General features: G+C 54.6%; 187 protein-coding genes and 2 riboswitches (2 of these 189 cut by a window edge). Of the genes, 47 read left to right on the forward strand and 140 right to left on the reverse strand.

From position 1 onward, the window contains the following. The 52 genes from NST69_RS28705 to NST69_RS28960 form a co-directional block, all read right to left on the reverse strand. Positions 1-404, reverse strand: the start of a protein-coding gene (locus NST69_RS28705) for a DUF4469 domain-containing protein (RefSeq protein ID WP_051477751.1). Its footprint begins 2,485 nt before the window's first position; the window shows 404 of its 2,889 coding nt (coding positions 1-404); its start codon is at positions 402-404; the stop codon falls past the left edge of the window. 589 nt (positions 405-993) lie between these two features. Next, complete coding sequence (locus NST69_RS28710) at positions 994-1,335, reverse strand: hypothetical protein (protein ID WP_036721689.1); 342 nt, start codon at positions 1,333-1,335, stop codon at positions 994-996. A 126-nt stretch (positions 1,336-1,461) separates the two neighbouring features. Continuing rightward, the gene (locus NST69_RS28715) at positions 1,462-5,385 is read right to left on the reverse strand and encodes an S-layer homology domain-containing protein (RefSeq protein ID WP_036721691.1); all 3,924 of its coding nucleotides are present in this window, start codon (positions 5,383-5,385) and stop codon (positions 1,462-1,464) included. A 197-nt stretch (positions 5,386-5,582) separates the two neighbouring features. Then, positions 5,583-6,710, reverse strand: coding sequence for an MraY family glycosyltransferase (locus tag NST69_RS28720; protein ID WP_036721693.1), 1,128 nt, complete (start codon positions 6,708-6,710; stop codon positions 5,583-5,585). A gap of 113 nt (positions 6,711-6,823) precedes the next feature. Continuing rightward, positions 6,824-7,582: a WecB/TagA/CpsF family glycosyltransferase gene (locus NST69_RS28725; protein ID WP_036721695.1), complete on the reverse strand. Its 759-nt coding sequence runs from the start codon at positions 7,580-7,582 to the stop codon at positions 6,824-6,826. A gap of 7 nt (positions 7,583-7,589) precedes the next feature. Continuing rightward, on the reverse strand, positions 7,590-8,759 hold the full coding sequence (csaB, locus tag NST69_RS28730) for a polysaccharide pyruvyl transferase CsaB (protein ID WP_036721697.1): 1,170 nt from the start codon (positions 8,757-8,759) through the stop codon (positions 7,590-7,592). Next, positions 8,732-10,771: a DUF5693 family protein gene (locus NST69_RS28735; protein ID WP_036721699.1), complete on the reverse strand. Its 2,040-nt coding sequence runs from the start codon at positions 10,769-10,771 to the stop codon at positions 8,732-8,734. The genes csaB and NST69_RS28735 overlap by 28 nt, the downstream gene beginning before the upstream one ends. Positions 10,772-10,918: 147 nt before the next feature. Then, positions 10,919-12,637 carry a phospho-sugar mutase gene (locus NST69_RS28740; RefSeq protein WP_340957557.1) on the reverse strand — a complete coding sequence of 573 codons (1,719 nt, stop codon included), beginning with the start codon at positions 12,635-12,637 and terminating at the stop codon, positions 10,919-10,921. Positions 12,638-12,684: 47 nt separating this feature from the next. Next, on the reverse strand, positions 12,685-13,107 hold the full coding sequence (gene fabZ, locus NST69_RS28745) for a 3-hydroxyacyl-ACP dehydratase FabZ (protein ID WP_209988942.1): 423 nt from the start codon (positions 13,105-13,107) through the stop codon (positions 12,685-12,687). Positions 13,108-13,411: 304 nt separating this feature from the next. Beyond that, positions 13,412-13,651, reverse strand: a complete 240-nt coding sequence (locus NST69_RS28750; RefSeq protein ID WP_036699259.1) for a DNA-directed RNA polymerase subunit beta — start codon at positions 13,649-13,651, stop codon at positions 13,412-13,414. Between the two features lie 9 nt (positions 13,652-13,660). Then, complete coding sequence (locus NST69_RS28755; protein WP_340957552.1) at positions 13,661-14,482, reverse strand: flagellar hook-basal body protein; 822 nt, start codon at positions 14,480-14,482, stop codon at positions 13,661-13,663. A gap of 71 nt (positions 14,483-14,553) precedes the next feature. Then, positions 14,554-15,432: a flagellar hook-basal body protein gene (locus NST69_RS28760; RefSeq protein ID WP_340957550.1), complete on the reverse strand. Its 879-nt coding sequence runs from the start codon at positions 15,430-15,432 to the stop codon at positions 14,554-14,556. Positions 15,433-15,481: 49 nt separating this feature from the next. Then, complete coding sequence (mreB, locus tag NST69_RS28765) at positions 15,482-16,480, reverse strand: rod shape-determining protein MreB (protein WP_036699265.1); 999 nt, start codon at positions 16,478-16,480, stop codon at positions 15,482-15,484. Between the two features lie 127 nt (positions 16,481-16,607). Next, positions 16,608-16,895, reverse strand: coding sequence for a sporulation transcriptional regulator SpoIIID (gene spoIIID / locus NST69_RS28770; protein ID WP_019915029.1), 288 nt, complete (start codon positions 16,893-16,895; stop codon positions 16,608-16,610). A gap of 221 nt (positions 16,896-17,116) precedes the next feature. After that, positions 17,117-17,854 (reverse strand): M23 family metallopeptidase, encoded by a 738-nt coding sequence (locus NST69_RS28775; protein ID WP_339251872.1) that lies wholly within the window; start codon positions 17,852-17,854, stop codon positions 17,117-17,119. Between the two features lie 61 nt (positions 17,855-17,915). Continuing rightward, positions 17,916-19,082, reverse strand: a complete 1,167-nt coding sequence (spoIID, locus tag NST69_RS28780; protein ID WP_342547765.1) for a stage II sporulation protein D — start codon at positions 19,080-19,082, stop codon at positions 17,916-17,918. A gap of 275 nt (positions 19,083-19,357) precedes the next feature. Next, positions 19,358-20,734, reverse strand: coding sequence for a UDP-N-acetylglucosamine 1-carboxyvinyltransferase (murA, locus tag NST69_RS28785; RefSeq protein ID WP_339251876.1), 1,377 nt, complete (start codon positions 20,732-20,734; stop codon positions 19,358-19,360). 197 nt (positions 20,735-20,931) lie between these two features. Next, positions 20,932-21,189, reverse strand: coding sequence for a DUF1146 family protein (locus NST69_RS28790; RefSeq protein ID WP_209868443.1), 258 nt, complete (start codon positions 21,187-21,189; stop codon positions 20,932-20,934). 271 nt (positions 21,190-21,460) lie between these two features. Then, positions 21,461-21,877, reverse strand: coding sequence for a F0F1 ATP synthase subunit epsilon (locus NST69_RS28795; RefSeq protein WP_036699230.1), 417 nt, complete (start codon positions 21,875-21,877; stop codon positions 21,461-21,463). A gap of 63 nt (positions 21,878-21,940) precedes the next feature. Beyond that, positions 21,941-23,338, reverse strand: coding sequence for a F0F1 ATP synthase subunit beta (gene atpD / locus NST69_RS28800; protein ID WP_036721719.1), 1,398 nt, complete (start codon positions 23,336-23,338; stop codon positions 21,941-21,943). A 52-nt stretch (positions 23,339-23,390) separates the two neighbouring features. Then, entirely contained in the window at positions 23,391-24,260 is an 870-nt protein-coding gene (gene atpG / locus NST69_RS28805) for an ATP synthase F1 subunit gamma (protein WP_076084536.1), read from the reverse strand. Between the two features lie 111 nt (positions 24,261-24,371). Further along, the gene (atpA, locus tag NST69_RS28810) at positions 24,372-25,883 is read right to left on the reverse strand and encodes a F0F1 ATP synthase subunit alpha (protein WP_342547766.1); all 1,512 of its coding nucleotides are present in this window, start codon (positions 25,881-25,883) and stop codon (positions 24,372-24,374) included. 11 nt (positions 25,884-25,894) lie between these two features. Beyond that, positions 25,895-26,446, reverse strand: a complete 552-nt coding sequence (locus NST69_RS28815; protein WP_036721725.1) for a F0F1 ATP synthase subunit delta — start codon at positions 26,444-26,446, stop codon at positions 25,895-25,897. Then, the gene (atpF, locus tag NST69_RS28820) at positions 26,443-26,931 is read right to left on the reverse strand and encodes a F0F1 ATP synthase subunit B (RefSeq protein ID WP_339311859.1); all 489 of its coding nucleotides are present in this window, start codon (positions 26,929-26,931) and stop codon (positions 26,443-26,445) included. The genes NST69_RS28815 and atpF overlap by 4 nt, the downstream gene beginning before the upstream one ends. A gap of 97 nt (positions 26,932-27,028) precedes the next feature. After that, the gene (gene atpE, locus NST69_RS28825; RefSeq protein ID WP_036699216.1) at positions 27,029-27,241 is read right to left on the reverse strand and encodes a F0F1 ATP synthase subunit C; all 213 of its coding nucleotides are present in this window, start codon (positions 27,239-27,241) and stop codon (positions 27,029-27,031) included. 104 nt (positions 27,242-27,345) lie between these two features. Beyond that, entirely contained in the window at positions 27,346-28,113 is a 768-nt protein-coding gene (atpB, locus tag NST69_RS28830) for a F0F1 ATP synthase subunit A (RefSeq protein WP_036699217.1), read from the reverse strand. A 29-nt stretch (positions 28,114-28,142) separates the two neighbouring features. Then, positions 28,143-28,520: an ATP synthase subunit I gene (locus NST69_RS28835; RefSeq protein ID WP_036699219.1), complete on the reverse strand. Its 378-nt coding sequence runs from the start codon at positions 28,518-28,520 to the stop codon at positions 28,143-28,145. After that, complete coding sequence (locus NST69_RS28840) at positions 28,513-28,746, reverse strand: ATPase F0F1 (protein ID WP_076084545.1); 234 nt, start codon at positions 28,744-28,746, stop codon at positions 28,513-28,515. The genes NST69_RS28835 and NST69_RS28840 overlap by 8 nt, the downstream gene beginning before the upstream one ends. 164 nt (positions 28,747-28,910) lie before the next feature. Continuing rightward, positions 28,911-30,086, reverse strand: coding sequence for a UDP-N-acetylglucosamine 2-epimerase (non-hydrolyzing) (wecB, locus tag NST69_RS28845; protein ID WP_209868448.1), 1,176 nt, complete (start codon positions 30,084-30,086; stop codon positions 28,911-28,913). 74 nt (positions 30,087-30,160) lie between these two features. Further along, positions 30,161-30,790 (reverse strand): uracil phosphoribosyltransferase, encoded by a 630-nt coding sequence (gene upp / locus NST69_RS28850; RefSeq protein ID WP_036721735.1) that lies wholly within the window; start codon positions 30,788-30,790, stop codon positions 30,161-30,163. Positions 30,791-31,211: 421 nt separating this feature from the next. Then, positions 31,212-32,459 (reverse strand): serine hydroxymethyltransferase, encoded by a 1,248-nt coding sequence (gene glyA, locus NST69_RS28855; RefSeq protein ID WP_036721737.1) that lies wholly within the window; start codon positions 32,457-32,459, stop codon positions 31,212-31,214. Positions 32,460-32,517: 58 nt separating this feature from the next. Continuing rightward, positions 32,518-33,123, reverse strand: a complete 606-nt coding sequence (locus NST69_RS28860; RefSeq protein ID WP_245367932.1) for a TIGR01440 family protein — start codon at positions 33,121-33,123, stop codon at positions 32,518-32,520. Positions 33,124-33,260: 137 nt separating this feature from the next. Then, positions 33,261-33,344, reverse strand: a riboswitch (ZMP/ZTP riboswitch). A gap of 49 nt (positions 33,345-33,393) precedes the next feature. Next, a complete protein-coding gene (locus NST69_RS28865; RefSeq protein WP_036721738.1) occupies positions 33,394-33,981 on the reverse strand; it encodes a low molecular weight protein arginine phosphatase in 588 nt (195 codons plus the stop codon). 75 nt (positions 33,982-34,056) lie between these two features. Then, a complete protein-coding gene (locus tag NST69_RS28870; RefSeq protein WP_235191729.1) occupies positions 34,057-34,653 on the reverse strand; it encodes a manganese efflux pump in 597 nt (198 codons plus the stop codon). Between the two features lie 138 nt (positions 34,654-34,791). After that, the gene (locus NST69_RS28875; protein ID WP_342547771.1) at positions 34,792-34,941 is read right to left on the reverse strand and encodes a hypothetical protein; all 150 of its coding nucleotides are present in this window, start codon (positions 34,939-34,941) and stop codon (positions 34,792-34,794) included. An 80-nt stretch (positions 34,942-35,021) separates the two neighbouring features. Further along, entirely contained in the window at positions 35,022-36,299 is a 1,278-nt protein-coding gene (locus NST69_RS28880) for an L-threonylcarbamoyladenylate synthase (RefSeq protein WP_342547772.1), read from the reverse strand. 617 nt (positions 36,300-36,916) lie between these two features. Then, complete coding sequence (spoIIR, locus tag NST69_RS28885) at positions 36,917-37,708, reverse strand: stage II sporulation protein R (RefSeq protein ID WP_342547773.1); 792 nt, start codon at positions 37,706-37,708, stop codon at positions 36,917-36,919. Between the two features lie 106 nt (positions 37,709-37,814). Next, positions 37,815-39,011 carry an FtsW/RodA/SpoVE family cell cycle protein gene (locus NST69_RS28890; protein WP_342547775.1) on the reverse strand — a complete coding sequence of 399 codons (1,197 nt, stop codon included), beginning with the start codon at positions 39,009-39,011 and terminating at the stop codon, positions 37,815-37,817. Between the two features lie 258 nt (positions 39,012-39,269). Further along, positions 39,270-40,463 (reverse strand): FtsW/RodA/SpoVE family cell cycle protein, encoded by a 1,194-nt coding sequence (locus tag NST69_RS28895; protein ID WP_342547776.1) that lies wholly within the window; start codon positions 40,461-40,463, stop codon positions 39,270-39,272. 353 nt (positions 40,464-40,816) lie between these two features. Next, positions 40,817-41,866 (reverse strand): HemK/PrmC family methyltransferase, encoded by a 1,050-nt coding sequence (locus NST69_RS28900; RefSeq protein ID WP_342547777.1) that lies wholly within the window; start codon positions 41,864-41,866, stop codon positions 40,817-40,819. Positions 41,867-41,870: 4 nt separating this feature from the next. Next, positions 41,871-42,938 carry a peptide chain release factor 1 gene (prfA, locus tag NST69_RS28905; RefSeq protein ID WP_209868464.1) on the reverse strand — a complete coding sequence of 356 codons (1,068 nt, stop codon included), beginning with the start codon at positions 42,936-42,938 and terminating at the stop codon, positions 41,871-41,873. A 286-nt stretch (positions 42,939-43,224) separates the two neighbouring features. Further along, entirely contained in the window at positions 43,225-44,325 is a 1,101-nt protein-coding gene (ychF, locus tag NST69_RS28910; RefSeq protein ID WP_209868465.1) for a redox-regulated ATPase YchF, read from the reverse strand. 146 nt (positions 44,326-44,471) lie between these two features. Further along, the gene (locus NST69_RS28915) at positions 44,472-44,945 is read right to left on the reverse strand and encodes a GNAT family N-acetyltransferase (protein ID WP_051478076.1); all 474 of its coding nucleotides are present in this window, start codon (positions 44,943-44,945) and stop codon (positions 44,472-44,474) included. Between the two features lie 44 nt (positions 44,946-44,989). Continuing rightward, positions 44,990-46,135 carry a type 2 isopentenyl-diphosphate Delta-isomerase gene (gene fni / locus NST69_RS28920; protein ID WP_342547778.1) on the reverse strand — a complete coding sequence of 382 codons (1,146 nt, stop codon included), beginning with the start codon at positions 46,133-46,135 and terminating at the stop codon, positions 44,990-44,992. 612 nt (positions 46,136-46,747) lie between these two features. After that, complete coding sequence (gene crtI, locus NST69_RS28925; protein ID WP_342547779.1) at positions 46,748-48,223, reverse strand: phytoene desaturase family protein; 1,476 nt, start codon at positions 48,221-48,223, stop codon at positions 46,748-46,750. Beyond that, positions 48,220-49,380, reverse strand: a complete 1,161-nt coding sequence (locus NST69_RS28930; protein ID WP_342547781.1) for a glycosyltransferase family A protein — start codon at positions 49,378-49,380, stop codon at positions 48,220-48,222. The genes crtI (NST69_RS28925) and NST69_RS28930 overlap by 4 nt, the downstream gene beginning before the upstream one ends. Then, positions 49,377-50,117 carry a lysophospholipid acyltransferase family protein gene (locus tag NST69_RS28935; protein WP_339311867.1) on the reverse strand — a complete coding sequence of 247 codons (741 nt, stop codon included), beginning with the start codon at positions 50,115-50,117 and terminating at the stop codon, positions 49,377-49,379. Before NST69_RS28935 ends, NST69_RS28930 begins: the two co-directional genes overlap by 4 nt. Next, complete coding sequence (locus tag NST69_RS28940; protein WP_342547782.1) at positions 50,086-50,871, reverse strand: carotenoid biosynthesis protein; 786 nt, start codon at positions 50,869-50,871, stop codon at positions 50,086-50,088. The genes NST69_RS28935 and NST69_RS28940 overlap by 32 nt, the downstream gene beginning before the upstream one ends. Positions 50,872-50,873: 2 nt before the next feature. Further along, complete coding sequence (locus NST69_RS28945) at positions 50,874-51,731, reverse strand: phytoene/squalene synthase family protein (RefSeq protein ID WP_342547783.1); 858 nt, start codon at positions 51,729-51,731, stop codon at positions 50,874-50,876. After that, positions 51,724-53,244: a phytoene desaturase family protein gene (crtI, locus tag NST69_RS28950; RefSeq protein ID WP_342547784.1), complete on the reverse strand. Its 1,521-nt coding sequence runs from the start codon at positions 53,242-53,244 to the stop codon at positions 51,724-51,726. The genes NST69_RS28945 and crtI (NST69_RS28950) overlap by 8 nt, the downstream gene beginning before the upstream one ends. Continuing rightward, positions 53,241-54,797 (reverse strand): phytoene desaturase family protein, encoded by a 1,557-nt coding sequence (gene crtI, locus NST69_RS28955; protein ID WP_063830916.1) that lies wholly within the window; start codon positions 54,795-54,797, stop codon positions 53,241-53,243. Before crtI (NST69_RS28955) ends, crtI (NST69_RS28950) begins: the two co-directional genes overlap by 4 nt. 213 nt (positions 54,798-55,010) lie before the next feature. Then, entirely contained in the window at positions 55,011-55,940 is a 930-nt protein-coding gene (locus tag NST69_RS28960) for a MerR family transcriptional regulator (protein WP_342547785.1), read from the reverse strand. 276 nt (positions 55,941-56,216) lie between these two features. Here NST69_RS28960 and NST69_RS28965 point away from each other — a divergent pair, with 276 nt between their 5' ends. Next, positions 56,217-57,764 (forward strand): phospholipase D family protein, encoded by a 1,548-nt coding sequence (locus tag NST69_RS28965; protein WP_342547786.1) that lies wholly within the window; start codon positions 56,217-56,219, stop codon positions 57,762-57,764. Between the two features lie 72 nt (positions 57,765-57,836). On the opposite strand, the gene cls is transcribed toward NST69_RS28965, so the two are convergent. Beyond that, positions 57,837-59,345 carry a cardiolipin synthase gene (cls, locus tag NST69_RS28970; protein WP_036726174.1) on the reverse strand — a complete coding sequence of 503 codons (1,509 nt, stop codon included), beginning with the start codon at positions 59,343-59,345 and terminating at the stop codon, positions 57,837-57,839. Between the two features lie 183 nt (positions 59,346-59,528). Here cls and NST69_RS28975 point away from each other — a divergent pair, with 183 nt between their 5' ends. Then, on the forward strand, positions 59,529-60,443 hold the full coding sequence (locus NST69_RS28975) for a TetR/AcrR family transcriptional regulator (RefSeq protein WP_051478074.1): 915 nt from the start codon (positions 59,529-59,531) through the stop codon (positions 60,441-60,443). Between the two features lie 59 nt (positions 60,444-60,502). Next, positions 60,503-63,712 (forward strand): efflux RND transporter permease subunit, encoded by a 3,210-nt coding sequence (locus NST69_RS28980; RefSeq protein ID WP_342547787.1) that lies wholly within the window; start codon positions 60,503-60,505, stop codon positions 63,710-63,712. A gap of 888 nt (positions 63,713-64,600) precedes the next feature. On the opposite strand, the gene NST69_RS28985 is transcribed toward NST69_RS28980, so the two are convergent. After that, positions 64,601-65,296 (reverse strand): molecular chaperone TorD family protein, encoded by a 696-nt coding sequence (locus tag NST69_RS28985; protein ID WP_342547788.1) that lies wholly within the window; start codon positions 65,294-65,296, stop codon positions 64,601-64,603. Positions 65,297-65,621: 325 nt separating this feature from the next. On the opposite strand from NST69_RS28985, the gene moaA reads away from it, so the two are divergent. Then, positions 65,622-66,623, forward strand: coding sequence for a GTP 3',8-cyclase MoaA (gene moaA / locus NST69_RS28990; protein ID WP_342547789.1), 1,002 nt, complete (start codon positions 65,622-65,624; stop codon positions 66,621-66,623). An 84-nt stretch (positions 66,624-66,707) separates the two neighbouring features. Here the strand turns inward: moaA and NST69_RS28995 are convergent, their stop codons facing one another. The 4 genes from NST69_RS28995 to NST69_RS29010 all read right to left on the reverse strand — a co-directional run bounded on the left by NST69_RS28995 (position 66,708) and on the right by NST69_RS29010 (position 70,759). After that, positions 66,708-67,289 (reverse strand): hypothetical protein, encoded by a 582-nt coding sequence (locus NST69_RS28995; protein WP_339251925.1) that lies wholly within the window; start codon positions 67,287-67,289, stop codon positions 66,708-66,710. 212 nt (positions 67,290-67,501) lie between these two features. Then, positions 67,502-68,824, reverse strand: a complete 1,323-nt coding sequence (locus NST69_RS29000; protein WP_342547790.1) for a helix-turn-helix transcriptional regulator — start codon at positions 68,822-68,824, stop codon at positions 67,502-67,504. Positions 68,825-68,900: 76 nt separating this feature from the next. Then, positions 68,901-69,080 carry an aspartyl-phosphate phosphatase Spo0E family protein gene (locus NST69_RS29005; protein WP_036726170.1) on the reverse strand — a complete coding sequence of 60 codons (180 nt, stop codon included), beginning with the start codon at positions 69,078-69,080 and terminating at the stop codon, positions 68,901-68,903. A gap of 287 nt (positions 69,081-69,367) precedes the next feature. Continuing rightward, entirely contained in the window at positions 69,368-70,759 is a 1,392-nt protein-coding gene (locus NST69_RS29010) for a helix-turn-helix transcriptional regulator (RefSeq protein ID WP_342547791.1), read from the reverse strand. A 271-nt stretch (positions 70,760-71,030) separates the two neighbouring features. On the opposite strand from NST69_RS29010, the gene NST69_RS29015 reads away from it, so the two are divergent. Then, entirely contained in the window at positions 71,031-71,411 is a 381-nt protein-coding gene (locus tag NST69_RS29015; protein WP_036726168.1) for a hypothetical protein, read from the forward strand. A gap of 14 nt (positions 71,412-71,425) precedes the next feature. Here NST69_RS29015 and NST69_RS29020 read toward each other — a convergent pair whose 3' ends face one another. Then, on the reverse strand, positions 71,426-72,043 hold the full coding sequence (locus NST69_RS29020) for a LysE/ArgO family amino acid transporter (protein ID WP_036726167.1): 618 nt from the start codon (positions 72,041-72,043) through the stop codon (positions 71,426-71,428). 503 nt (positions 72,044-72,546) lie between these two features. Here NST69_RS29020 and NST69_RS29025 point away from each other — a divergent pair. Further along, positions 72,547-74,166, forward strand: a complete 1,620-nt coding sequence (locus NST69_RS29025; RefSeq protein WP_327196456.1) for a PLP-dependent aminotransferase family protein — start codon at positions 72,547-72,549, stop codon at positions 74,164-74,166. A gap of 491 nt (positions 74,167-74,657) precedes the next feature. Here the strand turns inward: NST69_RS29025 and NST69_RS29030 are convergent, their stop codons facing one another. Genes NST69_RS29030 through NST69_RS29040 form a run of 3 tightly spaced genes read right to left on the reverse strand, consistent with a single transcriptional unit; the run spans position 74,658 to position 78,194 of the window. After that, positions 74,658-75,725: a HAMP domain-containing sensor histidine kinase gene (locus NST69_RS29030; RefSeq protein ID WP_339251935.1), complete on the reverse strand. Its 1,068-nt coding sequence runs from the start codon at positions 75,723-75,725 to the stop codon at positions 74,658-74,660. A 2-nt stretch (positions 75,726-75,727) separates the two neighbouring features. Next, entirely contained in the window at positions 75,728-76,399 is a 672-nt protein-coding gene (locus tag NST69_RS29035; RefSeq protein WP_339251937.1) for a response regulator transcription factor, read from the reverse strand. Continuing rightward, entirely contained in the window at positions 76,329-78,194 is a 1,866-nt protein-coding gene (locus tag NST69_RS29040) for an ABC transporter ATP-binding protein (RefSeq protein WP_339311887.1), read from the reverse strand. Before NST69_RS29040 ends, NST69_RS29035 begins: the two co-directional genes overlap by 71 nt. A gap of 240 nt (positions 78,195-78,434) precedes the next feature. Here NST69_RS29040 and NST69_RS29045 point away from each other — a divergent pair, with 240 nt between their 5' ends. Beyond that, positions 78,435-79,652, forward strand: a complete 1,218-nt coding sequence (locus NST69_RS29045) for an MFS transporter (RefSeq protein WP_036726163.1) — start codon at positions 78,435-78,437, stop codon at positions 79,650-79,652. 173 nt (positions 79,653-79,825) lie between these two features. Here NST69_RS29045 and NST69_RS29050 read toward each other — a convergent pair whose 3' ends face one another. After that, positions 79,826-81,538 carry a glutamine--tRNA ligase/YqeY domain fusion protein gene (locus NST69_RS29050; RefSeq protein ID WP_036726158.1) on the reverse strand — a complete coding sequence of 571 codons (1,713 nt, stop codon included), beginning with the start codon at positions 81,536-81,538 and terminating at the stop codon, positions 79,826-79,828. Between the two features lie 270 nt (positions 81,539-81,808). On the opposite strand from NST69_RS29050, the gene NST69_RS29055 reads away from it, so the two are divergent. Next, positions 81,809-82,054 carry a DUF2164 domain-containing protein gene (locus NST69_RS29055; RefSeq protein ID WP_036690395.1) on the forward strand — a complete coding sequence of 82 codons (246 nt, stop codon included), beginning with the start codon at positions 81,809-81,811 and terminating at the stop codon, positions 82,052-82,054. A 42-nt stretch (positions 82,055-82,096) separates the two neighbouring features. Further along, a complete protein-coding gene (locus NST69_RS29060; RefSeq protein WP_036726157.1) occupies positions 82,097-82,645 on the forward strand; it encodes a GNAT family protein in 549 nt (182 codons plus the stop codon). Between the two features lie 387 nt (positions 82,646-83,032). On the opposite strand, the gene NST69_RS29065 is transcribed toward NST69_RS29060, so the two are convergent. From NST69_RS29065 to NST69_RS29085, 5 genes are all read right to left on the reverse strand, one after another. Continuing rightward, positions 83,033-83,695 (reverse strand): MOSC domain-containing protein, encoded by a 663-nt coding sequence (locus NST69_RS29065; RefSeq protein ID WP_342547794.1) that lies wholly within the window; start codon positions 83,693-83,695, stop codon positions 83,033-83,035. Further along, positions 83,685-84,209 carry a GNAT family N-acetyltransferase gene (locus NST69_RS29070; RefSeq protein ID WP_036726156.1) on the reverse strand — a complete coding sequence of 175 codons (525 nt, stop codon included), beginning with the start codon at positions 84,207-84,209 and terminating at the stop codon, positions 83,685-83,687. Before NST69_RS29070 ends, NST69_RS29065 begins: the two co-directional genes overlap by 11 nt. 59 nt (positions 84,210-84,268) lie before the next feature. After that, positions 84,269-85,480 carry an MFS transporter gene (locus NST69_RS29075; protein ID WP_342547795.1) on the reverse strand — a complete coding sequence of 404 codons (1,212 nt, stop codon included), beginning with the start codon at positions 85,478-85,480 and terminating at the stop codon, positions 84,269-84,271. Positions 85,481-86,021: 541 nt separating this feature from the next. After that, positions 86,022-86,849: a formate/nitrite transporter family protein gene (locus NST69_RS29080; RefSeq protein WP_209868513.1), complete on the reverse strand. Its 828-nt coding sequence runs from the start codon at positions 86,847-86,849 to the stop codon at positions 86,022-86,024. 238 nt (positions 86,850-87,087) lie between these two features. Next, entirely contained in the window at positions 87,088-88,452 is a 1,365-nt protein-coding gene (locus NST69_RS29085) for an FAD-dependent oxidoreductase (RefSeq protein WP_342547796.1), read from the reverse strand. 377 nt (positions 88,453-88,829) lie between these two features. Between NST69_RS29085 and NST69_RS29090 the strand changes: the two genes are divergently transcribed. Next, complete coding sequence (locus NST69_RS29090; protein WP_342547797.1) at positions 88,830-89,642, forward strand: hypothetical protein; 813 nt, start codon at positions 88,830-88,832, stop codon at positions 89,640-89,642. Positions 89,643-89,673: 31 nt separating this feature from the next. On the opposite strand, the gene NST69_RS29095 is transcribed toward NST69_RS29090, so the two are convergent. From NST69_RS29095 to NST69_RS29170, 16 genes are all read right to left on the reverse strand, one after another. After that, complete coding sequence (locus tag NST69_RS29095; RefSeq protein WP_340980602.1) at positions 89,674-91,308, reverse strand: formate--tetrahydrofolate ligase; 1,635 nt, start codon at positions 91,306-91,308, stop codon at positions 89,674-89,676. Positions 91,309-91,551: 243 nt separating this feature from the next. Beyond that, positions 91,552-92,028: a glutathione peroxidase gene (locus NST69_RS29100; protein ID WP_340946473.1), complete on the reverse strand. Its 477-nt coding sequence runs from the start codon at positions 92,026-92,028 to the stop codon at positions 91,552-91,554. A 110-nt stretch (positions 92,029-92,138) separates the two neighbouring features. Beyond that, complete coding sequence (locus NST69_RS29105) at positions 92,139-93,161, reverse strand: LLM class flavin-dependent oxidoreductase (RefSeq protein WP_342547798.1); 1,023 nt, start codon at positions 93,159-93,161, stop codon at positions 92,139-92,141. A gap of 36 nt (positions 93,162-93,197) precedes the next feature. After that, positions 93,198-93,797 (reverse strand): isoprenylcysteine carboxylmethyltransferase family protein, encoded by a 600-nt coding sequence (locus NST69_RS29110; protein ID WP_342547799.1) that lies wholly within the window; start codon positions 93,795-93,797, stop codon positions 93,198-93,200. 362 nt (positions 93,798-94,159) lie between these two features. Further along, complete coding sequence (locus NST69_RS29115) at positions 94,160-94,498, reverse strand: DUF3243 domain-containing protein (RefSeq protein WP_342547800.1); 339 nt, start codon at positions 94,496-94,498, stop codon at positions 94,160-94,162. 549 nt (positions 94,499-95,047) lie between these two features. Next, on the reverse strand, positions 95,048-95,881 hold the full coding sequence (locus NST69_RS29120; RefSeq protein WP_342547801.1) for a M15 family metallopeptidase: 834 nt from the start codon (positions 95,879-95,881) through the stop codon (positions 95,048-95,050). A 245-nt stretch (positions 95,882-96,126) separates the two neighbouring features. Then, positions 96,127-98,013, reverse strand: coding sequence for a DEAD/DEAH box helicase (locus NST69_RS29125; RefSeq protein ID WP_342547803.1), 1,887 nt, complete (start codon positions 98,011-98,013; stop codon positions 96,127-96,129). A gap of 421 nt (positions 98,014-98,434) precedes the next feature. Next, complete coding sequence (locus tag NST69_RS29130; RefSeq protein WP_342547804.1) at positions 98,435-100,105, reverse strand: AarF/UbiB family protein; 1,671 nt, start codon at positions 100,103-100,105, stop codon at positions 98,435-98,437. Then, entirely contained in the window at positions 100,106-100,453 is a 348-nt protein-coding gene (locus tag NST69_RS29135; protein WP_036728281.1) for an ATP synthase subunit B, read from the reverse strand. Positions 100,454-100,568: 115 nt separating this feature from the next. Next, the gene (locus tag NST69_RS29140; protein WP_036728279.1) at positions 100,569-101,201 is read right to left on the reverse strand and encodes a ThuA domain-containing protein; all 633 of its coding nucleotides are present in this window, start codon (positions 101,199-101,201) and stop codon (positions 100,569-100,571) included. 61 nt (positions 101,202-101,262) lie between these two features. Next, positions 101,263-102,075: a uroporphyrinogen-III synthase gene (locus tag NST69_RS29145; protein ID WP_342547805.1), complete on the reverse strand. Its 813-nt coding sequence runs from the start codon at positions 102,073-102,075 to the stop codon at positions 101,263-101,265. 91 nt (positions 102,076-102,166) lie between these two features. Next, positions 102,167-104,221, reverse strand: coding sequence for a methyl-accepting chemotaxis protein (locus NST69_RS29150; RefSeq protein ID WP_342547806.1), 2,055 nt, complete (start codon positions 104,219-104,221; stop codon positions 102,167-102,169). A 235-nt stretch (positions 104,222-104,456) separates the two neighbouring features. Further along, positions 104,457-104,858, reverse strand: a complete 402-nt coding sequence (locus NST69_RS29155) for a transcriptional repressor (protein WP_036692190.1) — start codon at positions 104,856-104,858, stop codon at positions 104,457-104,459. A gap of 67 nt (positions 104,859-104,925) precedes the next feature. Then, positions 104,926-106,041 (reverse strand): Ger(x)C family spore germination protein, encoded by a 1,116-nt coding sequence (locus NST69_RS29160; protein ID WP_342547807.1) that lies wholly within the window; start codon positions 106,039-106,041, stop codon positions 104,926-104,928. After that, a complete protein-coding gene (locus NST69_RS29165; protein WP_342547808.1) occupies positions 106,038-107,135 on the reverse strand; it encodes a GerAB/ArcD/ProY family transporter in 1,098 nt (365 codons plus the stop codon). Before NST69_RS29165 ends, NST69_RS29160 begins: the two co-directional genes overlap by 4 nt. Continuing rightward, a complete protein-coding gene (locus NST69_RS29170; RefSeq protein ID WP_342547809.1) occupies positions 107,135-108,502 on the reverse strand; it encodes a spore germination protein in 1,368 nt (455 codons plus the stop codon). Before NST69_RS29170 ends, NST69_RS29165 begins: the two co-directional genes overlap by 1 nt. A gap of 155 nt (positions 108,503-108,657) precedes the next feature. On the opposite strand from NST69_RS29170, the gene NST69_RS29175 reads away from it, so the two are divergent. From NST69_RS29175 to NST69_RS29185, 3 genes are all read left to right on the forward strand, one after another. Then, entirely contained in the window at positions 108,658-110,211 is a 1,554-nt protein-coding gene (locus NST69_RS29175; RefSeq protein ID WP_342547810.1) for an FAD-dependent oxidoreductase, read from the forward strand. 184 nt (positions 110,212-110,395) lie between these two features. Then, positions 110,396-111,115 carry a 3-ketoacyl-ACP reductase gene (locus NST69_RS29180; protein ID WP_036728266.1) on the forward strand — a complete coding sequence of 240 codons (720 nt, stop codon included), beginning with the start codon at positions 110,396-110,398 and terminating at the stop codon, positions 111,113-111,115. Between the two features lie 39 nt (positions 111,116-111,154). After that, the gene (locus NST69_RS29185) at positions 111,155-111,475 is read left to right on the forward strand and encodes an antibiotic biosynthesis monooxygenase (RefSeq protein ID WP_342547812.1); all 321 of its coding nucleotides are present in this window, start codon (positions 111,155-111,157) and stop codon (positions 111,473-111,475) included. A gap of 152 nt (positions 111,476-111,627) precedes the next feature. Here the strand turns inward: NST69_RS29185 and NST69_RS29190 are convergent, their stop codons facing one another. The 7 genes from NST69_RS29190 to NST69_RS29220 all read right to left on the reverse strand — a co-directional run bounded on the left by NST69_RS29190 (position 111,628) and on the right by NST69_RS29220 (position 121,743). After that, positions 111,628-113,856 carry an MMPL family transporter gene (locus NST69_RS29190; protein ID WP_342547814.1) on the reverse strand — a complete coding sequence of 743 codons (2,229 nt, stop codon included), beginning with the start codon at positions 113,854-113,856 and terminating at the stop codon, positions 111,628-111,630. A gap of 582 nt (positions 113,857-114,438) precedes the next feature. Further along, on the reverse strand, positions 114,439-116,337 hold the full coding sequence (locus NST69_RS29195; RefSeq protein WP_342547816.1) for an ABC transporter ATP-binding protein: 1,899 nt from the start codon (positions 116,335-116,337) through the stop codon (positions 114,439-114,441). Beyond that, complete coding sequence (locus NST69_RS29200; RefSeq protein ID WP_036728255.1) at positions 116,334-118,094, reverse strand: ABC transporter ATP-binding protein; 1,761 nt, start codon at positions 118,092-118,094, stop codon at positions 116,334-116,336. The genes NST69_RS29195 and NST69_RS29200 overlap by 4 nt, the downstream gene beginning before the upstream one ends. After that, a complete protein-coding gene (locus tag NST69_RS29205; RefSeq protein ID WP_051478267.1) occupies positions 118,087-118,473 on the reverse strand; it encodes a MarR family transcriptional regulator in 387 nt (128 codons plus the stop codon). The genes NST69_RS29200 and NST69_RS29205 overlap by 8 nt, the downstream gene beginning before the upstream one ends. A 403-nt stretch (positions 118,474-118,876) precedes the next feature. Further along, positions 118,877-120,283, reverse strand: coding sequence for a DNA-binding protein (locus tag NST69_RS29210; protein ID WP_342547817.1), 1,407 nt, complete (start codon positions 120,281-120,283; stop codon positions 118,877-118,879). A 144-nt stretch (positions 120,284-120,427) separates the two neighbouring features. Then, a complete protein-coding gene (locus tag NST69_RS29215) occupies positions 120,428-120,712 on the reverse strand; it encodes an aspartyl-phosphate phosphatase Spo0E family protein (RefSeq protein WP_076080942.1) in 285 nt (94 codons plus the stop codon). A gap of 113 nt (positions 120,713-120,825) precedes the next feature. Beyond that, a complete protein-coding gene (locus NST69_RS29220; RefSeq protein ID WP_342547818.1) occupies positions 120,826-121,743 on the reverse strand; it encodes a LysR family transcriptional regulator in 918 nt (305 codons plus the stop codon). Positions 121,744-121,855: 112 nt separating this feature from the next. Between NST69_RS29220 and NST69_RS29225 the strand changes: the two genes are divergently transcribed. Continuing rightward, entirely contained in the window at positions 121,856-122,227 is a 372-nt protein-coding gene (locus tag NST69_RS29225; RefSeq protein ID WP_036728241.1) for a CidA/LrgA family holin-like protein, read from the forward strand. Then, positions 122,227-122,907: a CidB/LrgB family autolysis modulator gene (locus NST69_RS29230; RefSeq protein WP_076080997.1), complete on the forward strand. Its 681-nt coding sequence runs from the start codon at positions 122,227-122,229 to the stop codon at positions 122,905-122,907. The genes NST69_RS29225 and NST69_RS29230 overlap by 1 nt, the downstream gene beginning before the upstream one ends. A 27-nt stretch (positions 122,908-122,934) precedes the next feature. Here NST69_RS29230 and NST69_RS29235 read toward each other — a convergent pair whose 3' ends face one another. Then, complete coding sequence (locus NST69_RS29235; RefSeq protein WP_076159248.1) at positions 122,935-123,903, reverse strand: Gfo/Idh/MocA family oxidoreductase; 969 nt, start codon at positions 123,901-123,903, stop codon at positions 122,935-122,937. A gap of 53 nt (positions 123,904-123,956) precedes the next feature. After that, positions 123,957-126,272: an ATP-dependent DNA helicase gene (locus NST69_RS29240; RefSeq protein ID WP_342547819.1), complete on the reverse strand. Its 2,316-nt coding sequence runs from the start codon at positions 126,270-126,272 to the stop codon at positions 123,957-123,959. A 202-nt stretch (positions 126,273-126,474) separates the two neighbouring features. Between NST69_RS29240 and NST69_RS29245 the strand changes: the two genes are divergently transcribed. Then, the gene (locus tag NST69_RS29245; RefSeq protein ID WP_342547820.1) at positions 126,475-128,415 is read left to right on the forward strand and encodes an LTA synthase family protein; all 1,941 of its coding nucleotides are present in this window, start codon (positions 126,475-126,477) and stop codon (positions 128,413-128,415) included. A gap of 71 nt (positions 128,416-128,486) precedes the next feature. On the opposite strand, the gene NST69_RS29250 is transcribed toward NST69_RS29245, so the two are convergent. Then, positions 128,487-128,918: a MarR family transcriptional regulator gene (locus NST69_RS29250; RefSeq protein WP_051478265.1), complete on the reverse strand. Its 432-nt coding sequence runs from the start codon at positions 128,916-128,918 to the stop codon at positions 128,487-128,489. A gap of 251 nt (positions 128,919-129,169) precedes the next feature. Between NST69_RS29250 and NST69_RS29255 the strand changes: the two genes are divergently transcribed. Next, positions 129,170-130,864 (forward strand): methyl-accepting chemotaxis protein, encoded by a 1,695-nt coding sequence (locus NST69_RS29255; protein WP_036728235.1) that lies wholly within the window; start codon positions 129,170-129,172, stop codon positions 130,862-130,864. Between the two features lie 520 nt (positions 130,865-131,384). Here NST69_RS29255 and NST69_RS29260 read toward each other — a convergent pair. The 5 genes from NST69_RS29260 to NST69_RS29280 all read right to left on the reverse strand — a co-directional run bounded on the left by NST69_RS29260 (position 131,385) and on the right by NST69_RS29280 (position 140,835). Further along, a complete protein-coding gene (locus NST69_RS29260) occupies positions 131,385-133,394 on the reverse strand; it encodes an EAL domain-containing protein (RefSeq protein ID WP_209868574.1) in 2,010 nt (669 codons plus the stop codon). A gap of 225 nt (positions 133,395-133,619) precedes the next feature. Then, the gene (locus NST69_RS29265; protein ID WP_342547821.1) at positions 133,620-135,284 is read right to left on the reverse strand and encodes a hypothetical protein; all 1,665 of its coding nucleotides are present in this window, start codon (positions 135,282-135,284) and stop codon (positions 133,620-133,622) included. Then, positions 135,277-136,077, reverse strand: coding sequence for an ABC transporter ATP-binding protein (locus tag NST69_RS29270; RefSeq protein WP_342547822.1), 801 nt, complete (start codon positions 136,075-136,077; stop codon positions 135,277-135,279). Before NST69_RS29270 ends, NST69_RS29265 begins: the two co-directional genes overlap by 8 nt. A gap of 194 nt (positions 136,078-136,271) precedes the next feature. Continuing rightward, positions 136,272-140,021, reverse strand: a complete 3,750-nt coding sequence (locus NST69_RS29275; RefSeq protein ID WP_342547823.1) for an S-layer homology domain-containing protein — start codon at positions 140,019-140,021, stop codon at positions 136,272-136,274. 70 nt (positions 140,022-140,091) lie between these two features. Next, positions 140,092-140,835, reverse strand: coding sequence for a hypothetical protein (locus NST69_RS29280; protein WP_342547824.1), 744 nt, complete (start codon positions 140,833-140,835; stop codon positions 140,092-140,094). A gap of 330 nt (positions 140,836-141,165) precedes the next feature. On the opposite strand from NST69_RS29280, the gene NST69_RS29285 reads away from it, so the two are divergent. Beyond that, positions 141,166-142,536 (forward strand): dicarboxylate/amino acid:cation symporter, encoded by a 1,371-nt coding sequence (locus NST69_RS29285; protein ID WP_200869579.1) that lies wholly within the window; start codon positions 141,166-141,168, stop codon positions 142,534-142,536. Positions 142,537-142,636: 100 nt separating this feature from the next. Here NST69_RS29285 and NST69_RS29290 read toward each other — a convergent pair whose 3' ends face one another. From NST69_RS29290 to NST69_RS29305, 4 genes are read right to left on the reverse strand one after another with little or no spacing between them, the layout of a single operon-like run. After that, complete coding sequence (locus tag NST69_RS29290; protein WP_076080962.1) at positions 142,637-143,632, reverse strand: Gfo/Idh/MocA family oxidoreductase; 996 nt, start codon at positions 143,630-143,632, stop codon at positions 142,637-142,639. Positions 143,633-143,646: 14 nt separating this feature from the next. Next, positions 143,647-144,600 (reverse strand): 1,4-dihydroxy-2-naphthoate polyprenyltransferase, encoded by a 954-nt coding sequence (locus tag NST69_RS29295; protein WP_209868585.1) that lies wholly within the window; start codon positions 144,598-144,600, stop codon positions 143,647-143,649. 32 nt (positions 144,601-144,632) lie between these two features. Beyond that, positions 144,633-145,406, reverse strand: a complete 774-nt coding sequence (locus NST69_RS29300; RefSeq protein ID WP_245367895.1) for a DUF6081 family protein — start codon at positions 145,404-145,406, stop codon at positions 144,633-144,635. Between the two features lie 48 nt (positions 145,407-145,454). After that, positions 145,455-146,375: a prenyltransferase gene (locus NST69_RS29305; RefSeq protein ID WP_342547826.1), complete on the reverse strand. Its 921-nt coding sequence runs from the start codon at positions 146,373-146,375 to the stop codon at positions 145,455-145,457. Positions 146,376-146,546: 171 nt separating this feature from the next. Here NST69_RS29305 and NST69_RS29310 point away from each other — a divergent pair, with 171 nt between their 5' ends. The 6 genes from NST69_RS29310 (at position 146,547) to NST69_RS29335 (ending at position 155,167) form a co-directional block, all read left to right on the forward strand. Next, the gene (locus tag NST69_RS29310; protein WP_342547827.1) at positions 146,547-148,916 is read left to right on the forward strand and encodes an EAL domain-containing protein; all 2,370 of its coding nucleotides are present in this window, start codon (positions 146,547-146,549) and stop codon (positions 148,914-148,916) included. Between the two features lie 122 nt (positions 148,917-149,038). Further along, positions 149,039-149,662 carry a GPR1/FUN34/YaaH family transporter gene (locus NST69_RS29315; protein WP_036692138.1) on the forward strand — a complete coding sequence of 208 codons (624 nt, stop codon included), beginning with the start codon at positions 149,039-149,041 and terminating at the stop codon, positions 149,660-149,662. A 260-nt stretch (positions 149,663-149,922) separates the two neighbouring features. Continuing rightward, on the forward strand, positions 149,923-152,067 hold the full coding sequence (locus tag NST69_RS29320) for an EAL domain-containing protein (protein ID WP_342547828.1): 2,145 nt from the start codon (positions 149,923-149,925) through the stop codon (positions 152,065-152,067). Positions 152,068-152,150: 83 nt separating this feature from the next. Further along, a complete protein-coding gene (locus NST69_RS29325; RefSeq protein ID WP_339252019.1) occupies positions 152,151-152,462 on the forward strand; it encodes a hypothetical protein in 312 nt (103 codons plus the stop codon). A 532-nt stretch (positions 152,463-152,994) separates the two neighbouring features. Continuing rightward, positions 152,995-153,471 (forward strand): DsrE/DsrF/DrsH-like family protein, encoded by a 477-nt coding sequence (locus tag NST69_RS29330; RefSeq protein ID WP_076080972.1) that lies wholly within the window; start codon positions 152,995-152,997, stop codon positions 153,469-153,471. Positions 153,472-153,652: 181 nt separating this feature from the next. Continuing rightward, a complete protein-coding gene (locus tag NST69_RS29335; protein ID WP_342547830.1) occupies positions 153,653-155,167 on the forward strand; it encodes an aminotransferase class V-fold PLP-dependent enzyme in 1,515 nt (504 codons plus the stop codon). On the opposite strand, the gene NST69_RS29340 is transcribed toward NST69_RS29335, so the two are convergent. Beyond that, positions 155,153-155,791 (reverse strand): TVP38/TMEM64 family protein, encoded by a 639-nt coding sequence (locus NST69_RS29340; protein WP_342547831.1) that lies wholly within the window; start codon positions 155,789-155,791, stop codon positions 155,153-155,155. The two genes, NST69_RS29335 and NST69_RS29340, sit on opposite strands and share 15 nt — an antisense overlap. Positions 155,792-155,972: 181 nt before the next feature. Between NST69_RS29340 and NST69_RS29345 the strand changes: the two genes are divergently transcribed. The 6 genes from NST69_RS29345 to NST69_RS29370 all read left to right on the forward strand — a co-directional run bounded on the left by NST69_RS29345 (position 155,973) and on the right by NST69_RS29370 (position 162,270). Next, entirely contained in the window at positions 155,973-159,092 is a 3,120-nt protein-coding gene (locus NST69_RS29345; RefSeq protein ID WP_342547832.1) for an ATP-binding protein, read from the forward strand. Positions 159,093-159,094: 2 nt separating this feature from the next. Continuing rightward, positions 159,095-160,222: a response regulator gene (locus NST69_RS29350; RefSeq protein WP_339252025.1), complete on the forward strand. Its 1,128-nt coding sequence runs from the start codon at positions 159,095-159,097 to the stop codon at positions 160,220-160,222. 84 nt (positions 160,223-160,306) lie between these two features. Then, positions 160,307-160,504, forward strand: a complete 198-nt coding sequence (locus NST69_RS29355) for a hypothetical protein (RefSeq protein WP_342547833.1) — start codon at positions 160,307-160,309, stop codon at positions 160,502-160,504. Between the two features lie 253 nt (positions 160,505-160,757). Then, positions 160,758-161,072 (forward strand): hypothetical protein, encoded by a 315-nt coding sequence (locus NST69_RS29360; protein WP_342547835.1) that lies wholly within the window; start codon positions 160,758-160,760, stop codon positions 161,070-161,072. Positions 161,073-161,210: 138 nt separating this feature from the next. Continuing rightward, positions 161,211-161,885 (forward strand): cohesin domain-containing protein, encoded by a 675-nt coding sequence (locus NST69_RS29365; protein ID WP_342547836.1) that lies wholly within the window; start codon positions 161,211-161,213, stop codon positions 161,883-161,885. A 73-nt stretch (positions 161,886-161,958) separates the two neighbouring features. Then, positions 161,959-162,270 (forward strand): GNAT family protein, encoded by a 312-nt coding sequence (locus NST69_RS29370; RefSeq protein WP_342547837.1) that lies wholly within the window; start codon positions 161,959-161,961, stop codon positions 162,268-162,270. Positions 162,271-162,277: 7 nt separating this feature from the next. Here NST69_RS29370 and NST69_RS29375 read toward each other — a convergent pair whose 3' ends face one another. The 4 genes from NST69_RS29375 to NST69_RS29390 are packed head-to-tail and all read right to left on the reverse strand — an operon-like array spanning position 162,278 to position 166,658. Continuing rightward, on the reverse strand, positions 162,278-162,514 hold the full coding sequence (locus NST69_RS29375) for a hypothetical protein (RefSeq protein WP_340980622.1): 237 nt from the start codon (positions 162,512-162,514) through the stop codon (positions 162,278-162,280). A 1-nt stretch (position 162,515) separates the two neighbouring features. Beyond that, entirely contained in the window at positions 162,516-163,943 is a 1,428-nt protein-coding gene (hydA, locus tag NST69_RS29380) for a dihydropyrimidinase (RefSeq protein ID WP_342547838.1), read from the reverse strand. 1 nt (position 163,944) lies between these two features. After that, complete coding sequence (gene preA / locus NST69_RS29385) at positions 163,945-165,234, reverse strand: NAD-dependent dihydropyrimidine dehydrogenase subunit PreA (protein WP_036728203.1); 1,290 nt, start codon at positions 165,232-165,234, stop codon at positions 163,945-163,947. A 32-nt stretch (positions 165,235-165,266) separates the two neighbouring features. Next, on the reverse strand, positions 165,267-166,658 hold the full coding sequence (locus NST69_RS29390) for an NAD(P)-dependent oxidoreductase (RefSeq protein WP_342547839.1): 1,392 nt from the start codon (positions 166,656-166,658) through the stop codon (positions 165,267-165,269). Positions 166,659-166,962: 304 nt separating this feature from the next. Here NST69_RS29390 and NST69_RS29395 point away from each other — a divergent pair, with 304 nt between their 5' ends. Continuing rightward, a complete protein-coding gene (locus tag NST69_RS29395; protein ID WP_342547840.1) occupies positions 166,963-168,651 on the forward strand; it encodes a PucR family transcriptional regulator ligand-binding domain-containing protein in 1,689 nt (562 codons plus the stop codon). Here NST69_RS29395 and NST69_RS29400 read toward each other — a convergent pair. The 6 genes from NST69_RS29400 to NST69_RS29425 all read right to left on the reverse strand — a co-directional run bounded on the left by NST69_RS29400 (position 168,617) and on the right by NST69_RS29425 (position 175,226). Then, positions 168,617-169,984, reverse strand: coding sequence for an aspartate aminotransferase family protein (locus NST69_RS29400; protein WP_342547841.1), 1,368 nt, complete (start codon positions 169,982-169,984; stop codon positions 168,617-168,619). The genes NST69_RS29395 and NST69_RS29400 overlap by 35 nt on opposite strands. Before the next feature lie 30 nt (positions 169,985-170,014). Continuing rightward, positions 170,015-171,478, reverse strand: coding sequence for a CoA-acylating methylmalonate-semialdehyde dehydrogenase (locus tag NST69_RS29405; protein WP_342547842.1), 1,464 nt, complete (start codon positions 171,476-171,478; stop codon positions 170,015-170,017). A 100-nt stretch (positions 171,479-171,578) separates the two neighbouring features. Further along, positions 171,579-172,688 carry an ABC transporter substrate-binding protein gene (locus NST69_RS29410; RefSeq protein ID WP_342547843.1) on the reverse strand — a complete coding sequence of 370 codons (1,110 nt, stop codon included), beginning with the start codon at positions 172,686-172,688 and terminating at the stop codon, positions 171,579-171,581. A gap of 86 nt (positions 172,689-172,774) precedes the next feature. Further along, positions 172,775-173,629 (reverse strand): ABC transporter permease, encoded by an 855-nt coding sequence (locus tag NST69_RS29415; RefSeq protein ID WP_342547844.1) that lies wholly within the window; start codon positions 173,627-173,629, stop codon positions 172,775-172,777. Continuing rightward, complete coding sequence (locus NST69_RS29420; protein WP_036728194.1) at positions 173,629-174,441, reverse strand: ABC transporter permease; 813 nt, start codon at positions 174,439-174,441, stop codon at positions 173,629-173,631. The genes NST69_RS29415 and NST69_RS29420 overlap by 1 nt, the downstream gene beginning before the upstream one ends. Positions 174,442-174,443: 2 nt before the next feature. Then, positions 174,444-175,226 carry an ABC transporter ATP-binding protein gene (locus NST69_RS29425; RefSeq protein WP_036728193.1) on the reverse strand — a complete coding sequence of 261 codons (783 nt, stop codon included), beginning with the start codon at positions 175,224-175,226 and terminating at the stop codon, positions 174,444-174,446. Between the two features lie 330 nt (positions 175,227-175,556). Between NST69_RS29425 and NST69_RS29430 the strand changes: the two genes are divergently transcribed. The 3 genes from NST69_RS29430 to NST69_RS29440 all read left to right on the forward strand — a co-directional run bounded on the left by NST69_RS29430 (position 175,557) and on the right by NST69_RS29440 (position 179,938). After that, on the forward strand, positions 175,557-177,149 hold the full coding sequence (locus NST69_RS29430; protein ID WP_342547845.1) for a histidine kinase N-terminal 7TM domain-containing protein: 1,593 nt from the start codon (positions 175,557-175,559) through the stop codon (positions 177,147-177,149). A 364-nt stretch (positions 177,150-177,513) separates the two neighbouring features. Further along, positions 177,514-178,359: a DUF72 domain-containing protein gene (locus NST69_RS29435; RefSeq protein WP_340957421.1), complete on the forward strand. Its 846-nt coding sequence runs from the start codon at positions 177,514-177,516 to the stop codon at positions 178,357-178,359. Between the two features lie 94 nt (positions 178,360-178,453). Next, positions 178,454-179,938, forward strand: coding sequence for an alpha-amylase (locus NST69_RS29440; RefSeq protein WP_339252054.1), 1,485 nt, complete (start codon positions 178,454-178,456; stop codon positions 179,936-179,938). Between the two features lie 801 nt (positions 179,939-180,739). Here the strand turns inward: NST69_RS29440 and NST69_RS29445 are convergent. Further along, positions 180,740-181,348 carry a biotin transporter BioY gene (locus NST69_RS29445; RefSeq protein WP_340957417.1) on the reverse strand — a complete coding sequence of 203 codons (609 nt, stop codon included), beginning with the start codon at positions 181,346-181,348 and terminating at the stop codon, positions 180,740-180,742. Between the two features lie 225 nt (positions 181,349-181,573). Between NST69_RS29445 and NST69_RS29450 the strand changes: the two genes are divergently transcribed. Together NST69_RS29450 and NST69_RS29455 are read left to right on the forward strand one after the other, a co-directional pair. Further along, on the forward strand, positions 181,574-182,386 hold the full coding sequence (locus tag NST69_RS29450; RefSeq protein ID WP_342547846.1) for an ATP-binding cassette domain-containing protein: 813 nt from the start codon (positions 181,574-181,576) through the stop codon (positions 182,384-182,386). After that, entirely contained in the window at positions 182,383-184,176 is a 1,794-nt protein-coding gene (locus NST69_RS29455; RefSeq protein WP_342547847.1) for an ATP-binding cassette domain-containing protein, read from the forward strand. The genes NST69_RS29450 and NST69_RS29455 overlap by 4 nt, the downstream gene beginning before the upstream one ends. 622 nt (positions 184,177-184,798) lie before the next feature. Here NST69_RS29455 and NST69_RS29460 read toward each other — a convergent pair. From NST69_RS29460 to NST69_RS29500, 9 genes are all read right to left on the reverse strand, one after another. After that, positions 184,799-185,863 (reverse strand): hypothetical protein, encoded by a 1,065-nt coding sequence (locus tag NST69_RS29460; protein ID WP_342547848.1) that lies wholly within the window; start codon positions 185,861-185,863, stop codon positions 184,799-184,801. 161 nt (positions 185,864-186,024) lie between these two features. Next, positions 186,025-188,679, reverse strand: a complete 2,655-nt coding sequence (gene mprF, locus NST69_RS29465) for a bifunctional lysylphosphatidylglycerol flippase/synthetase MprF (protein WP_342550234.1) — start codon at positions 188,677-188,679, stop codon at positions 186,025-186,027. Positions 188,680-189,012: 333 nt separating this feature from the next. Beyond that, positions 189,013-189,372, reverse strand: a complete 360-nt coding sequence (locus tag NST69_RS29470; RefSeq protein WP_036728173.1) for a FlxA-like family protein — start codon at positions 189,370-189,372, stop codon at positions 189,013-189,015. A gap of 85 nt (positions 189,373-189,457) precedes the next feature. Beyond that, positions 189,458-190,324 carry a DMT family transporter gene (locus NST69_RS29475; RefSeq protein WP_036728171.1) on the reverse strand — a complete coding sequence of 289 codons (867 nt, stop codon included), beginning with the start codon at positions 190,322-190,324 and terminating at the stop codon, positions 189,458-189,460. Further along, complete coding sequence (locus tag NST69_RS29480) at positions 190,321-191,547, reverse strand: multidrug effflux MFS transporter (RefSeq protein WP_342550235.1); 1,227 nt, start codon at positions 191,545-191,547, stop codon at positions 190,321-190,323. Before NST69_RS29480 ends, NST69_RS29475 begins: the two co-directional genes overlap by 4 nt. Positions 191,548-192,247: 700 nt before the next feature. Next, entirely contained in the window at positions 192,248-192,865 is a 618-nt protein-coding gene (locus NST69_RS29485; protein ID WP_342547849.1) for an alpha/beta hydrolase, read from the reverse strand. Continuing rightward, positions 192,862-193,812 carry a ring-cleaving dioxygenase gene (locus tag NST69_RS29490; protein WP_155991603.1) on the reverse strand — a complete coding sequence of 317 codons (951 nt, stop codon included), beginning with the start codon at positions 193,810-193,812 and terminating at the stop codon, positions 192,862-192,864. Before NST69_RS29490 ends, NST69_RS29485 begins: the two co-directional genes overlap by 4 nt. Before the next feature lie 41 nt (positions 193,813-193,853). Then, positions 193,854-194,255, reverse strand: a complete 402-nt coding sequence (locus NST69_RS29495; RefSeq protein WP_209868637.1) for a DoxX family protein — start codon at positions 194,253-194,255, stop codon at positions 193,854-193,856. A 142-nt stretch (positions 194,256-194,397) separates the two neighbouring features. Beyond that, on the reverse strand, positions 194,398-194,871 hold the full coding sequence (locus NST69_RS29500; RefSeq protein WP_342547850.1) for a MarR family transcriptional regulator: 474 nt from the start codon (positions 194,869-194,871) through the stop codon (positions 194,398-194,400). A 545-nt stretch (positions 194,872-195,416) separates the two neighbouring features. On the opposite strand from NST69_RS29500, the gene NST69_RS29505 reads away from it, so the two are divergent. The 5 genes from NST69_RS29505 (at position 195,417) to NST69_RS29525 (ending at position 200,382) form a co-directional block, all read left to right on the forward strand. Further along, positions 195,417-196,124, forward strand: a complete 708-nt coding sequence (locus NST69_RS29505) for a futalosine hydrolase (protein ID WP_342547851.1) — start codon at positions 195,417-195,419, stop codon at positions 196,122-196,124. Beyond that, positions 196,124-196,975, forward strand: a complete 852-nt coding sequence (locus NST69_RS29510; RefSeq protein ID WP_342547852.1) for a 1,4-dihydroxy-6-naphthoate synthase — start codon at positions 196,124-196,126, stop codon at positions 196,973-196,975. The genes NST69_RS29505 and NST69_RS29510 overlap by 1 nt, the downstream gene beginning before the upstream one ends. 93 nt (positions 196,976-197,068) lie before the next feature. Then, positions 197,069-197,893 (forward strand): class I SAM-dependent methyltransferase, encoded by an 825-nt coding sequence (locus tag NST69_RS29515; RefSeq protein ID WP_342547853.1) that lies wholly within the window; start codon positions 197,069-197,071, stop codon positions 197,891-197,893. 251 nt (positions 197,894-198,144) lie between these two features. Continuing rightward, a complete protein-coding gene (locus NST69_RS29520) occupies positions 198,145-199,542 on the forward strand; it encodes a helix-turn-helix transcriptional regulator (protein WP_339311941.1) in 1,398 nt (465 codons plus the stop codon). Positions 199,543-199,785: 243 nt separating this feature from the next. Further along, positions 199,786-200,382 (forward strand): hypothetical protein, encoded by a 597-nt coding sequence (locus NST69_RS29525; protein ID WP_342547855.1) that lies wholly within the window; start codon positions 199,786-199,788, stop codon positions 200,380-200,382. Between the two features lie 477 nt (positions 200,383-200,859). Here NST69_RS29525 and NST69_RS29530 read toward each other — a convergent pair whose 3' ends face one another. The 4 genes from NST69_RS29530 to NST69_RS29545 are packed head-to-tail and all read right to left on the reverse strand — an operon-like array spanning position 200,860 to position 204,692. Beyond that, positions 200,860-201,933, reverse strand: coding sequence for an ABC transporter substrate-binding protein (locus NST69_RS29530; protein ID WP_342547856.1), 1,074 nt, complete (start codon positions 201,931-201,933; stop codon positions 200,860-200,862). Continuing rightward, positions 201,930-202,775, reverse strand: coding sequence for an ABC transporter permease (locus NST69_RS29535; RefSeq protein ID WP_036728153.1), 846 nt, complete (start codon positions 202,773-202,775; stop codon positions 201,930-201,932). The genes NST69_RS29530 and NST69_RS29535 overlap by 4 nt, the downstream gene beginning before the upstream one ends. Continuing rightward, positions 202,772-203,578 carry an ABC transporter permease gene (locus tag NST69_RS29540; protein ID WP_342547858.1) on the reverse strand — a complete coding sequence of 269 codons (807 nt, stop codon included), beginning with the start codon at positions 203,576-203,578 and terminating at the stop codon, positions 202,772-202,774. Before NST69_RS29540 ends, NST69_RS29535 begins: the two co-directional genes overlap by 4 nt. Further along, positions 203,568-204,692, reverse strand: a complete 1,125-nt coding sequence (locus NST69_RS29545) for an ABC transporter ATP-binding protein (RefSeq protein ID WP_342547859.1) — start codon at positions 204,690-204,692, stop codon at positions 203,568-203,570. Before NST69_RS29545 ends, NST69_RS29540 begins: the two co-directional genes overlap by 11 nt. A 293-nt stretch (positions 204,693-204,985) precedes the next feature. Here NST69_RS29545 and NST69_RS29550 point away from each other — a divergent pair, with 293 nt between their 5' ends. Continuing rightward, a complete protein-coding gene (locus NST69_RS29550) occupies positions 204,986-206,089 on the forward strand; it encodes an FUSC family protein (protein WP_051478252.1) in 1,104 nt (367 codons plus the stop codon). Positions 206,090-206,459: 370 nt separating this feature from the next. On the opposite strand, the gene atzF is transcribed toward NST69_RS29550, so the two are convergent. From atzF to NST69_RS29590, 8 genes are read right to left on the reverse strand one after another with little or no spacing between them, the layout of a single operon-like run. Then, on the reverse strand, positions 206,460-208,370 hold the full coding sequence (gene atzF / locus NST69_RS29555; protein ID WP_342547861.1) for an allophanate hydrolase: 1,911 nt from the start codon (positions 208,368-208,370) through the stop codon (positions 206,460-206,462). A gap of 6 nt (positions 208,371-208,376) precedes the next feature. Beyond that, entirely contained in the window at positions 208,377-210,014 is a 1,638-nt protein-coding gene (locus NST69_RS29560; RefSeq protein ID WP_342547862.1) for a PucR family transcriptional regulator ligand-binding domain-containing protein, read from the reverse strand. Between the two features lie 16 nt (positions 210,015-210,030). Then, a complete protein-coding gene (locus NST69_RS29565) occupies positions 210,031-210,459 on the reverse strand; it encodes a cupin domain-containing protein (protein ID WP_036728136.1) in 429 nt (142 codons plus the stop codon). 56 nt (positions 210,460-210,515) lie between these two features. After that, positions 210,516-211,586, reverse strand: coding sequence for a ring-opening amidohydrolase (locus NST69_RS29570; RefSeq protein WP_342547863.1), 1,071 nt, complete (start codon positions 211,584-211,586; stop codon positions 210,516-210,518). Beyond that, a complete protein-coding gene (locus NST69_RS29575; protein WP_036728133.1) occupies positions 211,583-212,335 on the reverse strand; it encodes an ABC transporter permease in 753 nt (250 codons plus the stop codon). The genes NST69_RS29570 and NST69_RS29575 overlap by 4 nt, the downstream gene beginning before the upstream one ends. After that, positions 212,332-213,141, reverse strand: a complete 810-nt coding sequence (locus tag NST69_RS29580; RefSeq protein ID WP_342547864.1) for an ABC transporter ATP-binding protein — start codon at positions 213,139-213,141, stop codon at positions 212,332-212,334. Before NST69_RS29580 ends, NST69_RS29575 begins: the two co-directional genes overlap by 4 nt. 14 nt (positions 213,142-213,155) lie before the next feature. Beyond that, positions 213,156-214,169 (reverse strand): ABC transporter substrate-binding protein, encoded by a 1,014-nt coding sequence (locus tag NST69_RS29585; protein ID WP_036728127.1) that lies wholly within the window; start codon positions 214,167-214,169, stop codon positions 213,156-213,158. Positions 214,170-214,194: 25 nt separating this feature from the next. After that, complete coding sequence (locus NST69_RS29590; protein WP_342547867.1) at positions 214,195-214,878, reverse strand: isochorismatase family cysteine hydrolase; 684 nt, start codon at positions 214,876-214,878, stop codon at positions 214,195-214,197. Positions 214,879-215,382: 504 nt separating this feature from the next. Continuing rightward, positions 215,383-215,475: riboswitch (cyclic di-GMP riboswitch) on the forward strand. A 107-nt stretch (positions 215,476-215,582) separates the two neighbouring features. Here NST69_RS29590 and NST69_RS29595 point away from each other — a divergent pair. Together NST69_RS29595 and NST69_RS29600 are read left to right on the forward strand one after the other, a co-directional pair. Further along, entirely contained in the window at positions 215,583-217,202 is a 1,620-nt protein-coding gene (locus NST69_RS29595) for a flagellar assembly protein A (protein WP_342547868.1), read from the forward strand. 30 nt (positions 217,203-217,232) lie between these two features. Next, positions 217,233-218,207: an aldo/keto reductase gene (locus NST69_RS29600; RefSeq protein ID WP_342547869.1), complete on the forward strand. Its 975-nt coding sequence runs from the start codon at positions 217,233-217,235 to the stop codon at positions 218,205-218,207. Positions 218,208-218,304: 97 nt separating this feature from the next. Here NST69_RS29600 and hcp read toward each other — a convergent pair whose 3' ends face one another. Continuing rightward, a complete protein-coding gene (hcp, locus tag NST69_RS29605) occupies positions 218,305-219,957 on the reverse strand; it encodes a hydroxylamine reductase (protein WP_342547870.1) in 1,653 nt (550 codons plus the stop codon). A gap of 132 nt (positions 219,958-220,089) precedes the next feature. Between hcp and NST69_RS29610 the strand changes: the two genes are divergently transcribed. Beyond that, positions 220,090-220,794 (forward strand): Crp/Fnr family transcriptional regulator, encoded by a 705-nt coding sequence (locus NST69_RS29610; protein WP_342547871.1) that lies wholly within the window; start codon positions 220,090-220,092, stop codon positions 220,792-220,794. A 30-nt stretch (positions 220,795-220,824) separates the two neighbouring features. Continuing rightward, positions 220,825-222,216, forward strand: a complete 1,392-nt coding sequence (locus NST69_RS29615; protein WP_342547873.1) for an aldehyde dehydrogenase — start codon at positions 220,825-220,827, stop codon at positions 222,214-222,216. An 82-nt stretch (positions 222,217-222,298) separates the two neighbouring features. On the opposite strand, the gene NST69_RS29620 is transcribed toward NST69_RS29615, so the two are convergent. Beyond that, on the reverse strand, positions 222,299-225,262 hold the full coding sequence (locus NST69_RS29620) for an ABC transporter substrate binding protein (protein WP_342547875.1): 2,964 nt from the start codon (positions 225,260-225,262) through the stop codon (positions 222,299-222,301). A gap of 217 nt (positions 225,263-225,479) precedes the next feature. Here NST69_RS29620 and NST69_RS29625 point away from each other — a divergent pair, with 217 nt between their 5' ends. Beyond that, the gene (locus tag NST69_RS29625; protein ID WP_342547876.1) at positions 225,480-226,457 is read left to right on the forward strand and encodes a LacI family DNA-binding transcriptional regulator; all 978 of its coding nucleotides are present in this window, start codon (positions 225,480-225,482) and stop codon (positions 226,455-226,457) included. A gap of 723 nt (positions 226,458-227,180) precedes the next feature. Here NST69_RS29625 and pgmB read toward each other — a convergent pair. Both pgmB and NST69_RS29635 read right to left on the reverse strand, forming a co-directional pair. Then, on the reverse strand, positions 227,181-230,270 hold the full coding sequence (gene pgmB / locus NST69_RS29630) for a beta-phosphoglucomutase (protein ID WP_342547877.1): 3,090 nt from the start codon (positions 230,268-230,270) through the stop codon (positions 227,181-227,183). 48 nt (positions 230,271-230,318) lie between these two features. After that, on the reverse strand, positions 230,319-230,686 hold the final stretch of the coding sequence (locus NST69_RS29635; protein ID WP_036728111.1) for a carbohydrate ABC transporter permease. 724 nt of this gene lie beyond the right edge of the window; 368 of the gene's 1,092 nt are visible here — the last part of the coding sequence; its start codon lies off the right edge, out of view; the stop codon is at positions 230,319-230,321.

Raw genomic sequence — 230,686 nt, forward strand, 5'->3', positions numbered from 1 at the left:
GTATCTTGACCCTGCATCAATCCTGCTGCAGTAACTGCTTCGATGTAAGGAACAGCCCAGTTTTTAGCGTTGTAACCTTTATCGTTGTAAGACAACTTGCCAGTTACTTCAGTAAGACCGAACAATTTAGTAACGATCTTAGCGAATTCTCCGCGAGTCAGATCTTTATCAAGATGAGCCTTACCATCAGGGAACCCATTAACAACACCCTTTGCTGCTAAAGCATCAAATGCTTGTTGTGAAGTTACCTTTGCTGTTTCACCAAATGCTACAGAGGCAAACATCGAGAATGCCATTGCTGTAGATAATGCTACGGATAAAATTTTCTTCATAACCTTTTTTTCTCCTCCTTGGACATTCATAAACTGGGATTTTTCTTTAGTTGTGTAGCTCATATCACTCATTTGTCGAGCACCCCCTTTCCCGAGTTGAGCAGATTAAGTATAAATAATGTCTGTGACGGGTATCACAGAAACTTGTAAACAGCTTCAAGGCATAGTAATACTAGATTCCTAATTCTACCTAAGTATTATACAATGTGCCTCTAGTCACGTAAAGCTAATTTTTCCATTTAGCAATGAACAATGCCTTGAGGGCATTCCGCAATTGCCTTGTGCAAGTGACTCTACACCTTAAACGCAATAGTTTCAAAAAAGTTGCGCTTTGGTTAAAAAAACTTTTTCTGCCCTGCTGTATCCCTGCCCCGATACTCTAGAAGATACAATATGTATGTTCTACTAACTATTGTTAATGTTGGGTGGCTACGGGAATCAGTATAGCATAGAGGCATTCCAAACGTCATTAAACAATATTTGCTAAGTTCATAAACAAATATTGCATACTAAATGTGATTTTTTTGTTGACCAACATTCGAGCTAATAAGTATATACCCACATTGCAGCAGGGTTAACACGTTCCCGGATAATGATTGACATAAAGAAAGGCTACTGAGATCAACTCAGCAGCCTTACCTTCAATTCAGTATATCCAGGGCTAACGAATCTTCATCGATAGCTGTATTAACTCCTGGCGCTTCTCAGGGCTTGCATTTACATTCTCATACATGGCATCAATCGCCGCGCGGTTCTCACGGTAGGTCTTCTCATGCTTGATGGTGCTATGGGACCAATCGATCAAAGCATTCTCAGCAATAACAAGTTCATTATAAGCATCATGGAAGCCAGTTGCTTGGACAAGCTCTTCCATTACCTCCTGAGTGATCTCCTGCAGAGCCCGCTTCGCTGCAATTTCCTTTTCCATAACCTTTGCTCTATTCTCAAACATATTCTTTGCTTTCGTGTAATCCAATTGTGCTTTTGATAAAATCGGTTTCATCGATGGCTTTCACCTTTCACGTAAAAATGGTTTCTTTGACATTGTAACGCAAATGGGAGCAGATTACAAAGATGTCCGAATGGTAATTTAACCTGAATAAGGTTTTTACTCTGGGACTGTTACTGCCTAGCTCAGGGTTTTAGGGAAAATTGTAGTGCTTTTCTTCAAAAGCTCCACAGCTATTTTACCAGCCTCAGCTCTTGTCATATTGGCTTTAGGATTAAAGTTGTACGAAGCCTTCTTTTGTCCCGTAGTGGTCACTTCAGCCCCATTCATAATTTTAGCCTTTGACACGGCCTGAACTGCGGCTAATGCATAGGACTCTATCTTACCGGAATCCAGGAAGGACTTGGCTACTGCATCCTTTAATTTCTGATCATTAACCGGCAGCTTCAGCTTGAGTGCTCTGGCAATCATCACAGCTGCTTGCTCACGCGTAATCGGTTGATCTGGACCAAATACCCCATCGGTAAGTCCAGTCACAATTCCGGCTCTGGATGCTGTCTCAATATGTTCATAATCCCAGGTTACTGAACTGGCCCCTGGAACCAAATCTGAATAGGTCTTATTACTATCGTAGTTAAGCGGCAGATTCAAGCCCTTAACAAGCAGGGTCGCGAACTCTCCTCTTGTTGTCTGATCGTCTGTGCCAAACTGTTCAAAACGAAGATTATTCATGATCCCCTTGGAATACAGGGCATTAAGAATGTTCCGGGCCCATTGGTGATTCGTAATATCGTTATAGCCACGGCTCATTTTCATAACCTTGTAATAACCAAATTCATCAAACGGAACACTGATTGTATGCTTGTTGGTATCCACAGTACCACCAATATTCACCCATTCACGGTTGGAGTTATATTGGAATACAGTTACAACGGTCCCCGCATCGTCAACGACATTGGAGTCAAAGGCCAGGGTTAGTTTCCCCCGCTTGGACGGTGTGATCTTGCGTTCTGCCGGAGTCTGCGGATCACCGAACAAACCATCTACAGAATATGGAGCCAGGCCATTCGTTGCAGGAATGTACCCTCCAGTCGATACTGTACCCAATTCGCCCAAGCCTCCGCTAATCCAGTACACATCGGATATTCTTACGAAGTTACTGCTCTCATATGGAGAACTGAAACGAAGTGAGAATTCATCGGGAATGGTCCAGTTAGGAATTCCGCTCTCTTCAAATGTTACCGGGAAGCCGATGACATTGCCATAATCGTTACGGCGTTCGACCACACCTGTTGTCGGTTCAGCAATACCGAAGCGAAGTTTGGTATCAGGATAGAACTTCTTCAGATTGCGTGTATCTGTACTTTGCATTACAGTCCCTTTCGGGAAGGTCAATTCTAGCTTTTTATTAAATACACTGTATTTGTCCGCTACCTTAGGCGCCATGTATTGCGAATCAACTGCTACAGTGCCCGTATAGAATATTGAGATAGTATCTGTACTTGTACTGCTTCCTCTGACAATTTGAATTTTGATGCTGTTTGCCTTATCTGGCTTCAAGCCTACGTAATCCAGAACGAACCTGCCCGGTCCCAGATCCGTTCGCTTAACGGCCTGCTCTTTGTCAATAACTACACTTGTAGCTCCCTCAGCCTCAATATCAAAATGAACAAAGTTCTTGTTCACAACATACTGAGTCCCTACAGAGGGCTGAGGAGACAGAATGCGGTAAGCACTGACCTCCCGGATCAGCTCCAGTTTCTGACTAGTCTTGGCACCCGTGCTGTTGATCAGTTCCAGCGTATAGATGTAGGTTCCCGGTGTATCATTGGTGAGATCCTGAATCCGCATTACGAAATCCTTCTGACTGCCGGCAAAGCTGGTAGTATAACGTTGATCCGCAAACACCGGGCTTGCTGTATTAGCAGCACTGGCGTTAGCCGGAATATCAAGCGACAATATATTTTTGGTACCCATGTTCAGATTCAGCTTCACTGCCCCGCTGCCTCGCAGCACCAAATCATAGGTTTTCAGACTAGTTGTATACTTTGTATCATTATAAATAAAATCAGGTGTCAAATTGAACAGCTTCGTGAGCAGTACATCCGTTGGTCCAAAATTAGCGTCCGGGAATGTAGGTCTTCCTGTGCCTAAGGCCGGCTGGAATTTGCTGATGGTTGATACATTCTCATCAAGAATATAGACACGCAGTTCCTTGCGGACCTCACGAACCTGTCCTTTTTCATCTACCCCTGTTCCTGTCAGGACAATTTTGTTCTCCCCGAATACAATAGGGCCTGCACTTGCATCAATTTTTAAATCTACAGAAAAAGCACCATCACTTGGATTTGGCCACTTCTCTGTTCCTGTAGGTTTTATTTTCAACCCATTCACATACATTTCAGCCAGGAAGTAGCTGCTACCCAGATTAAAGTCGATATATTGTCCCTTTACGTTCAATACTTTGCTCTCGCTGGAGTTAATTACATAAGTCTGCCCATCCGTAAGGTTGGATACATAAATGTAGCTCTTCGAGGCAAAAGAAATATTAACATCCTTGTTTGAGGATGAGCCATCTATCTTGAACCGGACGGTCTGATTCCCGTTCTGGAAATCCGTAATTTTAAAGATATGTTCTGTTGGCGATACCGCCTTTATCCATTCCGGCGCTAAAACTCTGGTGGACAAAGGCAAATAGCTTGCAAGCAGCTTTACAGGAGTGGTTGTCATAGCTGTATTGGTTTTAACCAAGATATAGAATTCTCCAGAATCCACCTTAGCCCCATTCAGCGCTACTCCGGCAGGTACTGTCCCTGTTGTTCCGTTATATCCAGGCAGATACTTCATATCTGTAATTACAATGTTATTCTTCATATACTGAAAATCAATGGACCGGTTAACGGTCTTGGTTCCATACGCTACTGAAAGATTGTGCGTCTGCTTTTCTAAACGGTTGGCAGGTGTTGCATTATCCTTTGTTAAGGTCAAAGGGATTTTAAATGTTACCAGCCGATAAGCAGGCGAATCCTTAATTGGAGATGGCACCAAAATTTCACCATTGCCTACTTTTAACTCTACAGTACCACCACTTCCAAGGGTTAATCCTTCCCCATATTCAATAGCGGGTACTGCACTATCCAGCTTCACAACTGCCGAACCGCTGAAAGGCACTCCGGCATTGTCTGGAACCATCATCTGGACAAATAGGCTGGCAGTATCTTTATCCTCTGTCATCACTGGCTGATCACCGTACAAGAGGTCCTGCCCTTGACCGGTACTATCTCCTAAGTACATAGCGACTATTGGGTTCTTCTCATCATAATAGAAAATTGAATATTGAAAGCTGAGTGTGTCAGAACCATTCTGTACAACCAGCTTAAGGCTGTTCACCCCAGGCTTAAGCTCCATACGCTGGGAAAAGAAAGTGCCATCCTGCAATAATGATGTGCTTGAAGCAGTGCCATCATTAAGGGAAACCGTAACCTTGGTGGCATTCTGCGCTTTACCTTCAAGTGTGATTTCCTTGTTGGCTACGACTAACTGTGCGCCTTCATTTAGATTCAGCTTCTCTGATCCTCCAAGAACCTGAAGCTTCTCCACATAAGGAACCTTATCGAAGAGAACGTAAAATGCTTCTGAGCGGTCATTGCTGCCTTGCGATCCGGTCAATGTAATCCGGTTCATACCAGGATACAAGGTCAGATTGGCACTGAAACGGTTATCGGGGCTGTCAACATCCAGTTGGACCACTCCCGGTGTTACGTGTGTAGGATCTTCCAGCCATTTGTTGTTCTGCTGATCCCAATTTAATAATTGTACATTTGCTCCGAGTGTAGAACTGGTTACCTTTGTAAAGGTACCTGTAACTGTCAGGCTTGCATCTGTCACCTGCAATACATTATCTCTGGCAATTTGCAATGACGGCACTGAAGATGATGGAAGTAAAGTCAGATCAACCGTATTCCGAAGCTTTTGATTATCCGGTGTAAAGTAACTGGTCGGCTTATCTGCAGCCGCCGCAATATTCATAAGTCCCGGCGGGACTAAGGATACCAATAAAGCGAACAGAAGTGTCCAGATAAATGTTTTTTTCATGCGCTGCATGTCATTAACCTCTCCCTTTTGTTGATGATAATTATTTTATCGGTCCAGCAGCCCATAATATGAAGGACTCCGCCCAACTTTTCTGTAAGCGGCATCCAGATCTGCAATAAGACAAAAAAAAGAGCGTACCCTTATGGAAGGATACGCACCGATATTTAATGAAACAATTTGTGAATCGTATTCAGATTCAAAAGAAATTATAACTTACTGCCCCGCTCTTGCCCAACCTTCATCCGCATTCTCAAAAACAAATCAATCACCGGGCGCTTGGTCTTGCTGATGACGCCGGTGATCTCTGCGCCGATCTGCAGGAAGAAGAGCATGACGCAGATGACTACGAAGGTAACCCAGTTGGCTTCGTAGAGCGAAGCAGAGGTCTGGATGACTGCCAGGATACCGAAGAATGCGGCAATGCCGTAGATGATCAGTACCGTCTGGCGGTGGCTGAAGCCGAGCTCGCGCAGACAGTGATGGAGATGGCCTTTGTCCGGAGCGAAGATCGGCTTCTTCTGCAGCTTGCGCCGGACGATGGCGAAGAACGTATCCGATAACGGAACTCCGATAATCAGGAGTGGTGTGATGAATGAAACCACCGCAATCTGTTTGAAGCCGAGGAGTGCAAGCAGTGCCAGGCAGAAGCCCAGGAACAGCGAGCCCGTATCTCCCATGAAGATTTTGGCGGGATGGAAGTTGAAGAACAGGAATCCCAGTATGCTGCCCAGAAGCAGCAGACAGAGCAGGGCAACCATGGTGTTCCCCATCAGGAAAGCCATGACAGCAATCGTAGCAATGGCAATACCGGATACGCCTGCTGCAAGCCCGTCCAGCCCATCGATCAGGTTCACGGCGTTCGTGACGCCGACAATCCAGAAGATCGTCAGAGGGATGGCAATCCAGCTCTCTAAGGAAGAATAGCTATTATGAAAAGGAATATTTACGAAATCTACCGTGATGCCAAACCCGAAAACTACAATACAGGCAGCAGCAATCTGGCCCAGCAGCTTCACTTTGGCTGATAGCTCAAAACGGTCATCCAGACCGCCGATCAACACAATCAGGCCTCCGCCGCATAGCAGCGCTTTAATGAAATTAGCCTCCCGGGGAGTGAAGTCATACGGAATAATCGGTAATACGGCAAGCAGGCCTAACACAAACGCCAGAAATATGCCGAGTCCGCCAAGGCGGGGCATGATCTTCGTATGCACTTTCCGGGCATTTGGCACATCTGTCGCACCGATCTTAATGGCGAATTTCTTCACGAACGGCGTCAAAAGCAGTGCAAGCCCCATGCACACAACGAATCCAGCGATGTATATGATTAACATGTGAAAAGTCGACCTCCATTTCTCTACCGCATTGAATTATACGCTGAACCAAAAACAAATTCCAATACTGTTTTTAGGCGATACCACGGATTTTTTCAGTAAATTTCCTCATTTTACTGGTCTTTTGTCACTTTATCTTTCTCTCGTACCACTTTTACTGCGAATTTCGGCAGCGCAAGCATTCTTTTGTAACGTGTAGGTTCCTTGAGCAGCCGGTATAACCATTCTGCCCTTAATTTCTGGAAGGCCACAGGGGCACGGCGGCTCTTGCCGGAGATCACATCAAAGCTCCCGCCGACACCCATCATCACCGGGATCTGCAGCCGGGCTTTGTATTTGGCGATCCATGGCTCCTGGCTGTCCGCTCCTCTGGCAACAAAGAGCAAGTCAGGCTTCGCTTCAAGGATTCCGCCCACAATTTGTTCATCCTCTGCCGGACCAAAATACCCGTCATGATATCCTGCGATGACAATACCGGGATATCTTGTTTGTAACCGGGAAGCCGTCTCGCGAATCACCTCAGGGGTTGAACCGAGCAAATATACTCTCCAGTTATAGCTTTCGCCTTGGTGCAATAATTCATGTAAAAGATCAAAGCCCGCTACACGCTCAGCTACAGGCTCCTGACAATAATTCGCGGCCCACACCACTCCGGTTCCGTCAGGGACAACCAGCTCTGCTGATTTCATAATTTCCATATAAGATGGATTCTCCAGCGCCGCCATGACCATAATCGGATTGGCAGTAATTACCTGATGAGGCTCACGCTTATGAACCGCCTCTGTCAGATAGGAAACGGTGGTCTTCATATCCGCCTTGGATACTCGTATGCCAAAAATGGGTACTGTCGGTAATGCGCTATCTGCTTTCACTTGTCACTCATCCTTTACGGCCGAAATATTGGACAATTCGCCGGGCCGGTGCCTCTGCCTCTTGGGTGAGCGCGGCAATCAGCGGCTCCCGCTCCTGCTTCCATCGCTCCCCTGAGCTCAGCAGCTCCAGAAGCCCGGCAGCCACCTTGTCTGCCTCCAGTGTATCTGTCTTGCCTACCGGCTGACAATCCACCCGCCCAAGAAAATGATCAATCTTCGGATCATAAGAGACGCCCATCAGCGGAACACGCTGTCCCGCAGCATAGATAAGGCTGTGCAGCCGCATACCTATAAGCGCCTGGCACTGGCTTACCTCCCGCAGCATCTGCAGCGGATGAAGTGCATCCTCACGGATCGTTACCGATCCCCCATTGTCTTCTATATTCCGGCCCAGCTTCTGCATTACATAGCGGGAAGCCTCATTGTCTGCAGAATGATGGAAGGGCAGAAAGCGTACATGGAGCGGTTGCTCCGCAGAAGCCTTCACCAGGCCTTCAGCCAACGCGTCCAGCTCCTTACGGGACTGCTCCCAGAAGCGGACAGAGACACCTACAGTAGCGGGCACAACTTGCAGCCCGGAGCTATGTGTATGCCCAGCTACCGGATCTGCTCCTGTATGTTGTTCCGGCTTCATATCCTTAGGCAACTCCAGACCCATAACCGGGTCAGGTACTACCTCTACCTTATCAATAATAAGCCCCATAGACTGAAGCAGCAGGCGGGACTGTTCATCCCGCACGGAGATATAGGCACATTTCCGGAAAATCGATTTGATCAGCGGATGAAACAGCTTGCGGTTCACCGGGCCGATTCCCTGGGAATAGATAAATACCGGCTTCCCCATCCACTGGGCCAGCTTGATAATACCAAGGTAATACGGAATGGTCTTGCTGCTTGTAACATCCTGAAGCAGGCTGCCGCCGCCGCTGATCAGGCCCGCACTTTCTGATATTGCTCTGCGGACCTCTCCCAGCTTCATCCGGTGTACAGATTCCACCCCGTACGTGGCAGCCGTCCACTCCGGATCAATGGATAAGACCACAGGTGCAAGCGTTATTCCGGCGGCCTGGGACTGCTTGCGCAGAGCATTCAGAATCGACTGCAGAACGGCTTCGTCTCCGCTGTTGCGGAAGCCGTAGAAGCCGGAGATTACAATTTTTTGAGGAGTGGTGACCATCGTTTCCAACATCCTTCCGCAATCTGCCATACCCCAACAGCGATAATACCGATGATCAGGCCGAGTCCAAGACCCAGGAGTCCGCGGATCAGCGAGATCAGCACAGGTGAATGAATATGAGCAAAGGTATCCACCATAGACAACTGCCCAATAACAGCAATAATCATGATGAAGGCTGCACTCCGGTATTTATAGGCCAAGAATGCGCCGAGGATAAAGAGCGGATGCGCCAGCAGGAATTCCTTGTTACGCGGTCTTACCCCGACGGTATTCTCCAGGAAGACCCGAAGGATTTTCTCCGGTGCACTTACACTTCCGGCATTCCCGGTCCGGCTCAAATAATACATCCCCACGATACCGATCACACCGGCGGCAATGACCATAGCGAGTGTAATCGGCGTCCGCAGCAGCTTACCTGTCTTGTTAAAGGCAAACTCTCCACGGTACAAAAGCACATACAGTGCAGTAAGCCCGATCGGGGCCAAATGCAGCAGACTTACCCCGCGGAACTGTTCCAATACCAGGGCATAGGTAATATTATTCAGCAGCGCAATGACGAAAGGCACCGCACTGAAGGTGATTAAAGCGGTTTTGACATACAGGACGAGACTATGGGTCAGACGGCGGCGCGGGCTCATTACGGCAAAGGTTAACGGATTGGCGCGTAAAGGAGGGCCCATCTCATTAATTTTGCGGATAGCCAGCACTATAGCCAGGGTAGGAGCACTTATGGCTACGGCAAGCGCAAGCGCCTGTTCAAATAATGCCGGCTTCAGAACCAGCAGTCCTGCACTTCCAACCAGTCCAAGCACCCATACAGGCAGAGTAAGCCAAGGGATGAAGTAGGAGAACAGCAGCGCAACCATAGCCACCGCCCCGATTACCGCAATCAGCTTGAAGTAACGCTGGAAGGAGGAATCGCTCACATCAAAGGCTGTAGCTTGTCCAATCTTGAAGCCGTTCGCCTCAATCTTGGCTACCGCACCCTCAGGTCCGCTGAGACTCTCAATCAGGTTATCCAGCGTATCTGTGATAGCAGCCTTCTTAGTGTCTCTGGAAGGAATCGTATTCAGATAGATCATACGGATATTGCGGTCTTTGGTGCCCAGCGCGAACCGGTCTGCGATCACTTCAGTCTTCAGGCTGGAATCCGCCTCACTGAGTGAATACAGGCGCGCCACGTTGTAATCCAGCATATAGGCCAGCTTGGAGAAGCCCTTCTGTTGAACCTTAATATTCTCGATTGCCGCAATTCCCATCCCGTGCTGCTTCAGGAGATCGGCGAAGACGGTCAGACTGCCCGTATCCGCATCATCGGAGTACCCTTTGACAGACTCTCCTTCAAAAAGAATCCGCTTGACGCCAAGCTCGGCGTAACGGTCCAGCAGCTTCTTCACGGCATCCTGATTGTATGCCAGAGAGTCTACAAGCCGGGGCACAATGTTGAAGCCCTTCCCGTGCAGCATTTCCAGTGTAATCGGGTCCGGCTGCAGCGGCTTGAGCGTTGCATCCTCCAACGGCGTCTGGATGATCAGCCCCTGCTGGCCGCGGTAGTTCCATTCTTCCGTCCGGATGTCCAGTCTGCTGAAGGCATCGCGGATAACCGGTGAGAGCATTTCACTGTTCTTCGCACTGGTAAAGAGGACATATGTATAGTTCTCATTCTCCGGAATCACAGTATCGGTAAGATTGGCGATATCAGACGCTCCCCAGATCATCAGGCGGCGCGCCTTGCGGAAATCCTCCAATGTATTTTCATAGATAGCCATACTCTGAACACCGGCTGCCTTCAGCCGGTCTAACTGCTCGTTGATATAATCCTGCGGGTTCTCCCGGTAGCTCGCAACCTCAACCAGATCGCGGTAATCAAAGACAAACTCAACCGATTTGGAAGACTTCTCTGTCTGTAGACGGTCGTATACGACCGGAAGTGCACCGATCAGTCCTATCACCATAATGATCCATAACCACTTGCGTGATGCTATATTCCAGCGTTGCCATTTCTGCTGCACCAAAGTACCTCCTCTTTCACTTTAAAGCTGATTGCCTTACATCACAGCTGCCGACCCGACCCTCTTGCCACCGGCAAATTTAAGCGGAAACGGAGGTCTGTCCATCTGGAGCAGCTCCGTTTCCGCAGGGAAGTTATCTATTGCTTATTATTTCCCGTCTACCCGTGCCATAACCTGACTGGTCAATTCCGCAACCTTGTGCTTGGCGTTGTCCAGGGATTCACCCACCACGGCAAAATACACTTTGATCTTCGGTTCCGTGCCGGAAGGGCGCAGGCAGAACCACGAGCCGTCCGACAGCAGATATTTCAGCACGTTTTCCTTAGGCAGACCGTCCAGTCCCATGGAGTAGTCCAGCACCTGCGTTACGGATGCCCCGGCGATTTCGTGCGGCGGGCTGGTCCGCCAGTCATTCATGATCCCCTGAATCTGGGCCACTCCGTCCTTGCCCTTCAGCGTGCGGGATTCCAGGCTCTCCAGGAAGTATCCGAACTGTGCATACAGCTCTTGCAGCACATCGTACAGGGTCTTGCCCTGGGCCTTGTAATAGGCACCCGCTTCAGCGATCAGCATTGCAGCAAGGACTGCATCCTTGTCACGGGCATAGTTGCCGGCCAGATAGCCGTAGCTTTCTTCATATCCGAACAGATACGTATACTCGCCCGACTGCTCGAACTGGTTCATCTTCTCCCCGATATATTTGAATCCGGTCAGGGTGTTGAATACCGTAGCGCCATAATGGCTGGCTACAGCAGCGCCCATCTCACTGGTTACAATGGTCTTGACTACAGCGCCGTTAGCCGGCAGCTTCCCTTGTTCCTGTAAACGGCTCAGGAAATAATGAATCATGAGCGCGCCGGACTGATTCCCGGACAGCACTACAAATTCGCCTTCGTTGTCACGAACCACGGCACCCATACGGTCAGCATCCGGATCTGTACCGATCAGCAGATCCGCATTCAGCTCTTCGCCCAGCTTCATCGCCAGGGTGAAGGCTTCACGTTCCTCCGGATTCGGAGATTTCACGGTAGAGAATTCGGAATCCGGCTGTTCCTGTTCAGGAACTACATGTACCTGAGTGAAGCCGATCTTCTCCAGTACACGGCGGACCGGAAGATTGCCTGTCCCGTGCAGCGGTGTATAGACAATGGAGAAGTCACGGCCCAGCGAAGAGGCAATCTCTTCACGGCTGACACTTACCGCAGCAACCGTATCCGTAAATGCCTCGTCCGCTTCGGCCCCCAGCCAGTGCAGCAGGCCTGCACTCTCTGCAGCCTCCTGAGACATGCGCTTCACTCCGTTGAAGGAGTCCACATTCAAAATATTAGCAATAACCTTCTCCGCTTCATGCGGCACCAGCTGTCCGCCCTGGGCATTGTAGACCTTGTATCCGTTATATTCAGGGGGATTGTGGCTGGCAGTGATTACAATGCCTCCAGACGCCTTCAAATGACGGACGGTAAAGGATAACTGCGGCGTAGAACGCAGGGAAGAGAACAGGTGGGTCTCAATTCCGTTGCCGGCGAGTACAAGCGCAGCCTCCAGCGTGAATTCCGGCGAGAAGCGCCGGGAATCGTGGGCGATAACCACCGAGGGTCTGCCTTCTCCCGTATGCTGTCCCAGAATGTAATCAGCGAAGCCCTGAGTAGCCCGGCCGACTGTATAACGGTTCATCCGGTTACTGCCTGCTCCGATGACTCCGCGCAAACCGCCTGTACCAAATTCAAGATCTCTATAGAATCGCTCTTCCAGTTCCTTAGGTTCACCGGCAAGGGCCTTCAGCTCTTCTTTGGTGTTCTCGTCGACAGAAGGGTCCTGCAGCCAGCGTGTCAGGGTCTCCTGCGCCTTCGGGCTTAATCCAGTCATGTCAATCTCTCCTTCTCCATCTATAATATATAAGTTTATAACAGGAACTAGCTGAGTGCGAACATAATCTCGCCGGACGCTACCGTCTTGCCGTCCACCTTGGCAGTGGCTTGTCCTTTACCGATACTGCCTTTAAGCCGGGTAATCTCTACCTCAAGCACAAGGGTATCGCCGGGAACAACCTGTCCGCGGAAGCGGAAGCCGTCAAGCCCGGCCAGAAAACCGATTTTGCCCCGGTTAGCTTCTACGCCAAGAATAGCCACAGCGCCCACCTGAGCCAAGGCTTCCGTAATCAGCACACCCGGCATCACCGGGAAGCCAGGGAAGTGTCCGGCAAAAAACGGCTCATTTACCGTTACATTTTTGATGCCGACTGCCCGTTTGCCCATTTCTATTTCTGTAATTTTGTCCACCAGCAGAAATGGGGGCCGGTGGGGGATTATTTCTTGAATTTGATTGGTATTCAGCATGATTAATAAAGCTCCCTTCGGTTGTAACCGCGTCTATGAACCTCCGCCTACAGCAGCACTTTTGTTTTATTCTCCGCCGTCTCTGCATAAATATGGACAGCTTCGGCAAAAACTATAATCATCCTTCACCACCTGCAGCAGTGGAGGTTAAGATAAGGGGCTTTCTCCACCGCACGCGGCAGCATGGCGGAGAGGGCCCTTTTTGGCGCTCTTAGGGCACGCCATCATTATACATTTTTCAGTATAAAAAAGAAAACTCCCCTGCACAACAAGGGAGCCTCCGATATCGGTATGCCATAACACTTTAAGGTGCGAACACCAGATCATATACATGCTTCCACGTACTCCACAGGAGCACATCACTTAGTTCCTTTTTGCCGAGGATCACATACCCTACGACCAGCCCGCCTCCAAGTGCGGCAACCAGCAGCAATGGAATCAGGAACCACTGAATAATGGTCCAGGCCCTAATCCTGCGCCGCTTCACCGGCTGCTGCTGCTCCTCTTCTGCTTTCTGCGCAGTCTTAACCTTCTCACGACTCATTCCTTCACCTCACGCGCGCATGTTATTAGCCAGGCCCAGCATCTGGTCACTGGAGGACAGCGCCCGGGCAGCAAGCTGATACGTACGCTGAATCTGCATCATCTCCGTCATTTCCCGGCTCAGATCCACGTTAGAGGATTCCAGATAGCCTGAACGAACGCCTACATCCTTCGCTTCGCCCGCTGCTCTTTGCACGAATGCATCCCGAGTAGTCACACCCTCAGCTAATACATAGAAGTTACCATCCACAGCTTGCAAAGCATTCTTGCTGAGCGGCTCAACAATCATTAAGCTGCCTGCCAGGACAGGCGGCTGTTTCTCATCCGTCTTAGTCCACACCTGCCCGCGCTCATCAATAGCAGCACTTACATTAGCCCCTACGCTGAGCGGAGTACCGTTAGCACCCAGCACAGGATTGCCGGTATTGTCCACAAGAATCATCTTATCCTTATTGGCCGTATCCGGGGTGAAGTGGAAATTCCCCTGGCGGGTATATGCCGTTTCACCGTTCACCTGAACGCCGAACAATCCATTGCCTTGAAGCGCCAAGTCCGTAGGCTTCCCTGTCTCCTGGAGCGTGCCTTCCTCCCAATTACTTGACACTGTAGGCACACGCACACCAAAGCCGATATTGAAGCCCAGCGGCATGCTGCGCCCAGGCTGGTTATAATCCTTGGATTGCTGCTGTACACGGGTAAGCACATCCTCGAACGAGCCTTGCTTGCTCTTATAACCATTGGTATTCATATTGGCAATGTTATCCGCTATAATATCCAGCCGCTGCTGCAGACTGGCCATTGAGACAGAAGCACCGATTGTCGAGTTGTTCACAGGTCTAACCTCCTACTAGCTTGATAAGAAGAAACTGGCTTACACCATCAGTAATGGTCCATGCAGCCCGGCTATACCCGGCCGACTTCATTCACGGCCTTCTGCAGGCTGCTGTCGTAGAACTGGATCACTTTCTGATTCGCTTCATACGCGCGGTAAGCGGCGTTCATATCCACAGTGACCTGAGTGGCATCCACATTAGAGTTCTCAAGGTAGCCCTGGCGTACCTGCAGAATATCCGTTCCATTAGAAAAGCGGATGTCTGCGGCCTCGGCATCATCAGCATGGAAGACCCCGTTGCCGTCACGCACCAGCTCCTGCGGTCTTGTGACGACGCTGATTCCGATCCGGGTGCCTGAAGGCTGCCCGGTCCTATTATCAATCAAATTACCTTGCCCGTCCACTTTAAGGTTATCCTGGGGCCCTGTCAATCGCAGTGGATTGCCGTTACTGTCGAGCACCTTGAATCCGCCAGAACTAAGCACTTCCCCTGTAGGAGCAACTGTAAAGCTTCCGTTACGTGTATATAAATTATTGCCTTCATTATCTTGAACCGTAAAGAACGCCTGGGGCCGGTAAGTAACCTCGCCATCCGGACTGATATATTTCCCCGAGCCGTCAAAAGCAAGATTGGTACCCGGATTTTCCGGGTCTGGAACCTGCAGATCGGTAGACAGCGCAAAGTCTACGCTTTTGCCGCTCTCAATAAGGTCGCCCTGCAGGTATTGGGAGACGGACTGCTCGGCAAAAACCCCGGTATTGATCCGTCCGACAGTCTTAGCAGCGCCCCCGTTCATCGCGGTGACCAGCACCTCGGGAAAAGCGTGGCTGACACTGTCGACCTGCTTGTACCCCGTAGTATTTAAATTGACCAAGTTCTGCGTCGCCGTATCATGTCTGCGCTGCTGCGTCACCATTCCTGCTGCGGCTGTATATAATCCTCTGAGCATGAGGTCAGTCCCTTCCTGGAATCTGCTGTTCTCCCTTATTATCGGCAGGCTAGAACTTTTTCTTAACCACCTTGTCCAAATGATCCAGCATAATTCCCGTGCCCTTGACGACGCAGTGCATCGGATCTTCAGCCACCCAGACCGGAACATGCAGCTGTTCGGAGAGCAGCTCGTCCAGTCCGTTAAGCAGGGCGCCTCCGCCGGTCAACACCACTCCACGGTCAATAATATCTGCCGACAGCTCGGGAGGCGTACGCTCCAGCACCGACTTGGCCGCAGCCACAATCGACGAAACCGGGTCCCACAGCGCTTCCTTCACCTCGCCGGATGAAATGGTAAGAGTCTGAGGTAATCCGCTCACCATATCACGCCCGCGGATGTCCATCTCTGCCTTCATGCCGCCCGGACGTACCGAGCCGATGGTCACTTTGATATCTTCCGCCGTGCGTTCACCGATCAGTAGCTTATATTTCTGTTTAATATATCTTAAAATGGCATCGTCGAACTTGTCCCCTGCGATCTTAATGGAAGAGGCGGTAACGACGTCGCCCATAGACAATACGGCTACATCCGTCGTTCCGCCGCCAATATCGACGACCATATTTCCGCTAGGCTGATAAATGTCCATTCCTGCGCCAATGGCTGCAGCTTTGGGCTCTTCCTCCATGAAGACCTCTTTGGCCCCGCTGCGCTCTGCCGCCTCACGGATGGACTTCGTTTCCACAGATGTAATATTGGTGGGAGCACAAATCAAAATACGGGGCCGCGAATACCAGGTCCGGCCGCCAACGCTGTCAATAAAGTATTTGAGCATCATTTCCGTAATGGCAAAGTCGGCGATTACCCCGTCACGGAGCGGACGAATCGTCGTTATATTTCCAGGTGTCCGCCCGACCATCCGGCGTGCCTGTTCACCAACCGCAAGGACCCGCTTCGTATCACTTTCAAGTGTGACCACGGAAGGTTCATCCAGAACGACTCCCCTTCCCTTGACATGAATGAGCACGTTGGCTGTGCCGAGATCGATTCCGATATCCTTGCTAAGCATAATGAAAGAGCCCCCAAAGTGTTATTTTAAATGAGAAAAGAAGATTGTACCAAATTTAAAAATACCATACTTTAGGGGGTGAGTACAATGGACTAAACCTGAATTATGGCGCGAAAATCCGAAAATCTTATGGCTTTGAGGCTACGGCAACCTCACGCTTCTTACCTGTCGTTTTCTTATATTTAATTTTTGTGGCTTCTCCCCCCCGAAGATGACGGATGGACTTGTGATATTCGAGAATGTGCTTCACCTGATCAGCCAGATCCGGATTGATTTCCGGCAGCCGTTCGGTTAAATCTTTATGCACCGTGCTTTTTGAAACGCCAAATTCCTTGGCTATGGTCCGGACCGTGTGCCTGGTTTCCACGATGCAGCGTCCGATTTTAATGGTACGTTCCTTGATGTAATCGTGCACGCTCCCGCCTCCCAACTGTGAATAGTTTGGTACATTATATGAGGGGCGGGCCTATATATTCGCGCTTTCAGGACATGACAAGCTCAGGAAGGCTCATTTTATTTGTCGGACAACCCAATTCACTGCATTTCACGGCCCCATTTCCAGAATAGAACCTGCCGGACTGTCCATTTCAGGTAGAAAAAAAACAGGAGGCTTCCGCCCCCTGCTGATCATTCGGCTTAGCGCTGCGGAAGCAGATCCGAAGGATTCACAATCTTGCCGTCCTCATGCACTTCAAAGTGCACATGGTTGCCAAGACCCTTCTCCATCTCATTGCGTCCCGCTGTAGCCAGTGTATCGCCCTGCTTCACTTCGTCGCCCTGCTTCACTTTGGTTTCACCCAGACTCTGATAGACCGTCTTCAAATCACCAGGGGAGGTAATCTCGATTACCTTACCCAGTACAGCAACATCTTCCACTCTGGTGACTTCACCGCTGAGTGCCGCCTTCACATCAAACGTCTTGTTGTCCTCACGGGCAATATCAATTCCGGTGTTGGTGACAAAGGTATTGTTGTACTGCACCATCGCCGCAATATGATTCTCTTCCGTGCCGTTCTCATCGTAGTACGGTTTGACCACTTCCACTTCACTCGGGCTTGCTACAGGCCAGACCAGGCTTTCGGCTGATGCGACAACTTCCAGGGCTTCGGGATCACCGTTTGCGGCTCCGGTTTTGCTGCCGGCCTCACCTTGGGATACTACCGCGGCGTTGTCGGGATTCAGCGGCTTCTGGCCGGCATCCTGATAGACCCACACCAAGGTTAGTATAAGTGCCGCTGCCGCCGTGTAGACTGCCGGGAATACCCACCGTTTGGATAACAGTCTGCTCCATGAAGAAGGCTTGGCGCCTGAATCTCCCTGCTTGTTTTTGAGAGATTCATCATGGGTTGATTTGATTTTGTCTTGTTCATTCATATGGTTATCACCTCAGTAACCAGTGTTACCGGGCGCTTCGCTTTTATACGTATCTTGCAGATTATTTTTTCAGGAGAGTTGAGATTCCGGTAAAAGAGACCCCGCTGTAGTAGTGTTTGAGAATCTGGGTCGCGGTCTTGCCCTCTTTCGCCATTCCGTTCGCCCCCCACTGGCTCATGCCGACACCGTGGCCGTTACCATACGTGGTGATCTGCACCTTCCCCGCTTGGCGCTTCCAGGTGAACTGGCTCGAGCGCAGCCCCAGCTTCTCTCTCACTTCCCGCCCGGTAAACACCTTCCCACCGATAGAGATCTGTTTGATCCGGTGGCCGGCTGTAAGCGACAGCACCTCCGCTGGCAAACTGGTGGAGGATTGAGCGGAGACCGGCACTGCCTTGCCCGAAGCTCCCAGACTGGCTGCTACCGGAAGGTCCTTGGTTCCAAGGCCCAGCTTGCTGCTCAGCTCCGAATTGCTGAAGGTGTAGCTTACCGCCAGGTTCGGGGTGATCTGCAGCTCCCACGGGCTGGCTACACTGCGCAGGTAGGGAACCGCATCATTCCAGTACTCCTCGGAGTTCTCCGTATACCCTCCGCTGGAGGCGAAGAAGGAAGCCGTGATCGGCTGCCCCTGATAGGTCATTATGGTCCCGCGCGTCTCCAAGACCGCGCGGCGGATCTTCGCCAGGCCGGCGCGCTTGCTGCCGGACGCCCAGTCCCGTTCCAGCACGGCCTGGGATACGTAAGCCTGATGGCTTACCGTATCGCTCACATCCGCTTCGTGAACGGGGACCCCGCTGTGGTCGCCGGCGGCCAGACGGCGGGCAATGAACGTGCGGGCCGCTACGGCCTGCGCCTTGAGCGCTTCGAGCTCAAATTCGGCCGGCATCTCGGCCGCCAGTACGCCGCTGACGTATTCCTCCAGCGGCAGGGTCTCTATTTGTCCGCTGCGCGACAAATAGACGGAGACCTCCGGCTGCGGCGCCTCTGCGGCAGCCGTTGCCGGCGGCGCCGGAGCGGCCGTGGCCTGCGGCACGGCCGGGGGCGCCGGCGGCTGTTGTCCCCCGCGCTGCGGGACAACGGCCAGCGGCAGCAGTAGCGCCGCCAGCAGGGGCGCTGCCAGCCAGGCGGCGGGGGCCAGCCGCCGCAGCGGGTGTGCGCCGCGCCGCCGCACGCGCGCTACGCTGCGCGGACGCTTCAGAATGCGCCGCAGGTTGATTAACTCTTTCATTTCTATGGCTCCTTCCGTAAGCACCGGTGATTCTTATAGATATGAATTTGCGGCACCTGCTAGAACGGGATTTTGAGAGAAAGAGAGTTGCGGAATCCCCCGGAACATATAAGGTAAATTTCCCAAGTGGAAACGGCTTTGCCGTCCTTTTAAAGGACGGTACCGTTTCAGCGAGAAATAGAAGGATAATTTATCGTGTGCAACATATAAACTCTTATATTTCAAAAAAGGACCAGCCGCTTAGCGGCTGGTCCTCATATTTTTAAGAATAACTATTATACCCAAGACGGCTGAATCTGGAAACGGGGTCTGATCTCTTCGGCTTTGGAGGATTCGCTTCTGGCCGGTTCAGGCTTAAGTGCTTCTTCCTTCGCAGCAGGAGCAGCCGACTCTTCCATGGAAATCCGCCATATGTCCGCACCAAGTCCTGACAGCTTCTCAGCCAGGTGCACATACCCGCGGTCAATGTGATGCGTTCCGCTAACTTCTGTTGTGCCTTCCGCCACAAGTCCTGCCAAAATAAGCGCAGCTCCTGCACGCAGGTCCGTAGCACATACCTTAGCGCCGACCAGACTGGCATTGCCGGTCACGATTGCAGAACGGCCCTCAATCTTGATCTCCGCGTTCATGTTGTGGAATTCATCCACATGCATGAACCGGTTCTCGAAGACGGTCTCTGTCACTACGCTGGTTCCTTCCGAGCGGAGCAGCAGCGCCATCATCTGTGACTGCATATCTGTCGGGAATCCCGGGTAAGGTAATGTCTTGAGATCGACAGCCTTCAGCGGCTTGTCGCTGATGACACGGACTCCGTTCTCATCCGGGATAATCGTAACGCCCATTTCCTCCATCTTGGCAATCACCGGACCCAGATGGTCGGCAATAGCTCCCTCAACATACACATCACCGCCTGTAATCGCCGCTGCCGCCATGTAGGTTCCAGCTTCGATCCGGTCAGGAATGACATGATGTCTTACGCCATGCATACGCTCTACGCCTTCAATCCGGATTACTCCGGTTCCGGCTCCGCGCACAATGCCGCCCATCCCGTTCAGGTAATTGGCAAGGTCGACAATCTCCGGCTCCTTCGCCGCATTCTCAATCACTGTGGTGCCTTCGGCAAGCGCGGCAGCCATCATTATATTTTCGGTCGCACCTACGCTGGCCACATCCAGGTAAATCTTAGCGCCGCGCAGTCTCCCGTTACTTTTCGCATCAATATAGCCCTGGCCCAGACTAATCTCGGCCCCAAGCGCTTCAAAACCCTTCAAATGCTGGTCAATCGGCCTAGTTCCAATGGCACAACCGCCAGGCAGAGAAATACGAGTATGCCCCATACGGGACAGGAGTGGGCCCATAACCAGGAAAGAAGCCCTCATTTTGCGTACCCATTCATATGGTGCTTCACAGGAAGTAATATTAGTGGCATCTACTTCAATCACATCGTTCTGGTATGTAATACCTGCACCCAGAGATTCCAATACCTTGTTAATCGTCATTACATCGTCTAACGGAGGTGCGTCCACAATGACGCTGACTCCTTCTTCTGCCAATAGAGAGGCGGCTATGATCGGTAGTACGGAATTTTTTGCGCCGCTGACTTTCACGCTCCCGGTCAATCTGTTGCCACCGCGGACGATAAATTTGCTCATTTCGGTTTCCCTCCGCGTCCATTATTTCTGAAATTAATTTTGAGGTTAAAATTCGTCTGTTAAGATATTGAATATTCCGCCATTGCGTCTTAGGTGCAGATTCCTTGCTTAACTTCAGTGTTGACATAATAAAACCTTATTATTCGACACTTTTTTCACTATGTTGGCCTATACAGATATAACCAAAGCCGCTGCCGTTAAAACATCCGTGCGATAAGTCCGCTCCAGCCCAGGTAATCAAGCAGGAACCCGGCCACGAAGTGACCCAGAACAATCGCCAAGAGCAGGTGCAGCAGTCTGCCCTGAGGGCTCTTGGGATATCTTATGACCAAATCCAGCTTAAGGTTCTGAAGTGCCCACCAGGATAATGCAACACAGATCAAAGAGATAATCATCGAAATCATATTGCTGGTGCCGATCGCACCCGACAACTCAGCGGATAAGCGTGTGTTCATATTAGCCCCCTGTGTTAGGTACTCGGAAATCGACTCTTATATCATACTTGTGCAGGGGAAAAGAATCCAGTACTTTTACGAAATTTTAAACAATTGGGTCTTTATATGCAGATCTGATGACGATATGTTCATAATCTGCTAGATTTGCGCTAGCTAAATTCCCCCACAAAGTGGGCTTTAGCTTCGATGATGACTCAGGTACTTTGCGGGGGCCCCAAAACATATAAATTCTAAAAAAAGCAGTCAAGCCCAGGGCTTGACCGCTTATCTGCTACTGTTGTCCTTTGCCGGTCGAAACTTTGATCCGCGTTACAGCACGCTGCAATGCCAGCTCCGCACGGCGGTGATCGATCTCATCCTGCTTGCTTTGCAGCTTAAGGCGGCGCTCAGCCCGCTCCTTAGCCGCTTCAGCGCGCTCCACGTCAATATCCCGGGGCAGCTCAGCACTTTCAGCCAGCACCGTTACCTTATCTTTGTGCACTTCAACGAAACCGCCATGCACAGCGATGGAGACTGTGACGCCGTCCGCCTTAACGCTAAGCGGAGCAACCTGAAGCGGGGTGACGAGCGGAATATGTCCCGGGAGAATCCCCAGTTCACCATTCACACCGCGTACCGTCAGACTGTTCACTTGCTTGGAGTAGACCAGATGCTCCGGAGTAACTATTTCGAGCAAAAAGGTATTCACTTCCATTCCTCCTCAAAGCTTTACAGAATAAAGCCCGATCCCCCAGCATAAGCATGCTTAGGGTTACAACGTTTTCGCTTTTTCCACGGCTTCTTCAATCGTGCCTACGAACAGGAACGCTACTTCCGGAAGATCATCATGCTTACCTTCCAGGATTTCCTTGAAGCTGCGTACGGTTTCTTTGATCGGCACGTATTTGCCTTTGAAGCCGGTGAACTGCTCTGCTACGTGGAACGGCTGGGACAGGAAGCGCTCAACCTTACGGGCGCGGGCCACAATGACCTTATCCTCTTCACTCAGCTCATCCATACCGAGGATGGCAATGATATCCTGAAGCTCGGTATAACGCTGCAGCAGCTGCTTAACGCCTTGTGCCACGTTATAGTGCTCTTCGCCGACGATTTCCGGTGCCAGCATCCGCGAGCTGGAAGCCAGCGGGTCAACCGCAGGGAAAATCCCTTTTTCGGAGATTTTACGCTCCAGGTTGGTCGTTGCATCCAAGTGGGCAAATGCCGTAGCCGGTGCAGGGTCAGTATAGTCATCCGCAGGCACATAGATCGCCTGGATGGATGTAACAGAGCCTTTCTTCGTGGACGTAATCCGTTCCTGCAGCTGGCCCATTTCTGTAGCCAGCGTAGGCTGGTAACCTACCGCAGATGGCATCCGGCCGAGCAGGGCAGATACTTCGGAACCCGCCTGAGTGAAGCGGAAGATGTTATCGATAAAGAGCAGCGTATCGCGGCCTTCCACATCACGGAAATATTCCGCCATAGTCAGACCGGTCAGTGCTACGCGCAGACGCGCGCCCGGAGGCTCATTCATTTGTCCGAAGACCATGGCCGTTTTCTTGATTACGCCGGAATCGGTCATTTCGTGATAGAGGTCATTCCCCTCACGTGTCCGCTCGCCAACGCCGGCGAATACGGAGATCCCGCCGTGTTCCTGTGCGATGTTGTTGATCAATTCCTGGATGGTTACTGTTTTACCTACGCCGGCACCGCCGAACAGGCCGATTTTACCGCCCTTGGCATAGGGTGCCAGCAAGTCGATAACTTTAATTCCGGTCTCCAGAACCTCTGCCTGAGTTGACAATTCATCAAAGGTAGGAGCCAGACGGTGGATCGGGTTTCTAGCCGCCACCACTTCAGCACCGTTATCGATTGGATTACCAAGTACGTTAAATACGCGGCCAAGTGTTGCTTCACCCACAGGAACCGAGATTGGCGCTCCCTGGTCAATAGCGTCAATCCCGCGAACCAGTCCATCTGTAGAGGACATGGCGATACAGCGCACCAGGTTATCTCCAAGATGATTGGAAACTTCAAGAGTCAGATCCATGCTGCGGCCATCGCTGAGGCTCGCAACTATTTTGATGGCGTTGAATATCTCGGGCAGCTGGCCGCGTTCAAATTCAATATCGACAACCGGACCCATAATGCTCACAACGCGTCCTTTGTTCATCTTCATTTCCCTCCTCGAAAGCTGTTACATATGGACCTTAAGCCCACTCATATTAAGACTGCGCGTTCGCACCAGCCACGATCTCGGTAATTTCTTGCGTAATGGCCGCCTGACGGGCACGGTTGTACGTAAGTCTAAGTTCTCCGATCATTTTTGACGCGTTCTTCGTTGCACTGCCCATGGCTGTCATCTTAGCTCCCAGCTCACTGGCCTTGCCGTTCAGAAGAGCACCATAGATTAAAGTCTCGGCATATTTCGGAAGCAGAACTTCCAGCACGCCTGCAGGTGAAGGCTCGTATTCATAAGCAGCAGATGCTCCGTGATGCCCGCCTTCCCCAACGCCTTCCATAGGCAGAAGTCTGTCTACAGTCGGAACCTGGCTGATCGCATTAACGAACCGGTTGTAGCAAATGTAGATCTCATCATAGACGCCTGTCTCGAACTGGTTAACCGCCGAATAGGCAATCGACTTGATGTCGGCAAATTTCGGGGTATCGGACAGCTCGGTGATTTCTTCTACAATGGGATATTCACGGCGCCGCAAAAAGTCACGGCCTTTGCGCCCGATCACAAACAGCGCATACTCATCCTTGGACTTATGGCGTTCTGCGATCAGCATCGTTACTTTACGCAGAATATTCGCATTGTAGCCGCCGGCAAGACCTCTGTCCGAGGTGATGATCAGATAACCTGTTTTTTTGACAGGCCGGCTGACCAGCATCGGGTGCTGGAGATCCTGCGTACCGGCAGCAATACTCGAGACGACCTCTTTCAGCTTCTCTGAATACGGACGGGCTGCCTCCGCCTTCTCCTGCGCCTTGCGCAGCTTGGATGCAGCGACCATCTCCATCGCTTTGGTGATCTGTCTGGTGTTCTGAACGCTCTTAATTTGACGTTTAATATCGCGCATGCTTCTTGCCATGATTTCACCACCTTAGAGCTTTGACGTAGGTCAAAGCTAACTTCGTAAGCATAAGCTGAGCTTTGGCGTACCAAAGCTAACTTCGTAAGCATAAACGGTAAACTCTATATATTAGCTTGTAGCAAAGCCTCTTTTGAATTTCTCGATAGCATCCTTGAGCGCTGCTTCGTTGTTTGCTGTCAGATCCTTGGTATCCGCGATGGATTTCAGGATTTCAGTTGCACTGCTGTCGATAAAGGCCAGGAATTCCTTCTCGAAACGCTTAACGTCCTTGACAGGAATATCATCCAGATGTCCTTTGACAGCGGTGTACAGACTAAGCACTTGATGTTCAACGCTAAGCGGCTGGTTCACACCCTGCTTCAGAATCTCCATCATACGCGCGCCTCGGTTCAGTCGGGCCTGCGTTGATTTGTCCAGATCGGAGCCGAACTGGGAGAAGGCTTGAAGCTCACGGTATTGAGCCAGATCCAGACGCAGGGAACCGGCGACCTTCTTCATGGCTTTGATCTGTGCGGAACCCCCTACACGGGATACGGAGATACCTACGTTGATTGCCGGACGCTGACCGGAGTTGAACAAGTCGGATTCAAGGAAGATTTGGCCGTCTGTGATCGAAATTACGTTCGTTGGAATGTAAGCCGATACGTCAGAAGCCTGTGTTTCGATGAATGGCAGGGCGGTTAATGAACCACCACCAAGCGCATCGCTAAGCTTGGCCGCACGTTCCAGCAGACGGGAGTGCAGATAGAATACGTCACCAGGGAAGGCTTCACGGCCCGGTGGACGGCGGAGCAGCAGGGACAATTCGCGGTAAGCCGAAGCCTGCTTCGAAAGGTCATCATAGATTACAAGCACATGCTCGCCCTTGTACATGAAGTATTCGCCCATAGCGCAGCCTGCGTACGGAGCAATATAGAGCAGCGGAGAAGGCTCGGAAGCCGACGCGGTTACAACGATAGTGTAATCCAGCGCGCCATGACGGCGGAGGGTTTCTACTACCTGTGCAACAGTAGATTGTTTTTGTCCGATAGCAACATAGATACACTTCATCCCGTTGCCCTTCTGGTTGATGATCGCATCAATTGCGATTGCTGTCTTACCTGTCTGACGGTCACCAATGATCAGCTCGCGTTGTCCGCGGCCAATTGGCACCATGGCATCGATTGCTTTTAGCCCCGTCTGCATCGGTTCGTGTACCGACTTACGGTCGATAACCCCCGGCGCGTTATGTTCAACCGGACGGAATTCTGTAGTAGCAATCGGTCCTTTGCCGTCAAGCGGCTGGCCCAGTGCATTTACAACGCGGCCCAGCATGGCTTCGCCAACCGGAACCTGCATGATCTGGCCGGTACGTTTAACCTGATCGCCTTCGCGGATCTCTTTGTATTCACCCAGAATAACAACACCGACGTTGCTTTCTTCCAGGTTAAGCGCCATGCCCACTACCCCGTTGGAGAACTCCAGCAGTTCCCCTGCCATTGCGTTTTCCAGACCGTAGACACGGGCGATACCGTCGCCGACTTGAATGACGGTGCCAATTTCGGCCACTTCGATATCGGCTTTATATTGCTCAATTTGACTTTTGATCAAAGTGCTGATCTCTTCAGGTCTGATGCCCAATATCCTCACCCCTATCTTCTTTGCTTATCATTAAAGGATTTCTCAAGACGCGTAAGCTTACCGGCCAGACTTCCGTCATACAGCGTATCGCCGATGACGACCTTCAGTCCGCCGAGCAGGCTTGTATCGACAACATTGGTTACACGAATCTTACGGCCAGTAAGCTGGCTGAATTCAGCCGCAACACTGTCCTGTTCTGCCTGGTTCAGGGAATAAGCGGAATAGACAGTAGCGTAGCCAATGCCAAGGGCATCCCCTTCAATCTTGATATACTTAGCCAGCAGCTCTGCGAAAATATCGGTTCTGCCCCGCTTTACCAATAACTCAACAGTGTTCATTACGGCTTCCGAGACTTTACCTTGAAGTGTTCCGCGCAGCACATTCAGCTTGTCGGATTGCGAGATGCGGGGTGCCAGGATAAACCGTTTCACCTCTGCATCGTTATCAAGCACTTCAACGACTAACTTCAGCTGTTCCTCCACTTGAAGCGTAATGCCTTCATCCACCGCTACACTGTACAAGGCTTTGGCATAGCGCCCGGCAACTACCGTGTCGCGGCTCATGATCGGCCTCCTACCTCTTTGAGGTATTGATCAACAAGCTGTTCCTGTTCGCCGTCAGCTGCAACTTCCTTCTCAAGCAGCTTCGAGGCAATGCGGACCGAGGCTGTACCCAGCTCGCTGCGCAGCGCTTCTACCGCCTTGTTCTTCTCGTTCTCAATGTCACGGACCGCCTCGTCTTTCAGACGGCTTGCTTCCACGTGAGCCTGCTCAAGAATCTTGTCAACCTGGTTGTTGCTGGTAGCCTGGGACTGCTGAATGATAGCCTGTGCCTCTTGGCGTGCCTGCTGCAGGGCTTGCTTCTGCTCTTCTACATAAGCGACCGCCTGCTCTCTGGTCTTGGCTGCTTCATCCATTTGCTGCATCACCATTTCGCGGCGCTTCTCCATAATTCCGAACAACTTGCTGAAGGCAAATTTGCTGAGCAGGAAGTATAGAATTACGAAAGCAGCAATAGAAAACACTATATTTGTCCAAATGATATCCACTGAGGTCACTCCCTTCCGTTACCGCGGCTTGCGGACATATACAAAAGTAAGGCGCGGATGGCACTTGCCCTCCCCGCCAAACCGTAAAAACGGTTTATTAAGTAAACATGATCAGGAACGCGATAACTGTAGCGGCCAAAGGAATAACTTCCACGATACCTACACCGATAAACATTGTTGTCTGCAGTGCGTTACGTGCTTCCGGCTGACGGGCGATAGATTCCACCGTCTTGCTGACGATCATACCATTACCCAGACCTGCGCCGAGTGCGCCCAAACCAACCGCGATTGCTGCTGCTAAAAATTCCATTTGTAAATATCCTCCTTTAATTTCGGTTCTTTTTGTAATGTCTTAATAATATAAAATCTCCCGCGAAGGTTTCCGGCACCTGCCGCTATCCTCACGGCAGCTTATTAATGCGCTTCTTCCTCGTGGATCGTCATCTGTGCGATGTAGACCATCGTCAGAATCGTAAAGATAAAGGCCTGAAGCGCCCCGACAAAGATACTGAAGCCCTGCCAGATGGCCAGGAACGGAATACTGAACAGTCCCAGCTTCAGAATGACGGTAATCAGAACCTCGCCGGCAAAGATATTAGCGAATAGACGAATGGCAAGCGCCACTGGCTTCGCCAGGTTCTCAATGATGTTCAGCGGCAAGAAAATTGGAAACGGCTCAATATAATGTTTGAAATAATGCTTGCCGTTCAGCTTGATGCCTAAGTAGTTCATGAGTACAAACACAACGATCGCAAGTCCTGCGGTTACGTTGATGTCTGCAGTCGGCGATTTGTACCACAGAATCTCAGCATGCGCGCCATCGGCCAGGTTCTTAGTTGCTTCGATAACATGTCCGAAGACTGTAACCGGACCATCGGCCTCTGTAATAACGGAAAACGGCAGACCAAGGAGATTGGAGACGAAGATAAACAGTATCAGCGTCAATCCCAGTGATATGTAAGGCTTTCCCTTCTTCAGATCCATGGCGCTGCTGATCAGTCCCTGTACAAATTCAACCACCCATTCCATGAAATTCTGGAGCTTGGACGGATTCTCAACCGACAGGTTGCGGACGGAGAGCATGACCAGTACGAACACTATCACCGAGCTGATTACCAGCATTAGCACAGCAGACAGGTCAATCGGTATTCCGCCAACATAGATTAAAGGCATTTCGTGCATAGTATCATCCCCCTTTCTCTTTAATATGGCTACAGCTTATTCTTGATTCCTAGATATATCCCCACGGGAATAGCCAGAAGCTGGGGGATGAACAGGCCGATAATCGTTGCCTCCAGCGAGAAATGTTCGTATTTGACTGAGAACATGGTCACCAGAATTCCAAAACTGATTCTTGTAGCAAAACCAAGGCTGAAGGAGCTTTTCCCTTGCTTCGCCACCGCTGCTGTCACTCTTCTGACCTTAAGGGCTAGATAACGGAAATTAACCAGTCCTGCCAGCAAGCCGAGTGTCATTCCCAGAGTAACTGCACGGGTCTCATGATGGAGAGCCCACCCCATTACCAATCCTGCCATAATGATTACTGTCACCCTGGTGACGATATTGATTACGGGAGTCATATTATCCATTTTGCTCCCCCAAAAAATTTTTGATTAGCAAAGCAACATTCACAACTCCGAGAATCAACCCGGTAATTGTTCCGATAGCCAGCCAAAAGGCAGGTCCGTCCATCAGATTGCGCAGCCACTTTGCCACAAAAAAGCCTATTACAATGTAAGCGGTGAGCAAGCTGCCCGCACCCCCGAGTACTAGAGCCGTACGCCCCAGTCCAGGCTCATTCTTTGGTTCCTTCATAGGCTACAATCCCAACTAATTTTACTGAATATCCAGACTCTTTGTCAATTCACAGAAAATTGCCCAAAATCGCATGAAAATATGAAAATAATCACAGCAAAATACACCAAAACCATATAAACCGTACAGTTTAACTGTATGCTGCTTTTATTAACCTTAGTATATTAGTTGTCTTGCTCTGTTTTATCATTTGTGAACATTGTGTGAAATTCTTCTGGACGTTCTTCAGCGGCTCCGAAATGGTGCAAAATCGCATTGACAATTCTCTCGGAGGCTTTGCCGTCTCCATACGGGTTGGCGGCCCGGCTCATCGACTGATACAGGTTCTGATCGGTCAAAAGAGCATGTGTCCGTTGATACACCTTCTCCTCGTCCGTTCCCACAAGCTCCAGTGTTCCGGCCTCGATCCCTTCCGGGCGCTCGGTTGTATCACGCAGCACAAGCACAGGAACTCCAAAGGAGGGAGCTTCCTCCTGCAGGCCGCCGGAATCGGTCAATATCAGGTGGGTATGCGGATAAAAGTTATGCAGGTCAACGACATCCAGCGGATCAATCAGCTTGATTCTAGGGTGTCCGCCGAGGATCTCATGCGCCGGTTCCTTGACTGCGGGACTCGGGTGCACGGGATACACAATGGCTACATCTTCAAATTCATCAGCGATTCTTTTGACTGCACGGAAAATATGACGGTGCGGTTCGCCTTGGGATTCTCTGCGGTGCGCCGTCATCAAAATAAGTCTTTTTCCTGAAGCAAAATCAAGGACCGGATGCCGGTAGTCCGGCTGTACGGTATATTGAAACACATCGGTTACGGTATTGCCTGTGATATAAATACTTGATTCTTTTTTGTTCTCGTGTCTCAGGTTGCCCGCTGACCAATGGGTCGGAGCAAAATGCAGATCAGCAAGCACGCCTGTCAGCTGACGGTTCATTTCTTCCGGATAAGGCGAAAGCTTGTTCCATGTCCGAAGACCTGCTTCCACATGCCCAACCTGAATCTGCTGCAGGAAAGACGCATAGCTGGCCAGGAAGGTGGTCAGGGTATCGCCATGTACAAGCACGAGGTCCGGCTTCACTTCGCGGAGCACCGGCTCCAGGCCTTCGAGCACCCGGATCGTGATCTCATTAAGCGTCTGGCGGTCCTTCATTACGTCCAGATCATAATCCGGGGTAATTTTGAACACCTCAAGCACCTGATCCAGCAGCTCCCGGTGCTGCGCAGTTACACAAACAATCGATTCAATCTGCTCAGGATGTCTGTTCAGCTCCAGAACCAGAGGCGCCATCTTGATTGCCTCGGGGCGCACTCCGAAAATCGTCATTACTTTAATTTTGGACATAAGCCCTTCCCTCTCTTCTGAAAACCGCGGTCTATTGGGTTCGTACTATTATTATCTGTTATTATCTGTGCTTTTTACTTGGTTCCGTACAGTCTGTCCCCGGCATCTCCGAGGCCCGGAACGATATATCCGTGATCATTCAAATGATCGTCAAGCGCTGCAACATAGATATCCACATCCGGATGAGCAGCTTGTACAGCCGCAACACCTTCCGGGGCAGCAATCAGGTTCATCATCTTGATCTGAGTGCAGCCGCGGTTCTTAAGCGAGGTAATCGCCGCAATGGCAGAGCCGCCTGTAGCCAGCATAGGATCGATTACGATCAGCTCACGTTCCTGGACATCCGTAGGAAGCTTAATGTAGTACTCCACCGGCTGCAGGGTGTCCGGATCACGGAACAGGCCTACATGACCTACCTTCGCCGCAGGAAGCAGCTTAAGAACACCTTCCAGCATGCCAAGACCGGCGCGCAGAATCGGAATCAGCCCGAGCATTCTTCCAGAAATCACCTTGCTCTGCGTTTCCTGCACTGGCGTCTGCACCGTAATGGTCTCCAGCGGGATATCACGTGTAATCTCATAAGCCATAAGTGTTGCTACTTCATCGACATGCTCCCTGAAGTCTTTTGTGTTGGTCCGCACATCGCGAATGAATGTCAATTTGTGCTGAATCAATGGATGATCGCAAATCACCAATTTTCCCATGTTGTCCCTCCGGTAATTGTAAGTCTTATTTATAGCCAAAGTAAGCGCTGTGCTTCTCAGGTGGCTAAATCCTATCTATTATATCATCACCAAGACTGCTTTTCACCTACAGATAGACGGATCCGCGAGTCCTCCCGCTTCCTGCAGACTCCCAGCCCATGGAAGCTTAAGTCAATATATCCACCTCTTTGGATATAAAACAAAGCTTAGTCTGTACGATTGAGCGCTTTTAATACTATTCACAGTTCTTTCACTACTTTTAATGAAAGTTCCATGAACTTTCATGTAACTTTCAGTATAATTCAAACGTTTTCCCGGCAGCCATTTGTGAACATTATGTAACAGCAACGCAGCAAATAAAAAGCCTTTGCGTACTTCCGGCGGAACCGGGTACGCAAAGGCGATTATTAGAGGACTCTGATTAATACTGCAATCCAGGGTAAATCGGATATTGTTCAGTCAGCTTGGCTACCTCACGGGCCGCCTGAGTCAAGTTAGCTTCATCCTGCGGATTCTTCAGGACAGCAGCAATAATCCGGCCGATTGTAACCATAGCCTGCTCATCCATACCGCGTGAAGTAACAGCCGGTGTGCCGATGCGGATACCGCTGGTTACGAATGGGCTAGTCGGGTCAAACGGAATCGCGTTCTTGTTGACTGTAATTCCGATGGAATCCAGTACCTTCTCAGCGACCTTGCCGGTAATGTTCAGGTTGCGGGTATCCAGCAGGATCAGATGGTTATCGGTTCCGCCGGATACAATATTAATACCTTCGCCAACAAGGGTCTCTGCCAGTACCTTGGCATTCTTAACTACGTTCTCGGCATAAGTCTTGAATGAAGGCTGCAGCGCCTCACCGAACGATACGGCTTTGGACGCAATCACATGCATCAAAGGTCCGCCCTGGGAACCAGGGAAGACTGCTTTATCAATCGCGGCAGCCCATGGCTGTCTGCACAGAATCATTCCGCCGCGCGGACCGCGCAGGGTTTTGTGCGTAGTTGTAGTCACGAAGTGGGCATGAGGAACCGGACTCGGGTGAAGACCGGCAGCTACCAGACCGGCAATATGGGCCATATCGACCATGAACAGAGCGCCCACATCATTCGCAATCGAACCGAGTGCGGCAAAATCAATCGTACGCGGATACGCGCTCGCACCGGCAACGATCATTTTGGGACGATGCTTGAAGGCGGCTTTGCGCACTTCATCATAATCGATCAGGAAGGAATCCTCTTGTACGCCATAAGCCACGAAGTTATACAGAATTCCGGAGGCATTCACCGGGCTGCCGTGGGTCAAATGGCCGCCATGCGCCAGATTCATACCCAGTACGGTATCGCCAGGGCTAAGGGCAGCAAGATATACAGCCATGTTAGCCTGTGCGCCGGAATGCGGCTGCACGTTGGCATGCTCTGCACCGAACAGCTCCTTGGCACGGTCACGGGCCAGGTTCTCTACGATATCCACATCTTCACAGCCGCCGTAGTAACGCTTGCCGGGATAACCTTCGGCGTATTTGTTGGTAAGCACGGAGCCCATGGCCTCCATGACGGCTTCACTTACAATATTCTCTGAGGCAATAAGTTCAATGTTCGCACGCTGGCGGCTCAGTTCGAGGCCCATCGCTTCCAGTACTGCCGGGTCACTTTTACGCAATTGTTCCATGTTTCTAATTTCCTCCCTGTAACTCTGATTTATGTGGTATTAGTTAAAACCTCTCACTTCAGTCACAATTCACGGAACCGCTAGTCTCAGGCGTGCGGTACACGGCCCGTTCCCCGCCGATCAGCGGCGGTCTGCTCCATGCGGCATTTACCCGGGCAGCCCCGATATACCGCAGGCTAGGCCGGTAAGGTACGGCAATCCGGCGCAGATGCATGCCAATCAGGGTCTCCCCGATATCTATACCGGCATGAGCTTCAATCGTCTCTGCCAGTACCGGATCTGTCATGGACTGGTAGGCCGCAGCAGCCATGGAGCCTCCGGCTCCCGGAATGGGCACAGCCGACACCTCTCTAAGGCGAAGGGATTCCAGCAGAGCGCGTTCCATCACCAGCGAACGGTTCAAATGCTCGCAGCATTGATAGACCGGGTGAAAACCAAATTCATCCGCAATCTGCGTAATCCCCTCCAGCAGCTGCCGCGCAACCTCCAGCGCACCGCCTGTCCCAATCCGCTTCCCCGCCACTTCGCTTGTGCTGGCTCCGACGACCAGGATCTTCCCCGGACCGAGCTGGCCCGCTACTGCGAGTTCACGCGTTACCGCAGCAGTGGCTGCGGCCAAAGAAAGCTCCCCGCTGCCCGTTAGCTGCTGCTCTGCAGCTGCCATACCGGATAAGCGGTCATCCCCTGACTTCTGCTTCAGGACTTCCTCCATCTTACCGCCCCCTTCAACCGTTTCTGATTTCCATGGAGATGCAACTTTTAAACAAAAAAGAGCAGTCCGCAGGTTGAACTGCGGATGTGCTCTTTTGCCCAGGCGACCGGCCGTTTATTCCAGGTGCTCCATCGTGGTTTCATCCACACTTGTCGCCAGTTACACCGGAACCGGATCATATTTATTACATCTTAAGGGATAGTCAGCAAAAAATCAACCACTTCAAAGCCGTCTCAGCGATTCAAGCTTATCGAGCAGACTGTACAGCGCCGTACGGATCTCGGCAGCCGCCAGCTCGTAATCTTCACGCGAGCCGCCGAACGGATCACTGATATCGAAGCTGGGGATACGCTGGCGGATCTCAATCATCCGCTGCATAGCCGCAGCATCCGGCTCGGTGCCCAGGGCCAGATTCAGCTCCGCATCTGCATACAAGCTGTCCAGCTCCCGGATATCGGCGTTCACGGATTCCTGCGTCTGGACATATTCCTTAAGGGTATGGGTCTTGGTAACGGCGTCAGGAAAATATTGCAGCAAGTGCCGCTTATGCGCTCCTGTCAGGGTGAGGATCAGATCGGCCCAAGCCACTGCCTCCCCGTTCAGCTGTGAGGATACGATGCGGTCCTGAATCCCTTCATCCTGCAGAATGCCCGCAGCATGTCTGGATATGGAAGTACCCGGGACAGCAGAAACTCCGGCAGACCGCACCTCCACATGAATGCCCCGCTCCTTCGCAAGCTTCCGCAGAAGCCCTTCGGCCATGGGACTACGGCAGGTATTACCTGTGCAGACAAATAAAATATGCAGCAACCTTTCCACCTCCGGTAAACATTATAATTTCGGTATTAAGCAAGCTTAAAAATTATGGGTATTGCCGTTATTGTATCAAAAGATGAACATCAAGCCAAACGCCAGGAGAATGGCTCCACCCAGCGCTTCCCCGTACTCTCCGAGGCCCCGGCTCACCCGCCTGCCCAGCAGCAGCCCTGTAATGGACATAACACCGCCACAGGCACCGAAGGCCAGCACGGTTAGAATAATACTATTCACAAACATCCCAAGCGAAACCCCGACCGAGAACGAATCCACACTTACACTGAGCGAGATCAGCAGCATGCCCCACACTGTCCGGTGATCCATCTGCCGGCTGCTGCCGCCGTCGTCCTGACGGAAGGAGTTGAACACCATATGTCCGCCCAGCAGAACAAGCAGGCCTCCGGCAGCATAGGTGGTAACCTGTCCCAGCAAATGCCCGACATAGCTGCCCGTGAACAAGCCCAGCAGCGGCATCAGCACATGAAAAAAAGCAATCAGCAGGCTAAGCTGCAGCACATGCAGCAGACGGATGCCCCTCATCCCGATGCCCACGCCAAGCGAGAACGCATCCATCCCCAGCGCAACTGCCATAATGGCCACTGTTACTATCTGGCCCCAGCCCCCATGTATTCCGCCCCAGCCCCCATACATTCCGTCCCAGCCCATGAATAACCCTCCACCCTGAGTCCGTAAGTTCTTGTACAACAACGATATGCGGACAAGATGGTATTCATGACTGCGGGGTGGATGGCAGGGCGGGGGCGAAGGGACCCAGGTTGCGTAATATCAGGTGTATCCGAACATTCATTTTCCAAATTTATCGAAGTATTCCTTTGCCTTTTTGAGGATGGCCAACTCTTCCTCCATCTCGGCCAGCTGCCGATTGCGTTCCTTCAGTTTCCGTTCAAGCTCTCTGAGTTTGTCCTGACCGGCTTCCTGATCCTTTCCACTCATAGCAGCACCTCCACGTTAATCTTATGAGTTCCAGTCTCTTAGCAGGAGGACATGGTCCATACCATTCTAACAGCAACTGACTACCCGGCGTCGATCACTGATTCTCCAGCGGCTTTCATCAGCCGGTTCATGATGGCTGCGCCGAGGCCCGTGACCGGGCAGGCCTCGGCCAGAATGTACGTGGCCCCCGCTTCATCAAAGCGCCGCAAAGCGGCATACAGGAAGCGGGCGGCCTCCTCCGGCGAGGACAGCGAGCCGAGAGACACCGTGCAGGCGGCCGGGTCGGCGGGATACAGGGCCCTATGCTCCTCGAAGAGGAGCAGGCCCGTAATCTCGCCCGCCCGCTGCGCCGCCTGCAGCAGCCCTGCGGCGGTCTCCGCCACGCGCTGCGCGGAGGAGCCGCGTACGATGCCAAGCGCGCCGCGCGGGGCATAGTGCGTGTACTTCATGCCCGGCGCGCGCGGCGCCGGGCTGTTGCCTGCGGCCGCCTGCGCAGCAGCGCCGGCTTCGCCGCCGCCGGGCACGGCTGCCGGCGGCACAGGCACGGACCCGCCGCCGGATGCACCGGCAGGCGTGTCCGCCCCGGCGGCCGGCTCCGCTGCGGCCGCTTCAGTGCCGGTCACCGCCGCGAGCTGCTCGGCGGTGATGCCCCCGGGACGGAGCACGGCTACCGTCCCATCCGGCTGCACCTGCACCACGGTCGACTCCAGGCCGACCCCGGCCGCGCCGCCGTCCAGAACCCCGCCGATATATCCGGCGAGGTCTTCCAGCACATGGGCGGCCAGCGTCGGACTCGGCCGCCCGGAGCGGTTGGCGCTAGGCGCAGCCACCGGGCAATCCGCCGCGCGCAGCAGCGCAAGCGCCACCGGATGATCCGGCATGCGCACGCCAACCGTATCCAGACCCGCCGTCACCAGCGGCGAGAGGACGCCGGGACGGACCGGCAGCACCAGCGTCAGCGGGCCGGGCCAGAACGCATCGATCAGCGCCTCGGCCACCGGATGCACCTCCGTCACCAGGTGACCGAGATCCTCCCGCCGGGCAATATGCACGATCAGCGGGTTATCGGAGGGACGGCCTTTGGCTGCGAACACCGCTTCTACCGCTGCGGTATTCCGCGCATCTGCGCCCAGCCCGTACACCGTCTCCGTCGGAAAGGCCACTGTCTCCCCGCTCCGCAGCAGCGTTGCCGCTTCCGAGATCATGCCCAGGTCACTCGTGCTCACCGGCAAACCGTCAGAACTCTCCGTTCCGCCATTCGTTCCCTCCTTGCCGGAAGCAAGGCTCCAGTACAGGGTGGATTCTATATGACCGCTGCGGCGCTGGGCCGCGAACGGTGAATGCTGATCTTCTGTCATCTATCATCACTAGCTTTCTGAATTGAATTATTACGCAAGTGAAAACGGCTTTTGCCGTCCTTTTTAAGGACGGTACCGTTTCAGCGAGAAAGATAAGGATAATTATAGCGCGAAGCATATTGATTCTTATCTTTGAACAAAATCATCCGACCGGATGAATCGGATTACCTGCGCGTCAGCACAATGTATGCTGTTTTTCACATACATTTGGTTCATGCGCCTGCGTGTCAGCACAATGAATGCTGTTTTCCACATACATTTGGCCCATGCGCCTGCGTGTCAGCACAATGTATGCTGTTTTCCACATACATTTGGCCCATGCGCCTGCATGTCAGCACAATGTATGCTGTTTTCCACATACATTCGGCCCATGCGCCTGCGTGTCAGCACAATGTATGCTGTTTTCCACATACATTTGGCCCATATGCCTGTACCAGCCGATTGTGCTCGGTTTTAGACACCTTGTCCACAACAGGAGGAAACTATAGTTTCCTCTACACTCAAAAACGGCCCCCTCAGGTGGAGCCGCCTCTGCTCAAGTTCTGCAATCATCGTACCATATCCGGCGCAAAAACTGTAGAATCCAATATACGTTTACGCCATGCTTTTCAGGACATTCAGGCGAACAGCCCGCAGATCCAGCTCCAGATATTCTTCAGCAGCTCCCACACGAAGAACTTCACCTTCGGTGTCTCAGCAGCATCACCTGAACTTCCTGCCTTGTTAGCAGAATCCGAGAGACTGGATACTGCCCCTTGCGCTGTTCCATCCGCCGCCTTCACCTTCGCACCGTCTCCCGAAGCCTTGGCTGAGACCTTAGCCGCCTCCTTAGCCCCTGCCTTAGCAGCAGCCGGTTCTGCAGCCGCAGCATCCCCGGTTCCCGCATCGATGAAGCAGAGCGGCGGAAACAGCACACACCACCAGTTCTGCCCTTTGCCTGCTCCAAGCGTGACCCGGACGGCCTCGTATTCTCCGGCTGGATAGACCCGTCCGCCATACATTTTGGTCGGAAAAGGAACCGTGCCCAGCTCCACCTGATAGCCGTACTTAATCCCGCGCTGCGCCAGCTCTCTGCCCACCAGCTCATTCAGCTCCGGCAGATGATTACGGATCAGGGCACGGGCCTGCTCCAGACTCTGCGGATCTTCCAGCCCGGCCACCCACTGATTGATCTGCTCCACGATCCGGTCACGAATCTGGCGCTTCACCAGCTGATCCCCGGTGCCGTCCGAATTCGCCAGAATACGCAAGCGGATCGACTCCTGCGGGATGGATACCTCTGCTACGGCGGCATCGCTTTTTTGCCCTTCCCAGGCCATCATCAGAATCATAAAAAAACAAATTAAAATGGCAGTATACTTAAAGGTAATCCGCAGGGAATCCCCTCGCTCCAGCTTATAATCCTCCATCTTCCGCAGCCCCTCTCCCTCTGAACCTCTTATGTTCCCAGTATGTCCAGGAATGAGAGACTGCAAACCTATTAATCTATGATTTATGAAGTAGAGACGGCAACACCTAGTTTTTGGACAAAAGAGATTTGCCCTTCGCCTCCGGCTGCGGCAGCGGAAGATCATCCTCCACATCCTGCCCGTAGAGCCTTACGCTCATCGCAATCCCCATACAGGCCATATTAATCAGCAGCGAGGTTCCGCCGTAGCTGATGAACGGCAGGGTAATGCCGGTCAGCGGCATCAGTCCGGTCATCGCACCGATATTCTCCAGAATCTGATACAGCAGCATCGCCACGATCCCGACAATCAGGAGCGGCCCGCCACGGTCCCTGCATTCTAGGGCAATCAGGATTAATCTGTGGATCAGGATAAAAAAGAGCATCAGCAGCGCCGCTGCGCCCAGGAAGCCGAATTCTTCCCCAATCTGCACAAAAATCGATTCCGAATACAGATATGGCACACGGTTGCTCTGTACGGAGCTGCCCTGCAAATAGCCTTCTCCCTTAAGGCCCCCGGAGCCAATCGCCGTCTGGGCATTTTTCGTCTGATAGCTCGCCGTGCTGCTCGCCAGCTCAGGCACGAGCCAAGGATCAAACCGGCTGACGAAGTGATCCCGTCCCAGCGTTTTTTCAATGAAATCCACTGTCTGTTCGTGATAGTTGATATAGCATAGAATGAAGCCCAGAATCGCCCCGCCCGCGATAATCAGCCCGATCAGCGCATGCGAGAATTTGATATGCCCGATCCATAACAGGCCAAGCAGGATTACGATATAACTGAGTGCATTGCCCAGGTCATTCTGGACGATAACCAGCGCGCACGGCATGAATGCAATCAGACCCAGCGGCACGACATCGCGCCAGAACTGGAGCCGGGTTTTATTTTTACGGACAAGCATGGTGGTCAGAAAAATAATCAGAATCAGCTTGAACAGCTCCGCCGGCTGAATGCTTAGATCTCCAATACCGATCCAGCCCTGGGCGCCATTCTTCACCTTGCCGAAAAAGCTGACCGACAGCAGAACCCCGATCCCGGCGATGTAAATATAGAGTCCATACCGCACCAGCAGGCGGTAATCGAACAGGGTGATCAGGATAAAAGCGATAAAACCCAGCGCGTAATATTTCAACATGGTGATATGCATACCATCCAAGCCGTCTCTTCCGTGAGTCACACTGTAAATGGAGAAGATACAGATCCCCATCAGCACAATCAAAATAAGCACAATGCTGCCGTCTATTCTTTTGATTCTCTGCAACATAAGGATATACCCCTCAACCTCTCCGGATTAGGAATCCGCCCGCTGTAGCCATCCCAGGCTGCAATCCACTAATTTCCATTGTAATGCAATTGGGAGCATTTATTCAATTTTTCTATTTCTGCATAGCTGATCCACTTCAACCTTCTTCTAAGCATGTCATTCGCAAAAAAATACCGGAACCCTTCGTAAACGAAGAATTCCGGTATGGATGAAGCATCCCGCTTCCCTAAATGCGCGGGCTTTATTATTCTTAATAAGTTAACTTCTCTTGGCAGAAGCCGGGGAAGAATACAGCGCAGGACTCGGCAGATCCTCCTCCACCTCTTGCCCGTGCAGACGTACGCTCATGACAAGCCCTATGCTCGCCATATTGATCAGCAGTGAGGTTCCCCCGAAGCTGATAAACGGCAGCGTAATCCCGGTCAGCGGCATCAGGCCCAGGAAAGCCCCGATATTCTCAAAAATCTGGTACAGCAGCATCGCCACCACCCCGACGATCAGGAACGGCCCGCCCCTATCCTTGCACTCCAGTGCAATTAGTATCATCCGGTGAATGAGGATAAAGTACAGCAACAGCAACAGCGCCGATCCGACAAAGCCGTATTCCTCCGCAATCTGGACAAAAATGGAGTCCGAATAGGTGTACGGTACACGGTCGGTCTGCACCGAGCTGCCCGTCATGTAGCCTTCCCCGCTCATTCCGCCGGAGGCGATGGCCATTTTGGCGTTTTTCGTATGGTAGATCGCCTTGGCTGTCGCCTTATCCGGCACCAGCCACGGGTCGAAGCGCTCGATCCAGTGCGAGCGTTTGATATCTACCAGGAAATCCTTAATTTCATCGTGATAATGAATATAGCTCATAATTCCGGCAGCGGCAGAGCCGCCTATAACCAGCAGTCCGATTAGCGCATGGGTGAACTTAATATTGCCGATCCACAGGAGACCGATCAGAATAACGATGTACGAGAGCGCATTCCCCAGGTCATTCTGGCTGATTACGATGACAAACGGCATGAGACTGAATAATCCCAGCGGAACCACATCACGCCAGAACAGCAGCTTATTTTTATTTTTGCGGACAAGCACAGCTGCCAGGAACAGAATCAGAATCAGCTTGAACAGCTCCGCCGGCTGAAGACTGAAGCTGTTGCCGAACTTAATCCATCCCTGTGCGCCGTTCTGCTCTGTGCCGACGAAGCTGACCAGGATCAAAATGCCAATCCCCGTGATGTACACATATAACGCATATTTTACAAGCAGGCGATAATCCACGAACGTCAGCCCGATAAAGGCAACAAAGCCCACGATATAGAATTTGATCATCTTAATATGCGACCCGTCCAGCCTCTCACGCCCGTGGGTCACACTGTATATGGAGAAAATGCTGACTACCATCAGCAGCACAAGAATCACCAGGATAACGCCGTCAATCTTCTTAATCTTCTGAAGCATATTCTGTCTCCTTACTCAGTACTGGTTCTTCCCGTTCTTGTCTCCGGGCAGCCGCCCAGGCAGAAGTTCCGTCACGTCTATTGTAAAGGAAGGGACCGCCTAAATACAATTTCCATCGTTTGGGGGTACTCTGTCAGACGAACAGCCGGGCCGCCTCCCCTCCAGCGGACTGAGCGGACCTTATTCGCTGCAAAAGCACCTTCCCGGAAGTTATGCGGACAGAGAGGACGCTATTCGTTCAGTTGGTTGCTCAAACAGGCTTGTTTATAGGTAATAAGGTCTTCTCAGTCCACAAGAGTTGGTCATTTCGCGTTATTTGAGCAAATAGCGTCTTCTCAGTCCGTTCCCCGTCCTCACCGTGCAATCCCGAGCACATGCCGGGGAATCCCGGCGAGATCATCGATGGTGATGATCTCGTCCCAATGTCCGGCTGCCCGCAGCAGTCCGGCTACCTGCTCGGCCTGCCCCTGGCCGAGCTCAAAGCCGACCAGGCGCGGCGGAGCCGGGAGCAGCGGCAGCTGCTCCATCATGCGGCGGTACGGGTCCAGCCCGTCCCCGCCGCCGTCCAGTGCCGTGCGCGGCTCATGGTCGCGCACCTCGCGCTGCAGCCCGGCGATGTCGCCGCCGGGGATGTACGGCGGGTTGGAGACGAGGATATCCGTCTCCAGCCCCGCGAACGGCTCGAGCAGATCGCCGAGCCGCAGGTCCACTGCCGTGCCGTGCCGCTGCGCATTGCGCCGGGCCACGGCCAGCGCGCCGGGCGAGATATCGCCGGCGCAGACCCGCCACGCCGGCGCTTCCGCCGCCAGCGTGACGGAGATGGCTCCGCTGCCGGCGCCGATATCGACGGCGGTCAGCGGCCGTGCGGCGCCGGCTGCGCCCGCGCCGCTCACCCGGCGGGCTGCGTTGCGGCCCGCCCCGCTGTGGGCGGCTTCGTCCCGCACCCCTCCAGCCTCACCGCCCGCAGCTGTCCACTGCCCGTCTCCTTCAGCTTCACGTGCGGCTTCGTCCCGCGCCGTCGCCAGCCCGTCCGGCCACAGCTCCGCGCCGTACTTCAGGATCGCCTCGACGAGCAGCTCCGTCTCCGGGCGGGGGATCAGCACATCGGGCGTGACCTCGAAGGCACGGCCGTAGAATTCCTGCTCGCGGGTGATGTATTGCACCGGTTCCCCCGCCGCCCGGCGGGTCACCACTGCTTCCCATTCGGCCTTGCGCGCCAGCGGGAACGGATCAGCCAGCGCCATATAATAAGCCGCCCCGGACAAGCCCAGCACATGCTCCAGCAGGAGCTGGCTGCTGCGCTGCGGCTCCGTAAGGCCGTGTCCGGCCAAAAAAGAAGAAGCCTCCGCAAAGGCTTCCCGGATGCTTTGCAATTCCGACATGACGTAAGAGTCGTGTTTCAAAGCATTATTCTCCTTTTTCCATCAATTCTGCTTGTTCCGCAATCGACAGTGCGGAGATAATCTCGGTAATATCCCCGTTCATCACCTGGTCCAGACGGTGGAGGGTCAAGCCGATCCGGTGATCCGTCACACGGCTCTGCGGGAAGTTGTAGGTACGGATACGCTCACTGCGGTCACCGGTTCCCACCTTGCTTTTACGTTCTCCGGAATACTTCGCTTCCTCTTCCTGACGCTTCAGATCCGAAATCCGGGTACGCAGCACCTTCAGGGCCTTATCCTTATTGGAGTTCTGGGACTTGCCATCCTGGCAGGTAGCCACGATCCCCGTAGGTACATGGGTTACACGTACTGCTGATTTGGTCGTATTAACGGACTGTCCGCCCGCGCCGCTCGAACAGAAGGTATCGACACGGATATCTTTGTCATGAATCTCGATTTCGAAATCTTCCGCTTCCGGCATTACAGCAACCGTAGAGGTAGACGTATGGATACGTCCGCCGGATTCTGTGGTAGGTATGCGCTGCACACGGTGTGCACCGCTTTCGAATTTCATCTTGCTGTAAGCGCCGCGCCCGTTAATCAGGAAGATCACTTCCTTGAAGCCGCCGAGATCATTCGTGTTCACATCCATCAGCTCTACGCGCCAGCCCTGAGTATCGGCATAACGGGTATACATCCGGTAGAGGTCAGAGGCGAACAAGGCCGCTTCGTCCCCGCCAGCTGCGCCGCGGATTTCAACGATTACGTTCTTATCGTCGTTAGGGTCCTTAGGCAGCAGGAGCAGACGAATCTTCTCCTCAAGAATGGCCTGACGCTCGGACAGGTCATCGATCTCCATCTTGACCATTTCTTTCATTTCATCATCAAGCTTCTCGGCCTGCATCATCTTCGCGGCTTCAAGCTCTTCCATTACGTTCTTATATTCGCTATACGCCTCGAAGGCGGGCTGCAAGTCGGATTGTTCTTTGGAATAGTCCCTCAGTTTCTTACTGTCGCTTGCAACATCCGGGTCACATAGCAGTTCACTGAGTTTCTCATAGCGGTCCGCCAGGGATTGCAATCGGTCCAACAAGGGAATTCACCTCTCCTGATTCAAATTCTTCGTTCATTATTACTTTAAATTGTTGCTACAACTGAAGTAGATATACGACTTTATATTATACCACCACAAGCCTCAATTGGCTACAGTACATGCGGCGGGCCGGGGATTTTTTTAAAATTTTCATTCTGTATGATCTTATGATGTTGAGCCTCCGGCCAGCTTATACACCAGCACCGAGTCCGAATGACGCAAAGAAACCATCCAGCAAGCAAACCTCTACTCCTGAATGGCCTCTCTATAACAAGCGAAAAGTATCCTATACGTTGAACCGGAAATGCATAACGTCGCCGTCCTGCACCAGATATTCCTTACCTTCCAGACGCAGCTGCCCGCGTTCCTTGGCACCGTTCATTGAACCTGCCGCCACCAGATCGGTATAAGCTACAACCTCCGCCCGGATAAAACCGCGCTCGAAGTCCGTATGAATCACGCCCGCTGCTCCAGGGGCCTTGGTGCCCTTGCGGATGGTCCAAGCACGAACCTCTTGAACGCCCGCAGTGAAATAAGTGTACAGTCCCAGCAGCTTGTAAGCCGCTTTGATCAGACGGTTAAGTCCGGATTCCTGCAGACCCAGCTCCTCCAGGAACATCTCCTTGTCTTCGCCTTCCAGCTCTGCAATCTCCGCTTCCACCTTGGCACTGATCGGCACCACTTCAGCATTCTCGGCTGCTGCGAATTCACGGACCTGCTGCACATAAGGATTCTCCTCAGCAGTCGCCACTTCATCTTCGCCCACATTCGCCGCATACAGCACCGGCTTCAGGGTGAGCAGGTGAAGGTCACGCACGATCTGGCGCTCATCGTCAGACAATTCCAGACTGCGTGCAGGCTGGTCCTGATACAGGGCTTCCTTCACACGCTCCAGTACTTCTACTTCCTGGGCGTATTTCTTGTCGCCGCCCTTGATGTTTTTGCGGGAACGCTCGATCCGCTTCTCCACGCTCTCCAGGTCAGCCAGAATCAGCTCCAGGTTAATCGTCTGGATGTCGCTGATCGGATTCACCTTGCCGTCTACATGGGTCACGTTCTCATCGACGAAGCAGCGCACCACATGAACAATGGCATCCACCTCGCGGATATGGGCCAGGAACTTGTTGCCCAGGCCTTCACCCTTGCTCGCACCGCGCACCAGTCCGGCAATATCGACGAATTCAAAAGCGGTCGGAACCGTCTTGTTCGGCTGTACCAGCTCCACCAGCTTATCCAGTCGTTCGTCCGGTACTTCTACAACCCCGACGTTCGGGTCGATGGTGCAGAATGGATAGTTGGCGGATTCTGCGCCCGCTTGTGTAATTGCATTGAATAATGTCGATTTGCCTACGTTGGGAAGTCCAACGATACCTGCTTTCAAAGCCATTTATATGACAACTCCTATTTTCGGTTGGTTTGATCACCGCATGAAATACCGAACTGATCTCAAACCATTATATATTAGAACAAATTCTCCAGCAACAGCAGAAGTCAAGCGGACAGCAAAATACCCCGCAAAGGGGTCTGCCTTACCTATAGGGTTTTGGACATTGTGATGTCTGTAACCTGGAAGCCCATCTTCTTGTATAGCCCGAAGGCGCGTTCGTTATGCCCGAAGACATGCAGGCCGATCTTGGCCGCCTTCAGCTTCCGGGCTTCTTCATCCAACAAGAGTAGTGTCTGCTTGCCATAGCCCCGGCCCTGGAACGGCTCAAAGATATAAATGTCATAAATGAACGCCTCCCGCACCCCGCGGTTCTCGGTCACGTTGAACCAGATATAACCGGCCCCAGTCCCCGAAACGTCCTCTACTACCGAATAGAAATAAGCTCCCGCCGTATTGAGGCCTTGCGGCAGGTAGCGATTCATCGATTCCTGGGCCTGCGCTAACGCTGTATCTGCCTCCCAGGCACCGGCTTGTACTTTCTCTTCTGCGTAGTCGCGGGTAGATTGCTTCAAGAACGACTGAAACGCAGATTCGTCCATCGGGACCAATGTAATCGTCATTTGGATACCTTCCTTCGGTTCTGATTATAAAAGCAAGCCTGGCGTTAGCGCCGGACCAGACGGGGCGTTCCGCGCAGTGCGGAGAGGTCCGGTGCGCCGATACCGAACATCACCGTCCGCAGCTCCAGCTCTACCTGGGCCAGCGCCTGATCCAGCGCCTCCTCGGAGCTGACGGCCGCACCCAGCAGCCCCCGTCCGAAGCCCGCCAGATCGGCGCCAAGGGCCAGCGCCTTGGCGGCATCGACGCCGTGCTTCAGCCCGCCGCTGCCGATCAATGCCCCGCGCGGGGAGACTGCGCGGACCTCGGCAATGCACTCCGCCGTGGGAATGCCCCAGTCGGCGAAGGCCTCCGCAGCCGCACGCCGTACCGGGTCGATGCTGCGGAACTTCTCTACTTGGCTCCATGAAGTGCCGCCAGCCCCGGCTACATCAATGAAGGCAGCGCCAGCCTGATACAGCCGGGCGGCGGTATCGCCATCAATCCCCCAGCCGACCTCCTTGATCCCCACTGGAATCTCAAGGCTCCGGCATAATGCCTCTATCCGCTGCAGCAGGGAACCGAAGCCAGTGTCACCCTCGGGCTGGAATACCTCCTGCAGCCCGTTCAGATGGAGAACCAGCCAATCGGCTCCGGCAATCTCAACCGCCCGGCGGCATTCTTCTACCCCGAAGCCGTAAGCGAGCTGCACGGCTCCGACATTGGCAATGACCGGAATCGTGGGTGCATTGGCCCGCACATGGAAGGTAGCAGCCAGCTCCGCGCGTTCTACAGCCGCGCGCACCGAGCCGACGCCAAGCGCCCAGCCCCGGCGCTCCGCCGCTTCGGCCAGCCGCTCATTAATCTTCCCTGTAGCCGTGCTCCCCCCGGTCATGGAGCTGATCAGCAGCGGGGTACGCAGCGTACGGCCCAAGAATTCAGTATTCAGTGAGATTCTATCATAATCCAGCTCAGGCAGCGCGTTATGGCGGAACCGGTACTGCTCGAACCCGGTTGTAATTCCGTTACCGGCCACATCTTCATTCAGGCAGAGCCGTACATGCTCAATCTTCCGTTCTCCGGTTCTGGAGTCGGGCAGCAGAGATTTATGTCCGGCATGGCCTGAGCCTGCTGCCTCCTGCCCTGGCTGGGGCCCTGTTCCTGACGGCTTCACAGCGCTCTGCGGCACACCGTTTCGCGGCATATCATTCATGCTGTCTTCCTCCGTTTCTGCTTCACTTTTCTCAAAAAAGAACAAAATCATCCTACGGAGAATGTATGCTGTTTTTCACATACATTCGGCCCATGCGCCTGCGTGCGAGTACTATGTATGCTGTTTTTCACATACATTCGGCCATACGCCTGCGTGCGAGTACAATGTATGCTGTTTTTCACATACATTCGGCCATACGCCAGCCTACAAGCACAATGTATGCTGTTTTCCACATACATTTGGGCCATACGCCTGCGTGCGTGCACGATGTATGCTGTTTTCCACATACATTCGGCCATACGCCTGCCTGCGAGCACAATGTATGCTGTTTTCCACATACATTTCGGCCATACGCCTGCGTGCGAGTACTATGTATGCTGTTTTCCACATACATTCGGCCATACGCCTGCTTGCGAGCACTATGTATGCTGTTTTCCACATACATTCAGCAACAAAGACACTCTACGAGTTATTCAAAGACTGGTGCCGCCCCTAAAAGGCGGCGAAACCGTCTCCACTTGCAATATATCCCGCTCCACAATTACCTTCCATTATAGCACAACTATAGCATAACCCCGCTCGGCCGTTGAACGCTGGCGGGGTGCTCACTCTTCATACATGGCTTGCAATATATTCGCCCACCAGCCTGCCGGACAAGGACACCACAGGGGTTCCCCCGCCGGGATGCGTGGTTCCGCCCACATACCACAGTCCCTTAACATCGCTGGAACGGTTGCCCGGGCGGGCGAAGGTCTGCTTCACCGTATTGGAGGATATCCCGTAAATCGCCCCCTGATGCGCCAGCGTATCGCGGGCAATATCCTGCGGAGTATAACGCTCCAGCACATCTGCGGACGACAGCCCGCTCACACCGTGGCTCTCCAGTACAGACATTACCCGCTCCCCGTATGCATCCCTCTCCTCACTCCAGTCACAGGCCGGGCTCAGATAAGGCGCATTAGCCAGAATGAACAGGTTGCTGCCGCCCGCAGGCGCCAGCTCAGGCTCGGAATAACCGGAATGGCATACATACACTGTCGGCTGCTGCGGCGGACGCTTATGCTCGAAGATATCCTTGAATTCCTGCTCGTAGTTCTCCGGGAAAAACACCGTATGATGCAGCAGCGCATCATACGTGCGCGGCACACCCGCCAGCGTTACCAGCCCCGACAGGGAGGGTTCGTAGGCTTCAATCTTGCGGTCCGTCATTCCAGGACGAACCGCTTCCGGCAGCAGCATCCGGTTGATGCTCAGGACATCGCCACCGGCAATAACCGTATTGGCCGAGTAGAAGCCCTGCGCCGTATCCACACCTTCCACCGCACCGGAGACTACGGAAATTCCCGTCACCTCCGTGCCTGTAATCAGCCGTACGCCCAAATTCCGGGCGAGTGCAGACAGACCGCTGATTAATTCATAGGTGCCGCCCTTCACCCCGTATACGCCTTCCTGAATCTCTAGATGACCAAGCATGGCGAAGATGGAGGGGGAGCGATACGGCGATGATCCCACATAGGTGGCATAGCGGCCCAGCATAGCCAGCGTATTCGGGTGGCTGAAGTAGCGGAGCAGCAAGCTATGCAGGCTGAGAAAAGGCCTTACGCGCACCAGATCCCGCACAAGGGAAGGCGAGAGTTTATCCCTCCAGGATAGCAGCAGCCTGTTCAGGAACTGCTTCTCGCTGAGCTGATACAGCCGTGAGGCTTCTGCCAGAAACTCCGGGAGCCGCGCAGCATCTGCCGGGCTATAGGAAGCCATCTGCTCCTGCATTCGCCCGGTATCCCTTGAGAAATCGACAACCCTGCCGTCTGTGAAGACATTGCGGGTGCGCGGCTCCAGCTCATAGAGCCGGACATAATCCTCCATGCGGGCTCCCGCAAGCTCATAGAGCGAACGGAAGACATGGGGCATCGTAATTGTACTCGGGCCGCGGTCGAAGGTGTAGCCCCCCGCCTGCACACGCTGCAGCTTGCCGCCCGGCTGCTGCTGGCGTTCCAGCACAGTGACTTCCCAGCCCGCCGCGGCAAGGGTGACCGCACAGGACAGCCCCCCGAATCCGGCGCCTATGATGACTGCCTTCGGTTTCATCCATAACGCCTTCCTTTCCATTCATAGCCTGCGCGCGTGCGGCTTCCGCGCCAGGACGCCACAGCAATCAGCGACAGGCAGAGTACACTCGCCGGGAGTAGGAGACAGAACCAGAACGGCTGCCGACCGGCAGCATCGCTGGTCCGTTTCACGGCCAGACCGGCAAACAGCGCAGCAGCGGGCCAGAGGGCCCCACTGGGCTGTCCGCTTAGGGCATAGTACAGAACGGCGGCGGCGGGCACCGCATACAGCGACAGATATGCAATAAGCACACCCAGCAGCAGCAGCGGGAGGCGGCCGATGCCGGCATAGATATTCTTCCGGTAGCCATTCCATACTTGCCGGGCATTGTGGTACATCCGCATGAACACCTGCTCCGTAACATCCATGAGCGCCACCGTTCCGCCCGACCGCTTCACGGCGCGGGCCAGCGCCATATCATCCACCAGCTCGCTGCGGATGGCTTCATGCCCGCCGCAGCTGTCGTAACTGCCCCGGTGAATCAGGATGAAGCCCCCATGCGCCGCAACAAACCGCGGATCTCTGGAGCCGCGGACCAGCGGAATGGGCAGGTGGCAGATGATGGTGAAGACCATCAGGGGAACAACCAGCCGCTCCAGCCAGGTTCCGGTCATCTGCCGGGGGAAGCCGGTAATCATGCCGCCGCCCGCTGCTTCAGCAGCAGAAAGCGCCGCCTGAAGCGCCCCGTGCTGAAGACGGACATCTGCGTCCAGGAAAAGCAGCCAGTCTCCGCTTGCCGCTTCTGCAAGCTGAGCGCAGGCATGGGACTTGCCCAGCCAGCCCTCCGGCAGCTCTCTTCCCTTCAGAACGCGTACTCCGCTGCCCGCTGCTGCGGCAATAGCCCCCGTTCCGTCAGTTGATGAATCATCCAGTACAATAATCTCCACCCCGATTCCGCCGGTGTTTGAGGCCAGTACAGAGGAGAGGCAGTCCCCAATATTATCCGCTTCATCCCGGGCAGGGATCAGTACCGATAAGCTCAAGGCCCGTGAGGATGCCGTTGCTTTTGCTGGCATCGCCTTCGCCGCTCTTGTACTGACCGCTGCCCCCAGCTTGGGGAGCTGCGCTGCATTCCATATTGCGAACAATAGCTGGAGCAGCACAATGCCGGTTACAACCTGAAAGAATACATTCATCCTCTCCCACCCCCCGGCCGCAGCAGGTCAAGCCATTCATTGGTAGATCTCCCACGGCGGAGCAGCGGCCTGAATTCATCCGGCATATAGCCTTGATGGTTAAGCACTCTGCTGCGGTGGGACTCCAGTTGTCCGCCAAGAACAGTCTCCAGCGTAAGGGCTACCCTTGAGCGGTCCATCTCCGCCCAAGGGAGCAGCAGCGGCGCACCTGCCAGCAGCGTAGCCTCCGGCTTCGTATGCCGGAACAGGCCGTGGTATAGCGTCACTGGGACTACTGCCGTCTGCGGACTGAGCCGCAGCGCCAGGGCCGCCCCTTCCTTCAGGCTCAGCGGCCGGTGTTCCAGTGGCCGGATTTCCCCTTCAGGATACATCCAGACGCTCTCTCCCGCCTGCAGCAGTCCGGCTGTATACCGCAGCGAAGCCCGCGCATCCCCTGGACTTCCAGGGTTAATGGAATACGCGCCAAGCTTTCTGAAGAAGGCATACTTCCGGAGCTGCTCCTCTTCCATCATGAAATAATGACGCTTCCCCGGCAGCTTCCCTGCGGCGTGATAGGCCAGCAGGCCGTCCCACCACGAGCTGTGATTCATGAGGTAGAGAATCCCCCGCCCGGCAGCGGCAGCGGGCTGAAGCTCTCCGCTGATTCCAATGAAGTGGAAATGTCTGCGCAGCAGATACAAGGAATTATAACGGGAGAATAACCAGTCAAATTTTCCCGATGGAACGGCTTCCAGCATAGCGTAGACTCCCTTCGGCCAAAGCGGTGCCTGCTCCGGCGATTACCGCGCAGGCAGGCAATCCCTCTGTCAGGCTGATCAGGCCGAACAGGATCAGGATCGCCTGATACAGGCGGGTGCCCCGGCGGGCAGCCAGGCGGGTGAACGGCACAGCCGGGAGCAGCATAGACAAGGCAGCGCCTGCAATCAGCCAGCCGGTGAAATTGCTCCAGGGCACCTGATAGAAGCCCCCGCCGCCCTCCCAATGCCAGAAGTTCCTGGCATGGGCAACAGGATCGAGCACCAGATCCATCAGGACCGTCCAGAAGCCTACCTGCACGGCCCGCAGCAGCAGAAGCCGGAGGCCGCGCTGTCCGAAATCATGGCTGATCAGCACGGCATTACACACAACAGCAATCCAGGCGAAGCCCAGGGTAACCGGCACACCAAATAATAAAGGCCCGAGAATAGTAGAATAATTATAATCCCCAAACAACCGGCCGGAATGCACGCCTACCCATTCGACGGCCATTCCGCCTAACCAGATAAGAGCCGCAGCATACCAGAATCGCTTGGTCATCCGGCCTCCTAAAGAATTGACTGACCAGTCAGACATGAAGGGTTTGAATTGCCCCTTGATTAATAAGTCCAGCCCGTAGACACCATAGAATACGAGAAATAATCCGTTAGAGAACTTCAGACTATCCGGAATTCCGAACACGATCAGCAGCAGCGCTCCGATGGTATACCAGATCCAAAAAAGGGTTCGGACCATCGTTAGACCACCGCAGTTCTTACACCGGCATAACGCACGACCGTACGCTGGAACAGCTGAAGCTTGGCTTCATCGCTGACATAGGATCTTTTGCGGAAAACATCATACCCGTCTGCCTCCACAGCATCCAGAATAGCAGCATAGAAGGATGCGGCAAGTTCAATGGCCAGACCGCTCTCCAAAGGATACGTATGCACATGCTCCAGCCCTCGCCGGAACCAGTCCAACGCTTCTGTCCGCAGCTCCTGGATAACGGCAGTGAAACGGTGATTGACCTCCCCGTTCTCCAGCTCCTCCTGGCTGTAGCCATGTCCCTCCATCACCTCAAGCGGCACATATCTGCGTCCTCTTCTGAGATCCTCACCCACATCGCGGATGATATTGACCAGCTGCATTCCTATCCCCAGCGCAATTCCCGATGTCCGTGCCGCTTCACTCTGATCATCCCGCAGAACAGGCAGCAGCATCTCCCCTACCGTTCCCGCTACAAGATAACAGTAATCCTTAAGCTGCTCCATCGTGTCATAGGCTGTGAAGGTAAGATCTCTAAGCTGTCCCTCCATTTGCAAAAGGAACGGCTCACGCTGAAGCTGCGGGAAGCTGCTGAACAGCCAGCGCAGCGCCGGCCAGATGAAATGCCCTTCCGCCTGCTCCAGATTCATGAAATGCTCCCGCAGCTCATGAATGCTGTACGGCGCGCCTTCCGGCTCATCCACACTATCGTCTATAATCCGGCAGAAGGCATAAATAACATGCACCGCTTCACGCCTGGGACTTGGCAGAACATCAAACGCCTTATGGAACGAAGTGGACCCTTTCTTCATCAGTTCCTCACATTGCTGCAGTATCCTTTCATCCATGTACGCTCATCTCCTTTATCATTTCCTGAACGGCAAGCTTCGCTCCCTGCATCACGATCGGCACACCGCCGCCCGGATGGACGGAAGCACCTGCGGCATACAACCCCTTAAGCGGATAAGGCTTCGGCTGGGGCCGGAATACCCCCGACTGGCTCAGCAGCGGTGCAATACCGAAGCTGCCCCCGCCATACATCCCTTCCTGCTCCGCATCGGCAGGCGTTCTAAGCCTGCGCCAGATCACACTCGCGGCTAGCCCGGGGAAGCCCCGTTTCTCGGCATCTGCCATGACTTTATCGGCTAGTGCTCCGGCTATTTCCTCCCAGTTCTTATCCGGCGCCGCCGGGACGGGAACAAGGAAATACAGCACGCTCTGTCCGGGAGGAACTGCACTATCGTCCAGCGCTACCGGATTAAATACATAATAAGAAGAATCCTGAGGAATTTGTCCCCGGTCAAACAGCTCATGCAGGCTGCTGTTCAGACTATCCGGCAGGAAGAACTGATGCACCAGCGACTCCGGCCAGCGCTTGTCTGTGGCCGCATAGATCAGCAGACAGCCCGAGGAGGGCTTCCAGCTTCCGCGTTTTATGGCCTTGGCCGATACGGATCTGCCCTTATTCGCCGTCACAACCGGTGCCTGTTCCTGCTTGAACACACCAGGCGGCAGCAACTTCTCTACATTCGGGAAATCTCCATTGTACAGAACGGCATCATAAGAAATCGGCTGCCCCTGAACAACAACTCCGCAGCAGCGGCTTCCTTCAACAAGCAAGGATTCCACCTCAGCGCCCGTATGAATCTGTACCCCGCGGTCTTCCAGCTCCCGGGCCATGATCTGCGGCAGCGTCCCGTATCCTCCCTTCAGCATCCAGATGCCGAAGGCATGCTCGGCGTAAGGAAGCATGGTGTAGATACCGGGTGTGCGGAAGGGCGCTCCTCCAATATAGAGGCTCTGCAGGGAGAACGCATCCTTAAGCTCCTCATTGCGAAAATACTGGCCGATCGCAGAGCGCAGATTCCGGTAAGCGCGCAGGCGGACCATCAACGACAGGTTAGCCGGACTAAAGAATTCCCGCCCGCTGGCATACCCCCGCTCCAGGAACGAGGTCCGCCCCTGCGGATACAGCACCGACATGTCCTTCATGAACCGGGTGAAGCCCTTGCCCTCTCCGGGATAGAGCCGGTCAATCTCCTCCGCCTGCGCCGATGCATCCGCGAATTTGGTTAACACACGCCCGCTTCGGAAGTGAACCCGGTAGAGCGGATCACAGTGCAGCAGCTCCAGACTGGATCGCGGAAGGCCGCCTTCCTCCAGAATACCGAGAAGCATCTCCGGCAGCAGCACGATGGTAGGCCCGCGGTCAATCCGGTAGCCGTCCTGCTCTTCAAAGGCCACACGCCCGCCCACCCGGGCTGCGCGCTCATAGATCACTACTTCATGTCCCTGACGGGTAAGCAGCAGCGCCGCCGTCAGCCCGCCGATTCCGCTGCCTACGATGGCAATGCGGCTCATAACGGAACCCCCGCACCTGCGCCGGGCGCACCCGCCTGTACGGTGAACCGCCCCCGCACAGCCTGGTCATGCTCCCGCAGCAGCCGTGCGCTAATCTTGGCCGACTCGAAGATCGTCGGCAGGCCGCTGCCCGGATGGGTTCCCCCGCCGACCAGCCAGATGCCGCGTACCTCCTCGAAGGTATTATGCGGCCGCAGATGCATCATCTGCCCGAGATTATGAGCCAGATTGAAGGTGGCCCCGTTATATACATTCTGCTGGTTCTGCCAGTCCAGCGGAGAGAAGAACAGGCTCTCTTCCACGCGTCCGGCGATTCCGGCCAGCTGCGGGATCTGCTGCAGCCGCTCCATCATCCAGTCCTCCACCACTGCACGCTCTTGCTCCCAGTTGATATCGGCACTCAGATTAGGCACCGGCATCAGCACGTAGAGCGAGGACTTACCGGGAGGCGCCAGTGTCTTATCGATGACTGACGGATTATGAATATAGATAGAAGCATCCTCCGACAGAACGCCCAGCTCCGTGATCTCTTTGACATTACGCCGGTAATCGTCCGCGAAATGAACCGAATGATGACTGAGGTCCACCTCTCCATCCACACCGAGGTAGAGCATGGCGGTGGAGCAGGAATATCTTTTACGGGCAATCTTGGCAGGGGTGTATTTCTTCAGAAGCCCGGGCTCGAACAGCTGGGTCATTGCAGATCCAAAATCTGCACCAATCACAATATAATCCGCATCCACCTTCTCCCCGTTCTCCAGCAGCAAGCCTGCGGCCTGCCCGTCCTTGACGATAATGCGCTTCACTCCGCTTGCGGTATGGACCCGCCCGCCATGCTCCCGGATGACCTCAGCCATAGCCTGAAGCACACGGTTAATGCCGCCAGTCGGATGGTAGAGGCCGTAACGGTGCTCCATGTACGACAGAATCGTGAAGGTGCCCGGACATTCCCAAGGCGACATCCCCAGATACTTGGCCTGGAACGTGAACGAGAACCGCAGCCGTTCATCATCGAAATAACGGGACAGCCGGTTGTATACGGTGTCTGTAGCGTTCAGCTTAGGCAGCGCGTGGAACACATCTCTTTTAACATAATCCCCTAACGATTGGAACGGACGCTGCAGCAGCGGGATCACCCGCTCCAGCTTGTCGGCTTCTTCGGCCATGAACCGGCGGTAGCCGTTGCCATTGCCCGGGAACAGCCGCTCAATCTCCTCGGCCGTCTGATCCTGGTTCGTAGAAGGCGTAAATACGGTATCTCCAAAATGCAGTGAATACAGCGGATCAAGCGGTGTAAGCGAGACATAGTCATGCACCGAACGCCCTGCCAGAGTGAACAGCTCCTCTAACAAATGCGGCATCATCAAGAAGGTGGCTCCCCGGTCAAAACGGTAGTCTCCCAGCTTCAGCTCGCCTGATCTTCCGCCAACTTCTGCCTGTTGTTCATAGAGATCTACTTCATATCCTTCGGCGGCAAGCAGCATGGCGGCGGCCAGCCCGCCCGGTCCTGCGCCGATTACTGCGACTTTTGCGGTATCTGTGGTTCGGATCAAGCGACGTCCTCCTTCGTTCAAACGTTATACAAAAACTATACAATAGTGATACAAATATCATACATACTTTGCCGGGCCATGTAAATATCATCCGCCGGACTTCCAGCAATTTGGTTGCTAGACTTGTCCATAGCAAAAGAACCGGACAGCCCCGCAAGCGGGTCCTGACCGGTTCCATAGAATCTCCTACACTATTAAAATTCAATATAACTGCTACGCTCTATGCCGGATTGTGGCATATTCCTGATCGAACCAGGCTTGCCATTTCTCCGGCGGCTCCGCCATCACATAGGTGGCGTTGGTATCCTGGAGGCTGATTGCCTCATAAGCTCTACCGCCCGCAATGAGCTGCATCTCCGGGTACAAGCTGCCTAGCCGTTCAAGCAGCTCCTCCGTATAGGGGACCAGCGTACCATTCGTAACGGATAGGCAGACAGCTCCAATCCGCTCTTGCTTCTCCAGCAGCTCCATCACACCGTCCTCGGGGGTATTGGCCCCCAGATAGATGACTTCAACCCCGTTTCTGCGCAGGAAAAGCGAGAACAGCAGCAGGCCGACCTGGTGATGCTCTCCTGCCGGGCAAAAGGCAAGCACCTTGTGCAGATGGGCATACACCGGGAACACGTGAAAGAACTGGGACAGCCGGTTCGAGATCATATGTGTCATATAATGCTCCTGGGCTACGGTTGCCGTCCCTTGCTCCCAGGCATCACCAACCTTCACCAGAACAGGCACCAACACCTGATGGACCATCGCCTCATAGCCGTACAGGGAGAACCCGAAATCGATCAGGGCATCGGCCCGCTCACCCTGGATGTCGAGCAGCGCTGCATAGATCTGCTGCCTCATTTTGTCCAAGGCATCCTTGGGGTCACCGCCCGCAACGGACAGCCGGTCATCCAGGTCCTTCTGCTTATGCTGCTTCAGCATCCGCACAGCATGTGAGATACTGATGCCCTGTTTATCGGTCTGTTCCTTCAACCAGCGAAGGTCCTCAATATTCTCTTGGTTGTACAGTCTATAGCCGGACTCGGTACGTTCCGGGACGACAGCCTGATACCGGTTCTCCCACGCCCGCAGAGTGACAGAGGGAATATCGAGCATTTCGACAACCTGTTTGATGGAATACACGATGGATCTCACTGCCTTCCTGTTTACACTGAATACATTTGAAGATTCAAACCTTATACAAATTATTTACACTCATTATACAATTGCATCTGTGTTATGTCACCAGAACTTGTATGATGCAGCTTGCAGGTACGGCGCGGATGAACAGGAGCGCTTTGTGCAACACTAGATTTTTCAGGGATTTTGCCGTCAGCTGCTTCACTTCTCCTTAGCGGGCGTTATAGGTATTTACAATGCCGGGCTACCCTATAGCCGCTCTAGCCCCGCAGCAGACCCAGGAGGATAACTATGAATCAAGGCCGCCATCCCGTCACACCCGAAAAGTTACAGATCACGCTGGCTTCAGGTGCCATTACGGCATCCCGCCACAAGCGTCAGACGCAGTTCTTCCTGCGCCGCCGCTCCAGACTCCTGCTGGCCCTGATCCTTCTTCTCCTCTGGCTGGCCGGGGTGATGATCTATCAGACCCATAAGCCGCTGCCGCCCGGACTTTCTGCGGAGAGCCCTGCTTATAAGGTGAGTACGGTCGCCTTCTGGCATGATCTGACCTATCAGGACAGCAGCGGGAAGCAGGCAAGGGAAGAACAGATTCTGCCCAGAATCCTGCAGATTATTGAAGAGTCCAGACAGTTCCTCGTGATCGATCTGTTCTTGTTCAATAACTATACCCATACAGACCAGCAGTTCCCCGCTGTCAGCAGACAGCTTACCGATAAGCTGCTTGCCCAGAAAGCCGCCTATCCCGCCATGGAGATCGCCTTCATCACCGATGAGGTGAATACGAACTACGGCTCTGCGCCTAATGCCCTCCTGGAAGAGATGAGAGCTGCCGGTATTAAGATCATCATGACAGATGTAGACGGTCTGCGGGACTCGACTCCTGCCTATTCTGCGGTCTGGCGCACCTTCATCCAGTGGTTCGGACAATCCGGCACCGGCTGGATTCCGAATCTGATGGCCAGCGGAGGGCCGGACATTACCACACGTTCCTACCTGAAGCTGCTCAATGTCAAAGCAAACCACCGCAAGGTCGTGCTGAGCGAGAACACCGCCCTGATCTCCTCCGGCAATGTGCATGATGCCAGTGCTTATCATTCCAACATTGCCCTGGAGGTGCAGGGTCCAATCCAGGAGGATATTCTGCGGAGTGAGCAGGCGGCGGCTAATCTCTCGGGAGCCGGTCCCTTGCTGAGCAAGCCCCCTGAATTCAAACCGCCCGCCGCCGCATCCGGGGAACCTTCGCTTGAAGTCCGCTATCTGACCGAAGGCAAGGTATACAAATATGCCCTGAATGGGATCGCTGCGGCAGGACCCGGGGATGTCATCTGGATGGGTATGTTCTATCTGGCGGACGACGGAATTATCGATGCCCTTCTTGCCGCAGATGCCCGCGGCGCCCAGGTGAGACTGCTGCTTGATCCCAACCAGAATGCCTTCGGACGGGACAAAATCGGCATCCCCAACCGTCCCGTTGCCATGGACCTGGACCGCCGCTCTGAAGGAAATATCCTGATCCGCTGGTACAACACAGGCGAGGAGCAGTATCACAGCAAGCTGCTGTTCATTGCCAAGGCATCAGGCGACTCTACCCTGCTGGGCGGATCAACGAACTTCACAGCCCGTAATCTGGACGACTATAACCTGGAGAATGACCTCTATGTATCCGTTCCGCGGGAACAGCCGCTGTATGCGGAGGTGGAGGGCTACTTCAACCGGCTATGGAACAACCAGGGCGCTGAATACAGCCTGCCGCTCACGGAATATCAGAGTGACGTCACCTGGTTGAAATACATCCTCTACCGGATACAGACCCGGCTTGGATTCACTACCTTCTGATGAAACAACAAAAAAACGGTACCGTCCTTTTGGGGCACGGTACCGTTTTTTTGTTTCAGTCCGCTTGTCCGCTTACAGCAGCGGAGACATCAGCCGGGCTGCGGATTCCAGCAGCCGCTCCAGCAGTCTTTTCTCCATGAAGGTCTCATGGACAATCTGCCGCGTGGACTGCAGGTCACGCTCGAAGTCTGCAACAATGCGCGAGACACTCTCGGTCTGCAGCAGCAGCGCGTTCACCTCAAAATTAAGATGGAAGCTGCGCATATCCATGTTCGCTGTTCCAATCGTAGCAATCTCCCCGTCTGCAATCAGCAGCTTGGAGTGGATGAAGCCCTTCTCATATTCATAGATCTTCACGCCGGACTCCAGCAGCGCCGGGAAGTAGGAATGGGAGGCCAGGAACGGAATCCATTTATCCGGCTTGGCCGGGAACAGCAGGCGGACATCCAGCCCCGACATCGCCGCCACACGCAGCGCAGTCAGTATATCCTCATCGGGGATGAAGTAGGGACTGGCGATCCAGACGGATTTTTCCGCAGTAGTAATCATGGAGAAGAAAATATTCTTGAGCGCACGCCGCTCATTATCCGGGCCGCTGGCAATAATCTGCACCGCCCCGTCTCCGGTAGTGAAGCGAAGCTGAGGGGAGAGGTAGTCCTGCTCCAGGATTTTCTCGCCGGTCGTGTGCATCCAGTCCTGCAGGAAGATAATCTGCATCGTCCGCACCGCTTCGCCCCTCAGCAGCATATGTGTATCCCGCCAGAACCCGTAGGTCTTGCTGCGGCTCAAGTACTCGTCCCCGACATTCAGCCCGCCCATGAAGCCGACATCGCCGTCGATGACCACGATTTTGCGGTGATTGCGGTAATTCACCCTGCTGGAGAAAAAGGAGGTGGAGTTGCCGTAAGCAGCCACCTGCACCCCCGCATCACTGAGCTCCTTAAGGAAGGCTCTGGAGAGCTGAATGCTCCCGACCGCATCATACATGAACCGGACCGCCACGCCTGCGCGGGCTTTCTCAATCAGAATCTGCTGAATGCGCGTGCCGATATGATCTGCCCGGAAAATATAATACTCCATATGGATATGATGCTGCGCCTGCCGCAGCTCCAGCAGCAGTGTCCCGAAGGTCTCCTCACCGTTGGTCAGGATGCGCGACTCTGAATTGAAGGAGATCGGCGTGCGCCCGAGCCGTTGGGACAGGCCGAGCAGCTTCTGCTGCGCGGGGCTGAACACCGACCAGTCCTGGTGCATCCGCAACGCATCGTTCTCAATCCGTTCATAGGCCATGAGGTCGCGCTGGGCCTTCTTGTCATATTTGCGCCGCTTGAATACATTCTGCCCGAACAGGAAATAGAACACCAGCCCCAGCACCGGGATCAGCGCGAGCAGCAGAATCCAGGACACTGTGGTGGAAGGATTGCGGTTCTCCATGAAGATCCCCAGCGCGACAGAGATGACCGTCAATGTGGAAAATATACTGATAATCGTCCCGGCTGTACTGCCGAACACGCCAAATCCAAAATAATAAAAAGCCAGCAAAGCCGCTATAATGACTATTGCCTGCAGTCCTCTTCTCATATGTACCCTACCTTCTCATTCCGCCGATTCTCACCAAAATGACACATGTATATCTTACATGAAGAATCCGTTTCTTCCTACTGAAACCTGCAAATTTGTGTTGCTGCAGGATATATAATATAATCTCACTGACCAATCAGTCAAATATAGAACTGTCTAGTCAGAACGGGGGCTTATATCGCCTTGACCGCTAAAAGCATGACCAAAAAAGAACAAATCATCAAGACCGCCATGCAGCTGTTCGCTGTAAAAGGCTCCTCCTCCACCTCCATGCAGGAGATTGCCGAATTATGCGGGATCTCCAAAGGAAGTCTGTATCTGATCTTCAAATCCAAAGAAGATCTGGAACGCAGTATATACATCTACTGCTTCCGGATGATTCATGATCCGCTGCAGCAGGAGGAGCAGGCTGCCGGCAGAGAGCCCCGGGAGAAGCTGCGTAACCAGCTCGAAATTCTGCTTAGTCATGTATACGAGCTGCGCGAATTCCTGCAGCGCCAATTCCAGGAGGTGGCCGGCCGGGGTGTGGCCGAGATTCCCGATTGGGTGAAGCAGAACAACACCGCCCTGCTGCGCTGGTTCCAGCAGAAGCTGGAGCTCATGTACGGGCCAGAGATTCTGCCCTATGCAGGCGAGCTGTGCGTGCTCAGCCACGGCATGATCAGTTCCAGCATCAAGCTGCTGTTCGGCCAGGAGACTGTTGTCTCCATCCCTGAACTGGCTGACCGGCTGGTGGACTGGCTGGACATTATGGTCTCCGGCCTGCTTGCAGGGAAGCCCGCCCCTCTGATCTCTTCCGCAGTCCTCGCCGGATGGGCCGAGGGTCAAGGAGAAGGACCGCGCCAGAGCCCGCTTCAGCTGATCAAGGCGATGAAGCTCCTGCTCAGCGAAGCGGACGTAATCAGCCAGGAGCATGCCGAAGACGGTATGGAGTCCCTGGGCATTCTGGAGAGCGAAATCCTCACCACCCAGCCCCGGAAAGCGATCATTCAAGGGATGATTGCCAATCTTGAGGGGTACCCCGGACTATCCGGCGAGCTAAGTCAATTGAAGAAAATATTCACCCCCTATATGCACACTTCCTGCGGACTTCATTAAGGACAGAGGCGGCACGCCTGTAAGATCAAGAATAATTGTACTGGAGGTTCCTTTTACTGATGAAAAGCCTAATTAATTTCTCGCTCCGCAACAAATTCGCCGTCTGGCTGCTGACGATCATTATTGTCTTCGCCGGTCTGTACAGCGGATTGACCATGAAGCAGGAGACCCTGCCTAACATTAGTATCCCTTATCTCAGCATTACTACTATTTATCCAGGAGCCGCACCCGAAGGGGTCGTGAATGACGTCAGCAAGCCGCTGGAGCAGAAGCTCCGCAACGTAGACGGCGTGAAGATGCTGACCTCCACCTCTCTGGAGAACGCCTCCAGCGTCACCATTGAGTTCGACTACGGCACGAACCTGGACAATGCTACAGCAGCAGTGCGGGAAGCCTTGAACGAGGTGAAGCTGCCGGATGAGGTGCAAAAGCCGCAAATCTCGCGCTTCAGCCTCAGCTCGCTGCCGGTCATCTCCCTCAGTATCTCTGACGAGAGCTCCGGCGATCTGGAGGAGCTGACCCGGGTTGCCGAGAATGATATCCGCCCGGCGCTGGAGGATATCGAAGGCGTCGCCTCTGTGCAGATTGCCGGACAATATGTCAAAGAAGTCTCCCTGAAGTTCAATCAGGAGAAGCTGAAGCAGTACGGACTGACCGAGGATACGATCAAAGGCATCATCCAAGCCTCCTCCCTGCGGGTGCCGCTCGGGTTGTTCGAGATGGACAAGTCACAGAAGGCTGTTGTCGTTGACGGCAACATCACTACAGTGGAGGACTTGCAGAATGTCAGCATTCCGCTGGTTCCTGCTGGTCCTGCGGCGGGTGCTGCCGGAGCCGGTGCAACTGGCATGCCTGGCACAGGAGCCGGGGAAGCAGGCGGTGCAGCTTCAGGCGGTGCTAGTGCTGCTGGCGGCACCAATGCTGCGGCTGGCAGTACCGGGGCTGGTGCTGGCGCCATGACCGGGCTGCCGACGGTGAAGCTGAGCGAGCTTGCCACTATCGAGGTAGTCGGCAAATCGGAATCCATCTCCCGCACCAACGGTAAGGAATCCATCGGGATTCAGATTGTGAAGGCAAATGATGCCAACACCGTCGATGTCGTGAACGGGGTCAAGGACAAGACAGAAGAACTGAAGAAACAATACAAGTCGATGGACCTCACCGTGCTGCTGGATCAAGGCAAGCCGATTGAGGATTCCGTGAACACGATGCTGTCCAAGGCTGCCTTCGGCGCCCTGTTCGCCGTGCTTATCATCCTGCTGTTCCTGCGCAATATCCGCTCTACCATTATTTCTATTATCTCGATTCCATTATCACTGCTGATTGCAGTATTATGCCTGCGGCAAATGGATATTACGCTGAATATGATGACGCTCGGCGCCATGACCGTAGCCATCGGGCGCGTAGTCGATGACTCCATTGTGGTCATTGAGAACATCTTCCGGCGGCTTACGCTGTCCGGCGAGAAGCTTCGCGGCAGAGAGCTGATCAGCGCGGCTACCCGTGAGATGTTTGTGCCGATTATGTCTTCAACCATTGTGACGATTGCCGTCTTCCTGCCGCTCGCCTTTGTCAGCGGGATGGTCGGTGAGCTGTTCCTGCCGTTTGCCCTCACTATGGTATTCGCGCTGCTGGCTTCACTGGTGGTTGCCATTACCCTGGTGCCTGCACTGGCCCATACCCTGTTCCGTAATGGACTCAAGAAGGGGAAAAAGGGTCACGAAGACAAGCACGGCGCATTGGCGGGCGGGTATGTCCGAATCCTGGACTGGTGTCTCTCGCATAAGCTGATCACCTTGGGTGTTGCTGTCCTGCTACTGGCAGGCAGTCTGTTCCTGATCAAGCCGATCGGCGTCAGCTTCCTGCCTTCCCAGGAAGAGAAGAATGTTACGCTTACCTTCTCCCCGAAGGCCGGTCAGACTCTGGAGGATGTGAAGGCGCTGGGCCTGAAGGCGGAGAAGTTCATTCTGGCCCAGAAGCATCTCGACAAAATGCAGTATTCCATCGGGGGCAGCAGCCCGTTCGGAATGGGCTCAGGCAATTCAGGCTTGTTCTATGTCACGTATGACAGCAACACGCCTGATTTCGATACCGTAAAGGAGAAGTTAATTGAAGGCTTGAGCCAAGAGGTGCCGGATGGCGTGTGGGGCGATCTGTCCGGCATGGCCGGAGGCGGGCTCGGCGGCAGCACCCTTACTGTTAACATCTTCGGCGATACGCTGGAGCAGCTCAAACCGGTAGCCGATGACATTGCCGGGATCGTTCAGGCAGACACCAAGAACTTCAAAGACGGAAAGACCAGCCTCTCTGAAGCCTATGATCAATACACCATCGTCGCTGACCAGGCCAAGCTTAGCTCACTGGGCCTAACGGCCGGACAGCTTGCGATGAAGCTGAGCCCTGCCGGAACCCGGCCTGTACTGACTGAGGTAGAGCTGGACGGCAAGAATTACAAGGTCTACATTGAGACGGACAAGGATTCCTACAATAGTATTGAAGAAATGAAGGCCGCCACGCTCACTTCGCCGCTAGGTATTACTGTACCGATTGGCGAGGTAGCAAGCATCGAACAGGGCCAGTCCCCGGATTCCATTACCCGTGAAGACGGCAAAATGAAAGTCGAGGTAACCGCCGACATTATCTCCAGTGACATTAATAGTGCCTCCAAGGCTGTGCAGGACAAAATAGAGGCTCTTGATCTCCCGGACGGCGTGACCATCACCTTCGGCGGAGTCACCGAGCAGATTAATGAGACCTTCGGACAGCTTGGCATCGCCATGCTCGCGGCTATTGCGATTGTATACTTCGTGCTCGTAGTCACCTTCGGCGGCGGTCTGGCACCGTTCGCCATCCTGTTCTCGCTGCCGTTCACAGTCATCGGCGCTCTTGTTGCCCTGCTCCTGGCCGGCGAGACCTTGAACGTCTCCGCACTGATGGGTGCACTGATGCTAATCGGTATCGTGGTCACCAATGCAATTGTCTTGATTGACCGCGTAATCCATAAGGAACAAGAGGGAATGTCTACACGCAAGGCGCTGCTTGAGGCCGGGGCTACCCGCCTTCGCCCGATTCTCATGACTGCGCTCGCGACCATTGGCGCCCTGCTGCCATTGGTTACAGGCCTTGAGAACAGCGCCGGAATCATCTCCAAGGGGCTTGGCGTAACCGTCATCGGCGGTCTCGTCAGCTCCACGCTGCTGACCCTGGTCGTTGTACCGGTGGTGTATGAGTTCCTGATGAAGTTTCGGAGTAAGAAGACTTACGAATAAATAGGGGATGAACTTCAGTTTCAGTTATAAGAGCTGATCGTAAGAACATAGCGTAAAGCTCAGACGTCACTACGGTGGATATTTGGACTTCCGGCCGCTGTTGTCTCCAGATTCCTTGAATTGTACCGCTGTTTGCGGTAGAAATCCGGAGACAAAGGCGGACGCTACCGCTCCTACAGTTCCAAAATCCCCCTCCGATCCTACACGCTTTTTGTATTTTCTTTCAATCAAAACCTATAAAGTGAAAGCTTAAGTTCAAGACCCCGCGAGCAGAAATAAGGCGCCCTTCCGAATTGATGGAAGGGCGCCTATCTTTATGTAATGCTAATTATACCAATTAATCTGCTTCTTCTATCAGTAAACCCATTGTACCAAGGTAACAGTACCGAGAATCCTCTTGCTCATACATTCTTAGCCATTTCTAATGCACGAGCTAAAAACTCAGAATTTTTCATACCTCCATTACTTCTATCTATTAACAACTGATTTTCTTGTACAGTAAGATGAATTCCTTCAATTGCAAGGGATGATCTAACATACGATAGGGCAGCCTGCTTTCGTTTCAATGATCTTCTCAATTAAATCATTCCTTTGAATATTCCATATGACTTTATTATACCATTTACCGCTAATTGTATTTTGTACACCTAAATGATGACTAAAAGCCTGAATAGTTGAGATAACTGCATTCCGTACAATTAAAAACAACGGTATCGCTTGTTTTAGGAAAAATCGGGATATTTAGTTGTATAAACTACATTTATAACCATTTACTAGCGATCACCCATCACTTTAGTTGCACAGACTACACTTAAGGCCCGACGACCCTAGGAGCAGAAATAAGGCGCCCTTCCGATGGATGGAAGGGCGCCTTGAGTATGGTACTTATTAAGCCATGGCTGCTTCGCTGCTCTCCAGCGAAGCCTTCCAGGCACGCAGCATGTGCAGATCCTGCGGCAGGAATTCCTCCAGCATATGGCTGAGTCCCAGATACAGCGGGCTGTCGGTGGCAGCGTTCATTCTCGCACAGAATTGTGGAGTCCACTTCAGCAGATGCTCCTCAAGGAATCTCTCCTGGATCTCCAGAAGCTCCATCGCACTGCGGATCGAGAAGCTGTTGTACAGCATCCGTTCATGCAGCACGGCCATGAATTCCAGTTCAATGGCAATATGGTCGTCGGCTTCGCCGCTGCACTTCTTGAAGACAATCCCCGCCGAAGCGTACACATCCGAGAGCACGTTGCAGAATTCTTCCTCACGGCCCAGCTGAGCCGCTTCACGGGCCACGAAGGAGCTGACGGCCCGCTCATTCATCAGACGTTTGTATTCGAGCTTTTCTTTTTCGCAGATGGCCGGGAGCATGGATGGCTCCTGGCTGCACAGGTAACGCTTCAACTCACGGCCGCCTTCGGTCATCTCCGCAGCGACACTCATCTCACGGTTACGGCTCCACTGGGCGACCAGTGAGAGAGATGGTTTTCTTCCATAGAAGTCCACCAGCAGCTGATATATTAATCCCCGACTCTCCAGCCAGCGGCTGCAAGCCTCCGGCACGACAAGCGATGGAACAGTTGGTATGGTCATTTTGCAAATCCTCCCTACATAGTTTGCCGGATACCCGGGGTATCCTTAGGGATCGCCTCCTGAGCCTTCCGGTATCATAGCTGTGCTTCGCAAAAGTAAAAGTATCTAAAGTTTGAATCTTCCGCACCTAAATTATATCGAATATGATAAGCGCTTTCGGTGAGCATTCTATGACCATTCCCTGGAATTGTCGCACTTTTGTCATAATTAGGCTGCTGCTTTGGCCTTCTATCCCCCTATGCTTTAGATTGTCCGCTGTGCATTGACGCGGCGGAATGGTTTCTTTAAAATTTAAACTAAAATCAACAGGTGAAGGAGCAACGCTATGGAGCCGCTGACTGACCCTTTTGGACGCATACATGATTACCTACGCATCTCGGTTACTGACCGCTGCAACCTGCGCTGTATTTATTGTATGCCCGCCGAAGGAATGCAATTCCAGCCGCAGGACGAGATTATGAGCTACGAGGAGATTGCCGCTGTGGTGGAGGCGCTTGCGCCCCTGGGCCTGCGGAAGGTCCGGCTGACGGGTGGCGAACCGCTGGTCCGCAAGGATCTGGAGAAGCTGGTCTCTATGATCGCCGTCATACCCGGCATAGATGACATATCATTGACGACGAACGGGCTGATGCTGCCAGCCAAAGCGGCTATCCTGAAGCAGGCCGGGCTGTCCCGGGTGAACATCAGCCTGGATTCGCTACGGCCGGACCGCTTCTCGATGATTACCCGCGGCGGCGATGTTGCCAAGGTGCTGAAGGGAATTGAAGCCGCAGAAGCCGCCGGCCTGTCCCCGATCAAGCTGAATGTCGTGCTGATGAAAGGCATTAACGATGACGAGATCAAGGACTTCATCGCCCTGACCCTGAACAGCCCGCTGAATGTGCGGTTCATTGAATACATGCCGATTGGCAGCGCCAGCGATGCCTGGCGGCAGACCTATCTGCCGTTGGAGACTGTTGTAGAGGCCTGCAAGGAAGCTGGCTGGACCACCGAGGAGGCCGACATGCCCTCCGGGAATGGCCCTTCCCAGAACCGGCGGGTCACCGGCGCGAAGGGAACCTTCGGGCTGATCCACCCGGTCAGCGAGCATTTCTGCGACAATTGCAACCGGCTGCGCCTGACCGCCGACGGCAACATCAAAGCCTGCCTGTACTGGCAGGACGAATATAATGTACGCCCGCTGATCGGCGACCCTGCTGCGGTGCAGGCTCTGTTCCGCCAGGCGCTCGGCAACAAGCCGCATAACCACGAAATGGCGCTGGCCCTGGAGCACAAAGCCCAGAGCCATACGCCCACCGCCCGCCGCATGTCGCAGATTGGCGGGTAGGACGCACGGAGAGAAATGTAACAGGCCCATGAACTTGTTCATGGGCCTGCTTGTTTAGAATAGATTCATAGTTAAAGTGTTAAGCTACTCCAACACACTCATTGAAGCAACAGCCTTTTCATAAGCCTCTGGATCAATTTGTTTGGCAGATTTCATGCTAAAGTAAATTCCATCAATCTCAAAATATAAGAACTCCTGGGACCCTTTTTCCTTAATCCAATTTCCCGTTATGGTTTGAGTAAGCTGAACTTTTCTTGTTGTTTCAATTTCGTGTAACGGTTCAAGCTCTCTGGAAGACTCCGTAATTAAACCACGAATAAACGAGAGATTAACTTCATTTTCTCCAGCCTTAACGCTATGCAGGTAGTCGTCAACACCCAAGCCAACTGTGGGTATGTACACTTTACTAAGTCCAGCTTTCTTCGCAGCAGTAAGGATTTCGTTTATTTGCTCATCGGTGTAACTTAACAGTTCACCTTGTTGCTCCTCTAGATTGTCCTTCTCTCCTGGATCGTTATCAGCATTTACGGTTTGGATCGGCTCAGTCATAGACGGCTTACCGGTCGGGGCTGGATCAGAAGAAGATATGTTACTAACCTGACTACAACCAACTAACAATATTTCTATTAATACGACACTCGCCAATAATCTTCTTTTATTGTTCATTCTTAATTCCTCCCCACACTTCAGAAACCTATTTATCCATCATAGGCTAGACTGCCTGCGGAAAGTTCTCATAATGGTCTCAATAATATTTCATTTTTGGAAATCTATAATATCATTCTGTGCTGTACCCAACGCACAACGGCCGAGATTCCTTGAAGGATTCTCAGCCGTTATGTATGGAGGATCTATAGTTTAAGCCGTTCCTGAATACATCAGCCCGACTTCGGAATATCCGAAATCGCAATCTCGAAATCCACGGATATGGTCCCCCGGATCACTTGCTGCTCGCTGTCTAATTTGGCGGATAAGTCTACGCTTTGCATAATCACATCATCGCCTTTGTACCGCTTGCGGGATAGATAGTAGGTCGCCAGCTCGCTGCAGAATTGGGTGTAGTTTTTTTCATGAATGAATTTGTTGTGTTCACCAAAGATACTGTAAACCTTCCGGTAAGGAATGTGGTCCGCAAATCTCTGTATCACATGATCCACGTCCCACTTATACTGATTAGCCAATTGAACGATCTTGAACAGCGCCATAAAAATCTCGTTCTCACAGGTGGAGATATACTCTATATATTCTTCCAGCACCTCAATCTGCCCATCCATTAAGCGGTAAAGGTACGTATTAGCCGTTCCCCATTCTATATATTGAGCCTTAATACGTCTTGCTTCTTCGTCATCTTCCCGTATCCAGCTGTGATCCATGTACTGAGGTACCATATCCAGTGCGGTTTTATAGTCGCCCAGTTCTTCATAAACACAGGATCTCATAAGCTGAGCATATAAAATATATGTATACAGCGGTTTTTTATAAAATTGATTGCTACTATGCTTACGATGCACTTGTCCGTGGAGTTCATATTGAACAGTGGCGACTCTTAGCAGTTCTTCTACAGACTGAGATACTTTGTCCCACGCCTGAAGCCCACTGTATAAATTAGCCAACTCTTTCAGCGCATCCAACTGATTGACTTCGTCCAGCTTATCGACATAATTCTCTAATATAGTAGCAGCGATTAGATTTTTCTGGGGATCATCGCCCAGATTAATGAGGAAGAGCCGATACTGGCAGAGCGCCAGCCGTTCGGAATGCTGGTATTTCTCGCTGGCTCCCACATTTTCGTAGATTAGTGCTGCGGCCTGCCAGTTTTTCTGCTCAAATAACTCCTCCGCAACCTCGAACAGCAGCGGTGCATACAACAGATTATCCAGTAAATTCTGTGCCACCCGCTCAATGCAATCCAGACGCGATAGCGCCGCGCATTGCAGCAGGAATGGCCGTAAACGCCGCCAAGTCGGCGTCGAATCGTATAGACATTCATCAACATACTGACTGTAAAAGTAATCCTCCGGCAGGCCCATCCCGCTGGTCACGCGGGTCAGATGGTTCATCGCTAAGGCCTGCTGGCCTTTCATTACCCGGCTGAGTGTGCCGGAATGAATTCCGCTGGCAATCGCAAACTGATTAATAGACAGTTTGTGTTTTGCGAGATACGCCGCTATCTCGTCTCGAATTTTGACTGTATGCTCCACAGCAGTTACCACCTTTTTTATACACGTGTCCAATGGAACTTATATCTGACTCTCCGATTGTTTCTTGAAGCACTGTTTAAGCAGGCGGCCTTTTATTCATCCGGTAGGCATTATCGTAGGCATTGAGCAGCTCATCCAGCACCACGGATTGCCGCAAGACCTCAGGATGATTGAAACCGCCATATTGAATATGTAATGTATGAAGCTTACTTCTAGCTTGCTCTATGCGAATTCTAACGATTGCTGGACTATGCATGGGAATCCCGCCTCCTTATGCAACATTATAGATTTTTATGTAAAACTACAAAATAATGGACTGATTGCATTATCTGTTAAAGTGAATATATTGACAAAGCTCTGACGAGATAGAAGTTGTACATAAAAAAGACGCCCCTGCATTAGCAGAAGACGCCTAAAATGATACTATTTATAATTCTTGCGCTTATTCAGGCGCCCGTGCCATGACCCATGGTTTCAATCATTTGTTGTTGTATAGGTTTGCTTGCTGGTTCTGCTAGAGGCATAGTAATCAGTACAACAATACTACACGAGGCTAGCATTAATATGAGTTTTCTTTTCATTTGCATCCCGTACCTCTTTTATTAAGATTTTGTATTGCATCTGTTCATCTTCCCCGGCAATATGCCTGTTCTGCTCGAATAAATCAACACATTTGAAGATCATGCTCTCATTGTTAAGTTTAGATGATGATTCCAAACTTTGTAGGATATATCCAATGCCTTCACTACGACTATTCCGTAAATAATAGACTCCCAGCTCAACAAGAAATCGAGCATGTTGGTCAGCTTTAATCTGCTGATTGTACGCTCCGAACTCATTAAGATGTATCCTATATGGCATATAATCAGAGAAGCGCTCCAGGACAGAGTCTACACTCCAGTTATACAGATTCGCAGATTTGACGATATAAAATAAAGCTGTGAAGATCTCACCTTTTTGCGTGGAAATATAATTAACATAATCATCTAATACCTCTAGCTGTCCATCCAGTAACCGATACAAGTAAGTATTAGCCTTACCCCATTCCTGAAATTGCGTTACAGTCCTCTTCGCTTCTTCACTTTCTTCATGTATCCAATCTACGTCAGAATATAAAGGAACAAGTTCAAGAGCCTTTTTGTAGTCTCCATATTCCTCGTATACATTGGAACGCATTAGATGAGCATACAATATATAAAAGCAAAGAGGTCTTTCTCCGCTCTTCACTGCCTCTTTATATTTCGGGTTACAATACAGATCGTACCGGATTGTCGCAAGCCGAAGCAGCTCAATAGCAAGCTCATTTACTTTATTCCACAGTTGCAGTGTATAGTAGACATGCATAAGATCCTTCAACCCATCCAACTGATCCGCCTCATTCAGGCGCGGAATGTAGCTCTCGAACAGGGTGGCCGCGCGCAGGTTCGTGCTCTGGTCATCACCCAGGGCAATCTGGAACAGGCGGTATTGGCAGGTGGCCAAGCGTTCGGAATACTGGTATTTCTCGCTGGCGCTAACGTTCTCATAGAGCAGTGCAGCCGCCGGCCAGTGGCCCTGCTGGAACAAGCCTTCCGCAACCTCGTACAGCATGGGGACATACGTCAGATTATCCAGCAAGTTCTGAACCAGCAGCTCAATACAATCCGTACGCCCCAGTTCCGCACATTTCACAATGAACGGGCGAAGCCGCCGCCAGGTCGGTGCCGAATAATAGAAGCATTCCTCGACATATAAGCTGTAAAAAAAATCCTCGCCAAGCCCCATTCCTGCAGTGATTAACTCCAGATGGCTCATGGCAATGGGCTGATGGCCATTAATAATCCGGCTGAGTGTCCCGGAATTAATGCCGGATCTTATGGCGAACTGATTAATGGACAGCCCATGCTGGGTTAAATAATCTGCAAGCTGGTCTCGAATCATGACTGCAGGCTTCAAAGCAACACACCTCCCACATTCCATAATTTAGAACATTTTGTTTATATCTGTATGGTAGAGGATGGGATTTCAACCGTCAATAGAATAAAGTCAAATAAAACAACTATAGCTCGAAAGTGTGAAGAATTCGAAACAGTTTGGCAAGCGGCTTGCCGAATCTTACGGATAAGGGCTGAATCAATGTTAAACGGTACTATTGTTCCAAACAGGTCCAGAGCATACATAGGAAGGTGTCCAAGTATCTACAAGATTGCTACAAGGGGGAGCGTTTATGAGAAAAATCGGCATCATTTCAATTTCATTAATACTATTACTTGTTTTAATATATGTTTTAGTCAGACCAAATCCTGAGATTGTTAGCGTCACTCTTATTTCTGAAACAGCTGAAACTACTTACACTGATAACGATAGCATCCGGGCATTCAACGATGCTATAAGAACTGTGAAAAAAGTACGCGGGGCTGTTGATGTGGGTCCACCAACGTATCGAATGAATGTTACTTACGCGGATACCGAAGTTGTGAGATTCAGCCTTTATTTAGATTTTAAAACCAAAAGTGGATTTTTGATTAAAGATAGTAATAGCGAAAAAATGTTGAAATTAAAAGATCGCAGCTCTAAAGAATTAACAGATCTATTGAGCAAAGACTAATTAAGGGGAATCACTTAGCCATACAACAGCCCCCACAGCTGAACCCCCATGTAGACGGCGATCCCCCAGATCAGCAGTGCGGAAACGGTATTCAGCCCCTTCATGACCTTGCCGGAAGCATCCAATCTGCCGAGCTGGCGGCCCGCTGCAGCAAGACCCAGGAACCAGAGCCAGGAGACGGCCACTGTCGCAGCCGCGAAGGTCCAGCGCACCGCACCGTCGTATTGCAGCGAGCTGGTCCCGATCACGCCCACCGTATCCAGCAGGGCGTGCGGGTTCAGGAGGGACACAGACAGCGCATAAAGGATCTGTCCCTTCGCTGAGAGTCGGCCCGATTCATCCTTCGCCGGAGCAGAGCGCCAGATTCTCCAACCCATAAAGGTGAGAAACAGAATGCCTGCCCCATATATAACAGGCGTGACCCAGCGCAGCGATAAAATGACCAAGGAGACTCCGCCGATTGCCGCAGCGATAAGCAGCGTATCGCATATCGCTGCCGTCAGTACGACAGGCAGTACACTACGGAATCTGGTATGCTGTGCCCCTTGATTAAAAACGAATATATTCTGCACGCCCAGCGGCAGAATCAGCCCGAAGGCCAGGATAATTCCATGTAGAATGGCCTGCACCATTTCTTTTCCCCCTTATATCTTCCTAGTGGTGCTTCCCGATAAACAAACCTCTCAGGCTTCCTCCGGTTATAGCCTACTGATCGTACCCTGCCATAGCGGCCGCCGTAACCATCCAAGTTTTTGGACACATACCAACCAAGATGAATGAAAGGGGAGGAATCATGGTAGACTGGGAGAAAGAACGAAAGAGAGAGAGAGAAGGAAAGCAATGAGGGATTATGTTAGTCAACAGCGGCTGTGAGGGGGACAATCGCTCGGTAGCCTGCGCAGTGAGCAATGTGTTCGGTTTTTCGCATACAATCGGCCGGTTACCTTAGTAGTGACACAATGTATGTTAAAAACAACATACATTGTGGTGGCACGCAGGCGCATGGCCGATGTGTTCAGTTTTTCGCATACAATGGAGCCGGTTGCCTTGGCAGTGGCACAATGTATTCGGTTTTTCGCCCTTGGCATGATAACTGCTAATTGTCTACAATCATTCGTCCGGAAGGAGCCTGCCCTTGACACATTCACAACGCTCCAACCATACAGACTTAAGCACGCCCGGCCAATCCGTACATTCGGAGGCTTCCCGGCCCGCAACTCCTGAAGTGCAGCAAGCGGGCGCTGGCTCCGGTCTGCCGGACACCTGGAAGCCGGACCCGGCTTCTCCGCTGCCGCTGCATGGTCAGATCTACGCCTACTTCCTGGCCAAGATCAGCACCGGGGCCTGGCCTGCCGGTATGCGTCTGGCTCCGCAGCGGGAGCTGTCCCGCCAGCTTGGAGTGAACCGCAGTACGGTGGTTACAGCGCTGGGGCAGCTGACCGCCCTCGGCCTGATTGAAGGCAGACGCGGGGGCGGAACAATAGTTACAGGCATACGTTCTGTGCTCCCGGCTTCCCTTGGTTCCGCCGGAGAATGCGGAGAAGACGGGGAAGAGGTGCCCCCTGAGCCGGAACACTCAGGCAACTGGAATGACTATGTGGAGGAGGGGATTCACTATCCCAACCTGCCCACCATCCAGGACATTAACCGGCTCGAATATGAGCCGGGTCTGATTCGACTAGGGACCGGCGAGCCTGCGCCCGAGCTGCTGCCCGGGGCAGCAATGAACCAGGTGCTGGCCGGACTCGCGCAGCGCGTTCTTCCTCCACTCTCCTATGAGGAGCCGCTCGGTAGTCCGGCGCTGCGGGCGGCGGTTAGCCGGTTACTAGCCCGGAGCGGCATTACCGCTGGCCCGGACTCCATTCTGATTACCTCCGGTGCCCTTCAGGGGCTTCAGCTCATTGCCCTCGGGCTGCTGCCGCGCGGCTCTTCTATCCTGCTGGAGAAGCCGTCTTATCTGTATTCGATTCATGCCTTTCAGTCTGCGGGGGTGAAATTCAGCGGCCTGCCTATGGACGGGCGTGGTCTGATCCCGGAATACCTCACGGCTGAGGCGATCCGCACTAAGGCGGCGATGCTCTACAGCATCCCTTCCTTTCACAATCCGACCGGAATCCTCATGGATAAGGGGCGCCGCCAGGAGCTGATGGAGGTCACAGGCAGACTTGGGCTGCCCATTCTGGAAGATGGGGCCTACCAGGAATTATGGCTGGACGCTCCGCCTCCGCCGCCGCTGAAGGCGCTGGACCAGGAGGGACGGGTCCTGCATCTGGGCACTCTGTCCAAGGCCGCCAGCCCCGGTCTGCGCATCGGCTGGATTGCCGGACCCGAGCCGGTAGTCCGGCGGCTGGCCGACATCAAGATGCAGAGTGATTATGGTGCAAGCTCCCTGTCTCAGCTGGCGGCCGCCAGCTGGCTTACGGGCGGCTATCATGAAGAGCACCTGCATGTGCTGCGCGGCAGACTACGCGCGCGCCGCGACCACATGCTTGAGCTGCTGCAGCTCCATTGCACCGGACTGGCAAGCTGGAACGTGCCGGCAGGAGGCTTCTATATCTGGCTGTCTCTCCACGAGGCTGTCCCTCCGCGCAAGCTGTTCAGCGCTGCGCTGCGCGCCGGACTGCTGCTGAATACGGGCGATCTGTACGACCGCAGCGACGGCAGGCATCTCAGGCTGTCCTACGCTTATGCCTCTGCGGCTGAACTGGAGCGCAGCATCCCCCTGCTGGCAGAGCTGATCCGGCGGGGACTGTGATTGAGACAGCACAGACGGATTCAACCGAGTACGGCTGCGTAAATAGCCCCGCACCCATGACAGTATGATCTGTCTGTCCTGGGTACGGGGCTATGCTGTTCGGATGGGAAACCCTATCCACCCCAAGGTCTAACGAACCGGAGAGACTTTATCCCCACGAAAATGCCACTTTTTGCAGTGTAACGGACTCAGGTGGCCTTATTGTTTCAATCTGAGACGTTTCGGAGCGGAAGTCTAAAGGATAAGGCCTGTGGAGTCCGTTACTCGCCCAGTTGGCGACTTTCTTCCCAAATAAGAGCACCTCAGTCCGTTACGCTAAGCCAACGCCCCTGAAGAACACCCCCGCTTAGAAAAGATGTAATTTGAAGGGGAGTTGCTTCTACTCCACTATTTTAAACCTGACACTGTACTAATTTAACCGGCCTCCTGGCCAGTGAATATCCGGCTGAAGTACCGGCGCTGATTATTCGCCTGAACGGCGGGTTCATGGCTCATCCGCTCTGCTGCGGCAGCCGCACGATGAACGCCGTCCCCTCTCCGGGACGGCTCGTTACGTCTACGCTGCCTTCATGGAGCTCCACGATCTTCTTCACGAGCGGGAGGCCCAGCCCGCTTCCGCTTCCGCTGCTGACGCTTCTGGACTTATCCGCCTTATAGAACCGTTCGAAGATCCGCGCCAGCTCTTCTTCGCTCATGCCTATCCCGCTGTCCCTGACCTCCACCTCGGCCCATTCCCCCATGCTGCGTACAATGACGGTGATCCGTCCGCCCTGGGGGGTGAATTTGATGCTGTTATGCAGCAGGTTGGTCCATACCTGGCTCAGCAGATCCTGCACCGCAGTCACAGTGGTCTCATGAAGCTCGGCCTCCACCTCAATCTCCTTGCCCAGCCACTGCGGCTCTGCGGCCAGGATCATCGCCTGCACCTGCTTATCCAGCCTATAAGGCTTCCGCTCGAACGGGAAGCTCTCTGCCTCCAGCACGGACAGCTTCAGCAGATTGTCGCTCAGGCCGGACAGACGGCGGCTCTCCGCTTCAATAATATCCAGGTAATGCTTGCGGATCTCCGGACTAAGGTTCTCCTCTTGCAGCGCGGCAGCGAACCCGCGGATCGAGGTCAGCGGCGACTGGATCTCATGGGATACGCTGGCGATGAAGTCCTGCCGCATCAGCTCCATCCGGCTCAGCTCACTCGCCATTTCGTTAATCCCTTCCACAATCCCTCCGAACTGCCGGTACTGGCCGCTGTTCTCCAGTTCAATCTTGAAGTTGCCTTGAGAGATCTGCCGCATGGCTGTAAGGATCGGCCTATAGAAGTTCTGATCCTTGCCGCGTGTAGCGAAGGCAATCATCGCCCCGCAGACGAAAAAGATGATAATCTGCATCGCCATCACAAACAGGTGATACCCATATTCGGAGAAGGACCAGTGAAAATAATGGACCAGCAGCCTTGAGCCGAAATAGCTCCCGTTCCAGGTGATAAAGAACATGCTCAATAGTCCGGCTATAGGTCCAACTATTTTGACTTTCTCCCATATCTTCTTGGCTCTGTGCTTCATGCCTATCCCTCCAGCCGGTAGCCAAGCCCCCGGATCGTGCGAATGGAGAATCCGAATCGCTCCTGCGGAAACCGCTCGCGCAGACGGCCCACATGAACATCCAGCGTCCGCTCATTGCCTTCGTAATCGTAGCCCCAGATCTCTTCAATCAGCCGGTCACGGGTCAGCGTCTGCCCCCGGTAACTGGCCAGCTTGAAGAGCAGCTCGAATTCCTTCAGCGGCAGCGTGAACTCGCCATGCTCGGACAGCACCTCATAGGTGGCGCGGTTCATCCGCAGACTGCCAACGGTAACACTCTGGGCGGCCGAAATCTGGTAACGCTTCAGCAGGGCTTTGACCCTGGCGATCAGCACAGGCGGCTCAAACGGCTTGACCAGATAGTCGTCTGTGCCCAGCTCGAAGCCTTTGACAATCTGCGAGGTCTCCCCTTTGGCCGTCAGCATCAGTATCGGAAAATCATACTGCTTGCGCAGCTCCCGGCACAGCTCCCAGCCGTCCATATTCGGCATCATAATATCAATGATCGCCATATCCGCCGCAGTCTCTTCGAGCAGCCGCAGCGCCTCCAGTCCGTCAGAAGCGCTCAGCACCTCGGCCATCCCTTCAGCTCTCAGGAACACTCCCACCAATTCGCGGATGTGCGGATCGTCGTCCACTACCAGTATTTTGACCATAGTCTGTAGAACCCTCCTCTATCCCTTGGCCCAGAAGCTCGGGTGTGTTCAGCTGCAGCTGCTGCTCGGCGAATTCACGGTACAGCTCATGGTCCCTCAGCAGCTCCTCATGCGTGCCTTTGCCGGTGATCCGGCCCTTCTCCATAAAAATAATCTGGTCCGCATTCACCACCGTAGCTAATCTGTGAGCAATCACAATCGTAGTCCGGCCCTGCATCAGATTGCCCAGCGCCTTCTGCACTACGGCCTCCGACTGGCTGTCGAGGCTTGAGGTAGCCTCATCGAGCATGAGAATCTTCGGATCGCGCAGCAATGCTCTGGCGATGGCAATCCGCTGCCGCTGTCCGCCGGACAGCTTGACGCCGCGTTCACCGACATCCGTGTTGTACCCGTCCGGGAGCTCTTCAATGAAGCCGTCAGCGTAAGCCATGGCCGCAGCCCGCTTCAGCTCCTCCTTGCTGATTTCGCGGTCCAGCCCGTATCCGAGATTCTCGGCAATGGTACCGGCCAGCAGCGGACTTTCCTGTGAGACATAACCGATTCTCTTCCGCCAGGATTTCAGAGAGAACAGCGAAGCCGGTTTGCCGTCCAGCCGGATGACTCCGCCCTGCGGCTCATAGAACCGTTCCAGCAGCGAGAACAGGGTTGTTTTACCGCCGCCGCTCGGGCCGACAATGGCAGTCACCTGCCCCGGCTGCATAGTGAAGCTTACCTTGCTGAGGACCTTCTCGCCCGTCTTGTATCCGAAGCTGAGATCTTCCACTGCAATCGGACCCTCTGTGCCCTCAGCCTCTTCCACACCTTCATACACCTCTTCCTCTGCAGCAAGGGTCTCAATGATCCGCTCAGAGGCACCCTTGGCCTTCTGGAGCTGGGTAAAGAATTGCGTCAGCTGTGTCAGCGGCATAATAATCTGGATCAGATACAGAATAAAGGCGACCAGTTCGCCGGCGGTGAGCGCCCCTGAGGATACCAGCATCCCGCCATAGCCGATAATGACCACCAGCAGCATCATGAAAACGAAGGAGATCAGCGGGCTGATCAGGGCGCTGATCTTGCCCTCACGAATCCCGAAGCCCAGCAGGTTCATAATCCCTTTCCGTCCGGCCTCATATTCCTTCTGCTCCGCTCCCGAGGATTTCACCAGCCGGATCTCGGACAACACACCGCTGAGCACAGCGGTGAAGGAGGCCGTCTCGTCCTGCGTGCCTTTGGAGATCTTGTACATCTGCCGTCCCAGCGGCACCAGAATGAGCGCCGACAGCGGGAGCACCGTGAACAGCACCAGCGTCATTTTCCAGTTCAGATAGAACAGCACCAGGACAGAGCCGACAATGGAGATGAGGCCGGTGAACAGACTGGCCAGATGCTCCGATATCAGTGTCTTGAGAATTCCTGTATCATTAGTCATCCGGCTGACGCTCTCGCCTGTCCGGTTCTCATTGTAGTAGGAGACGGGCAGCACCAGGAATTTGCGCCACAGCCTGTCACGAAGCCCGGCCACAACTTTTTGCCCGACGGCATTCAAAAGGTAAATCGAGACTCCGCCGGCCACGGTCTGCGCAATGAAAGCTCCGGCGATGCCGGCAATCTGCAGCTTGCTGACAGAAGCCAGCGAGAAGCCGTCCACCAGATTCTTCGTGAACATGGGAATGACCAGACCGACCAGGGTCGAAATGATGCTGAGGCCAAGGGCCAGCGCCAGCAGCAGATAAGATGGTTTGGTTTCGTGCAGCAGCTTCAGGAACGGCCTCATGGCCGCGCCCTGCTTCTGCGGTGCCTGCTTGTTTGTCATAAGGAATCCCCTTTTCCGGCAGATAGATGTATGGAGCAGTGGCGCCCCGCTTCCGCCTTAGAACCCAGAATAACTGGCCTATGTAAACTGAAGTTAAACAGATATTTTGCCATTGATTTGTAGTTCCCCATAAAAGTTGGTTTGTATCCCTTTTCAACAAATGTTACAGTGATATCAGCGGCATCATAAGACGGCCACAGCAAGAATGCAAGGCATCCTAGCGGGAAAGGAGTGCAACGTTTGCGGGATCAATCCGATAAGCAGCTGTCTTTCACCTCTCTGAAATGGTTCAACTTCTTCGTATATGGAACGGTTGTCCTCTTCACCAGCTTCTTTCCCTTATATCTGCAGGATGTAGGGATGAATAAGCTGGAGATCGGGAGCCTGATGTCTGTAGGCGCACTGGTCTCCATTATTGCCAACCCCTTCTGGGGCATCTGGAGTGACCGGTATCAGAATATCCGGCGGATTGTCCTCGTCATGCTGACGGGAACGCTGGTCTTGACCCAACTTGTCTTTCAGGCGAATACATATGAAATGATCTACATATCCATTCTGTTCTTCTATTTCTTCCAGGGGCCCCTGTTCGCCCAGAGCAACACAATGATTCTCAGCTATATTGACGGAACCAGCCGCAGCTTTGGCTCTTTCCGGCTATGGGGATCACTAGGCTGGGCTTTCACCGCCATCCTTGCTGGTCCCGTAATTGAATGGGCCGGCATCTCTGTGCTGTCCTATCTGTTTGCATCACTGCTCTGTGCGGCGATGATTGCACTAATCACGCTGCCGAAGCTGGACCATTCGATCGGAATTGCCCCCTTGCCCTTCAAAGGCATGAGCCAGATCTTCCATAACCCGTTCTTCCTGTGCTTCATCCTCTTCGGCATCCTGGTCTCGATTCCGAATACGATGAATAACACCTTTGTGTCACTGTACATCACGGAGCTGGGGGGAAGCAAGACCATGATCGGTCTCGCTGTGTTCCTGTCCTCCATCCTGGAGATGGGAGTGCTGCTCCTGTGCAATTACGTTCTCCGGCGTAAAATCTCTGTCCTGCTCGCCTCACTTACGCTGGTCAGCGCGCTGTTCTTCCTGCGGTGGTGGCTGATGGCCGATGCAACGACTCCGCTGCAGGTCGCACTTATTCAGGTGCTGCACTCCATTACCTTCGGCGGCTTCTTCTATGTCGGAACCCAGCTGACTATGCTGCTGGTGCCAAAGCCCTACCGTTCCTCGGGACAGGCTCTCTACACGCTCACCTGGAGCGGAATCTCCGGCATTCTTGGCGGCGTCCTCGGCGGCTGGATGTATCAGACCCTCGGCGCGCAGACGATGTATCAATCCGGTGCGCTTCTTGCCCTGTTCGGGGCGATCGGCTTCGGAATGATGTGGCTCACTGTCATTCGCGGCAGCTACCGCCCTCCGGCTGATCCCGAGGACGAGCTGGCGGAAGACTAGGAATACGCACAACTGGAAACGGCTTTGCCGTCCTTTAAAGGGACGGTACCGTTTCAGCGAGAAATAGAAGGATAATTTATAGCGTAAAACATATAAATTCTTATATTTGGATACAGCAAACAGGCTTGGCCTCCCGGCGGGAGACCAAGCCTGCCTGCTTATATGCAGCTCTTCTAGCCTTTTTTGGGCTGGAAGGAGCTTTTGAGGGATACAATCAGATTGAACACCAGATGCTCCGGCGACGAATACTTGCTGTCTACGTTGAAGTACCCGTGACGGAAGAACTGGAACTTGTCCTGCGCCACACTGTTCTTCAGCCCAGGCTCCACGAAGCCCTGCAGGATCTCGATGGAATTCGGATTCAGCTGATCCAGGAAGGTTGGCTCCGGCTTGTCAGCGGAAGCTTCCAGACCTTCTACTTCTGCATCCGTCTCCGCCTCTTCGGCAGAGATCAGCGGCTCATACAGGCGGAATTCCGCCGGTACAGCCTGGCCTGCATCTACCCAGTGCAGCGTTCCCTTAACCTTGCGGCCGGTGAAGCCGCTGCCGCTCTTCGTCTCAGGATCATAGGTACAGTGCAGCTCCACCACTTCGCCGTTCTCGTCCTTGATGAAGTCGTTGCACTTGATGAAATAAGCATTCTTAAGACGCACTTCATTGCCGGGGAACAAGCGGAAATACTTATTCGGCGGAATCTCCATGAAGTCATCGCGTTCAATATAGATCTCACGGGAGAACGGAATCTGGCGGTTGCCCATCTCCGGGTTCTCCACATTGTTCTCAATTTCGAAGTATTCGGTCTCGCCTTCAGGATAATTCGTAATAACCACCTTCAGCGGCCGCAGCACAGACATCGTCCGGGGAACCGTCAGCTTGAGATCTTCACGGATGAAGTGCTCCAGCATCTGCAGGTCCACCAGCCCCTGGCTCTTCGAGATGCCGGTCTCATGCACGAAGCTGCGGATGGCCTCCGGTGTATAGCCGCGGCGGCGCAGCCCGGAGATCGTCGGCATGCGGGGATCATCCCAGCCGTCCACATGGCCTTCATCGACCAGCAGCTTCAGCTTGCGCTTACTCGTAACGGTCTGGGCCAGATTAAGGCGTCCGAATTCATATTGATGCGGTGCAGCCTCCATGTCACATTCCGCGACTACCCAGTCATAGAACGGGCGCTGGTCCTCGAACTCCAGGGAACAGAGGGAATGGGTGACATGCTCAATGGCATCCTCCAGCGGATGTGCGAAGGTATACATCGGATAAATGCACCATGCGTCGCCCGTATTATGGTGATGGGAGTGGGATATCCGGTAAATGACCGGGTCACGCAGATTGATGTTAGGAGAGGACATGTCAATTTTGGCGCGCAGAACCTTCTCGCCGTCCTTGAATTCTCCCGCCTTCATACGGTGGAACAGATCAAGGTTCTCTTCCACCCCGCGCTCGCGGTAAGGGCTGTTCTGCCCCGGCTCCGTCAGGGTTCCCCGGAATTCACGGATCTGCTCGGCGCTGAGATCATCGACATAGGCCTTGCCCTTCTTGATCAGCAGCTCGGCCCGCGCATACATCTCCCCGAAATAATCCGAGGCGAACCGCAGCTCCTCCCATTCATACCCGAGCCATTTCACATCCTCCTGGATGGAATTGACATACTCGGTATCTTCCTTGAGCGGATTCGTATCATCGAATCTCAGATGGGTCTTGCCGCCGAACTCATCCGCCAGCGTGAAGTTAATCCAGATCGCCTTGGCATGTCCGATATGTAAATAACCGTTCGGCTCCGGCGGAAAGCGGGTGACGACTTCCTTAACCTTACCCGAGCGGAGATCTTCGGTAATGACGTTCTTAATGAAATTGGAGGGTGTACCCTGGTTCTCCACATTGATCAACCTTTCATTCTGTAATATAACTACTTCCTTGTATGAACATGTTTCCTATTAATATACCCGTTAAGCCGGGAATGTTCAACAAGCGGAAACGGCATTGCCGTCCTTTTAAAGGACGGTACCGTTTCAGCGAGAAATAGAAAGATAAGTTATCGTGTGAAACATATAAATTTTTATATTTCAAAAGTTAAGCAGCTCCGCATCCTTTGACTTCTCTCCCGGCGATGGAGTAGCATGATAAATATAGGAATATTAAGCTAAAGGGGGATGCTTATGCAACCGGTAAAACTGCCTAAAGAGCAGCGGGAGATGATTACGGAGAACATCCGTGCTTACTTCGAGGCGGAGCGCGGGGAAACGATCGGCCACCTGGCCGCAGACAATCTGTTGGAGTTCTTCCTGAAGGAGCTGGGGCCGGCGATTTACAACGGGGCGCTTAGCGACTGCCGCACGCTTGCTCTTCAGCGCATGCAGGCCCTGGAGGAAGATATCTACGCCTTGGAGTGGCAGAAGCGTTAGTTCAGCGAGGCTTATAACTCACAACGCATAGGGGGCAGCCGCATGTTTAATTATGTCATAGATGAAGAGCTGAAGCTGAAGCTGCTCATGCCGGAGCATGCCCGTCAGATGTTCGCCCTGGTGGAACGCTCCCGCCACCGGCTCAGACAATGGCTGCCTTGGGTGGATGGCGTAGCCGAGCAGGCTCATCTTACCACGTTCATCAAGAACTCCGTGAAGCAGGGAATTGATAACGGCGGCTTCACTGCCGGACTGTGGGTCCGGGAGGAATTGGCCGGCATTATCGGCTATCACGAGATTGACTGGCATAACCGCTCGGTCGGCATCGGCTACTGGCTGGGCGAAGGCTATGAGGGACAAGGCTATATGACCAGTGCCTGCCGGGTCTTTGTCGATTACGCCCTGCTGGAGCTGGAGCTGAACCGCATCGAGGTCCGCTGCGCTACAGGCAACCTGGCCAGCAGAGCTATCCCCGAACGGCTGGGCTTTATTTTCGAAGGAGTCATCCGCCAGGCCGAGAAGCTGCCTAGTGGTTATGTGAACCATGCAGTGTACGGCCTGCTGCGCAGCGAATGGAAGCTGCTGGGCTGAGCGGGGAGGGCTGCCGGTCATAGAGCACGGGTGCGCGGAGCATACAGGGGAACGGGTCGGTCGGGTCGGCGGATTCGGGGGCATTTCTGCCCCTCATTTCCGCGACCAGCCCACTTTCGGCAGATTCAGGGGCACACCGGATATAGTTGGATTTTGTCCACTTGCTGATGAACAATTTGCCCGTGCGCGGACTGGAGTTGGATAAACAACACTTAATTTCTCACCTTTCGTCTAACAGGGCTGGAACTAACTATTTTAGTTGCTCTTTTTCCACTTGTTTTCGGTTATTTGCCAGAAGTAGGCGAGATAAGATACGTTTTTCCACTTGTTTACTTTGCAGGGCGGGTGGCCCAGCTCTCCTAGCTGCTTCACTCCACCCGCACCACCTTAGCTCTCCGCCGCATCCAGCCATCTCTGGAACCGCTCACGGATACCAGCCGCAAGGCTCTCCAGTCCGGCCAGCTCAGCCAGTCCGGCAGGGTCCTTACGCCCATGCTCCATCGAGTACAGTACCTGTCTCACCGGGAAGCTTCCCGCACCGCTCTCCAGCTTAACAATCCGGTCACCGGCTGCCACCCGGCCTTCACGCAGCACGCGGAAATAGAATCCGCTATACCCCGTGGACAGCACCTGGGCCGGCATATCCGCCGGTCCATGCTTCTGCGTGAGCTTGAAGCACGGGAAGCGCGGCTGGCTGACCTCCAGCAGTGCCGTACCGATCTCAAAAACATCCCCGATGCACACCTCGGTCTCCAGCAGTCCGCGCGCCGTGATGTTCTCGCCGAAGGCGGAAACCTCCAGCTTCCGGCCAAGCCACTCCTCCCAGTGGGCATAATGCTCCACCGGATAGACGCACACTGCCTTGTCAGGGCCTCCATGATTGACCAGATCTGCTTGCCCGTCTCCGGTGAACCCACCCACCCGAAGCGCAAGCGGCCCGGCTACCGGCAGCTTGTAGATTCCGGTGTCCAGCGGCTTACCGCGGTACTCCACCGTCTTCGGCTTGCCTACATTAAGCGAGACGACTTGCATCTTCACTTCACTCTCCATCCCCTTCTCCTCCCGTCAGCCTGCAGCTCATAAATACCTCATCCACATAACGTCCGCTTAAGTAGAATTCCTCCCGCAGCCGTCCCTCTTCCTCGAATCCGCATTTGCGGTAGAACTGAAGTGCCGGTGTATTGCAGGAGAGCACACGCAGCCGCAGCTTGCGGATGCCATGCCCCGCGGCATGGCGCTTGATCTCCGCGATCAATCGGCTGCCTACACCCAGCCGCTGAAAGCGCGGGTGCACAGCGATATTCACCTCGCATACATGGCGGTTGCTCTCCATCCCGCTGGGACAGCCGAAGCCAACGTAACCACATAGCTCCCCGTCCTGCAAGGCCACAAGCTGGGAGCCGGGCGGCGCATGCAGCAGATAGTCCTCCCGCGAGCGCCACATCAGCGGACCCGGGGTTGTATTCTCCGTCCAGATCATATTATCGAGCACGATCAGCTCACGGGCATCCCTGATTTCGGAAGGCCGGATAAGCAGTGCAGCATCACTGTTAATTGGTTGCATTATTATACCCCCCTTGCCTTACTAAGCAGATAGAAAAAGATTAGTTGCAGCATGAACGATTATGCAGTCCTGCGCTCAAGCCGTACAGCTGAACGGTTCATATAGGCGTGGAGCGCGAAGAATCCCACGGACAGTACGGCCATGCCACAAGCCAGCCAGCCGGTTGGCGCAAGACCGCCCCTGTCGAACTGAATACCCATCAGATAAGGCCCGATGACACGGCCGATTGCGCCAATTCCGCCGCTCAGCCCGAGATAGAACGGCGCGCTGCGCTGGGCATGCTCCGAGATGAAGGAAGGCATCGCCGGAGAGATCAGCATCTCCCCAAGGGTAGCCAGCACCATACCCAGCAGCATCCCCGGATAGCTTGGCATAAACAGAATTACAGCATACCCGCCCAGGTAAAAGACGGCGCTTGCTGTCATCTGCGCAGTTGACGTCTGCGCGAACCCGCGCTTGATCAGGCTGACCAGCGGCTGCGCCGCGAAGATCAGCACACCGTTCAGCGTCCAGAGGAAGCCGTACAGCTGCTTCGACCAGCCTTCCGAGATAATGAACGGCGAGACTCCGCTGTTCCAGATCGAATTGCCGATCAGCAGGAACATCGAGCCCACCGCCATGAACAGATAGATCCGTATATGGCCGAGGAGTCTCCAGCCCGACACTTCATTCTGCGGTTGCTTTTTCGATACTGTGCTGTGAGCCGGAGCCGTCCCTACCTTACGCAGATAGACGAAGAAGAATCCGGCAAATACGGCCGAGGTCACCCCGTTAAGCACAAAGCTCAGCATATAATTGCCCAGGAAGCCGCTCAGCGCGGTTCCCAGGGCTACCCCTATATTATTGGCAACATAGATGATATTGAACAGCTCTGCGCGCTGCTCCGCGAACCGGAAACCGATAAACGCCTGGATCGCCGGGAGGGAGAGGGAGTTGAACAATCCCATCATACCCATAACGATTATGAATACGCTCCAGCTTCCGCTCGCCCACGGGAGGGCAAACAGCGTCAAGGCATTCATCGCCAAAGCGCCGACAATCAGGCGGTTCACTCCTACCTTATGATACAACGAACCGCCCAGCAGCTGACCGGCAATCCCGCCAAGTGACTGCACCAGCAGCACGATTCCCGCGTCTTTCATACTGCGTCCCAGTTCATCGAATACATACATTGTAACCAGCGGCCACATCAGTGCACTGCCGGTAGCATTAATCAGACTGGCAATCAAGAATACTTTAATTTCCTTCGGATAGGCCTGCATGAATCTCATATCTTGTCTGTCATCCCCTGTAACATAGCTGTCATTAATCCATCCAGTATCATCCCAAAACAGGGGGCGGGGCAAGCATGTGCGTTAATGCTGTATCGCGGGAAACCGGGATATAATTTGTGATATTTATATTCTATAACCCGCTCTTTCACACGTAAACAAAAATACCTTGCCGGCACTGATTCGTTCCCCGGAAGCCGGGGTAATGATCCATATGAAACACTCCCTATTTTATTCACCGTGAGATCCGATTTCGTTCCCCCGAATCGGATTGCACGGTGAATTTTGTTTTGTCCGGAGGATGATCCTGCTGTACCTATACCAAACAAGTAGAAACGGCTTTGCCGTCCTTTTACAGGACGGTACCGTTTCAGCGAGAAAGATAAGGATAATTATAACGCGAAGCATATAAATTCTTATCTTTATACAAAAACACCCCCTGTCTCTACGAATCCCTTGAAGCAGGGTGCCGAGAAGCAGGAAGTGCTAGGCCAAGCTATGTTACAGTCCGGCGATGTGATTCACACCGGGCCCATAAGGATTAAGCGTGTTTCTTCAATCCCGCAGCAGGGACGCCCGCGGAAGGGCTCACAGCACCCGGCTCCTTGCGCAAATAAGCCATCCAGTACGCAGCAGCCACGAAGATCGCGCCGCCCGTCAGATTGCCCAGCCAGACCGGAACGAAGTTGCCGAAGTACTGGGCCCAGGTGAAATGCCCTTCGAAGATCGCAGCAGGGATAAGGAACATGTTAGCTACAACGTGCTGGAAGCCGATGGCCACGAACGCCATGGTCGGAAACCAGATACCGAGGATTTTGCCGCTGAAATTATCTGCCCCGTACGACAGCCATACCGCCAGCGCTACCAGCCAGTTACAGCCGATCCCGGAGATAAAAGCCTGCAGGAACGTAGCATCGATCTTATGCTCCGCCATACTTACCAGCTTCTCCAGATACACGCCATCTGATGTAAGGCCAACGATGTGACCGAAGAAATAAGCGACGAACAAGGCGCCTGCCAGGTTGCTGAGCGTGATCAGCACCAGGTTCTTCATGACTTCCCAGAACGAAATCTTCTTCGCCATAAAAGCCAGCGGCACCGCCATCATATTGCCCGTAAGCAGTTCGCCTCCGGCAAGCAGCACCAGCACCAGTCCAACCGGGAACACCGCAGCCCCGATGAAGTTAGCAATGGACCCCCACTCAGCGGGTGCACCGGCAATGACACGAATATCCAGCAAAAATCCGAGCGCGATAAACGCTCCTCCCAGGAAACCGAGAATGAGTACAGTGCTGAGCGGATTATGCGCCTTCTTAATTCCGTTCTCTACCGTCACTTCAGCGATTCCCTGCGGTTTGTTATAAGCCATGATTCCTATCCCCTTCTAATTACTTAAAATTTGTTCCTTTATGCCATTGTAACGTGATCCCAATCACATTTACGTGATAAAAGTCACTATCATAAAAACCACGTGAAAGTTTTCACTGACATGTCAAATTTACCATAAAAGCGGGCTGTACAGAAAATTTTTTTCATTCCCGGCTGCCATTGCATCGAGAGTTCACAAAAAAAGAGCCCTAAGCGGGCTCCGGCAAAATATTCAGCTCTTATACGTGTACAGGTTCTTTAACGGCAGCCAGCTTCGGCAGAGCCTGAAGGCCTGCGGTGTTCAGGAAATTCCATGGCTTGTTGTAATGCGGCTGGAAGAAGAAGTCGATGAAGGCCAGCTGGTCCACGGTCATCTTATTCTGGATGCAGACCGATACGGTATTGATCGACTGCGTGAGATCCATCTTGGACATAATCTGCGCGCCCAGAATGCGGCGGGTGGCACGGTCAAAGACCACTTTTACCTGAACCTGCTCGAAGGTCGGCATGAACTCCGGACGGTAGTTGTCGATCAGCATCACGCTCTCCGTATCCATTCCCTCGGCTGCAGCAGCCTCTTCAGTCAGTCCGGTTCCGGCAATATTGTCCTCATAGATCTTGATGCCCGATGTGCCTTGCGTACCCATGTAAGGGATCGTGTTCGAGACCAGATTGCGGGCAACCAGCGTTCCCATACGCACTGCGTTGGTGGCCAGCGGGATATACGCGTGTTTACCAGTCGGATTGTAATGAATCGCGCAGCTGTCACCGGCAGCATAGACATCCGGCAGGCTGGTCTGCATATAATCGTTAACCATAATCGCGCCGTTCGGCAGCATATCCACTTGGCCCTTCAGCAGCTCGGTATTCGGACGGAAGCCGATGCAGAGAATAACCAGATCCGTCTCATGTTTACCCTTGCTCGTAATCACCTTGGTCACTCTGCCGTTCTCACCTGCGAAGGAGGCGACCTTCTCGCCCAGCGCCAGCTTAATGCCGTGATCCTCAAGCGACTGCTGGATCGGTGCGGTGAACTCTTCATCGAGATATTTGCTCAGGATGCGGTCTTCCCCATCAATCAGCGTAACTTCCTTGCCATTCATCTGAAAAGCCTCTACCAGCTCGACCCCGATATAACCGGCGCCGACCACAGTAATTCTGTTCACCTTCTGTGCTTCTTCGATAATGGTGTTGGAATGATTGTAGTTCTTCGAGAGCAGGATGCCCTCCATCTCTATTCCTTCAAGCTTAGGCACAATCGGCCATGAGCCTGTTGTCATAATGAGTTTGTCATAAGTATCTTCCATTTCCTCACCGGTCACGAGGTTGCGGGCTTTTAGGGTTTTGCGGGCGGTGTCCACGTTGATTACCTCATGACGCATCTTCGTCTGCACACCCAGGGCGGCAAGTTGTTCCGGGGAGGAATAGAATAGTCCCTGCGGGTCCTTGACCACACCGCCAACGTATAAGGCAATGCCGCAAGACAGGAATGAGATATTATCGTTGCGCTCATACACCGTAATCTGGGCATCCGGGTATAACTGTGCGGTATTTACAATGGCGGCCGTTCCGGCGTGGGTACATCCAATAACTGCTACTTTCATAATTTCTTCCTCCTCCAAGTTGAAAAGCTTATTTAGTAGGGCTTGTGATTGCGTCTGTAAAAAAGTGCTGTACTGACTGCGTTTATACAACTTTACATTTGTGATTGTTTTCACTTTATACACTGATTATATTGTGATATTTATCACATTGCAAGAGTTATTGTGATTTTTCTCACATTGTTCACAATTTCAAATTTTAATAACTTTGGAGTTTCACCGCATCATCCACTCCATTTGTACCGCCGCTGCACTCTTCAACCTTGGCTTAGTTTCCCCCGGAGGAGGGGCATTATGTCTGCCAGGAGCAGGAAACAGCAGGAGTGAATCTGGCCTACGCGGCGCGCCCGGTCCAATTGTGAGCGGTTTTTCGATTATATTTGGCTTACGCTACCCGACCCACTCCAATTGTGATCGGTTTTTCGATTACATTTGGCTTACGCGGCGCTCCCAGTCCAATTGTGATCGGTTTTTCAATTACATTCGGCCTACGCGGCGCGCCCGGTCCCATTGTGATCGGTTTTTCGATTTCATTCGGCTTACGCGGCGCTCCCGGTTCAATTGTGATCGGTTTTTCGATTACATTTGGCCTACGCGGCGCGCCCGGTCCCATTGTGATCGGTTTTTCGATTACATTCGGCCTACGCGGCGCGCCCGGTCCCATTGTGATCGGTTTTTCGATTACATTCGGCTTACGCGGCGCGCCCGGTCCAATTGTGATCGGTTTTTCGATTACATTTGGCTTACGCGGCGCTCCCGGTCCCATTGTGATCGGTTTTTCGATTTCATTCGGCTTACCCGGCGCATCCTGTTCAATTGTGATCGGTTTTTCGATTACATTCGGCTTACCCGGCGCATCCTGTTCAATTGTGATCGGTTTTTCGATTACATTTGGCCTACGCGGCGCTCCCGGTCCCATTGTGATCGGTTTTTTGATTGCATTTGGCCTACGCGGCGCGCCCGGTCCCATTGTGATCGGTTTTTTGATTACATTTGGCTTACCCGGCGTTCCAGGTCCCATTGTGATCGGTTTTTCGATTACATTTGGCCTACGCGGCGCGCCCAGTCCCATTGTGTTCGTTCTGTTTTTAGGCGCGCTGCTCATTTTCATGCTGGGGTTGTGCCTTGAAAGACATGTTTGTTTTGGCATACAAAATAGCCTCACCCTCCGCAGCATATCTGCGGTAAAGTGAGGCCAAACTACAACTATTAGCTGCTGATGTCTTATTCCAGACCGGAAATTACGCCATCCTCATCGACCAGTATGCTTTCTGCTGCGGGCTTGGCGGGGAGACCCGGCATCGTGACCATGTTGCCGGTGATCACAACAGCGAATCCCGCCCCGAGGGACAGGGTGATGTCCCGGACGCCCATGGTGAAGCCTTCCGGGGCTCCGAGCAGCCGGGGCTGATCCGAGAAGGAATACGGGGTTTTGGCCATGCAGACCTGAAGATGATGCAGGCCCAGCCGGTCAATGACAGCGAGACTGCGCTTGGCTGCCGGAGAGAAGGCTACTCCCGCACCACGGTAGATCTCCGTGACGATGCGGTTGATTTTGGACGGGATATCCAGATGGTCTTCATACAGCGGCGCATAATTCACAGGCTCTTCCCGGTCCAGCAGCTTCATCAGCTCCTTCGCCAGCTCCTGTCCGCCCGCGCTTCCCTCAGCCCATACCTTGGACACCGCAGCAGGTACCCCCAGCCGCCCGCAGGCTTCCAGCACCTCATTCACTTCAGCAGGGGCATCCCCTTCAAAATGATTCAGCGCCACCAACACAGGCACACCGAACTTGCGCAGATTCTCAATATGCCGCTCCATATTGGACAATCCGGAGAGCAGCGCTGGCCGATTGCCCTCATACAGCTCTTCCTTGCGGACGCCGCCGTTGTATTTCAGCGACTTCACCGTAACCACCAGAACAGCAGCCGAAGGTGCCAGCCCGGCCTGACGGCATTTGATGTCCATGAATTTCTCCGCGCCCAGATCTGCGCCGAAGCCTGCCTCCGTCACTACCACATCGCCCAGCTTCAGTGCGTAGCGGGTTCCGATTACACTGCTGCAGCCGTGGGCAATATTGGCGAACGGGCCGCCATGTACAATGACCGGGGTTCCTTCCAGCGTCTGCACCAGATTCGGCTTCACCGCCTCCTTCAGCAGCGCAGTCATCGCCTCTACGGCTCCTATGGCCTGTGCCGTTACCGGCTGACCCGCATGGTCATACCCGATCAGAATGCGGCTGAGCCGCTGCTTCAGATCCGCAAGATCGCTGCACAGGCAGAGCACGGCCATAATCTCGGAGGCTGTTGTAATCTGGAAGCCGCTCTCCCGCACAGTTCCGTTGCCGTCGCCAATGCCGGTCACGATATTCCGCAGGCTGCGGTCATTCATATCCATAACTCTTTTCCAGACGATTCGCTGCGGATCAAGCCCCAGGCTGTTGCCCTGGAACATATGATTGTCGATCATCGCCGAGAGCAGGTTATGTGCTGACGTCACCGCATGGATATCCCCCGTGAAATGCAGGTTAATCTCATCTGCCGGAACAATCTGCGCCTTGCCGCCTCCGGTTGCTCCGCCCTTCATCCCCAGACAGGGACCAAGCGAGGGTTCACGCAGCGCTGCTACCGTGCGTACACCCGCTGCATTCATCGCCTGGGCGAGCCCAATCGTCGTCAGCGTCTTGCCTTCACCTGCCGGTGTAGGATTCATTGCGGTAACCAGAACCAGCTTGCCGTCCGGTTTGTGCTTCAGCTCTGCCCAGAGCGAGGGCGCCAGCTTGCTTTTATATTTGCCGTACAGTTCCAGATGCTCCTCCTTGATCCCCGCTGCCGATGCTACCTCTGTAATTAACCTCATGCCGTTATGTAACCCTCCTGCCGTTATTATCCTGCATCCTTGCTTCCTGTATGCGATTCATGTAGTCAGGCGAAGCATTTCTCTTCAAAGAATACAGGGTCTCTGAAAAGATTCAAGGATAATTTTCATAAAGGGTGAAACTTAATTGTATAGAAAACTCCCGGACCGGGCGCATCTGCACCACTATCCGGGAGAACACGTATAGCCTGGCTCCAGCCTTCAGAGCGGATGATTTCAGCCTCATTACAGCAGAGATTCGATAAGCCCCTTCATGCTCTCCGGTGATTCCTTCGGCTCGACACGGGCCACTACATTGCCGCTGCGGTCAACCAGGAACTTCGTGAAGTTCCACTGGATATCACTGCTCTCGCCGTCCCCCGGCTGCTGACCCTTCAAATATTGAAACAGCAGGCTCGCCTCCGGACCATTCACATCGACCTTGGCGAACACCGGGAACGTAACCCCATAGTTAATCTGGCAAAAGGACTCCGCTTCCTCGCTTGTGCCCGGCTCCTGACCGGCGAACTGGTTACACGGAAAGCCCAGCACCACCAGCCCCTGGTCCCCGTACTGCTCGTACAGCTTCTGCAAATCTCCGTATTGCGGGGTCAGTCCGCACTTGCTGGCGGTATTGGCGATCAGCAGCACCTTGCCCTCATAGTCCTTAAACGGCACTTCTGTACCCGAAGGTGTCACTCCTGCAAAACTATAAATCGACATCTCTGCTTCGCTTCCTTTCGGCTGTATGCCCAGTTCTTAAGTGCGCTTTATATAAGTAACCTCTTCATTTTACCCTATTCGCAGCCAAAACCAAATTCCGGCGGCAAAGGCTACGCCCTGCGCTGCAGCCCGCAGGCTTCGGCGATGAGCCGGATGGACTGCAGCTTGTCCCTGAACTCATGGATATGCGAAGAAATCATCAGCTCCCCGCAGCGGTATTCCTCCGCCAGCAGCTGAAGCTGCTCCCTGACTTCAGCAGCCGAGCCTATGACCATCCGCTTCCGGTTATCCTTAATGGTAAAACGGTCGTAAGGGGTATATGTATAGTTCAGTGCAGTCTCTACGGACGGGGTCGGGGAAGAGAGGTGTTCCCTCTCCAGGCTAACCAGTGAGAGATCCATACTGGCAGCCAGCCGGTCTGCTTCGGCCGATGTCTCTGCACAGACGGCGAACACCGCAAGCAGCGGCTTCGGCGATGCAGCGGCCACGGATGGCGCGAAGCTGTCCTGGTACTCATGCACCGCTCCCGCTCCCCCATTCCCGGCAATGAACCGGGCGAAGGCATAACCGGTTCCCAGCCGGGCCGAGAGCGCCGCACTCTCCCGGCTGGAGCCCAGCAGCCAGATTTCCGGTGCTGAGTCTACTGCAGGCGTTGCCCGCAATCCGGCATAGCGCTGGGGGGATGCTCCGCCCTCAAATTCATAGAGATAAGCAATCAGCTCCTGAATCTGCTGCTCGTACCGGTCAACGTCGTCAATAGTCACACGGGTATCCTGTAGTGCTTTGGCGGCCAGGGCACCGCCGCCTGCCGCTCTCCCTATCCCGAGATCGATCCGCCCGGGATAGAGCGCCTCCAGGACGCGGAAATTCTCCGCGACCTTGAACGCACTGTAATGCGGGAGCAGCACCGCTCCCGAGCCGATGCGGATCGCTGAGGTCACCGCAGCGAGATGCGCCATTAGCACTTCAGGGCTGGAGCCGGCAAGGCCTGGCGCAGCATGATGCTCCGCAACCCAGAAGCGGTGATAGCCGAGCCGTTCCGCTTCACGGGCCAGCAGGGCCGTCTGCCGGAGCGCCTCTGCCGGAGTGCTTCCCTCCGATACCGGAGATTGATCGAGAATGCTTAATTTCATATGAGAGCAACTCCAATGGGTTGGATTGTAGAGTCTTCAGAGATATCTTGGCGTCCTGCTGCTGTACGATCTGTATTCTTCGCCAAAGACAAGACGCAGATGCTTCTCCTCCTGCAGAATCAGCAGATGAATAGCAGCAACATTCAACACTAGAATAACCAGCGTCAGCCAGCTCGGATACATAAGATAAAGACCTGCGAACATCAGATCGAAGCCGACAAAAGCAGCGTTCCGGCTAACCTTATACACCCCGCGGGTAACCAGCCTGGTTGTTGTGGACTTATCAATTCCTACTCTCCAGGAAGTGCTCATCGCTGCCATGGCAAGAATGAATACCGCACACCCTATACTAACTATACCCACACCGATATAATTCACAACCGGAAGATTATAATGCCGCCCAAGCAAGTTCACAAGATACTGCTCAGCTATGGACATCAGGAACCATGTAGCGCCCCACAGAAGCGTAGCGATTTTGACAAACCATTCGGTTGATTTAATGGTCGTAATCTTCTTACCTTTGCCCAGTACATTGGCCTGGATGTTGTTCTTTCTGTTGAGAATTACAAGCTTTAACACATAAGAGGCAAGGAACGTAAAGAATAAGATCAGGGATAGGAGATTGAGGGTGGTCATTGGACATAGCTCCTTTGTTGGATGGATGGTTTGGATGGTTGATAGTTGGATAGTTGATTAACATATAACATATGAACAAATGCTCATATAATAAAATAATTATATCTCCCATCCGCTGCTGGGTCAATTGTTTCCTGCACAGCAAAAAGGCAGCACCGCAAGTATCACGGAACCACCTGATTTACTTTACTTTTATAGGATGGGATGGAGCAACGTTGTTACTGTTTCAGGGAGCCATGCTGCTTGGGTTGCTTGGGTTGCCAGTGCTGCTTGTACATGCTTTTTGCAGGAGAATATAGACACTCTATGCCATCAGCGTTGGTTACTACAAAAACGTTTGCTACTTTCCGGTACCGCTACTTTTAGTGCTGCACCATCTTCACCAGCATATGCGCCAGCCGGTGGCGCTCCTCCTTGTTCCCGGCCTTCCACAATTCCAGCAGCAGCTTCTCTTCGCTATTGCGGGGCTCCTCATACGCTGCCAGATAATCGGCGATTTTCTCGGCGGCCAGCGCCAGCTGTTCGTCGCTGAGGCCGATTTTTTGCGCCAGTTGAATGCGCTTTCCTAAATACGCCTTGAACTGCTCGAAGTTGTCCAGAATCATCTCTTTCTGCCCGGGATCAATCCGGTCCAGCGCCTCCGTTACGCGGTTCATGGTCACACTGCCGTCCTTACTCACCACATGATTATGTTCAGACATCCAGAACGCCTCCCATTTCATAGTGTGCGGTTTCCCACTACTTAACCAGCGTTTCCGGGGGTGAACCATGCTGCTGCACGAGCCATTATCCGCCTCAGAAGCAAGCAAGTGGATTAACGTATCTTATTTTCCCGGTTTCAGACGATTGGCCGGAAACAAGTGGATTAACAGCATCTAATTTGGAGCGTTTGGCTACTTTTGCTGGATAGTGATTAATTAAGTGCTCATGATCCAACTGCTGCCCGAGGAGCGCTCAATCGCGCCGTAGCAGGTGGAAGAAATCCACTTAATTCTCCTGACACACGTATGATCAGAGCATCTATTACCCGACATTAGCGTGCCTTGTAGCATCAAAAGCATACATTACTCACCCTAGCCTGCTTCTTTGTAGCTTCAGAGATGCAACCTCTTACTATAGCGCCCCGTTAATGTCCGTACACGCTTCATTGTGGCGATACAGCCAACTGGCGAACAAACCACCTCCCTCCCGCCCGCCCAGACACACAAACGGCCCCGCAAATCGCGGGACCGCCTGATCATAGTGTAGGGTTAATTCGACACCGGGACGGCGTCATAATATTCTTCGAGTGTGATCCCTCTTTCGGCTATGGAAGCCGCAATCTCCTTGCCTACATACCGGACATGCCAAGGCTCATACTTGTACCCGGTAATCGCCTCCTTGCCTTCAAGGAACCGGATAATATAGCCGTATTCAGCGGCATGGGCGGCAAGCCACTCCGCTTCCTTCGTTCCTGCAAAGCAGCTCTCCGCCGCACACTTGCCGTCTCTGCCGGACAGGTCAATGGCCAGCCCCGTCTGATGCTCGCTGTGTCCCGGCATGGCGCTGTAAGTCCGGGCCTTCTCTTCGCCGTCTCTGGCGACATAGTTATCGAACAGCCGTCTCTGGGTCGATTCCGAACGGTAGCCGGATACACCGGCCAGATAGACCCCGTCCGCCTTCGCCCCCGCGAACATCTCCTCCAGCGCCGCAGCCGCTTCACGCCGCAGCATCCGCTTCTCAATCTTCTCCGAGAAGATAAAAGGTACGTCCGGGTAGACCAGATCGGCAGGCTTATACTGATCAGGCAGGCTGTACTGCTTATTAACCATAACCGTGATGCTCTCCGGCTCGGCTACCACCATCTGCGCAGCATTGTTCCCGGATGTGCCATTGCCTGAACCGCCAGGAGCTGGCTGATCCGTAGACCCCGGCACTGCCGAAGCATCAGGCGCTGCCTCCGGCCCCTCGGCTCCCAGGTCTGTGCCTGTGCTTATATTGGTTCCGTTCTCCGGGGAAGCGGACGGGGCAGTATATTTCCCGATTCCCCAGCCGACCGCAATGACGGCGATAAGTAGAATGATAATTTTAGCGGTTTTGGACATGCTGTGAATCCTCCTAAACGTTGTGTACCCCTGCACTGCTGTATTCGGCAGAACTCCGCCTGATCCAAAGTGCAGGTTACATTCTTTATCTCTCTATTTATACTTGTACCCGAATGTTACGGCAGTATCTATTAGACAGGCCTGATAGCCAAAAGGTTTCAGTAAATAAATATTACCATAGAGTCATTGGCTGTTACGCCAACGGCCCTATGGTAACAAGGATTAGCTATGCATGTAAAGCGCCTTTATCTGGAGGAGCCGCGTCCGCCGCGTGCACCGCCGCCAGAGCCACCGCTGCGCCCGCCGCGCGATGAACTCCCGCCGCTGCTGCGTCCGCCCGAGCTGAAGCCGCCCTTACCGCCCTTGGAGCTGCCGCGTGAGCCGCCTTTGGGAGCGGAGGCGTTATAGCCGCCCGCATCGTTGCTGCGCGCTACATGCGCCCGGAATTTCGGGCTCGACTTCGCGCCGCCGGGATTATACCCGGCACCCGAGCCGGCACCCTTCGAAGCGCCGTAGCTGAAGCCGCCGGCATCTGCACCCCGGGATACGTTAGTGCTGTAGCCGCTGCTCGGCCCGCCCTGGGAGGCGTTGCCTCTGGAGGCCCCGCCCCGCGCAGCGCCACCCTTGCCGCCGCGCCCGGCTGCGGCACCCGCACCTGCACCCGCAGCATAGCCGCTGGCTGGTGCGCTGTCGACGCCGCTGGCGAAGGCGCCGTAGCCGCCGCCAGGTCTCGGCTTCTTCGCCGCGCCTTGCCCGGCGGAGTCGCCCTTCGGCGCCGCAGCTGCGCTGTACGCGCTGCGCTTGCCGCCTCCGGCCGCGTCCTTCCGGCTGCGGCCGCCGCCTTCCGCAGGCGCGCCCCAGCCGCCTGCGTCTTTGCCGCCGCGTCCGCGCCCGCCCGGACGCCCTGCGGCTTCGCCGCGCGGCGCACCGCCGCTGCGGCCCTGCCCGCGGCCGCCACGGCCGGCGCGCGCCGCTTCAGGCGCCGCGCTCTGCCGCCCGCGCGGCGAGCCGCCGCCTTGCACCGAGGTGAATTCGCCTACGCCGAATTCATCCTTCTCGTACCGGCGGCGGTCCAGCCGCTGGGAGATGCCGTGCTCGATCAGTTCGAGCCCGGCGCGCTCACGCGGCGAAGCGAACGTGATCGCGAGGCCCTTGCCTCCGGCGCGGCCGGTGCGGCCGATCCGGTGAATATAGCTGTCCGCATCCAGCGGAAGATCATAGTTGAAGATATGGGTGACCCCTTCAACATCCAGACCCCGTGCCGCCACATCCGTAGCCACCAGTAACTGGAGCTTGGCGTCACGGAACCGCTTCATGACGGCTTCGCGCTTGCCCTGCGACAGATCGCCGTGCAGCTCGTCACAGTCATACCCGGCCGCCTGCAGCGCCTCGTTCAGCTTGATGGCCCGGCGCTTCGTCCGGCAGAAGATGATCGCCAGGTAAGGACGGTCGCGCTCGATCAGGGAGATCAGCGCCTCCTCCTTGTTGCGGTCCGAGCATTCCACCACCTGCTGGCGGATATTGTCCAGAGGGATCGGCGAACCGCTCTTGATAATGACATCCAGCGGCTCCTTCATATAGTTCGCTGCCAGCCGTTTGATCGGGTCCGGCATCGTCGCGGAGAACAGCATCGTCTGGCGGCGGTATGGCACAGCCGTAATGATCGTCTCCACATCCTCCAGGAAGCCCATATGCAGCATCTGGTCCGCTTCATCCAGCACCAGCATCTTCACGCCGCTAAGGTCCAGGGTCTCCCGGCGGAGGTGATCCAGCAGCCGTCCCGGTGTACCGATGATCAGATGTCTGCCGCCTTCCAGCTTGCGCAGCTGCTTCTCCACATCCTGACCGCCGTAGACCGCCAGAATCTTCACACCCGTATGACGGGCCAGCTTGCGTGCCTCTTCGGTAATCTGCAGCGCCAGCTCACGCGTCGGTGCCAGAATCAGCGCCTGCGGATAAGCGGCCTCCACCCGGATCTTGTCCATAATCGGGAGCAGAAAAGCCAGCGTCTTTCCCGTTCCCGTCTTCGCACGTGCGATCACATCCAGACCCTGCACCAGCGGCGGAATCGCCTCTTCCTGCACCGGCGTCGGCTTCACGATGCCCTGCCCCTTGAGCAGATCAATCAGCACTTCAGATACTCCTAAATCTTTAAAACCCGGCAATTGCTCCACCTCACTAATTTTCTAAATTTTCAGTTCAGCATGTCAGTCCATAACTTATATTCATCCATGTAACGGAGTAATGTACGCAAGGTAAGCAGAGGGGATATCACCCTCAGGCCCTGTATAAGGACGGTACCGTTTCACATTCTTATCGTATCAAATAAAAGCGGAAGCACCCCGTCACCGGAGCCCTTCCGTCCCATGGGCCCGCAAGGCAGCGGTCGAACGTTCGGTTATACGGCGCAGCAGCGATCCACCGGACGTTCAGACGGCACTCCATTTGCGTTCCATTACACTTTAATTGTGGCAAGTTATCTTAATATTGTACTTGATTTTGCAACCTTTGTGTGCATTCGGCGAAGAATAATTATTTATCCGTCTCTTCCGGCTAGAATCTGCCAGATTTGAAGATGGAGAACAGCAGCCACAGAATCATCAGCAGCGCGATGACCGAGCCGATCTCGACAATCGGGAAGTCCCAGAGCAGCGACGGCTCGCCGCGCAGGGAGGAGGCCACAATCAGTCCGGCCATGATGATGCTGAAGGCCAGCAGCACGATACTGAAGGAGAGGCGGTTGCCGATCCGGCTGAACTTATGCTCCAGGTCCTGCAGCTCGGGGACCCCGATCTCCACCCTCAGCTTCCCCTTGCTGATCAGCGAGGAGAGCTGCCGGGCCTGAGCGGGAAGCTCAACCAGACTCTCGGCAAGATCAGCTACCCCGCCCAGCAGCTTGCGCTGCAGACGGCTTCCGCTGAAGCGCTGCTTGATCAGCCGCCTGCCGAACGGCTCGGCCATCTGCATAATGCTGAAAGCCGGGTCCAGGCTGGCGACCATGCCCTCCAGGGTCAGCATCGTCTTGCCCAGCAGCGCCAGATCCGGCGGAATGACCAGCCGGTGCTTGCGGGCAATGCTGAACAGATCATTCAGCGCCTTGCCGATGCTGACCTGCTTGAACGGGATATCATAATACTGCTCGCGCAGCCGGTCCATATCCTCGTGCAGTGCCATCCGGTCGGCGTCCTCCGGGATCACTCCCAGGCGCAGAATGGCCCGTACCATCGAGTCCGTATTCTTGCGCATGAGTGCAATCACCAGCGCGGACAGGCCATCCTTCATCTCCTCGCTAAGCCGCCCGACCATTCCGAAGTCGATCAGGGCCAGCTTTCCGTCCTCCAGCACCATGACATTGCCGGGATGCGGATCGGCATGAAAGAAGCCATGAATAAAAATCTGATTCAGCATCATCTCCACGAGCTGCTGGGCAATTGTCTTAAGCTTCATGCCCGAGTTCACCAGCTCGTCCTTGCGGTTCAGTGTAATCCCTTCCATATACTCCATAGTCAGAACCCTTGTGGAGCTGAAATCCCAGTAGATGGCCGGAATATAGATGTTATCTTGAGCAGACAGCTGCCCGGCTATACGCTCGGCATTGCGCCCTTCCTGGGCATAATCCAGCTCCGCCAGCAGTGCCCGGGAGAATTCCTCGACCATCCGGGCTAATCCGTATTGCCTGGCCCAGTCCATCTTGCGCTCGGCGAGCAGACTTAGATCCGATAGAATCTCAAGATCCCTGCCCATCGTCCGCATGACGCCTGGACGTTGTATTTTGACCGCAACACTCTGTCCGCCATGCAGCACAGCGCGGTGCACCTGGCCGATGGAGGCGGCAGCGAGCGGATTGTTCTCGAAGTATTCGAAGACCGCATCAATAGGCTGGTCCAGCTCCTGCTCCAGAATATTGCGGGCCGTCTCGGCTGAGAACGGCGGCACATTGTCCTGCAGCTTGACCAGCTCCTGAATAATCGCATCAGGCAGCAGATCGGAGCGCGTACTGGCAAGCTGGCCCAATTTGACGAAGGTCGGCCCCAGCTCCTCCAGCACCCTTCGGACCCGTTCAGCGAGGGTCACACTTTCATGAACCTCCTGTGTGATGATCCGGCGGGGAAGCGACAGAAGATGGTAGAGGCCCAGTTCCTCCACCATATAGCCGAAGCCATGACGCATAAGCGCCATGGCGATTGCCCGGTAACGTCCGGCATGCCTTATGCGGACAGCCATTTATTCCGTACGCTGTTCCGGCACGGTGGTCTCCTGGGGTGACTTGCCCTCAAGCTCGGCAACACGGCCCTCAAGCTGGGCAATGCGCGACTCCAGCCTGGTGATATCCTCCTGCACAGGTACCTTAAGCTCCTTCAGCACCCGCTGAACCTGCTCCTGCACGGCAGACTTGAACACACCCCGTTCTTCATCTCCGCGCTCTACCAGCCGTTCCACCAGCGCTTTGGATTCCGATGGGGCCAGCTCGCCCCGCTTTACCAGCTCGTCAACGACCTTCTCAACCTTCTCCTTGCTGACAATGGTGAGGCCTACGCCTAATGAGATAGCTTTCTTCAACAGATCACTCATGGTACTTCCCTCCCAAAGATTGCAGTTATGGATAAAGTATACCCCTTCGCCCGCCATTTCACAAAATAACCCCACAAAGTGGGGCTAAGCTTCGATATTGCCGATTATTTGCTGATTATCTGGGGATACGCGCCGCCCAGGTGGCTGCCCGCAGAATCAGCTGACGAACAGCCGGATGCCGGAACGACGGCTCATGATGGCCGGGCATCAGATAGACCACCCGTCCCAGGCCATAGCTGTGGCACCAGGCCGCAGGCAGCATCTCCCCGTCCGCTTCGTATTCGAGCAGAATCTGCTTCTCGGTGAACGGATCGAACTCGAACCGGTACGGCTCTTCATCGAGCTGGAAGTCTTCGATGCCTTCGGTAATATCATGCTCCTGCACCTTGAACTGAAGCGGAGTATAAGCCGGATGGCCGGTGAATCTGGCACCGATCAGCTGAGCCAGCTCATAACGCTTCGCCAGGGATACCCCGGTGTGCAGGACAATCAGACCGCCTCCTCCGCTGACATAGCTCAGCAGACCTGCCGTTTGCTGCGGAGATACGGTTTCATTCCACAATTCATTATATGCGATGCACAGATCATATCCGGACAAATGCTCGCTTAGCATCAGCTTCTTGTTCTCCGAGCATTGTACCGTCAGAAGCTCATTCAGAATTTCACTGACCTGCTTGTCCACACCTTGCAACGGGTGAAACCGGGGGTGTGTGTAATCGCCTAACAACAGGCATTTTCTCTTGTCCATAGGTCTCCTCCTCCATATCTCTCTGTAATTGTAGTAGTAAATGTAATTGAACAGCCTGCTGCTACCGGTTAGCCGCAATATAGCGGCCCAGGGTAACGAACATGCTGCCCATCCGCTCGTGCTCCGGCATGACAATCCGCTTCACGCCTTCTTCCTTCAGGGCCTCCGAGGTCATACGGCCGACAGATACCGCCAGCACCTTCTCTTCAAAAGCCTGCACCAACGCCGCAAGCTGCCCCTGCTCCCGCGCATGCTGTGCCAGGAAGCGGAATTGCGGCGCACTTGTGAACGCCACTGCATCCACCTGTCCTTCGGTGATCTCTGTGAGCAGCAGCTCCAGCGCTCCAGGCTCCGGCTGAGTATACCGGTAAGGCTGAACACAGCTTACGGCTGCGCCCGCCTGCTCCAGCCAACCGATTAGCTGCGGGGCAGTCTCCCCATGCAGCTGAAGCATGACCCGCTTGCCCTGCAGATCATAGTCCTGCAGGCCGCGAATCAGTCCGGCAGAGCTGCCGTCATCGTCACGTACGACCGGCTCAAGTCCCCGTTTCTTCAGGGCATTCACTGTCTTATAACCACGGGCAGCAACAGGTGAGCCAGAGAGAACCTCCAGGAAGCGGTCCGCAAGCGCCAGCTTCGCAGCCGTCTCGAATAATGCGTCCAGCCCCATACCGGTAGTCAGAATAGCCAGATCCGGCGGCTGCTCTGTCCAGGCAATCAGCCCCTCACGCAGGGCGGCATCATCCAGAAAGGTTGTCCCTTGAGCGGGACGGTGCAGCGCGGTTCCTCCCATATTCTCTACCAGCTTGGCCATGTCTTCCGCTTTACGCGGACCGGCCAGGGCTACGGTAATGCCCTTTAATTGCTCTGCCATGAACGCTTCTCCCCTTCATCACCCCGTATTGTTGCTTACCAGTATACTTGCAAAGTGAGGTAAAAGAAAAGACCAGACCGCATATTCGGCCTCATGAATTCTGCTGATCCCCAGCGAGGTTCTCCCCCGGCTTGACCGCTTCCGGCGCAGCAGGAGCCTGGTTTCCCGGGTACAGCTTGAAGCGTCCGACCAGCTGCTGCAATTCATCGGCTTGCCGGCTCAGGTCGGCTGAGGAAGAGGCGATCTCTTCCACCGAGGCAAGCTGCTGCTGGGCGGCTGCCGAGATCGTCTCGGTACTGCCTGCCGCAGCCTCGGTAATGCCGCGGATCTCGTTAATAGCTTGATCCAGACTATCTGCTTCTGCAGTCAGGGTCTGAACGCCTTCGTTCATTCCGCCTATAGTCTCCGCGGCCCCCTTAATCGCCCTGCGGATACGCGAGAACGAACGTCCCGTTGTATCCACAGCCATAATGCCGTCCATCACCTTAGTCTTCGCATCCTCCATGCTTGCCGTAGCCCGGAGCATCTCTGAATGGATAGAGGCAACCTGCTCGGAGATCAGGCTTGCTGACTTTCCGGATTCTTCCGCAAGCTTGCGGACCTCCGAGGCTACCACAGCGAACCCGCGGCCCTGTTCACCGGCTCTGGCCGCTTCTATGGACGCATTCAGCGCCAGCAGGTTCGTCTGCCGCGAGATTCCCGAGATCACTCCGGTAATCCCCTGGATCTGCCCGACCCGCTCACTCAGCTGATCGATGACCTTGCCCATCTCCTCCACGGTCTCATGAATGCCGTTGATTTTGTCGACTACGCTGATGACCGAATCATTGCCCTCCGAAGCCGACAGCGAGGTCTTGTCCATCATTACCGACACCTGCTGCATGAACTCCGAGATATGGGCTACCTCGGTGGTGGTGGCAGCCGTGCTTGCCATTCCTTTATGTACACTGTTGACCTGCTGCTGCGTGCCCGCTGCCACCTCCTGGATGGCCACTGTCACATGCTCTATAGCCTTGGTCGTCTGCTCTGCCCCCGCGCTCAGCTGCTCCGCGGAGAAAGAGACATTATTCGTCATGGTCTGCACCCCGATAATCATCTGCCGCAGATTCTCCACCATCAGGCGGAAATTCCCGGCCAGCCGGCCGATCTCATCCCCCCGGAATTCCCCGATATCCTCCGACAGGTCGCCGCCGGCAATCCGCTCGGTTGCCTTGCGCAGGCGGATCAGCGGCTTCAGAATCGACGCAATGTTGAAATAGATCAGCACCAGCGCCAGCAGCACGGATACAGAGATGACCAGCCAGACCGTCTCACGGATGCCGCTGGTTGCCTGCGTAATCTCATTCAAGCTGATGGTGCCTCCGATTCGCCAGCCCGTCAGCTCATTCACCATGAAGGTCATCTTCTTGGGTGCATCCTTATATACATAATCGAAGCTTCCGCTCTCACTCCCGAACATCTGCTTCACGAACTCAAGCGAGGATTCCGCGCCAATCGCTTCTGTGGGATGAACCAGGAATTTCTTGCTGCTGTCGATAATCAGAATATAGCCCTCCTGACCGACCTTGATATCCGTCATACCGGCAAGGGAGGACAGATTCAGATCAAGACTGACTACGCCGTCCCCGTCTGCGAGCACCGCCGATACCGCAATGGCGCTCTCCCCGTTCACCGTCTGAAATACCGGTGAGATCACAGTGCCGCTGCCCTGCTTAAGCGCATTGATATATGTATTCTCCTTGCGCGGATCATAGCCTTCCGGCAGCTCCAGCTCTGCCGCTCGGATGCTCTTGCCTTTGCTGGTTCCGGCATAAATATCAAGCACATCGGGATGCAGCGCGGCATACTCCCGCAATCTGTTCTCCAGTGCAGGCGACGCCAGTCCGGCCGCCTCGTTATTAATGGAATCTGCCGGAAGCTGTCCGGCGAAATAGAGAATATCATCTATTTTCGACTGAATATTGGAACTTATGATCTGGTTCACTGCAACTACACTTTCCTGGGCATTATTGGTAAGCTGCTCCCCTATGTTGCTGCTGGCCGATTGATAGGTTAACCAGCCTATAATGATGCTCGGTACCAGCAGGACAAGCAGATAGGTAGTAATCAGCTTCGTACGGATGTTCAGACGCACCTTTTTATTCATATAATGGACTCACTCTCTCTTTCATTCTTCCTGGGTCTTAAGAAGGATCATAGCGGCAGCTTTATATATAATTAAATATCAGCCCCCGAAACCCTCTTTTTTCCGGCAATTAATGATAATTTCCCTATATTTATTGATAATTTTTATAGGAGCACAGCAAAAAGACCGTTTCCATGAAAACGGTCTTTTGTTATATTCCGTTACTAAGCGAGCCAGCATACCTCATACAAACGTCCTAGTTCTGGCGTGAATTCCTGCTCTGGCAGGCCGGGCAGATGCCTCCGAATACCACATGCGTATGAGTGATCGAATAGCCTGTATCTGCTGCCACCGAGTCGCTCCACTCCTGCGGGACCTGGCTCATCACTTCATCCACGGCACCGCAGATTTCACAGACAATATGCTGGTGGTCGTCCAGGCGCGCATCATACCGGCTGGCCGCCTCGCCCAGCTTCAGCTCGCGGATCATCTGCTTATCTGTAAGGTAGCGCAAGGAATTGTAGACCGTTCCATAAGCAAGGTTATGCCCCTGCTCAACCAGCCGGTTCATGACTTCCGCAGCGGTAGGGTGATCATGGGAATTGCGGACGATATCATACACGGCTTGACGCTGAGAGGTCAGGTTCAGGGTTCTCATCTTTATCATCCTCTAATTTGTTTTTAGATCAAGTATAAGTCCTGATGCCGGAAGCGTCAATGCGCCTCTACTTGATCATGCCGGAATACTTCACCTCCACTTGTGCATTCACCTGGAAGTTCAGCCGGGGATACAGCCTGCCCCATTCGGCCATCTCCGTGCCGTTATTCCAATGCCGTGCGCCGTAATGCAGTCCCCAGCCCAGCGGGTCCATGCCGCTGTCCCGGATCTTGACCAGCAGGGCCTTAACTGCACCGCCCAGCTCTGCTGCACCGGCCTTGCCAATATTTTCCAGCATATGGTGGGTGATCATCTCCTCCGTACTGTTTTCCTCCAGGATCGCCCGGATCTTAATGGTGTAGCGGATGTAAGGCTCTTCGTCCCGATTCGTCACAATCCGGTAACTGGAGGAGGAGCTCTCGGTGTAATACTGGTACATTCCGCTGCCGATATGGGCCGGAAAGTTCGTACGCAGATTGGAGCGGGACAGCAGGTTGAACAGCCGGGTCTCGTCCGGGGAGAGAACCAGCTTGATTTTTCTTTTATCCAGCAGGGCGATCTTGTCAATCAGGAACTGGTCCTTCTTCTGCGCTTCAATAACCGGCAATGTGGGGTCTATCCCATTCTCATAAATACTCCGCATCAGCTGGTAGGAATACACACTGGCGATGAAGGGCGATTCGGTGCCTTGCCCGCTCATTGCCAGAATCAGTGAGTTGGACGGAATGCGCTCTGACGGCGGCTTGACCTGAAGCACCTCCAGCGCCCCCGGCCTGCCCACGGCGAAATTAAGAATCAGCTGGATGTCTCTGCGCCGGACCGCCCAGTCCGTTACATGCCGGATATCGCTCTCGGCAAGCCCTTCCCCCAGAATTACCGATTTGCAGTGCACATAGTCGAGCTCCTTCTCCACCTTGGACTTCATTCTGCGCAGTGCTTCAGAGATACTATCCGATTCTTCGGTCAGGATCTGCATCTTCTCGTCAATCTTCGTGACATCCCCTTGCGGAATCGCCAGCTTCAGACTAACCTTGAACGTTCCTTCCTTCCGGCCGGGATCAATGCCAATAGCAACCACAAATATTCTCCGGTCAATATCCTTGAAATTGCAGCCTGTAAGGGCCAGGGTCATGGTTGCGGAGAGCAGCATCACCAGCAGAGTCCCGATTACTCTCGCTCTCACACTCTTCGCCTCCTTACCATCCAGTAGCACCAGAATAACAGCAGGATCAGCAGCAGCTCCCCGTACCAGCGGATATGCAGCAGGAATACCCCGAGCATATTAAGGTCGTACTGATCTATGCGCATCATGAGCAGGGTGCCCGCTGCAAAAACCGCCAGAATGACGATCTCCTGCCACTGCCTGGTCTTAGGTCTACCGGGGGAGGAGGGGAGCTGGCTGAGGAGCAGCTCTTTGCCGACATGCCACTGGATAATGGCACTGACGAGCGCCAGTGTGCTGTAAGCAAAATAAAAAATAAAAAGCATACGCTCAATCAAAAACGCTTCAATCCGGATGCTATCCGCTGTAGTGAACCAGGTGTACACATGCCGCTCGACGCCAACTGTCCCGTGATATCCAATGGGCACATAGAACGTGATGGCCAGCACGAGCAGCCCCTCCAGACTCAGAATCCAGATATGCTTCAGCTTCAAGCCATGAAATACCCGGTTGAAGACCGCCATATTAATGTAGCCGCTGAATGTAAAGGTCGCTGCCGCAAGGCTGTTCCGGTCGGGAGGATGCAGGGCATGTGTCATGATCTGCAGCACGGCGTCCCAGCTAAAGTCCGGGTTCACCACCGCCTTGACTGTCGTGTACAGAATTAAGGGCAGGGTGATAGCCAGTGTAATTTCCAGTCCATAGAGCAGGGACAGCGAGTCTATTCTGGCACAGAGGCAGGTTAATATCAGGAACCCGAGCAAGACTGCCATCGGTCCGGTGTCCGGACTGATGAACCGCAGGGTAATATCCACAAAGGACAGAAGAATCAGCGCCCCGGCCAGATACCAGAGAACCGCATATACGATAATCAGCGGAGAGGCTAGCAGCCTCGGCATCACTGAACCAAAGATCTCTGGCAGTCCCTTCCCCGGGAATTTACGGATGACTCTGGTGAACAGGTAGATGAACAGGGTGCCCGTAGCCACCGCAATCAGGATGGAGGACTGCGCACCGTCGAAGCGGGCATCTATCAGCTCCCGTGGGGTGAAGTTAATGATATTGATCAGGGAGTTCATGAGAAACAGACAGTAGAAATAGCGGCTGTTTGCCATTAGGAGCCCCCGCTTTTCTTCTTCAGTGACGCTCCCAGCGAATCAAGGACGAACATCTTGAAATACGGCTGGCCGAAGCTGCGCTGGCTGCATAAGTACAGCGTGAAGCCCACCAGGCAGATCACGACACCGACGAGCCCGAGCACAGCTGCGGCAATGACAAAGAAATACTTTAGCACACGGATGGAGAAGCTCATCATATTCAGCGGAACCAGGAAATTGGATATCGCCACTACGGAGACGAGAATAATCATAATGTTGCCGATCAGCCCCGCCGCTGTAGCAGCCTGCCCCAGGATCAGACCGCCGACCGTGGTCGCTGTAGGACCGATGGCTCTGGGCAGACGCAAGCTGGCCTCCGTCAGGAACTCCATCATAATCATCATCAGAATCACCTCGACAAAAGAAGGATAAGGCACCGTAGCGCGGCTTCCCCCGATCAGCAGGGCGATCTGCACCCGCACAATCTCCGGATTGTATGAGGTGAAGGCAATGTACAAGGCCGGCAGCCATAACGTCATGGCCACGCCCAGAATGCGCAGCAGCTTCAGGAAGCGGCCGACGAAGGGCAGATGGATTTTGTCATCCATGGCGGTGAAGAAATCATTGAATATGGACGGAAGCACAATCGCATACCCGGTCGTATCCAGCAGGACCGCCACCTTGCCCTCTGCCAGATTGAATACCACCCGGTCGGGGCGCTCGGTTACTATGGTCTTGGGAAAAATGCGCAGCTTGTCGCTGCTGATATATTTCTCCAGTTCACCGGCAGCCTGCAGAATGTCGAGCTTCAGCGAATCCAGCTTCTCTTTTAACTCCGCCAGCACCTGGTGATTCACCCGGCTCTCGTCGTAGAGAATCGCCACCTTGGTCTTGGACACATTGCCGATAACGGTAAATTCCATCTTGAGCGCAGAGGACAGATAACGCCGCCGGATCAGATTGAGGTTCACCGCCAGACTCTCCCCCAGCGCATCAGAAGGGCCTTGGCTGATGCTCTCCGTAATCGTCTCCTTGATACTGCTGGCCTCCGCCCGGAGGACATCGAAGCAGCAGAGCTTGCCCTCCCGCCCAATACAGGCATAGCCGCTGAGCAGAAGATCCAGAGCACGCTGCCCGTCTGTCACCTCTTCACTGCCGGGGTAATCGGCCACATAGCTGTAGTAGGCTGCGGGATGGCCCATCTCGTAGAACGGAGCAATAATATTGCGGCTGATGGCCTGTCCGTCTGTCACGCTTTTGATATAGAGCAGGCTGACCTGTCCCGCCGGAATCGTCAAGACCTTGTCTTCAAGGTCGCCGAACCCGCTTAGCTGGCTTCTGATCCATTCGAGCAGAACCGCCTGTGTATGCTGTTGTTCCGACATAGGTCTCTGCCCCTCTCCGCCCGCTGCTCCGTGAATTTCTTCTTAGGTTGGCACTTTCTGGCGGTTTTCATGCACCTGCCGGGGGAGCGGGGCGTTTCTTTTCACGGAAGAGTGGTAATAAATGAAATGGATCATCACTTAGGAGGGACTAGACTATGAGCACACAGGAACCCCGTCCGCAAGGTCTTCCGCAATTTCCGGAATCGTTATGGATAGACAGTACAGGTCTGCCGTCTTTTCCGGTGCTTGCGGAAGATCATGTCACAGACGTAGCTATTGTAGGGGCAGGAATTACCGGGATTACTACCGCTTATCTGCTGTCCAAGGCCGGATATAAGGTCACACTACTTGAAGCCGGGCAGATTCTCGGCGGGGCCACCGGCTATACCAGCGCCAAAATCTCCGCCCAGCACGGCATGATCTATCATGATCTGCTGAAGCATTTCGGCGAAGAGCAGGCCCGGATGTATTATCAGTCGAATAGCGAGGCCATGGAATGGATGATTGCCACAGCGGAGGAGCTGGACCTGTCCTGCGGGATGAAGCGGGAGGCGGCCTACCTGTATGCAGATCAAGGTGACGAGAAGACGCTGAAGGCGCTGAATAAGGAATTCGAGGCTTACGGCAAGCTGGGACTGCCCGGAGAGTGGCTGGATCAGGTCCCCCTGCCGCTGGGCGCGGGCGGGGCCATCCGTATGCCGGATCAGGCCCGCTTTCACCCGTTGGAGTACCTGAAGGGACTGCTGCAGGCGGTTCTGGACAGGGGCGGCGCCGTATTTGAGCATACGATGATCGGAGAGAAGGTTGATACGGACGGACAGATAACCCTGCATACCGAGGGAGAGAAGCTCCAGATCCGCTGCCGCCATGCCGTGTCGGCTTCCCACTTCCCCTTCTATGACGGCGGCTCCCTCTACTTCTCACGGCTGCATGCCGAACGCTCCTACTGTCTGGCGTTCGAGCCGGAGACGGATTATGAGGGCGGCATGTATCTGAGTGCCGGTGAACCGGCCCGTTCGCTGCGGGCAGTGGAATGGGGAGACCGGAAGCTGGTCATCGCCGGCGGGGAGAACCACAAGACGGGTCAAGGCATTTGTACGTTCGGCCATTATGAGAATCTGGAGCGGTTCGCCGGGGAGCTGCTGGGCATCCGCAGTATTCCGTTCCGCTGGTCCACCCAGGATTTGATCACGCTGGACCGGGTGCCCTATATCGGCAAGCGTGCCGAGGACGAGGAGATCTATATCGCCACCGGCTTCGGAAAATGGGGCATGACGAACGGAACCGTGGCTGCCCGCCTGATCGCAGATGGCATTCTGGGGAGCAGCAATCCCTACACCGGGTTATATGATCCCTCACGCTTCAAAGCCGTTCCAGCCATCAAGAACTTCATCGTGCAGAACTTCTCGGTCGCCAAGGAGCTGGTGGCCGGCAAAGTGGAGATTGTACACACCAAGACGAAGGATCTGGAGCCGGATCAGGGGGCTGTCGTCTTCCATGACGGCAAACGCGTAGGTGCCTACCGCGACCCTGAGGGCCAATTGCATCTCGTTGACAGAACCTGCACTCACATGGGCTGTGAATGCGAGTGGAATGACGCCGAGCGCTCCTGGGATTGCCCGTGTCATGGCTCCCGCTTCTCCTACGAAGGCGATGTGCTCGAAGGTCCGGCGACCGTGCCGCTTAAGACAATCACGCCGGAAGACTAAAGCGGGATGACCAGGAGCTGCGGGGCATTAGCGGCACAGGCGGCACAAGTGGTACCGGGGGCCTGGCGGTCTGCACTGCCGGAGCTGCGGCTCCGGCGTGATTGTGCCCGGCCGCTCAGGTATAATAGACAGTATCTTCTAGAATTACCCATCATTCTATATATAAGGAGCGTGACGACAGGTTATGGATTTGAGAGGAACCAGTATTGTCATTACAGGTGCAGGCAAGGGAATCGGCAAGGCGCTCGCTATGGCGCTGGCTAAGGAAGGCGCCAACCTGGGGCTGATCTCCAGAACCTCGGCGGATCTGGAGGCGCTGAAGGCGGCGCTGACCGAGGTGTACGACATCAAGGTCAGTATCGCTGTAGCCGATATTGCCGTACGTGAAGAAGCGGAGCGAGCGGTAGTGGCCCTGCAGAAGGACCTCGGCCCCTTCGACGCGCTTATTAACAATGCCGGGATCGCCCAGTTCGGCACGTTCCTGGAGATGGACCCGGCGGACTGGGAACGGCATATGCAGATCAACCTGTTCGGGGCCTATTATGTGACCCGCGCTGCACTGCCTGCGATGATCGAGCGTTCGAGCGGCAATATCATCAACATCTCCTCCACCGCAGGAGAACGCGGCTTCGCCACAGGCTCGGCCTACTGTGCTTCCAAGTTTGCGCTCATGGGCATGACAGAGTCCCTGGCGATGGAGGTGCGTAAGCATAATATCCGTGTCGTAGCGCTGACCCCAAGCACAGTGAATACAGGCCTTGCTGCCGATGCGGGTCTTAAGATCGGGGACGAGGACCGGATGATGCAGCCGGAGGATGTGGCCGAGCTGACGCTCGCTGCACTTAAGCTGCCTGACCGCGTCTTCCTGAAAACAGCAGGCATCTGGACCACAAATCCGCAATAACGAACGACATTACGTACAGCCCTACAAGGAGGACTTGGCATGCTGGTAGTTACCAATACGATTAAGATCAAGGAAGGACATGGTGAAGCGCTGGCCTCACGGTTCAGCGCAGATAAAGGGGTGCAGAGCATCCCCGGCTTCATCCGCATGGAGGTGTGGCGCGGCGCTCCCAAGGAAGGCGTGGAGGAGCTGAAGATCAGCACCGTCTGGGAGAATGAGGAAGCGCTGAACGGCTGGACCTCAAGTCCCGCCTTCCGGGACTCGCACCGCGGTGCCGGCCGGAACGAAGCCATTGTCGGCTCCTCGCTGGACAAGTACGAGCTGCTGCACAGCCGTACTCCGGATGTCCAGGCTGACTAGCTCAGCTCAAAAGAAGGGCTTCTCCCTTTAATAGAGATTAGCTGGCAAAAACAAAAAAATCGCTCCTTTCGGGATGGTTGATGGATCTTCCATTTTCCCGAAAGGGCGATTTCTTTGTTGTTTTTTCAGAAAATTGTAGAACTAACTACTTCTTACCGCTGTGTATCCGAAGCAGAGGCTTCACTTACTTCCTGATGCTTACCCGGCCAGAAGGCCAGACGGCCGAAGAGAACAGTGATAGCCGGTACCAGGAAGGGACGGACCACGAAGGTATCCAGCAGGACACCGATCGCAGTGATGATGCCGAACTGGACCAGCACCTGAATAGGTAGGCTTGCCAGCACGGCGAAAGTACCGGCCAGGATTAATCCGGCGGAGGTAATGACCGAGCCGGTCTCATTCACACCTTCTGCAATCGCCTGCTTCAGCGGCATATGCTTCCGCTTTTTCCAGATATTCGAGATCATGAAGATGTTGTAATCCTCCCCTAGCGCCACCAGGAAGACGAAGGAATATAGCGGAATGGCCCCTTGAATCGCATCTGCACCGAGCACGTAATGAATGATGATCCAGCCCAGGCCAAGAGCCGAGAAGAATGATAGAATTACTGTCCCCACCAGATATACTGTGGCTACGACAGATCTGAGATAGACCAGCAGCAGCACCGTAATCAGGCCGATAACGACCGGGATGATCAGATCGGTGTCACGTTCCCCAAGCTCCTTGGTATCGTGCTGGGTAGCGGTCTGGCCGCTGATCCATACCTTATCCTGTGCGTTCTCAATCCCGGATTCCGTCAGAGCCGACTCAACCGTAGCCTGAAGTGCAGGGATACGGTCCATTGCCTCAATCGAATACGGATTGTCCTTGAACTCGATATCATAGGCGGTAATCTTCGGGTTGACGGCCCCCTGCTGCGGGTCTGAGACCACATCCACGTAGGACAGGCTGCTCAGCACGGATTTCAGGTCTTCTCCGCCGGATAACCCTTCTGTATCGACCATCAGCTTGGCGGGTGCCAGCTCACCAGGGGAGAATTGCTTGCCGATCAGGTCGAAGCCTTCCCGCGACTCCATAGTCTTCGGGAATGACGACAGAATATCATAGGTGAACTTAATTCCGCTGGAGAATGAGGCCAGCACTCCCAGAAGTACTACGGTAATTCCGACAATGGCCCACGGACGGGATACCACCAGGTACCCGATTCCCTTACGGCGGGCAGGCTGCGGCTGCGGCACCGGTCTGCCCTTGGCCTTGGCCCGCTCTGCTTCCATCTGCGGCGTGCGCGGCACGAACGGGAAGAAGGAGGTCCGTCCGAAGATCGCCAGCAAGGCCGGAACCAGGGTCAGACTGGCTACTCCCATAATCAGAATGGAGACGCTGAACGGCACTGCAAACCGGTGGTACGCGCCGTATTTGGCCAGCAGCAGAGCGAAGAGGGCCAGCACCACCGTGAAGCCGCTCATCGCAATCGCCCCGGAGGAGTGGGAAATGGCGCTCAGCAGTGCGCGCCCCTTATTCTCCTCCACCTTCAGCATCTGACGGAAGCGCGAGATCAGGAACAGGCAATAGTCTGTCCCTGCCCCGAAGAGCAGCACCGTCATGATCGAGACCGCCTGCGAATCCACTGTAATCCAGCCTTCCCTGGCCATCAGGCCAAGCACCGGGCTGGTTACGCCATAAGCGAAGCCTACAGCAACCAGCGGAATCAGCGCCAGAATCGGTGAACGGTAGATCAGCAGCAGGAAGACCAGCACCAGAATGACAGTGGCAATCAGCAGCGACACATCGGCATTCTTGAACAGCCCTGTAGCATCTACCGAGATTCCGACCGGGCCGGATACGCGCAGGCTCAAGTCTCCGCTGTCCGGCTTGGCGGCAGACGGGTCAGTCCCCGTCTCCGTCCGGACCAGCTCCTTCAGGCTCTTCAGCGACTCTCCGAGCTGGTCGCTGTCCGCCGTCTTGTCGAACAGCACCGGGGTGACCAGCGTGCTCCGGTCCTCCGACAAGGACGCCTGCAGCGCCTGCGGCGGCAGCTTGCCCAGCGGAGGAACGAAGTTCTGATGCATAAGAGGCTGCTGCTCAAGCTTGCTGTATACTGCTGTTATATGTACGAGATCCTCCTCCGCGATTCCTCCGTCACGATGCCATACGAGCAGTGCCGGCACTCCGCTTCCGGCCGGAAATTCTCTCTCAGCAACGACCGATGCCCGCACCGATTGTGAATCCTCCGGCAGATTGGAGGCATTGTTAGCAACCTGTGAATTCACTGATGGCCATAGCATCGTAAGCACCCCGACCAGTGCAACCCACACCAGCAGAGTAATCCATTTGGTCTTGCTCCCTGCTACCCATTTTCCGTAGCCCGACATACCTTTCATCCTCTCTCCTATCCGTCCGCCCAAGTAGAAACGGCTGTGCTGTCCTTTTAAAGGACGACACCGTTTCAGCGAGAAATATAAGGATAATTTATAGCGCGAAACATATAAATTCTTATATTTCAAAAAATGAGCCGCGGGTCATTTTGATATCCTTATCATATATACCCCGAAAATTTTAAGCAAATCTTTTTTCTGAAATGTTGAAAAACTAGAGTGATCACTGCCGCTGCTGCCCGGAAACAGCTGACTCAATGCCGCTAATAACGGGTGATCGTAGACACTCTCTCTAGTATTATCTGGAGAATTCGATTTAGACCTGCTTTTGAATCCGCAGACAGAAATGTTGCAGGAATTGCAACTTCCGCTAACAGATAAGCTGATAATTCGAGGAATGCTGTATAAAATGCAGGAAAGGCTAGGTTGGTGGAGTCGAGTAGTGGCATAGTTAAGTGGTGAGCTGATGTGTGAGTTGCAAAAAAAGCGTTCATAACAGAGAATGTCCGAAGACGCTCTGCATGAACGCTAGGTGATGCCTGGCTGTGACCTACAGCCGGCTATATTCAGGTAACTGTTCTATTCAGATCAGCCTGCGTCCGGCAGGTCATCACCGGAGAACTGGCTGTTATAGAGATCGGCATAGAAGCCGCCCGCTTCCAGCAGTTCCACATGGGTGCCCTTCTCAATGACGCTACCCTGGTTCATCACCAGGATCAGATCGGCGTCCTTGATGGTGGACAGGCGGTGAGCGATCACGAAGCTGGTTCTGCCGTGCATCAGCGTGTTCATCGCCTTCTGGATCTGCACCTCTGTCCGCGTATCTACGCTGCTGGTTGCTTCATCCAGAATGAGGATGGACGGATCGGCCAGAATCGCCCGGGCGATGGTAAGCAGCTGCTTTTGACCCTGGGAGATGTTCGAGGCCTCTTCATTCAGAATCGTGTCATACCCGAGCGGCAGCGTACGGATGAAGTGATCGGCATGCGCAGCCTTGGCTGCCCGCACCACATCAGCCTCCGAAGCCCCTTCCCGGCCATAAGCGATATTATCGCGGATGGTCCCGTTGAACAGCCAGGTATCCTGAAGCACCATACCGAATTTGCTGCGCAGCTCGCTGCGCTTCATATCGGTGATGTTCACACCGTCGATCACAATTTCCCCGCCGCTGATCTCATAGAAGCGCATGAGCAGGTTGATCAGTGTGGTTTTACCGGCTCCGGTTGGTCCTACAATCGCAATGGTCTGTCCCGGACTGACCTCGATGTTCATGTCTTCAATCAGGAGTTCACCCGGCTTGTAGCCGAACTGCACGTGCCGGAATTCCACAGAGCCCTCTTCTGCAACTGCTGAACGTTTCGCCAGTGTAGCAGCCACTTCAGGGACTTCCTCGTCCTCATCCAGCAGTTCAAATACACGTTCTGCCGAAGCGATGGTGGACTGAATGATGTTGGCAATATTGGCAGTCTGCGTAATCGGCATGGTGAACTGGCGCGAATACTGGATGAATGCCTGGATGTCACCGACGTCGATCGCTTTTTTGGTCACGAAGATCCCGCCGACCACACATACCAGCACATACCCCAGGTTCCCGATGAACATCATCAGCGGCATAATAATCCCGGAGATGAACTGGGAGCGCCAGCCGGAGTTATACAGATCCTCATTGATGGCATTGAAATCCTTCAGGGAATTCTTCTCCCGTCCAAAAGCCTTGATGATCCGGTGCCCGGTATACATCTCCTCCACATGACCATTCAGCTGGCCCAGCGATTTCTGCTGTCCGACGAAATAGGTCTGGGAGCGCTTGGTGATCAGCATAATCACCACGAAGCTCAGCGGCAGCGTTACGATCGTAATCAGGGTTAGCCACGGGCTGATCGTCAGCATCATCACAATAACCCCGACAATCGTCACAATGGAGGTGATCAGCTGGGTTAAGCTCTGCTGCAGGGTGGTACTGATGTTGTCCACATCATTGGTCGCCCGGCTAAGAATCTCCCCGTGGGTCCGGGAATCGAAATATTTCAGCGGCAGCCGCTCCAGCTTGCTGTTGATCTGCTCGCGCATGTCGTATACGACCTTCTGCGCCACACCGGCCATGACATACTGCTGGATATAACTGAACAGCGCGCTGAACAGATACAGGCCTGCCAGCAGGATCAGAATATCATTCACATAGCCAAAATCAATCGCCGCCCCAGGCACGCCCATCATCTTGCCATAAGCGCCTTCGAACAGCTTGGTCGTTGCCTTACCCATCACCTTAGGGCTGAAAATACTGAATACGGTACTGGCAATCGCCATTACGAATACGATAATCAGCTGTACCTGGCGCGGGCGCAAATACCGGATCAGGCGGCGCAGGGTGCCCTTGAAATCCTTCGCCTTCTCGGGAGGCATACCCATGCCGGGTCCGCCCGGGCCGGGGCCGAATCCGCCGTGTCTGCGGGCGGGCGGCTTCATTGCTTTGTTCTGCTCACTCATGCTATTTCCTCCTCTGACAGCTGCGAGGATACGATCTCGCGGTACACCTCATTGTTGTCCAGCAGCTCGCGGTGCGTGCCCATACCGACAATTTGACCTTCATCCAGTACGATAATCCGGTCTGCATCCATTACCGTGCTTACCCGCTGTGCGACGATAAGGACAGTAGATTCCGTAGTCTCCTCCTTGAGCGCGGCACGCAGCTTGGCATCGGTCTTGAAGTCCAGCGCGGAGAAGCTGTCATCGAACAGATATACCTCCGGCTTGCGGACGAGGGCACGGGCTATCGACAGACGCTGCTTCTGGCCGCCGGAGACGTTACCGCCCCCCTGGGAGATGCTTGAATCGAAGCCTTCCTTCATCGCTGTGACAAAGTCATAGGCCTGTGCCACCTTGGCGGCATGAAGAATCTCCTCCTCGGTAGCATCCTCTTTGCCGTAACGGATATTCTCGTTGATGGTACCGGTGAACAGCACGGCTTTTTGCGGAATATAACCAATCTTGCCCCGTAATTCCTCCTGCGTCATCTGGCGCACATCCACACCGTCCACACTTACCGTACCTTCTATGGCATCATAGAATCTCGGAATCATGTTCAGCAGCGTGGACTTGCCTGACCCGGTTCCGCCGATAATGGCGGTAATCTCACCGGGGCGCGCACTGAAGGTAATTCCCGACAAGGCTGCCTGCTCTGCACCCGGATAAGCGAAGGATACATTGTCGAACTCCACATACCCGCGCAATCCGTCACGGCCGTCCTCCTGTGTAGCTGTAGCCGTAGTCTTCAGTTCTGCAGAGGTAGGGTCCTTAATCTCTGGCTGCATATCTAACACTTCATTAATGCGCAGTGCTGAGGCAGAAGCTCTTGGAATCAGCACGAACATCATCGACACCATGATCAGCGAGAACATAATCTGCATTGCATACTGAATGAATGCCATCAGGGAGCCAACCTTCAGATCCCCATCGCCAATCCGGATTCCGCCGTAATACAGAATGGCAATCATCGAGAAGTTCATGACGATCATCATCAGCGGCATCAGGCCCGCCATTACCTTGTTGACTTTGATTGCAGTATCCGTAAGATCTGCGTTGGCCAGGCTGAAGCGACGGTTCTCATGCTCAATCCGGTTGAAGGAGCGGATGACGCGGATACCGGTCAGATGCTCGCGCAGCACCAGATTTAATTTGTCCAGCTTGATCTGAATCGCCTTGAACAGCGGCAGACCCTTCATTCCGATGAAAAATATTGCTCCGACCAGCAGCGGAATCACCACTACAAAGATCAGCGAGAGCTTGGCGTCCTCCGACACCGCCATAATAATCCCGCCGATCATCATCATCGGAGCACCGACCATCATGCGGAGCATCATAGTCAGAACGGTCTGAACCTGTGTAATATCATTAGTGGTACGTGTAATCAATGAGGCCGTGCCCAGCTTGTCGAATTCATGGAGCGTAAAGTTCTCCACATGATTGAACACCCTTGAACGGGTATTCTTTCCGAAGCCTGCCGCCACTCTGGCTGACAGATAGCTGGCAATAATAGAGCATAGCACACCTCCAGCCGCCACCAGCAGCATGAAGCCGCCAATTCTCCAGATATACGGCTGGTCACCTTCCACAATCCCTTTGTCGATAATGTTACTCATCAAGGTGGGAAGATACAGATCGCCCATGGACTGCAGGAATACCAGAATCAGTACCCCTGCGATGGCCAAGCGGAAGGGCTTCAGTTGTTTCATTAATTTAATCATGCTTCTCATCTCCGTTCATTTGTAACCGGTCTAGATTAGGCGGAGGATTATCCTCCATAAAGGCATAGACTTTCAGCAGCAGTTCCGCCAGTTGATCAGATTCTTCCTCACCTAAATACTCCACCATCCTGTTAAGTGTGGCGTCCATATGGTCCCTGGCCCTGCGGGTAATAATTTTCCCCTGTTCGGTCAACTTGATGCGCACTACCCTCCGGTCAGACGGATCAGCCTGCCGTTCTACCATCTGCTTGGCTTCAAGACTGTTAATCAGCTGGGTTACTGTTGGCGGAGTCAGTCCCAGGAAGCGGCTGATCTCCGACACCTTAAGTCCGAGATCTGAAGCATGCGACGCCCGTGCAATACATATCAATAAAGTCATCTCACTTGGCTTATGCCCCTCCACTGAGTGATGCCAATGCCCTTTGCGCAGCTTCCGAAGTGCAGAGAAAAGCTTGTGTCCGACTGAGTTTTCACCTTCGCGATTTATCCCAATGCTTCCACCCCATTTTAGTTAGGTCTACAAATAATTAAACCATGTATTAATTAGGCTACCTAATTATATTTTCGTGCCTGCCATTTGTCAATTCCTGATTACGCCCTGAGCATGTAATTTATTTCACATTACCACGCACAAACGCTCCCGCGACACAGAGGGCCGGGGAGTCTCTTCAAGCTATACAATTAACTGCTCTAATCTGCTCTAAAATTCCACTCCGTGTTCAACAGCAGTTAGCCCTCTGGTCTTGGACTTCTGATCTGTTCCTATACCCGCAAGAATGAAGCTAAACAATACCAAAACGCTGACCGTCGTCAACAGTGATCTCTTCATGTGCTCTCACCTCCCTGATCAGCTCCCGGTACGCATTCTGCTGGGTATCCGAGGCATAGTCTCTGTTCAGTTCAAATAAGGTTACACAATTAATAAAGTCCTTGCCGCTGTTCAGCCTGATGGTCAGACGCAGACAATGAACGATATAGTCGATTCCCTTGGCATATTGCTGGCGGGAGATATGATAGATTGCAATCTGATAATAGAGACGATACACCCGGTCTACATTGATCGTATCCTGGAATTGTTCAAAGCGCAGCATCTCCCGGGAAAAGCGCGACATCACCGCATCAGCGGAGAACCCGAAGCGGTTGGCCGACTCCATAATGATCACCATGCCGGACAGAATCTCGCCGGGATGCTCGGACAAGAAAGCGATATAGGACGGCAATACAGAGATGTTGCCCATCAGAATCTCCAGCGTGAACCCGTTGGCCGTGGCAAACAGCTTGAAGCTGTCCACACTGCTGCGCCCCTCGTCATCCAGCATCTCGAACCATCCCAGGTCCGCATAGCCGGCGGTATATTTCTTGGCCTGCTGATATTCTCCCTGCTTGGTAAGCGCCGATGCCTTCAGCAGATAACCGTGCCCGTAATAGACCACGAGCGGACGTTCTGCCTGAAAGGCCTCTGCCCTCTTCCCCTTGCTGCGGCGCAGCTCCTCGCGGTAGATTCCGCTTGCTAATGCCCTCAGCTCATCAGCGAATTTCTCCACATCCTTCCAGCGGTGCAGCGCGAAGCATACCTTCGCCAGCTTCAGCAGCCCGTCCAGCTGCATCTCCTCGGGAAGCAGCCCACGATACGGCTCGAAGCTGATTACGGCGCGCAGCTTCTGCTCCATATCCACATCCGGAGTGGATTGCAAAGACATGAAGATACGGTACTGGCTAATCGCCATACGCTCGGAATAGCTATCTTGTTCATGGTCTACAATCAGCTTGTAGAATACGATGGACTCCTGTACTTTGCCGCTGCAGAATAGCCTCTCTGCCACCCTGTAGATGATATCCAGCGGCCGCTGATATTCCATAATCCGCCTTAAGACCTCTTCAATGCATTGCTGCTTGCCCATCTCGGCACATTTAACCAGGAAGGGCTCGATACGGCGGCGGGAGATCCGCTCTTCACTGAAGCACTCATCCACATAGAGCGGATACAGCCAGCCTTCCGGGAAGCCGAAGGCCCGAATCATGGCATCGAGCTGTCCCAGCGAGATGGGCTTCGGCGGATTGCCGTGAAGAATGGCGCTGAGACTGCCGCGGTTCAGGCCGGAGACTTTGGCAAATGAGGCAAGATTATGGCCCGAGCGGGACAGACTCTTCTCGATTTCCGTACGTAATGTAGTCAGCTTCGCCTCCACCCGGCACCTCCCTATCCATCATTCAGGTTATCCTTCTATTAATTGCCATTATAGGACAACACTATGAAAAGCACAACAAAATGGCCCCACATTTAGTAGGACCATGATTAACAAACACCATCAGATGCTTGGATGTATTATAGATTATTGCTGCAGAGCCGCCTGATTCCTGATCCGCTGGCTCTTCTTATTCTTGCCGTAGGGCGCGGCTCCATTCTTACGGCTGCGCAGGCTCTCCATCATCAGGTTCTGAGCCATCACAATATATCCGTCCAGCCGCTGGCTAAGCTCCAACACTGTATGGTCGCTCAGACTCCGTTCCCGGGCCACCTCCAGCAGCTCGCTTCTTAAATTCTCTATAGTAAGGAACAGCTCATCTTCTCTGTAATCCCGGCCGCTAACATCAGGAGAATTCTGGTAAAGGTTCACGGTTACTCACCTTCTCTCTATCAACTTCTCCCCTATCATAAATCATGATGCCAAAAAACAAAATTTGCAAAAAAAGAAAAAAATGTCGGCGGAAGTATAAATAAGCTCTGTATTTATATATCCTCCGGAGGCTCCGGCCGCGAATACCGCTCTCCTAGTACATTCATCGCAAAAGCAATCCACTCCCTGGCGGCAAAGGACAAATAGCGGTCCTTGCGCCAGATCATGCCCAGCTGCCAGGGAATCACCGGCTCGGTCAGGGAAATCACCGCAATCCGCGAACGGTCGATATCCCGGCAGATGGTCTCCGGCAGCAGCGCAATGCCCATCCCGGCGGCGACCATCCGGCTGATCAAATCCCACTGGGAGCTTTCATAGACCACCTTGGGCTGAAAGCCAGCTTTGACACATTCCGAGATAATCCGGTCATGGAGGGCGAAGTCCTCCCGGAACAGGACGAACTCCTCCCCGGCCAGCTCTCTCAGCGGCACCTGCTGCGCTCCGTCCAGACGGTGGCCTGCGGGAACCAGCAATTCCAGCTTCTCCTCCACAAAGGTGAAGCAGTGGAATCTGGCCGGGTCCACCGGCAGTACAATCGCCCCGATATCGAGCAGGCCGGACTCTACGTCATCCTCCACTTTCTTCGCCCCGTCCTCATGCAGCCGGATCGTCACCTCGGGATACTTGCGGTGGAATTCCCCGATGACCGCCGGGAAGAAGCTGGCTCCAACCATGGGCGGAAGTCCGATACGGATATGCCCCTGCTTCAGATTGCGCAGGCTGTCCAGCTCGGAGGAGAGGCTGGCAAAGGACTCTACAATGTTCTGCGCCTTGACGAGCAGCAGCTCTCCCGCATCCGTCAGACGGATGCTCCGGCCCTCGCGGTAGAACAGGTCGGCCCCCAGCTCCGTCTCCAGATTGCGGACCATCTTACTGATGGTCGGCTGGGTGATATACAGCGATTCTGCGGCTCTGGAGAAGCTGTTCAGCCTGGCGGCCTGCACGAAATACTCCAGCTGTCTGATATCCATTAGGTAACCTCCATGCATAGACAATTAGAATGCGATCTATTCAATCCATTCATTGTACCTATGAAAGAATTAGATGTAAAATTTCAGTAAGAGATGAAAGGAGGTAATCATGATGAAAAAGATTGCCTTAGGCTTACTGCAGGTGGCCGGACTAACCGTGTTCTCCCTGCTCGTTAACGGATTAACCTCACTACTGCATATTCCGCTTCCCGGAAGCATTATCGGGATGATTCTATTATTCCTGCTGCTCGAATCCGGCGTGATCCGTCTGAACTGGGTGGAGGCAGGAGCTTCTTGGCTGCTGGCTGAGCTGCTGCTGTTCTTCATTCCATCGGCTATCGGGGTCATGAACTACTCGAAGCTGCTGGAATCCTTCGGCCTGCAGGTACTGGCTGTTGTGCTCGTGGGCACCTTTGCTGTCATGGCCAGCTCGGGTCTGCTGACAGGGATGATCTATAAAGTAAAGGAGCGTAGAAGCTCATGATGACCGGACTATTATTCCTTGGACTTACCATTGCGGTATACCTTGTAACCAAACGGATTTATGCGGCCAGCGGCAAAATGTACGCCTCTCCGCTGATCATCACCCCGCTGGTAATCATCGGCTTCCTGCTGATCACAGGCAGCTCTTATGAATCCTACAATGCAGGCGGCAAATGGCTGTCAGACCTGCTTCAGCCGGCGACAATCGCCTTTGCAATTCCGCTGCACAAGAACTTCAAGCTACTCAAAAAGCACGCCGCCGAAATTGCGGCAGGCGTGCTGTCAGGAACGGTAACGGCTGTACTGTCGTCCATGCTGCTGGCCAAATTAATGCACCTGAGCGGAGATCTCGCCACCAGCCTGGTCCCCCGTTCGGTAACTACGCCGATTGCCATGAGCATCTCACAGAGCATCGGCGGAGTTCCCAGCATCACCGCAGTCTTCGTCATTCTCACGGGTGTGCTTGGAACGATGATGGGTCCTTCGGTGCTGCGCCTCTTCCACATTGAGAATGAAGTGGCACGCGGGGTCTCGCTGGGCACTGCAGCGCATGGCACCGGCACCTCCAAGGCCTTCGAGCTTAGCTCGCTGACCGGCACCATCTCCAGTATCTCGATGATTCTGGCGGCGCTGTTCTCCATTGGGCTGGCACCCGCACTGATCGCAGTGTTCATTCATTAAGCAGCTCCCTGACCCTAGGACAGAGTCCTACAGCTTCACCGGCAATCCGCTCTGGGCGGATTCATACGCGGCGCAGGTTACCTTCAGCGTCTTGTACCCGTCCTCGTAATCGCTGAGAATACGGGAGCGGTCTCCGGTGCGGACAGCGTACAGGAAGGCCTCGCTCTCTACAGCGTAAGGGTTGCCCGTATTCTTGTATTCCTTGCTGTCCCCGCTGCGGACTTCAAGCAGACGCTCCGGGTTCCAGTCAAGCATGCCGTTGTCATTATAGAAGCTGATTCCAGCCTTGTTCACCTCTCCTGGCAGCACACAGGTATTGGAGATGCTGGCGATAATGCCGCTTGCAAGCTTCAGCGATACGGTGCCTACATCGGCTACGGTCACCCCTTCATGCTTCTCATGCATAATCCGGTTGCCGAACATGCCGTAGACCTCTGTCACCTCACCGGCCAGATAACGCAGCAAGTCAACAATATGCGTCGTCTGCTCCGTGAATTGCCCGCCGGACTGCTCCTGATTGCGCCACCACGCCACGCCGGGCATTCCGCCCATCCATTCTCCGGTAATCATCCCTACCTTGTCTCCGGCAAGCGTCTGCTTCAGCCGCTGGATATTCTCCTGATAGCGGAAATGATAGCCTACCGAGGTCAGCAGCTGATGCTGCTTGATATCCTCCAGCAGACTGGCCGGAATGGCCGTACTTGAGCCTAGCGGCTTCTCGATGAAAAAGGGGATATCCCTGCGGATCAGCGCCCGCTCAATCGCCCCGTGCGACTGTGGCGGCACGCAGATGTAGACGGCATCCAGCTTGTGGCTGTCCAGCATCTCGGTAATCTCCCCGTAGCCTTCGGCCCCGTAAGGGCGGGCCATCTCTTCTCCCTTAAGCTTGCTGCTGCCGCAGACCGCCTTCAGCGACACATCCTCCATGCCCGCCAGCAAATCCGCATGTACCTTGGAGAACCAGCCTGTTCCAACAAGTCCGATATTAAGCGTCATGTCATTACCTCCTGAGTTGTCTGGTGAATGCCTTTTCAGTAGATTATACCCGCTTAGGTCAACACAGAGTAGTCCCGCCACTCCTCTGGAAGCAGCTGCCGGTAGGAAGGCTGCATGAAGCGGTCGTCTGCAAGCACAATGACCCCGCTGTCGCTCTCACTGCGGATCAGCCGTCCTCCAGCCTGCTGCACCTTGCACATGCCAGGGTAGATATAAGCATAATCGAAGCCGTTCTTGCCCTGTGACTGGAAATAGCTCCGGAGCAGATTGCGCTCCAGACCCACCTGCGGGAGTCCTACACCTACGACCATCACCCCGTTCAGCCGATCGCCGGGCAGATCCACCCCTTCGGAGAAAATACCGCCCAGCACGGCAAAGCCAAGCAGCGGCTCCGGGTTATCCGGGCGGAAGGCCGCCAGGAAGCTCTCCCGCTCCGGCTCGCTCATCCCGCTGCCCTGCAGCAGCGTAGGGACTTCAGGGTACTTCTCGGTGAACACCTCATAGACATTCCTCAAGTACACATAAGAGGGGAAGAAGACCAGGTAGTTGCCCTTCTTCGAGACCATGCCTTTAAGAGCATTACTAAGCGGCTGTAAGGAAGCCTCCCGGTCATGAAACCGGGTGGATACCGGCAGGACAGACACCTGCCACTGCTCTTTGTGAAAAGGTGAGGCCAGGCTCAGACTGTAGTCCTCCTCGCCTGCACCGATCATATCCCTGTAATACGAGAGCGGCGAGAGGGTCGCAGAGAACAGAATCTGGCTGCGGAAGCTCTTGCCCATTTGCTGCAGCAAATGCGACGGATCGAGATTGAACAGCTTCAGATACACATCTCCGCTGCGCACCTCGGCATAGGTAATGTAACGTTCATCGTAGGTTTTGAAGGTGCGAAGCATCGCCTGTACTGCGTAATAGGTATCCAGCAGGCTATCCGCCCTGTCCTCCTCCGCCTGCACAGAGCTTACCGGGGAAGAGGAATTCAGCAGCTCCAGCTCCGCTTCGGCTGCGAAGTTCTCCAGCAGCTCCGGCAGCTCCTCCGGATAGGCCGCCCACTCTCCCGCACCCTTATCACCGCAGATCTTACGCAGCGCAATGAAGAAGGCGTTCACCGCTTTGGCGGCAGTGCCGAGCCGGGGATTCGCCGTTTTGTAGGTCCGGCTGAGCGCCAGGAAGGGTGCCTTGGTAAGCGAAGCCGAATACATCTCCCGGCCCCGGTCCACCAGATTATGCGCTTCATCCACCAGCAGCACGGTGTTCTTCTTGCGCTCCTCGGACATGCGCTTCAGACTGATGCGCGGGTCGTAGATATAATTGTAATCGCAGATAACAACATCGCAGGCATAGGCGGCATCCAGCGAGAACTCAAACGGGCAGACCTGATGCTTATGGGCATAGCCGGCGATCGTCTCCCGGGTCATTAGCGTCTCATGCTCCAGCATATCAATCAGCGCGCCGTTGATCCGGTCATAATAGCCCTCCGCATACGCGCAGGAATCCGTGCCGCAGATGCCTTCCTCCCGGAAGCAGGCCTTCTCCTTCGCCGTCAGCGCAATGACATGCAGATGCAGCCCCCGGCGGTTCAGCATCGAGGCTGCCTCCTGCGCCGCGATCCGTGTAACGGTCTTGGCGGTCAGATAGAAGATACCGGCCGCCTTGCCTTCGCCCAGCGCTTTGACCGCCGGGAACAGAGTGGACATGGTTTTGCCGATGCCTGTCGGTGCCTGGGCGAAGAGGTTCGCCCCCTCAGCAATGGAGGTGTAGACTGCAGCTGCGAAATGGCGCTGGCCGGGCCGGTAAGCCGAGAACGGAAAAGACAGGTTCGTGATGCTCTCCCCTCTCTTCGCCTTGTAACGGACCATCATCTCGGCATACGGTGCATATCTGCTTACTGTCTCTAGCGCAAAGGCCGTCAGCGCTTCACGGGACATCTCCCGGTAGAGGCTGTGCTGTGCCTCGCTTCCCCGCTGCACATAGGTGAGCTTCACCTGAATGTAGGGAAGCTCAAAATCCGTTGCCAGCATGTAAGCGTACATATAAGCCTGGGCCCAGTGTACCTCCTTCCCTTCAAGCGCAGGGTCCGGGATTCCGGCCATGGACTTGATCTCCTCCACTGTCAGGCTCCCATCCTCTGCCGTAAGCAGTCCGTCGCAGCGCCCGTCAATCTGGAACAGCAGCTCTCCGTAAGCAATTCCGGTCTTCAAATAGACCTCCTTGCGGTCCCCTTCCTTGTATTGCTTCTGGATCAGCTGATGGCTGCGCGTCCCCTCCGCCATCGCGGCTCCGCTGCGGAAGCCCGGCTCCAGACTGCCGCTGCTGTAGGCAAATTCCACAAGCGCCCTCACGGACAGTATGATTTCTGTATGCTCCATCCGTCCCCACCTCCAATAATTTCCGCCAGCTTCCGCTGCGTAAGGCTCATATTCTTCGTTTAACGCCGATATCCCCCCGCCTGAGGGAGTGGCCTGCGCCGGGTTCGTTCTAGCCGTAGTTTACGCGCGCTCCAGGGAGTATACGGCCGCTTCTGATTTTTGACATTCCTTCCCTGGCACTGCATAATAAGTTCTATTGATAATGGTATTCTTATGTCCTCATGCTGCTGTTTCCTATCACCCGGGAAACCTGTTCATTCTTCAGAAAGAAGGCGAAGCTGTGTCATCCCAAACTGTGAAACGCTGGCTCCTTAAGCCATTTGTGTTCTTTTCCATTCTTTTTCTGTTCAAAAGCCTGCTGGCCTGGGGTGTAATCTTTGATGATTTGCAATTCTGGAAATCCGTATTGACGGAGCTGCCCTTTGTCTGGGCCCTGTTTTTCCTGATTGAGCGCTTTGCTTCCAGACGGAAGCTCGGCTATTACATGACGGTCAATCTGCTGGTTACCGCGATCTTTTTTGCCGCCATTATGTACTTCAAATATTACGGGGTCATTGTCACTTACCATGCCGCCGAGCAGGTGAACCAGGTCACTGCCGTCAAGAACAGCGTGTTCTCATTGATGGACCCTTATTATCTGCTGATCTTCACCGATATTATCGTGCTGGGCTTCTATTTCTTCATTAACAAGAACGGACGCAATTATAAAAAAGACCAGATCAACCGGCGCAGTGGCCGGACGGTGCATGTCGTACTGTTCGCGGTCTCGCTCGGACTCTGCCTGTTCAATATTCTTCCGAATAAGGCGAGCATGAATGAGATCAAGAAGGCCCAGGAGATGGGCATCCTTAATTATGAAGCATACACGATCTTTGCCAAAGATAAAACCGAGCTGGTCCAGGCCAGTGAAATCACACAGAGCACGATTAACCAGCTCAAGGGCATCGACCCTTCAGCAGTCTCGGCTTATGCCGGTTCCGCCAAGGGCAAGAATCTGATTGTGATCCAGCTGGAGTCCTTCCAGAACTTCCTGCTTGGTCTGAAGATAGACGGCCAGGAGATTACCCCTAACCTGAACCGCCTGATGGAGGAGAGCCTGTACTTCACGAACTTCTATCAGATGGTCGGCCAGGGCAATACCTCCGATGCGGAATTCGTGGTCAATTCGTCCTTCTATATTCCTCCGCAGGGTGCGGCCACCATGTCTTATATCGACAAGCAGCTGCCGAGTCTCCCCCGTCTGCTGGGAGACAACGGCTATCAGACGGCCACGTTCCACACCAATGTAGTGGAATTCTGGAACCGGGGCGAGCTATACAAGGCCCTCGGCTGGCAGAAGTATTACGATCACCAGTTCTTCGGTGATGAGGATGCCTTCTTCTTCGGCGCTTCCGATGAGGTGCTCTACCGTAAATCCTCGGAGAAGCTGAAGGAAATGAGCGATGCGGGCCAGCCGTTCTATGCCCAGGTCATCTCCATGTCGGCGCATCACCCATTCACTATTCCTGAAGAAAAGCACAAGATGAAGCTTCCTGAGCGGTATGAAGGAACCTTTGTCGGCGATTATGTCCGGTCGCAGAACTATGCGGACTATGCCTTCGGACAGTTTGTAGATGAACTGAAGGCGAATGGATTATGGGAGAACAGTCTGGTTATGGTCTACGGCGACCATATGGGACTGCCGATCTATTCGCTGGATCATGACGACAAGCAGCTAATGAAGGAAATCTACGGATATGATTACAGCTACGCCAATATGCTCAACATTCCGCTGCTTATCCATGGCGAAGGAATTGCTCCGCAGAAGCTTGCACAGGTAGGCGGAGAAATCGATATTATGCCTACAGCTGCCAGCCTGCTGGGGGTATCCATGGATAACAACATTTATTTCGGCCAGGATCTGCTCAGCCAGTCCTACAATCTGCTGCCGCAGCGGTATTACCTGCCTACAGGCTCCTTCATTTCCAGCTCTGCCCTGCTGATTCCGGGCAACAGCTTCGAGGATAATACCCAATATCCGCTGGCGACCGGAGGTACTGCTCCGGCCGGCAACGAGGATGAATACAACCGCGCTCTGCGGCTGCGCCAGCTGTCTGACAGCTACGTCACGCAGCTGCCGGACAAAGAACCTGCCGCAGAATAGCCGGACTAGACAAGACAAGAGGCAGCGCCTCTCCGTAACGGGAGAAGCGCTGCCTCTTTGTAATGCTTATGTTAACGCTCCTGATTCTCCAGCATGAGATAATAATCCGCGAAGTTCTCCAGCTCTGCCGGCTCCAGAATGGCCAGATGCTCTTCCAGCAGCAGCAGTGACCGGCGCTGTGCTTCTTCCAGCACCTCTTGTCCCTTGCCGGTGATCGTGACGATTACCGCTCTGCGGTCATTCTCGTCCGTCACGCGGGCGATCAGCTCCAGCAGCTCCAGCCGGTCCAGCATGACGGTGACTGCACTGGACTTCACCTCCATCTTGTCCGCCAGCTGAATCACCCGTGCCTGCTGCTCCTGAAAGATCATATGCAGCAGCCCGAATTGCGGCACAGTCAAGCCCAATTCCTTATGAAATGACATCTGCGACATGATTCTGCGCTGAACCTTCCACATGGATAATCCCACACGTTCGATCAAAGGATTGACTTCTTGTGACATCCCTTCAGCTCCCAGTCCGTTTGTTCTGCTTCAAGCGTACCATTATACGGGTCCGACATACAGTATTTTTTGAAACTAAAATAGGATTAAGCGCCTACTTTTCAATGATTTTTTATACATAATCCATCATTTTCCGACACAAAAATTCTTTTTTCTGACGTCTGCTCAAACCGCAGCGTATGCGCTATAATCGTAGCAGTGAACCCCATAATTCACTTAATCTTTTAGAGTCAGGGCTGGTGATATTTGTTATGAAATTGGCAACAAAATTAACATGGATGATGCTGATTGTATTGCTACTGGTTGGTTCATCCATAGGCTTCTTCGGTTATCATGCGGCTTACAAGCAGATCGATGAAGCTGCAGGCATTGAATTGGTAGGCTGCGCGAATATAACAACCGGTCTTATCGATCCTGCCGACATAACCGCTCTGGCTGCCGGCGATACCAGCAAGCTGACTGCGATCGAAGACCGCATCGGATGGATCAGTGATCACAAGCCTATTTTCAAAGAAGCCTTCATTCTATCACTGGACGGCAAGGTGCTGGCCGCTGACAAGAACTTCAAACAACGCGGCTACAAAGCTGGAGACCCCTTCTACTTCGCAGATGAAGATAAAGAAATGATTACCACGATGAAGCACTCCGCCTACTCGAAGGTGTATACATATCAGGGCACCTCCCTCAAAACCGGCTACGGCCCCATCTATCAGGACCATGACCCTACCAAACCCATCATTGCATTAATGGCGATTAACTTCGACGGCCCCTTAATTCAATCCCGGACCATGGATATCATCACCCAGCCCTTCCTGATCGGCAGCTCCATTCTGATTATTGCGATTCTCGCCGCTTATCTGCTGATCCGCCGGATGGTCAGCCCTCTCACCAAGCTGTCCGCATCCGTGAACACGGTAGCCCAAGGCGATCTGACCCGGGAACCGCTGCTCTTCACAGCCAAGGACGAGATCGGCGAGCTTGCCCGCGACTTCAATGCGATGACCCTGAATCTGCGTGACTTGATCACACAGGTTAACGATACGTCCATGCTGGTTGCCTCTTCTTCCCAGGAGCTGTCCGCCAGCGCCCAGGAGACCAACCGGGCCGGAGAACACAGCGTTAATGTCACTCTGGATCTGGCCGACGGGGCACACACCCAGCTGCAGAATTTGGAAGGCAGCTTCAAGGCCGTGCAGGATATGTCGCATTTCATTACTGAAATTGCAGGCAATGCCGACAGCGCAATGAACCAGGCAGCCATCAACTCCCAGAAGGCCCGGACAGGCCGAGAATCTATGGACTCGACCACCTCCCAGATGGCCATTGTAGGTGCGAGCATCTCGGATCTCTCCGGCATTATTGAGACGCTGGGCAGCCATTCCAAAGAGATTGAGAATATTGTCGGCACTATTGCCAGTATTGCCGAGGAGACGAACCTGTTATCCCTCAATGCGGCAATTGAAGCCGCACGGGCCGGAGAAGAGGGCCGCGGCTTCGCTGTTGTGGCAGGCTCAGTACGCAAGCTGGCCGAGCGATCTGCCGGATCTGCCCGCCAGATCGGTGAGCTGGTTAGTCTGATTGTCCAGCAGATGGACAAGGCCGGAGAGACGATGAGGCACTCTACGGAAGAAATGCATCACGGCAAAGAAATGATTATAGCGGCCGGCCATTCCTTCTCCGAGATTGAGTCGTCCGTCTCCGATATGTCTGCACATAGCCAGCAGATCTCAGCCACCGTGCGTGAACTGGCCCTGCTCTCTGACGGACTTGTCGCTTCGATCCAGAAGATCGTAGCGGTCTCCAATCAGACGGCCGAGGGCGCCGAGACCTTGTCCGCCTCGTCTCAAGAGCAGCTTGCCGCCATGCAGGAGGTCGAATCCTCCGCCGCATTCCTCTCCTCCCTGGCAGAGAAGCTGCAGGTATTGGTCGAGAATTTCAAAATCTAGACCGAAGTCTCATACATTTTTCAGAATAAAATCACCCCGCGGGTGAAGGATGCTGCTGCCTTCTCTCACCCGCCGCTTGTATTGTTGCACATTTTGCAGGATTCCTTTATAAAGGTTACTGGATACGGGTACAATGTTGCATTATTTGCACAAATTCCGGGGCAGAGGGCAAGTTAATGCTGACTTTGTTGCATTTCGTGCAGGATTTCGGCATAGACCGCTTCTGTGGGGCAGTATTGTTGCACTTCTTGCAAGATTTCTCTATAAATGTTACTGGCTTTAGAGCATGGGGCCCTTCTCTCGGCATATCAGCACCCATTGTATTCGGTTTAATACGAAAATAAAAGTCGGGATGCGACTGATGCACCCGACTTATTTTCATTCCTGGGGGTGACAAGGCCTCTGTCTTGTCATGCCTGTTTTTCGCATACATTTCCTAAGTAGCTAAAAAGGCTGCCCTGATGTGGAACACCCCTCCACATCCAGGACAGCCTTTTGCGTGCAACAGCAACCAGGAGCATTATGCCGTATTCTCAATGAACCATTGGCCTAATTCGTTAACCGGCATCGGACGGCCGTAGTAGTAGCCCTGCATCACGCTGCAGCCCAATGATTGCAGCAGTTCAATCTGCTCCGTAGTCTCCACGCCCTCAGCCACAACCTCCATGTTCAGATTGCTGGCAATGGCAATGATGTTGCTGATGATCGCTTTCTTGGAATGCATCTTGCTCTTGCGGATGAAGACCTGATCAATCTTCAGGGTATTCACTGGAATCTCATCCAGATTGCCAAGCGAAGAGAAACCGGTTCCGAAATCATCCAGGGACACCCGCACACCGAGATCCCGCAGCTTGGAGAGCTGAGCAACCGTCTCTTCCATATTGTTCATCGCAATCGACTCGGTAATCTCCAGTTCAAGGAAATGCGGCGCAAGGCCCGAACGCGACAACGCCTCTTCCACTACCTCATACAGGCTTCCGCCTTCAAACATCCGCGCCGACATATTAATCGAGACCGCTACACTGGCAACCTTCGCCTGATGCCAGAGCATATTCTGTCCGCACACCTCATGCAGCATCCAGTATGTAATAGGGACAATCAGGCCGGTCTCCTCGGCGATCGGAATGAACTCTCCCGGAGAGATGACGCCATGCTCCGGATGTCTCCAGCGCAGCAGCGCTTCAAGCCCCACGGTGACATTCAGCAGCGAATCCCATTTGGGCTGGTAGACCACCATGAATTCCGAGCGGGCCAGCGCCTTGCGCAGATCCTTCTCCAGTGACATCCGCCGGACCTGATGACGGTTCATCTCCAGATCGAACACACTGAACTTATTCTTGCCCGAATCCTTGGAGGTATATAGCGCCGTATCGGCTGCCTTCATTAGCGCCGAACGGTCGGTGCCGTGCGCCGGAGTCATGCTGATTCCCACACTCGCAGTTACGTACAATTCGTTGCCTTCGATGCTGTAAGACTTCTTAAGCTCCTGAAGGATATGCTGTGCCACTTCCTCCGCCGCCACAGCGGTGCAATCCGGCAGCGCAATCAGGAATTCATCCCCGCCAAGCCGGAACACCTTCCCCTTCCCGCCCACGCAGCAGGTCAGCCTGGCAGACACTTCACACAGCAGCAAGTCTCCAATATCATGGCCCAGCGTATCATTAATCGATTTGAAGCGGTCCAGGTCAACAAAAAACACGGCGCCGGAGATCCCGCCGAAGAAATCATCCTTGAAGTAGCGCTCCAGACCATGCCGGTTCGGCAGCTCGGTGAGCGGGTCATGATAGGCCATGCGCTCCAATACATCCCTGTCCAGAAAAACAGTCCCGCCGGAGACTGCCAGCACGAACAGGGTAACCAGTGAAATCCCTGTCAGCAGAACCACATCGGTCTCCATCAGCATCGGGGCGGGCGCCTGCCAGCTGTAACTATGCAGGTCGCTTGCTCTCAGACTCGTATAATGCATACCGGTAACCGCCAGGGCGATGAATAGAGCCGAATACAGCTTCCAGCGGTTGAAGCCTGTATGATCCTTGAATCTGCGGAACATTAGAACTCCGATGTAGGAAGCAGCAAGGGCAATCAGTACCGATACAGCCTGATCCATTGCCCTGTAATGAATCTTGGCCTCCATCTCCATCGAGGACATTCCGGCATAATGCATGAACGAGATGCCGCTGCCGAGTATGCCGCCGCCCGCAAGAAGCCGCCAGCTTCTCTGGCGGGGAGCCGTAACCAGTTGAAGGGTTGCATAGCAGGAGGACATAATAATAAGCAGGGACACGGCAGCCATCACCGGATGGTAGCTGACCTTGAACGGCAGGCGGCTGGCCATAATGCCGACAAAATGCATGGCCCAGATCCCGCCGCCAAGGACACAGGCACCTGAGAGCAGCCAGAGACGTCTGACCCGGCCCGCGGAATGGGAAACCTGTGAAATCAGATTAAGCGCGGAGTACGCTGCTGCGGCAGCTAGCGTATAGGATAGTAAAACGATCCAGATATTATAGTGGATTCCCATTTGATCCATAGTTGACCTCTTCACTGGTTATAGTATCAGCGTCGTTTCAGGGTCTATCTTAAGTTATAAATCAATATACGGATAGCGGATAAATGGAAGAGTATATAATGATTGCAGGTATTCTCTGAAAACTAACTTTAGCTGTATTTTACCTTGTAATCACCGGGCTGTCTAAGTAAATAATGGAACTTGGACCCTTTTTTGAACGCCGGCAAAAATTGTCCATATTTGTCCTCAGCCGCCTGCGCGAAGGGTTGGAAATCCGTTGTCCCGGGAGGTGTCCGGCAGGAAGGCCCTGCGCCAGATCCAGGCATTTGCAGCTACCAGAATTACCATGTAGATGTATATTCCTGCAGGAATCAGGGTGAAGACATAGTGCACTCCGGCCAGCCCCCCAAGAATGAACAATTGTACAAAAGCACTGCCGGTGAATTCCTTCCGCTGCGCCGCCTCGTACTTCTCCGAGAACGGGAGTGCCTTCGGGAACGTAAGGAAGCAAATCACGGCATACAGCAGCAGAGCCAGCAGGACGACTGCCATATCTGCAATAATCCAGGAGCCCAAGAGAGCGGTGAACACTGCCGCCTCCAGCAGAAAGAGCGGCACCAGCAGCTTCACGACCGCTGCCTTCAGCATTCCCCGGTAGACCAGCCCCTTGCCCGGCAAAGGAATCACCTGATAGATCCATGCCCCCTTATAGCTGGCCGAGTAACGGACCATCTGCACGACCGTCATCAGCAGCAGCGCGCTGTAATAGATAAACAGGAAGGACTTGGAGCTTCTGATCCCGGCCAGATCGCCGCTCCACACCTGATTGAAGATGAAGATAAAGGGAAAGATCAGCGAGAAGCCGATAGTCGGATATACCCGGAGCTTGAACTCGCGTTCATTCTTCATCATCGACCAGGTGAAGCGGAAGAACATGGCCTCCGCTTTGTTCCGGCACACGGTCTCCGACAGCACACGGGCAAGCCGCCCGCTATCCCGGCCCTCTGCGCCATGCTCAGCCAGCTTCTGAAGGCTGCGTTCAAATACCGGCATCAGCCGGATGTAGGCGGCGAACATCACGGCAGGCACCACCACAGAGAGCACTGTCAGAATAATCACGGACCGGCTTCCTGTTCCGCCGCCCAGCAGCTCGAACGGCGCCCCGAACCAGACCGGAGCCAGCAGAAAATGCCACCAGGCGGGAGTGAAATCCAGCCCCAGCTCCGATAGATTGAACATCCGGCTAACCAGCTGCGCGCCGACAGTTACCCCCACAGACAGGACAATCTGAACGTAGTTGATGATGTCCTTGAGCTTTTCCCCGTCAAAGAACCTCAGGATCAGCAGATAGATTAGCGCAGTGAACACCAGAATGAAGCCGTCCATCAGCAGAATCTCAGCTGCGTACACGAAGAAGAAGCCCGGCCCGTGCCGGAATAAAGAGAATAACAGCGAAGGTCCGGTGAACGTCAGCGTTAAGGTCAGCAGATAGATCAGAATATGTAAGCTCTTGGCCATGTTCAGTGTACGGCGGTCCACCGGCTTGGAGAAGAGGATGTTCTTATCCCGCAAATCCAGCATCACCGTCGAGAAGTCGGAGATCAGCGTCGTGGTGATCAGGAACATCACTATACTGAACAGCAGACTCATCATCAGCATATGATGATCTCTGGGTGCGACCATAGCGATCAGCATCAGCCCCAGCAGCAGATAGAGCCACTGGACTCTGAAGGGCGAGCCCTCCATCTCCAGCTTGGAATTGTGCGACCCGGAGAACAGGGTAGGTGTCCGTCTGCCATCCATCGTCAGCTTGACCTGAAGAATGCGGCGCATGAGCGCATAATCGGCTCCCAGGCCCTTAAAGATCCACTGTATCCGGTCAAGCAGCTTCAGAATCAGGAATTCATTCATGCCCCGCACCCTCGCCTATCACAGCCACGAACTCGCTTGCAATATCCCTGTATTGATCGAACCCGGTCAGCTGATTGAAAATCTCCTCCAGCGACCCCTCCCGGCTCTGCTCCCGCAGCTGCGTGAAGGTTCCGTCCGCTACAATATCGCCTCCGTCCAGCAGGATGATCCGGCTGCTGATTCTCTCGACCATATCCATAATATGCGAGGAATAAAAGATGGTCTTGCCCCTGGCGGCAAGCGTGGCGAAGATCTCCTTGACCACCATGACACTATTGGCATCCAGCCCGCTGAGCGGCTCATCCAGGAACAGAATATCCGGGTCATGCAGCATGCTGGCAATCAGCAGCACCTTCTGCTTCATCCCCTTGGAGTAGGAGGCAATCCGCATATCATAGGCCTTCTCCATTCCCAGCAGCCCCATCAGCTTCCGCGCCTTGTCATCGGCATCCGCCTGCTTCAGTCCATACAGCTCACCGGTGAAGGTCAGATACTCCCGCGCTGTCAGGCTGTCATACAGCTCTGCTACCTCAGGCACGTAACCGATTCTTTTTTTGTAAGCCGTATCCCCGTCCGAGATATCCCTGCCAAAAATCCGTATGGTCCCGTTGTAACCCTCCACCAGACCGAGCATAATCTTGACTGTCGTGCTTTTACCGGCCCCATTGGGTCCGATATATCCGATAATCTGCCCGCGGTATACCTTCAGATCAATCCCCCGCAGTACCATCCGGTCACTATAATTCATCCACAAGCCCTCAATTGAAATCACCGGCTCTTCCGTTAAGCCCATTGACGTCTCTCTCCCTTCGGTAAGCACACTCTTCCTTCAAGCAATAGAAAGTACCATTAACCCTATTCTAGCAAATTTTAGCACTTGATTCCTGTGATTTATCGCAGCCGGAATTTTGCATCAACCCGGAAACAGCAAAAAGAGCAGCCCTTAGGCTACTCTTGGTGAATTTGCTATGCTACTGAGGAACGGTGCTATTGCGCCAGCAGATTATATATGACCCGGGCCGCCTCTGCTCTCGTGGACAGTGCAAGCGGCTGTAATCTGCCGTTGTCACCCTGGATCACTCCGCGTTCCGCAAGAGCCTGCAGGGCTTCTTGGGCATATCCGGCAATCTGTGGGGTATCGCTGTAAGCGGAAAGCGCTGCGCCTGTCGACTTCCCGGGCAGCTCTCCCAGCGTATTCAATGCGCGATACAGCAAGGTGAACAGCTCCTGCCGTGTAATCCGCTTATCCGGCTTGAACTGGTTATCCCCGGAGCCGGAGGCAATCTCCAGCTTCTTGGCAGCAGCCAGATAAGGGGTGTAATAGGCAGCTCCCGCATCGGTAAAGTTGACTGCTCCTTCACTCTCCGGCGCTATTCCATACGCCTTGAGCAGCAGAACAATGAATTGGCCTCTGGTTACAGCAGCATTTGGGCTGTAGTTGTTATCATCTGTACCGGAGGTTATTCCTCTGGCTGCCAGGAAGCTCACTGCGTTGTTATACCAGGCACTCTCCGGCACATCGGCAAAGCTCACTTTGTTATACCCGATAATGTACTGGGAGAAGTGAGGGGTAACGAAATTCACACTGGCTGCAGCCTGGCTATACCCGCCGCGAATCGTTTCCAGGCTGCCGGATTCCGTAATATAGTAGATAACCAAGGCATCGGCATCTTCAGCTTCCTTCAGAGTATACGGCACACTGATCCTGGCTTTACCGCCGCCGAACGACTTGATTTCACTCTCGCCTGCAGTCAGGGACAGATCATAGACCGGCCGATTGCCGAGTACCGCCTGCCCCTCCTCACTCAGCGAGACCTTGGCGATCCGGATATGGATATCTCCACCGTCTGCTGCGCCGCTGATGCTGGCTACGGACCGGGCATCGAGTGTAATGGTCCCCACATTCAGATAGCTCACTTTAATTTCAGCCTTCGTCCCCGAGGCCAAGGCATTGAAAGCACTTCTTGGCAAAATCAGCTCTGCGGTCTGCGTATCGCTCTTAGTCTCCACCTTAATCTCCAGGACGGCCTTCTTACCGGTGGCTTCGGCCTTTGTGAGACTCTCCACAAGCCTGGACAGCGTATCCGCTGTAAGGGACGCCGTAGTTACTCCGGTAGTATCATCAGTGGTGGCCGAAGCCGTTGCCAATACCGTCACCGTTGCCCCCACTGTTGTCGTAACAGGCTCGCTGCTGACAGGCGTGGCCGGTGTTGAGCCTGGTGCAGCCCCTGGCGTTGTAGTGCCAGGGGAAGCCGGGGGATTGCCGCCGGAAGCTGGTACATACTCAGGCACAATGACGCTGGCTGCCGCCCCCGCCTTATAGCCTTCTTTGGCTGAATATCTGACCTCATACGTACCCGGAATCAGACCGGTGATCTCCGGGCCTGTTGCATACACGTAACTCGTAGCCGTAGACAGCTTATATTCCTGCGCTGCCGTGGTACCGGTAATCCGGCCGTCCTTATTCGCTGCCGATGTTGGAGCAATCCCGGCCAGTCCTGTTGGGGCTGCCTGCTCAGCCGTATAAGCCGGCACGGTTACATCCGCAGCGCGCCCCGCCTTAGAGCCTTCTTTGGCTGCAAATCTTACATTGTATACACCTGGCACGAGTCCGGTAATCTCACCATCCGTCGCATAGACATAATCGGTGACTGTGGAGAGCTTGAACTCTAGTAGCGAGGTGGTGCCTGTGATCCGTCCATCCTTATTCTCGGGAGTGGTCGGTGCAATGCCTGCCAGTCCGGTCGGCGCCGCCTGCTCCCCGTAGGCAGGAACCTCAACCTCCGTTGCCGGGCTGGCGCTATAGCCCTCTCTGGCAGGGTATCTCACCAGATAGATCCCCGGGGTCAGTCCGGTGATCAACGAGCCTTCTACCTTAACGTATTCAGTGCCTTCAGCCAGCTTATATTCCTGTCCGGCCAACGTCCCTATGATTTGCCCGTCAATATTCTCCTCTGTAGTAGGAGCTACCCCCGTCAGTCCGGAAGGTGCCGCCTGGGACTCAATATATTCCGGCACCACTACCTTCACTGGAGCTCCTGCCGGGTAAGAGATGGCTACTGCACCGCCATTGGATGTAATCGGCCCCTGATACCCCGGCTTGGAGGCGTAGCGGACAGTGTAGGTTCCCGGAGCCAGTCCGGTAATGGCATCGCCTGTTACAGGGGTGTATGCAGTTTCCCCCTCTCTTGTGTACTCCAATGCTCTGTTTGCTGTGCCTGCAATCTGCCCGTCAGTACCTCCCGCCGTAGCCGGGGCTATTCCTGTCAATCCCACCGGCACGCTCTCCAATCGCGAATACAGAGCCGACAAGGCCGTTACGGTATTGGAAAATCTGACGCCGGCCGGATACACGCCAGGATATCTGGTATCCACATAACCCGGCTGAATGTTCGTCCAGGAGTACATCAGCTCCACATGCCCCAGGATCGGAGCGCTGTTCCCGGCGGCATCCTTATTATTCTTGCTGTAAGTGAACAGATACGGAACCTGAAGCCGGTCGCCGCTAACCTTAACGCCGCTCGCATCGATATAGCTAATGACGGAAGGCTTCGCCGCCGTATTGTTCTCTGTCTTGATGTTGGTCAGATAGGTGTTGACCAGATCTACATACAGGTTCGCATAGGGATGTCCTGTTAGCCGGATCTGAAGCTCTTCATTGCCGTGCGGATTGGCCGGATAGGTACCACCGCTGTTATTATCCGGTTCGGCAACAGTCACCCCGGCATCCAGCTTGGTATCGAAGAAGTAAATTTTGTCCACCTGATATCTTTTGGCATACTCGTTAATGTATTTGATGACCGCTTGCGTATTCGGGCACCAGGACCCGCCGAACAGAATCGCATAATTCCCGTCACTGGCCAAAATCTGCTTGAGCTGATGATAGGTTACATGCTCATAGACAAGACTGCCGTCCCCTTCGGTGAAGATTGCCGGCTTGCCCGGATTCTCCCCCAGATAGTTCTTATTGAAGGCCGCCTTGATATAAGCCGACTCATCAATGTTGTTAAAGGAAGGAACTGAACGGAATACAGGCTCCAGCAGGGCTTTGTAGTCCGCAACCTTAACCGGGTCCAGCGTTCCGCCCGTCTGGAAATCACTCCAGGACCTGCTCTCGTTCAGATAGGAGACGATCGGAGCACTATTGCCCTGGCTGTCTTTATGATCCTTGTTGTAGACGAACAGAAAAGGCGCTTCCAGCTTGTTCGCAGTAATTACTGCCCCCGCTTTGTCGACGTAGCTGACATTATGCTCGGGAATGCTTTTGTCATACAAGGCAAGATTCTTCAAGTACTTATTGACCAGGTCTACGTATTTATAGGCATATTTATTATTGCTGTCCGCAATATCCAGACTGTCGCCATCCAGCTTCGTATCAAAATTATAGATAGTGGATACACCATACTGCTTGGCAGCCTCATGAATAAAACCTATCTCCGCCTGGGTATGCTCGCTCCATGCTCCGCCTACCAGCACAGCGTAATTTCCTTCGCTCTCAAACAGATGGACGATGTCCTCATACGTCGCTGTCTTGAACACATGATTCTCGTCCTTCAAATTTCCGTAGACATTGTTGAAATAGTTATAATGGCTTACGCCGCCCTTGGAAGCTGCTTGAACTACGGCCTCCGTTTCCGGCACGGCCCGGTCTGCTGTTGCCTGGTGAACCGGGAGAACAAATAGAGAGGCTGCCAGCAGCAGCGGAACAATTTTTTTCAGCTTAATCAGTTTTGTCATTATGTGCACCTCGACTCGGATTGGGTTAGGGTCTGTAACGGCCAGCGGACTTCAGAAGCAGGCTTGCCCGTCAAGGGCAAACCTCTTCTGTGGCTGCCGGAGCCGGAGCGCTTACCGGTTGCTGCGGTGCAGCATTAGCTGTGTTAGCCGAAGAAGCAGGGGCTGCAGTAGCTTTGGCTTTGACCACCTCGGTTGTGGAGAATGTAACCGCCTTGGCTGGAGCCTGTGTCGCAGCAGGCGCTGCGGCAACCACCGGCTGTTGCGTGGCGGTTACAGCAGCCGGAGCGGCCGTAGGAACCGCTGCAACGGCTGCTTTTGGAGCAGGGGTGCTAATTACAGGAGCTGCTGTTGGAACGGCTGCTTGCGGCTTGGCGCCGGCAGCCTGCACTTGAGGGGCTTGAACGGCAGGGGTGGGGGTAGCCTTCGGCTGAGCCGCCGTCTTGTTCAATGCTGCGGCATCCTTCGGCTCTGCTGAAGCTGCGGCAGCTGGAGCCGCCACGGCAGGGGCTGCGCTGGCCTTAGTCTGTACGGCAGCAACCACAGCCGGTACTGCTGATGCCTCAGGCTGGACTGCTGCGGTCTGAGCCGCCTCAGCCGGAGGTGCTTCAGTCTGCACCGCTACAGCGGAAGAGCTCTCAGCAGGCTGGGCCGTCTGCAAGGTTGCTACCGGTGGCTGGCTTGCCGCTGCGGCAGCGGCGGCCTTCCCCTGAACCGGCTCAGCCTCCGCTGTTTTTTTAGTGGCGGATACTGCGGCAAAAGTCAGTGCCGAGAAGACTACCGCTGCGGTAATAACGGATACGGTAAGCTTTTTCATAGATGAATCATTCCTTTCACTTCGCCCTTGGCTGATAGTTGGCATTGCCGATTACAGGACAACAGAACGCAAAAAGAGATTCAACAGCACGCATGGTTATGCGCTCCTGTTGAATCTCTGGCGGTCCAGTCGATCCCGAAATGACTTGCAGATAAGTTCCATATTATTCATCCTGACATCCCTTGTCAATCACAAATTTATTTATCACATGTGTTTTATCGGAATTGATTTTAATTAACATATTTATACATTGACATTCATAAAATTACCATATACATTTAACCCCATAATTCCGACCAAAAAACTATTATTAGGAGGCTTTAGAGCAGCATGAATAATATCGACAACAATCTATTAACAGCCATCGAGACGAACTGGCATGGCTTCGTGGTTTCTATTATCGTATTCGGTATCCTTTATTTCCTGGCCCGCAAGAGAATCGGCTTCGGCACCCGTGTTCTGGCAGGGCTGGGCATCGGACTGATTGCGGGAATATTTTTTCAATATTTCACGTTGGAGACTAAGGCCATCAGCACCTTCGGAAGCATCTATGTCAGTCTGATCCGTATGCTTGTTGTGCCGCTGGTGTTCATTCTGGTATTGAACAGCATCTCTTCCTTAACTAACCTGGAATACCTGCGCAAAATCGGAATCAAAACCTTCGCCTGGTTCCTCGGCACCACCGGAATCGCCTCCATCATCGGCCTATCCGTGGCTCTGCTGTTTAACCCGGGCAAAGGCATCCAGCAGACCGTTCCCGAGGACTTCACCGCCCGTGAAATCCCCACCTTCTCACAGGTGATCCTGGACCTTGTCCCTTCCAACCCGGTGAATGAAGCCGCTACCGGCAAGGTTGTGCCTCTGCTGATTTTTGCCATCTTCCTGGCAGTGGCCATTATTAAGGTCGGCTCCAAGAAGCCGGAGGCTGTGAAGCCTGTCCGCGATCTTATTGAATCCTTGACGACAGTGCTGCACCAGGTTGTAAAATTCGTCATCCGCCTGACGCCTTACGGTGTATTCGCATTGATTGCCGGAATCACGGCACGCTACGGCTGGGATACCCTCCAGGAGCTAGGCAGTGTCATCCTAACCTCTTATGCCGCACTGATCCTGCACTTTGTCCTGATCTTCGGCGGACTGGTGCTGCTCGTTGCCAAGGTGAACCCTATCCGCTTCTTCCGCAAAATCTATCCGATGCTGACCGTGGCCTTCACCACCAGAAGCAGCTACGCCACCTTGCCGATCAATCTGGAGGTCATCACGAAACGGCTGCATGTCTCCCCGCGCATTGCCAGCTTCGTGGCTCCGCTCGGCGCATCCGTCAACTTCAATGGCTGCGGCGGCGTATGGCCGGCCATTGTGGCTGTGTTCACCGCTCAGGTCTACGGGATTCAGCTTACCGGAACCGACTATATCACGCTGGTGCTGGTCAGCATTATCTCCTCTATTGGGGTAGCGGGAGTGCCTGGACCGGCTGTAATCTCCACCACCGTTGTATTGACCGCGCTAGGCTTGCCGCTTGAGGGTATAGCCATCGTTGCCGGGGTGGAAGCCCTTATCGATATGGGCCGCACCGCAGTTAATGCTACCGGGACTACCGTAACAGCCCTGCTGGTGGCTAACTCAGAGGGCGAATTCGACCGCGAGGCCTTCAACCGTGGGGATAAAGAGGATGATGAGCTCCTCCTGAACCCAATCTAAGCAAGCTCCCTCTATAAAAGCATAAGGACGCCAAAAAGCAGCGATTCCTCCGTGATTGGAAGAATCGCTGCTTGGCGTTATTAACAGATGGAATAAATGATTACGTCAAGCTGATCCGCTCACGCCTCCGGGCTGATGTAAGGCAGCTCTCGATCAGCCTCATATTCAGCAGCGGGTCCTCCTCCGCAATCCAGGGCTTGCCGCTGAAGACTGCCGTAGCGAAATGGTCGGCCTGCTGGACGTAAGGATTGGCTCCGACGGCTTCGACACGCCGGGGCTCTCCGCCGCCGTATACGAAGAACTCCGCATCATCGAATCTCGCATTGAACGGCATCGGAATCTCGATCCGTCCCTGCGTACCGAGCACCTCCAGGAGCTGGCGGTTGTACGCCCACATCCCGCAGTCGAAGATCAGGCTCTTCCCGCCGGGAAACTCCACCAGCCCGGAGGCCATCATATCTACATTATCATGCTCCGGAGAGAACAGCGCGTGCACGGTCACCGCCTCCGGCTCTGTACCGAACAGCAGCCGCGCGGCTGTGAGCGGGTAGCAGCCGACATCGTAGAGCGATCCGCCTCCCCAGGCAGCGTTGAAGCGGATGTTGGAGGTATCCGTAGCATCGTTGTAGGTGAACGTGCCGCGGATGGTACGTACCGCGCCGATCTCGCCGCTGGCGATAATCACCTGCAGCTCATTGATGCGCGGATGATGACGGTACATATAAGCCTCCGCCAAGTGAACGCCCGCCTTCCGGCAAGCCTCTACCATCTCGGCTGCTTCACGGCTGTTCAGCGCAATCGGCTTCTCGCATAGGATATGCTTACCGGCTTCAGCCGCGCGGATCACCCATTCACAGTGGAGATGGTTCGGAAGCGGAATATAGACAGCGTCTACCTCCGGGTCGGCAAGCAGCTCTTCATAGCTGCCGTATGCCTGCTCAATGCCGAATTCGGCGGCTACGCTGCTGCTCTTCGTGAGTCCGCGGCTGGCCACCGCCCGGATCACTCCGGTCTCGGACTCCTGGATCGCCGGCATTACCGAGCCTGTGGCAATCTGCGCGCAGCCCATAATTCCCCAGCGAAGCTTCTCTGCCATAGTTAACACCTTCCTTATCTTAGTGTGACCCATATAACAGCTATACCCAGCACAAGGATTCTTGCCGCACTCATCAGCACGAAATTCTTCACCGCCAGAATGAAGGTCGTGCCTTTATGCTGCTCCTGATAGAAGCGTGCAATATTGCGGCGCAGCGGAATCAGGGTCAGCAGGAGCAGCAGGACCAGGACCGGATGGACCCCGAGCAGCACCAGCACAATCAGATCGGCAAAAGACACATAATAGAGCAGCTTCCACAGCAGCAGCGCATTCTCCCGTCCGATGTACACCGGCAGCGTGTATCTGCGGTTCTCGATATCATCCTCGATATCGCAGATATTGTTCGCCAGCATAATTCCCGCAATGCCCAGAATGGCCGGGACGGAGAACCAGAACAGATACAGCACCTCAAGGAAATTGATATGCAGGCTGATCCATTCGCCCTTCAGCAGCAGAGTGACCACCGCCTGATCCGAATGAATATAGGCCGAGATGAAAATAATGACGAACCCCATGAACAGCCCGGAGAACAGCTCGCCGAGCGGCATCCGAGAGATGGGGATCGGTCCGAAGGAATACAGGATGCCGATCAGGAAGGAGAGTCCCCCGAGCAGGAATACCAGCAGTCCGGTCTGGAATACCAGAGCAATGCCCCCGCCTGCCGCCAGCACAAGGAGAATGACGATCAGCGCCACCACCGTAGACTCCTTCAGCTTGAAGCGGACAATCGGATTATGGGTCTCATACCCGTAGCCATGGGTTTTGGCGGCCTTTTTGAAATCATAGTAATTGTTGATCGCTGTTGTCGCCATATCAAAGCTTAAGAGGGATACCAGCATCAGCACGAAGCGCAGGATATAGAAGTCCTCGAACCGGTACAGGGCATACAGTGTTCCCAGCAGCAGCGGGAGCATACTGGCCACCTTCGTAGGCAGCTCGACAAACTTGAAGAAAGTTCTTATATTCACGGCCATTCATCCTTATCAGTCATATGAGCACGTTATTGTGCAGTGGTTGTAATAGTAACCGGCGACCATTCAGCGATAACCGTCTGTCCGTGCGCCGACACGCTGCCTTCCGGGGTCAGGTCCTTCTCCGTCATAATGCCCAGCGCGATGGTGAAGCTGTTGAATTTCACGGGCACATTCCGCTCGCGCCGCACCTCATTGCCATTCACATAGAAGACAGCCTCATTGTTGCCCCGGTGGTAGGTGATGGTGTACGTATTGAATTCGCGCGGCTTGAAGTCCGTATCCTCCTTGAAAATACAGAAGTATTTGGTCCCTCCCGTCTCGGGTACGGTTACCCCGGGGAACGGAAGGATGCCGTACACACTGGCGTATTTGTCGTTGCCGGCGAAGAAATCAAGCGCAGCGCCTGTGGTGAAGTCCAGCAAATTCAGCGACACATAGCCGTCATACAGATCCCCTGGTGCAGTGCCCTGTGTGCGGGCGCGGATCTGGAGCTCGAAGCGGATTTCGCCTTCCTCCGGAATCTCTACCGGCTGGGCCGAATAGTACATATGCTTGGCATTATCCAGAATCTGCACCTGATCATGTCGGCGGCTCAGCTGAGCCCGCACGTACAGATACTCATTACGCACAATCACCACTGCTTCCGGCTCACGATACGCCCAGAACGAGCCGTCCGGCAGCTTGAAGCCGCCCGTCTGCCAGACCTTCCCTTCTTCCAGAATGGTATGGAAATCCCCGATTACCGTTTGCTTGCCCTGTGTTGCAGGCATGCCTTCGTTCGCTGGCAGATGCTTGTCCATGAATTCTCCCGCTTTCTGTAGTGTAGTAGCCTATCCATTTCTTATATTTTAAAGTAGCCCCTGGATCAGCAGCGCTGCCGTCATGACCGCCCCGCAGCGTACCGATGCGCGCTGTGAGGCACCCATAAGCGGCAGATAAGCTTCAGAAGGATTCTCCGGCCGGAGGCTGCGGTAGATCCGTATCGGGGCAATGGCTGTAAGCAGAGCGAGCAGCGCATATACCGGCAAAATATGAAGCAGCACGCATACAATTAGCGAAGCATAGGAGATGTAGAGCAGTACCTGCGAGAAAATCAGCGCTCTGCGCTCCCCCCATACCACGACCAGTGTGCGTTTGCCGGCCTGCCGGTCGGCTCTCCAGTGCAGAAAGTGATGATTGAACAGCAGCAGGGTTGTGAGCAGGCCGCCCGGCAACGATAACAGCACCGGCTTCAGGCTGAATGCTCCGGTCTGTACGAAGTAAGCGCCAAGCACCGGCATGAGTCCAAAAGCCAGGAAGATGGCAAGCTCGCTGTAGCCCTTGCCCCGGTAGCCGAACCGCAGCGGCGGCGCCACATAGAAATAGGCGATCAGCGCCCCTCCGGCCACGAACCACAGAATTTCCCAGCCGCTGTACAGGCTGAGCAGCAGGCCGCAGCCAGCCGCAACGGCCAGCAGCCCCCAGGTCAGCAGGGCAAACAGCGACTCACGCATGACGCCCCCGGACAGAAACCCGGAGTTCGTAGAGATGGCTCCAGGTGTATGCTGCGCCTCTGTATCCGTGCCGTTGCGGAAATCCCAGAGGTCATTCACCATATTGGAGAATAAATGGGCCGCAGCCGCTCCGATGAACGTTATTACAAATAAAAACGGATGGAACACTCCCTGCCATACATAGGCCCCGGCTGTTCCCAGGATAACCGGTATGAGCATAACGGGGATCACTCCAAACCGTGAGGCTTTCTTAAATAAGGTCCACTTCTCCAGCATGCCAAGAAAAATCTCCTTTTATTATTATTTGATAATTATTATCATTAAATTATTATACATCAAAATTCGACACTTCGGGCAGATTTACGCTGCAAAATATTCCCTAATCGTGGTACACTATAACCGATGGTACTTATTTCCTATTAAATCTTAAATAATGAAGGGGATCAGATGAAACTCCGCAAAAAAATAATCATCTTCATTAGTTTTGTCGCTATCCTCGGCATTGGCGCCACCTATCTGATGCTTCATGTGATTCTGCTGAACCGCTTCGAGAAGCTGGACGAGGCAGAGCTGAAGCGCAACCTGAGCAAGGCTACCGCAGCTTATCATCAAGAGTTGGACAACCTGAGAACGGGACTCCTTGATGTTGCTGTCCGGGATGAAACCTACCGCTTCATAGAGAACGCAGCGGCTACCGGCTCTGCGGACTCCAACAGTACGGCTGCCGCCTTCATCCGCAGCAGCCTTGAACCGGCTGCTTATCCAATGAATCATTTCGATATGATTGCCCTGCTTGATCTGGATGGACAACCGCTGTACGGCGGCTCCTACGACCTTCCGGCAGGAATAGTCACCCCGCTAACTGAGGAGCAACTGACGTTAATCAAGCTGATCCGAAGCCGTCTGCCTGTGCCGGGATCTCCCGGCAAGAGCCGGAGCGGCTTCGTTAATCTGGATAAAGGGACTATGCTAATTACCCTTACGCCTATTCTTAACAGCAGCAAGAACAAGCCGGTCATCGGAACGGCCATTGCCGGACGGATGCTACACCAGGATGGAATCGCACAGATCTGGGAGGATACCCTGTCCACAATGGAGATGTCGCGCCTCACTACCCCGCTGCTTGCGGACAGCGGAGGGGAGCGCGTCTGGACCAGCCCCGCCCGGGGCGGGCAGATGTCCATCCACACCATACTGGACGACCTGTTCGAAGATCCCGGGATGGTCCTCACCCTGAAGGAGCCGCGCCAGTTCTACAACAGCGGGCTCAAGTCGCTCTCCACCTTCCGTATGTTCTATTTCATCTCCATTATGTTAATGCTGGGCGCAAGCCTCCTCTTCGTGAACCGGTTCATTCTGAGAAGAATGTCTTCTCTGGTCCGCAACATCCGTATGATCGGCAGCAGCAAGGATCTGTCGATCCGGATTCCCAGCTCCGGGCAGGATGAATTCAGCGAGGTTGAGGTTGAATTCAACCGGATGATTGATTCGCTGGAGCAGACCCAGGATGAGCTGCGGCAGCAATCGATGCTGGACCCGCTGACCCGGCTGCCCAACCGCTCGCTGTTTTTCGACAAATTGAATGAAGCGATTGCCGCCGTCAAGGGAAGTGACAGGCAGATCGTGCTGGTCTTCATTGATCTGGATCATTTCAAGACGGTGAACGATACCCTCGGCCACGACTTCGGAGATGCCATCCTGAAGGAGACCGCCTTCCGCATCACACAGGTTGTCGGCAAGCATGACGTGGTCTCCCGGCTCGGCGGGGATGAATTCACCATTCTGCTCTATGATGTGCCTGATGAAGGCAGCATTGCCCGGCAGCTCTCACGGATTCAGGAAGCCCTCTCCATGCCGCATCGGATCAAGGGGCATCTTCTATATAATACCGCCAGCATCGGCATCAGTATTTATCCGCAGAACGGGGAAGACGCAGATTATCTGGTCAAGCAGGCAGACCTGGCCATGTTCCATGTCAAGGAGACCGGCCGTAATAACATTTTCCAGTATTCAGAGGATCTGGAAGCAGGCATCCGGCGCAAAAAGGTACTAGCCCAGCAGCTCCTCTCCGCTGCCGCCGGGAACGAGTTCGAGCTGCACTACCAGCCGATTCTTGGCGCGGGACAACTGCAGGTATCCAAGGTGGAGGCCCTGCTGCGCTGGCACAGCCCAGCCTATGGCCCCGTCTCCCCGGCCGAATTCATCCCGCTGGCAGAGAGCAGCGGCTCCATTGTTGGCATCGGCAGCTGGGTGCTGCGCCAGGTCTGCTCTGATATGCGCGATTTCCGCAGCCGGGGCCTTGAGCTCACCGCCGCAGTGAATATCTCCGCGCTGCAGCTCATGCAGCCGGGCCTGCTGGAGCTGCTCTTAGAGCTGCTCGATGAATATGAGCTGCCCGCCTCCAGCCTGGAGCTGGAGATCACGGAGAGCGTGCTCGTCTCCGGGGACGGCATCTTCCTGTCGCTGCAGCAGCTTCGGGCCCACGGGTTCCGGATCTCGCTGGATGATTTTGGCACCGGTTTCTCCTCCCTCAGCTATCTGCGCCGCTTCCCGGTCGATGTGATCAAGATTGACCGCTCCTTCATCTCCGAGATGTCACGGGAGGCCCAGGGCGATGTGCTCGTCAAGGCAATTATCGAGCTGAGCCATAATCTGGGGCTGCGTGTGGTCTCGGAAGGCATTGAGCATAGAGAGCAATTCGATATGCTGCGGGAGCTGGGCAGCGACGAGCTTCAGGGCTACTATATCAGCAGGCCGCTGCAGGCCCAGGCACTGTATTCTTTTCTGGAGCAGGGTAATTATTACACCGGCCGTTAAGAGACTTCTTTTATAGGCAAGCTACTGGCGATATGATATGATAGGCAGGCTGATAACAGCACCCGACTTAGGGTGCTGTTATCCTATGCGAACACTTATGAAAATTGGAGGCTTTCATTGTTATGTCAGCGCAACCGCACACCGCACAGTCCGTCAAAATCGTTACCGCCGACCCCAGCGCCATCGGCTTATTCGGACTAGCCATCGTTACCCTGGTCGCTTCTTCACAAAAGCTCGAAATTACAACAGGTCTCAGCTACTGTATTCCATGGGCCATCTTCCTTGGAGCCTTCGCCCAGCTATTCGCATCCATCCAGGATGCCAAGCACAACAATACCTTCGGCATGACTGCCTTTGGCGCCTATGCGTTCTTCTGGTTCGGCATGGGGGCAAGCTGGCTGATCAAGCTCGGTGTATTCGGTGCAGTGCTGGCAGAGGGCGTGGACCCCAAGCAGCTGGGATTTGTTTTTGCAGGATATCTTGTGTTCACCCTCTTCATGACGCTCGGCGCTGTTGAGGCAAACCGTGTGCTGCTGATTATCTTCATCCTGATCGACTTTCTGTTCCTCGGACTCTCAATGGATGCGTTCGGCGTCGCTGCGGAATTCTTCCACAAGCTGGCTGCCGTATCGGAAATGGCTATCGGTATCGTATCGCTCTACGGCTGCGGCGCATCTGTGCTCAACGCCCACTTCGGACGTACCTTCCTGCCGATTGGTGCCCCGCTGGGCATCTTCAAAAAATAGCACCGGCTTCCAGCCGGGCAGGGCCATGCCCTTCTCTCCAAAGACTCGGATAAATGCTTACTGCCCTTTTATGCAGATGGTGTTTATCCGTTTTTGGATTCAGGCGGGTTTTGTTAGGAATTCCCTTGCGCAAACACGATAATAATGACATGCTATAGAGACCCAAACGACATTTATCGACATTTCCCTGCGGTCTAGGAACCGCTTATTATACACTTTGACATCTGCGGCTTTTATTTTTCCGGTATCGGGGGCAATCCATGGCTTTCCTTAGTAAAAAGCCTTTAAGCATCATCATCGGCTTCATCATCATCCTGCAGCTCTGCCTGTTCTATTATTATTCCGTATCCCTGGCCCGGGAATATAGAGCCGAGAAGGCTGATCTGGCCTCACAGGCGGTCATGCTGGCCTCGAACATCGAAGAGCGGGTGGCCATTGTGAAAGGGGTCAGCTCCTTTATCCAAACCGTCGGCTTCGATGCCGATCCTGCACTAATCCAGAGCTACCTGGTCACCGCACACGCCAAGAATACCAGCAATGTCACGAATATCATGATCGCTCCGGATGGTCTGATCCGCTACCTCTACCCGCTTGAAGGTAATTCGACACTGCTCGGCAGAAGCCTGCTGCTGGATTCCTCCCTGGCCTCTCCCGGCATGATCCAAGAAACGCTCCGCTCCCGCAGCATTACAATAGACGGTCCGCGCACACTTGCCCAGGGCGGCTATGGCATGGTGATCCGGCAGGCCATCTATAAGGATAACTCTCTGGAGGGCATCGTCTCCGTCACCGTAAAGATGGATAATATCGTTAACCAGCTTGTGTATAAGGACAGCAAAATATCTGTCACCACCAAGGATCATACCTTCCTGTTCGGCAATGAAGCCCATTCGAAGGACCCGCAGCTTACGGTTCCCGTGAACACCTATAATCAGCACTGGCTGATGGGTACTTCCATGCCCCCGCATAAGAAATGGCAGGTGCTGCTCAGCGTACTGTGGATCGATATTGCTTTTCTGCTGGTGATTGCCTTCATTCTATATATCTTCTGGTATCAGAGCCGCTTCAACCGTGAGCTGGAACGGGTGGTCAGCATCCGGACCCGGGACCTGCGTATTTCCAAGCGTCTCTATGAAAAGCTTGCGCACTACGACAGTCTGACGGAGATCCCCAACCGGCGGTTCTTCATGGACGAATTTGAGCGTCTGCTGCAGAGCTCGGAGCCCACACAGACCTATAGCTTATTCTTTTTCGACCTGAACCGGTTCAAGGAGATCAACGATACGCTTGGCCACTCTACGGGGGATCAGGTGATCAAGACCCTGGCCGGACGGCTCAAATCCGGGAGCCTGCCCTTCAAGCTGTTCGCCCGTACCGGCGGAGATGAATTCGTGATGATCTTCGCGGGTCTGCCGCACACGGATATTCCTGTGATCGCCGGGCGGATCAGCACGCTGATCTCACAGACCCTCCTGATCTCGGGAGCGCATCTGAGCCTGTCCACCAGCATTGGCATCTCCCTGTACCCCGAGCATTCGCAGAATACGGACGATCTGCTGAAATTCGCCGATATGTCGATGTATCAGGCCAAGTCGCAGGAGGACACCAATTACTTCATCTTCGACTGGGAGCTGCGCGAGAAGCTGGAGCAGAAGACGATGATCGCCAAATATCTGCACACCGCCCTGGAACGGGAAGAATTCGTGCTTTATTATCAACCCCAGATCAACGCCATCACAGGCGAAATGATCGGCATAGAGGCACTGATCCGCTGGAATCACCCCGAGAAGGGGCTGATTGGACCAGGGACGTTCATCACTGCCGTTGAAGAAGCCGGCCTGATGATCCAGCTCACCGATTGGGTGCTGCGCGAGGTGTGCCGCCAGCTCTGCGAGTGGCGCAGCCTGGGGATGCCGCTGCTGCGGACCTCAATCAATATCTCCAACAGCTGGTTCTACAACCGTAATCTGATTGAGAATCTGTTCGCCGTGCTTGACGAGTACGGGCTGGATACCGATGTGCTCGAATTCGAGATCACCGAGAGCACCGCACTACTAGAGGAGCATTATCCGCTGCTGCAGCAGATGCGCGATCACGGGATCATCGTCTCCATCGATGATTTCGGTACGAAATATTCGTCGCTGAATTACCTGAAGCATTTTCCCGTGAACAAAATCAAGATTGACCGCACCTTCATCACAGGCATCGGCGTCAGCTCCATAGATGAGACCATCATCAAATCCATCGTCTTCGTCGCCTCCCAGCTTGGCTATGACCTGATTGCCGAAGGGGTCGAGACGCAGGAGCAGCTGGCCTTCCTGGTGCAGCATAATTGCCCGCATATTCAGGGATTCCTGTTCTTCCCTCCGCTGCCTGCCGATGAGATCCGCAAGCTGTTCTCCTGAAGCTGTCCGGATGCTTTGCACGCGGGTATGGGGATCGTTATAATTAGCTTCATCCGATGTTAACCCGAAAGGATTCTGAGAACATGAATAGATTGACTACCGGCGAAATGGCCGGAACCGCCCTGTTTGCGCTGATCCTGGCCCTCCTGGCGTACCGGATTATCCGCGGCATGCCGAAGATGGCCGGAGACATTACCGCCTTCCGCAAACGGACCCTCGTCTGGACCCAGGTCGCCCTGGTGCTTACCGTCCTTCAGCTCAACTTCAAGGCCGGAGACTGGCGCTTCGGCATTATCCTCGGCCTGATCGTCCTGTTCACCGGCAGCATCTGGCTGTCCGCCCGCCGCTATGACAATGCCCGCCGGGCTGAGGCCGAGCAGGGAGAGGAGCAGTGAGGGACACGGTAACCCGGCCACCATTCGCCCCTCTCTCTATCCGCATCCAGTAGATGCTGTTTTTCGCATACATTCGGGCCATACGCCTGCATGTGAACACAATGTATGCTGTTTTTCGCATACATTCGGCCATACGCGGTATGTGAGCACAATGTATGCTGTTTTTCGCATACATTCGGGCCATTCGCCTGCATGTGAACACAATGTATGCTGTTTTCCACATACATTCTGGCCATACGCCTGCATATGAACACAATGTATGCTGTTTTCCACATACATTCTGGCCATACTCCTGCATATGAACACAATGTATGCTGTTTTCCGCATACATTCGGGCCATACGCCGGTATGTGAGCACAATGTATGCTGTTTTTCGCATACATTCGGCATTCGCCGCTGTACCAGCTTATATTTACGTTTCAGGCTCCCGCCAGGGAGCCTTTTCTGTGTCTTCCGGCCGGGCAGCAGGCATACTTTCCCTCTCCCTAACCATACTAATGACATTCTATGGATACCGATGGAGGGCTGATGAATGGGCAAAAAACTGAATCTGCTGATGTTCAGCGGGGAGTATGACAAGGCGATGGCCGGGCTGATTTTGGCGAATGCGGCCAGGGATATTGAGGTGGAGGTTACGATGTTCTTCTCGTTCTGGGGGCTGTTTCTCGTCCGGGACCCGGAGACTATGACGCTAGAGGATAAGAGTATCTATGAGAAGCTGATGGATGTCATTACTCCCAAGGGACCGGAGCAGCTTCCGCTCTCGCGGATGAACTTCAGCGGGCTCGGCAAGCTGATGCTGGAGGAGATGATGGAGGATCAAGGAGCACCGAAGCTTATACATTTTCTGAAGGGCGCGCGCAAAAAGAACATCAAGTTCTACGCCTGCAAGCTCTCGGTGGAGATCATGGGCTTCAAGCCGGAGGAGCTGCTGCCCGAGGTGGAGATTATCGATGCCGCCGCGTATCTGAAGGATGCGCTGGAGAGCGATATCCAGCTCTTCATCTGATGGCTATGGGCTTTAACCTAATTACGCCACCGGGCATATACTGAGGCAGACGAAGACGGATTGGTTACCCCCGGCGGGCATGCAGAGGCTGCGACTCACACGATACTTGCCTTGCGCAGCACCAGCGCCTGCCGGAATCCGTCTCAAATGATAGAGCATTCATTGCCTGGAGGGATTGTCCGTGCTGAGTATCCACCGCGCCGCTGCGGCAGACGCGCCGTCTTCACTGCAAGAGCATTTCGCGGCATTCCGTGAGCACACTGTCGGCAGCCGCCATCTGATCTCCACCCCCTACGGACGGCAGCCGCTGCTGTACGCCGACTGGACGGCCAGCGGCCGACTGTATGAGCCGATTGAGCGCAAAATACAAGAGACCTTCGGCCCCTATGTCAGCAATCCGCACACCGACTCCAACACCACCGGCCTGACCATGACCCTGGCTTATCATGAAGCACGGAGCATCATCCGGCAGCATGTGAACGCCGCCCCCGCAGATGCCCTGCTCTTCTGCGGCAACGGCACCACCGGCGCGGTGAACAAACTGCTGCGGATGATGGGCCTGAAGCTGCCGGAATGGCTGAAGCAGGAAACCCTCTGCGCACCGGAGGAGCGCCCGGTTATCTTCATCAGTCATATGGAGCATCATTCCAATCTGCTGCCCTGGCAGGAGAGCTTCGGCGATGTGGTTACCGTTCCATCCGGGCCAGGAGGAGAGGTGGATCTGCAGCAGCTCGGGGAGCTGCTGACGATCTACCGGAACCGCCGCTTCAAGATCGGCTCCTTCACCGCCTGCTCCAATGTCACCGGCATGGAGACCCCGTATCATCAGCTCGCTGCGCTCATGCACCGGCATGGCGGGGTATGCTTCGTGGATTTTGCAGCCAGCGCCCCTTATCAGGAGATCAATATGCATCCGGCAGCCCCGCAGGAGAAGCTGGACGCCATCTTCTTCTCGCCGCATAAATTCCTCGGCGGCCCGGGAACCGGTGGCGTGCTGCTGTTCGACACCGCGCTCTGCACCGGCCGGCTGCCGGATGAGCCCGGTGGCGGCACCGTGGTATGGGTCAACCGCTGGGGCGGACGCCGCTACATCGATGATGTTGAGGTCCGCGAAGACGGGGGCACCCCCGGCTTCCTGCAGGCGATCCGCACCGCCCTCTGCGTGAAGCTGAAGGAGCAGATGAACGGAACCGGACAATATATGATCGTCCGTGAACAAGAGCTATGCCGGAAGCTGCTCTCAGGGCTGGCGCAGATTCCCGGCTGCTCCGTGCTGGAGGGCGTACACCGTAAGCGGCATGGCATTGTCTCCTTCACGCTGAAGGAGATTCATTACAATCTCGCGGTACGGCTGCTGAATGACCGCTTCGGCATTCAGGCGCGTGGCGGCTGCTCCTGCGCCGGTCCGTACGGCCATCAGCTGCTGGGGGTGAACCCGGCGCAATCCCAGGCGTTCATTCAGGCGATCCACGCCGGGGACCAGTCGCTGAAGCCGGGCTGGATCCGCCTGTCACTCCACCCGATCATGACGGACCGGGAGGTAGAGCATATGGTCTTCGCCGTACAGTCTATCGTCAGCAGTATTGGAGAATGGAGCAAGGATTACCGCTATAATGCTGTCACCAATAGCTGGCTTCATACCGGGGAGAGAGGCGTTACAGAGGACGAGGAGATTCGTGAATTATTTGTGCTGTAGCGGCGTTTGGCCGCGCAGCTCCCGCTCCCGCGCCAGCCGGGCGAACCTGGCTTCAATCGCTTTAACCCCCCACAGAGAAGCTCCGATAAACAGCAGCACATAGATGATTTCCGCCGGATGACGGATGAACCGCTGCACATCATTGCCGATGTAGGATACCACAAATACCATAATGGCTTTGCCGGCACACAGTGCAATCAGATAGGAACGCAGCCGCATTCCGGCCAGACCCGCCGCCATATTAATCACCACGAACGGACCCACCGGGAACAGGCTAAGCAGGAACACATAGCTGAACCCGCTCTGGCGGACCCAGGTCATCGCTTTGGCTACCTTGGGCCGCTTGGCCCATTTGGTGAGGTAGGGATGTCCGGCAATCTTGCGGATAATCAGGAAGGTGACCGTGCAGCCTGCGACCAGACCGATCCAGGAATACAGGAACCCCAGCCATAACCCGTACACCGCCCCGTTAAGCCCTACAATCGCTATAGTCGGCAGCGGAGGTACGAACGATTTCATGAAGGTAAGCCCCACACCCGGCAGCGGCCCGAACGAGCGGTATTGCTCCAGCAGCTGCAACAGGCGCTCCTCGGTCAGCCATGACATGATATCTATATAGAACATTTCTTCAGCGCTCCTCAAGTACTCTAGTGAGCTTCAATTATACAATACTTTCTGCTTCTCTGATGCCAATCGGACGCGGCTTTACTGTCTAATTTATGGACGATACCGTATCAGCGGGAAATAGAAGGATATGTAATCAACAGGCTGGACAAGCGCAAGCTGCCGGAGATATGATGAAATTATGAGAACATTTGATTATAGTCTGCTGGCCAAAAGAGTGCTCGCCCTGTTATGCATCGGCCTGCTCGCCGCAGTGGCGCTGATCCCCCTGCTCGGCTCCTCGTCTGCCTGCTACAGCCCAAGGTCAGGATGGGCCGATTTATCCTCCTGCACCTTCGATAATTCTGCCGTCTACCCGCTTGAAGGGAAGTGGGAATTCTATTGGCAGGAGCTGCTGGAACCGCTGGATACCTTATCCGGAACAGCAGAGGCACCGGCCTATATGTCCGTGCCCGGCGCTTGGGGCCGGGCATCGGAGGCTACCGGCTTCTCCCGCTACGGATATGCGACCTACCGTCTGCTGGTTCAGCTGCCGCCGGAGATTCCCGCCTTCGCCCTCAAGGTGAGCAATATCCGCAATGCCAGCGAGGTATATGTAAATGGCGAGCGGCTGGGCGGAAGCGGAACGCCGGGGGAATCCCGGGAGACCACCAAGCCGCGCAATCATCCGTATTCCCTGATTTTTCACAGCAAGGATAACCTGGCGGAGATTCTGATACATACATCCAATTTCACTTATTCAAACGGAGGCATTGCGGAGCCTATCCGGATCGGCACGCCTGCTGCTATAGCTGCCATCGACCAGCGGAACCGGACCTACGATATATTGCTGGTGGCAGGCTTTGCTTTTATCGGCTGTTATTTCATCGGCCAGGGCTTGCAGCGCAAAGAGGACAAGTCTTCGCTCCAGCTGGCTGTCTACTGCTTCGTGATCGCCCTCTACATGCTGACTCACAGTGAGAAGCTGCTCTTCGAGTACCTTCCATCCCTCTCCTATGAAGGATTCAGCAAGCTGCAGGCGGTGTCGGGTGTAGTCGGGTTCTATTGCGTGTCCAGCTATACCCATTCTTTGTTTCCCGCACTGTATTCCCGGCTCTTCAAGCGGATCTGCTTCGTATATGCCTTGTGCTTCTGCACCATTGTACTGTTCACCACACTGCCTGTATATTCGCGGATTACAGGGGTGCTGCTGGCCTTCAGCTTCATCTCTGTCTGCTATACCTTCTATGTCATGGTCAAGGCTGCCTGGCTGAGGGAGACCGGTTCTAACTATCTGCTGATCGGTGTGATTGCCGCAGTCATGTTCACCTTATCCTTAGCCAGCAATCTGTTCTTCGGTACCGAACTCTACGCTGTTCCGCCGGTAGCCGGTCCGATCTTCATTCTTGCCGAAGGGCTGTTCCTGTCTGCGCGCCACGCCCATGCCTACGAGACCATTAAGCAGCTGTCCCGGCAGCTGGAGCGCAAGGACAGGGATAAGGATGAGTTCCTGCTGAAGACCTCCGCCGAGCTGCGTACGCCGCTGAATGCCATCATTAACGTGGCTTTATCCATGCATGAGGGAGCCGGAGGACCGCTAAGCCCGTCCCAGCGGGAGGATATGCGGCTGATTCTCGGTACTGGCAGAAGGCTGGCCTTCCTGGTCAGGGATATTCTCGATTATGAGCAGATCAAGCGCCAGCGCATCACCCTGCAATGGGGGACTGTCGATGTCCAGGGGGTAGCAGCCATTGTCATTGAGGTCTTCCAGTTCCTGAACAAGAAGGGCAGCATCCGCATCAAAAATCACATCCCGCCGGGCCGCTTCCTGGTCCAGGCTGATGAACAGCGGCTGATGCAGATCCTCTATAGCCTGCTGGATAATGCACTGAAATTCACGGACCGCGGCAGCGTGGTCATCGAGGCCGCCTGGCAGGAGGAGTTCCTCTCCATTGCCGTCACCGATACCGGAAAGGGCATTCCCGAGGATCAGCTGGAGTGTATCTTCCATGACTATGAGCAGCTGAGCGAGGCCGATTCCCTTGAGACCGGAGGCCTCGGACTGAGCCTTGCGATCAGCCGTAAGCTGGTAGAGCTGCATGGCGGGAGCATCTCCGTCTCTTCCCGGGTTGGCCGGGGCAGCACATTCACCTTCACGCTTCCGGGCAACGAGGCGGAAGCCGCCGCTGCCGCCCAAGCCGGAGAACAGGCGCTCTTAAGACAAGCGTATACCCAGCCGGAAATGCTGGATGACCTCTGGAAATACCGGTCGGCTGATCCGCCGCAGTCCAGCGGACAAGCCGTTCCCTATGCGCCGCGTATCCTGATCGTAGATGACGACTATGCCAACCTGAAGGCTCTGACCAACCTGCTGTCGCTGGAGAATTACAGCATCGCAAGCCGCAGCAGCGGCAAGGAGGCGCTTGCGCTGCTGGCTGTTGACCGTAATTTCGATCTCTGTATGATCGATGTTATGATGCCCGAGATGTCCGGCCTTGAGCTATGCAGGATCATCCGCCAGACTTACACCCCGCTGGACCTGCCGATCCTGATGGCTACAGCCGGGCAGCAGCTTCACTTCAACGAGGCGGCCTTCCGCGCCGGAGCCAATGATTTTATCCATAAGCCTTATATCTGGAGCGATCTTAAGGGACGGGTTAACACGCTGGTTCAGCTAAGGCGGTCTATCTCCGAGCGGCTCAGCTCGGAGATCGCCATGCTGCGTGCGCAGATCAAGCCGCATTTTCTGTACAACGCTATTAATACAATCATCTGGATGAGTACGCGTGACACCGAGAAGACGCAGCTGCTGCTATACGATCTGAGCCATTTCCTGCGTGGCAGCTTCGACTTCAGCAACCAGGAGACCGCCATTCCATTCGAGAAGGAGCTGGAGCTGATCGAAGCCTATCTGTCACTGGAGCAGGCCCGGTTCGGGAAGCGGCTGAATGCCGAGTATCATATTGAGGTTAGTGAATTCCCGCTGCCGCCGCTGATTGTGCAGCCCATTGTAGAGAATGCTGTTCGTCACGGACTGATGGAGAAAATTGACGGAGGAACAGTGATCATCTCCACCCGGCAGGAGGGCGGTAATATCCTGATCACCGTCTCGGACAACGGAAAGGGAATGAGCGATGAACAGCTATCCTCGTGGATGAAGGACGACTACCGGTCTTCGCATGGCGAAGGCACCGGAATCGGCCTGCGGAACATTAACCGCCGGCTGCTCACACAGTTCGGGCGTCCGCTGATTCTTACCCGGGGAGCCAGCGGAGGTATAGATGTACTGATAACAATCCCATGGAAGGAGGAGGTCTCCTGAGTATGAGCATCTCTGTAATGGTAATTGATGACGAATGGCCGGCACTGGATCAGATGAAGCGGCTGCTGCTCCAGTGTGAAGGAGTATCCTCTGTCCTGACGTACGATAACCCGCGCGAAGCCCTCGCTGCTGCTTCCGAACTGAAGCCGGATGTTCTATTCCTGGACATCCAGATGCCGGAGCTGTCCGGCCTCACTTTTGCCGAGAAGCTGTTGCCAGTATCTCCGGACACAGACATCGTATTCGTAACCGCCTACCGGAATTATGCTGTCGAAGCCTTCGACTTGTCTGCGATGGATTATCTGCTGAAGCCCGTTGATCCTTCGCGGCTGCTCAAGACCTGGAACAAGCTGCTCAGTAAGCGTCTAGCGCCTGGGGTTGCCGGAGCAGCCGAAGCAACTGGAGCAGCCGGGAGGACAACTGCGTTCCGGCTCCTGGGGGATTATGAGCTAACCAGCCCTCAGGGCTTGGTGAAGTGGAGGACACATAAGGCACAGGAATTATTTGCGTATCTGTGGATTCACAGGCAGGGCAGCGTCAGCGTCATTCTGAATGATGTGTTTCCGCAGTGGAATTACGAGAAGGGCAAGCAATATCTGCACACTACGGTCTACCAGATCCGCACCACCTTGAAGAAAGCCGCGCTGGAGGACAAGATTGAGCTGACCTTCGGCAGGGAAAACTACAGGCTGGAATCGAGGGGGATTGAGGGGGACATTGAGAAATTCCAGGAAGCTGCGGCGCTTGCGCTGCAAAGCAGCCAGCTAGAGGGTATGCAGCAGGCCGCCGCTCTGTACACCGGTGATCTGCTTCAGTCGCTGGACAGCCTCTGGGTGTATTCCGCCCGTGACAAATACCGCCGGCTGTACCTCAAGCTGCTGGAGCAGCTTACCCTGGGATTGGTGCAGGCTGCACGGCCACACGAGGCCGAAGATTACGCCATGCGCCTGACGGAGCTAGAGCCGCTGGAGGAGAGCTACGCCCTGCGGCTGATTGCGATCTATTACGAAACCGCCAAACCCCTGCGCGCCCAGCGCAAATTCACCCAGTTCAGTGAATCCTACATTGCAGAGACCGGCGACGCCTTGCCGGACTGGTTCGTCGACGAATACCGGCGGCTGGGTAAATAGGGTCGGGGTATTTTCAGGGGGGGAATTGGGTTGTGTTATACTATCATAAAATAAATCCCAATATTCAAGTGAGGTGCTATCCTAATGCTGCCCCAAAGAGAAGAATTACAACGGTTACTAAAAAAGGCAAACCAGCATGCAGTCGCAGAAGCCAAAAAAGCAGGAGCTTCCATCTATTATATAAAAAACGGGAAACGAATTCGTGAAGATGCCACTGGGCAAAAATTCGAAATTACTTATGATGTAGCCGGTAACCTGACTGAGCTTGTTAGTCATGAGTGAATCTAAATCTGTAATGACGGTTTTTGCCGGAACTAATGGAGCTGGAAAAAGCACAATTAGTTTCCAGTTGAGGGGCTATGTTGGAACCATTATTGATCCGGACCAGATTGCTAAGAGGATTAATCCAGAAAATCCCAGAAGTGCAGATCTGTCTGCTGGACGAGAGGCTGTAAAGCAAATAAGGGAACTAATCAGTCGTTAAGAAAACTTCGATATAGAAACTACTCTATCGGGAAGTTTTGTCTTACGTCACATGAAGACAGCTAAGCAACAAGGTTATAAAGTCGTCATGTATTATATTGGATTACAGGATGTGCAAATGCATATAGATCGGGTAGCTTCAAGAGTGGAGCAAGGAGGGCATTGGATTGCCGAAAAAGATATCCGCTGGAGATACGGTGAATCCTTGAGCAACCTGAAACCTGCATTAGAGATCTCAGATGAAGTCACCATTATCGACAACACCAGTGAACCTGAGGTGGTGATGGAAATCCAGAACTCACAAATCGGCTTTTGCAGAGATGAAATTCCTGCATGGGCTAGAGGAGCTTTAGAATTTTATTTATAATCCCGGCATTTTTTCGATATTTTACGCCATGGTTCGACGTTTATCAGTATTTTATCAGTGACAATTGTTACCATTGTTCATATACAAGATCATTCGTGCATAGGGATGCATCATTATGATGGCAATGGGGGATGTAACATGAATAAAAGGAATAGATTCAAGCGGGCAATCAGAGGGATGAAGGTACTGCCGCTTATGATGTCCATGATTCGTGAGGCTGCAGTGGATACCACCGCTCCTGCGATGTCTGTTGTGGTGACCACTGACAAAGAGGCCTATAATCCGGGGGATGAAGTTACCGTGCTGGTGCATTTAAAAGACTTCGCGCCAAATGACCTTGGCTACAGCTATCTTAACTTCATTATCCAATATGACAGCCAGGTATTTGATAACCTTGAATATACACAGCATTCGGTCTATACGGAAGGAAATTATACGGCTGGCAATGAGGTGGATAACCTGTTCCAGTTCAATTTTCAGAGTCCCGTGGACGGCAGCATCTATCTCGGAAAAAACACAAGTATGCGCGGCATTGATATTCAGGTTGAAGCGGGCAGCGGGCAGCAGGCGATTCCGGCAGTAGATCAGACTCTGGTCACGTTCAAGCTGAGGGTCAAAGAACTTACACTTGCCTCCTCCTCAACGATCAGCCTGGCCAATGAATTCACCAGAATCCGCACCTCTGAAGCCGCGAATAGCATCTATCTCTACTCGCCCGATGTCACAGCGAACGCCCCGGCAAGGATCGAAATCACCCAATCTCCGTCCGTCTCCGTCTTCTCTGCACTGGAGTCCGTTAACCGTCTGACGTAGCAGTGTACCCTGCAACTGCGGCAGCTCCATCCACATACATATCCCTTACATAATTAGCTGCCGTCTATATTTCTTGTACTATGGTGTATATACATATCCTAATCTCACACTGTGTATCAAGCGGATTGTAATACAGACCAAGGATCGCGGCTACGGAACATTTACGCTGAAGCTGCTGATCCATTGGGCATTCAATCTCACGGATACGCACCGGCTGTGGCTCGACGTTAAGGATTACAATGTCAGAGCGCAGCATGTCTATGAAGCGGCCGGCTTCAAAAAGGAAGGCACCCTCCGCGAATGTATCCGGACGGAGGGTGGATTTGAATCGCTGACAATCATGTCGATCCTTCGTGAGGAATATAAGGGGAATGATTCACTGTAATGCGGGTTCACCGATGAATCTCAGCAGCAGCCTGCCTGCTTCCGCCCACAAGCAGCGTCGTCACATGCTTACGTGCGTCCGCTGTAAGCAGCAGCAGCTCCACCGGCCCGCCGGCCGGCTCCCTGCGGATGAAGGTAACCCTGGCACCGTCCAGATCCTCATAGATCCCGGCCACGGTATAGCCTAGCCCGATGAGATTGTCAATTTCCTGCCGTTCCCGGTCGAACTCTGCAAATGCTGACATCTCAGACCACTCCTCCGTTGATTTCTGCCTGGGCCGGATGGGGAGCTTCGGCCTCGAAGCGCTTGCGGTGCAGGTATTTACCCTGTCCTGCGGTACCGACGAATACCTTGTCACGGATGACAAATTCTCCCCGGCTCAGCACAGAGACCGGCTCCCCCTTGACTTCCAGCCCCTCGAACGCATTATAGTCCACATTCATATGATGGGTCTCTGCCGACAGTGTCCGCTCCACTGCCGGGTCGAAGATCACGATATCGGCGTCGCTGCCCACGGCAATCGTGCCTTTCTGCGGGAACAGGCCGAACAGCTTGGCGCTTGAGGTGGCGATGATATCCACGAATTTGTTCAGCGTGATGCGGCCCTTCTGCACCCCTTCGGAGTAGAGGACACTGAACCGGTCCTCGATGGTGGGTCCACCGTTCGGAATCTTCGAGAAATCCCCCCGTCCCAGCTCCTTCTGTCCCTTGAAGTTGAATGAGCACTGATCAGAGCCGATGGTCTGCAGCGTCCCGCTCCAGAGGGCATCCCAGAGCACATCCTGGTTCCACTGTTCGCGCAGCGGAGGAGACCAGACATACTTGGCGCCTTCAAAGTCCGGCTTCGCCAGCGCCGACTGATCCAGCACCAGATACTGCGGGCAGGTCTCGCCGTAGACGCGCAGCCCTTTCTTGCGGGCCTCCGCAATTTTCCAGGCCGCCTCGGCGCAGGTGACATGCACCACATAGAGCTGTGAATCCGTCAGCCCGGTCAAATACGCCGCCCGGCCCGTCGCCTCGCCCTCCAGCTCAGGAGGACGGGTCAGCGCATGATAGAGCGGATCGGTATTTCCTGCGGCCAGTGCCTGGTCCACCAGATACTCGATGACATCCCCGTTCTCGGCATGCACCATGACCAGCGCCCCTTCGCGCTTCGCCGCCTGAAGCGTCTTATACAGAACTCCGTCGTCGGCCTGGAACGTGTTCTTGTAGGCCATGAACACCTTCAGCGAGGTGATGCCCTCCTGCTCGATAATCTGCGGCAGCTCGCTGAGCACCTTGTCATTAAGCTCTGATACCATCAGGTGGAAGCTGTAGTCGATGACCGCTTTATCCTGCGATTTGTGATGCCAGGTATCTACAGCCTGCTGGAGCCGCTGCCCCTTCGTGGTCAGGCAGAAATCGATGACCGTGGTGGTTCCGCCGTAAGCAGCGGCAATTGTGCCGGTCTCGAAGTCATCGGCGGTAACCGTTCCGCCGAAGGGCATATCCAGATGGGTATGAGGATCAATCCCTCCCGGAAAGACATAACAGCCGGAAGCATCAATGATCTCCGCTCCCGGCGCTTCCAGATTCAGGCCGATGCCGCTGATGATTCCATCCTCAATCAGGACATCCCCCGTATACGTATCTGCCGCTGTAACGATAATTCCGTGCTTGATGATCTTCTTCATCTTATCCCACCTCCGCTTCCGAATAAGAACCGTTAACCCCGCTGATGATCCGGCTGCGCTGATTCCAGCTCATCGGGGCCGCTCCGCCCTCCAGTGCAATCATATCAATGGCTCCGTCTGCCGGGCAGACAATCGAACACAGATTGCAGCCCACACAATCCTCCTCACGCACTTGCAGAATCGCCTTGCCCTCCGCATTCGTCAGCATATCGATGCATTGATGAGAGGCGTCTTCACAGGCAATATGGCATTTATTGCAGTTGATACAGTTCTCCTCGTTGATCCGCGCAACGACTTGATAGTTAAGGTCAAGATCCCCCCAGTTGGAATACTTAGGCACCGACTTGCCAATCAGCTCGGTTACCGAAGCCAGCCCCTTCTCGTCCAGGTAATGGTTCAGACCGTCGATCATCTCCTCCACAATCCTGAAGCCATGATGCATAACCGCTGTGCAGACCTGAATCCCTGTCGAGCCCATCAGCATGAATTCGACGACATCCTGCCAGGTGGAGATGCCGCCGATGCCGGAGATCGGTACACCGACTTCACGGTCCCGGGCACATTCTGCCACCATGCTAAGGGCAATCGGCTTGACGGCCGGGCCGCAATAACCGCCGTGCGCTCCCTGGCCGCCGACATTCGGAATCGTATTCCAGCTGTGGATGTCTACCCCGGCCAGACTGTTGATGGTATTGATCAGGCTGATTGCATCCGCCCCGCCCTTGACGGCATGTCGGGCCACCACGGTAATGTCGGTGATGTTCGGCGTCAGCTTCACAATGACCGGGGTGGTTGCCACCTCCTTGACCCAGGCGGTCTGCGCCTGCACCAGATCAGGCTGCTGGCCCGAAGCCGCGCCCATGCCGCGTTCAGCCATGCCGTGCGGACAGCCGAAGTTCAGCTCCAGACCGTCTACGCCGATAGCCTCCACGCGCTTCACAATTTCATGCCACTTCTCCCGCTTCGGCTCCACCATCAGGGAAGCAATGATCGTATGGTCCGGGAATCTCCGCTTCGTCTCATAGATTTCCTTCAGGTTGACCTCCAGCGGACGGTCGGTAATCAGCTCAATATTGTTGAAGCCCGCTACACGCTGGCCGCCAAAATGAACGGCGGCGAACCGGGCCGAGGTATTGATGACTGGCTCTCCGAGCGTCTTCCACACCGCGCCTCCCCAGCCTGCCTCGAACGCACGCTGCACCTGATAGCCTGTATTGGTAGGCGGCGCAGAGGCCAGCCAGAACGGATTCGGTGACTTGATGCCTGCAAAATCAATACTGAGATCTGCCATTGCCATTCCCTCCCTCTTCTATGAAACCCGCGTTATACGGCAGAGCCGATTACGCCGTCCTGACGGCCTGACCACTGCTTCACAATCGCATAGGCAGCATCCTTCCCCTGCTGCGCGGCAGAGACCACCATGGCCTCCCCCGTCCCTGCCCCAAAAACAATATCGCCGGCAGCATAAATCTGCGGATCAGAGGTGCGCCCGGTCGCGGGATCAATCTCCACTACCCCCCGCTTATGCTTAAGCCCCAGCGCCTCAATGAGGTCCATCCGCCGCTTCTGGCCGATAGCCACCACTACGGCATCCACCGGGAGCAGGAATTCCGAGCCCGCCACCGGGACGGGAGAGGGGCGTCCATCCGGCCCGGCCTCACCGCTCAGCTCCATCCGCACACATTCCAGTGCCGCGACATTCCCCAGCTCATCCCCGACAATCCGCTTCGGCAGGGTCAGCCAGTTGAATTCCACCCCCTCCTGCTTGGCGAATTCATATTCAAAATCATAAGCCGTCATCTCCCCGCGCGTCCGGCGGTAGATCATCTTCACATTCGCCGCGCCGAGCCGCACCGAGCAGGTGGCCGCATCAATGGCCGTATTGCCCGCACCAATGACAGCCACACGCTGTCCCATCAGCTCTAGGGCAGGAATCCCGGTCTTGGTGGTCTCCACCAGTTCGATCGCATCATAGACACCGGACAGCTTCTCTCCTTCGATACCCAGTGGAGGAACATACCCCATCCCGGCCGCCAGCACAATGGCATCATATCCGGCCTTAAGCTCTTCTATGGAAATATCCAAGCCTACCTTCATTCCCGTGCGGATCTCTACGCCCAGCCTCTCCACCTGCTCCACTTCCCAGAGCGAAATGTCCTGCGGCAGCCGGAAGGAGACAATCCCGTAGGTATCTAGGCCTCCGGCCAGCGGCTTCGCCTCATAGATCACCACCTGGAAGCCTTCGCGCGCCAGCTCTCTGGCCGCCGACAGACCTGCCGGTCCTCCGCCGATCACCGCTACTTTCTTGCCGTTAGGCTCACCTGCCTGGAAAAGTTGAAGGCCGCTGCGGATCGCCCAATCCGTGGCATAACGCTGCAGCAGGCCAATCTCAATCGGTGCGGAAGCGCCGTTCAGCACACAGGCCCCCTCGCACAGCTCCTCCGTAGGACATACCCGTGCGCAGCTTGCGCCGACCGGATTAGCGTCCATGATGGTCTGCGCCGCCCCTCTGAGATTGTCGGTTGCGATTCTTTTGATGAAGGAAGGGATATTGATGCTGGTCGGACAGGCCTGGATACAGGGCGCATCATAGCAGTACAGACAGCGGTTGGATTCTTCGATAGCTCCCTTGCGGGTAAGCCCCGGCTCTGCCTCGGCAAAATTACGCATGAACAGCTCAGGTGTAAATGTGGTTAACGGTGAAGATTGCTCCATCGGGTACCCCTCCTTCTGGCCAAAGTAGCTTCCACTCTCGGCTTCGATTTATGTTATATAATATAACATTATTACGATGATCGCCTTAATATTTTGCATACTTGTAAGAATTATTGTAGTAAAATAAACTTCAAGCCGATAAAATCGCTAATCGAACTCCAATTTGAGTTAAGTTTCCTGACATATTATATTCAAACTATAGTCAATTCGTTTTTTCGTTACATTAGACAGATTGTCTAATTTCAAAAGTCTATTTTTTACCTGTGAGAATGGCCTGAGAACTATGTTAACGAGGGGGAAGCTTATGGACTTTGAACTTGTATTTACGATCCGCGACGCGCTGAAGCGGCCGCTGTTCGCTGAAGCTGAGCTGATCGGGGGAAGAAACGGCCTGAACCGGGCAGTCCGCTGGGTGCATGTGCTGGAGAGCGCGAGCCTGGAGAGTCTGATTCACGGGGAAGAGATGATTCTGACTACCGGAATGAGCGCAAGCACGGATCTGGACGCCGCCCTGTCCTTCATGCAGAATCTGATTGATAAGAACGCCGCCTGCCTGTGCATTGAGCTGGGAGCCTACTTCAGTGCCATTCCGCAGGAGATGATCGCTCTTTCAAACCTGCATGATTTTCCGCTGATCCAATTCACCCGCACTGTACGGTTCGTCGACATTACACTCGATCTGCATTCTCTCATCATCAACCGCCATCACCGGATGCTGCAAGAGCTGGAGATCATCTCCCGCGAATTCCACCGGCTGACCCTAACCTCCCAGGGGACCCTTAAGGTCCTGCAATTGTTATGTAAAAGCACCCGCACACAGATTCTCTATATGCAGCTGCAAGGTAAACCTCTCTTCTTCCCGGCCCTCGCGCCCGAGGAGCAGCGCCCGCTGCTGGGCTTCTTCGAGACCTTCAGCGAAGAGATGGAAGGGGTACAGCCCGAGGCGGCCCCCTATATCCGCGAATACGGCCACAAGACCATCGCCGTGAAGCCCGTTGGAGCCTTGGATCAGACCTGGGCCTATATCCTGATGGTCTGTAATCACAAGCCGCAGGAATTCGACTGTCTGCTGCTCGATTCCGCCTCCTTATCCATCGCACAGGAGCTGTTACGCACGCGATACATGGAGGAGCGGAAGCTGTTCTCGGAGAATCTGTGGGTGGATGAGCTGGCCTCTGGACGCACTCAGGACGACAACCGGCTCAAGGGGCTGGTCGGCCCGGACTTCAACCTGGTCAATGAGCTGCCCTACCGGGTCTGTCTGATCGAGATTGAGAATCCCCGGGATGTCAAATGGAACAGCTCGGAGAATGACTGGGAATCCATCACCTTCCATCTTTCGCTCATTCTGCGCTCCATCTTCGAGAAGTATTCCCTCCGGCCGCTGATCACCCTGAAGAACAACCGGCTGACCGTCATTGCACTGGATATCCAGTCCAAGCTGCCCGGCAAGCTGCGCCTGCAGCAGGCGCTTGATTCCCTGCAGCATATCCGTGCGGATGAGAAGCTGAAGGACCTGCAGCTCGTCATCGGAGTCAGCAAGTCCCACAAGGGCCTGAAGCATGCTCATGCCGGTTACCAGGAAGCTGTACAAGCGCTGTCCCTCTATTCCTGTTACCAGAAGCCGGTCCTGATGTATGAGGAGTTAGGCGTCTTCCAGCTGCTGCTGAGCCTGAACGACGGCAAGACGCTGGAGAATTTCATCCGCAGCTATATCGGCCCGCTGATTGACCATGATGAGGCGAAGGGCAGCGAACTGCTGCTGACGCTACGCGTCTACCTCGATCATGACGGGTCGAAGCAGATCGCCGCCCGCAGCCTCTTCATCGTCAGGCAATCCCTCTACTACCGGCTGGACAAAATCACCGAGCTGCTCGGCGAGGACTTCATGCTCCCGGAGAACCGGATCTCCATTCAGGTCGCCCTGCGCGCCTACCAGTTCCTGTACCCGGAGAAATTCACTCTGCCCAACTCCCGTTCAGCACAGCTGTGAAGGTATCGATGATGAACTGCACATCCTCATCCGTCGAGGATAACGGCGGAGCGAAGGTGAGCACATTATTGAAGCCAGCCACCGTATCACCGTTTTTGCCGATAATCAGTCCCTTGGCTTTGCAGTCGGCAATAATTCCCTTAACCACACTTAGCTCAGCAGGCACTCTGGTGGCCTTATCCGCCACCAGCTCAATCCCCAGGACCAGCCCGAAGCTGCGGATATCGCCAACCAGCTTATGCTCCAGAAGCCCAGCGAACCCGCTTTCCAGCCTGCGGCCCAGAATTCCGGCGCGTTCAACCAGCTGCTCCTGCTCCAGAATCTCCAGGTTGCGCAGGGCAAGCGCACAGGCGGCCGGATTGCCGCCGAAGGTGTTCACATGACGGAAGTGCCCGTAGTCATCGCTGTTATCCTTGAAGGCCTCATAGATCTCCTTGCGCACAGCGGTAGCCGATAACGGCAGATAGCCGCTCGTCAGCCCCTTCGCCATCGTGACAATATCGGGCTTGATTCCGAAATTGTGGTGTCCGAACTTGCGGCCGGACCGCCCGAAGCCGCAGATCACCTCGTCGATAATCAGCAACACGCCGTAGGTCCGGCAGATCTCCTGCACCCGGTCCATATAGACCTGATGCGGGACAATCACGCCCCCGCCGGTAATGACCGGCTCCATAATTACCGCCGCTACAGACTCTGCGCCTTCCCAGACAATCATATCCTCAATCGCCTGCGCGCACTGGAGGTTGAACGCCTCTTCGGTCATGCCGGCCGGACGGCGGTAGCTGTCCGGCGGCGCTACATGCAGGAACCCGCCGCCCAGCGGCTCGTACTTGTACTTGCGCTGCGCCTGCCCGGTCGCCGCCAGGGCGCCCAGCGAGCTTCCGTGATAGCCCCGGTAGCGGGCAATGAATTTATGGCGGTCAGGCTGGCCGGTCTGCTGCTGGTACTGGCGGGCGATTTTGAAGGCTGCTTCGTTCGCTTCCGAGCCGCTATTGGAGAAGAAGATGACATACTCATCCTCCAGCCACTCATTCAGCTTCTCGGCCAGCGCGATGGCCGGCATATGGCTCTGCGTCAGCGGGAAATACGGCAGGCTCAGCAACTGGTTGTACGCCGCCTCCGCCAACTCCTTGCGCCCGTACCCCACATTCACGCACCACAGGCCGGACATGCCGTCCAGGAATGTGTTGCCGTCGATATCGGTAACCCATGAACCGCTTGCGGAAGCGGCAATCATCGGCGGATGCTGCTCACTGTAAGGAGTCATATTATGCCACAAATACCGCTGGTCCTTCTTAACCGCCAGCTCACTTTCTTTGCCCAGACTCTGCACGGCACACTCTCCTCCTTGGCTTTCCTTCTTTTAGTAACGCGCGGTAATCATTTTCTTGCGGGTGTAGAACTCCACACCGTCACGGCCGTTCGCGTGCAGATCTCCATAGAACGATTTCTTGTACCCTGAGAAAGGGAAGAATGCCATCGGCGCAGGCACGCCCAGATTGACACCCAGCATCCCGGCATCGATCTCCTCGCGGAATTCACGGACCGCCCTGGCGCTGTCGGTATAGATGCACGCCCCGTTGGCGAAGGGCGACTCATTGGTGACCGCTATCGCCTCCGCCAGATTCTTCACCCGCACCACTGACAGCAGCGGCGCAAAGATCTCGTCACGCCAGATCTTCATACCCGGCACCACATGATCGAAGATTGTCGGGCCCAGGAAATAGCCGCTGCCCGCAGCTGCAGCATCCTTGCGGCCATCCCGCACCAGCACCGCTTTCTCGTCAAGCCCAGCTTCAATGTAATCAATCGTCCGGTCTTTGTTCGCCTGCCGGATGACCGGGCCCAGGAACACACCTTCCTCCTTGCCGTTCCCGATCTTCAGCCCGTCCGCTGCCTCCGTGATCCGGCTCACCAGCTCATCGGCAATGTCCTCCTGCACCACCACTACAGCGCAGGCCATGCACCGTTCGCCCGCCGAGCCGAAGGCTGCGGACAGGATATTTTTCACCGCATGGTCCAGATCGGCATCCTTCAGCACGATCGAATGATTCTTCGCGCCGGCCAGCGCCTGCACCCGCTTGCCGTGCGCAGTCCCCTGCTTATAGACATATTCCGCCACCGGCTGCGAGCCGACGAAGGAGACCGCCTTCACCTCCTCATGCGCCAGCAGGCCATCCACCACCTCATGCGCCCCGTGCACTACATTCAGCACTCCCGGCGGGAAGCCCGCTTCTGCGAACAGCTCGGCCAGCCGGTTCACCAGCAGCGGCGTCCGCTCAGAGGGCTTCAGCACAAAGGTGTTGCCGCAGGCTACCGCCAGCGGGAACATCCAGCAGGGCACCATCATCGGGAAGTTGAACGGGGCGATGCCGCCCACAACTCCCAGGGGATAGCGGTACATGCCGGACTCTACGCCTGTCGCGATATCCGGCAGCTGGCTGCCCATCATCAGCGTGGGAGCGCCAGCGGCGAATTCCACGCATTCGATGCCGCGCTGCACCTCTCCCAGCGCTTCCTCCAGGCTTTTACCGTTCTCCAGCGTGATCAGCTCCGCCAGCTCCTTGCTGTGCTGTACCAGCAGCTGCTGGTACCGGAAGAAATAGCGGGCCCGGCGCGGGACGGCGACTCTTTTCCACTCGGAATAAGCTCTGGAAGCTGCCCGCACGGCTGCATCCAGCTCCTCCCGGCTGGAGATCGGCACATAGGCAATGATTTCGCCGGTCGCCGGGTTGAACACTTCCTCCTGCCGCCCGGAGGAGGACTCCACCCAAGCTCCATTTATATAGTTCTTCACCTTACTGGCCTGCCCCGTGAGCAGTGTCATCGTCCGCACCTCTTTTCCTGTGTTCGTCCGCTACCCTAGAAGAGATGACCGCCTTACCAGGCGGCCATCTGCTTCAGCTATGAAGGAATCCTGTTGCCTGTTATTTCGCCGCCATCTCCACAATCTCGTTCGTGTAAGCCTCCTCCACCTTGGAAGCCGTCTTGATGACCCCGAATTTCAGCGCGATATCGGCAGTCTGCTGGAATGCGGCAGCATCCGTATAGCCCAGCTTGGAAGCATCGAAGCCCTCCGGCTGGATCAGCTTGGCAACCTCTGTCATCATCTTCAGCTGATGCTCCCGGGTTGTACTGCCCGCTTCCGCAAGCTTCATCACACTGTCCACAGCTGCTTCGGGATCAGCAATCGCATCCGCCCAGCCCTTCAGAGAAGCGCGGACGAACTTGGCCGCCGTCTCCTTGTTGCCCTCCAGCCACTCCTTATTGGCGAACAGATTGTCTTCGAGCATCGCCACACCTTCGTCATTCATGTCGATAACACTGAGGTCCTCTGCCTTAATGCCTGACTCCAGCACCACCTGATATTCGTTATAGGTCATGGCCGAGGCGGCATCCAGCTCACCGCCGAGGAACTGGTCCATCGTGAAGCCCTGCTTGGTGAAGTTCAGATCCTTGCCTGAATCCAGCTTGTATTTATCAAAAAGCGCCAGAAGCTCAAACTCATTGCCGCCCATCCAGTTGCCCACCTTCTTGCCCTTCAGATCAGTCGGTGTAGTGATGCCCGCCTCCTTCTTGGATACCAGCACCAGCCCGCTCTTCTGGAAAATCTGGGCGATCTGCACCAGCGGCATCTCCTGCTCCTGGCTGGTCAGCAGACTCGCCACCCAGTCCACCCCGATATCGGCCGAACCGCCGGCCACCTGCTGCTCAGGCACGATATCCGGCCCGCCCGGCAGAATCTCAACCTTCAGGCCCTCCGCCGCATAATACCCTTTGTCCTGCGCCAGGAAGTACCCTGCGAACTGGGCCTGCGGCACCCATTTGAGCTGCAGCTTCACGGTAACCGGCTCAGCCGCCGGTTCTGTGGTTGCCGCAGCTTCCGGCGAAGCTGCCGCCGCATTCCCCGCAGTCGCTTCTGCTCCGGAGGGACTGGCGTTGTTGTTGCCGCCGCAGCCCGCAAGCAGCGAGATCAGCATTAGAGCCGCCGCAAGCCATAATCCTCCACGATATTTGCTCTGTTTGCCCTTCATCATAGCAACTCCCCCTACCAATCATTTTTTTGTAAGACGGCCTAACACAGTATGATTGCGTTCTTGTTGCCCTATGCAGGAATTACACGCTACGTACGCCGGGAAGGGTGCCACTTGATAAACACCTTCTCCAGCCGCTCTACGACCAGGTAAAAGATTACTCCGGCAACCGCGGCAAGCACGATGCAGGACCAGCCCAGCGGCATCTTCGCCACCTTGATGGAATTCGAGAGCAGATAACCCAGCCCCCGCGAGGAGAAGAAGAACTCTCCGACAATCGCCCCGATCATGCTCGCTGTAGCGTTGATCTTCAAGGCGGTGAATACATAAGGCAGACTGTTCTGAATCCGCAGATGGCGGAATACCGCCCGTTTGCCTGCCGCATAGGAATGCATCAGGTCCAGCGCCAGCGGGTCCACAGCCGCCATGCCCTTGTAGGCATTGATCGCCATAGCCGCCATCGTGGTCGCGGTCACAATCGCCGCCCGCGAGCCGATGCCGTCCCCGAACCACAGGTTCATGATAGGGGCAAGCGCCACTATGGGCACGGCATTGAGTGCAGCTACCATCGTGAGGCTGCCGCCGCCCCAGCGGGGCCAGGCCGTAGCAGCCAAGGCAATCAGGAAGCCGCAGCCGGAGCCGATCAGCATACCAAGAACGGCTTCAGTGAGGGTATACCCTGTATAAGAGAGCAGCAGACTGAGATTGTCCCGCATCGCTTCAGCGATGGCGGAGGGCAAGGGGAGCTGATATTTCTTCAGATCGAAGATGCGGTGAAAGATCTGGAGCTCCCACAGCAGCAGGAACAAAGCTCCGGCAAGCAGCGGCAGCACGAACCCGGGGTTCAGCCATTTCAGGAATTTCCATGGATCTCCGCCTTGATCCATATCTGGCGTAATAACGTTGTTAGATGACGGGAATTCGCGAACCGTATTACTTTCCATTAGCGGCTGCCTCCTTGGGGACGGAATTCCGGCTGCCAGGGGGCTACCAGACGTTCCACCAGACTCATCAGCCAATAGCTGGCCATGCCCAGCAGAGCACCAACCAGTACCGTAGACCAGAACATATACGTATGGGAGGGTCCGTAATAGAGATTGCGGAGCATAATGACCCCGATCCCGCGCTGCGCACCCATGAGCTCAACTAGAATTGCACCCGTTACAGCCAGCGGCGCTGCAATCTTCAGCCCGCTGAACAGCCCCGGCAGCGCTGCCGGGAAGCGCAGCTTCCAATATACAGCCCACGGCTTAGCGGCATAAGAGTGCATCAGCTCCAGGGCAGAGGGGTCCACACTCCGCAGACCGCGCAGCATATTCAACGCCACCGGAAAGAAGGTGATATAGCCGGAGATGATGATCCGCGACAGCTGCTCATCCCGCACAATCCCGTATATAATCGGCGCCAGCCCCAGAATCGGAATCATCTGCGAAGCAACCGCATACGGGAAGGCAAGCTGCTCTATCGTCCGGGAGAGACTCATCAGCACGGCCAGCAGCACTCCAGAGAGCGCTCCGATCAGGAAGCCCACCCCGGCATTGCCGAAGGTAGCTCCCCCTTCACGGAGAAGGGTGCCGCTGTACTGCCACAGAGTAAGCGCCACCTCGTGGACATAAGGCAGCTTGGACTGGGCCAGCGGCGTCTTCGCCACATGCAGCAGCCACCAGGAGACCGCCTCCCACAGCACCAGCAGGCCGCAGATCCAGACAAACAGCGGTAGCGCACGGTTCCGCATTAACGCACGGCTCAGCTTCATCACTACACCCCTTCGAAGCTGTCGCGGATACGGGCAATCAGCTCGAAGAACTCCGGACTGTTCCTCATGTCCGCCGTACGCGGACGGGGCAGCGGAATATCGACAACCGCCGAGAGCCTGCCCGGATGCGGAGACAGGACGAACACCCGGTCCGACAGGAAGATCGATTCGGGAATACTGTGGGTTACGAACACAATCGTGCTCTGTACCTTACTCCAGACGGAGAGCAGCTCTTCATTCAGCCGCTCGCGCGTGAATTCATCCAGCGCCGAGAACGGTTCATCCATGAGCAGGATTTCCGGCTCCATGGAGAGCGCCCGGGCAATGGCTACACGCTGCTGCATCCCCCCGCTGAGCTGCCAGGGATACTTATCAGCGAACCCCTGCAAGCCCACGAGATCAAGCAGCTCCAGCGCTTTGTCCTCACGGATCGATTTCTTGACGCCCAGCAGCTCCAGCGGCAGTGTAATATTATGCTTGACCTTCCGCCAGTCATACAGCACCGGACTCTGGAACACGATACCGTATTTCTGTGCCAGCCGGGCCTCTTTGGGGTTTTTGCCTGCCACCATAATATTTCCAGCCGTTGGTGTTATAAGATCTGCCATCAGCCTCAAAAGAGTAGTCTTTCCGCACCCGGAAGGACCCAGCAGGGAGACGAACTCCCCCTTGGCAATATCGAGACTTACCTGATGCAGGGCCAGCACATCTGCCGTCTCCGTCTGGTAACGCATTTCGACATGCTCCAGCTGTATTTCAGGAATTTTTGCTGCTACTAGTGACATTTCCAGTCCCCCTCCATCCCTGAATCTATTAAATGTTAATTAACATCACATAATTATCTTAACTACCGTCCTATTCCTCATCCCATGTAGGATTAATTAACATGTTACACGTTGCCTGCGAATCCCACATTAGACAAAGCGTAACATTGAGACTGTGAAATTCCGTCACTTTGTCTAGGGAGCCGCTTACAGTGTAAATAATAGAGCTGATTGCCGATAAAAATAGTAAGTAACTATAAGTGGAAACGGCTTTGCCATTGCATTTCATTTTGTGTCCAGGAGACTATTCACAATGTCCAATGCTTATCCCAATTCATGGAGGCGCTCCCCATGGCATCTCTGATTTCCAACTACATTATTATCGTTTCGATCTCCGGTGTGCTGAACGCCTTGCTCGCCCTGTTTGCTTTTTACAGGAAGACTGACTTCTCGGGCCTGCGCGCATTCATCGTCAGCTCCGCCGCCTCGGCGGTGTACACATTCGCCTTCGCGCTCGAGCTCTCGGGGAACTCGATGGAACAGATTAAGTTCTGGATCAAGCTGGAGTATCTCGGAATGCCGTACATCGCGCCCTCCAGTCTGCTGATGATCATGCACTTCGTGGGCTTAGAGAAGCTAGTCTCCCGAAAACTGCTGGTCCTCCTCTACTCCGTCCCCGTGATCTCCACGGTGCTTGTCTGGACCAACGACTCCCATCACCTGTTCTATAAGGCTATCTACTTCCGGGAAGGCGCGCCTGCACCGCTGGTGGATATCGTCATGGGACCCTGGTATATCGTGCAGGGCAGTCTGACCTTCGGCTGTATGCTGGCCGGTATGTGCCTGATCCTCTGGCGCTGGGGGCGGATGCGGCGGGCTTATCTGCGGCAGATGCTGATTATTTTTGTCGGACAATTCCTGCCTGCGCTGGGGGCCTTCCTCTATCTGATGGACCTGACTCCATATGGAACAGACCCTGTACCTGTTGTGATGAGCGTAACCTCGTCCCTGTATATATGGGCCATTCTGTCCAGAGGGATGCTGACCGCCGCACCAATTGCCCGCGAGAATCTGTTCGAGAGCATGCGCGACGGCGTACTGGTCATGGACCTCTCCGACAAGCTGGTGGATTATAACCGGGCCGCTGCCGAGATGCTTGAGGATCTGGATGCCTCCGCCATCGGCCGCCCGCTGGCCCAGCTCTTCCTGCCTGCCGGCAAGGAAGCTGTCGATTATGTAATGAATTCCAATCCGCAGATCAGCGAGGAGCAGGAGCTGGTATGGCATTCCGGCGGAGAAGTCTGCTATTATCAGGTCCGTTCCTCTCCGGTCCAGAAGCATGACGGCCATCTTGCCGGGCGGATGATCATGCTGATTGATGTTACCGAACGCACCCTGCTCCAGGAAAAGCTGCTGCAGCTCGCCACTATCGACAGCCTGACCGGCATCTACAACCGGACCCACTTCATGGAGCTGAGCCGGCAACGGCTGCAGGAAGCTGCCGGCTCCGCCGCCCCCTTCTCGGTCATCCTGCTGGATATCGATTTCTTCAAGAGCATTAACGACCGCTACGGGCACCATCACGGGGATATGGCCTTACAGCATGTAGTAAGCGTATGCCGCCAGCATGTACGGGAGGGGGATGTCTTCGGACGGTACGGAGGTGAAGAATTCGTCTTAAGCCTGCCGGGAGCCCCCTTGAAGGAAGCAGCCCTGATCTCTGAGCGTATCCGCAGGGACATCGAGCAGAGCACCTTCTCCACCATCACAGGAACAATTAAAATCACAGCCAGCTTCGGCGTGACTGAAGCCTTCCGCCGTTCGATCTCACTGGAGGAGCTGCTCTCGGAAGCAGACCATGCCCTCTACTCCTCCAAGCGTAACGGCCGCAATAGCGTTCATCTGTATGGCGTCTCCTCCATCACCCGCTTCAAGCCCATGTGATGGAGGAGAAGCCCATCTTTTCCTGCCCCGCGCGTCACCTCACGCTTTCCCTCTGCATAACAAGTAGAAACGGCTTCGCCGTCCTTTCAAAGGACGGTACCGTTTCAGCGAGAAATAGAAGGATAATTTATAGCGTGAAACAAAAATTCTTATATTTGAATAAATGGCACCCGCCGGGTATATCCGCCTGCTCTTTTGGTGATACCAGCTTCCATAGCCCCTTTTTCTCCAGTTCTTTCCTGTCCCTGCACTGATTTCCGTCATTCCTGTTCTCCTGTTGTTTGCATAGGCGGGTTTTCAGTTTAATAAGAGTTAGCCGATCCGTTCGGCAGAATTCAGGTTCATGCGACATGGAGGGGGTTCTATGATCAAGATCGGGCTGACCGGCTTCGGAGACCATGAGGAGCTGTACGGCAAAATCAAACCTGCCGACCGCCTGCCCGCCTACAGCGCCCATTTTCCCATTGTGGAAATTGACAGCTCCTTCTACGCGGTTCAGCCGGTCCGAAATTACGAGAAATGGGTCAACCAGACGCCGGAGGCGTTCCAGTTCATTGTGAAGGCTTATCAGGGAATGACCGGACATCTGCGGGGGAAAAAGAATTACTACGATACGCCGGAGGAGATGTACCGGGCCTTCCATACCTCTATCGCCCCTGTCCGCTCAGCGGGCAAGCTGGCGATGGCGCTGTTTCAATTTCCGCCCTGGTTCGACTGCACCAAGGACAATGTGGATTTCCTGCGCGAAGCGAAGGAGCGGCTATTGGATGTACCCGCTGCCATCGAATTCCGTAATGATTCCTGGTACAGCCCTGAGATGCGTGAGCGGACCCTCGGGTTCCTGGAGCAGGAAGGCTGGATTCATACGATAGCCGACGAGCCGCAGGCAGGTTCCGGCTCCATCCCGATTGTCCCTGTCGCCACCCGGCCGGACCTCACCTACGTAAGGCTGCACGGGCGCAACACCGCAGGCTGGAATCAGAGCAGTCACCCAGACTGGCGCAAGCTTCGCTATCTGTACCGTTACAGCACCGAAGAGTTAACGCAGTGGCGGGACCGGCTGCTGGAGCTTGAACAGACCTGTAAGAATATTTACGTGGTATTTAATAATAATTCTGCCGGGGATGCCACTCCTAATGCCCAAGAGCTGCAATCGCTGCTTGGGATCGACGGCGGGCTGGCCCCGCGCCAACTGGACTTATTCAACTGATGTACAGAGGTCTACATAAATCTCTTCTACTCCCTGCTGAAGCATTTGATCACCGTCCCATTCGTCTTATATTTGTAGAGGAGGCCAAAGAATTATGAAGAGAAATCATACTATGATGCAATTTTTTGAATGGCATGTCGCGGCGGACGGAGAACACTGGAAACGCCTTGCCCAGATGGCCCCGGAACTGAAGGCGGCGGGCATTGATTCGGTATGGGTCCCCCCCGTTACCAAGGCCGTCTCGCCCGAAGATACCGGTTATGGAGTCTACGATCTGTATGACCTCGGTGAATTCGATCAAAAGGGTGATGTGCGCACGAAGTATGGAACCAAGCAGGAGTTAATCGACGCGATTGCCGAGTGCCTGAAGAACGGCATTGCGGTCTACGTGGATCTGGTCATGAACCATAAAGCCGGAGCGGATGAGACCGAGGTCTTCGAGGTTATTGAGGTGGACCCGAACGACCGCAACAAGGATATCTCCGAGCCGTTCGAGATTGAAGGCTGGACCAAATTCGATTTCCCGGGACGCGGCGAGGAATACTCCAGCTTCAAGTGGAATCACACCCACTTCAACGGAACCGATTTCGATGCCAAGGAAGGCCGCAACGGCGTATTCCGGATTGACGGCACGAGTAAAGGCTGGAATCAGAATGTGGATGATGAATTCGGCAACTACGACTATCTGATGTTCGCCAACATTGATTACAGCAATGACGATGTGAAGAATGAGATGCTGAACTGGGGCAAGTGGCTGGTTGACACCCTGCAATGCAGCGGGTACCGCCTGGATGCGATCAAGCATATCAACCATGAGTTCATCAAGGAATTCGCCATGGAGATGAAAAAGAAGCGCGGCGAGGACTTCTACATCGTCGGTGAATTCTGGAACTCCAATCTGGAGGCCTGCCGCGAATTCCTGAACACTGTCGATTACCAGATCGATCTGTTCGATGTCTCTCTTCATTACAAGCTGTACTCCGCCGCACTGGCAGGCCGGGATTTCGACCTGACGCATATCTTCGATGATACGCTCGTACAGACGCACCCCGCGAATGCCGTCACCTTCGTCGACAATCACGATTCCCAGCCTCATGAGGCTCTGGAATCCTGGGTGGGCGACTGGTTCAAGCAAAGCGCCTACGCCCTGATTCTGCTGCGGCGCGACGGATATCCCGTTGTCTTCTACGGGGATTATTACGGCATCGGCGGCCCTGCGCCGATGGAAGGCAAGAAGGACGCCATCGATCCTCTGCTCTGTGCTCGCTACACCAAAGCTTACGGTGATCAGGACGATTACTTCGACCATCCGAACACTATCGGCTGGGTCCGGCGCGGCGTTCAGGAGATCGAAGGCTCCGGCTGCGCTGTAGTCATCTCCAACGGAGACAACGGAGAGAAGCGGATGTTCGTGGGCGAAGCGCGCAGCGGAGAGGTATGGGAGGACTTCACCCATAACCGCGGGGAGTCCGTCACCATCGGCGAAGACGGCTGGGCCGTTTTCCCGGTGAATGGCGGAAGCGTCTCCGTCTGGGCGCTGCCCGAGCCGAAGCCAGCCGATGCCTGCGCGGAGGATTGAGCTTGTAAAGATTAATGCCGTCCCTGTTATTAGGGGACGGCATTTTTTTATAGGTGAGAAGTGACTCGGGATGGATCAAGGGTATTAGGAGCTCATCAGATCTAAACGTGTGAGAATTACTTTAGATAATGGCTTGCTGAGGTTTACCGCGCCCCGATTAGGGTGCAAGGGGGGGCTAATTGCAATTTGTACAACTAAATCGCCGGATGTCCCGTTAAATCTCCGTTTAGTTGTATTTCCTGCAATTAAAATGCCTCTATACTTGGATTTTCGCCCATTCGGGCAAATTTAGTTGTATAGACTACAATTAGAAGAGGCAGTCCACCCTTCTCACTGTTTTTAGTTGCACAGAATACACTTATCCCCATTTTTTCGCTACGAACGAAGCTTCATACTTTACCGAACCCACCTATTACTTTGCAACTTCACTGCTTTCGCAGCCAATTTCCCATTTTATCCACAAATTATACACAAAAGAAATATATTACTCTATTTACACGCAAACAAGTTACTCATTGGCTCATTTGACACTCATCCGGCCAAACTCAGCGCCACCAATAGTTTTTTTCCTCTCCTTTCCTCATCCAGCCCAGTTTCAGCTCCACCACTGGGATTTTTCCACAATGTTATCCACATTTTATCCACAATACGTTCAACATCTGACGGATGCCTATAGAATTACTATTGTGAACAACGCGAAATAGGCGAATCCACGCCACAGGGGCTATGAATTCGCCTATTTATGCTGAGCAAGACATAACTTGCAGTTAGCATTTGCACTTATTGGTCAGCAGCTTGCGGTTAAGGAGTTGTGGTTGTGTTGTCCCCGTCAGCCCAGACGCCTGTGTCATGGTTCAGAATACGTTCGATCGGATATACCTTCCATACCGCCGTTACTACAGCCGAACACAAGACTGCTTTGAGCAGGTCCCCCGGAAGAAACGGCCACATGCCTGCCGTCAGTGCCTTGGCAAGTGAATCCATGCCTGTGGAATAGGCCAGCCACCCCACACCGCCCGGATAAACTAACAGTGCCCCGAAGATAAAGTTAGCGGCCAGCAGCTTCACGAAGGTGTATTTGTCCTGCTTAATGCGTTCAGCGAAAAAGCCGATCAGCCAGGCCACGAACGGCCAGGAGAAAATATATCCTGCGGTAGGGCCAACCAGGACCGCCAATCCTCCGCTTCCGCCCATCACCTGGAATCCGGCAGCGGCGAGTCCGATCACGATCAGTACAGCAAGCGCCCCGTAACGGGCCCCAAGGATTGAACCAGCCAGCATTACCGCGAGGGTCTGCATGGTAATGGGTACCGTGGAGAAGGGCAGCGAGATTTTCAAATAACTCAGAGCTATCATGACGGCGGCGAATAAGGCACTGAATATCAGGCCGCGGGTGGTCCATTTCTTCATGGCCGGTAGGTTCCCCCTTTTTTTAAAAATATAAGAATTTATATGTTTCACGCTACAAATCATCCTTCTATTTCTCGCCGAAACGGTACCATCCTTTAAAAGGATGGCAAAGCCGCTTCCACTTGGGATCACTATAACATCACCCTCCAGATACATCAATTCTGAAATCTTTGTTATAATGGGTAGCAATTGTTGACTAGAGCTGGACGGAAAGCAGGCATGAGGATGATCAGGGCGCATAATATAAGCTTGTCCGTGCGGGAGGGGCAGCATCGCCGAACGGTACTGCAAGGGATTAACATTCATATAGAGCCTGGGGAATGGGTAGCGCTGACAGGGGCCAACGGCTGCGGCAAAACCTCGCTAATCCGCTCCTTCAACGGACTGAACACCCCCTCCGGCGGCAGTCTGTCCGTGGCCGGACTGGACTTGCGCCTGCCGGAGAACCGTATGGCTGTTAAGCAGCACGTGCAGCTTGTGTTTCAGAATCCCGAAGCACAGACAGTTGGCTCCACTCCCTTCGAGGATATCGCCTTCGGACTGGAGAACCGGGGACTGGAACGGGGGCGGATGATTGCACGAATCCATGAGATTCTACAGCAGGTAGGACTAAGCCATAAAGCGGAGGCAGAGGTATCTACACTATCCGGCGGAGAGCGCCAGCGTCTGGCGGTAGGCTGCTGCCTGGCACTGGAAGCTAAGATGATTATTTTCGATGAGGCTACCTCGATGCTGGACCCTGAGGGAAGATCGGATATTCTGGAGCTGGCCCAGGGGCTATGGCAGGCAGGGACTACCATCCTCTGGGTCACGCAGCGGATGGAGGAGCTGGCCGCAAGCCCGCGCATTGCGGTGCTGGGCAAGGGGCAATTGCTCTATGACGGCAGCCCGCGCAGCTTGTTCTATACCTCGGAGCTGCCGGAGACCCTCGGCTGGCTTCCTTCTCCGGCCGTCCGGGTCGGGAAGCTGCTGCAGAAGCAGGGCTGGCCGCTTCACCTGCTGCCGCTGACCGGACAGGATCTGGAGGAGCTGCTATGAGAATTCGTACGGAGCATCTTTCCTTCTGCTATGAAGGCGGCAGGCCAGCGGTTCAGGATATCTCTCTGGATATCCCTACAGGTACACTCACTGTCCTCTGCGGGGTGAACGGGAGCGGTAAGTCTACGCTGCTCCGTCTGCTCGCGGACCTTGCACAGCCCTCCTCCGGGCAGATACTTTACGATCACGGGAAGAAGACGGACTACAAGACTGCCGAAGCTGTGTCCATGGTATTCCAGCAGCCGGAGACCCAGCTGTTCGCGGGTACGGTACATAAGGATATCGAATACGGCCTGATGGAGCGCGAGGTGTCCAAGGAGAAGCGGACGGAGATCATCGCGGGCGCCCTGGCGAAGACCGGGCTGGCTTACGATGAATTCGCCGGGCGCTCTCCCTTTCTGCTTAGCGGGGGCGAGAAGCGGCGCGTATGTATTGCGGGTGCCCTGGCCGTACAGCCCGGGCTTCTGATTCTGGATGAGCCGACCGCAGGGCTGGACCCCCAGGCAGCGCAGGCACTGCTCGAAATGGTGCAGGAGCTTCGCAGCGGCGGCCTGACCCTGATCATCGGCACCCATGATCTGGACAGCTTCCTGCCGGTTGCCGACAAGGTCATCGTGATGAAGCAGGGTGCTATCCATTATAACGGCCCTGCTCCGGCATTGACTGCGGATCCCGGCCTACTGGCAGACGCCGGACTCACGCCCCCCGTCTATGCTTCTATGGGACGCAGAGCGGTGCAGCATGGCCTGCTGGAAGCAGTCCCGGACAATCTGGAGGAGCTGCTGTTAGGGCTGGAAAAGCACCCGCTGCCTATGCCGCAGACGGACAGGTGGCCAGCAGGCACTGGCGCCTCTGCCCGCAGCAGCGCCATGCCACCCGGCAACCAGAATACCAAAGTCAGCGAACAACACAGTACGGAATACAGCTTAGAAGGCACCAGGAAGCGAGATCATTCTCCTCGATCCTCCAGAACAGAGAGGGTTCAGACGATAATCAGGCCTGGCAATCCAAGACTAGAACAGAACACCCCGCTCAGGCCCGGCTGGCAAGGACTCGATCCCCGGGCCAAATGGCTGGGGATGATTCTCGGCTCGCTGGTCCTGTTAGGGATGAACACTCTGCTCCCGCTGCTGCTTACCGCCGGGCTGCTGGCCGGGCTCGCGGCTTCGGCCAGCATCTCCTGGCGCCGGGCCATCCGCTTCTTCCGCCCGTTCCTGCTGATGTTCCTGTTCCTCTGGCTCCTGTCCGGGCTTAGCTGGAGCTCTCCCGACTTCGCACTCGGGCCGCTCAGCTTCAGCTATGCAGGACTCGTGCGCGGGGGAATTAACGTGCTGCGCTTCCTGCTGTTAATTGCCCTGGGCTTCCTGTTCACCGAGACGACCACCGGAGCTCCCTTGCGCGAGGGTCTGGAATGGGGCATCGCTCCGCTGCGGGCCCTGGGCATCCGCACCCGTAACTGGTCGCTTGCCGTATCCGTTACCCTGCAATTCGTGCCGTGGATTCTCGGCAAGCTGGCCCAGCTGCAGCTTGCGCTGGGCTCACGCGGAAGACGCGCCCGCGGAGTGGCCCGTTGGTCCCCGAGGCAGATTGCCCTAATCATCGTGCCTCTGCTGATTCTTGTCCTGGGTATGGGCGACGAGCTGGCGACAGCCGTAGAATCGCGGGGGTACGATCCCGCCAAGCAGCGGACCCCCGTCTATCAGCTCCGCTGGAGCAGGCGTGATACACTGGCAGCGCTAGGTATCCTGGCGGTTGCAGCTATGCTGTGGTGGGTAGCGCGTATCAGCTGAGCGGGTACGGGACGATTCAGCGAACAAAATCACCATAGCGGATGGATAGTGTAAGAACTTATACGGCTGCGCAGCTAATACAGTTACCACCACCTTACCAATCGCCCACCTGTGGGGCATCCGGCGAAATCAGGGGCACTATTGCCCCTGATTTTTGCTCCATTGGCCTTAATTCGGCCTACGGCTCCTTCGCGTCAGCCAATTGTATGCTGTTTTTGGCATACATTCGGCCCGTGCGCCTGCGTGCCAGCCCATTGTATGCTGTTTTTGACATACATTCGGCCCGTGCGCCTGCATGCAAGCACATTGTATGCTGTTTTTGACATACATTTGACTCGCGCACCCTCTAGCTGCCCATTGTATGCTGTTTTTGGCATACATTCGGCCCGTGCGCCTGCATGCAAGCACATTGTATGCTGTTTTTGGTATACATTCGGCCCGTGCGCCTGCGTGCCAGCACTTTGTATGCTGTTTTTCGCTTACACTTTTGTCACACCATTTACTCATTCAGCATGCGTACGGGCACTTCCCCCAACTCTGCGCACACTCCTAATCAAAAGTAAGCCGCCCCCTCCAGCAATCGGAGAGGGCGGCACCTTTTTTGCTGCCACAGCAGCTTTATTTACTTCAATGTACTCGCAATGACCGAGATATCACCAGATGAATAATCCAGGAAATACGCTGTTTTCGACTTTATATTAGCGTACAGAAATTTCGTGTTGCCATTCTTCGGCCATTCCTGATTCTTCAGCAGCGCCGCGCCTCCCTGAGAGAATAGGGACCATGAGCGCCCCTGCAGATCCCCCACAAACACCTGACCATTAATGACTTCCGTTACCCACCCGGAAATGTCGCCATCCTCTTTGAAGACCTGTTTGACAGAAGCCGTTTCTTTGCTAGTGGATTTGTTGATTAACTGGAAGACCTTCTGAGCCTCATCGGCTGAAGGACGGCTTACATTCCCCGGTACGGGCTGATAAGTATAGGAAGTGTAAGCTGCATAGAAGTTCCCGCTGGAATGAATGGAGAAGTCTGTATTGAAGTCCTTGATTACCGTCTCATTTCTTGAATACAAATTAACCAGCTTCACCAGATAGTCCGTGCTCATAATCCCTTGTGCCTGATACTTAACGGCCAAATACGGGTATGCCTGAAAATCCCAATCCATTACGGATACATTTTCATATCCCTTGTCAATAAACTTGGCATTATAAGTCACACTCGGCTTTGCCCAGGGATATTGATACAGGCTGAAGTTGTTTCCCGCTTGGACCATGATCCGTTCATTGGTTTTGCCGGTTGGAGCTACCCATTTTACTTTGTCCCCTGCCGTTTTAAGCGGGATATCCGTTTTGCTGAGGAGACGTCCATCAGAGGAGAATACGGATTTCGAAATTTTAGTGCCTTTGCCTTGTTTAAGAAGCACAATTTTCGGCGGACTGCTCATCACCTGTAGGTCCAGGATACGGCTGGAGTCCTCTGATATCGTAGTCGCAGTGTTTGTATGTAGGTCAACGATATCTGCTTTATTATTCACATGATCCACAAGTGCCGCTGCATTTCCGCTAACCCATACCACGTCGGTCCGCTCATTGACCGGCTGCTCTTTGGGATTCGCATTCACCGGACCGGCGGTAATCAGCATGCTCATAGTCAAAACAGAAATAAGCAATACTTTCTTGAACATAGAATAATCCTCCTGTTACGCGATTTTTGAATCCTTGTTTATGACGCTTGGATATATAAAAAGTCGCAGAAAAACAAATATTTTCCGTGACTTCTTATCGCCGTATCCGGCCTTCCGTATACTACAAGGCTTGCTCGCCAATCGCCAGTAGGCTATTCATCTCACTTCCCCTCCTCCGGATGTCTGGAGACCAGCCTCACCAGATCCAGAGTCAAGAGAGGAAGAGTCACCGCAGCGGGGTAGGCCAGATAACGCGGCTCCCATACCGGGTTGAACTTCTCCTTATACCGGCGCAGACCGGAGAAGCCATACCAGTGGCCTCCGCGCTCAAAAACCAGCCGGGCGAGCTTCTCCTCCCGCAGCGCTCCAAAGCGGCCCCCGACATTGGACAGCGGGGCAGACCCAAGATTGAAGTTTCTGTAACCGCGCGCTTTCGCCCATTCCAGCAGACACAGGAACAGGTAATCCATAGTCCCGTTCGGGGTATCCTTGTGATGGCGCATCAGATCCACCGAGACCGTCTTCTGCCCGTCATAACCAGGAGCCATGGAGGCAAAAGCCAGCAAATGGCCGTCTGCTCCACGCAGCAGCGCCAGCGGTGCGAGCTGGAGGTACGGCTCGCTGAACCAGCCCAGAGAGTAGCCTTTCTCCCTGCGCCCGGCCAGCCATTCCTCTGACAACAGGCGAAGCTCCTGCAGCAGCTCCTTCGAATGCTGTGCCTCCGTGATCTCGAAATGGTAACCCTCGCGCTCGAACCGCCCCTTCACATTACGCAGGCTGGCGTTCCGCGATCCGCTAATACTAAAGTCCGCCAGCGGGACCAGCGCTTCTTCCCCCAGCTTAAAGAACCGGTAGCCCTGCTCGTGATAGAGCGGAAGATGCGCCGGGGTCACCTGATAGAAGACTACAGATAGTCCATACAAATCAGCAGCCTGCCTGAACTCACTGATTCCGTTATTAAGCAGATTCATCGGCCCAAGCGGATCACCCAGTACCACCAGCTTGTCCCGGACTCTGGCGAAGGCGAACAGCACCTTGCCTTCCTGGGCCCAATAGAAGCTTTTGTCGCCAAGAAACAGCATATGGCTTAAGGTATTGCCCCAGCCCTCCGAGAGGAAGCGCTCCAGCCGCGCCATATCCTTATCCGCGAGAAGCATATCTGCCTTGTGCTGCGGCCTGAGGGCTACAACCATCGTCAGCAGCAGCCAAGAGAAAATCAGTCCGCCGGCCGCCGTGGCGGCCACATTACTGTGCTGCCGCAGCCATTCCGGCTGGATGCCGGGCGGGAGATGCTTCAGGAAGCCGTGATGGGTATAACTCGCCAGCCCGTAATAGCTGAGGGCTACAGCCGAAGTCAGGAGCAGCCACCATAAGGTACTTTTGGCGCTAAACGGAACGCTGACCCGGTAGAACCGGCTTCGTGAGATCCAGAGGATCATCGCCACCACCAGCAGGAACAGGGCCTCCTCGTAATCGAACCCCTTCATGAATGCAAATACCGCCCCACCCAATAGGAGCAGGCTCGTCCAGACATAAGCCCTGCGGACACGCAGGGAGATTCCCCGCGACAGCAGAATCAGCATAAAGCCGATTAGCACGGACAGATGGTGCGAGATCTGCATCACTGGCAGCGACAGGAGCTCCTCTGTCACCTTCAGCCTGTAGAGTAGCTCAGGCGTAGCTGCGGACAGCAGCAGAAGCAGACCGCTGGCCAAGACCAGCTTGCCGAGTGCCCATACGCCCAGATCGCTGAGGAAGGTATATTGACCGGGCCAGCCCCATATTTTCTGCCAGACCGTCAGGGGGGCTTCCACTCTGTCGCCGCTGCGTTCAGCGCCCTTCGTACCCGGCAGCCCGAACTCCAGCGCAGCCAGCACCAGTCCGAGCAGCCAAGGGATAATGTAATAGAATAATCTGTAGATGACCAAAACTGCCATAGCATGGTCGCTCTTGATGCCAAGCTGGGTAAGTCCGAGCAGCGCAATCAGATCGAACGCACCGATGCCGCCGGGAGCCATACTTAGAATACCCGCTATCGCAGCCACTACATAGATACTGAAGACGGTGAGAAACGGAGCGCTTCCGAGCATCTCACCGGCAATGAACCAGAAGGTCAGCCCGGCGAACACCCACTCCAGGAAGGAGGCACCCACAGAAGCAACCACAGTAAGCCAGGCGGTTCTCCCCTCACCCCGGTTGACCCATTTGGCGAAGAGCGCAGAGCGCTGGAGGAGTACAAAGAACGGCAGATACAGCGCTATCCCCCAGACTGCAAAAACCAGCCAGCGATGCGCCCCCAGCAGCCGGTCCGCCGGCAGAAGTCCGGTTATCGTCCCCCACCCAAGCAGCGACAGCCCCGTAATCATCAGCGGTGACAGGAACACAATGGCCGGCGCGAGCAAGGATGCAGGCACACTGCTCCGTTTATAGAGCAGCGTTCTAAGGCCCGCACCAGCCAGACCGGCGAATCCAATCATATTATTGAACGTATTGGCGATCCAGGCATAACGGAAGGTCCGCAACCAGCCGATCTGCAGGCGGAAATGCCGCCGGATCAAGTAATCATAAGCACTCATGACCGCCACCGACAGCAGCGAAATTCCCAGCATCTGCATAATAGAGGGTACGGGAACGGATTTCAGATCACGGATAATTTTGCCTAAATGAATTTGCTTCAGCTCATGCTGCCCCTCCAGATAGACCAGACCGATAATCAGCAGCGGAAAAAGCGCACGCACCGCTTTAATCCGGTAGATGGATATCAGCAGCCGTACGAGCTTGAAGCGTTCCAATTTATTTTTGATTACAGTATGCATGACTTCACCTGTCCTCACTGCCGAACGCTCTTGTTGCCTGAACATATTCAGCCCTCTTCATACGAACCCATTATAACAAGATCCGCAACAGAACTCCCGTATAATGGTCACATGCCTATAAGAGTTAGACGGCGGGCGGAGGATAAGTCCCTGCATCAGATTTATATTTATCCGGTGATGGCGGGAAGCGCATACATCTATATTATAAAAGCACCCGGACTGCGGTTAGTCCGGGTGCTTTTATCATCGTACCAAGGGTTGTCATCCCCTAACGGAGAGCCTGTCACCATGGCAATGGCGGCTCTCTTCAGAGACATGCTGTTCTCGCTCAGGCTATACTCGGATGTCGAATCTCCCTGCGCTGTCGGTGGTTGCGTTAGCAATCTCCTGAACGGATGCTGCTGTCAGCTTATGGTTACCGGCAGGCTTGTCCGGAGGCGCAGCAGCGCTCTGGGCAGAAGCGGAGCTGCCCGCAGCCTGTGACTTCTGGGTAATTTGTGCTTCGATTTGCTTGATCTGCTGTTCTAGCTGCTTGGTTTTGGTTTCTTTGGCTTGCTCGCTGTCCTTGCTTGCGCTTACTTTCTCAAGCTCAGCTTCCAGCTTCGCCTTCTGCTTCTCAAGTGCAGCGGTATCGCTGGCGCTGGAGGATGTATAAGATACAGATGATGAAGCGGCAACGGATGAGACATTCATGGGTGTCCCTCCTTTCACCTCTTCAATATATCCCTTTTCTCTACAATGAACGTTAAAATGCGCTGAAAGTTTGCTGAATATCCCTTCAACCCTTCCTGGCCCTCCGGTTCACCAGCATAACGCTCAGCAGGATGATGACCAGCCCGGCGATGGTATTGGCATAGACCTGCTCCTGCAGGAAGATTACGCCCCACAACAGGCCAAATACAGGCACGAGGAAGGTAACACTAACGGTCTTGACCGGGCCGATATTGGCAATCAGCCGGAAATACAGCAGATACGCCACTGAGGTGCAGATCAGCGAGAGGCCGAGGACAGAATATACAGCGGCGGAAGAAGGCAGATGATCCGGGGCAAAAATCACCGCCAGCGGCAGCAGCACCACACTTGCGCCCAGCTGTTGTCCCGCAGCAAGCGCCAGCGGAGTGAGACCGGAGCCTACGCGTGATGCGTATAATCCTCCGAACGCATAGCAGAGCGCGGCTCCAAGAGAGTAACCAACGGATAAAAGAACCGTGCCGGTCAGCGGAAGCGGACTCCAGCCGACCAGCACGCCCACACCTACAAGGCCTATGATCAGCCCGGCTGATTTGGCCGCCCCCGGCTTCTCCTTCCGGGTACCCCACGCCGCCAGTGCCGCGAACATCGGAGTTGTAGCATTCAGAATCGCCGCCAGTGAGGCGCTCAGATGCAGCTCAGCCATACAGATCAGCGTGAACGGAAGCGCCGCGTTAACCGCACCGAGCAGCAGGAAAGATCTCCAGTGCTTCAGGAGGCCCAGCCTGCGCCGGGTCAGCAGCGCATAGAGCAGCAGAGCAGCTCCGGCAATCGTAACGCGCAGCTCTGTCGTGAAGACCGGACCGAGCTCCGGCGAGGCAATCCGCATGAACAGGAAGGAAGCCCCCCAGGCAAAAGCAAGCAGCAACAGGGTAGCAAAGTCCTTGCGGCTCACAGCTTGACCTCTCTTCTGCACAGCAGCAGATAGGACAGAACCGACAGGAGGCCCGCTCCCGCGATGACCAGCGCCATCGGCAGGGCCGAGCCGCTGCCGCCAAGTCCGACCAGCGGAGCCGCGCAGCTCCCCAACAGCAAGGGAAGCAGACCCAGAAGCGCAGAGGCGCTGCCAGCGGTCTCCCCCTGATCCTGCATCGCCAGCGAGAAGCTGGTCGTACCCACAAGACCTACACTTGCAACCACAGCGAACAGACAGATTAGGATCGGCAGCAGCCCGCCATCGGCGAGGAGGGTAATCAGCAGCAGAATACCTCCGGAGGTACTGAGCAGAAGGCCGCAGATCAGCAGCTTACGCTCACCCACTCTGGCCGACATCCGCCCGGCAATCTGCCCGGTCAGAATAATGCCGAGGCCATTCACGGCGAAAATCAGGCTGTACATTTGCGGGGATACCCCATAAATCGTCTGCAGAACAAAGGATGATCCCGAGATATAAGCGAACATGCCTGCCATAACAAAGCCCTGGGAGAGCGCGTAGCCCATGAATCCGGCATTGCCGAGCAGGATGCGGAAGGTACGCAGGGTCCCTCTGAGCCCGCTGCGGATACGCCGTTCCTTAGGCAGAGTCTCCGGCAGCCGCAACAGGATGACCGCCGCGAAGAGCAGCCCGCATACGAACAAGACGATAAATACCCCCTTCCAGTCCGTCACTCTCAGCAGTTGCCCCCCGATGACCGGCGCTGCAATCGGACCCAGTCCGTTGACAATCATCAGCAGCGAGAAGAACTTGGTTAATTCCGAGCCGCTGTACATATCGCGGACCGCCGCACGGGAGATTACCACCCCTACCGATCCGGCCAGGCCTTGAATGAAGCGCAGCACAATCAGCAGTCCGATGGACGGGCTGAACGCACAGAGCAGCGAGGATACCGCATAGATCATCATTCCGAACAACAGCGGAATCCGGCGCCCATGCACATCACTGAGCGGTCCGGCCACAAGCTGGCCCGAAGCCAGTCCCAGCAGGAAGAAGGTCAGGGTAAGCTGAATCATGGCGGGACTGGTATCGAAATAGAGACCAAGGGCAGGCAGGGCAGGCAGATACATATCAATCGACAGGGGACCAATGGTAGCGATGGCTCCCAGAATCACGGCAAGCTGCAGCCGCTGGCTTCTGGACGGCCCGTCCTCGGCCAGGCTTGTCACCGAATTTTGCTTCATCATGAACAGGATACATCCTTTCTTGCCCGTAACCTTTAGTAAGACGGCAGAGCCATTTATGTTCAGGTCCGTTTATATATTTCTCCATACTACCGATTACCGCCGGAATGTTCAATGAATTTCTGGTTGGGGGGGAAAGTGCGGCAGCGGGTGGCCGGTGAAATTTGGGGGACTGATGCAGAGGGTGCAGATGAGTAGGTGCTGTCTGATAAAATCGGGTTTGATAGGCGGCTTGATTGGTGTGGCTTAGGAGGAGTGGCTCGGCAGGCCTGCATGGAAATCCTGCAGAAAATACAACAATGTTGCTCAAGTCGGGCGGCTTATCAGCAAATCCTGCACGAAATGCAACATTCGCAGCCCTAACTTGCCCCAAATCGCCAGAATTCCTGCAAAAGATGCAACAATGCGCCATAGCCAGTAACAAATTTAGAAAAGTCCTGCACGAAGTGCAACAATGCAGCTAGATAGGAGCGGCCTGCGCGCAAATCCTGCACGAAGTGCAACATTCGCAGCCCGCACACCCCCAACTCTGCCCATTGTGTTCGGTTTTTCGCTTACATCCTGTCCGTCCCCTACCCACCGCCAGCACACAATAGACGATAAGCATCAATTCAAGTGCAACAAAAAACCGCCTGCCGTAGCCGCCAATCCTCTCGGTGATCGGCAGGCCCGCAGGCGGTTATCTCGGGTGGTGCTGTTATTACTTCACAGAATTTGTAAGAGCGGCCAGCCAATCTCTTGCCGCCTCCGCCTCGGCGGCGCTCAGGCGGTGCCCCTGATGGCCCCAGTGCGAGGTAACCTCTGCCCCGGCGCCGCTTAACAGTGCTTCCAGCTCCCGGGTCTCCTCGGAGCGGATAATCGGATCATTGGTCCCTGCCCCGATAAAGACCGGAACCCCTTGCAGCGAAGGAATCGCCAGGCCGCGCAGCGGAACCATCGGATGCAGCAGCACTGCCGCCCGGAAGAGGGCTCCGTAATGGAAGAGCAGGCTGCCTGCGATGTTCGCACCGTTGGAATAGCCGACAGCCACCAGATTACCGGCATCGAAGCCATATTTTGCAGCCGCTTCCTCCAGGAACTGCTTCACCTCATGGGTGCGGAAGATCAGATCCTCCTCATCGAAAATCCCCTCCGCCAGCCGCCGGAAAAAGCGGGGCATGCCATTCTCCAGTACGTTGCCGCGGATGCCCAGCACAGAGGCTCCGGGTGCCAGCAGCTCTGCTAGCGGCAGCAGATCACGCTCGTTGCCGCCTGTGCCGTGGAATAAAACCAGTGTTGGCTGGGTTAGGTCCGTACCTTGCTCAAATACATGAATCATACCGGCTTCACCTCCAGTTCACGGATTTCAAACGGGCTTAGATTCGCTTCAATCGCCGCACGCTGCGGCTCAAACCAAGCCGGAAGCATCAGCTTCTGCCCCAGCGCCTCCGGTGCTTCATCACGGGCAAAGCCCGGAGGATCGGTTGCAATCTCGAACAGAATTCCGCCTTCTTCCCGGAAGTAGATGGCATTGAAGTACTGGCGGTCCTGCACCGGAGTCGGCTGGTAGCCGTGACTCTGAACCCGGCGTCCCCACTCCAGCTGCTCTTTGTCATCTGCGGCCCGCCAAGCAATATGGTGAACGGTACCTGTACCGCCGCCGCCCTGCGGAACCGGAGTGGCCTTCAGATCAATAATATTGCCGATATTGCCTGAAGCTCTGTAGCGGATGTAGCCGTCCCCTTCAGCGATACGCTCCATTCCCAGGGTGCGGGAGAGTGTATCCGCTGTCCGGTCCGGGGCCGTGCTGTAGAGGACAGCACCTCCGAAGCCTTTAACCGCATGCTCTACCGGAACGCCGCCGAACGACCAGGTGCTCAGCGCACCCTCTTCCCGCTCTACCAGTTCAATCCGCAGCCCATCAAAATCCGCGAAAGAGAGATACGACTCGCCAATCCGGGTAACCTTAGTCACAGGAATCTGGTAAGCGGCCAGCCGCTGCTCCCAGAATCCGAAAGAGCCGGCTGGTACAGCATAAGTGGTCACACCGACCTGTCCTCCGCCGATTCTGCCTTTGCGGCCATGAGCCCAAGGGAAGAATGTGATGATCGTACCCGGCGCACCCTGCTCATTGCCGAAGTAGAGGTGGTAGACCTCGGGGGCGTCGAAATTGATGGTTTTTTTGACGAGCCGCAGGCCCAGAATTCCGGCATAGAAATCAGCATTACGCTGAGCGTCTCCAACAAAAGCGGTAACATGATGAATCCCTGCAGTATGCATAGTCATGAGTGAACCCTCCTGATAGTTGTGATGATGATGCGCTTATTTTAATTGAAGAATATTGCGTCTAGTGAAATCGAACCCGCGCCTGTCAGCGCTATACCTACAGCGACTACCAGCACCGTTAAAGGAAACTCAATCCCGTTCGCCGTGGACCAGAATCCGTTAGGAGCATGAACCTTCACAATGGCACCGAGCATCGTTGCCGCAATCAGCACCGCAGCCACCGGAGTCAGCAGACCCAGAGTGAACAGCAGGCCTCCGACCAGCTCCATCAGACCTGCCAGCACCGCCATACGCACGCCGGGCTTAATGCCAATCGACTCCATCCAGCCGCCTGTTCCCTTCGGCCCATATCCGCCAAACCAGCCGAACAGCTTCTGTGCGCCATGCCCGATGAACACTACACCAATCACCAATCTCATCAACAATAAACCTACACTAACCATTTTAAACACTCTCCATTCTCTTGATTTTAATTATCTTAACCTTAAGATATTGGCTAAAAAAATTGCTGAGCTATTATTATCTTCATTCAGCTTGCTAACAAGCAGACAACCTTACCGCTGCCGGGCTGCTACGGACTCCCTTCTATATGCCCTTGCCCAGCTTCTTCAGCAGCAGCGTCGCCTGAGTCTTCTCTTCGCTGTCCAGTCCGCCCATCAGGCTGTGTATAGAATCGACATGCTGCGGGAAAATATCATCAAACAGCTCCCGTCCCGCCTCCGTAATCTCGGCATACGTAACACGGCGGTCATCCTCGCAAGGAACGCGCTTCAGCAGTCCCCGCTTCTCCAGCTTGTCGATATTGTAGGTGATGCTGCCGCTGGTGACCAGGATCTTCTCGCCAATCTGCTGAAGTGGAATCCGGTTTCTATGATACAGCACCTCCAGCACCATAAATTCCGCCGAGGCCAGCCCGTGACTCTTCATATCCTTCACCGCCTGATCCATCAGGCTCTTGTACGCCTTCGACAGAACGACGAACAACTTAAGCGATGCTGCCTGATCCTGCTCCAGCGTAGTATCTGTCTCTGTTCCTGCTGTCTTATTCTTGCTGCTCATTTGGTACACCTCCTGACCCGCTGCATTTATCTTCAAGTTAATTATCTTTAAGTTAAGATAAATATACGTTATCGGAAGCAGTCTGTCAAGCGCGGGAGGTGAATTAATTTTCATTCCGCCCGGCGCAAGGAAGGATCGCTCTATGCTGCGGTCATGTGAAGCCTAATTCTTACAAAAAAGCTAACCTCTGCGGGTAAATCCCCCCCAACCCGCGCAACAATCACCCCCTCCAACTCCCGCAATAAGCAAGTGGAAAATCTACATCTAATAGAGCTGAATTTCGCCACTTTGGGCGGATCATCCTTAATTAAGTGCCTTTTATCCAGCTGCTGTTTTAGCAGGGTTTATTCGTTCATCAGCAAGTGGACAAAATCCATCTATCTCCCGCTCCGCATATTTGATTTGTTCTCTAAAACGGCGTAGACTTTCAAAAGGTGAGTATACACCGAAGCAAACGGCTCTTAGCAAGCAACTTATTGGATATTCCTAATACTTCAAATGAATCCTATCCTAACTTATACCAAGGCTACAAAAGGAGGCTGATTATGGAATCGAAGGCTCATCATCATTCCGGGGCCGCCGCGCGCAGTGCTGCGGCGGGAGAAGCCCCCGCGCCGCGCGTGCTGATCGTGACGGCAGTCGCGGCTGAGCGCGAGGCGGTCCTGCGCGGCCTCGCCGGCAGCCGCAGGTTCGACGTCATCGCGGCGGGCGCCGGCCCCGCTGCGGCAGCGGCGGGCACCGCCGCCGCCCTGGCAGCCGGCTCGTACGGCTGCGTCGTCAGCGCCGGGATCGGCGGCGGCTTCCCGCGACGCGCACCCGTAGGCTCGCTGGTCGTCGCCAGCGAGATGCGGGACGCGGCCCTCGGCGCAGAGACGCCGGAGGGCTTCCGCAGCGCTGCCGAGCTCGGCTTCGGCAGCGTGTCCGTGCCTGCGCCGGGCGGCACGGTACAGGCCCTTGCGGCCGCGCTGGCAGCGGCCGGCCTTACGGTAAGCACAGGTACTGTGCTTACCGTGTCCACCGCGACCGGCACCGCCGGGACGGCCGCGGCTCTGGCCGCACGCCACCCGGAGGCGGCGGCGGAGGCGATGGAAGGCCACGGGGTCGCCGTGGCCGCCCAGGCGCTGGGAATCGCGGCGCTGGAGCTGCGCGCGATCTCGAACCCGGTCGGCCCGCGCGACCGGGCCGCGTGGAAGATCAATGAAGCGCTCGACGCTCTGGCAGCGGCAGCGGCTATTTTATGGGAGGTGCTCTAATGACACAAGAGCTTCATATTGCTTATTCCCCTTGTCCTAACGATACCTTTGTCTTTCATGCCTGGGCGCATGGCCTGATTCCCGGCGCACCCAAGCTGGATGTAATGTTTGCCGATATCGATATTACGAACGGGCTTGCAGCAGACGGCGCCGGGCCTGAGGTGCTCAAGATTTCCTACGCCGCCCTTCCCTGGGTGCTGGACAAGTACAAGCTGCTCCCTTGCGGCGGTGCGCTGGGACGGGGCTGCGGCCCGCTTGTACTAACCCGCAAAGGCGCAGGCGCCATCAAACATCCGCGCGAGCTGTCCGGCCGCAGAATTGCCGTCCCGAGCGAACGCTCTACGGCATACCTGCTGTTCCGTCTTTGGGTAGCCCAGCAGGTGCAGGGCGGTCCGGCCGAGATCGTCGTTATGCCTTTTGATGAGATCATGCCTGCCGTACAGAAGGGAGAGATCGATGCCGGACTCGTCATCCACGAAGCCCGCTTCACTTACCCGTCTTACAATCTCAACCTGCTGACTGACCTCGGGAGCTGGTGGGAGAGCGATACCGGCTTGCCTATTCCGCTCGGTGCGATTATTGCCCGCCGCGATCTGGACCCTGAAGCCATTACGGGCTGGATTCGCAGCTCACTCCAGTATGCCTGGGACCATCCTCTGGACTGCCAGGAATACGTGCTAAGCCACGCCCAGGAGCTATCGCCGGAAGTGGCCAAATCGCATATAGATCTGTACGTCAATGAATTTACGATGAGCCTTGGCGAGGACGGCTATGCGGCCATCTCTGCACTGCTGAACCGGGCTGCTGCCGAAGGGCTTGTGCCTGTGGTTGATCCGGCGCTTTTGCGTTAGCAGGGGGAGCTTCATGACCCTCCGTTCCTTTTGAACAGCAGGCATGACTAACTTATCCTACACTTAGCTACCTATAGCGAGGAGGCCATTCCTATGATTCCTTCAGGCAACAGCAAGGCTAATATCGACCGTTTTTTGGGGTACCAAAATGACTACGACCGTTACCGGCCGGAAGCGCCGCCGATGGTGATTGAACTGCTCACCAGTTACCTGGGCCACCGTCCTGCCCATGTTGCAGATATTGGCTGCGGCACCGGCCTGTCCACCTTTCTGTGGAAGGATGCCGCCAATGCAGTGACCGGAGTGGAGCCAAACCCGGATATGCTGGGCAAGGCTCAGGACAAGCTCCGTCTTCTCGGCAGCGGAGCGGATAACCTGTCTTTTGTGCAGGGCTACTCCAACCAGCTTCCTTTCGATACGGAGAGTGTGGACATTATCACCTGCTCCCAGTCGTTCCACTGGATGGACCCGGACAGCACTCTTCAGGAAATCACCCGTTGTCTGCGGCCCGGCGGAGTCTTTGCCGCCTACGACTGTGACTGGCCTCTGGTGCTGCAGCCCGCTATTGAAGCCCGTTACAACCGGCTGATTGCGGCTTCGGATGCCCTGCTTGCGGAGCTTCAGCCCGGTGCCGACCAGGCCAGCAAATGGGACAAGGAAGGTCATTTGAACCGGATTAAAGCCAGCGGACGGTTTACGTACGCGCGCGAAATTGTTTTTCATAACACAGAATCTTGCGATGCACAGCGCTATATCGGGCTGGCCCTCAGCCAGGGCGGCGTCCAGTCCCTCCTGAAGCTCAGCCCGGCCTCACTTGTGCAGGACATCGCCGAATTCTCGGCACAGGTAGAGGAGTTCTTCCAGGGCCGGACCTTGCAGGTACCGGTTAGCTACCGGATGCGGACCGCTGTGAAGTAACCATCCCCGTTAGCAACCAAGCTCCTGTCTAAATAGTACAAGTAGAATCAAGAACGCGCCCCAGTTATCCCCGCAAAGGAACCGGGGCGTTTCAATGTCTCGGAAGACTTAACCAGGGACATTCCATGTCTGCCCTTCCTTTTGTTCACTGTATCTACTAATCCGCTCTATTGACCATTGGAATATTATCACATATTATTACACCAATGAAATAAAAATCTAATTACTGGGATTAGGTCAGGTGGTGTTATATGAAGTCCACAACCACGATTCGCGATCAGGTAACCGCATATTTGTCTAATCAGGGCCTGTCCATTAATCAGTTTGCCATCTCTTCAGGAATTAATTCCGGCACACTCAGCCGTGTCGTTAAAGACCGTCAACCGATTGCCATGGATCATCTGGAGCGTATTACCCGGGGTATGGGCCTGCCGGAGGACTACTTCTATACCTTATACGTGGACGAATGCTTTCATCATTCGGCTCCCACCTGGCGGCGCTTGCGGCCGTTTCTTGTGCGTTCAGCGGCGCTCGGCCGTCTTGACTGTGTTGAACAGGTAGTTAGGAACCTGCTGGAGAATCTGGTCTATGCCCCTATGCTATTCGAAGTTGCAGAAGGATTGTTCGAGCAGGGATTGTGGCACGCAGCAGCATTATTGTATGAGAATGTGAGCACGAGTGAGAAATATCAGAATTCCGAACGGCTGGCAATATGCCAATATCGCTTGTTCCGGATTGGCCTCGGTGATGACCAGAGCAGTAATCTGCGGGTAGCCATCCTGTTCGAATGCTTCATCGACCGGCTGAATGAAGCGGATCAGCTGGACGGATTGAAAGACCTGCTGGATGTCTACTACTCTCTGCAAAAGTGGTCCAAGGTGAACGAGCTTGCCGAGAAAATGCTTGAGCTGGCTACCCTCCGTTACGATCTCCAGCTCCGCTCAAAACGTAAACCGGACAACGAAAGATCACCTTCAAGTCCGCTGTATTTATATATTCTAAATGCTCAGCTCCACCTCTCAAGTATTTGTATGGAATACGGGGATTACAAATCAGCGATTGAGCGCGTCCCCCTCTATACGGATTGTAGCTGGATACAAGAGAAGGATGATAAAGCAGCTCGGACATTAGCCCAGTTCAGGGAGTGGGGGAAGGCAAATATCTTCCTATATCGTCTGCTTGATGGACAGCTAGAGGTATTGCCTGATTATGTGGAGTATATCTCTAAGCAGCCAGACGAGATATTTACGGCTATGTACCATATTGTTAAGTCAGCGAACCGGTATAATTGGAATGTGGATGATATTCTGGAACGCTTCTCTGAGCACATCCCTTACCGCACCTATAAATCGGTATTTGGAGAATATAATCAACAAGTTATGGCAGACAAGCATGCCCGCTTTCTTGCTGAATTAGCAGCCTATTACCTTCACAATAAGTATTATGAGAAGTTTACGAATGTACTGCGAAACCTGGAATCCTCCGCTAAAATCAACAACGAAAGTATAGCCATTACTTGTGTTGATCTATTTGAACAATACAGGTATACAGCAGGAGAAGAAGAAATGGAAAAATACAAACTTTTAATTAGAACAGCACGAAATTCAAAAGCAACATCATTTCATCAAGCTTATAGTTCTATGCAGTGATACCCATCCGTATGCGAATCGGCATGAATTAGGCGCACTTCTTGCTGCATTCTAGCTTTCCCCCAGCATTTACCCTATACTTATACCAGCGAGACGAAGAACGTCCCGGTTACCCCTTTATGGGGAAGCCGGGGCGTTTTCTATTTTCCGGAGAGGATGAGGAGCATGACTTTTGAAGAAGCACATGAACAATTTATCAGCGGACACTTGAATTGCAGACCTGAGGGGGAACGAAGAGCACGCTTGGAAAGGGGGCATCGGCATGCCGAGGTGCTGTTCCTGAAGAATGTATGGTGGCCTTTGCGGGGACATTTTACCGGACTTCACCCGGAGTATGAGGTGATGGATTGGCGGGGACGATCTTATTTCGCTGACTTTGCTTGGCTGCCCGGATACGTAAAGCTGCTGATCGAAATCAAAGGCTATGCTTCGCATGTACGTGATATGGACCGCAACAAATACTGCGGCGAGCTGAACCGCGAGACCTTCCTGTACGCCATGGGCTATCATGTGATTTCCTTCGCATACGATGATGTTGAACAGCGTCCCGAGCTCTGCATAACCTTGCTGCGGATGGTGCTGGGCAGATATCAGCCTGCGGCAACCCCAGTATCGCGCGTACAGTTGATGGAGCAGGAGGTCATCCGGTTAACCGTTCATCTAGCCCGGCCTATTCGCCCGCAGGATGTAAAGCAGCATTTCTCAATTGATTACAGAACCGCTGTCCGCACCTTGCGAAGTCTATCTGACAAGGGCTGGCTCGTACCGGTTCCCACCAGCAATCAGGAACGAACCGCACGATATGAGTTGAAGCGCGGTGTACTGGAATATTTTAATTAGCCTTCGGCAAATAATTGGAAAAACGCATCTTAATTTCGCTATTCCCAAGGAATACTCGACAACAAGTGGAAAAACAGCAACTGCTGCTCCTGGTTTTGCCGCTATAGAACGATCTGGGGAAATTTAAGTGCTGTTTTTCCAACTCTCTCCCCCACAACCCATTAATACTTATCAGCAGGTGGACAAAATCCAACTATTTTCCGTTTCCGCAGCCACAAAAACCCGATTCCACCAACATAGATTACTCCACAAGCATCGGCAACACCGTTCTTATCCTCTATCAAACCATCAGCCGCCAGCACCCCACTTTTTCAATCCTCGTCAGTCCCCATTCCTCCACACCGTTATAGTCCCGCTCCTATCCCCTATGCAACTCCCGCCACCCACTTCCACCTTACCCCCTGGCAAGCAAAAGCCCCCCGCCTACGCAATACGCGCATGCAGGGGGCTTCTGTACTCTTCCGGCGCTTACGCCAGCTACTTCTTATTCATCTTAAACATCAGGAACAGCTCATTATAGTGGGCAAGCATCCGCTTGCCGAGGTTGTCGTAGACCTCCAGCCGGTCGGTGAGCTCGGCGGGCGGGTAGAAGCGCTCGTCACCGGAGATGCCCTCCGGCAGCAGCTTCAGGCCGGGAACGTTCGGCGTGGAATAGCCGACGTATTCCGTATTCTGGGCCGCCACATCCGGCCGCAACATGAAGTTGATGAACTTATGCGCGCCTTCGACATTGCCGGCGGTGCGCGGAATGACCATGTTGTCGAACCATTTGTTCGAGCCTTCCTCCGGCACGACAAAGTCCAGCTTGTCGTTGTCATCCATGATCTCCGAAGCGTCGCCGGACCAGACGATACCGACCGCCGCTTCTTCGTTGGCGAGCAGCATTTTGACCTCGTCACCCACAATGGCCTTCACATTTGGGGACAGCTTGTTCAGCTTCGCGAGCGCCTCCTGCAAATGCTCCTCCTTCGTGTCGTTGACGGAATAGTGCAGGCTGTTCAGCGCCATGCCCATGACCTCACGGGCTCCGTCCACGAGGAAGATATTATTCTTCAGCCGCTTGTCCCATAAGGAATTCCAGCTGCTGAAATCGATGCCCTTCGTCATCTCCGGGTTGAAGATGATCCCCACCGTCCCCCAGAAATAAGGAACCGAATACTTGTTACCGGGATCGAAGGACAGATTCATGAACTTGGAATCGATGTTGGCGAGATTCGGCAGCTTGCTGTGATCCAGCGGCAGCAGCAGATTCTCTTCCCGCATCTTGGCGATCGCGTAGTCAGAGGGGATCACAACATCGAAGATCGTACCCCCCTGCTCTACCTTGGTCAGCATCGCTTCATTGGAATCGAACGTCTGGTAGATGACCGTAATCCCGGTCTCCTCCTGGAATTGCTTCAGGAGATCGGGGTCCACATAGTCGCCCCAGTTATAGATAGTCAGCGTGTTGCCGCCAGAATAGCCCTGGGCCGAGTTCAGCCGGGAGGCCAGGAACATCAGTCCGAAGGCGACGATCAGAATCGCCAGGAACGTGTTGACTAGCTGCTTCATCTAGGCACCCCCGCTTCGGCCACCGGCTCGGCAATCTGTGCCGCCGGGCGGCTTTTACGCTGGTTCAGGTAGTAATAACCGATGACCAGCAGAATTGTGAAGAGGAAAATCAGCGTCGACAGCGCGTTAATCGACAGCGAGACCCCCTGACGGGCACGGGAATAGATCTCCACCGACAGGGTGGAATAGCCATTGCCCGTGACGAAGAAGGTGACTGCGAAATCATCCAGGGAATAGGTCAGGGCCATGAAGAATCCGCTGAAGATTCCCGGCTTGATGATCGGCAGGATGACCTTCGTGAGCACGTCCCGGCGCGTAGCGCCGAGATCCCGGGCGGCATCCGTCAGGGTCGGGCTCATCTCCTGCAGATGCGGCAGGATCATAATGACCGCAATCGGAATGCTGAACGCCACATGCGAGAGCAGCACGGAGGTGAAGCCGAGCTTGATCCCGACAATCGTGAACAGGATCAGGAAGGAGGCTCCGATAATGACATCCGGGCTGACAATTAGCACATTGTTCAGCGAGAGCAGTGTGTTTTTGGCCCGGCGGCTGCGGACATGATGGATCGCCAGCGCACCGATTACCGCTATGATGGTCGCAATGGCCGATGACAGAAGGGCGATGACCAGTGTGTTAATCACAATAATCATCAGCCGGGTATCAGCAACTACCTCACGGTAATAATCCAGCGTGAAGCCTTCGAACTTGTGCATCGTACCGCCGCTGTTGAACGAGTAGTACATCAGATAGAAGATCGGCGCGTACAGCACCAGGAAGACCAGCACCAGATAGATATTGGCGATGCCGTTCTTGTTCTTAACCCTGCGTCTGTTCTTCATCCGCGCACCCCCTTCCGGGAGCCGCCGGTCAGAATCATGAACAGCGCCATAATGGCGATCAGGAACACCGCAACGGTGGAGCCCATACCCCAATCCTGTGTGACCAGGAAGTGCTGCTCAATCGCGGTGCCGAGCGTAATCACCCGGTTCCCGGCAATCAGACGCGTAATCATGAACAGCGACAGCGCCGGAATGAATACCGCCATGCAGCCGGAGCGTACACCCGAGATCGTCAGCGGAAAAACCACCCGCCGGAACGTTGTCCATCCCGATGCACCCAGATCGCGCGCGGCATCCACCAGCGACAGATTCATCTCATCCAGGGCACTGAAGATCGGCAGAATCATGAATGGAATGAAAATATAGACCGACACAAACACGAAGCTGAAGCCCGTGAACAGAATCTGCTGCCCACCCAGCCCCATCAGATCAAAGAAATTATTGACCGGGCCGAAGGTGCCGAAGATCCCGATGAAGGCATAAGTCTTAAGCAGCAGGTTGATCCAGGTCGGCAGAATAATCAGCAGCAGCCAGAGCTGCTTGTGCTTCGTTCGCGTCAGCAGATAAGCGGCCGGATAAGCCACCAGCAGCGAGAACACCGTGATCAGAAAAGCGTACCAGAACGAATTCAGCATCATTCTCATATAGACCGGTGTGAAGAAATTGACGTAGTTATTCAGCGTCAGCTTCCCCTCCAGATCGAACAGGGAATAGTAGACCACCAGCAGCACCGGCGCAATGACAAACAGCGCGATCCACAGGTAGTACGGGATGAGATAATACGACTTGCCCTTAGTCATCATGGCTCTCCACCTCGGCGTAAGCCTCCAGACGCTTGTCGAACTCCTCCTCCGTTTCACCGAAACGCATAACATGAATCGCTTCCGGGTCAAAATACAGCCCGATCTCGGAGCCAACCTCCGCCTTACGGGTGGAATGGACGAGCCATTCATGGCCGGAGCCGTCATAGCAGCTGATCTCGTAGTGAACTCCGCGGAACAGCTGGGAATCTACACGCACCTTCAGCTTACCCGCCTCAACTGTAGCAATCTCCAGATCCTCGGGACGGATGACAATCTCCACCGCTTCATTCTGCCGCAGACCGGCATCGACACATTCGAACCGGTGACCGTTGAATTCCACTACATAGTCCTCAATCATCACACCCGGCACGATGTTCGACTCTCCGATGAAGTCGGCCACGAACCGGTTAATCGGTTCATCGTAGATATCATTAGGCGTGCCGCTCTGCTCAATCTTGCCGCCGTTCATGACGAAGATCCAGTCGGACATCGCCAGCGCCTCTTCCTGGTCATGGGTGACGAAGATGAAGGTGATGCCCAGCCGCTGCTGCATCTCCCGCAGAATATACTGCATCTCCGTACGCAGCTTCAGATCAAGCGCTGAGAGCGGCTCGTCCAGCAGCAGCACCTGCGGCTCGTTGACAATGGCGCGCGCAATGGCCACACGCTGTCTCTGCCCGCCGGACATTTCATTAATGGCCCGCTGATCATAGCCGACCAGGTTAACGAAGCGCAGCGCTTCCTGCACCTTTTGCTGAATAACATCCTTCTTCAGCTTCTTGATGCGCAGTCCAAACGCCACATTCTCGAATACGTTCAGATGCGGAAACAGCGCATAGTCCTGAAACACCGTATTGACCTGCCGCTCATTGGCGGGAATGTGGTTGATAATTTTGCCGTTCAGATAAATCGAACCTTCCGTCGGCTCCGCGAAGCCGGCGATCAGACGCAGAATGGTCGTTTTTCCGCAGCCCGAAGGGCCCAGCAGCGTGTAGAATTTACCGCGTTCAATTTCGAAGCTCACGCCTTTGAGTACAGCCTCTTCGTCGTCGTATTGCTTAATCACCTGGTCAAATGAAATAATAGTGCCTTCCGGGGTAGCTATAGCTAACAACCTCCCTTACTTATGTAGTACAACCTATTTTACCCGCTTCTTGCGGGAGACAATCCGGCAGCAGCATGCTTAGCACGGATAAGCGACAATTCTTGCCTTGGTTCGACAGACTTCAATATATATAGCATAAATGAATCCTGCAATATATGCGATAGCTTACATTGTGAAATCGCGCACAAAAACTTAACAAGTTCGTAAAATCTTGCCCGCCTCCTGCCTGTTTTGAGGTGCTATAATGAAAACGGATGAAAACCATAAAATTTTTCCTATTTACATGAAAGAAGATGACAAACATGAACGAGGGCTTACAGGAGCGCCTTGAAAAGTTCGGATTATCCTTATATATGATACGGATTACGCTCGCCGCTTCGCTCTCGTGGCTGGCTGTGCACATTATCTACGGGGACCATTACCTGTACTTCGCGCCGCTGGCGGCGATTCTGATTACCCAGAGCAGTGTCAAGGCCTCCCTTGAAAAAGGCGTCTACCGCATGACCGGCGTGGTCCTCGGCGGCATCGTCAGCCTGATCGTAGGCAAGTTCTTCGATGTGGGCGCGCTGTCGATCCTGCTGATGCTGCTGATCGGCATAGGGGTGGCTACAGCCTGCCGGATCAATATCCAGGCCGTCTCGCAGGTCGGCGTCACCTCGGTGCTTGCACTCACCTTCTATCATGACCAATATATCGTCTGGAGAGTCGCCGAGACGCTGATCGGCGTGCTGATTGCCCTCATCATCAATATGATTATCGTGCCGCCCAAGAGCTTCGTCAAGGTCAAGGACCTGGCGCTGAAGGGCAGCCTGACCTTATCCGATGCCTTAACCGGATTCGCTGCAAGCGGCCGGGATGCCGCACAGGCCAAGGCTGCTCTTGAGAGCTCCGGCGAGCTGCTGAAGAAGAGCGACCGGCTGCAGAAGGAGATGCATTACACGCTGTCTCATTACCAGTGCCGTAAGGACATTGGCAAGCTGACACAGACGACCACCCATCTCATCAAGGTCCACTCCTATGTCAAAGCCATAAGCGAAGAGATCGCCCTGCTGCCGGCCCATTATGCCGCAGCCGACTGGATGCTGGAGGTTGTAACCGCAACGGCAGACTGTATCGCCCTGTACGGCACACGGACGCTATCGGATGCCGAATGCAGCGGACGGTCACTCCCCGAGAGTCTGAGAAGAGCCCGCGATGTGCAGCTCGCCTGGTTCTCGGAGCTGCAGGATCAATGCCCGCTCGCGGCCTTCCGTGATCTCGGTGCGGTATTCTCCCACCTGAACCGGATTCTTGAAGAAATTGAACGCGCCGATTATGCGGCCCTTTCCACCGTACCACAGCATGTCAAGGCACAGCCTGCACGCGCCATCCAATTCATACAAAAAGGACTCTTCCACAAGCTATAAGCTTGGGAGAGTCCTTTTTTGGGATTTCTGCAACTTGTTGACGGGATGGGATGCGCGCAGGTAAAGTAGCTTGGATGGCAGACGTAAAGTAATAATAGTTGGAAAAATGACACTTAATTCAGCCAACCTAACCGATTTGACTGAAGCGGTTGGATAAAGTACATCTAATCCGCCGAATTCTATGGAATCCCTTAAAAGCGAGCAAAATAAGTGTTGTTTATCCATCTGCTGTTCCCATAGGAGGTATTCCACCAGCAGCAAATGGAGAAAATCCAACTAATTACTACAGTATCCCGGTGACGCAAAATGGGATATCCAAATCTCACCTGCGTACATTGCTGCACTCAGAGCTAAATGCCTAAAACGGTAGTTAATCTGTAGGCAAGTATCTCCAGCCCCCGTAGGCTGTAACGTTCTCAGCTCCGGCGGCGGCATAGCCTTCGCAGATGAAGCCCGTCACTTCGCGGCCATCGGCAAGCGCCACCCGTCCCAGACCCAGCGGGGCCGGGATAAGCGTGGCGAATGCGCCCAGCGATTCCACCGGCATCTGCCACAGCTCCAGCTCGATAGCGCTTCCCCCTGCCGCCTGTCTCAGCAGACCCGGCTTCGCCGGCACGGTAGGGAGCTTGACCAGCTCATAACAGGCAGCAGTCCGCGCCTCCTGCCAGAAGTGCGCGCCATGCTCCAGCATCTGCTTCTCCAGCGGGAAGCCGCGCATATGCAGCCCGCAGACCGCAAGTGTAACCATGCCGGACGCTGGTAGTTCGGCGCTAGTAGCAGCACCAGTCCCTCCGGCCTCACCAACGTCAGCCCCAGCAGTACCACCTGCACCACTAGTACCTCCGCCAGCTTCCGACTCCAGCGATTGGTGCTCTGCCAGAAGTTGAGCCTCGGCCCCGGCAGCACTCCCCCCACTCTCACCATCATTCCCCTCCGCCAGAAGCCGCGCCCCGGCTCCGGCAAGCAGATGCTCACTGTCCGCCAGAGCGAACAGCGTAATGCCGAACGGCAGGTTCCCCGCCGCTTCCCCGGCGGGAATTGCCACCGCCGACAGGTCCAGCAGGTTGCAGTGATTGGTGTAGCGGCCCATATCGGAGTTGGCCCCTACCGGGTTCGCAGCCACCTGCTCCCGGATCCAGGTTCCGCCGCAGGTCGGCAGGACCAGCACCGCATCCCGCAGCAGCAGCTCCGCTTCCCGCTTATACTGCTGCAAGCGGTGCATGGCCTGGAACAGGCTCGAAGCAGTGTGGCGCTCCGCGGCCCCGGAGGAGAGAATCGACTCCGTTACCGGCAGCACTGCTTCACGGTGACTCTCTACGAATCCGGCCAGATCCGCCCAGCGTTCGGCTACCCAGGGGCCGTCGTACAGGATGGCTGCCGCTTCGGAGAACAGCGTACAGTCCACCCGTTCAACCGGCAGCCCCAGCGCCTGAACCGCCGCTTCGGCCCGTTCCCAGGCCCGGCGGTATTCGTCCGCATGGGGCCCGTAGAAGTCCAACGGCGCTTCCGGCAGCAGCAGCTTCCCGGGCAGAGCGGCAGCCTCCCGCTTCACGGAACGTGACCACGGATCGGCTGCATCGAAGCCGCGTGCTGCGCGGTCCACCGTGAGTGCATCCTCCAGATTGTGCGCGAATACGGTGACACAATCCAGGCTGGCACACGCCGGCACTACGCCGCGCACCGGCCAGGCGCCCAGGCTGGGCTTGTAGCCGACCAGCCCGTTCAGTGCGGCCGGCACACGGCCCGAGCCGGCGGTATCAGTGCCCAGGCTGAATACCGCTTGGCCCCGGGCTACAGCAACCGCCGAACCGGCGCTGGAGCCGCCGCTGATGTATTCGGGACGCAGGGCATTATGCGTCTCGCCGTAAGGGCTGCGCACACCGACGAGTCCGGTGGCGAACTGGTCCAGATTGCTTTTGCCGACAGGGATCGCCCCCGCAGCCACCAATCTCGCTACAACCGCTGCGTCGGCTTCCGGCTGATAAGCGAATTCAGGACATGCCGCCGTCGTGGGCAGCCCCTTCACATCGATGTTATCCTTCACCGCGAATGGAATGCCCCACAAGGGATGCTCCTGCGGATTCAGCTCTTTGAGCGCTGCCAGGTAGGGAGCGATCTGCGCCACGGCGGGCGCTTCAATCCAGATGTTCATGTCCTTATCCCGCGCAGCGCGGCGGATGATCTCCCGGATAACCTCCTCCGGGTCCAGCGTGCCGCTCAAATACTGTTCCCGCAGCCAGCCGGCTGTCAGCTTCGCGGGCCATTCTGTTATTGCTGTCATCAGGCTTCATCTCCTTCTCTGCGTATCGGTGCCGGACCTGCGGCCCTTGCCCATCTCATGCAGCTTCAGCGCAAGCTGCAGCTCCAGCATATCGTCACCGTCATCCTGGCTTAATCCCAGCAGCTCACAGGCCCGGTCGATCCGGTAGGTGACCGTATTATAATGAGTGAACAGCTCGCCGGAGGTCCGCTTGACGTTGCGGTTGCATTTGAAATACAGCTGGAGCGTCTGGAGCAGCGAAGCATTATGCTTGCGGTCGTGCTCCAGCAGCGGAGCAATATACTGATCCCTGTACTCGGTGATCTCCTCCAGCTCGGGCAGATGGTACAGCAGCCGGAAGACACCCAGCTTCCGGTAATCGACATAAGACCCGCTGTAGCCGCTGATTTGGCGGATGCGGGCGATTTTGCGGGAGGATTCATAGCTGAACCGCACCTGATCAGGGCCGTCCGCAAGATCGCCAATACAGAAGGCGCAGCTCCCGCTGACAACTATCCGGTTCATTTCGGCCAGCAGACGACCCAGCGTCTCCTCCAGCGGAAGCTCCGGCTGCTCCGGCACGGTCAGCACCAGCTCCCCTTCAAGGATGGTGAGCTTCACATGCTGAAGGTCTGCCCGGGCACGCACCCGCTTCACTACCTGCTGCAGCTGCTTAAGCTCCGGCTTATCCTCCAGCCATCCGATGGTTACAGCACGCAGCGGACGCTCCGGTAGCGGACAGCCGCAGGCTGCGCCACGCAGCTTCAGATCCTCGGCAGCGGCAATCCGGCCGCTGATCCAGTCCTGCAGGAACTGGTCCACATACTTCAGCTCCACCTCGCGGCGGGCCCCGGCATTGATCATCTCCAGTCCGACCAGTACACCGACCCGGTCAATCGTTAACTGATCCACTACCGATAGCTCGCTGTTCCACTCCAGCAGCACCAGCAGACATTGCTCTGCTCCCTTGTCATTGACAGCCGAGACATAAGCTCGGATACGCCGTTCTCCAACTGTGAGGAATGTAATGCCGAGACTGCCTTCCTGGCGAAGCTGTATCCAGGCCGGAAGCTGCTCCTCCAGCTGTAGCGCATCCGCCTGCGGAGAACAGAAGACCTGATCGGTATCATCCAGCAGGACGACCGGATTATGCAGCATCCCGTCCAGCGTCAGCAGGAAATCCTCAATCCCGTCGCCATGGAGAAGCTGCTTCGACAGCTTCTGGAACCGGCTCTGCAGCTGCGAGAGCTCCCGCGCCTCCTGCACCAGCACCCGCTCCATAATGTCGCGGACCACATCGGAGAAGGAGGTGGAGGCGGGCAGCTCGAAGATCGGGAAGCCCAGCTGATCCGCGAGTTCCAACGCCCTCGGCGGAATCTCATCGATATAACGTTTGGTTTTGATCCCGAGCGCGGACACTCCCTTCTGGTTCAGCTGGGGAATAATCTCGGCGATCAGCTCCGGCCGGTTATGAAAGGGGAAGCCGCTTGTAATCAGGAACTCTCCCGGACGGACCCAGTCAATGACATCGGGAACCTCCATTACATTGACCCGGTTAATATAACGTCCAAGGCCCCCGGCCCCAGCCAGCAGGGCCGCTTCCTTCAGGTCGGGAATCAGCAGGATATCGCTGCAGGTCAAACCGGTAATTACATTGCTGCCCATGGCTCCGCCGCCTTTACTATAGCTTGGAAGAATAGATATCCTCGATTAGTGTAGTGCCGAAGAAGCTGTTGGATGGCACCTCCGCCTCCGCCGGTACAAAAATACTGATCTGCTCCGAAGGAGAATCCCCTGTATTCCTGACAGAATGGACTACGCCCGCAGGCACATGGAACGTATCTCCGGCCCGGTAGCTGTACCACTCCCCGTCACATAGCAGCTTGACCTCTCCTACGGTAATATGAATGATTTCGACTACATCATGATAATGCGGCAAGACTTGGCCGCCGATCCCCAGCTTCTCCCACAGAATCGAGCTCATGCGGATGCCCAGGCGGTCCGCCTCCGTTGCCGAGACAATCTCCCGGTGATACAGCTCTATGTGATTCGGCATAAGCTCCCATGTCATATCTGCTGCTGCCAGCACTTTCGTTTCCTGTGTATGCATATTCGATTCCCCCATGATGGATAGTGATAATACATTGCTCCTGTCAAAAAGCTCTGCTACCTGCGGCGGAACACAGCCGCCACCGGTCCTCCGCCCTTCGGCCCCTGATGCTCGCCTCCGCCGGAGACGTAGATCATCGGGTCGCCGCCGACATAGGCCAGCACACCGCCGACTACAGCCCGCGCATGGCGGGTATGATTGATATCCGAGTCATCCAGCATGATATGGCGGCGTCCGCGGATGATGCCATCGGGATCGGCTTCCGCCTTGGCCAGCACCTGCACCAGCTCTTCACCGGGATAACGGTCCAGCAGGCCCTGAAGCGCAGCGCCATCCACAGCATCCTGCATCACGGCATGGTCGATGTGGTACGGGCCGTCCGCAGACAGTGAGTTCCCGAACACAATCACTTCGCAGCAGGACAGCTCACTGCCCGCCGAAGTGGAGGCTACCGCGCTGAATTGAGTCCAGTCCGTGCAGATCTCTTCTTCCTGCAAGGCCGCACGATCCACCTCACCCAGCGCTACCCCGGCACCCAGTGCAGAAGCTCCTCTGGAATAGCCCATCGATTTATAAGTATCCTCTGTGACGAGCGAACCCTCACGGCTGTGTGCCTCATAGATCTGCTCAGCGGTAAGCAGCGGACATTTGATCTGTACAAAATGTACATCCTCCGGTGAGGTGATGCCCGCATCCATGACCGCACGGGCCACGGCATCCGCCACGGCGTCCACCTGAGGGAGCCGTCCCAGTTCCTCCGTCCGGAAGCTCCGGGTTCTGGCGACTCCAATGGCGAGTGACTTCAGGCCATCAGTGACCACACCCGGCTCCTTCTGCCCGCTGCGGCTGATAACCGTGAAGTGCGGGCTGAGCACCCCTTCCGTACCGCCGGACATCACATAAGAGATGTCGGCAGCTCCTCCTTTTGCCGCTTCAGCAAAGAATCCTTTCAAGGCCATCACAGCATAACCCCGTGTAAAATCATTCACACAGCCGTTTCCCTCCGTCTTCCCCAGCACTGCGACCACTTCCTCCGGCCGGAACAGGCCTGCTTCCACCGCTGCGCTTAATCCCGACATATCATGCGGCGCGCCTGCCGGGATTCGAATGACCGAGCAGTTCATCATAGATCATCGCTCCTTGTCCAGAAAATAACCCGTTTCTCCAGCAGCCCGATACACCAGAACAGCAGCAGGCCGCACAGCGCCGAAGCAATAATGGCCGAGAACATCACCGGCGTATCCATATGATAGGAAGAGACAAGCACTACATAACCGAGTCCCTTATTGGCTCCGACAAATTCGCCGACTATGGCACCGACTATCGCGAGCGAGGTGGAGATTTTGAGGGCAGAGAAGATATAAGGCAGACTCGTCGGCAGGCGCAGCTTCCAAAAGATTTCGCTCTTCGTCCCTTTATAGGTGGAGAACAGCTCCCAGGCTTCGTATTCAATCGCCTTAAGACCCTTGACGCTGTTCACCAGAATCGGGAAAAAACAGATCAGCATCGAAGCGATTACCTTCGAGGTATACCCGGTCCCCAGCCAGACGACCAGCAGCGGGGCCAGCGCCACCAGCGGTGTAGTCTTAAGGGCGATAGCCAGCGGGAACATCCCTTTCTCAATCGGCTTGGAATGAACAAAAATCACTGCGGTAGCCAGGCCGAGGATATTGGCGAGAATGAACCCGGTCAGCGCTTCGCCCAGCGTAACCAGCGTATGCGACCACAGCGAGCCATTGATAGCCGAGACTACCTGCGTAGGCGCAGGCAGAAGATACATCGGAACCGACAGGAGACGTACAGCCAACTCCCACAGCAGCAGGAAGCCGAGCGCAAACGTGACCGGGTACAGGGTGTCTTTGATTTTGACCGTCATAGATGCTTCACCCGCTTTCTCAGTTCCTTGACAATCCGGTGGAATTCCGGCAGCTCCTCCATGCCCGCCTCACGCGGGGAGGGCAGCGTCACCGGAATGATATCCGTCACACCGGCAGGCCGGGGAGACATCATCACGACCCGGTCCGACAGCAGCGCGGATTCATGGATCGAATGGGTGACCATCACAATGCTGCTTAGACTGGTCTCCGGGCTCTCCCACAGCCGCAGCAGCTCGAAATTAAGCTTCTCGCGTGTCAGCTCATCCAGCGCGCCGAACGGCTCATCCATCAGCAGCACCGTCGGATCGGCCGCCAGCGCCCGGGCAATCGCTGCCCGCTGCTGCATCCCGCCGCTGAGCTGATGCGGGAAGTGGTTCAGATAATCCTGGAGGCCGACCAGGCGCAGTGCACTTTCTGCTTTTTCACGTGCCTCGGCTTTGCTGAACTTCTTCTTCTCGCCCAGCTCCAGCGGCAGCATGACATTCTGTAAGGCGCTGAGCCACGGCATCAGGACCGGCTTCTGAAAGACCATGCCCAGGGACAGATCAGGCGAGGAATAGGCAACCTCCCCGCCTGCTTCCGGGCTTAACAGCCGCAGCATCAGCCGCAGTGTCGTGGATTTCCCGCAGCCGCTCGGTCCGAGAATCGAAATGAACTCATTGCGGTATACATCAAGACTGACCTGATTCAGCACAGGCACGTTGCCGAAGGACAGAGAGCAATTGCGCAGGGAGAGCATGGTTTCCCGGGTACCGGGATGCTGCGCGGCGGCAGCATCCAGCTGTTCTTTGATCGCTGTTGTCATTGTCGGTCCCCTCCTTATTTCAAAAACTCGTTGGTGAACAATCCGCCGATGTCCTGTTCCTTTTTCACAAATCCCAGCTCGACCAGATTCTTCTGCAATGTCTCCCAAGATGCCTCGTCCATTGAGCCCAGCGGGAGCTTCTCCGGATCCAGCAGCGGAATGCTGGCCTTCATCATATTGACCTCATGCTTCAGATCCAGCTTCTCGCCATACTTCAGACCGAATTCCGCCGCTTCCTCTGGATGCTTTACTGCATAATCCCAGCCCTGCATAGAGGCCTGTACGAAGCTGGCGACCATCTCCGGGTCCTTCTTGATGATAGACTCCGTAGTGAACAAGGTATCGGCATAGAAATTGATGCCATAGTCGTTCGGGTCGATAATATTCACTTCCTTGCCCTGCTCCTCTACAGCCAGCACTTCATTAATGACATATCCGGGCCAGGCCTTGACCTGACCGGTTAACAGCGGACTCAGATCATATTTGACCGGCATCTCTTCGATTTGCGAAGGGTCGATACCCGCGCTTTTCTCCATGGCACGGAAGGTCAGCTCTTCATTGCCGCCCAGTTTAATGCCCACCTTTTGCCCGACCAGATCCTCCATAGTCTTGATCCCGGACTCTTTGAGCGTGAACATGACGAACGGGGTTTTGCGGTAGATCGCGGACAACGCTTTGACCGGGACGCCTTTCTCTCTGGCGATGACGATCTGGTCGGCACCGGTAACTCCGAACTCCTCACTGCCGGAAGCTACCATCTGCACAGCCGGGAAATCCGAGCCCCCCGGGCGGATCTCAACATCCAGCCCCGCTTCTTTATAGAAGCCTTTTTCCACTGCGGTATAAAAGCCGGCAAACTGCGCCTGGTGAATCCACTTCAGCCGGAGCACCACCTTTTTCAGCTCGCCCGAGCCTTCCGCTCCCTGGCCTTCAGCCTTCCCGGCTTCCGTATTGTTACCGCAGGCGGTCAGGAGCAGCATTAGCGAGGTTAACAGCATCAGCGCTTTTGTTCTGGACTTGTTCCACATGGTTATTCCCCCGTTTATAAATGATTTAGTATTGCTCCAGCGCCTTCAGCACCGCTTGTGAATCACTTACACTGCCGAACACTCCGCCCTGCATTTGAACCATACTCAGCGCCGCCAGGTGATTCGCTTCATCCGTCGCTCCTGTACAATCTGCAAGGATCAGACACTCGTACCCGCGGTCATTGGCTTCCCTCATCGTGGTGTGTACACAGACATCGGTAGTAATACCGGTCAGAATCAGATGGGTAATTCCTTTATTCTTCAGGATCAGGTCCAGGTCTGTTGCGTAAAAGCTCCCTTTGCCCGGCTTGTCTATAATGTACTCTCCGTGGGCAGGCGCCAGCTCATCAATGATCTGCCAGCCGCGCTCCCCCCGCACGAGGATTCGTCCCGCCGGTCCTTCGGAGCCGATCTCGGCCCCGATCTGGCGGCTGCGCCACCGCTTGTTCGCCGGCAGATCCGACAGATCCGGCTTATGCCCCTCGCGGGTATGGATCACGGTGAAGCCTTCGATGTCCCGGATACGGGCCAGCAGCCGCTGAATGGGCTGGATCGCCCTCGCTGTTAATGAGAGGTCATAACCCATTCTCTCGACGTAACCGCCCTTGCCGCAAAAATCCGTCTGCATGTCGATAATCATCAGCGCTGTCTTCGCCGGGTCCACAGCCCCGTTATAAGGCCAGATGTAAGGTGTTGCTGCAATCTGCATGGTTTATGCTCCTCTCCTGATGTCGCCATCTCTATTAATGTTACATTAGTTAACATTAATTCGCGTTTCCTTGGTATGAGTTAGATTATATTACAATGAATTTGCGATGTCTTCGGTTTTATTACGAAATAATACACTGAATGTTTGTGTTTATTTACATAGTTAACATACACATAACATTAACACTCGCAAAATCGCTTATCAAAAAAGAACACTCCGAGTCTTACCAAGCCCAGGGTGTCCCAACAGTTGAATGCTCATACTTTCCTCCCCCTGCCTCTTCCATAAGCTGTAAGCGCTGGGAAACCAGTTTTTTTGTCGAAATAGAGCTGCATATTTCGAGTTTTTTGATAAATAGGCATAATATAGTTGAAAAATAGCTCTTTAAGTACTAGAATTAAGCTTGTTTGCAGAAGTTAATGACGCGTAAGAACTATTTATGACTCTTTTTGTCGATTACAGTCGACCATAACTCCCACCTCTACAGGATGTATATCATTGATCTATTTCTAAAGGCAAACTCCCCGAAAGGGCAGGACGCAAAGCTATGGGCCTAAGAACGCCGGAATCTGCGTTTACGGTTGCCAGGCTGCCAATAGAGACCACTTAAGCCAGCTATTCAGGAGGGAAAGCCTCCCAGGCTTGATGATGTTCTTTTTCTGTACGAATTGCCATTGATCATACGAAAAAGTGAGGTTACAACCATGCCGCAGCAGGATATCGAACCAAGCCGATATGAATTCGTAGAGTCCCTGATGCTCGAACGTAAAGGTCTCCTGGATTCATTCTCTGTGGAGGGCCGAGCTTCTGACGGGACAACTGGAGATAAGAATGGAATTATCCTCGTGCAGGACAACCAGATATTCATTACTCCCCCGCTCCCCGGAGGTGCTCCCGCCCGCATTTCTGCGGTCCACCCTGTTGTCCTGAAGATCAACTGGAAGACCGTTACAGAGCCGACCGAGGTGACCAGAGCGGATTATATCACTTGGGAGATCTGTGAGAAGCCGCAATATGAAATTACCGTATCGCCTGACAAGCTCAAGGTCCACTTCACTTTATACCGTGCAGAGAAGTACGCCTGGAATCTGGTCAACTGCCCCGCCGCCTTCGAAGCGGTCGTCCGTGCCCAGCCCAATCCGGCGATGCTGCTGTCCACGCTCACCATAGAACAGATTATCGCCTCACTGGACAACCGTTTTATTCTGCGCAACCTGAACATTCCCGCCCTGTACGCGGAGCTGGAGAACCCTACATATCTCCCCGTATGCATCGCTGAAGGCAGAGCCCCGCTGCCCGGCAAGGAAGCCCGGCTGGAATTCCTGCTGCCTGAGCATACACTGGAGGGGAACCGGATGCTTCAGGGACAGGGAGCCCGGGGTCAGAAGCCTGCGGAACCCTTGGAGTATCTCCGTTTCCCGGGAGCCCCCTTTGCCTTTGCAGGCGAAGTCTTCGCCCGCAAGCTGCCGCCGGAAGAAGGCATTCCCGGCCTCGACACAGACGGAAGGGTCCTGCCCCCTCCCCCGCCGCAGGATATCTACTTTGCTGCCGGTAATCATGCCAAGCTCCTTCCCTGTGGCAATATCGTAGCCCGGCACACCGGCAGGCCCCGTATCTGCGGAGGAAGCGGCAGCGTCCGGATATGTGACTTCCCTCCGGTCAGTCTTCTGGCCAGAGAGATGACAGATCCTGCGGGCGATGTTATGTTCGCAGGTGACATCATTGTACCGGGAGATCTGGAAGGACCTGTACGAATTGAAGCCCTCGGGAATGTGTACGTCTATGGCGATATCCGCCAATCTACAATTATAGCCACCGGCAGTATTTACGTTAGCGGCCAGGTCACCGGCAGCGGCCTGTACGCCGGACACGCCGGGGTAATGCAGCATCGTCTGCACAGCCTCGCATGCCTGCTGCGGACAGAGACGGACGGACTGCTTGAGGCAGCGCGCCAGCTGGCCAAGAATGTGGAATCCCGCCAGCAATCCGTGAATTACGGCCTGGTAGTCATGCTGCTGCTGGAGGATAAATACAGCCACTTGGGCAGCCTGATCCGTGATCTTCAGGCTGCGCTAAGCCGTATGAACGGGGCGTTCGGCTCCGGCACGGACCAGCTCTGGCAGATGCTTGAGGTATTCGCCCATCCGGGACAATTCACCGGGTACATCACGGACAGTGTCCTAAGCCGCTTCTCCAGGCTGCTGCTTAAGCTGGGTGAGGAGATTGAGCTGCTCCAGGAGGAGCATGCGGTGATTAATCTCGCCCGGTCACAGGACAGCCGCCTGGAGTCCGGCGGCAAGCTGCTTGTGCGTGATTCCTGCTAAGACTACTACTATATAAGGAGAAGTGAGAGCGTGCGATATAACCGTCTGGGCAATAGCGGCCTGCAGGTGTCCGCCCTGGGTCTTGGAACCAATTCCTTCGGCAAACGGGCAGATCAGGAGACCTCGGTCCGCATTCTGCACACCGCTATGGATCAGGGCATCAATTTCATCGATACCGCCAATATCTATGCCGGATCTGAATCGGAGCGGATCATCGGCCTTGCGCTGGAAGGCAAACGCCATAACGCAGTGCTGGCGACCAAAGCCGGATTGCCGAAGCATGAGGGACCCGGCGGCAGCGGCTCTTCGCGCCATCATCTGATGCAGGAGCTGGAGGGCAGCCTGCGCCGGCTGAAGACCGACCATGTGGATCTGTATCAGATTCACACCTTCGATCCCTACACACCGCTGGAGGAAACGCTGCGTACTCTGGATGATCTGATCTCCGCAGGCAAGGTGCGCTATATCGGAGCCTCCAATTATGCCGCCTGGGAGCTGATGAAGGCGCTTGGAATCAGCGAAGCCCGGCACTTCGCGAAATACATCTCTATCCAGTGCAGCTATTCGCTGGCTGACCGCACGCCCGAAGCGGAGCTGCTTCCGCTATGCCTGGATCAGGGTCTGGGCATCATCCCATACTTCCCTCTGGCGGGCGGCATTCTTACCGGCAAATATACTGGCAGCAGCAAAGCCCCTGCCGGCTCCAGAGCAGAGACAGATCCGAACTTCCGACGCTTCCTTACCCCGGAGCGCATCTCGCTCGGGGAGCAGGTTCAGGACATTGCGGAGCGACTGGGCACCTCACCTGCAGCTCTATCCCTGGCTTGGCTGATGAACCGGCCCGCCGTCTCCACGGTGATTGTCGGTGCAACTACAGTAGAGCAGGTACAACATAATCTGCAGAGTCTCTCCGCTTCACCGGATGAGGGAATACTTGAGCAGCTTGACCAGGCCAGCGCCGCCTTCCGCACCGGCGAGCCGTTTGCAGTCTACCGGCTGCCGTAAGCGCTGACGGTGACGTTCATATCCATACACAAAAGCGAGCCCCCGTATACGGAGACTCGCTTTTGTGTATTTTGGCTAATGCTGAAGCTGTATTGCATTATACCGCAGCAATGAACCGCTCCATGTCTTCCTGTACCGTAGTAATACCGCCGATGCCGAAGGTATCTACCAGAACCTTAGCTACATTAGGCGACAGGAAGGCCGGAAGTGTAGGACCCAGATGAATGTTCTTCACGCCCAGATGCAGCAGCGCCAGCAGTACAATCACCGCTTTTTGCTCATACCAGGCAATGTTATAGGAGATCGGAAGATCGTTGATATCTGCAAGACCGAACACTTCCTTCAGCTTAAGCGCTATGACCACAAGGGAATAAGAGTCATTGCACTGGCCGGCATCAAGTACACGGGGAATTCCGCCGATATCGCCAAGCGCCAGCTTGTTATATTTGTATTTGGCACAGCCTGCGGTAAGGATCACCGTGTCACTCGGCAGCTCTGCCGCGAAATCGGTGTAATAATTCCGGCTCTTCATCCGTCCGTCGCACCCAGCCATGACGAAGAATTGCTTGATGGCGCCGCTCTCTACTGCTCCAACCACCTGATCCGCGACATTCATTACAGCCGCATGCGCGAAGCCGCCGATAATCTCGCCTGTCTCAATCTCCACCGGAGCGCTGCAGCTCTTGGCCTGCTCAATCAGCGCCGAGAAATCCTTCTCTCCGTCCGCGCCTGCCGCGATATGCTGAATTCCCGGATACCCGGTGTTGCCTGTCGTGTACAGCCGGTCTTTGTAGCTGTCCTTCGGCGGCACAATACAGTTCGTAGTCATCAGAATCGGACCATTGAAGCTGGCAAATTCCTCATTCTGCTTCCACCATGCATTGCCGTAGTTGCCTACGAAGTGGCTATACTTCTTGAAGGCCGGATAGTAGTGGGCCGGCAGCATCTCACTGTGCGTATACACATCCACTCCAGTACCCTCGGTCTGCTTCAACAGCGCCTCCATATCCTTGAGGTCATGACCGCTGATCAGAATACCAGGGTTCGTACCTACTCCAATATTGACTGTGGTGATCTCCGGATTGCCGTAGGCTGCGGTGTTCGCACGGTCAAGCAGCGCCATCACATCCACGCCGAACTTGCCGCATTCCAGCACCAGCGCTGTCAGCTCACCGCCGCTCAGATTGTTATCCAATGCAGCTGCCAAGCCTTTTTCCATAAAAGCATGTGCTCCTGCTTCGTAGAAGCCCAATACCGCGGCATGCTCCATGTAAGCAGCCATTCCCTTCAGGCCATAGGTCAGCAGCTCGCGCAAAGAGCGGATATCCTCATGTTCTGTAGCTAGCACACCTACCGTTGCCGCCTTGTCCATCAGCTCTTCATCGGTCACTGCATTCCAGTTCGCCGCGTCATGCTCCGACAAATAGGCCATCACTCCGGCATCAGCCACTCTGCTGTGCCACAGATCCCGCAGGGCCAGTCCTTCCCGGATCTTCGCAGTGAAGTATTCCGGCACAAAGTTAGCATTGGTAATGGTAGCGAACAAGCTCTCTATCATAAATTTCTCCGTCACCGGATCAGTAATCCCCAGCTCACGCCCGTTGCGCGCGAAGATGGCAATACCCTTAAGTGTATACACCAGAAGATCCTGCAGATTTGCTACCTCACTGGTCTTACCGCACACCCCCTGAATCGTACAACCCGTCCCCTTAGCTGCCTCCTGACACTGGAAACAAAACATTTCGCTCATTACCTGGATCACTCCTTATCATTAATGGAATCGCTCTGTGCCTCGCCTTTACAGTTACCAATAATTGTAGTAGACTTTCGTCTATCAATCGGTAACGAATGTTACCAATTACAACACATCGGGAGGAAAAGTATGAGACCGGAGCCTGCTTCGCTGCAAGCCTGCCTGCTATTTCGCGGAAAGTCCGCAGATGAGATCGAACAGCTGCTGCATACACTGGCTTACTCTGTAAGTTCCTACCATAAGAATGCGATTATTCTGGCAGAGGGTGATCCGGCGGACCGGCTTGGTATTCTGCTCTCCGGCCGCATTGAGGTGCAGAAGACACACCCTACCGGCAGCAGTGTAACCATCGCCCACCTGAAGGAAGGGCAGACCATAGGCGAAGCTGTATTATTCCGCAGGAATAACACCGTGCCCGCCACCGTCACAGCCACTGGCCCCTGCAAGGTGATGTTCATCAGCAAGCAGGAGCTGCTGAGATTATTCGCGGCCGACACCGATATCCTCACCCGCTTCATCGAGAATCTGTCCGAGCGGCTGGTGCTCGTGAACCGGAAGATCGAGAACCTGTCCGCCGGGCCGCTGCGCCGCCGTATCGTAGACTTCCTGCTGGAGCAGGGAGAGCAGCAGGAGTCCGATCGGCTGAAGCTCCCCTTCAGCCGGAAGGAATGGGCCGAGCATATGAATACAGCCCGCCCCTCCTTGTCGCGGGAGCTGGGATTCCTGCGCGACCAGGGCTGGATCGAATTCAAGGGCAATGAAATCACCCTGCTGAACCGGAGCCGGATGCATGATTACATCCAGACTCTGCCCTCTTCGGCAGGCAATCTATAAGAACCGCAAATAACCAAGGAGGATACAAGCATGCCACCATACACTGCACAACAGATCGACCGGCTGCTGGCTGAGCATAGACAATGGTTCGCCAGCGGAGTCACGAGAACCCCCGGCTTCCGGCTGGAGCAGCTTCAGAAGCTGAAGGATGCCATCTCACGCAATGAAGCCCGGATTATCGCTGCACTGAACCAGGATCTGCATAAAAGCGAATTCGAGGCTTACGCCACAGAGATCGGATTCACGCTGGACAGCATCGGCTATATGATGAAGCATCTACGGCGCTGGATGAAGCCGGTGAAGGTAGGCTCACCGCTGCACCTGTTCCCGGCACGGAGCAGAATCATAGCCGAGCCTTACGGGACGGTGCTAATTATCGGGCCGTTCAACTACCCGTTCCAGCTGCTGATCGAGCCGTTAATCGGCGCCATTGCCGCCGGGAACTGCGCCGTACTGAAGCCCTCCGAGAGCACGCCCGCTACCTCCGCTGTCATTGAGGACATGATCCGGGAGACCTTTGATCCCGCCTATATCCGGGTAGTACAGGGTGAGAAGGAAACGACGAATCTGCTGATTCATGCGGCGTTCGATTATATTTTTTTCACCGGGAGTGTGCCTGTCGGCAGAATTGTCATGGAAGCGGCGGCGAAGAACCTGGTACCCGTCACCCTTGAGCTGGGCGGCAAAAGCCCTGTAATCGTAGACCGGAGCGCCGACCTGGAGACTGCAGCGAAGCGGATTGTCTGGGGGAAGCTGATCAATGTGGGACAGACCTGTATTGCGCCTGATTATCTACTGGTCCATAGGGAGGTAGCAGCCGAGCTGATTGAGCGGATGAAGCGCTGCGTCACTGATTTCTATGGCACAGACATCCGGCAGAACACAGACTACGGACGGATCGTGAATGAACGCCAGCTGCGGCGGATCGGGGAGATGCTGGAGCGGGACCGCGATAAGCTGATTCTGGGCGGGACGGTCATTCCCGAGGAGCTATATATCGAGCCGTCTCTGATCTATCCGGCTGCCTGGAGTGACGCTTCCATGGAGGATGAGATCTTCGGGCCTGTGCTGCCGATTATGGAGTATACCCGGCTGGAGGAGGCCATCCAGAGCATCAACGCCCGTCCGAAGCCGCTCGCTCTCTATCTGTTCACCCGCGATAAGCAGGTGGAGCAACAGGTGATGACCGAGGTGTCCTTCGGCGGCGGCTGCATCAACGATACCATTTCCCATGTAGCCAGCACCCGGCTGCCGTTCGGCGGTGTCGGGAACTCCGGGATCGGCGGCTACCACGGCAAATACAGCTTCGACCTCTTCTCCCATCACAAAAGCATTGTTAAGCGAGGCACCCGTCTGGACCTCGGCATTGTCTACCCGCCCTACGGCAGCAAGGTCAAGCTGGCGCGGAAGCTGCTGAAATAGCGCCGGGGCAGGAGCAGCAGGGAAACCTCTTTTATATAGAAGGAAGGTTTCCTTTGTGGTGTAGTATGGATTGATCCTCACCTCAACCCGCAATCCGCCCAGCCACCCAGCCCGCGACCTCTTTCTCCGGAATAGGCTTGCTGATATAGTAGCCCTGAATCTTGTCACAGCGGGTCCGCTCCAGAAAAGCAAGCTGCTCCGGGGTCTCAACCCCTTCAGCCGTAACGTTCAGTCCCATATCATGGCCGATGGTGACGATGGAGCTGGCCAGCGACCTATTGTTCGGGGTATCGATGCTGTCGATGAAGGACTTGTCGATCTTCAGGGTAGTAATCGGGAGCTGCTTCAGATAGCTGAGTGAGGAATAGCCCGTTCCGAAGTCATCCAGCGCAATCCCAATGCCCCTCTCCTTGAGCGCCTCCAGCTTGGAGCTGATCGCCTCGAAGGATTCCATGAAGATGGATTCTGTAATCTCCAGCTCAAGATACTCCGGCGCAAGCCCGGTATCCTCCAGCACGCTCAGCACCATCTCCGTGAAGTCATCCAGCATAAGCTGAATGACCGAGATATTAACCGAGATATGATAGCCCTCATAGCCCTGATTCTGCAGATCCTTGGTGAACCGGCAGGCGGCGCGCAGCACCCACTCCCCTATGGGGACGATCAGGCGGCAGTCCTCGGCAATGCGGATGAAGGATAAGGGGGAGACGAAGCCGAGCACCGGGCTGTTCCAGCGGATCAGCGCCTCGAAGCCCCAGAGCTCGCCGGAGCCGGTATCCACCAGCGGCTGGTAATGCAGCGACAGCTCATTATTGGAGACCGCGCTTCTTAAGTGATTCTCAATAATCATCCGTTCGTCAAAATACTGCTGCATCTCCTGCCCGTAGATCATATAGCTGCCCTTGCCCACTTCTTTGGCCTTGTACATGGCAATGTCGGCATTCTTCAGGAGTTCCTCTGCACTCTTCCCGTTCTCCGGGTATTGGGCAATCCCGATACTGGCCGTGATATGCACCACACTCGCATGAAGCTGGAACGGCTCCATGAAGCCCTGTACCAGGGAATCCGCATAGCGGATCACCTCCCCTGCCTCCGCCACATCCTTGAACAGAATCACAAACTCATCGCCGCCGAAGCGGAAATGCTTACTGCGCCCGTCAGAGCGGCTAAGCAGCCGTTCCCCGACCTGCACCAGCAGCTCATCCCCGAAGGTATGGCCCATGGAGTCATTAATGTACTTGAAGTTATCGAGATCCAGGAAGAACAGCGCCGCATGGCCGCCGGAATGCTCTTCAATGAACCGCTCCAGCTCCTCGGATAACGACAGCCGGTTCGGCAGACCGCTAAGCACGTCATTATAAGCCAGCAGCCGGTATTTCTCCTCACTGGTCTGCAGCAGCGCCTGATTCTCCACCACCTTGTTATACTGCTCCAGCAGCTCATCCTGCAGGGCAGTCAGCTCCTCATAGGTCGATTCCAGCTCCTGATAGCTCGTCTGCAGCTTACTCTCATAACCCTTGCGGTCCGTGACATCCACCATTGACCCGGCAAACCGGATATATCCGCCGCCCGCATTACGCAGCACCTTGCCCCGGGCCTGAAACCACCTGTATTCGCCTGCCTTGCTCCGCATCCGGTATTCAGCGTAGTAGTAAGAAGAACGACCCTCCAGATGCTGGATACGCAGCCGGTTCTCCTGCTCGGCATCCTCCGGATGGAGAATATCCCGCCAGCCGCCGCGGCTCTCATTCAGCTCATCCCGGGCATATCCTAGCACCTCATACCAGCTGTCCGAGAAATAATAGATCATCGTAGACATATCAACGTCCCAGATTACCGCATCCGAGCCGTAGGTTGCCAGGCTGAAGCGTTCATTGCTTTTTTCCAGGTTGCTCCTAATCCTTCTGACCAGCTGCACATAGAATAACAACACCAGAATGAAGGTTACCAGCACTGCAAAGGCAGCCACGATGCTCAGCACCAGCACCTTGTACGTCTGATAGAAGGAGAACGGCTCGTTAATCACTTCGCTGCCCTTCGGCAGCTTATCCGGTGATATCTTGAACCGCTGCAGCTCATTGTAATCAAACACCTTGCGTACATTACTGTCGGTCACCACCGGGATATCCCCGGCACGCTCCCCCTTCAGGATACGCAGCGCCAGATCGGCCGCCGTCTGCCCCTGCATTCTGCCGCTGATCAGGCTCCCGCCGAAGGCGCCATGATTCAATGCAAAATCATAGATATGATACACCGGAACACTGCTGCTCTTGCCCAGCTCGCTTGCGAACCTGTCGAACTCCACAATTCTTCCGGTAGAGTCACTATAATATGTAGTCATCAGCACAATACTGTCCGGGGACAGCGCCGATGCCGTAGCTTTGATCTGTTCCATTGACATGCGGTTCATCGGGAACAGCGCAAGCCCCGGATTCAAGGAGCTAATCTGATCCATCACCATCCGGCCGGTCGACAGCCCGCTCTCCGAATTATCGAAGACGACATACACCTTTTTCAGCGAAGGGTTAAGGTCCATGGCCATGCGGATGGTGGGCGCCGCATCGATTTTCTCAATAACGCCTGTCATGTTGCGCTTATCCGGTAGGCTGTCCACCCCCAGCTCGTTGACCCCGCTGAAAATAATCGGAGCATCGTTCAGAAGCTCATGGCGATACTTCATCGCGAAGCTCAGCGCCGCATCGTCCGTTGTGATGATCGTATGAATAGGGATGTTCTGATACTTGAATCGGATGGTTTCGTAGAAATGTTCGAGGTTCCCCTGCGTGGGATACCTTTTCCAGTCCATATATTCAGTGTAAATGACGGGGGGATTAGCTGTGCCCTTGAGACGTTCCTCTATTCCGGTACTTTGGTCATCGGTCCAGGCAAAGCCCTTCTGATAGGAATGCAGCACCAGCACGTTCCGGGCGGGAAGCTCCCCGGCTGCGGCGTATGCGGCTCCTGCCGGGCCTGTTGTACACAGGAAGATCAGTAGAGGCAAGAGCAAGCTTCTTAACAACCTGAGATGAATATGATCTACACTCATTCGCACACTCCCGTTCATCTATCTCATAATCGGAATCTGACAAGTAGAAGGATCTATAGCATGGGGCTTAAATACGAGGACTGCTTTGATACAATTATAGGGGGAAAAGGTGTTTTTAGAAACAACAAAAAGCGACAGCAGCCGTCCATATTGGACAGAGCCGACCGCTCACGTTAGAATGAATCTGCAGTTGATTGCTCAGACAGGAGGCCTGGCCATGCCGACCATCAAAGACGTTGCGCTGAGGGCTGGCGTATCGGCGACCACCGTATCCCGGGTACTGAACAACAGGGGTTACTTAAGCGAGGAATTGAAGCACAAGGTGCACCAGGCGATGGAGGAGCTGAATTACCGGCCGAACGAACTGGCCCGCTCCCTTAGCCGCTTGAAATCCAACATCATCGGACTGATTATTCCGCATGTGTCTTTGCCTTTTTTTGGCGAATTGACCAGTCATATTGAAGAACATGCCTACCGGGAAGGCTATAAGCTGCTGCTCTGCAATTCGTGGCAGGACAAGCAGAAGGAACAGGAATACATCCACATGCTGCGCGCAAGCCGGGTAGACGGCATTATTATGGGCAGTCATACGCTGGAGGTTGATGCCTACCGGCAGATGAATCTGCCGCTGGTGACGTTCGACCGGCAGATCTCACCGGATATCCCTTATGTCTGCTCGGATAATTACGAGGGAGGCAAGCTGGCTACCACTCTTCTGATTCAAAAGGGCTGCCGGCACCTCGCCCATATCGGCGGGCATCCCAAGCTGAATATCTTATCCCATCTGCGGTGTGTGGCGTTCGAGGATATGGCGAAGCAGCACAATCTGGAGTATGTCACCCTCCATACCGACAACAACAGCTTCGACTTCGAAGCTTACGAGCAGCTGCTCGGGCAGCTCTTTGCGGAGCATCCTGAGGTGGACGGGATTTTTGCGGGCAGCGATATCATCGCCGCCTATGCCCTGAAGGCCTGCCGCACCAGAGGACGGCGCGTCCCGGAGGATGTGAAGATCGTCGGCTATGACGGCATCGCGCTCCGCAGCCTGCTCGACCCGCCGATCACCACCATCCGCCAGCCAATGGAAGCGATCGGCAAGCTGGCCGTGGACCTGATCCTGCAGCAGGTGCAGGGCCAGAGCGTAGCCGCTGCGCACATTCTGCCTGTGGAGCTGGAGGAGGGGGCTACTACCTGAGGGAGCTACAACCCGGAAAGGCTGCCACTTAAAGTAGGCGGGGGCTGAGGGTTTGCTGGCTGTACCCGATAAAGGCGCGAGTGGTGAGGTACTTAACTGTATTCCGTACAACTAAATCATCCGATGTGCCGCCGAAAATCCACTTAGCTGTATTTCGTACAACTAAAATTCCAGCTGTGGCTGGTTATCACCCTTTTGGGCAAATTTAGTTGTACAGACTACACTTAGAAGAGGAAATCCTGCCATTTTACGGTTTTTAATTGTACAGAATACATCTATCAACGAAAGTTCGCTTCGAACTAAACTCCAACCATCGCCGCATTTATGAATGTATTCACTTCTTTAGAGCTCATGCCCTGCTAGCCAAAAAGCCTCTGCATACCTGCAGAGGCTTTTTAAAAATCTCATAGTAAATGGTGTGTAATTATGAAGACAGCAACTTTTGAGTAAATACGTTCTATTTCTCGTCATCATATTGTATTCAGTTTTTCGCATACATTGGACCCGCTCACCTTCGCGCCACCAATTGTATTCAGTTTTCCGCATACATTCGGCCCACTAGCCCTCGCGCCACCAATTGTATTCGGTTTTTCGCTTACATTTGGCCCGCACACCTTCGCGTCACCAATTGTGTTCGGTTTTCGGCATACATCCTGCCACGCGCCTGCTCCCTTACTATACGGACAACAAAGTCGCTGCCCGATGCCCCCCCTCCGCCAGCGGCTAACGCGCGAACAGCTTAAGCAGCTTCCCGGCGTCCAGCTCCGCCGTAGTGGGCAGCACCAGGTCGGCCGCGCCAAGCTGCCCGGCCGACCCAATACCTACAGCCTTCATGCCCGCCGCCCGGATCGCGGCCACGCCTGCGGCTGCATCCTCCACGCCGATGCAGTTGCCCGGCGGAACACCCAGCCGCTCTGCCGCCTGCAGGAAGATCTCCGGATCGGGCTTGCCCTTCCGGAGCGCAGCCGGGTCGGCAACGGCCTGGAACCACCGGGCTGCGCCGAGGCGCTCCAGAATGAGCGGCGCATTCAGGCTGGCCGAGGCCAGCCCCACGGAGATTCCCCGCTCGCGCAGGGAATCGAGCAGCTCCCGGATCCCCGGCAGGAGGTCCGCCGGGGTGATACGGCCGATCATCTGCCGGTAATGATCGTTCTTCTTCTCCGCCAGCCGGAGCTTCCCGGCTTCAGGCAGCTTCGCAAGGGCGCTGCCCTCCAGCACGATCTCCAGCGACTCTATCCGGCTGACGCCCTTCAGCCGTTCATTCTTTTCCCGGCTGAAGGGTATACCCAGCTCATCTGCAAGGGCCTGCCAGGCAAGATAATGAGCTTCGGCGGAATCCGTAATCACGCCGTCGAGATCGAAGATTACGGCCTCCAGCCGCTGCGCCAGCGACATCCTCACCGGCTCCTGCGGAAGCAACTGCAGCGCCTGCTTCTTATGCCTGATCTCAAGCGCCGTCCCCTCCAGCAGCGTATACACTACCGCCTCACGTTCAACGAAGATATCCAGCAGCTGACCGCCTACTGTAACCTTGAAGCGGTAGCTCTCCCACTGCTCCGGCAGGACAGGGGCAAAACCCAGTTCTCCCTGAGACAGCCGCATGCCGCTGAAGCCGTTCACAATCGACATCCAGGACCCGGCCATCGCTGCCATATGCAGCCCGTCCTTGGCATTGTAGTTGATATCGTCCAGATCCATCCGTACCGTGCGGCTGAAATAACGGTATGCCCCGGCCAGATCGCCGATCTCCGCAGACATAATACTGTGGATGCAAGGAGACAGCGAGGAGTCATGCGTCGTCAGCGGCTCATAATAATGGTAGTTGCGCAGCTTATCCGCCAGGCTGAACTTGTTCCCAAGCAGGAACAGAGCCATTACCAGATCGGCTTGCTTCAGCACCTGATGACGGTAGATCACCAGCGGGTGGTAGTGAAGCAGCAGCGGATACTTATCCGCAGGCGTATGCTCGAAATCCCATCTTTGCTTACTCAGAAAGGTATCATCCTGGGCATAGATCCCGAGCTGCTCTTCAAAAGGAATAAACATCCGTGCTGCGGCCTCTCTCCAGCCCTCTGCCTCTTCGGGAGTTAACCCGATCGCCTGCCGCAGCCGTTCGTAATCCGCGTGATAGTCCCGCTGAAGCAGCAGAGCCGTCTCATAGGCATACTGAAGCTGATCCTGCACCATGAGGTTGGTGTAAGCATTGTTATTCACAATCGCCGTGTATTCATCCGGCCCTGTTACTGCATCGATGCAGAAGGCCCCTCCGCGCGCGGGGTTATAGTGGCCCAGATCGGCCCAGAACCTTGAGGTCTCGAACAGCATCTCCGCACCCCGGCTAACCAGAAATTCCATATCGCCTGTGGCCTGGATATATTGCTTCAGGCCGTAGGCAATGTCCGCATTGATATGCGCCTGGGCAGTGCCTGCGGGGAAGTAGGCGGAGTTCTCCTCGCCGTCAATGGTCCGCCACGGGTACAGCGCCCCCTTCTGCGACATGACCGCTGCCCGCTCTCTGGCCTTGCCGAGCGTAGCATAACGGAATTCCAGCAGCGCACGGGCGATCTCCGGCTGCGTGAAGGTGAAGAACGGCAGCATGTACATCTCCGTATCCCAGAAATAATGCCCCTCATAGCCTTCGCCGGTCAGGCCCTTGGCTCCGATATTCGTTGCTCCGTCCCGGCCCACGGATTGCAGCAGCTGATAAGCATTGAAGCGGATGCCCTGCTGGAGTGCAGGATCACCGCTAATCTCAACATCCGCATGTGCCCAGAAGCTGTCCAGATACGCCTGCTGCTCCCCGGCCAGACCGGCGAAGCCCAGCTCCTTGGCCAGCGCCAAGACTTCAGCACTCCGGCCGGGCAGCTCCTCCTCCCCGTAATCTCTGGAGGTATGATACGTTATATATTTGGTTAGCATCACCGTCTCTCCGCTGCGGACAGCAGCGGCGTAACAGACGGAGATGCGCTGCCCGATCAATTGGTGGCTCATCTCGCGCCCGGACTTCGCCTGCAGCGCATGGCTGACAGCGGTCAGCAGCGCGAATCTTGTATGCCGGGTCCGCTGCCTCATCCACAGATCCCCGGTGACTTCGTCATATCCGGTATCCTCCAGCAGCAGGCGGGATTCGCCGCCGCCCGCCCCCAGCCTCGGGTCACCGGTAACCTCAGGCCGGGCAATCTCGCCGTCCACCGCAGAATCGAACTTCAGTGTCCCGGAGAAATTCAGCGCCGTCACCGCATAGTCGATAGCGGCCAGATGCTTATGCGTCAAGGCAACCATCCTGCGGATCACCAGCAGTACCCGGTGCCCGGCTGGAGATTCCCACTCCAGCTCCCGGTGTAGCATACCGCTGCGCATATCCAGCCGGCGCTTATACCGGTGCAGTTTCCCCTGATCCAGCCGGAACTCATGGCCTTCGATGCTGAGCCGGATGATACGGGCATCGCTGACATTCAGCATGGCCTGGTTGCGGGAGGGGTACCCGAAGGCCCCCTCAGGATAGACCACCGGCTCAGAATCAAAGAAGCCGTTCAGATAATTTCCGGCTACCGAAGCCCCCGCCTTGCCGTGATAGCCTTCCTCGAAATTCCCGCGCATACCGATATAGCCGTTGCCTAGTGCAAAGACACTCTCGCTCCGCTGATTGTATTCATCCTCATAGTGTTCCTCTTCGATACTCCACTCCCTGTAAGGGTACAAGGCGGGAGGATGCTCACAAGACTTCATCTTTATTTTCATCTTCGTACTTATCTCCGTACTCATCTCCGTACTTATCTCCATACTTATCTCCGTATTTGTCTCCGGTCTCATCTTCGTATTCTCCTCCCGATTGCCGGCTTCTCTTGTCCCAGCCACAGATCAGCCTTTGACTGAGCCGCCCATCAGACCCCGGACGAAATACTTTTGCAGCAGGAAGAAGATCGCCAGCGGCATCAGCATCGAGATAAAGGCTGCCGAGGTCAGCAGATGCCAGTCATTGCCGCGCGAGCCGACCAGATCGGCGATCTTCATCGACATGACCTGAACCGACGGCTGGTTCCCGATGAAGATCAGAGACACCAGATAATCATTCCATACCCAGAGGAACTGGAAGATCCCGATGGAAGCGAGCGCGGGCACGGACAGCGGCAGAATCAGTCTGCTGAAAATAGTAAAGTGGCTGGCGCCGTCAATAAAAGCTGATTCAAACAGATCCTTCGGCAGCTGGCTGATGAAGTTGTACATGA

This window comes from Paenibacillus sp. FSL P2-0089, from assembly GCF_038595095.1.
Classification (GTDB): domain Bacteria; phylum Bacillota; class Bacilli; order Paenibacillales; family Paenibacillaceae; genus Paenibacillus_AQ; species Paenibacillus_AQ silagei.

Bases quoted from the DNA above. Each gene is read 5' to 3' on its own strand.
- NST69_RS28710 (WP_036721689.1), bottom strand. From the start codon at position 1,335: ATGAAACCGATTTTATCAAAAGCACAATTGGATTACACGAAAGCAAAG.
- NST69_RS28715 (WP_036721691.1), bottom strand. From the start codon at position 5,385: ATGCAGCGCATGAAAAAAACATTTATCTGGACACTTCTGTTCGCTTTA.
- NST69_RS28720 (WP_036721693.1), bottom strand. From the start codon at position 6,710: ATGTTAATCATATACATCGCTGGATTCGTTGTGTGCATGGGGCTTGCA.
- csaB (WP_036721697.1), bottom strand. From the start codon at position 8,759: ATGGTCACCACTCCTCAAAAAATTGTAATCTCCGGCTTCTACGGCTTC.
- NST69_RS28740 (WP_340957557.1), bottom strand. From the start codon at position 12,637: ATGACTGGATTAAGCCCGAAGGCGCAGGAGACCCTGACACGCTGGCTG.
- fabZ (WP_209988942.1), bottom strand. From the start codon at position 13,107: ATGCTGAATACCAATCAAATTCAAGAAATAATCCCCCACCGGCCCCCA.
- NST69_RS28750 (WP_036699259.1), bottom strand. From the start codon at position 13,651: ATGAGTCGTGAGAAGGTTAAGACTGCGCAGAAAGCAGAAGAGGAGCAG.
- NST69_RS28760 (WP_340957550.1), bottom strand. From the start codon at position 15,432: ATGCTCAGAGGATTATATACAGCCGCAGCAGGAATGGTGACGCAGCAG.
- mreB (WP_036699265.1), bottom strand. From the start codon at position 16,480: ATGCTTAGCAAGGATATCGGAATCGATCTCGGCACAGCCAACGTGCTC.
- NST69_RS28775 (WP_339251872.1), bottom strand. From the start codon at position 17,854: ATGAATGAACAAGACAAAATCAAATCAACCCATGATGAATCTCTCAAA.
- spoIID (WP_342547765.1), bottom strand. From the start codon at position 19,082: ATGAAAGAGTTAATCAACCTGCGGCGCATTCTGAAGCGTCCGCGCAGC.
- murA (WP_339251876.1), bottom strand. From the start codon at position 20,734: ATGAGCAAATTTATCGTCCGCGGTGGCAACAGATTGACCGGGAGCGTG.
- NST69_RS28790 (WP_209868443.1), bottom strand. From the start codon at position 21,189: ATGAACACACGCTTATCCGCTGAGTTGTCGGGTGCGATCGGCACCAGC.
- atpD (WP_036721719.1), bottom strand. From the start codon at position 23,338: ATGAACAAAGGACGCGTTGTGAGCATTATGGGTCCGGTTGTCGATATT.
- atpG (WP_076084536.1), bottom strand. From the start codon at position 24,260: ATGGCAAGAAGCATGCGCGATATTAAACGTCAAATTAAGAGCGTTCAG.
- NST69_RS28815 (WP_036721725.1), bottom strand. From the start codon at position 26,446: ATGAGCCGCGACACGGTAGTTGCCGGGCGCTATGCCAAAGCCTTGTAC.
- atpE (WP_036699216.1), bottom strand. From the start codon at position 27,241: ATGGAATTTTTAGCAGCAGCAATCGCGGTTGGTTTGGGCGCACTCGGC.
- atpB (WP_036699217.1), bottom strand. From the start codon at position 28,113: ATGCACGAAATGCCTTTAATCTATGTTGGCGGAATACCGATTGACCTG.
- NST69_RS28835 (WP_036699219.1), bottom strand. From the start codon at position 28,520: ATGGATAATATGACTCCCGTAATCAATATCGTCACCAGGGTGACAGTA.
- NST69_RS28840 (WP_076084545.1), bottom strand. From the start codon at position 28,746: ATGAAGGAACCAAAGAATGAGCCTGGACTGGGGCGTACGGCTCTAGTA.
- wecB (WP_209868448.1), bottom strand. From the start codon at position 30,086: ATGTCCAAAATTAAAGTAATGACGATTTTCGGAGTGCGCCCCGAGGCA.
- upp (WP_036721735.1), bottom strand. From the start codon at position 30,790: ATGGGAAAATTGGTGATTTGCGATCATCCATTGATTCAGCACAAATTG.
- glyA (WP_036721737.1), bottom strand. From the start codon at position 32,459: ATGGAACAATTGCGTAAAAGTGACCCGGCAGTACTGGAAGCGATGGGC.
- NST69_RS28860 (WP_245367932.1), bottom strand. From the start codon at position 33,123: ATGGCAGCTGCAGAGCAGCAGCTAACGGGCAGCGGGGAGCTTTCTTTG.
- NST69_RS28870 (WP_235191729.1), bottom strand. From the start codon at position 34,653: ATGGGCTGGGACGGAATGTATGGGGGCTGGGGCGGAATACATGGGGGC.
- NST69_RS28875 (WP_342547771.1), bottom strand. From the start codon at position 34,941: ATGAGTGGAAAGGATCAGGAAGCCGGTCAGGACAAACTCAGAGAGCTT.
- NST69_RS28880 (WP_342547772.1), bottom strand. From the start codon at position 36,299: ATGACAGAAGATCAGCATTCACCGTTCGCGGCCCAGCGCCGCAGCGGT.
- spoIIR (WP_342547773.1), bottom strand. From the start codon at position 37,708: ATGGAGGATTATAAGCTGGAGCGAGGGGATTCCCTGCGGATTACCTTT.
- NST69_RS28890 (WP_342547775.1), bottom strand. From the start codon at position 39,011: ATGTTGCAGAGAATCAAAAGAATAGACGGCAGCATTGTGCTTATTTTG.
- NST69_RS28895 (WP_342547776.1), bottom strand. From the start codon at position 40,463: ATGCTTCAGAAGATTAAGAAGATTGACGGCGTTATCCTGGTGATTCTT.
- ychF (WP_209868465.1), bottom strand. From the start codon at position 44,325: ATGGCTTTGAAAGCAGGTATCGTTGGACTTCCCAACGTAGGCAAATCG.
- NST69_RS28915 (WP_051478076.1), bottom strand. From the start codon at position 44,945: ATGACGATTACATTGGTCCCGATGGACGAATCTGCGTTTCAGTCGTTC.
- fni (WP_342547778.1), bottom strand. From the start codon at position 46,135: ATGAATGATATGCCGCGAAACGGTGTGCCGCAGAGCGCTGTGAAGCCG.
- crtI (WP_342547779.1), bottom strand. From the start codon at position 48,223: ATGAAACCGAAGGCAGTCATCATAGGCGCCGGATTCGGGGGGCTGTCC.
- NST69_RS28930 (WP_342547781.1), bottom strand. From the start codon at position 49,380: ATGAATGTATTCTTTCAGGTTGTAACCGGCATTGTGCTGCTCCAGCTA.
- NST69_RS28935 (WP_339311867.1), bottom strand. From the start codon at position 50,117: ATGCTGGAAGCCGTTCCATCGGGAAAATTTGACTGGTTATTCTCCCGT.
- NST69_RS28940 (WP_342547782.1), bottom strand. From the start codon at position 50,871: ATGGTCCGAACCCTTTTTTGGATCTGGTATACCATCGGAGCGCTGCTG.
- NST69_RS28945 (WP_342547783.1), bottom strand. From the start codon at position 51,731: ATGGATGAAAGGATACTGCAGCAATGTGAGGAACTGATGAAGAAAGGG.
- crtI (WP_342547784.1), bottom strand. From the start codon at position 53,244: ATGAGCCGCATTGCCATCGTAGGCAGCGGAATCGGCGGGCTGACGGCG.
- NST69_RS28965 (WP_342547786.1), top strand. From the start codon at position 56,217: ATGAATCAAGGCCGCCATCCCGTCACACCCGAAAAGTTACAGATCACG.
- cls (WP_036726174.1), bottom strand. From the start codon at position 59,345: ATGAGAAGAGGACTGCAGGCAATAGTCATTATAGCGGCTTTGCTGGCT.
- NST69_RS28980 (WP_342547787.1), top strand. From the start codon at position 60,503: ATGAAAAGCCTAATTAATTTCTCGCTCCGCAACAAATTCGCCGTCTGG.
- NST69_RS28985 (WP_342547788.1), bottom strand. From the start codon at position 65,296: ATGACCATACCAACTGTTCCATCGCTTGTCGTGCCGGAGGCTTGCAGC.
- moaA (WP_342547789.1), top strand. From the start codon at position 65,622: ATGGAGCCGCTGACTGACCCTTTTGGACGCATACATGATTACCTACGC.
- NST69_RS28995 (WP_339251925.1), bottom strand. From the start codon at position 67,289: ATGAACAATAAAAGAAGATTATTGGCGAGTGTCGTATTAATAGAAATA.
- NST69_RS29005 (WP_036726170.1), bottom strand. From the start codon at position 69,080: ATGCATAGTCCAGCAATCGTTAGAATTCGCATAGAGCAAGCTAGAAGT.
- NST69_RS29015 (WP_036726168.1), top strand. From the start codon at position 71,031: ATGAGAAAAATCGGCATCATTTCAATTTCATTAATACTATTACTTGTT.
- NST69_RS29020 (WP_036726167.1), bottom strand. From the start codon at position 72,043: ATGGTGCAGGCCATTCTACATGGAATTATCCTGGCCTTCGGGCTGATT.
- NST69_RS29030 (WP_339251935.1), bottom strand. From the start codon at position 75,725: ATGAAGCACAGAGCCAAGAAGATATGGGAGAAAGTCAAAATAGTTGGA.
- NST69_RS29035 (WP_339251937.1), bottom strand. From the start codon at position 76,399: ATGGTCAAAATACTGGTAGTGGACGACGATCCGCACATCCGCGAATTG.
- NST69_RS29040 (WP_339311887.1), bottom strand. From the start codon at position 78,194: ATGACAAACAAGCAGGCACCGCAGAAGCAGGGCGCGGCCATGAGGCCG.
- NST69_RS29055 (WP_036690395.1), top strand. From the start codon at position 81,809: ATGCAACCGGTAAAACTGCCTAAAGAGCAGCGGGAGATGATTACGGAG.
- NST69_RS29060 (WP_036726157.1), top strand. From the start codon at position 82,097: ATGTTTAATTATGTCATAGATGAAGAGCTGAAGCTGAAGCTGCTCATG.
- NST69_RS29065 (WP_342547794.1), bottom strand. From the start codon at position 83,695: ATGGAGAGTGAAGTGAAGATGCAAGTCGTCTCGCTTAATGTAGGCAAG.
- NST69_RS29070 (WP_036726156.1), bottom strand. From the start codon at position 84,209: ATGCAACCAATTAACAGTGATGCTGCACTGCTTATCCGGCCTTCCGAA.
- NST69_RS29075 (WP_342547795.1), bottom strand. From the start codon at position 85,480: ATGAGATTCATGCAGGCCTATCCGAAGGAAATTAAAGTATTCTTGATT.
- NST69_RS29080 (WP_209868513.1), bottom strand. From the start codon at position 86,849: ATGGCTTATAACAAACCGCAGGGAATCGCTGAAGTGACGGTAGAGAAC.
- NST69_RS29085 (WP_342547796.1), bottom strand. From the start codon at position 88,452: ATGAAAGTAGCAGTTATTGGATGTACCCACGCCGGAACGGCCGCCATT.
- NST69_RS29095 (WP_340980602.1), bottom strand. From the start codon at position 91,308: ATGAGGTTAATTACAGAGGTAGCATCGGCAGCGGGGATCAAGGAGGAG.
- NST69_RS29100 (WP_340946473.1), bottom strand. From the start codon at position 92,028: ATGTCGATTTATAGTTTTGCAGGAGTGACACCTTCGGGTACAGAAGTG.
- NST69_RS29105 (WP_342547798.1), bottom strand. From the start codon at position 93,161: ATGAAATTAAGCATTCTCGATCAATCTCCGGTATCGGAGGGAAGCACT.
- NST69_RS29110 (WP_342547799.1), bottom strand. From the start codon at position 93,797: ATGACCACCCTCAATCTCCTATCCCTGATCTTATTCTTTACGTTCCTT.
- NST69_RS29115 (WP_342547800.1), bottom strand. From the start codon at position 94,498: ATGTCTGAACATAATCATGTGGTGAGTAAGGACGGCAGTGTGACCATG.
- NST69_RS29120 (WP_342547801.1), bottom strand. From the start codon at position 95,881: ATGTCCAAAACCGCTAAAATTATCATTCTACTTATCGCCGTCATTGCG.
- NST69_RS29130 (WP_342547804.1), bottom strand. From the start codon at position 100,105: ATGGCTGTCCGCATAAGGCATGCCGGACGTTACCGGGCAATCGCCATG.
- NST69_RS29135 (WP_036728281.1), bottom strand. From the start codon at position 100,453: ATGAGTGATCTGTTGAAGAAAGCTATCTCATTAGGCGTAGGCCTCACC.
- NST69_RS29140 (WP_036728279.1), bottom strand. From the start codon at position 101,201: ATGGACAAGAGAAAATGCCTGTTGTTAGGCGATTACACACACCCCCGG.
- NST69_RS29145 (WP_342547805.1), bottom strand. From the start codon at position 102,075: ATGGCAGAGCAATTAAAGGGCATTACCGTAGCCCTGGCCGGTCCGCGT.
- NST69_RS29150 (WP_342547806.1), bottom strand. From the start codon at position 104,221: ATGAATAAAAAGGTGCGTCTGAACATCCGTACGAAGCTGATTACTACC.
- NST69_RS29155 (WP_036692190.1), bottom strand. From the start codon at position 104,858: ATGAGAACCCTGAACCTGACCTCTCAGCGTCAAGCCGTGTATGATATC.
- NST69_RS29165 (WP_342547808.1), bottom strand. From the start codon at position 107,135: ATGGCAAACAGCCGCTATTTCTACTGTCTGTTTCTCATGAACTCCCTG.
- NST69_RS29170 (WP_342547809.1), bottom strand. From the start codon at position 108,502: ATGTCGGAACAACAGCATACACAGGCGGTTCTGCTCGAATGGATCAGA.
- NST69_RS29175 (WP_342547810.1), top strand. From the start codon at position 108,658: ATGAGCACACAGGAACCCCGTCCGCAAGGTCTTCCGCAATTTCCGGAA.
- NST69_RS29180 (WP_036728266.1), top strand. From the start codon at position 110,396: ATGGATTTGAGAGGAACCAGTATTGTCATTACAGGTGCAGGCAAGGGA.
- NST69_RS29185 (WP_342547812.1), top strand. From the start codon at position 111,155: ATGCTGGTAGTTACCAATACGATTAAGATCAAGGAAGGACATGGTGAA.
- NST69_RS29190 (WP_342547814.1), bottom strand. From the start codon at position 113,856: ATGAAAGGTATGTCGGGCTACGGAAAATGGGTAGCAGGGAGCAAGACC.
- NST69_RS29195 (WP_342547816.1), bottom strand. From the start codon at position 116,337: ATGAGTGAGCAGAACAAAGCAATGAAGCCGCCCGCCCGCAGACACGGC.
- NST69_RS29200 (WP_036728255.1), bottom strand. From the start codon at position 118,094: ATGATTAAATTAATGAAACAACTGAAGCCCTTCCGCTTGGCCATCGCA.
- NST69_RS29205 (WP_051478267.1), bottom strand. From the start codon at position 118,473: ATGACTTTATTGATATGTATTGCACGGGCGTCGCATGCTTCAGATCTC.
- NST69_RS29220 (WP_342547818.1), bottom strand. From the start codon at position 121,743: ATGGATATCAGACAGCTGGAGTATTTCGTGCAGGCCGCCAGGCTGAAC.
- NST69_RS29225 (WP_036728241.1), top strand. From the start codon at position 121,856: ATGAAAAAGATTGCCTTAGGCTTACTGCAGGTGGCCGGACTAACCGTG.
- NST69_RS29230 (WP_076080997.1), top strand. From the start codon at position 122,227: ATGACCGGACTATTATTCCTTGGACTTACCATTGCGGTATACCTTGTA.
- NST69_RS29235 (WP_076159248.1), bottom strand. From the start codon at position 123,903: ATGACGCTTAATATCGGACTTGTTGGAACAGGCTGGTTCTCCAAGGTA.
- NST69_RS29240 (WP_342547819.1), bottom strand. From the start codon at position 126,272: ATGGAGCATACAGAAATCATACTGTCCGTGAGGGCGCTTGTGGAATTT.
- NST69_RS29245 (WP_342547820.1), top strand. From the start codon at position 126,475: ATGGTATTCTTATGTCCTCATGCTGCTGTTTCCTATCACCCGGGAAAC.
- NST69_RS29250 (WP_051478265.1), bottom strand. From the start codon at position 128,918: ATGTCACAAGAAGTCAATCCTTTGATCGAACGTGTGGGATTATCCATG.
- NST69_RS29255 (WP_036728235.1), top strand. From the start codon at position 129,170: ATGAAATTGGCAACAAAATTAACATGGATGATGCTGATTGTATTGCTA.
- NST69_RS29260 (WP_209868574.1), bottom strand. From the start codon at position 133,394: ATGGATCAAATGGGAATCCACTATAATATCTGGATCGTTTTACTATCC.
- NST69_RS29265 (WP_342547821.1), bottom strand. From the start codon at position 135,284: ATGAATGAATTCCTGATTCTGAAGCTGCTTGACCGGATACAGTGGATC.
- NST69_RS29270 (WP_342547822.1), bottom strand. From the start codon at position 136,077: ATGGGCTTAACGGAAGAGCCGGTGATTTCAATTGAGGGCTTGTGGATG.
- NST69_RS29275 (WP_342547823.1), bottom strand. From the start codon at position 140,021: ATGACAAAACTGATTAAGCTGAAAAAAATTGTTCCGCTGCTGCTGGCA.
- NST69_RS29280 (WP_342547824.1), bottom strand. From the start codon at position 140,835: ATGAAAAAGCTTACCGTATCCGTTATTACCGCAGCGGTAGTCTTCTCG.
- NST69_RS29285 (WP_200869579.1), top strand. From the start codon at position 141,166: ATGAATAATATCGACAACAATCTATTAACAGCCATCGAGACGAACTGG.
- NST69_RS29290 (WP_076080962.1), bottom strand. From the start codon at position 143,632: ATGGCAGAGAAGCTTCGCTGGGGAATTATGGGCTGCGCGCAGATTGCC.
- NST69_RS29300 (WP_245367895.1), bottom strand. From the start codon at position 145,406: ATGGACAAGCATCTGCCAGCGAACGAAGGCATGCCTGCAACACAGGGC.
- NST69_RS29305 (WP_342547826.1), bottom strand. From the start codon at position 146,375: ATGCTGGAGAAGTGGACCTTATTTAAGAAAGCCTCACGGTTTGGAGTG.
- NST69_RS29310 (WP_342547827.1), top strand. From the start codon at position 146,547: ATGAAACTCCGCAAAAAAATAATCATCTTCATTAGTTTTGTCGCTATC.
- NST69_RS29315 (WP_036692138.1), top strand. From the start codon at position 149,039: ATGTCAGCGCAACCGCACACCGCACAGTCCGTCAAAATCGTTACCGCC.
- NST69_RS29320 (WP_342547828.1), top strand. From the start codon at position 149,923: ATGGCTTTCCTTAGTAAAAAGCCTTTAAGCATCATCATCGGCTTCATC.
- NST69_RS29325 (WP_339252019.1), top strand. From the start codon at position 152,151: ATGAATAGATTGACTACCGGCGAAATGGCCGGAACCGCCCTGTTTGCG.
- NST69_RS29330 (WP_076080972.1), top strand. From the start codon at position 152,995: ATGGGCAAAAAACTGAATCTGCTGATGTTCAGCGGGGAGTATGACAAG.
- NST69_RS29340 (WP_342547831.1), bottom strand. From the start codon at position 155,791: ATGTTCTATATAGATATCATGTCATGGCTGACCGAGGAGCGCCTGTTG.
- NST69_RS29345 (WP_342547832.1), top strand. From the start codon at position 155,973: ATGAGAACATTTGATTATAGTCTGCTGGCCAAAAGAGTGCTCGCCCTG.
- NST69_RS29350 (WP_339252025.1), top strand. From the start codon at position 159,095: ATGAGCATCTCTGTAATGGTAATTGATGACGAATGGCCGGCACTGGAT.
- NST69_RS29355 (WP_342547833.1), top strand. From the start codon at position 160,307: ATGCTGCCCCAAAGAGAAGAATTACAACGGTTACTAAAAAAGGCAAAC.
- NST69_RS29360 (WP_342547835.1), top strand. From the start codon at position 160,758: ATGAAGACAGCTAAGCAACAAGGTTATAAAGTCGTCATGTATTATATT.
- NST69_RS29365 (WP_342547836.1), top strand. From the start codon at position 161,211: ATGAATAAAAGGAATAGATTCAAGCGGGCAATCAGAGGGATGAAGGTA.
- NST69_RS29375 (WP_340980622.1), bottom strand. From the start codon at position 162,514: ATGTCAGCATTTGCAGAGTTCGACCGGGAACGGCAGGAAATTGACAAT.
- hydA (WP_342547838.1), bottom strand. From the start codon at position 163,943: ATGAAGAAGATCATCAAGCACGGAATTATCGTTACAGCGGCAGATACG.
- preA (WP_036728203.1), bottom strand. From the start codon at position 165,234: ATGGCAGATCTCAGTATTGATTTTGCAGGCATCAAGTCACCGAATCCG.
- NST69_RS29390 (WP_342547839.1), bottom strand. From the start codon at position 166,658: ATGGAGCAATCTTCACCGTTAACCACATTTACACCTGAGCTGTTCATG.
- NST69_RS29395 (WP_342547840.1), top strand. From the start codon at position 166,963: ATGGACTTTGAACTTGTATTTACGATCCGCGACGCGCTGAAGCGGCCG.
- NST69_RS29405 (WP_342547842.1), bottom strand. From the start codon at position 171,478: ATGACACTGCTCACGGGGCAGGCCAGTAAGGTGAAGAACTATATAAAT.
- NST69_RS29410 (WP_342547843.1), bottom strand. From the start codon at position 172,688: ATGATGAAGGGCAAACAGAGCAAATATCGTGGAGGATTATGGCTTGCG.
- NST69_RS29415 (WP_342547844.1), bottom strand. From the start codon at position 173,629: ATGGAAAGTAATACGGTTCGCGAATTCCCGTCATCTAACAACGTTATT.
- NST69_RS29420 (WP_036728194.1), bottom strand. From the start codon at position 174,441: ATGAAGCTGAGCCGTGCGTTAATGCGGAACCGTGCGCTACCGCTGTTT.
- NST69_RS29425 (WP_036728193.1), bottom strand. From the start codon at position 175,226: ATGTCACTAGTAGCAGCAAAAATTCCTGAAATACAGCTGGAGCATGTC.
- NST69_RS29430 (WP_342547845.1), top strand. From the start codon at position 175,557: ATGGCATCTCTGATTTCCAACTACATTATTATCGTTTCGATCTCCGGT.
- NST69_RS29435 (WP_340957421.1), top strand. From the start codon at position 177,514: ATGATCAAGATCGGGCTGACCGGCTTCGGAGACCATGAGGAGCTGTAC.
- NST69_RS29440 (WP_339252054.1), top strand. From the start codon at position 178,454: ATGAAGAGAAATCATACTATGATGCAATTTTTTGAATGGCATGTCGCG.
- NST69_RS29445 (WP_340957417.1), bottom strand. From the start codon at position 181,348: ATGAAGAAATGGACCACCCGCGGCCTGATATTCAGTGCCTTATTCGCC.
- NST69_RS29450 (WP_342547846.1), top strand. From the start codon at position 181,574: ATGATCAGGGCGCATAATATAAGCTTGTCCGTGCGGGAGGGGCAGCAT.
- NST69_RS29455 (WP_342547847.1), top strand. From the start codon at position 182,383: ATGAGAATTCGTACGGAGCATCTTTCCTTCTGCTATGAAGGCGGCAGG.
- NST69_RS29460 (WP_342547848.1), bottom strand. From the start codon at position 185,863: ATGTTCAAGAAAGTATTGCTTATTTCTGTTTTGACTATGAGCATGCTG.
- mprF (WP_342550234.1), bottom strand. From the start codon at position 188,679: ATGCATACTGTAATCAAAAATAAATTGGAACGCTTCAAGCTCGTACGG.
- NST69_RS29470 (WP_036728173.1), bottom strand. From the start codon at position 189,372: ATGAATGTCTCATCCGTTGCCGCTTCATCATCTGTATCTTATACATCC.
- NST69_RS29480 (WP_342550235.1), bottom strand. From the start codon at position 191,547: ATGAAGCAAAATTCGGTGACAAGCCTGGCCGAGGACGGGCCGTCCAGA.
- NST69_RS29485 (WP_342547849.1), bottom strand. From the start codon at position 192,865: ATGATTCATGTATTTGAGCAAGGTACGGACCTAACCCAGCCAACACTG.
- NST69_RS29490 (WP_155991603.1), bottom strand. From the start codon at position 193,812: ATGACTATGCATACTGCAGGGATTCATCATGTTACCGCTTTTGTTGGA.
- NST69_RS29495 (WP_209868637.1), bottom strand. From the start codon at position 194,255: ATGGTTAGTGTAGGTTTATTGTTGATGAGATTGGTGATTGGTGTAGTG.
- NST69_RS29500 (WP_342547850.1), bottom strand. From the start codon at position 194,871: ATGAGCAGCAAGAATAAGACAGCAGGAACAGAGACAGATACTACGCTG.
- NST69_RS29505 (WP_342547851.1), top strand. From the start codon at position 195,417: ATGGAATCGAAGGCTCATCATCATTCCGGGGCCGCCGCGCGCAGTGCT.
- NST69_RS29510 (WP_342547852.1), top strand. From the start codon at position 196,124: ATGACACAAGAGCTTCATATTGCTTATTCCCCTTGTCCTAACGATACC.
- NST69_RS29515 (WP_342547853.1), top strand. From the start codon at position 197,069: ATGATTCCTTCAGGCAACAGCAAGGCTAATATCGACCGTTTTTTGGGG.
- NST69_RS29520 (WP_339311941.1), top strand. From the start codon at position 198,145: ATGAAGTCCACAACCACGATTCGCGATCAGGTAACCGCATATTTGTCT.
- NST69_RS29530 (WP_342547856.1), bottom strand. From the start codon at position 201,933: ATGAAGCAGCTAGTCAACACGTTCCTGGCGATTCTGATCGTCGCCTTC.
- NST69_RS29535 (WP_036728153.1), bottom strand. From the start codon at position 202,775: ATGAAGAACAGACGCAGGGTTAAGAACAAGAACGGCATCGCCAATATC.
- NST69_RS29540 (WP_342547858.1), bottom strand. From the start codon at position 203,578: ATGATGACTAAGGGCAAGTCGTATTATCTCATCCCGTACTACCTGTGG.
- NST69_RS29550 (WP_051478252.1), top strand. From the start codon at position 204,986: ATGAACGAGGGCTTACAGGAGCGCCTTGAAAAGTTCGGATTATCCTTA.
- atzF (WP_342547861.1), bottom strand. From the start codon at position 208,370: ATGACAGCAATAACAGAATGGCCCGCGAAGCTGACAGCCGGCTGGCTG.
- NST69_RS29560 (WP_342547862.1), bottom strand. From the start codon at position 210,014: ATGGGCAGCAATGTAATTACCGGTTTGACCTGCAGCGATATCCTGCTG.
- NST69_RS29565 (WP_036728136.1), bottom strand. From the start codon at position 210,459: ATGCATACACAGGAAACGAAAGTGCTGGCAGCAGCAGATATGACATGG.
- NST69_RS29570 (WP_342547863.1), bottom strand. From the start codon at position 211,586: ATGATGAACTGCTCGGTCATTCGAATCCCGGCAGGCGCGCCGCATGAT.
- NST69_RS29575 (WP_036728133.1), bottom strand. From the start codon at position 212,335: ATGACGGTCAAAATCAAAGACACCCTGTACCCGGTCACGTTTGCGCTC.
- NST69_RS29580 (WP_342547864.1), bottom strand. From the start codon at position 213,141: ATGACAACAGCGATCAAAGAACAGCTGGATGCTGCCGCCGCGCAGCAT.
- NST69_RS29585 (WP_036728127.1), bottom strand. From the start codon at position 214,169: ATGTGGAACAAGTCCAGAACAAAAGCGCTGATGCTGTTAACCTCGCTA.
- NST69_RS29590 (WP_342547867.1), bottom strand. From the start codon at position 214,878: ATGCAGATTGCAGCAACACCTTACATCTGGCCTTATAACGGGGCTGTG.
- NST69_RS29595 (WP_342547868.1), top strand. From the start codon at position 215,583: ATGCCGCAGCAGGATATCGAACCAAGCCGATATGAATTCGTAGAGTCC.
- hcp (WP_342547870.1), bottom strand. From the start codon at position 219,957: ATGAGCGAAATGTTTTGTTTCCAGTGTCAGGAGGCAGCTAAGGGGACG.
- NST69_RS29610 (WP_342547871.1), top strand. From the start codon at position 220,090: ATGAGACCGGAGCCTGCTTCGCTGCAAGCCTGCCTGCTATTTCGCGGA.
- NST69_RS29615 (WP_342547873.1), top strand. From the start codon at position 220,825: ATGCCACCATACACTGCACAACAGATCGACCGGCTGCTGGCTGAGCAT.
- NST69_RS29620 (WP_342547875.1), bottom strand. From the start codon at position 225,262: ATGAGTGTAGATCATATTCATCTCAGGTTGTTAAGAAGCTTGCTCTTG.
- NST69_RS29625 (WP_342547876.1), top strand. From the start codon at position 225,480: ATGCCGACCATCAAAGACGTTGCGCTGAGGGCTGGCGTATCGGCGACC.
- pgmB (WP_342547877.1), bottom strand. From the start codon at position 230,270: ATGAGACCGGAGACAAATACGGAGATAAGTATGGAGATAAGTACGGAG.